General features: G+C 68.6%; 222 protein-coding genes, 7 tRNA genes, 1 other RNA gene and 4 pseudogenes (2 of these 234 running past the window's edge). 136 read left to right on the plus strand and 98 right to left on the minus strand.

Translation table 11 applies throughout. The annotated features are described in order from the left end of the window. From G6N28_RS12825 to G6N28_RS12855, 7 genes are all read right to left on the minus strand, one after another. On the minus strand, positions 1 to 1,109 hold the start of the coding sequence (locus tag G6N28_RS12825; protein WP_163900809.1) for an arabinosyltransferase domain-containing protein. 2,101 nt of this gene lie to the left of the window's left edge; only the first 1,109 of its 3,210 coding nucleotides appear in the window; it begins with the start codon at positions 1,107 to 1,109; its stop codon lies off the left edge, out of view. After that, positions 1,106 to 4,378 (minus strand): arabinosyltransferase domain-containing protein, encoded by a 3,273-nt coding sequence (locus G6N28_RS12830; RefSeq protein ID WP_163900811.1) that lies wholly within the window; start codon positions 4,376 to 4,378, stop codon positions 1,106 to 1,108. The genes G6N28_RS12825 and G6N28_RS12830 overlap by 4 nt, the downstream gene beginning before the upstream one ends. Before the next feature lie 24 nt (positions 4,379 to 4,402). Continuing rightward, positions 4,403 to 7,618 (minus strand): arabinosyltransferase domain-containing protein, encoded by a 3,216-nt coding sequence (locus tag G6N28_RS12835; RefSeq protein ID WP_163900813.1) that lies wholly within the window; start codon positions 7,616 to 7,618, stop codon positions 4,403 to 4,405. Next, the gene (locus G6N28_RS12840) at positions 7,615 to 9,504 is read right to left on the minus strand and encodes a galactan 5-O-arabinofuranosyltransferase (RefSeq protein WP_163900815.1); all 1,890 of its coding nucleotides are present in this window, start codon (positions 9,502 to 9,504) and stop codon (positions 7,615 to 7,617) included. Before G6N28_RS12840 ends, G6N28_RS12835 begins: the two co-directional genes overlap by 4 nt. Beyond that, entirely contained in the window at positions 9,504 to 10,286 is a 783-nt protein-coding gene (locus G6N28_RS12845; protein WP_163900818.1) for a decaprenylphospho-beta-D-erythro-pentofuranosid-2-ulose 2-reductase, read from the minus strand. The genes G6N28_RS12840 and G6N28_RS12845 overlap by 1 nt, the downstream gene beginning before the upstream one ends. Positions 10,287 to 10,299: 13 nt before the next feature. Then, positions 10,300 to 11,661, minus strand: a complete 1,362-nt coding sequence (locus tag G6N28_RS12850; RefSeq protein WP_163900820.1) for a decaprenylphosphoryl-beta-D-ribose oxidase — start codon at positions 11,659 to 11,661, stop codon at positions 10,300 to 10,302. A 133-nt stretch (positions 11,662 to 11,794) separates the two neighbouring features. Then, the gene (locus G6N28_RS12855; protein WP_163906189.1) at positions 11,795 to 12,190 is read right to left on the minus strand and encodes a GtrA family protein; all 396 of its coding nucleotides are present in this window, start codon (positions 12,188 to 12,190) and stop codon (positions 11,795 to 11,797) included. Between the two features lie 165 nt (positions 12,191 to 12,355). Here G6N28_RS12855 and G6N28_RS12860 point away from each other — a divergent pair, with 165 nt between their 5' ends. Then, positions 12,356 to 13,093 (plus strand): phosphotransferase family protein, encoded by a 738-nt coding sequence (locus tag G6N28_RS12860; RefSeq protein ID WP_163900822.1) that lies wholly within the window; start codon positions 12,356 to 12,358, stop codon positions 13,091 to 13,093. On the opposite strand, the gene G6N28_RS12865 is transcribed toward G6N28_RS12860, so the two are convergent. The 5 genes from G6N28_RS12865 to G6N28_RS12885 all read right to left on the minus strand — a co-directional run bounded on the left by G6N28_RS12865 (position 13,090) and on the right by G6N28_RS12885 (position 16,504). Next, the gene (locus G6N28_RS12865; RefSeq protein ID WP_064891239.1) at positions 13,090 to 13,410 is read right to left on the minus strand and encodes a TFIIB-type zinc ribbon-containing protein; all 321 of its coding nucleotides are present in this window, start codon (positions 13,408 to 13,410) and stop codon (positions 13,090 to 13,092) included. The two genes, G6N28_RS12860 and G6N28_RS12865, sit on opposite strands and share 4 nt — an antisense overlap. 67 nt (positions 13,411 to 13,477) lie before the next feature. Continuing rightward, on the minus strand, positions 13,478 to 14,308 hold the full coding sequence (wzm, locus tag G6N28_RS12870) for a galactan export ABC transporter permease subunit Wzm/RfbD (RefSeq protein ID WP_163900824.1): 831 nt from the start codon (positions 14,306 to 14,308) through the stop codon (positions 13,478 to 13,480). Next, positions 14,305 to 15,201: a galactofuranosyltransferase GlfT1 gene (gene glfT1, locus G6N28_RS12875; RefSeq protein WP_163900826.1), complete on the minus strand. Its 897-nt coding sequence runs from the start codon at positions 15,199 to 15,201 to the stop codon at positions 14,305 to 14,307. The genes wzm and glfT1 overlap by 4 nt, the downstream gene beginning before the upstream one ends. Then, complete coding sequence (wzt, locus tag G6N28_RS12880; RefSeq protein ID WP_179962067.1) at positions 15,198 to 15,989, minus strand: galactan export ABC transporter ATP-binding subunit Wzt/RfbE; 792 nt, start codon at positions 15,987 to 15,989, stop codon at positions 15,198 to 15,200. The genes glfT1 and wzt overlap by 4 nt, the downstream gene beginning before the upstream one ends. 8 nt (positions 15,990 to 15,997) lie before the next feature. After that, positions 15,998 to 16,504, minus strand: a complete 507-nt coding sequence (locus tag G6N28_RS12885) for a bacterial proteasome activator family protein (RefSeq protein WP_163900828.1) — start codon at positions 16,502 to 16,504, stop codon at positions 15,998 to 16,000. Positions 16,505 to 16,890: 386 nt separating this feature from the next. Between G6N28_RS12885 and G6N28_RS12890 the strand changes: the two genes are divergently transcribed. After that, on the plus strand, positions 16,891 to 18,087 hold the full coding sequence (locus G6N28_RS12890; protein WP_163900830.1) for a cysteine desulfurase-like protein: 1,197 nt from the start codon (positions 16,891 to 16,893) through the stop codon (positions 18,085 to 18,087). Here G6N28_RS12890 and G6N28_RS12895 read toward each other — a convergent pair. Continuing rightward, entirely contained in the window at positions 18,079 to 19,065 is a 987-nt protein-coding gene (locus G6N28_RS12895; RefSeq protein WP_163900832.1) for an NAD(P)H-quinone oxidoreductase, read from the minus strand. The genes G6N28_RS12890 and G6N28_RS12895 overlap by 9 nt on opposite strands. Before the next feature lie 78 nt (positions 19,066 to 19,143). Between G6N28_RS12895 and G6N28_RS12900 the strand changes: the two genes are divergently transcribed. The 3 genes from G6N28_RS12900 (at position 19,144) to G6N28_RS12910 (ending at position 20,268) form a co-directional block, all read left to right on the plus strand. Beyond that, on the plus strand, positions 19,144 to 19,653 hold the full coding sequence (locus G6N28_RS12900) for a MarR family winged helix-turn-helix transcriptional regulator (RefSeq protein ID WP_163900834.1): 510 nt from the start codon (positions 19,144 to 19,146) through the stop codon (positions 19,651 to 19,653). Between the two features lie 31 nt (positions 19,654 to 19,684). Beyond that, a tRNA-Ser gene (locus G6N28_RS12905) sits at positions 19,685 to 19,771 on the plus strand. 38 nt (positions 19,772 to 19,809) lie between these two features. Continuing rightward, entirely contained in the window at positions 19,810 to 20,268 is a 459-nt protein-coding gene (locus G6N28_RS12910; RefSeq protein ID WP_235674556.1) for a hypothetical protein, read from the plus strand. Positions 20,269 to 20,292: 24 nt separating this feature from the next. Here G6N28_RS12910 and G6N28_RS12915 read toward each other — a convergent pair whose 3' ends face one another. Continuing rightward, the gene (locus G6N28_RS12915; RefSeq protein WP_163900837.1) at positions 20,293 to 21,117 is read right to left on the minus strand and encodes a crotonase/enoyl-CoA hydratase family protein; all 825 of its coding nucleotides are present in this window, start codon (positions 21,115 to 21,117) and stop codon (positions 20,293 to 20,295) included. Between the two features lie 81 nt (positions 21,118 to 21,198). After that, positions 21,199 to 21,639 carry a hypothetical protein gene (locus tag G6N28_RS12920; RefSeq protein ID WP_163900839.1) on the minus strand — a complete coding sequence of 147 codons (441 nt, stop codon included), beginning with the start codon at positions 21,637 to 21,639 and terminating at the stop codon, positions 21,199 to 21,201. Between the two features lie 41 nt (positions 21,640 to 21,680). On the opposite strand from G6N28_RS12920, the gene G6N28_RS12925 reads away from it, so the two are divergent. Then, on the plus strand, positions 21,681 to 22,262 hold the full coding sequence (locus G6N28_RS12925; protein WP_163900841.1) for a TIGR03086 family metal-binding protein: 582 nt from the start codon (positions 21,681 to 21,683) through the stop codon (positions 22,260 to 22,262). Between the two features lie 67 nt (positions 22,263 to 22,329). Here the strand turns inward: G6N28_RS12925 and G6N28_RS12930 are convergent, their stop codons facing one another. After that, positions 22,330 to 23,385 carry a pyridoxal phosphate-dependent aminotransferase gene (locus tag G6N28_RS12930; protein WP_163900843.1) on the minus strand — a complete coding sequence of 352 codons (1,056 nt, stop codon included), beginning with the start codon at positions 23,383 to 23,385 and terminating at the stop codon, positions 22,330 to 22,332. Between the two features lie 83 nt (positions 23,386 to 23,468). Here G6N28_RS12930 and G6N28_RS12935 point away from each other — a divergent pair. The 5 genes from G6N28_RS12935 to G6N28_RS12955 all read left to right on the plus strand — a co-directional run bounded on the left by G6N28_RS12935 (position 23,469) and on the right by G6N28_RS12955 (position 25,664). Beyond that, positions 23,469 to 23,557: transfer RNA gene (locus tag G6N28_RS12935), tRNA-Ser, on the plus strand. A gap of 18 nt (positions 23,558 to 23,575) precedes the next feature. After that, positions 23,576 to 23,648, plus strand: a tRNA-Arg gene (locus G6N28_RS12940). A gap of 92 nt (positions 23,649 to 23,740) precedes the next feature. Then, a complete protein-coding gene (locus G6N28_RS12945; protein ID WP_163900845.1) occupies positions 23,741 to 24,751 on the plus strand; it encodes a prenyltransferase in 1,011 nt (336 codons plus the stop codon). 9 nt (positions 24,752 to 24,760) lie between these two features. Beyond that, complete coding sequence (locus tag G6N28_RS12950) at positions 24,761 to 25,264, plus strand: metallophosphoesterase family protein (protein ID WP_163900848.1); 504 nt, start codon at positions 24,761 to 24,763, stop codon at positions 25,262 to 25,264. After that, positions 25,257 to 25,664 (plus strand): MmcQ/YjbR family DNA-binding protein, encoded by a 408-nt coding sequence (locus G6N28_RS12955; RefSeq protein ID WP_163900850.1) that lies wholly within the window; start codon positions 25,257 to 25,259, stop codon positions 25,662 to 25,664. The genes G6N28_RS12950 and G6N28_RS12955 overlap by 8 nt, the downstream gene beginning before the upstream one ends. On the opposite strand, the gene G6N28_RS12960 is transcribed toward G6N28_RS12955, so the two are convergent. Next, positions 25,661 to 26,209, minus strand: a complete 549-nt coding sequence (locus tag G6N28_RS12960) for a cupin domain-containing protein (protein WP_163900852.1) — start codon at positions 26,207 to 26,209, stop codon at positions 25,661 to 25,663. The two genes, G6N28_RS12955 and G6N28_RS12960, sit on opposite strands and share 4 nt — an antisense overlap. 51 nt (positions 26,210 to 26,260) lie before the next feature. Between G6N28_RS12960 and G6N28_RS12965 the strand changes: the two genes are divergently transcribed. Continuing rightward, positions 26,261 to 28,138 carry an alkyl/aryl-sulfatase gene (locus G6N28_RS12965; RefSeq protein ID WP_163900854.1) on the plus strand — a complete coding sequence of 626 codons (1,878 nt, stop codon included), beginning with the start codon at positions 26,261 to 26,263 and terminating at the stop codon, positions 28,136 to 28,138. An 82-nt stretch (positions 28,139 to 28,220) separates the two neighbouring features. Here G6N28_RS12965 and G6N28_RS12970 read toward each other — a convergent pair whose 3' ends face one another. Further along, entirely contained in the window at positions 28,221 to 28,991 is a 771-nt protein-coding gene (locus tag G6N28_RS12970) for an SDR family NAD(P)-dependent oxidoreductase (RefSeq protein WP_163900856.1), read from the minus strand. Positions 28,992 to 29,008: 17 nt separating this feature from the next. Here G6N28_RS12970 and G6N28_RS12975 point away from each other — a divergent pair, with 17 nt between their 5' ends. The 3 genes from G6N28_RS12975 to G6N28_RS12985 are packed head-to-tail and all read left to right on the plus strand — an operon-like array spanning position 29,009 to position 31,671. Further along, positions 29,009 to 29,617, plus strand: coding sequence for a histidine phosphatase family protein (locus G6N28_RS12975; protein WP_163900858.1), 609 nt, complete (start codon positions 29,009 to 29,011; stop codon positions 29,615 to 29,617). 45 nt (positions 29,618 to 29,662) lie between these two features. Continuing rightward, positions 29,663 to 30,709: a phosphotransferase family protein gene (locus G6N28_RS12980; RefSeq protein ID WP_163900860.1), complete on the plus strand. Its 1,047-nt coding sequence runs from the start codon at positions 29,663 to 29,665 to the stop codon at positions 30,707 to 30,709. Continuing rightward, positions 30,709 to 31,671, plus strand: a complete 963-nt coding sequence (locus tag G6N28_RS12985; RefSeq protein ID WP_163900863.1) for an alpha/beta fold hydrolase — start codon at positions 30,709 to 30,711, stop codon at positions 31,669 to 31,671. The genes G6N28_RS12980 and G6N28_RS12985 overlap by 1 nt, the downstream gene beginning before the upstream one ends. Here G6N28_RS12985 and G6N28_RS12990 read toward each other — a convergent pair. Continuing rightward, a complete protein-coding gene (locus G6N28_RS12990) occupies positions 31,654 to 32,022 on the minus strand; it encodes a LapA family protein (protein ID WP_163900865.1) in 369 nt (122 codons plus the stop codon). The two genes, G6N28_RS12985 and G6N28_RS12990, sit on opposite strands and share 18 nt — an antisense overlap. An 85-nt stretch (positions 32,023 to 32,107) precedes the next feature. Between G6N28_RS12990 and G6N28_RS12995 the strand changes: the two genes are divergently transcribed. The 5 genes from G6N28_RS12995 to G6N28_RS13015 are packed head-to-tail and all read left to right on the plus strand — an operon-like array spanning position 32,108 to position 36,222. Beyond that, positions 32,108 to 33,058: a glycine betaine ABC transporter substrate-binding protein gene (locus G6N28_RS12995; protein ID WP_163900867.1), complete on the plus strand. Its 951-nt coding sequence runs from the start codon at positions 32,108 to 32,110 to the stop codon at positions 33,056 to 33,058. Beyond that, on the plus strand, positions 33,055 to 34,152 hold the full coding sequence (locus tag G6N28_RS13000) for an ABC transporter ATP-binding protein (RefSeq protein ID WP_163900869.1): 1,098 nt from the start codon (positions 33,055 to 33,057) through the stop codon (positions 34,150 to 34,152). Before G6N28_RS12995 ends, G6N28_RS13000 begins: the two co-directional genes overlap by 4 nt. Continuing rightward, positions 34,152 to 34,826, plus strand: a complete 675-nt coding sequence (locus G6N28_RS13005; RefSeq protein WP_163900871.1) for an ABC transporter permease — start codon at positions 34,152 to 34,154, stop codon at positions 34,824 to 34,826. Before G6N28_RS13000 ends, G6N28_RS13005 begins: the two co-directional genes overlap by 1 nt. 5 nt (positions 34,827 to 34,831) lie before the next feature. Further along, complete coding sequence (locus tag G6N28_RS13010) at positions 34,832 to 35,638, plus strand: ABC transporter permease (RefSeq protein WP_163906193.1); 807 nt, start codon at positions 34,832 to 34,834, stop codon at positions 35,636 to 35,638. Continuing rightward, positions 35,635 to 36,222 (plus strand): putative glycolipid-binding domain-containing protein, encoded by a 588-nt coding sequence (locus G6N28_RS13015; RefSeq protein WP_163900873.1) that lies wholly within the window; start codon positions 35,635 to 35,637, stop codon positions 36,220 to 36,222. Before G6N28_RS13010 ends, G6N28_RS13015 begins: the two co-directional genes overlap by 4 nt. On the opposite strand, the gene G6N28_RS13020 is transcribed toward G6N28_RS13015, so the two are convergent. Next, positions 36,164 to 37,144: a prephenate dehydrogenase gene (locus G6N28_RS13020; RefSeq protein WP_264072701.1), complete on the minus strand. Its 981-nt coding sequence runs from the start codon at positions 37,142 to 37,144 to the stop codon at positions 36,164 to 36,166. The genes G6N28_RS13015 and G6N28_RS13020 overlap by 59 nt on opposite strands. Before the next feature lie 94 nt (positions 37,145 to 37,238). On the opposite strand from G6N28_RS13020, the gene G6N28_RS13025 reads away from it, so the two are divergent. From G6N28_RS13025 to G6N28_RS13050, 6 genes are all read left to right on the plus strand, one after another. Beyond that, positions 37,239 to 37,757: a tRNA adenosine deaminase-associated protein gene (locus G6N28_RS13025; protein ID WP_163900877.1), complete on the plus strand. Its 519-nt coding sequence runs from the start codon at positions 37,239 to 37,241 to the stop codon at positions 37,755 to 37,757. Positions 37,758 to 37,808: 51 nt separating this feature from the next. Next, the gene (locus G6N28_RS13030; protein ID WP_163900879.1) at positions 37,809 to 38,267 is read left to right on the plus strand and encodes a nucleoside deaminase; all 459 of its coding nucleotides are present in this window, start codon (positions 37,809 to 37,811) and stop codon (positions 38,265 to 38,267) included. A gap of 41 nt (positions 38,268 to 38,308) precedes the next feature. Beyond that, a tRNA-Ser gene (locus tag G6N28_RS13035) sits at positions 38,309 to 38,399 on the plus strand. A gap of 208 nt (positions 38,400 to 38,607) precedes the next feature. Then, complete coding sequence (locus tag G6N28_RS13040) at positions 38,608 to 39,780, plus strand: PP2C family protein-serine/threonine phosphatase (protein ID WP_235674557.1); 1,173 nt, start codon at positions 38,608 to 38,610, stop codon at positions 39,778 to 39,780. After that, complete coding sequence (locus tag G6N28_RS13045) at positions 39,780 to 41,351, plus strand: sensor histidine kinase (RefSeq protein ID WP_163900880.1); 1,572 nt, start codon at positions 39,780 to 39,782, stop codon at positions 41,349 to 41,351. The genes G6N28_RS13040 and G6N28_RS13045 overlap by 1 nt, the downstream gene beginning before the upstream one ends. Then, positions 41,348 to 41,791 (plus strand): response regulator, encoded by a 444-nt coding sequence (locus tag G6N28_RS13050; RefSeq protein ID WP_163900882.1) that lies wholly within the window; start codon positions 41,348 to 41,350, stop codon positions 41,789 to 41,791. Before G6N28_RS13045 ends, G6N28_RS13050 begins: the two co-directional genes overlap by 4 nt. On the opposite strand, the gene G6N28_RS13055 is transcribed toward G6N28_RS13050, so the two are convergent. Further along, positions 41,764 to 42,216, minus strand: a complete 453-nt coding sequence (locus G6N28_RS13055) for an ATP-binding protein (protein WP_163900884.1) — start codon at positions 42,214 to 42,216, stop codon at positions 41,764 to 41,766. The two genes, G6N28_RS13050 and G6N28_RS13055, sit on opposite strands and share 28 nt — an antisense overlap. Positions 42,217 to 42,305: 89 nt before the next feature. Continuing rightward, a complete protein-coding gene (locus tag G6N28_RS13060) occupies positions 42,306 to 42,677 on the minus strand; it encodes a hypothetical protein (protein ID WP_179962069.1) in 372 nt (123 codons plus the stop codon). 55 nt (positions 42,678 to 42,732) lie between these two features. Between G6N28_RS13060 and G6N28_RS13065 the strand changes: the two genes are divergently transcribed. Next, positions 42,733 to 43,077 (plus strand): DUF732 domain-containing protein, encoded by a 345-nt coding sequence (locus G6N28_RS13065; protein ID WP_163900886.1) that lies wholly within the window; start codon positions 42,733 to 42,735, stop codon positions 43,075 to 43,077. 51 nt (positions 43,078 to 43,128) lie between these two features. Here the strand turns inward: G6N28_RS13065 and G6N28_RS13070 are convergent, their stop codons facing one another. Both G6N28_RS13070 and G6N28_RS13075 read right to left on the minus strand, forming a co-directional pair. Further along, positions 43,129 to 43,593, minus strand: a complete 465-nt coding sequence (locus tag G6N28_RS13070) for a lipoprotein LpqH (protein WP_163900888.1) — start codon at positions 43,591 to 43,593, stop codon at positions 43,129 to 43,131. A 147-nt stretch (positions 43,594 to 43,740) separates the two neighbouring features. Beyond that, positions 43,741 to 44,160, minus strand: coding sequence for a lipoprotein LpqH (locus G6N28_RS13075; RefSeq protein ID WP_163906199.1), 420 nt, complete (start codon positions 44,158 to 44,160; stop codon positions 43,741 to 43,743). Between the two features lie 26 nt (positions 44,161 to 44,186). Here G6N28_RS13075 and tgt point away from each other — a divergent pair, with 26 nt between their 5' ends. Both tgt and G6N28_RS13085 read left to right on the plus strand, forming a co-directional pair. Further along, positions 44,187 to 45,467 (plus strand): tRNA guanosine(34) transglycosylase Tgt, encoded by a 1,281-nt coding sequence (tgt, locus tag G6N28_RS13080; RefSeq protein ID WP_163900890.1) that lies wholly within the window; start codon positions 44,187 to 44,189, stop codon positions 45,465 to 45,467. A 44-nt stretch (positions 45,468 to 45,511) separates the two neighbouring features. After that, positions 45,512 to 46,729 carry a saccharopine dehydrogenase family protein gene (locus G6N28_RS13085; RefSeq protein ID WP_163900892.1) on the plus strand — a complete coding sequence of 406 codons (1,218 nt, stop codon included), beginning with the start codon at positions 45,512 to 45,514 and terminating at the stop codon, positions 46,727 to 46,729. A gap of 76 nt (positions 46,730 to 46,805) precedes the next feature. Here the strand turns inward: G6N28_RS13085 and gluQRS are convergent, their stop codons facing one another. Then, entirely contained in the window at positions 46,806 to 47,681 is an 876-nt protein-coding gene (gene gluQRS, locus G6N28_RS13090; protein WP_163900894.1) for a tRNA glutamyl-Q(34) synthetase GluQRS, read from the minus strand. Between the two features lie 189 nt (positions 47,682 to 47,870). Here gluQRS and G6N28_RS13095 point away from each other — a divergent pair, with 189 nt between their 5' ends. Next, complete coding sequence (locus G6N28_RS13095; protein WP_163900897.1) at positions 47,871 to 49,271, plus strand: MFS transporter; 1,401 nt, start codon at positions 47,871 to 47,873, stop codon at positions 49,269 to 49,271. A gap of 1 nt (position 49,272) precedes the next feature. Here G6N28_RS13095 and G6N28_RS13100 read toward each other — a convergent pair whose 3' ends face one another. Further along, on the minus strand, positions 49,273 to 50,523 hold the full coding sequence (locus tag G6N28_RS13100) for an aspartate aminotransferase family protein (protein ID WP_163900899.1): 1,251 nt from the start codon (positions 50,521 to 50,523) through the stop codon (positions 49,273 to 49,275). An 82-nt stretch (positions 50,524 to 50,605) separates the two neighbouring features. On the opposite strand from G6N28_RS13100, the gene G6N28_RS13105 reads away from it, so the two are divergent. Beyond that, positions 50,606 to 52,066 (plus strand): NAD-dependent succinate-semialdehyde dehydrogenase, encoded by a 1,461-nt coding sequence (locus G6N28_RS13105; RefSeq protein WP_407664957.1) that lies wholly within the window; start codon positions 50,606 to 50,608, stop codon positions 52,064 to 52,066. A 7-nt stretch (positions 52,067 to 52,073) separates the two neighbouring features. On the opposite strand, the gene G6N28_RS13110 is transcribed toward G6N28_RS13105, so the two are convergent. The 3 genes from G6N28_RS13110 to G6N28_RS13120 form a co-directional block, all read right to left on the minus strand. Beyond that, the gene (locus tag G6N28_RS13110) at positions 52,074 to 52,727 is read right to left on the minus strand and encodes a GntR family transcriptional regulator (protein WP_163900901.1); all 654 of its coding nucleotides are present in this window, start codon (positions 52,725 to 52,727) and stop codon (positions 52,074 to 52,076) included. Then, positions 52,724 to 53,443, minus strand: a complete 720-nt coding sequence (locus G6N28_RS13115; protein WP_179962070.1) for a maleate cis-trans isomerase family protein — start codon at positions 53,441 to 53,443, stop codon at positions 52,724 to 52,726. The genes G6N28_RS13110 and G6N28_RS13115 overlap by 4 nt, the downstream gene beginning before the upstream one ends. A 90-nt stretch (positions 53,444 to 53,533) precedes the next feature. Continuing rightward, positions 53,534 to 54,271, minus strand: a complete 738-nt coding sequence (locus tag G6N28_RS13120; protein WP_197745786.1) for a maleate cis-trans isomerase family protein — start codon at positions 54,269 to 54,271, stop codon at positions 53,534 to 53,536. Positions 54,272 to 54,348: 77 nt separating this feature from the next. Here G6N28_RS13120 and G6N28_RS13125 point away from each other — a divergent pair, with 77 nt between their 5' ends. The 3 genes and pseudogenes from G6N28_RS13125 to G6N28_RS13135 form a co-directional block, all read left to right on the plus strand. Beyond that, entirely contained in the window at positions 54,349 to 55,386 is a 1,038-nt protein-coding gene (locus G6N28_RS13125) for a D-2-hydroxyacid dehydrogenase (RefSeq protein ID WP_407664958.1), read from the plus strand. After that, positions 55,383 to 56,786, plus strand: coding sequence for an amidase (locus G6N28_RS13130; RefSeq protein WP_163900903.1), 1,404 nt, complete (start codon positions 55,383 to 55,385; stop codon positions 56,784 to 56,786). Before G6N28_RS13125 ends, G6N28_RS13130 begins: the two co-directional genes overlap by 4 nt. Continuing rightward, positions 56,783 to 57,094 (plus strand): annotated as a pseudogene (locus tag G6N28_RS13135) (DUF3830 family protein); the annotation flags it as partial. The gene G6N28_RS13130 and the pseudogene G6N28_RS13135, both read left to right, overlap by 4 nt. Positions 57,095 to 57,315: 221 nt before the next feature. Here G6N28_RS13135 and G6N28_RS13140 read toward each other — a convergent pair. From G6N28_RS13140 to G6N28_RS13150, 3 genes are read right to left on the minus strand one after another with little or no spacing between them, the layout of a single operon-like run. Further along, positions 57,316 to 58,392, minus strand: a complete 1,077-nt coding sequence (locus tag G6N28_RS13140; RefSeq protein ID WP_163900905.1) for an ATP-dependent DNA ligase — start codon at positions 58,390 to 58,392, stop codon at positions 57,316 to 57,318. A gap of 28 nt (positions 58,393 to 58,420) precedes the next feature. Beyond that, on the minus strand, positions 58,421 to 58,837 hold the full coding sequence (locus G6N28_RS13145) for a DUF1801 domain-containing protein (protein ID WP_163900907.1): 417 nt from the start codon (positions 58,835 to 58,837) through the stop codon (positions 58,421 to 58,423). Beyond that, a complete protein-coding gene (locus tag G6N28_RS13150; RefSeq protein WP_163900909.1) occupies positions 58,834 to 59,439 on the minus strand; it encodes a VOC family protein in 606 nt (201 codons plus the stop codon). The genes G6N28_RS13145 and G6N28_RS13150 overlap by 4 nt, the downstream gene beginning before the upstream one ends. An 81-nt stretch (positions 59,440 to 59,520) precedes the next feature. Here G6N28_RS13150 and G6N28_RS13155 point away from each other — a divergent pair, with 81 nt between their 5' ends. Genes G6N28_RS13155 through lipL form a run of 5 tightly spaced genes read left to right on the plus strand, consistent with a single transcriptional unit; the run spans position 59,521 to position 64,132 of the window. Then, positions 59,521 to 60,159, plus strand: coding sequence for a TetR/AcrR family transcriptional regulator (locus tag G6N28_RS13155; protein ID WP_179962071.1), 639 nt, complete (start codon positions 59,521 to 59,523; stop codon positions 60,157 to 60,159). A 42-nt stretch (positions 60,160 to 60,201) separates the two neighbouring features. Then, positions 60,202 to 61,254, plus strand: coding sequence for an ATP-dependent DNA ligase (locus G6N28_RS13160; protein ID WP_163900911.1), 1,053 nt, complete (start codon positions 60,202 to 60,204; stop codon positions 61,252 to 61,254). Position 61,255: 1 nt separating this feature from the next. Beyond that, positions 61,256 to 62,320, plus strand: coding sequence for a non-homologous end-joining DNA ligase (gene ligD, locus G6N28_RS13165; protein ID WP_163900913.1), 1,065 nt, complete (start codon positions 61,256 to 61,258; stop codon positions 62,318 to 62,320). Between the two features lie 33 nt (positions 62,321 to 62,353). Next, a complete protein-coding gene (locus G6N28_RS13170; RefSeq protein WP_235674558.1) occupies positions 62,354 to 62,800 on the plus strand; it encodes a hypothetical protein in 447 nt (148 codons plus the stop codon). Positions 62,801 to 62,851: 51 nt separating this feature from the next. Further along, positions 62,852 to 64,132 carry an esterase/beta-lactamase LipL gene (gene lipL, locus G6N28_RS13175; RefSeq protein WP_163900915.1) on the plus strand — a complete coding sequence of 427 codons (1,281 nt, stop codon included), beginning with the start codon at positions 62,852 to 62,854 and terminating at the stop codon, positions 64,130 to 64,132. Positions 64,133 to 64,137: 5 nt separating this feature from the next. On the opposite strand, the gene G6N28_RS13180 is transcribed toward lipL, so the two are convergent. After that, entirely contained in the window at positions 64,138 to 65,205 is a 1,068-nt protein-coding gene (locus G6N28_RS13180) for an NAD(P)H-dependent amine dehydrogenase family protein (RefSeq protein ID WP_163900916.1), read from the minus strand. Positions 65,206 to 65,293: 88 nt separating this feature from the next. Between G6N28_RS13180 and G6N28_RS13185 the strand changes: the two genes are divergently transcribed. Beyond that, positions 65,294 to 65,962: a TetR/AcrR family transcriptional regulator gene (locus G6N28_RS13185; protein ID WP_163900917.1), complete on the plus strand. Its 669-nt coding sequence runs from the start codon at positions 65,294 to 65,296 to the stop codon at positions 65,960 to 65,962. A gap of 1 nt (position 65,963) precedes the next feature. On the opposite strand, the gene G6N28_RS13190 is transcribed toward G6N28_RS13185, so the two are convergent. The 3 genes from G6N28_RS13190 to G6N28_RS13200 all read right to left on the minus strand — a co-directional run bounded on the left by G6N28_RS13190 (position 65,964) and on the right by G6N28_RS13200 (position 67,953). After that, positions 65,964 to 66,989: a S1C family serine protease gene (locus tag G6N28_RS13190; protein WP_163900918.1), complete on the minus strand. Its 1,026-nt coding sequence runs from the start codon at positions 66,987 to 66,989 to the stop codon at positions 65,964 to 65,966. A 28-nt stretch (positions 66,990 to 67,017) separates the two neighbouring features. Next, positions 67,018 to 67,770 carry a lipid uptake coordinator LucA gene (locus tag G6N28_RS13195; protein ID WP_163900919.1) on the minus strand — a complete coding sequence of 251 codons (753 nt, stop codon included), beginning with the start codon at positions 67,768 to 67,770 and terminating at the stop codon, positions 67,018 to 67,020. A gap of 97 nt (positions 67,771 to 67,867) precedes the next feature. Continuing rightward, a tRNA-Ser gene (locus tag G6N28_RS13200) sits at positions 67,868 to 67,953 on the minus strand. A gap of 70 nt (positions 67,954 to 68,023) precedes the next feature. Here G6N28_RS13200 and ffs point away from each other — a divergent pair. The 4 genes from ffs to G6N28_RS13220 all read left to right on the plus strand — a co-directional run bounded on the left by ffs (position 68,024) and on the right by G6N28_RS13220 (position 71,917). Beyond that, an RNA gene (gene ffs / locus G6N28_RS13205) (signal recognition particle sRNA small type) lies at positions 68,024 to 68,120 on the plus strand. 28 nt (positions 68,121 to 68,148) lie between these two features. Beyond that, positions 68,149 to 69,438 (plus strand): aspartate aminotransferase type Ic, encoded by a 1,290-nt coding sequence (locus G6N28_RS13210; RefSeq protein WP_163900920.1) that lies wholly within the window; start codon positions 68,149 to 68,151, stop codon positions 69,436 to 69,438. A 10-nt stretch (positions 69,439 to 69,448) separates the two neighbouring features. Beyond that, complete coding sequence (locus G6N28_RS13215; RefSeq protein WP_163900921.1) at positions 69,449 to 71,290, plus strand: DNA polymerase III subunits gamma/tau; 1,842 nt, start codon at positions 69,449 to 69,451, stop codon at positions 71,288 to 71,290. A 408-nt stretch (positions 71,291 to 71,698) separates the two neighbouring features. After that, on the plus strand, positions 71,699 to 71,917 hold the full coding sequence (locus G6N28_RS13220) for an NAD-binding protein (protein ID WP_276001185.1): 219 nt from the start codon (positions 71,699 to 71,701) through the stop codon (positions 71,915 to 71,917). Positions 71,918 to 72,047: 130 nt separating this feature from the next. Here the strand turns inward: G6N28_RS13220 and G6N28_RS13225 are convergent, their stop codons facing one another. The 6 genes and pseudogenes from G6N28_RS13225 to G6N28_RS13250 all read right to left on the minus strand — a co-directional run bounded on the left by G6N28_RS13225 (position 72,048) and on the right by G6N28_RS13250 (position 77,529). Continuing rightward, positions 72,048 to 72,932 carry an LLM class F420-dependent oxidoreductase gene (locus G6N28_RS13225; protein ID WP_163900922.1) on the minus strand — a complete coding sequence of 295 codons (885 nt, stop codon included), beginning with the start codon at positions 72,930 to 72,932 and terminating at the stop codon, positions 72,048 to 72,050. 689 nt (positions 72,933 to 73,621) lie between these two features. Continuing rightward, complete coding sequence (locus tag G6N28_RS27075; protein ID WP_235674560.1) at positions 73,622 to 73,855, minus strand: hypothetical protein; 234 nt, start codon at positions 73,853 to 73,855, stop codon at positions 73,622 to 73,624. 160 nt (positions 73,856 to 74,015) lie between these two features. Continuing rightward, positions 74,016 to 74,552 (minus strand): annotated as a pseudogene (locus G6N28_RS13235) (tyrosine-type recombinase/integrase); the annotation flags it as partial. Further along, a pseudogene (locus G6N28_RS13240) lies at positions 74,489 to 74,728 on the minus strand (helix-turn-helix domain-containing protein); the annotation flags it as partial. The pseudogenes G6N28_RS13235 and G6N28_RS13240, both read right to left, overlap by 64 nt. 105 nt (positions 74,729 to 74,833) lie before the next feature. Then, positions 74,834 to 76,147, minus strand: a complete 1,314-nt coding sequence (locus G6N28_RS13245; protein ID WP_163900923.1) for a class I SAM-dependent methyltransferase — start codon at positions 76,145 to 76,147, stop codon at positions 74,834 to 74,836. Further along, the gene (locus G6N28_RS13250) at positions 76,144 to 77,529 is read right to left on the minus strand and encodes an FAD-binding oxidoreductase (RefSeq protein ID WP_163900924.1); all 1,386 of its coding nucleotides are present in this window, start codon (positions 77,527 to 77,529) and stop codon (positions 76,144 to 76,146) included. Before G6N28_RS13250 ends, G6N28_RS13245 begins: the two co-directional genes overlap by 4 nt. Before the next feature lie 62 nt (positions 77,530 to 77,591). On the opposite strand from G6N28_RS13250, the gene G6N28_RS13255 reads away from it, so the two are divergent. Further along, positions 77,592 to 78,038, plus strand: a complete 447-nt coding sequence (locus tag G6N28_RS13255) for an SRPBCC family protein (RefSeq protein WP_163900926.1) — start codon at positions 77,592 to 77,594, stop codon at positions 78,036 to 78,038. Between the two features lie 55 nt (positions 78,039 to 78,093). On the opposite strand, the gene G6N28_RS13260 is transcribed toward G6N28_RS13255, so the two are convergent. Continuing rightward, positions 78,094 to 78,843 carry an Rv3717 family N-acetylmuramoyl-L-alanine amidase gene (locus G6N28_RS13260; protein ID WP_163900928.1) on the minus strand — a complete coding sequence of 250 codons (750 nt, stop codon included), beginning with the start codon at positions 78,841 to 78,843 and terminating at the stop codon, positions 78,094 to 78,096. A 99-nt stretch (positions 78,844 to 78,942) separates the two neighbouring features. Here G6N28_RS13260 and G6N28_RS13265 point away from each other — a divergent pair, with 99 nt between their 5' ends. Continuing rightward, positions 78,943 to 79,290, plus strand: coding sequence for a YbaB/EbfC family nucleoid-associated protein (locus G6N28_RS13265; RefSeq protein WP_163900930.1), 348 nt, complete (start codon positions 78,943 to 78,945; stop codon positions 79,288 to 79,290). Further along, a complete protein-coding gene (gene recR / locus G6N28_RS13270) occupies positions 79,291 to 79,902 on the plus strand; it encodes a recombination mediator RecR (RefSeq protein ID WP_163900933.1) in 612 nt (203 codons plus the stop codon). An 85-nt stretch (positions 79,903 to 79,987) separates the two neighbouring features. Here recR and G6N28_RS13275 read toward each other — a convergent pair whose 3' ends face one another. Together G6N28_RS13275 and G6N28_RS13280 are read right to left on the minus strand one after the other, a co-directional pair. After that, entirely contained in the window at positions 79,988 to 80,704 is a 717-nt protein-coding gene (locus tag G6N28_RS13275; RefSeq protein WP_163900935.1) for a type 1 glutamine amidotransferase, read from the minus strand. Continuing rightward, positions 80,697 to 81,998 (minus strand): Mur ligase family protein, encoded by a 1,302-nt coding sequence (locus G6N28_RS13280; protein ID WP_163900938.1) that lies wholly within the window; start codon positions 81,996 to 81,998, stop codon positions 80,697 to 80,699. The genes G6N28_RS13275 and G6N28_RS13280 overlap by 8 nt, the downstream gene beginning before the upstream one ends. A gap of 95 nt (positions 81,999 to 82,093) precedes the next feature. On the opposite strand from G6N28_RS13280, the gene G6N28_RS13285 reads away from it, so the two are divergent. Continuing rightward, a complete protein-coding gene (locus G6N28_RS13285) occupies positions 82,094 to 83,086 on the plus strand; it encodes a DEDDh family exonuclease (RefSeq protein ID WP_163906213.1) in 993 nt (330 codons plus the stop codon). Positions 83,087 to 83,099: 13 nt separating this feature from the next. On the opposite strand, the gene leuA is transcribed toward G6N28_RS13285, so the two are convergent. After that, the gene (leuA, locus tag G6N28_RS13290; protein WP_163900940.1) at positions 83,100 to 84,917 is read right to left on the minus strand and encodes a 2-isopropylmalate synthase; all 1,818 of its coding nucleotides are present in this window, start codon (positions 84,915 to 84,917) and stop codon (positions 83,100 to 83,102) included. Positions 84,918 to 85,121: 204 nt separating this feature from the next. On the opposite strand from leuA, the gene G6N28_RS13295 reads away from it, so the two are divergent. The 15 genes from G6N28_RS13295 (at position 85,122) to G6N28_RS13365 (ending at position 99,443) form a co-directional block, all read left to right on the plus strand. Continuing rightward, positions 85,122 to 85,577: a hypothetical protein gene (locus G6N28_RS13295; RefSeq protein ID WP_170307896.1), complete on the plus strand. Its 456-nt coding sequence runs from the start codon at positions 85,122 to 85,124 to the stop codon at positions 85,575 to 85,577. Positions 85,578 to 85,599: 22 nt separating this feature from the next. Continuing rightward, a complete protein-coding gene (locus G6N28_RS13300; RefSeq protein ID WP_163900942.1) occupies positions 85,600 to 86,583 on the plus strand; it encodes a bile salt hydrolase in 984 nt (327 codons plus the stop codon). A 109-nt stretch (positions 86,584 to 86,692) separates the two neighbouring features. Beyond that, positions 86,693 to 87,958 (plus strand): aspartate kinase, encoded by a 1,266-nt coding sequence (locus tag G6N28_RS13305; RefSeq protein ID WP_163900944.1) that lies wholly within the window; start codon positions 86,693 to 86,695, stop codon positions 87,956 to 87,958. Positions 87,959 to 87,960: 2 nt separating this feature from the next. Then, positions 87,961 to 89,001, plus strand: coding sequence for an aspartate-semialdehyde dehydrogenase (locus tag G6N28_RS13310; protein ID WP_163900946.1), 1,041 nt, complete (start codon positions 87,961 to 87,963; stop codon positions 88,999 to 89,001). 174 nt (positions 89,002 to 89,175) lie between these two features. Beyond that, positions 89,176 to 90,303, plus strand: coding sequence for a DUF4185 domain-containing protein (locus G6N28_RS13315; protein WP_163906217.1), 1,128 nt, complete (start codon positions 89,176 to 89,178; stop codon positions 90,301 to 90,303). 117 nt (positions 90,304 to 90,420) lie between these two features. After that, positions 90,421 to 91,287, plus strand: a complete 867-nt coding sequence (locus tag G6N28_RS13320; RefSeq protein ID WP_163900948.1) for an ABC transporter permease — start codon at positions 90,421 to 90,423, stop codon at positions 91,285 to 91,287. Next, positions 91,287 to 92,120, plus strand: a complete 834-nt coding sequence (locus tag G6N28_RS13325; protein ID WP_235674562.1) for an ABC transporter permease — start codon at positions 91,287 to 91,289, stop codon at positions 92,118 to 92,120. The genes G6N28_RS13320 and G6N28_RS13325 overlap by 1 nt, the downstream gene beginning before the upstream one ends. Positions 92,121 to 92,126: 6 nt before the next feature. Continuing rightward, positions 92,127 to 93,149 (plus strand): MlaD family protein, encoded by a 1,023-nt coding sequence (locus G6N28_RS13330; RefSeq protein ID WP_163900950.1) that lies wholly within the window; start codon positions 92,127 to 92,129, stop codon positions 93,147 to 93,149. Between the two features lie 14 nt (positions 93,150 to 93,163). After that, positions 93,164 to 94,177 carry an MlaD family protein gene (locus G6N28_RS13335; protein ID WP_163906221.1) on the plus strand — a complete coding sequence of 338 codons (1,014 nt, stop codon included), beginning with the start codon at positions 93,164 to 93,166 and terminating at the stop codon, positions 94,175 to 94,177. Next, positions 94,174 to 95,142: an MlaD family protein gene (locus G6N28_RS13340; protein WP_163900952.1), complete on the plus strand. Its 969-nt coding sequence runs from the start codon at positions 94,174 to 94,176 to the stop codon at positions 95,140 to 95,142. The genes G6N28_RS13335 and G6N28_RS13340 overlap by 4 nt, the downstream gene beginning before the upstream one ends. Then, positions 95,142 to 96,221 carry an MlaD family protein gene (locus tag G6N28_RS13345; protein WP_163900954.1) on the plus strand — a complete coding sequence of 360 codons (1,080 nt, stop codon included), beginning with the start codon at positions 95,142 to 95,144 and terminating at the stop codon, positions 96,219 to 96,221. Before G6N28_RS13340 ends, G6N28_RS13345 begins: the two co-directional genes overlap by 1 nt. Next, entirely contained in the window at positions 96,218 to 97,213 is a 996-nt protein-coding gene (locus G6N28_RS13350; RefSeq protein ID WP_179962072.1) for an MlaD family protein, read from the plus strand. Before G6N28_RS13345 ends, G6N28_RS13350 begins: the two co-directional genes overlap by 4 nt. 11 nt (positions 97,214 to 97,224) lie before the next feature. Next, the gene (locus G6N28_RS13355; protein WP_163906225.1) at positions 97,225 to 98,181 is read left to right on the plus strand and encodes an MlaD family protein; all 957 of its coding nucleotides are present in this window, start codon (positions 97,225 to 97,227) and stop codon (positions 98,179 to 98,181) included. A 24-nt stretch (positions 98,182 to 98,205) separates the two neighbouring features. Further along, positions 98,206 to 98,808 (plus strand): hypothetical protein, encoded by a 603-nt coding sequence (locus tag G6N28_RS13360; protein ID WP_163900956.1) that lies wholly within the window; start codon positions 98,206 to 98,208, stop codon positions 98,806 to 98,808. Between the two features lie 11 nt (positions 98,809 to 98,819). After that, complete coding sequence (locus G6N28_RS13365; protein WP_179962073.1) at positions 98,820 to 99,443, plus strand: hypothetical protein; 624 nt, start codon at positions 98,820 to 98,822, stop codon at positions 99,441 to 99,443. Between the two features lie 117 nt (positions 99,444 to 99,560). Here the strand turns inward: G6N28_RS13365 and G6N28_RS13370 are convergent, their stop codons facing one another. Next, complete coding sequence (locus tag G6N28_RS13370) at positions 99,561 to 100,778, minus strand: oxygenase MpaB family protein (protein WP_163900958.1); 1,218 nt, start codon at positions 100,776 to 100,778, stop codon at positions 99,561 to 99,563. A gap of 148 nt (positions 100,779 to 100,926) precedes the next feature. On the opposite strand from G6N28_RS13370, the gene G6N28_RS13375 reads away from it, so the two are divergent. The 9 genes from G6N28_RS13375 (at position 100,927) to egtE (ending at position 109,535) form a co-directional block, all read left to right on the plus strand. Then, a complete protein-coding gene (locus tag G6N28_RS13375) occupies positions 100,927 to 101,307 on the plus strand; it encodes a hypothetical protein (RefSeq protein ID WP_163900960.1) in 381 nt (126 codons plus the stop codon). Positions 101,308 to 101,447: 140 nt separating this feature from the next. Continuing rightward, positions 101,448 to 102,905: a catalase gene (locus tag G6N28_RS13380; protein WP_163900962.1), complete on the plus strand. Its 1,458-nt coding sequence runs from the start codon at positions 101,448 to 101,450 to the stop codon at positions 102,903 to 102,905. Between the two features lie 48 nt (positions 102,906 to 102,953). Beyond that, positions 102,954 to 103,382, plus strand: a complete 429-nt coding sequence (locus G6N28_RS13385) for an organic hydroperoxide resistance protein (protein ID WP_179962074.1) — start codon at positions 102,954 to 102,956, stop codon at positions 103,380 to 103,382. Beyond that, a complete protein-coding gene (locus G6N28_RS13390) occupies positions 103,382 to 104,053 on the plus strand; it encodes a sensor domain-containing protein (RefSeq protein ID WP_128110009.1) in 672 nt (223 codons plus the stop codon). The genes G6N28_RS13385 and G6N28_RS13390 overlap by 1 nt, the downstream gene beginning before the upstream one ends. Positions 104,054 to 104,166: 113 nt before the next feature. Next, positions 104,167 to 105,444 carry an ergothioneine biosynthesis glutamate--cysteine ligase EgtA gene (egtA, locus tag G6N28_RS13395; RefSeq protein ID WP_163900966.1) on the plus strand — a complete coding sequence of 426 codons (1,278 nt, stop codon included), beginning with the start codon at positions 104,167 to 104,169 and terminating at the stop codon, positions 105,442 to 105,444. Then, positions 105,441 to 106,742 carry an ergothioneine biosynthesis protein EgtB gene (gene egtB / locus G6N28_RS13400; RefSeq protein ID WP_163900968.1) on the plus strand — a complete coding sequence of 434 codons (1,302 nt, stop codon included), beginning with the start codon at positions 105,441 to 105,443 and terminating at the stop codon, positions 106,740 to 106,742. The genes egtA and egtB overlap by 4 nt, the downstream gene beginning before the upstream one ends. Continuing rightward, positions 106,742 to 107,449 (plus strand): ergothioneine biosynthesis protein EgtC, encoded by a 708-nt coding sequence (egtC, locus tag G6N28_RS13405; protein WP_163900970.1) that lies wholly within the window; start codon positions 106,742 to 106,744, stop codon positions 107,447 to 107,449. The genes egtB and egtC overlap by 1 nt, the downstream gene beginning before the upstream one ends. Then, the gene (gene egtD / locus G6N28_RS13410) at positions 107,446 to 108,411 is read left to right on the plus strand and encodes an L-histidine N(alpha)-methyltransferase (RefSeq protein ID WP_163900972.1); all 966 of its coding nucleotides are present in this window, start codon (positions 107,446 to 107,448) and stop codon (positions 108,409 to 108,411) included. The genes egtC and egtD overlap by 4 nt, the downstream gene beginning before the upstream one ends. After that, the gene (egtE, locus tag G6N28_RS13415; RefSeq protein ID WP_163900974.1) at positions 108,408 to 109,535 is read left to right on the plus strand and encodes an ergothioneine biosynthesis PLP-dependent enzyme EgtE; all 1,128 of its coding nucleotides are present in this window, start codon (positions 108,408 to 108,410) and stop codon (positions 109,533 to 109,535) included. Before egtD ends, egtE begins: the two co-directional genes overlap by 4 nt. Here egtE and G6N28_RS27435 read toward each other — a convergent pair. Next, positions 109,532 to 109,699, minus strand: a complete 168-nt coding sequence (locus G6N28_RS27435; protein ID WP_407665011.1) for a response regulator transcription factor — start codon at positions 109,697 to 109,699, stop codon at positions 109,532 to 109,534. The genes egtE and G6N28_RS27435 overlap by 4 nt on opposite strands. Positions 109,700 to 111,757: 2,058 nt before the next feature. Beyond that, a pseudogene (locus tag G6N28_RS27500) lies at positions 111,758 to 112,120 on the minus strand (AAA family ATPase); the annotation flags it as partial. A 174-nt stretch (positions 112,121 to 112,294) separates the two neighbouring features. On the opposite strand from G6N28_RS27500, the gene G6N28_RS26835 reads away from it, so the two are divergent. After that, positions 112,295 to 113,716: a PGRS repeat-containing protein gene (locus G6N28_RS26835; protein ID WP_179962075.1), complete on the plus strand. Its 1,422-nt coding sequence runs from the start codon at positions 112,295 to 112,297 to the stop codon at positions 113,714 to 113,716. Between the two features lie 71 nt (positions 113,717 to 113,787). Then, on the plus strand, positions 113,788 to 114,063 hold the full coding sequence (locus G6N28_RS13430) for a DUF4242 domain-containing protein (protein WP_163900979.1): 276 nt from the start codon (positions 113,788 to 113,790) through the stop codon (positions 114,061 to 114,063). Here the strand turns inward: G6N28_RS13430 and G6N28_RS13435 are convergent. Next, positions 114,060 to 115,547, minus strand: coding sequence for a glutamate-cysteine ligase family protein (locus G6N28_RS13435; protein ID WP_163900981.1), 1,488 nt, complete (start codon positions 115,545 to 115,547; stop codon positions 114,060 to 114,062). The genes G6N28_RS13430 and G6N28_RS13435 overlap by 4 nt on opposite strands. Before the next feature lie 111 nt (positions 115,548 to 115,658). Between G6N28_RS13435 and G6N28_RS13440 the strand changes: the two genes are divergently transcribed. Further along, entirely contained in the window at positions 115,659 to 116,807 is a 1,149-nt protein-coding gene (locus G6N28_RS13440; RefSeq protein ID WP_163900983.1) for an acyltransferase family protein, read from the plus strand. A 141-nt stretch (positions 116,808 to 116,948) separates the two neighbouring features. Here G6N28_RS13440 and G6N28_RS13445 read toward each other — a convergent pair whose 3' ends face one another. After that, positions 116,949 to 117,719: a class I SAM-dependent methyltransferase gene (locus tag G6N28_RS13445; protein ID WP_179962076.1), complete on the minus strand. Its 771-nt coding sequence runs from the start codon at positions 117,717 to 117,719 to the stop codon at positions 116,949 to 116,951. Positions 117,720 to 117,770: 51 nt separating this feature from the next. Between G6N28_RS13445 and glpK the strand changes: the two genes are divergently transcribed. Continuing rightward, positions 117,771 to 119,288 (plus strand): glycerol kinase GlpK, encoded by a 1,518-nt coding sequence (glpK, locus tag G6N28_RS13450; RefSeq protein WP_163906231.1) that lies wholly within the window; start codon positions 117,771 to 117,773, stop codon positions 119,286 to 119,288. Between the two features lie 67 nt (positions 119,289 to 119,355). Here the strand turns inward: glpK and G6N28_RS13455 are convergent, their stop codons facing one another. The 3 genes from G6N28_RS13455 to G6N28_RS13465 form a co-directional block, all read right to left on the minus strand. After that, a complete protein-coding gene (locus G6N28_RS13455) occupies positions 119,356 to 120,228 on the minus strand; it encodes an oxidoreductase (protein ID WP_163900985.1) in 873 nt (290 codons plus the stop codon). 37 nt (positions 120,229 to 120,265) lie between these two features. Next, complete coding sequence (locus G6N28_RS13460; protein WP_163900987.1) at positions 120,266 to 120,949, minus strand: PadR family transcriptional regulator; 684 nt, start codon at positions 120,947 to 120,949, stop codon at positions 120,266 to 120,268. Between the two features lie 85 nt (positions 120,950 to 121,034). Beyond that, positions 121,035 to 121,565 (minus strand): PadR family transcriptional regulator, encoded by a 531-nt coding sequence (locus tag G6N28_RS13465; RefSeq protein ID WP_163900989.1) that lies wholly within the window; start codon positions 121,563 to 121,565, stop codon positions 121,035 to 121,037. 77 nt (positions 121,566 to 121,642) lie between these two features. Here G6N28_RS13465 and G6N28_RS13470 point away from each other — a divergent pair, with 77 nt between their 5' ends. Beyond that, on the plus strand, positions 121,643 to 122,986 hold the full coding sequence (locus tag G6N28_RS13470) for a carotenoid oxygenase family protein (protein WP_163900991.1): 1,344 nt from the start codon (positions 121,643 to 121,645) through the stop codon (positions 122,984 to 122,986). A gap of 17 nt (positions 122,987 to 123,003) precedes the next feature. On the opposite strand, the gene G6N28_RS13475 is transcribed toward G6N28_RS13470, so the two are convergent. Further along, positions 123,004 to 123,855, minus strand: coding sequence for an RDD family protein (locus tag G6N28_RS13475; protein WP_163900993.1), 852 nt, complete (start codon positions 123,853 to 123,855; stop codon positions 123,004 to 123,006). A 30-nt stretch (positions 123,856 to 123,885) separates the two neighbouring features. On the opposite strand from G6N28_RS13475, the gene G6N28_RS13480 reads away from it, so the two are divergent. After that, entirely contained in the window at positions 123,886 to 124,878 is a 993-nt protein-coding gene (locus G6N28_RS13480; RefSeq protein WP_163900995.1) for a stage II sporulation protein M, read from the plus strand. Positions 124,879 to 124,966: 88 nt separating this feature from the next. Here the strand turns inward: G6N28_RS13480 and G6N28_RS13485 are convergent, their stop codons facing one another. From G6N28_RS13485 to G6N28_RS13505, 5 genes are read right to left on the minus strand one after another with little or no spacing between them, the layout of a single operon-like run. After that, positions 124,967 to 126,289, minus strand: a complete 1,323-nt coding sequence (locus G6N28_RS13485; protein ID WP_163900997.1) for a DUF58 domain-containing protein — start codon at positions 126,287 to 126,289, stop codon at positions 124,967 to 124,969. After that, positions 126,289 to 127,263 (minus strand): AAA family ATPase, encoded by a 975-nt coding sequence (locus tag G6N28_RS13490; protein ID WP_163900999.1) that lies wholly within the window; start codon positions 127,261 to 127,263, stop codon positions 126,289 to 126,291. Before G6N28_RS13490 ends, G6N28_RS13485 begins: the two co-directional genes overlap by 1 nt. Further along, positions 127,260 to 128,423 carry a DUF4350 domain-containing protein gene (locus G6N28_RS13495; protein ID WP_163901001.1) on the minus strand — a complete coding sequence of 388 codons (1,164 nt, stop codon included), beginning with the start codon at positions 128,421 to 128,423 and terminating at the stop codon, positions 127,260 to 127,262. The genes G6N28_RS13490 and G6N28_RS13495 overlap by 4 nt, the downstream gene beginning before the upstream one ends. Further along, entirely contained in the window at positions 128,420 to 129,076 is a 657-nt protein-coding gene (locus tag G6N28_RS13500; RefSeq protein WP_163901003.1) for a DUF4129 domain-containing protein, read from the minus strand. The genes G6N28_RS13495 and G6N28_RS13500 overlap by 4 nt, the downstream gene beginning before the upstream one ends. Before the next feature lies 1 nt (position 129,077). After that, a complete protein-coding gene (locus tag G6N28_RS13505; protein WP_179962195.1) occupies positions 129,078 to 130,301 on the minus strand; it encodes a DUF7847 domain-containing protein in 1,224 nt (407 codons plus the stop codon). Positions 130,302 to 130,380: 79 nt separating this feature from the next. Here G6N28_RS13505 and G6N28_RS13510 point away from each other — a divergent pair, with 79 nt between their 5' ends. From G6N28_RS13510 to G6N28_RS13520, 3 genes are all read left to right on the plus strand, one after another. Further along, a complete protein-coding gene (locus G6N28_RS13510; protein WP_163901005.1) occupies positions 130,381 to 130,854 on the plus strand; it encodes a GatB/YqeY domain-containing protein in 474 nt (157 codons plus the stop codon). Positions 130,855 to 130,891: 37 nt separating this feature from the next. Then, positions 130,892 to 131,878 (plus strand): LLM class F420-dependent oxidoreductase, encoded by a 987-nt coding sequence (locus tag G6N28_RS13515; RefSeq protein ID WP_163901006.1) that lies wholly within the window; start codon positions 130,892 to 130,894, stop codon positions 131,876 to 131,878. Positions 131,879 to 131,947: 69 nt separating this feature from the next. Then, the gene (locus tag G6N28_RS13520; protein ID WP_163901008.1) at positions 131,948 to 132,841 is read left to right on the plus strand and encodes a manganese catalase family protein; all 894 of its coding nucleotides are present in this window, start codon (positions 131,948 to 131,950) and stop codon (positions 132,839 to 132,841) included. A gap of 50 nt (positions 132,842 to 132,891) precedes the next feature. Here G6N28_RS13520 and G6N28_RS13525 read toward each other — a convergent pair whose 3' ends face one another. Next, positions 132,892 to 133,476 carry a hemerythrin domain-containing protein gene (locus G6N28_RS13525; RefSeq protein ID WP_163901010.1) on the minus strand — a complete coding sequence of 195 codons (585 nt, stop codon included), beginning with the start codon at positions 133,474 to 133,476 and terminating at the stop codon, positions 132,892 to 132,894. An 87-nt stretch (positions 133,477 to 133,563) separates the two neighbouring features. Here G6N28_RS13525 and G6N28_RS26750 point away from each other — a divergent pair, with 87 nt between their 5' ends. Further along, the gene (locus G6N28_RS26750) at positions 133,564 to 133,716 is read left to right on the plus strand and encodes a hypothetical protein (RefSeq protein WP_170307897.1); all 153 of its coding nucleotides are present in this window, start codon (positions 133,564 to 133,566) and stop codon (positions 133,714 to 133,716) included. 13 nt (positions 133,717 to 133,729) lie between these two features. Here the strand turns inward: G6N28_RS26750 and G6N28_RS13530 are convergent, their stop codons facing one another. Then, positions 133,730 to 134,401 (minus strand): phosphodiesterase, encoded by a 672-nt coding sequence (locus tag G6N28_RS13530; RefSeq protein ID WP_163901012.1) that lies wholly within the window; start codon positions 134,399 to 134,401, stop codon positions 133,730 to 133,732. Between the two features lie 117 nt (positions 134,402 to 134,518). Between G6N28_RS13530 and G6N28_RS13535 the strand changes: the two genes are divergently transcribed. Beyond that, the gene (locus G6N28_RS13535) at positions 134,519 to 135,208 is read left to right on the plus strand and encodes a HemK2/MTQ2 family protein methyltransferase (RefSeq protein WP_163901015.1); all 690 of its coding nucleotides are present in this window, start codon (positions 134,519 to 134,521) and stop codon (positions 135,206 to 135,208) included. Further along, complete coding sequence (locus G6N28_RS13540; RefSeq protein WP_163901017.1) at positions 135,205 to 135,435, plus strand: CDGSH iron-sulfur domain-containing protein; 231 nt, start codon at positions 135,205 to 135,207, stop codon at positions 135,433 to 135,435. Before G6N28_RS13535 ends, G6N28_RS13540 begins: the two co-directional genes overlap by 4 nt. On the opposite strand, the gene G6N28_RS13545 is transcribed toward G6N28_RS13540, so the two are convergent. Then, entirely contained in the window at positions 135,415 to 136,473 is a 1,059-nt protein-coding gene (locus tag G6N28_RS13545) for an iron-containing redox enzyme family protein (protein WP_163901019.1), read from the minus strand. The genes G6N28_RS13540 and G6N28_RS13545 overlap by 21 nt on opposite strands. A gap of 82 nt (positions 136,474 to 136,555) precedes the next feature. Here G6N28_RS13545 and G6N28_RS13550 point away from each other — a divergent pair, with 82 nt between their 5' ends. Next, positions 136,556 to 136,792 carry a hypothetical protein gene (locus tag G6N28_RS13550; protein WP_163901021.1) on the plus strand — a complete coding sequence of 79 codons (237 nt, stop codon included), beginning with the start codon at positions 136,556 to 136,558 and terminating at the stop codon, positions 136,790 to 136,792. Here the strand turns inward: G6N28_RS13550 and G6N28_RS13555 are convergent. From G6N28_RS13555 to ponA2, 5 genes are all read right to left on the minus strand, one after another. After that, positions 136,779 to 137,594: a mycofactocin-coupled SDR family oxidoreductase gene (locus tag G6N28_RS13555; RefSeq protein WP_163901023.1), complete on the minus strand. Its 816-nt coding sequence runs from the start codon at positions 137,592 to 137,594 to the stop codon at positions 136,779 to 136,781. The genes G6N28_RS13550 and G6N28_RS13555 overlap by 14 nt on opposite strands. 120 nt (positions 137,595 to 137,714) lie before the next feature. Then, a tRNA-Pro gene (locus G6N28_RS13560) sits at positions 137,715 to 137,788 on the minus strand. 338 nt (positions 137,789 to 138,126) lie between these two features. Continuing rightward, a complete protein-coding gene (cds1, locus tag G6N28_RS13570; protein WP_163901028.1) occupies positions 138,127 to 139,224 on the minus strand; it encodes an L-cysteine desulfhydrase Cds1 in 1,098 nt (365 codons plus the stop codon). 3 nt (positions 139,225 to 139,227) lie between these two features. Continuing rightward, positions 139,228 to 140,214, minus strand: a complete 987-nt coding sequence (locus G6N28_RS13575; RefSeq protein WP_163901030.1) for a metallophosphoesterase — start codon at positions 140,212 to 140,214, stop codon at positions 139,228 to 139,230. A 74-nt stretch (positions 140,215 to 140,288) separates the two neighbouring features. Further along, positions 140,289 to 142,748, minus strand: a complete 2,460-nt coding sequence (ponA2, locus tag G6N28_RS13580) for a transglycosylase/D,D-transpeptidase PonA2 (RefSeq protein ID WP_163901032.1) — start codon at positions 142,746 to 142,748, stop codon at positions 140,289 to 140,291. 304 nt (positions 142,749 to 143,052) lie between these two features. Here ponA2 and G6N28_RS13585 point away from each other — a divergent pair, with 304 nt between their 5' ends. Next, complete coding sequence (locus tag G6N28_RS13585; protein WP_163901033.1) at positions 143,053 to 143,409, plus strand: WhiB family transcriptional regulator; 357 nt, start codon at positions 143,053 to 143,055, stop codon at positions 143,407 to 143,409. Between the two features lie 30 nt (positions 143,410 to 143,439). Here G6N28_RS13585 and G6N28_RS13590 read toward each other — a convergent pair whose 3' ends face one another. Next, positions 143,440 to 144,567, minus strand: coding sequence for an ATPase BagB (locus tag G6N28_RS13590; protein WP_163901035.1), 1,128 nt, complete (start codon positions 144,565 to 144,567; stop codon positions 143,440 to 143,442). A 27-nt stretch (positions 144,568 to 144,594) separates the two neighbouring features. Beyond that, positions 144,595 to 145,614, minus strand: coding sequence for an ATPase BagA (locus G6N28_RS13595; protein ID WP_163901037.1), 1,020 nt, complete (start codon positions 145,612 to 145,614; stop codon positions 144,595 to 144,597). A 75-nt stretch (positions 145,615 to 145,689) separates the two neighbouring features. Here G6N28_RS13595 and G6N28_RS13600 point away from each other — a divergent pair, with 75 nt between their 5' ends. Genes G6N28_RS13600 through G6N28_RS13610 form a run of 3 tightly spaced genes read left to right on the plus strand, consistent with a single transcriptional unit; the run spans position 145,690 to position 147,150 of the window. Beyond that, positions 145,690 to 145,851, plus strand: coding sequence for a Sp36 family protein (locus tag G6N28_RS13600; protein WP_163901039.1), 162 nt, complete (start codon positions 145,690 to 145,692; stop codon positions 145,849 to 145,851). Beyond that, positions 145,848 to 146,363 carry a RidA family protein gene (locus tag G6N28_RS13605; protein ID WP_163901041.1) on the plus strand — a complete coding sequence of 172 codons (516 nt, stop codon included), beginning with the start codon at positions 145,848 to 145,850 and terminating at the stop codon, positions 146,361 to 146,363. The genes G6N28_RS13600 and G6N28_RS13605 overlap by 4 nt, the downstream gene beginning before the upstream one ends. Before the next feature lie 7 nt (positions 146,364 to 146,370). Continuing rightward, entirely contained in the window at positions 146,371 to 147,150 is a 780-nt protein-coding gene (locus G6N28_RS13610; RefSeq protein WP_163901043.1) for an MBL fold metallo-hydrolase, read from the plus strand. Between the two features lie 115 nt (positions 147,151 to 147,265). Here G6N28_RS13610 and crp read toward each other — a convergent pair whose 3' ends face one another. Both crp and G6N28_RS13620 read right to left on the minus strand, forming a co-directional pair. Then, on the minus strand, positions 147,266 to 147,940 hold the full coding sequence (crp, locus tag G6N28_RS13615; protein ID WP_046754443.1) for a cAMP-activated global transcriptional regulator CRP: 675 nt from the start codon (positions 147,938 to 147,940) through the stop codon (positions 147,266 to 147,268). Between the two features lie 102 nt (positions 147,941 to 148,042). Then, complete coding sequence (locus G6N28_RS13620; RefSeq protein WP_235674765.1) at positions 148,043 to 148,336, minus strand: hypothetical protein; 294 nt, start codon at positions 148,334 to 148,336, stop codon at positions 148,043 to 148,045. A gap of 114 nt (positions 148,337 to 148,450) precedes the next feature. Between G6N28_RS13620 and nth the strand changes: the two genes are divergently transcribed. Genes nth through marP form a run of 4 tightly spaced genes read left to right on the plus strand, consistent with a single transcriptional unit; the run spans position 148,451 to position 151,897 of the window. Continuing rightward, on the plus strand, positions 148,451 to 149,263 hold the full coding sequence (gene nth, locus G6N28_RS13625) for an endonuclease III (protein WP_163901047.1): 813 nt from the start codon (positions 148,451 to 148,453) through the stop codon (positions 149,261 to 149,263). Positions 149,264 to 149,283: 20 nt separating this feature from the next. After that, positions 149,284 to 149,934 (plus strand): TlpA family protein disulfide reductase, encoded by a 651-nt coding sequence (locus G6N28_RS13630; protein ID WP_163901049.1) that lies wholly within the window; start codon positions 149,284 to 149,286, stop codon positions 149,932 to 149,934. Then, positions 149,931 to 150,713 carry an NUDIX hydrolase gene (locus G6N28_RS13635; RefSeq protein ID WP_163901051.1) on the plus strand — a complete coding sequence of 261 codons (783 nt, stop codon included), beginning with the start codon at positions 149,931 to 149,933 and terminating at the stop codon, positions 150,711 to 150,713. Before G6N28_RS13630 ends, G6N28_RS13635 begins: the two co-directional genes overlap by 4 nt. Beyond that, positions 150,710 to 151,897, plus strand: a complete 1,188-nt coding sequence (marP, locus tag G6N28_RS13640; protein ID WP_163901053.1) for an acid resistance serine protease MarP — start codon at positions 150,710 to 150,712, stop codon at positions 151,895 to 151,897. The genes G6N28_RS13635 and marP overlap by 4 nt, the downstream gene beginning before the upstream one ends. Positions 151,898 to 151,900: 3 nt before the next feature. Here the strand turns inward: marP and G6N28_RS13645 are convergent, their stop codons facing one another. Together G6N28_RS13645 and G6N28_RS13650 are read right to left on the minus strand one after the other, a co-directional pair. Then, positions 151,901 to 152,875 (minus strand): alpha/beta fold hydrolase, encoded by a 975-nt coding sequence (locus G6N28_RS13645; protein WP_163901055.1) that lies wholly within the window; start codon positions 152,873 to 152,875, stop codon positions 151,901 to 151,903. After that, entirely contained in the window at positions 152,875 to 153,384 is a 510-nt protein-coding gene (locus G6N28_RS13650) for a phage holin family protein (RefSeq protein ID WP_163901057.1), read from the minus strand. Before G6N28_RS13650 ends, G6N28_RS13645 begins: the two co-directional genes overlap by 1 nt. Before the next feature lie 178 nt (positions 153,385 to 153,562). Here G6N28_RS13650 and G6N28_RS13655 point away from each other — a divergent pair, with 178 nt between their 5' ends. Beyond that, positions 153,563 to 154,246, plus strand: a complete 684-nt coding sequence (locus G6N28_RS13655) for a S1 family peptidase (protein WP_163906234.1) — start codon at positions 153,563 to 153,565, stop codon at positions 154,244 to 154,246. 2 nt (positions 154,247 to 154,248) lie between these two features. Here the strand turns inward: G6N28_RS13655 and acs are convergent, their stop codons facing one another. After that, the gene (gene acs / locus G6N28_RS13660; RefSeq protein ID WP_163901059.1) at positions 154,249 to 156,210 is read right to left on the minus strand and encodes an acetate--CoA ligase; all 1,962 of its coding nucleotides are present in this window, start codon (positions 156,208 to 156,210) and stop codon (positions 154,249 to 154,251) included. Between the two features lie 113 nt (positions 156,211 to 156,323). Between acs and G6N28_RS13665 the strand changes: the two genes are divergently transcribed. Further along, positions 156,324 to 157,100, plus strand: coding sequence for an oxidoreductase (locus tag G6N28_RS13665; protein WP_163901061.1), 777 nt, complete (start codon positions 156,324 to 156,326; stop codon positions 157,098 to 157,100). A gap of 429 nt (positions 157,101 to 157,529) precedes the next feature. On the opposite strand, the gene G6N28_RS13670 is transcribed toward G6N28_RS13665, so the two are convergent. Beyond that, positions 157,530 to 158,387: an HAD-IB family hydrolase gene (locus tag G6N28_RS13670; protein ID WP_163901063.1), complete on the minus strand. Its 858-nt coding sequence runs from the start codon at positions 158,385 to 158,387 to the stop codon at positions 157,530 to 157,532. A 417-nt stretch (positions 158,388 to 158,804) separates the two neighbouring features. On the opposite strand from G6N28_RS13670, the gene ssd reads away from it, so the two are divergent. Genes ssd through G6N28_RS13705 form a run of 7 tightly spaced genes read left to right on the plus strand, consistent with a single transcriptional unit; the run spans position 158,805 to position 163,325 of the window. Beyond that, entirely contained in the window at positions 158,805 to 159,881 is a 1,077-nt protein-coding gene (gene ssd / locus G6N28_RS13675; RefSeq protein ID WP_163901065.1) for a septum site-determining protein Ssd, read from the plus strand. Next, the gene (locus G6N28_RS13680) at positions 159,878 to 161,053 is read left to right on the plus strand and encodes a TadA family conjugal transfer-associated ATPase (RefSeq protein ID WP_163901067.1); all 1,176 of its coding nucleotides are present in this window, start codon (positions 159,878 to 159,880) and stop codon (positions 161,051 to 161,053) included. Before ssd ends, G6N28_RS13680 begins: the two co-directional genes overlap by 4 nt. After that, positions 161,050 to 161,853, plus strand: a complete 804-nt coding sequence (locus G6N28_RS13685; protein ID WP_163901069.1) for a type II secretion system F family protein — start codon at positions 161,050 to 161,052, stop codon at positions 161,851 to 161,853. Before G6N28_RS13680 ends, G6N28_RS13685 begins: the two co-directional genes overlap by 4 nt. Further along, positions 161,850 to 162,422, plus strand: coding sequence for a type II secretion system F family protein (locus tag G6N28_RS13690; protein ID WP_163901071.1), 573 nt, complete (start codon positions 161,850 to 161,852; stop codon positions 162,420 to 162,422). Before G6N28_RS13685 ends, G6N28_RS13690 begins: the two co-directional genes overlap by 4 nt. Before the next feature lie 36 nt (positions 162,423 to 162,458). Next, complete coding sequence (locus tag G6N28_RS13695; protein ID WP_163901072.1) at positions 162,459 to 162,662, plus strand: DUF4244 domain-containing protein; 204 nt, start codon at positions 162,459 to 162,461, stop codon at positions 162,660 to 162,662. 23 nt (positions 162,663 to 162,685) lie between these two features. Then, on the plus strand, positions 162,686 to 162,985 hold the full coding sequence (locus G6N28_RS13700) for a TadE family type IV pilus minor pilin (protein WP_163901074.1): 300 nt from the start codon (positions 162,686 to 162,688) through the stop codon (positions 162,983 to 162,985). Continuing rightward, positions 162,933 to 163,325, plus strand: coding sequence for an Rv3654c family TadE-like protein (locus G6N28_RS13705; protein ID WP_235674563.1), 393 nt, complete (start codon positions 162,933 to 162,935; stop codon positions 163,323 to 163,325). Before G6N28_RS13700 ends, G6N28_RS13705 begins: the two co-directional genes overlap by 53 nt. A gap of 9 nt (positions 163,326 to 163,334) precedes the next feature. Here G6N28_RS13705 and G6N28_RS13710 read toward each other — a convergent pair whose 3' ends face one another. Both G6N28_RS13710 and G6N28_RS13715 read right to left on the minus strand, forming a co-directional pair. Further along, positions 163,335 to 164,342 (minus strand): PAS domain-containing protein, encoded by a 1,008-nt coding sequence (locus G6N28_RS13710; RefSeq protein ID WP_163901078.1) that lies wholly within the window; start codon positions 164,340 to 164,342, stop codon positions 163,335 to 163,337. A 62-nt stretch (positions 164,343 to 164,404) separates the two neighbouring features. Next, a complete protein-coding gene (locus G6N28_RS13715) occupies positions 164,405 to 166,729 on the minus strand; it encodes a DNA 3'-5' helicase SftH (RefSeq protein ID WP_163901080.1) in 2,325 nt (774 codons plus the stop codon). A gap of 276 nt (positions 166,730 to 167,005) precedes the next feature. Between G6N28_RS13715 and G6N28_RS13720 the strand changes: the two genes are divergently transcribed. The 3 genes from G6N28_RS13720 to topA all read left to right on the plus strand — a co-directional run bounded on the left by G6N28_RS13720 (position 167,006) and on the right by topA (position 170,867). Further along, positions 167,006 to 167,209: a cold-shock protein gene (locus G6N28_RS13720; RefSeq protein ID WP_003882601.1), complete on the plus strand. Its 204-nt coding sequence runs from the start codon at positions 167,006 to 167,008 to the stop codon at positions 167,207 to 167,209. Between the two features lie 130 nt (positions 167,210 to 167,339). Beyond that, entirely contained in the window at positions 167,340 to 167,930 is a 591-nt protein-coding gene (locus tag G6N28_RS13725; RefSeq protein ID WP_163901082.1) for a hypothetical protein, read from the plus strand. Between the two features lie 135 nt (positions 167,931 to 168,065). Continuing rightward, entirely contained in the window at positions 168,066 to 170,867 is a 2,802-nt protein-coding gene (gene topA, locus G6N28_RS13730) for a type I DNA topoisomerase (RefSeq protein WP_163901084.1), read from the plus strand. 113 nt (positions 170,868 to 170,980) lie between these two features. Here topA and G6N28_RS13735 read toward each other — a convergent pair whose 3' ends face one another. Then, positions 170,981 to 172,567, minus strand: coding sequence for an adenylate/guanylate cyclase domain-containing protein (locus tag G6N28_RS13735; protein ID WP_163901086.1), 1,587 nt, complete (start codon positions 172,565 to 172,567; stop codon positions 170,981 to 170,983). A gap of 82 nt (positions 172,568 to 172,649) precedes the next feature. On the opposite strand from G6N28_RS13735, the gene G6N28_RS13740 reads away from it, so the two are divergent. The 3 genes from G6N28_RS13740 (at position 172,650) to G6N28_RS13750 (ending at position 174,987) form a co-directional block, all read left to right on the plus strand. After that, positions 172,650 to 173,870, plus strand: a complete 1,221-nt coding sequence (locus G6N28_RS13740; protein WP_163901089.1) for a DNA polymerase III subunit delta' — start codon at positions 172,650 to 172,652, stop codon at positions 173,868 to 173,870. Between the two features lie 51 nt (positions 173,871 to 173,921). Continuing rightward, positions 173,922 to 173,997: transfer RNA gene (locus G6N28_RS13745), tRNA-Thr, on the plus strand. 345 nt (positions 173,998 to 174,342) lie between these two features. Continuing rightward, positions 174,343 to 174,987 carry a hypothetical protein gene (locus tag G6N28_RS13750; protein WP_163901090.1) on the plus strand — a complete coding sequence of 215 codons (645 nt, stop codon included), beginning with the start codon at positions 174,343 to 174,345 and terminating at the stop codon, positions 174,985 to 174,987. Between the two features lie 35 nt (positions 174,988 to 175,022). On the opposite strand, the gene G6N28_RS13755 is transcribed toward G6N28_RS13750, so the two are convergent. Genes G6N28_RS13755 through G6N28_RS13775 form a run of 5 tightly spaced genes read right to left on the minus strand, consistent with a single transcriptional unit; the run spans position 175,023 to position 184,297 of the window. Beyond that, a complete protein-coding gene (locus G6N28_RS13755) occupies positions 175,023 to 176,789 on the minus strand; it encodes a hypothetical protein (protein WP_179962198.1) in 1,767 nt (588 codons plus the stop codon). Positions 176,790 to 176,796: 7 nt separating this feature from the next. Next, positions 176,797 to 177,774, minus strand: coding sequence for a UDP-glucose 4-epimerase GalE (gene galE / locus G6N28_RS13760; protein ID WP_163901092.1), 978 nt, complete (start codon positions 177,772 to 177,774; stop codon positions 176,797 to 176,799). 57 nt (positions 177,775 to 177,831) lie between these two features. Then, complete coding sequence (locus G6N28_RS13765; protein ID WP_163901094.1) at positions 177,832 to 179,073, minus strand: hypothetical protein; 1,242 nt, start codon at positions 179,071 to 179,073, stop codon at positions 177,832 to 177,834. Further along, complete coding sequence (locus tag G6N28_RS13770; RefSeq protein WP_179962077.1) at positions 179,070 to 180,383, minus strand: M1 family metallopeptidase; 1,314 nt, start codon at positions 180,381 to 180,383, stop codon at positions 179,070 to 179,072. The genes G6N28_RS13765 and G6N28_RS13770 overlap by 4 nt, the downstream gene beginning before the upstream one ends. Next, positions 180,380 to 184,297: a Pls/PosA family non-ribosomal peptide synthetase gene (locus G6N28_RS13775; RefSeq protein WP_163901096.1), complete on the minus strand. Its 3,918-nt coding sequence runs from the start codon at positions 184,295 to 184,297 to the stop codon at positions 180,380 to 180,382. Before G6N28_RS13775 ends, G6N28_RS13770 begins: the two co-directional genes overlap by 4 nt. Before the next feature lie 310 nt (positions 184,298 to 184,607). Here G6N28_RS13775 and G6N28_RS13780 point away from each other — a divergent pair, with 310 nt between their 5' ends. Both G6N28_RS13780 and G6N28_RS13785 read left to right on the plus strand, forming a co-directional pair. Then, positions 184,608 to 185,636, plus strand: a complete 1,029-nt coding sequence (locus tag G6N28_RS13780; RefSeq protein ID WP_163901098.1) for a TerC family protein — start codon at positions 184,608 to 184,610, stop codon at positions 185,634 to 185,636. Positions 185,637 to 185,907: 271 nt separating this feature from the next. Next, entirely contained in the window at positions 185,908 to 187,185 is a 1,278-nt protein-coding gene (locus tag G6N28_RS13785; RefSeq protein WP_163901101.1) for an acyltransferase family protein, read from the plus strand. A gap of 28 nt (positions 187,186 to 187,213) precedes the next feature. On the opposite strand, the gene ppa is transcribed toward G6N28_RS13785, so the two are convergent. Next, entirely contained in the window at positions 187,214 to 187,762 is a 549-nt protein-coding gene (gene ppa, locus G6N28_RS13790; RefSeq protein WP_163906240.1) for an inorganic diphosphatase, read from the minus strand. Between the two features lie 38 nt (positions 187,763 to 187,800). Between ppa and dacB the strand changes: the two genes are divergently transcribed. The 5 genes from dacB to G6N28_RS13815 all read left to right on the plus strand — a co-directional run bounded on the left by dacB (position 187,801) and on the right by G6N28_RS13815 (position 194,117). Beyond that, the gene (gene dacB / locus G6N28_RS13795) at positions 187,801 to 189,177 is read left to right on the plus strand and encodes a D-alanyl-D-alanine carboxypeptidase/D-alanyl-D-alanine endopeptidase (protein WP_163901103.1); all 1,377 of its coding nucleotides are present in this window, start codon (positions 187,801 to 187,803) and stop codon (positions 189,175 to 189,177) included. After that, positions 189,174 to 190,241 carry an Rv3626c family coenzyme F420 biosynthesis-associated protein gene (locus G6N28_RS13800; protein ID WP_179962078.1) on the plus strand — a complete coding sequence of 356 codons (1,068 nt, stop codon included), beginning with the start codon at positions 189,174 to 189,176 and terminating at the stop codon, positions 190,239 to 190,241. Before dacB ends, G6N28_RS13800 begins: the two co-directional genes overlap by 4 nt. Further along, positions 190,220 to 191,182, plus strand: a complete 963-nt coding sequence (tilS, locus tag G6N28_RS13805) for a tRNA lysidine(34) synthetase TilS (protein WP_163901105.1) — start codon at positions 190,220 to 190,222, stop codon at positions 191,180 to 191,182. The genes G6N28_RS13800 and tilS overlap by 22 nt, the downstream gene beginning before the upstream one ends. 11 nt (positions 191,183 to 191,193) lie before the next feature. After that, positions 191,194 to 191,814 (plus strand): hypoxanthine phosphoribosyltransferase, encoded by a 621-nt coding sequence (gene hpt, locus G6N28_RS13810; protein WP_163901107.1) that lies wholly within the window; start codon positions 191,194 to 191,196, stop codon positions 191,812 to 191,814. 86 nt (positions 191,815 to 191,900) lie between these two features. Then, positions 191,901 to 194,117, plus strand: coding sequence for a molybdopterin oxidoreductase family protein (locus G6N28_RS13815; protein WP_163901109.1), 2,217 nt, complete (start codon positions 191,901 to 191,903; stop codon positions 194,115 to 194,117). Between the two features lie 119 nt (positions 194,118 to 194,236). Here the strand turns inward: G6N28_RS13815 and G6N28_RS13820 are convergent, their stop codons facing one another. Genes G6N28_RS13820 through G6N28_RS13835 form a run of 4 tightly spaced genes read right to left on the minus strand, consistent with a single transcriptional unit; the run spans position 194,237 to position 198,190 of the window. Next, a complete protein-coding gene (locus G6N28_RS13820) occupies positions 194,237 to 194,983 on the minus strand; it encodes an SIMPL domain-containing protein (RefSeq protein ID WP_163901111.1) in 747 nt (248 codons plus the stop codon). A gap of 16 nt (positions 194,984 to 194,999) precedes the next feature. Further along, positions 195,000 to 196,022 carry a zinc-binding dehydrogenase gene (locus tag G6N28_RS13825; RefSeq protein ID WP_163901114.1) on the minus strand — a complete coding sequence of 341 codons (1,023 nt, stop codon included), beginning with the start codon at positions 196,020 to 196,022 and terminating at the stop codon, positions 195,000 to 195,002. Continuing rightward, entirely contained in the window at positions 196,022 to 197,212 is a 1,191-nt protein-coding gene (locus tag G6N28_RS13830; RefSeq protein ID WP_163901116.1) for an LLM class flavin-dependent oxidoreductase, read from the minus strand. Before G6N28_RS13830 ends, G6N28_RS13825 begins: the two co-directional genes overlap by 1 nt. Next, a complete protein-coding gene (locus G6N28_RS13835; protein ID WP_170307934.1) occupies positions 197,213 to 198,190 on the minus strand; it encodes an alpha/beta fold hydrolase in 978 nt (325 codons plus the stop codon). It abuts the gene before it with no gap. A 237-nt stretch (positions 198,191 to 198,427) separates the two neighbouring features. Here G6N28_RS13835 and ftsH point away from each other — a divergent pair, with 237 nt between their 5' ends. The 17 genes from ftsH to G6N28_RS13920 all read left to right on the plus strand — a co-directional run bounded on the left by ftsH (position 198,428) and on the right by G6N28_RS13920 (position 214,784). Beyond that, complete coding sequence (gene ftsH, locus G6N28_RS13840; protein ID WP_163901120.1) at positions 198,428 to 200,749, plus strand: ATP-dependent zinc metalloprotease FtsH; 2,322 nt, start codon at positions 198,428 to 198,430, stop codon at positions 200,747 to 200,749. A gap of 24 nt (positions 200,750 to 200,773) precedes the next feature. After that, on the plus strand, positions 200,774 to 201,397 hold the full coding sequence (gene folE / locus G6N28_RS13845; RefSeq protein ID WP_163901122.1) for a GTP cyclohydrolase I FolE: 624 nt from the start codon (positions 200,774 to 200,776) through the stop codon (positions 201,395 to 201,397). 14 nt (positions 201,398 to 201,411) lie between these two features. Beyond that, positions 201,412 to 202,260: a dihydropteroate synthase gene (gene folP, locus G6N28_RS13850; RefSeq protein WP_179962199.1), complete on the plus strand. Its 849-nt coding sequence runs from the start codon at positions 201,412 to 201,414 to the stop codon at positions 202,258 to 202,260. Next, positions 202,253 to 202,636: a dihydroneopterin aldolase gene (gene folB, locus G6N28_RS13855; protein WP_163901127.1), complete on the plus strand. Its 384-nt coding sequence runs from the start codon at positions 202,253 to 202,255 to the stop codon at positions 202,634 to 202,636. Before folP ends, folB begins: the two co-directional genes overlap by 8 nt. Further along, a complete protein-coding gene (folK, locus tag G6N28_RS13860) occupies positions 202,633 to 203,145 on the plus strand; it encodes a 2-amino-4-hydroxy-6-hydroxymethyldihydropteridine diphosphokinase (protein WP_163901130.1) in 513 nt (170 codons plus the stop codon). Before folB ends, folK begins: the two co-directional genes overlap by 4 nt. Further along, entirely contained in the window at positions 203,145 to 203,621 is a 477-nt protein-coding gene (locus G6N28_RS13865; RefSeq protein ID WP_163901132.1) for a DUF3180 domain-containing protein, read from the plus strand. Before folK ends, G6N28_RS13865 begins: the two co-directional genes overlap by 1 nt. A gap of 77 nt (positions 203,622 to 203,698) precedes the next feature. Further along, positions 203,699 to 205,012 carry a DUF6779 domain-containing protein gene (locus G6N28_RS13870; protein ID WP_179962079.1) on the plus strand — a complete coding sequence of 438 codons (1,314 nt, stop codon included), beginning with the start codon at positions 203,699 to 203,701 and terminating at the stop codon, positions 205,010 to 205,012. Between the two features lie 80 nt (positions 205,013 to 205,092). Further along, the gene (locus G6N28_RS13875) at positions 205,093 to 206,016 is read left to right on the plus strand and encodes a Rossmann-like and DUF2520 domain-containing protein (protein WP_163901136.1); all 924 of its coding nucleotides are present in this window, start codon (positions 205,093 to 205,095) and stop codon (positions 206,014 to 206,016) included. Beyond that, the gene (gene panC, locus G6N28_RS13880) at positions 206,013 to 206,945 is read left to right on the plus strand and encodes a pantoate--beta-alanine ligase (protein WP_163901138.1); all 933 of its coding nucleotides are present in this window, start codon (positions 206,013 to 206,015) and stop codon (positions 206,943 to 206,945) included. The genes G6N28_RS13875 and panC overlap by 4 nt, the downstream gene beginning before the upstream one ends. Then, the gene (gene panD / locus G6N28_RS13885; protein WP_163901140.1) at positions 206,945 to 207,352 is read left to right on the plus strand and encodes an aspartate 1-decarboxylase; all 408 of its coding nucleotides are present in this window, start codon (positions 206,945 to 206,947) and stop codon (positions 207,350 to 207,352) included. Before panC ends, panD begins: the two co-directional genes overlap by 1 nt. A gap of 4 nt (positions 207,353 to 207,356) precedes the next feature. Continuing rightward, positions 207,357 to 208,172, plus strand: coding sequence for a type III pantothenate kinase (locus tag G6N28_RS13890; RefSeq protein WP_163901142.1), 816 nt, complete (start codon positions 207,357 to 207,359; stop codon positions 208,170 to 208,172). Positions 208,173 to 208,183: 11 nt separating this feature from the next. Beyond that, positions 208,184 to 209,695 (plus strand): lysine--tRNA ligase, encoded by a 1,512-nt coding sequence (gene lysS / locus G6N28_RS13895; RefSeq protein ID WP_163901144.1) that lies wholly within the window; start codon positions 208,184 to 208,186, stop codon positions 209,693 to 209,695. A gap of 110 nt (positions 209,696 to 209,805) precedes the next feature. After that, positions 209,806 to 210,147: a histone-like nucleoid-structuring protein Lsr2 gene (gene lsr2 / locus G6N28_RS13900; protein WP_163901146.1), complete on the plus strand. Its 342-nt coding sequence runs from the start codon at positions 209,806 to 209,808 to the stop codon at positions 210,145 to 210,147. Positions 210,148 to 210,461: 314 nt separating this feature from the next. Further along, a complete protein-coding gene (gene clpC1 / locus G6N28_RS13905) occupies positions 210,462 to 213,005 on the plus strand; it encodes an ATP-dependent protease ATP-binding subunit ClpC (protein WP_163901149.1) in 2,544 nt (847 codons plus the stop codon). A gap of 211 nt (positions 213,006 to 213,216) precedes the next feature. Beyond that, a complete protein-coding gene (locus G6N28_RS13910; protein WP_163901151.1) occupies positions 213,217 to 213,432 on the plus strand; it encodes a CbtB domain-containing protein in 216 nt (71 codons plus the stop codon). A gap of 3 nt (positions 213,433 to 213,435) precedes the next feature. Beyond that, complete coding sequence (locus tag G6N28_RS13915; RefSeq protein WP_163901153.1) at positions 213,436 to 214,236, plus strand: CbtA family protein; 801 nt, start codon at positions 213,436 to 213,438, stop codon at positions 214,234 to 214,236. After that, complete coding sequence (locus tag G6N28_RS13920) at positions 214,233 to 214,784, plus strand: histidine phosphatase family protein (protein ID WP_163901155.1); 552 nt, start codon at positions 214,233 to 214,235, stop codon at positions 214,782 to 214,784. Before G6N28_RS13915 ends, G6N28_RS13920 begins: the two co-directional genes overlap by 4 nt. Positions 214,785 to 214,922: 138 nt before the next feature. Here the strand turns inward: G6N28_RS13920 and G6N28_RS27080 are convergent, their stop codons facing one another. The 6 genes from G6N28_RS27080 to G6N28_RS13945 form a co-directional block, all read right to left on the minus strand. Continuing rightward, positions 214,923 to 215,210 (minus strand): SDR family oxidoreductase, encoded by a 288-nt coding sequence (locus G6N28_RS27080; protein ID WP_268950247.1) that lies wholly within the window; start codon positions 215,208 to 215,210, stop codon positions 214,923 to 214,925. 33 nt (positions 215,211 to 215,243) lie between these two features. Beyond that, a complete protein-coding gene (locus tag G6N28_RS27085; RefSeq protein ID WP_235674566.1) occupies positions 215,244 to 215,774 on the minus strand; it encodes an SDR family NAD(P)-dependent oxidoreductase in 531 nt (176 codons plus the stop codon). Further along, the gene (locus G6N28_RS13930) at positions 215,771 to 217,309 is read right to left on the minus strand and encodes an AMP-binding protein (protein ID WP_163901157.1); all 1,539 of its coding nucleotides are present in this window, start codon (positions 217,307 to 217,309) and stop codon (positions 215,771 to 215,773) included. Before G6N28_RS13930 ends, G6N28_RS27085 begins: the two co-directional genes overlap by 4 nt. Positions 217,310 to 217,333: 24 nt before the next feature. Then, complete coding sequence (locus tag G6N28_RS13935) at positions 217,334 to 218,440, minus strand: NDMA-dependent alcohol dehydrogenase (RefSeq protein WP_163901159.1); 1,107 nt, start codon at positions 218,438 to 218,440, stop codon at positions 217,334 to 217,336. 20 nt (positions 218,441 to 218,460) lie between these two features. Then, complete coding sequence (locus G6N28_RS13940; protein WP_163901161.1) at positions 218,461 to 219,729, minus strand: cytochrome P450; 1,269 nt, start codon at positions 219,727 to 219,729, stop codon at positions 218,461 to 218,463. Positions 219,730 to 219,879: 150 nt separating this feature from the next. After that, positions 219,880 to 221,166 (minus strand): sensor histidine kinase, encoded by a 1,287-nt coding sequence (locus G6N28_RS13945; RefSeq protein WP_163901163.1) that lies wholly within the window; start codon positions 221,164 to 221,166, stop codon positions 219,880 to 219,882. 82 nt (positions 221,167 to 221,248) lie between these two features. Here G6N28_RS13945 and G6N28_RS13950 point away from each other — a divergent pair, with 82 nt between their 5' ends. Then, a complete protein-coding gene (locus G6N28_RS13950) occupies positions 221,249 to 221,911 on the plus strand; it encodes a response regulator transcription factor (RefSeq protein WP_179962080.1) in 663 nt (220 codons plus the stop codon). A gap of 100 nt (positions 221,912 to 222,011) precedes the next feature. Then, the gene (locus G6N28_RS13955; protein WP_163901165.1) at positions 222,012 to 222,203 is read left to right on the plus strand and encodes a ferredoxin; all 192 of its coding nucleotides are present in this window, start codon (positions 222,012 to 222,014) and stop codon (positions 222,201 to 222,203) included. A 29-nt stretch (positions 222,204 to 222,232) separates the two neighbouring features. On the opposite strand, the gene G6N28_RS13960 is transcribed toward G6N28_RS13955, so the two are convergent. Together G6N28_RS13960 and mhuD are read right to left on the minus strand one after the other, a co-directional pair. After that, positions 222,233 to 223,603, minus strand: coding sequence for a serine hydrolase (locus G6N28_RS13960; protein WP_407665013.1), 1,371 nt, complete (start codon positions 223,601 to 223,603; stop codon positions 222,233 to 222,235). Beyond that, on the minus strand, positions 223,584 to 223,907 hold the full coding sequence (mhuD, locus tag G6N28_RS13965; RefSeq protein WP_163901169.1) for a mycobilin-forming heme oxygenase MhuD: 324 nt from the start codon (positions 223,905 to 223,907) through the stop codon (positions 223,584 to 223,586). Before mhuD ends, G6N28_RS13960 begins: the two co-directional genes overlap by 20 nt. Before the next feature lie 54 nt (positions 223,908 to 223,961). On the opposite strand from mhuD, the gene G6N28_RS13970 reads away from it, so the two are divergent. Continuing rightward, entirely contained in the window at positions 223,962 to 224,750 is a 789-nt protein-coding gene (locus G6N28_RS13970; RefSeq protein WP_163901171.1) for an alpha/beta fold hydrolase, read from the plus strand. Here G6N28_RS13970 and G6N28_RS13975 read toward each other — a convergent pair. Beyond that, entirely contained in the window at positions 224,724 to 224,930 is a 207-nt protein-coding gene (locus G6N28_RS13975; protein ID WP_235674814.1) for a hypothetical protein, read from the minus strand. The two genes, G6N28_RS13970 and G6N28_RS13975, sit on opposite strands and share 27 nt — an antisense overlap. A 71-nt stretch (positions 224,931 to 225,001) precedes the next feature. Between G6N28_RS13975 and G6N28_RS13980 the strand changes: the two genes are divergently transcribed. Then, positions 225,002 to 225,553, plus strand: the 5' portion of a protein-coding gene (locus G6N28_RS13980) for a GlxA family transcriptional regulator (RefSeq protein WP_163901176.1). 423 nt of this gene lie beyond the right edge of the window; 552 of the gene's 975 nt are visible here — the first part of the coding sequence; its start codon is at positions 225,002 to 225,004; its stop codon lies off the right edge, out of view.

The raw sequence follows: 225,553 nt of genomic DNA on the forward strand, positions 1-225,553 counted from the left end.
AACGGCATCCACGCCGCCAGCAGCACAAGGCCGGCCGCCCACAGCGCGGGCTTGCTGGCCGCCACCGCCGGGCCGAGCCTGGGGAGTACCTCACGAGACAGCAAGAGCCAGCAGACGATTCCGCAGACCAGGTCGGGCAGCCGGATCCAGATGCTGGCGTCGCTGACGCTGGTCATCATCGCCAGCAGGTTGTAGTACCAGCCGAACGGGTCCTCGGGGCTGCCGAACCAGCGGAAGTAGTTCGACATGTAGCCGGCGTGCCCGGCCACGCGGGCCATGCCGAGGATGTAGCCGTCGTCCGACGAGTTGGCCCCGATGACGTGCCACACCAGGAACCCGCCGACGACGGTGACGTCGGTGGCGGTGAATGTGCGCCACCGTGCCGGGATCAACCGGTGCATCCGCCGCCCGTCGAGGCGGTCCAGCCGCCACAACGCCAGCAGCGCGATCACGGTGGAAAGGATCGCCAGCACCATCGCGGTGAGCTTCAAAGGTGTCGGCTTCGAGGAGAACCGGGTGTCGATGGTCGCCGAAACGGTCAACCCCGGCGGCGCGGGTCCGGTCAACTCGGTGAAGACACCGACGATCTGCGGGCGCAGGTTCGGGTCGGCGAACCCGCTGCGCTGTTCGGACCCGTCGGCCTTGGTGAGCCCGACGAACGTCGCGAACGTGCCCTCTTCGGTCGAGGTGATCTCGATGCGCTCACAGGCATCCGATTCCGCCTGTGCGCGAGGCACACTGGCCACCACCACGTTGCGGTCGGTGATGTCGACCCGGTCCTCGGTCACGTCGACGAACAGCGACTGCAGCCTGGCCTGCTTACCGTCGGGGGGTGCGGTACCGAACACCAGGCCGCCCGACGGCGGCATCGCACGGATCACCTCGCACGGCACCGTCGCGGTCATCGACACCGGGGTCAGCGAGATCAGCGGCGCCGTCACATTGTTGAGCTGACCCTGCTGCGGCCAGTTCAGGGTCGCCGTGGTCTGCACCACCGGCAGCAGCGGGGTGGCGAGCGACAGCACGAAGCCGAGCAGGCCGGCGATGGTCGCCACCCAGCGGGCGATCTTGACGTCGCGGCCGGCGTCACGGGCGAGGATCGCGGTCATGGCAGCGCCCTGATCGGTCCGTTGCGGGTCCAGCCGAAGACGCGTTGGGTGCCCTGTTCGACGGCGGCGTTGGGTGCCTGCGCGGCGGGCACCACCCGGTCGTAGCGTTCGATCGAACCCCAGTCGCGGTACCAGTCATCGCGCAGATACGTCGGAATCGTCGAGGTCCGCAGCAGCGCCTGGATGAACAGGAACGGGCCGCCGTCCTGCGCCGACTGCCACATGTTCGACGAGGACACCACCTGCTTGAAGTTGGGCAGGATGCGGTACTCGGGCAGTTCGGCGATCCCGAGGTGCTGGGCGAACGGGCGCTGGCACGGGAAGTTCGCGGCCGTCGCGATGTCCATCAGCACCGGGGTCTGCGAGCCGAGGAACTGCTGAGCGGTCTCGAGCACCGGGACCCGCGGCGGCGTGAACGCGAACCACTGGTCCTCGGACAGGTTCGGGTCGTCGGCGACGATGCGCGCGACGTTGGCCTCCGGCGGTGCCCATGACAGCGGGAATCGCAAGTTGCGCCACGCCTTTTGGGGGAAGATGTCGATGGGCTGCACCTCGTTGAGTGCCTCGAAGCTGCCGTCGGGGCGGTGGATGCCCCACTGCAGCTTCAGCGACTGCCCGTAGTTGAACGACCCGTCCTCCTCGTAGTACCAGATGGCACCGGCAGCCGCGACGGTCACCAGCGGCCGCTCGGGGGTGCGTGGCGGCAGCTGGTACCAGGCCGAGGTGACCTCGGCCGCGACGTCGTTCTCGTCGTAGCTGCCCATCACCGGGGTTCGGGCCGGGTCGAGCCCGAACGGCAGGAACACCCGCGACCCGTTGACGCCCTCGGGCCCGTATCCGCCGCCGGTGCCCGCCGCGTAGCCGATGCCGACGTTGGGTTCGTTCGGCGAGCCGTCGGAGTTGACCAACCCGGGGTTGGCGGTGACGGGTTCCGCGGGCTCGAGGGTGTCGCTGACGCCGTTGGGGTGGAACCCGACGGGATCCTCGCCGCCGAGCGGCCCGTAGCGACCGAACCGCTGACCCGGAACCGGCTCCAGCAGACCGGCATTGGTGTCGCGTTCGACCAGCACGTCGTCGGCCATCGCGCAGCTGGTCTCCGAAAGCCCGGACTGCAACGCCGCCAGGTTCGCCTTGGCGGTGGTGTAGACGGGATAGCGCTGCACTGCCCCCTTGGCCATCGAGCCGACCTCGAGCACCACCATGATGGCCGCCACCACCAGCAGCGGCGTGGAGGCCAGCACCCGGTTGCGGCGGGTGTCGGCCACCTCGGTGTGCCCGGCGTAGTCGATGCGGAAGTGCAGCCACGCCGCCAGCAGGCCCGTCGCGATCGCCAACACGAGGAAGATGATCATCACCGGAATGCCCGCCAGCACCGGCTGCTTGTCGAACCACGGCACCCCGTAGTTGCCGACATAGAACCAACCGTTGATACCCGATGTGGCCCAAGCCAATACGAACAGCAGCGCGGTGACATACAGCGCCAGGTTGCGGCGGCTGTGCAGCCCGACCCGGGCGAACGCGAACGCGGTGACGGCCCCGAGCGCGCCGGCAAGGCCCGCGAACGCCCCGAACTGCACCGCCCATTTCGTCGGGGTGAAGGTCAGCAGCAGCAGCCCGACCGCCGTCACCCCGATCAACCGCCACAGCGGGCCCCTCGCCATTCCGGGCACGCGGCTGCGGCGCAGCAGCACGGCGAGCATGCCGAACAGACACAGCAGCATCACCAGCACGGCGAAGCGGCGGGTCAGCGAAGAGTCGACGCTGTCCTCCACGGTGAGGAAGTAGTAGCGCAGGAACTCCTGGTACCACGCGATGGTGGGGCCGACCTTGTATTTAATGCGGGCCGCCTCGGCGACGGTGGCCAGCGTCTGGTCCCGGAACACGACCACGAAGATCAGCGCGGCCGACGCCGCCAACGCGGCCAGCGGGGCCGCCACACCGTCGACGGGGCGCCGTGCCTGAATGGCTCGGGCGATGGCGCGGGCGCCGACGAGCAGCGGCGCCAGCGCGATCAGGCCCTGCGGCGCCAGCGTCACGCTGAACACCGCGACGACGACGGCAAGCGCCGCAGGCCACAGCCGCCGGGTGCCGATGGCGTTCTCGACCAGCATCCAGGTCGCGACCACACCGAACGCGATGAGCGGTTCGGGGCGCAGCCCGTTGTTGAACGGCAGCCACGCGGCCAGGAACACCGCACCGGCCGTCCACACCGCCACCCGGTTGCCCGCCAGCCCTGCCGCGCCGGGGCCCAGCCGCGGCAGCACGCAGCGGCTGAGGAGCACCCAGGTGGCCACCGCCGCGGCCGTCGCGGGCAGCCGCATCCACACCCCCGCCGTGCTGACCGCGGCCAGCTGTGCCAGCACCGACTGATACCAGTCGAACGGGGCCTCCGTGGCGCCGAAGAAGCGGAAGTAGTTCACGGTGTAACCCGCCTCGTCCGCCACGCGCGCGATGGTCAGGTTGTAGCCGTCGTCCGAGCTGATCGCCCCGATCAGGTGCCACAGCAGCAGCGTGCCGATCACCCCCACGTCGGCCAGCCAATGCCAGAACCCGACCCGCCAGAACCGTCGCCATCCACGGGGCACCCGCCGACCCGAGCGCCGGTCCAGCATCGCCAGCGCCACGATCGACCCGATCACGCACGCCACGCCGAGCACCATCACGGCGAGCTTGAGGGTGGTCGGCGAGCTGATGAACCGGGTGTCGACGTCGATCCGCGCGGCCAACCCGTCCTGCGCCGGGATCTCGAGATCCGTGAAAACCCCGGCGACCTGCGGTTTCTTGTCGGCCTCCAGCGTGCCCGCGGCCCCGGGGATGCCGACGAAGTCGGCGCCGACCCCGCCGGGGCCGGCCCAGATGTGTAACGCGCTGCACGCCCCGGCCTCCACCGCGGGCCGAGGCGCCACCGCGGCAACCGAGTCGCGCACCGCGACGACGACCACGTCGGCGGTGGCCCGGACGAACAGCCCGTTACGGGTGGCCTCGATGCCTCCGGGCGGCACGGTGGAGATGACCAGCCCGCCGTCGTCGGGCAGGGTCGTGACGGCCTGGCAGGGGATCGAGACGTCGAGCGCCAGCGGCGCACCCGACACCAGCGGGGCGGTGATGTCGCCGACGAACCCGTCGGGATCGGTGCCCTGCGGCCACAGAATGGTGGCCGTGGTCTGGTTCACCGGCAGCAGCGGCACCAGCCCGCATAGCAGCACTCCCGCGATGCCTGCGACGGCCGCGATCAGGCGCGCGAGGCGGTGGGCGGGGTCGCTGGGCACGAGGGTCGATGGTAGGCGACGAAACTAATGACGCAGCGGCGCCGGGCTCCACAGCCCGCTACGCGTCGCCGAACCGAGGTCGATGCGGGCCGGCTCCGCGTCCGGGTAGTAGGGGGTCAGCCGCTGCAGGGCGCCCCAGTCGCGCATCCAGTCGTTGGCCAGATACGACGGCACCGTGGTGGCGCGCACCAGCAGCTCGGTGATGCCCAGCGGGCCGCCGCCCAGGTTGTCCATCACCGGCGAGTTGGCCTCCGCGCCGAATCGGTCCGGCATGATCCGCCACTTCGGCACCTCGATGACGCCGTACTGGTGGTCGAACGGCCGCTGGCATGGGAACGCCATGCCGACCAGCCAGTCCAGCAGGACCGGGTCGGTGGAACCCACCACGTCCTGCAGGGTGCGCAGGTCGGGGATGCGCGGCGGGGTGAGCGCGATCCAGTGCTCGGGATTGAGGTCGTCATCGGTGGCGACCAGCCGCACCCGGGTGGCGTCGTCGGGTATGGCGTCCAGCGGGACCCGCAGGTTGCGCCAGGCCGGGGAGGCACCGACGTCGCCCATCTCGACGCTGCCGGCCGCCTCGTTGCTGCCCTCGGTGGCGTACTGCACGACGACCTCGCCCGGATCGAAGCGCCCGGCCGCCGACACCACCAGCAGGGGGCCGGCCTGGTCCCGGGACGGCAGCCGGTACCACGCCGAGCGCAGCGACGCCGGCTGTTGCGTGCCGCTGCGCCAGCTGCCCATCACCGGGGTGGTGGCCGGATCCAGCTCGAACGGCAGCCGCGCGCGCGAGCCGTTGATCCCGGCCGCGGCGGTGGTGCCGCCTTCGGTGCCGGCCTCGCCGCCGGCGTCGTCGCTTTCGGGGCTGTCGGCGAAGTTGGTCGCGGTGCCGGGGCCGCCCATCACCTCGTCGGCGGAAAGATCGGACGGAATTCCGTTGGGGCCGAAGCCCTCTGATGCTTCCGCGCCCAGCGCGTCACCGAGCGCGCTGTCGATCGGCGCCAGCATGCCTGCGTTGGCGTCCTGTTCGACGAGCACGTCTTCGGCCAACCCGCACGTCTTGCCGGTCAGCGCCTCGAGGTTGGAGCGGCCCACACTCCACGCCGGATACTGGCCGATCATCGCCAGCGTCAGCGACAGCACCTCGAACGCCACCAACGCCCAGGTGGCGATGGCCAACGGCGCCTGGACGATTCGTTGCCAGCGACGCGGCTGGCCGGGCGGCGACTGGTCACGGCCGGAGAAGTGGAACCACGCCGCCGCCAGCAGCGCGATCACCGAGAACCCCAGCAGGATGGTGGTGAAGCCGAATTTCCACTCCGGGAACGCATTCGACCACGGCACACCGAAATTGGAGACGTACCACCACCCGTTGACGGTGGCGAACGACAGCGCGGTGACGAACAACACGGCCGCGGTGAACACCGACCGGTTGCGCCGCGACCGCATCGCCGCGGCGCCGACCGCGACGGCCGCCAGCGCGCCGAGCGATCCGGCCAGCCCGGCGAACACCCCGAAGTGATGGGTCCACTTGGTCGGGGTGAACATCAACGCCAGGAACGAGATGATCGTGATACCCACGATGCGTCGGCTGGGGCCGAGCGCGGTGCCGGGAATCCTGAACTTGCGCAACGCCATCGCCACCGAGACGGCCAGCGCCAGCAGCAGCGTCAACACCGCGAACCGGCGCGCGACCGAACCGTCGGGGCTGGTTGTGAACAGCCGCGAGTAGCGGATGTGCTCGTCGAACCACGAAAGGCTGGGTCCTACAGCCGATTTGAACGCGCTGGCCTGCATCTCGCCGACCAGCGTCTGATCCCGGAAGATCAAGATGATCGTCACCGTGGCCGCGGCCAGGATCGGCGCCAGCAGCGCTAGATAGCCGAACCGCGACGTGTGGGCGGCGACGATCGTCTTCAGCGGCCCGACGGCCACCAGCAGGGCGCCGACCGCGGCGATGCCCGTCGGCCCGGAGAACAGCGTCAGCGCGCCGATGATGATCGCGACCGCCACCGGCAGCAGCCGGCTGGTGGCCACCCCGCGTTCCACCGAGCACCAGGTGAGCAGGATGCCGAGCGCGATGATCGGCTCCGGGCGCAGCCCGTTGTTCAGGGGCAGCCAGAACGCCAGGAACAGGCCGGCCGCCGTCCACGCCGCGGCGCCGCTGGTCTTGACGGCGTTGCCGAGGCGCGGGATCACCTCGCGGCTGATCAACCACCAGCAGACCAAGGCCATCACCAGCGTCGGCAGCCGCATCCACACGCTGTGGGTGCTGACGTGGGCCCACAGCGCCAGCAGGTCGTAGTACCAGCCGAACGGGGCCTCGGGGGTGCCGAACCACCGGTAGTAATTGGCCATGTAGCCGGCGTGCTCCGACACCCTGGCCATGGTGAGGATGTAGCCGTCGTCGGCGGTGTTGGCCCCGACGAAGTGCCACCACACCAGCGCCGCGGTGACCACCCCGTCCAGCGGCCGGAACGACCACCAGCGCGGCGGCAGGAAGCGCTTGACCTTTCGGCCGTCGGCGGTGTCGAGCACGTGCAGGGCGCCGAGCGCGATGATCGTCATCGCGACGCCGAGGATCATCACCAGCAGCTTCAGCAGCGTCGGTGAACTGCTGTAGCGCGAGTCGACGGTGGCCGAGAACTCCAGGCCGGGCGGCGCGGGCCCGGAAAGGTCGGTGAAGACGCCGACGATCTGCGGGCGGAAGTCGTAGCCGCCGCGTTCCCCGCTCAGCGGCGCGCCGGGGTCGTCGCTGTCGGGTCCCTTGACCAAGCCCACGAACTCGCCGGTGACCTTGTCGGCGTGCGCGGTGAAGACCAGGCGTTCGCACTGCGGGCTGAGCACCTGGTCCAGGGGCGCGCTGACCACCGGGGTGTTGCGCACGATGACGAGCAGGTCGCTGTTGACCCGCTCGATGAGCAGGCCGCGGTCGACGGCCTTGGGTGCCTGCTTGGGCACCGTCGACAACAGCACCGTGCGGCCCGCGTATTCTTCGCCGTCCGCACCGACCAGCCCGGCGGCCACCCGGCACGGCACGCTGATCGTCAGATCGGTGGCCACGTAGCCGATCAGCGGCGCGTTGACGCTCTGCAGCACGCCGTCCTGGGGCCAGTTCAGCTCTGCGGTGGTCTGCTTGACCGGCAGCAGCGGGGTCGCGATCGCCAGCGCCGCGCCGAGCAGACCGGCGACGATGGCGACCAGCCGCGCGGTCCGATGGTTCGCCCCGACTTGGCCAGTCACGGGGCTTGATCGTAATTGGGCAGGCGGATGGCCAGCACGAACGGTCCGATCTCGGAGACGTCGAAGCGCGGGTCGTCGAACAGGGCTTCGTCGAGGGCGACGTGGTAGCGGCGCACGTTGGGCTGGTTGGGGTAGACGTCGGAGGCCAGCCGCAGCGTGTAGGTGTCAGTCGAACTAGCTGGGCCGCCGCGGCGCATGAGAAACACCGTCGGCGGCTTCCACGGCAGCGCGTCGAGGGCCTCGATGAACGCGTCGGCGTCGGTCAGCTTGGCCCAGCTCTCGATCGCCTCGGCGCGCTTCTCGAACTGCGCAAGCGGGTTGGCGTAGTGCGACGTCAGCCCCTGAAACCCGTAGTAGGGGTAGTAGGACAGGAAGCTGTAGTCGGCGGTCATCACCACGGTTTCGTTGCGCGGCAGGCCCGTCGTCTCGCGGATCTTCACGTCGAGCTCGCGGTAGTAGCGCTCCGAGCCGGGCGGGCGCCGGTCGGCGCGTTGGCCGTAGCCGTCGGTGTCGGTGTAGGCGACGGCGATGTCGGGGCGCAGCACGTCGGGGATGTCCTGGCTGTAGGTCACCGCGCCGATGGCGCCGATGGTGGCGGCCGCGGCGACGACGCGCTTGGCGTTCTCGGGTTTCGCCCGGGCCGCCACCGCACGGGTCACCTCCAGGAAGCCGAACGCGCCCGCGGCGGCCAGCAGCACGGTCAGCGTCGGGTTGAGCCGGAACGACAGCAGCGTCGTGCCGGCCAGCGTGGTCAGCATCGACAGCAGCGACCACGCGTAGACGGCCAGCACCGCGATCGCCAGCGCGCCGGCGCGGGTGGACGAACGTGCCCGCCACACCAGCCACAGCGTGCCGAGCATGCACAGCGCGCCGAGCAGGGTGAAGTGCAGCATCGGGAACTCGAGCTCGGCGCCCACCGAAGGCAGATAGTGCTGGGCGGTGCCCGAATCGGCGGGCTCGTCCTTGATCGCGGCGGCCAGCCACGGGCCCCAGCCGATCAGCGCGATCGCCCCGGAGAGGGCTCCGATGGCGACAAGCCGCAGCAGCGGCTCAAGGCGGCGGCGCGCGACCGCCAGGACGAAAGCCATGATCGCCAACGTGAACGCGGCGAACACGAACAGCAGGGTGTAGAACAGCGCGGTGACGCCGAGGAAGATGCCGACGCCGATCACCGCGGCCCACCCGCCGTTGCGGGTGCCGCCCCGCAGTCCCGACCAGGCCAGCACGAACACCGGCGGCAGCAGCGCGGTGATCATCGCGGCGTACGGCTCGGCCGGTGCGTAGGCGAGCGTCGCCGCGGCGGTGGCCGTCGCGACGATCAACGCGTACTCGAAGCGAATCATCTCGGCCCACAACACGAATGCGGCGGTGATCGCGACCGTGATGGAGATGATCGCCCACGGTTTGAACATCTCCCAGCCGGGCATGCCGGTCAGATCGGCGAGCCGGCCGCCGATCCAGAACCAGCCCGGCGGATAGAACGGCGGCAGACCGTAGTAGGTCATGTCGTGCAGCGCGGCGGTGTCGGTGAACCGGGTCAGGTACTCGGTGCGGAACTGCTGGTCGACCGAAATACCGTGCAGGTAAAGCTTGGTGGCGCCCAGCGGCATCGCCAGGGTGACCACCGAGAACGCCGAAAGGAACACCGTCGCGCCGGCCCACGCGAGCAGGCGCCTGCCGCGCCGCCACACCCAGCCCGACCCGAACAGCCCTGCCAGACAACCGACCTGGCCGACGGTGGTCAGTGCGTGCAGCTGGTTGGACGAGTTGTACGCCGGCCAGTCCACCTGCGATATCGCGATCAGCGAGATCACCGCGACGACGGCCGCCACGGCCGCCACGGCCGCCAGCTGGCCGACGACCTTGACCGGCGTGGCGCCGCGCATCAGATGGGGAGCTTGCGGAAGATGGGGCGCGGGATATGCCGCAACACCATCATCACGTACCTGAACACCCCCGGTGCCCATACCAGTTCCTTGCCCTTGGCCGAGGCGGTGACCGCCAGTTCGGCAACGTCTTCCTTGTCGACGGTGAACGGTGCTTCTTTGGTGCCGGTGGCCTTCCAGTGCTCGATGGTGGTGCGGGTGCGCACCTGGCCGGGCCGGATGACCAACACCTGAACGCCATACTCGCGCAACGCCTCGCCGAGCCCGAGGTAGAACCCGTCGAGGCCGGCCTTGGTGGAGCCGTACACGAAGTTGGACCGTCGCACCCGTTCCCCGGCCGCCGAACTCATCGCGATGATGCGGCCGAAGCCCTGCGCGCGCATCTTCTCACCGAGCAGCACACCCACCGAAACCGCTGCGGTGTAGTTGATTCCGGCGATCTGCACGGCCTTGCGCTGGTTCTGCCACAGCTCTTCGGCGTCGCCGAGCAGGCCGAACGCCACGATCGCGACGTCGATGTCACCGCCGCGCCACGCCGCCTCGACCACCTTCGGATGGCTCGCGGTGTCGAGGGCGTCGAAGTCGAGCACCTCGACGGACTTGGCGCCCGCGGCCTCGAGCTGTGCGACGGCGGCCTCGATGCGCGGATGGCCGGGCAGCTCGGCCAGGATGATGCGAGCAGGCGCGTCGCGCAGATAACGCTCGCAGATGGCCAGGCCGATCTCGGACGTGCCGCCGAGCAACAGGATGGTCTGGGGGTTCCCCACGGCATCAATGACCATGTGTGCGCACCATTTACAGCAGCTCCAAACGTCGGGCCATGTCGGACGCGAACACCGCGTTGGGATCGACCTTGCGGCGCATGGCGATCCACTCGTCGATTCGCGGGTACATGGCGTGGAAGGTCTCGGCGGTCGTGCGGGAATCCTTGGCGGTGTAGAGCCGGCCGCCGAACTCCAGCACCCGCCGGTCGAGGCTAGTCAGGAACTCGCCCAGCCCCGGCTTGACCGGAAAGTCCACGCAGACGTTCCAGCCGGGAATCGGGAAGCTCAGCGGTGCTTGGTTTCCCGGGCCGAACAGCTTGAACACGTTGAGGAACGAATAGTTCCCCGAACGCTGGATGTCGACGATGATCTTCTTGAACTCGTCGACCGCCTCGGTCGGCACGACGAACTGGTACTGGGTGAAACCCGCGCGCCCGTATGCGCGGTTCCATTCACCGAGCATGTCCAGCGGGTGATAGAACTGCGTGAGGTTCTGGATCTTGCCGCGGTAGGTGCCCGACTTGCGGTACCACAGCTCCCCGATGGGCCCGAACGTGTACTTGTTGGCCAGGCCGTTGGGGAAGATGTCGGGGAAGGTAAGTAGTTGCGGCGCATCGAATTTCAGTGGGTTGCGCTGAAGCTTAGCAGGCAGCTGGTCCAGCCGGGCCAGTGAGCCACGGGATATCGCGGCGCGGCCGAGCTTGGGTGGCGCGCTGATCGCGTCGAACCAGGCGCTGGAGTAGGTGTAGTTGGCTTCGCTGCCGTCGCTGTGGAACTCGATCGTTTCGTCCAGGTTCGCGGTGACGTCGCCGTCGGCGATGAAATACGCGGTCTCCGTCGGCGTCATCTCGATCGTGGCGCGCAGGATGATGCCGGTCAGGCCGTTTCCGCCGACGGTTGCCCAGAACAGCTCGCTGTCCGGGCCGTCGGGGGTCAGCGACCGGATCTCACCGTCGGCCGTCAACAGATCGATCGAGCGGACGTGGTTGCCGAAGCTTCCGGCGCTGTGATGGTTCTTGCCGTGGATGTCGCAGGCGATCGCCCCGCCGACGGTGACCTGCCTGGTGCCCGGCAGCACCGGCACCCACAGCCCGAACGGCAACGCCGCCTTCATCAGCGTGTCCAAACTCACGCCCGCGTCGACGTCGACCATGCGGGTTTCGGCGACGATGGAGTGGATCCGGTTCAGCGCGGTCATGTCGATCACCAGGCCGCCGCCGTTCTGGGCGTTGTCGCCGTAGGAGCGGCCTAGGCCCCGGGCGATGACCCCGCGCTGGCCCGTCGTCGCCACCGCCCGCGCGATGACCTCGACCTCCGGCGTCGACAACACCTGGGCCACCGACGGAGCGGTGCGTCCCCAGCCCGTCAGGCGCTGCGTGGTGGTCTCGAACATCGTGACGAGGGTACCGTGCGGCCCGCGCGGCCCTGCTCAGCCGAAAGTGCCGGCGCCGAGACTGCGCACAGATCGCGAAATCACGCGAAATCGCGATCTGTGCGCAGTCTCGATCCGCAGGTGGGGCGCCGCCTCAGCGCAGCCGGAAGATCACCGCCCGCTGGACGACGAAGTTGATCACCGTCGCGGTGCCCTGGGCGATGACGAACGCGACCGGCACCCGCCACGGTTTGTCGTCCCACGCCATGTAGAGCAGGTAGTTGATGCCCACCTGTGCGGCGTAGGTCACCGTGTAGAGCACGCACACCGCGATGAAGCGCGCGGTGCTGGGCGGCGCCTGAAACGTCCAGCGCCGGTTGATCAGGTACGCGGTCGTCGTGCCCGCGATGAAGCCGATGGTCTTGGCCACGTTCACGTGCAGCCCGACCATGAGCAGAACCACGTACAGACCGAAGTCGACGACCGCCGAGAAACCACCGGTGACGATGAACCGCCACACCTGGGTGCCCAGCGTCAGGGTCGGCTGCATAGGGGGCTCGGCCACCGCAGCAGCTTACGGCGCGGTCGTGCTCGCGGGTGTCAGCGCCGCGGGGAGCCGCGATTGTGCGGTCTCATACGCCCGGCCCGGCGTGTCGCGGATGAAACCGCGCCGTCGCGTGCTCGACGGGTGCCGCTGCGGTAATACCGTCGAGGGGTGCAGACCCGCTCCGGTGCGCAGATCGTCGTCGACGGTGACGTGGTCTACAAGCTGCACCGGCCGGAAACCAACCCGCGGCAGTTGACCGCGCGGCTGGCCGTCGCCGTGCAGTCGGACTCGGTACTCTCGCCGCTGGACGCCGTGCCCGAGCCCGTCGGCACCCGCTGGCGCACCCGATGGCCCCGCGTGCAAACCGTTGCGCCAGAACCGGATTGCCTCCCGTGGGCGGCGGCCGGTCGGCTGCTGGCGCGGCTGCATCGCGAAACCGTGCCTCGTCGCCAGCCGCCTCACGGATGGCCGCAGCGGCTGCGTCGAATGCTGCGCCACACCGCCGATGTCACCGTGCGCCACGCCGCGGCCGGGCTGCCCGACGTGGTCTGGCGCGCCGGATCGGCCGATCGGCCCGCGACGCTGGTGCACGGCGACTGGCATCTCGGCCAACTCGGCCGTCGCGCGCCCGGCCGGCCGTGGCTGCTGCTCGACATCGACGACATGGGCGTCGGCGACCCCGCGTGGGATCTGGCCCGGCCCGCCGGCTTCTGGGCGGCGGGGCTGATCCCCGACGACGACTGGGCGACGTTTCTGGACGCCTACCGCGGCGCGGACGGGCCCGCGGTGCCACAGGGTGATCCGTGGCCGGTGCTCGAACCGGTCGCACGCGCCGCGGTCATCTGCGCCGCCGCGCATCATCCAGAGGACGAACTGCTGCGCGAGGCGTGCTCGCGGATGCGCTAGCTCGAGAAGAACAGCCTGCCGAAGCCCTGCCTGCGGTAGTACTTGTTGCCGCGATGCCCCCAGCCCGGGCCGTAGCCGTAACCGGGCTGCGGCGGCGGTGGCGGCGGCGGAGCCTGCACGAACCGGTTCTCCAACTGAGTGAGCGCCTCGAGCTCGCCGAAGTCGAGGAAGATGCCGCGACAGGTGTCGCATTGTTCCAGGTGGATGCCGTTGCGCTCGTAGGTCTTCATCATGCCCGCGCACTTAGGGCAACGCAGCGTGGTGGCACCGCTGGCGGGCGGCGGGGCCTGCGGCGGTTCGTATGGCGGAATACTCATAGGTGCACAACGGCGCGCTCAGCGGTCTGGTTCCGCGAGCGAGCCGGTCATCCGCTACCGGGCGAAGTTATACCCAGTACGCGACGCGGGCCCGGTATTGGCGCATCGCGAAGGCGGCAAGGATCCAGCCGATCACCGTCAGCACGATCACCACCACCCAGTGGTGCAGCTCCTGGTCGGCGCCGAGCAGCGGCGCGCGGACGATGTCGAGGTAGTGCAGCAGCGGGTTGAGCTCGACGATCCTGAGGTAGTCCGCGGCGCCCTGCTGCTGCAGGGTCGACTCATTCCAGATGATCGGCGTCATGAAGAACAGCAGCTGCACCAGGCTGACCAGCAGGGGGCTGATGTCGCGGTAGCGGGTGGCCAGGATGCCGAAGCACAACGAAACCCACACGCAGTTCGCCACGATCAGCACCATCGCCGGAATCACCGCCAGCGCCGTCCACGACCACGGCTTGGGGTAGATGATCGCGATGATCACGAAGATGATCATGTTGTGGCCGAACAGAATCATCTGCCGCCACACCAGCCGATAGACGTGCACCGACAACGGGGTCGGCAGCTGTTTGATCAGGCCCTCGTTGGCAATGAACACCTCCGCGCCCTCGAGGATCGACGCGTTGATCATGTTCCAGATGATCAGCCCGAGGGTGACGTACGGAAGATGTTCGGACAGTTCGAGTTTGAACAGCTTCGAGTACAACAGGCCCATGGCCACCGCGGTGGCGCCGGTGGCGATCGTGATCCAGAACGGGCCCAGCACCGAACGGCGGTACCGCTGTTTGATGTCCTGCCAGCCCAGGTGCAGCCATAACTCGTGTTTGGCGAAGCCGGCGACAAGGTCGCCCCATGCGCGGCCGAAAGTCTTCGACTGCGCGGCGGCGTCGGTGAACGTCACGGTCTCTGGAACCTTTCCCTACGGCCCAAGCGCCGCAACCGAATCCACTCCCACAGCCCCGCCGGATCGCGTCGCGACACCAAAAAGTACCAGCCGAACCGGGCCCACTCCTGGAACAGCAGGCGGCGAAGCCCAGGCTGCGACAGCAGATAACCGCGGTTCCGGTAGGTGTAGAACCGTTTGCCCGCATCGTCGGGATACTGGGTGTGCATCCGGCCTCCGAGGATGGGTTTGAACTCGTCACCGCCCTGCGGATGCAAATACACCGCGTCAAGGCAGGTGCCGAACGGCAGGCCGGAACGGACCAGCCTGCGGTGCAGTTCGGTTTCGTCGCCGCGGACGAACAACCGCAGATCCGGTACCCCGACGGCTTCCAGCGTCGACGCGGCGAACAACGCACCGTTGAACAACGAGGCGTAGCCGGGCAGCAGGTCCTGGCCGGGGTGGGTGCGCAACTCCTCCACCCGGCGTCGCCACGCCACGCCGCGGCGCAACGGAAAGGCCAGGCGCGCAGGGTCATCGAGGTCGCACACCATCGGCGACACCTCGGCCAGCCCGTGCCTGGCGGCGCACGCCAGCAGCGTGCCCAGCACCTCGGAGTCGGCGGGCCGGCCGTCGTCGTCGGCCAGCCACACCCAGTCGGCGCCGAGCGCCAGCGCATGTAGCATCCCCAACGCGAAACCACCTGCGCCACCGAGGTTTCGACGCGATCCCAGGTAGGTCGTCGGCACCGGCTGGCCGGCCACCAGCTCGGCCACCCGGGTGTCGTTGTCGTTGTCGACGACGATCAGGTGGTCGGGCGCGCGGGTCTGGGCCGTCACCGTCTCCAGCGACTTGGCCAGCTCGTCGGGCCGCCGGTGCGTGACCACCACCGCGCAGACGGTGCCGGTCATCCTTGGCGCGTCTCTTCGAGCACTTCGCGTACATGCCGGGCGGCGTCCTCGCCCTCGTAGGCGCGCACCACATCCTCGATGCCGCCCGTCATCTTGATGCTGCCGTGGTCGATCCACATCGCGGTGCTGCACAGCCGGGCCAGAAACTCGTTGGAGTGGCTGGCGAAAACCAGGATGCCGGAGCGGGCGACGAGGTCCGCCAGCCGTGTCTGGGCCTTCTTCAAGAACTCGGCGTCCACCGCGCCGATGCCTTCGTCGAGCAGCAGGATCTCGGGGTCGATGCTGGTCACCACGCCCATCGCCAGCCGCACCCGCATACCGGTGGAATAGGTCCGCAACGGCATGGACAGGTAATCGCCCAACTCGGTGAACTCGGCGATCTCGTCGACCTTGGCCAGCATCTGCTTGCGGGTCTGCCCTAGGAACAAACCGCGGATGATGATGTTCTCGAACCCCGAGATCTCCGGGTCCATCCCGACGCCGAGGTCGAACACCGGGGCCACCCGGCCGCTCACCCTCGCGATACCGCGGGTGGGTTCATAGATTCCCGACAGCAGCCGCAGCAGCGTCGACTTGCCCGCGCCGTTGTGTCCCACCAACCCGACGCGGTCACCCAGTTCCAGCGACATCGTGATGTCGCGCAGCGCCTCGATGACGACGACATTGGAGTCGTTGCGCCCGATCGCGCCGCCCGCCTTGCCGAGAAACGTCTTCTTCAGCGAGCGCGACTTGGCGTCGAAGATGGGAAACTCCACCCACGCATTGCGGGTCTCGATACGCGGGACCAATACGGCTCCTATAGGTACTGCCCGGTGCCGTGCCCGCCGCGCGGTCCAGCCGGGCCGGCCACTCCGGGTGGCAGCGCGCCCTGACGCATCTGCTCGAGCTGGTGACGCGCCGCCATCTGCTGGGCGAACAGCGCGGTCTGAATGCCGTGGAACAAGCCCTCCAGCCAGCCGACCAGCTGCGCCTGCGCGACCCGCAGCTCGGCGTCGGAGGGCACCGCCTCATCGGTGAACGGCAGCGTCAGCCGCTCGAGCTCTTCCCGCAGCTCCGGCGCCAGGCCGTCCTCGAGCTCGATGATGCTGGTCCGGTGAATCTCGCGCAGCCGGTTGCGGCTGGCCTCGTCCAGCGGAGCGGCCCGCACCTCTTCGAGCAGCTGCTTGATCATGGTGCCGATCCGCATCACCTTCGCCGGCTGCTCGACGAGGTCGGCCAGCGGTTTGCCGTCGGACTCCTGCTCTTCACCCTCGGACTCGCGGCGGATGATTTCGATGTTGTCGTCGTCGCTACTGGTGGTCATCTCCGTGAAGTTCCCTGTAATGGCCGTCGTATTGGTTGCTGGGCGGTTCGCGCCGTTCGTAACTTATCTGGCGACACTAGCCCTTCGGCCACGGTGCGCCCGCGCAGAGCGCGTTTGCGCCGAGCGCAGCGCCGACCTTGACCACTGCAGCAAACGGGATTGCAGACGTCGCTGTCGCCAAAATGCACCCGTGAGCAGCTTGAGGTTGCGAGACGGCGACCAGCGTGTGAGATATGGGCAACAACAACACAATTAGCACTCCGCACCGGAAGCTGACTGGACTACTATGGCGACGCAGGCGACCCGGCCCGGCAGGGCGGGTCGGGCCGGCATCGGCCGAAATTCGTGTCGGATGTTGATTCACACACGCTCAAAGGTGGGCTGGCATGGCATACGACGTCGCCCGGGTGCGGGGCCTGCATCCGTCCCTGGGCGACGGGTGGGTGCACCTCAACGCCCAACACGGCATGCTGCTGCCCGACACCGTGGGCCGAGCCGTATCCACCGCTTTTCGCGGCTCGATGCCGACGCCGCTGGGCCCGCACCCGGCCGCTCAGCGCAGCGCCGCGGTGCTCAACGCGGCGCGCCAGGCGGTGGCGGACCTCGTCAACGCCGATCCCCGCGGGGTGGTGCTGGGTCCTGATCGCGCGGTGCTGATGACATCGCTGGCCGACGCGTCGTCGTCGCGCGTCGGGCTGGGCTACGAGATCGTGGTGACCCGCCTGGACGACGAGGCCAACATCGCGCCGTGGCTGCGCGCAGCGAACCGCTACGGAGCCAAGGCCAAGTGGGCCGAGGTCGACATCGAGACCGGGGAACTGCCGAGCTGGCAGTGGGAGAGCCTGATCACCCGCCCGACTCGGCTGGTCGCGATCACCTCCGCGTCCTCGACGCTGGGCACGGTGACCGATCTGCGGGCGGTGACCAAGCTCGCCCACGATCTCGACGCGCTCGTGGTTGTCGACCACTCGGCCGCCGCGCCGTACCGGCTGATCGACATCGACGAGATCGACGCCGACGTGGTGGCGGTCAACGCGGTCGCGTGGGGCGGGCCACCGATCGGCGCCTTGGTGTTCCGCGACCCGTCGATGATCGACTCGTTCCATCCGGTGTCGTTGAACCCCTACGCCACCGGGCCGGCGCGGCTCGAGATCGGCACCCACCAGTTCGGCCTGCTCGCCGGCGTCGTCGCCAGCATCGACTATCTCGCCACCCTCGACGAGTCGGCGAGCGGTACCCGCCACGAAAGACTCGCTGTGTCAATGCAATCCGCCGCACTGTACATGGACCGGCTGTTCGACTACCTGCTGGCGTCGCTGCGGTCGCTGTCGGCGGTCATGGTCATCGGCCGCCCTGAGGTCCGGATCCCAGTGCTCAGTTTCGTGGTCAACGACGTGCCCGCCGAGAAGGTGGTGCAACGACTGGCCGACAACGGCATCCTGGCCATCGCCAATGCCAGCTCCCGGGTGCTGGATGTCATCGGGGTCAACGACATCGGTGGTGCGGTCACCATCGGGCTGGCGCACTACACCACGATGGCCGAAGTCGACCAGCTGGTGCGGGCGCTGGCCTCCCTAGGCTGATCCGCCGTCGACGCGCAGCAGGATCTTGCCCGCGACATCCCCGGATGCCAGCATCTCGTGCGCGGCGCCGGCCTGCTGAATCGGGAACTCGGCGCCGATTATCGGGCGCACCTGCCCGCTTTCGACCATCGGCCAGACGTTTTCGACCACTTCGGCGACGATCTCGCTCTTGCCGCCCCGGCCGCTGACGGGGCGGGCCCGCAGCGCGGTGGCGAACACGCCGCCGCGTTTGGCCAGCAGCTTGCCGATGTTCAGCTCGCCCTTGGCGCCGCCCTGCAGCCCGATGATCACCAGCCGGCCGTCAGGCGCGAGCGCGTCGACGTTGCGGCCGAGGTAGGCCGCGCCCATGATGTCGAGGATCACGTCGGCGCCGTCGGAGTCGGCGCGGATCCGCTCCACGAAATCCTCGTCGCGGTAGTTGATGGTGATCTCGGCGCCCAGTTCGGCACAGAGGTCCAATTTGTTGCGCGAGCCCGCCGTGACCGCGACCCGGCAGCCGAGCGCGCGGCACACCTGGATGGCGTGGGTACCGATCCCGCTGCCGCCGCCGTGCACGAGCACCAGCTGGCCAGACTGCAGACCGGCCGTCATCACCAGGTTGGACCACACCGTGCAGGCGACTTCGGGCAGCGCGGCGGCGTGGTGCAGGCTCACCCCGGCGGGAACCGGCATGACCTGCCCGGCGGGCACCGCGACGAACTCCGCGTACCCGCCTCCTGCCAGCAAAGCGCAGACCTGTTGTCCGACCGACCATTCGGTGACGCCGGCGCCGACTGCGGTGATCGTTCCGGAGACTTCGAGGCCGAGGATCTCGCTGGCACCCGGCGGGGGCGGATACTTACCGGCGGCCTGTAGAAGGTCGGCGCGGTTTACCCCGGCGGTGTCGACCTTCACCAGGACCTGGCCCTCACCAGCCTGAATGTCGGGTATTTCTTGCCAGGTCAGTCCACCTTCGGCCCCGGCCAAGACAGCATGCATTCAAATAACGCTACTACGCTGGGAAAACAGTAACGCCGACACCTTCCCAGCAATATCGCAAGTGTTTACTATTACTGCATGGAGGGGATCATCGCTGGACGTACGGCCAGCGACATGCCGGGCCTGGACATCGCCGAACAGCGGTCCTGGCAAAATTTTCTCGATTCGGCGCTGAGGTTGTACGCAACCCTGAACCGGTCACTGGTCGACGCGCACCATCTGACGCTGAACGACGTGCGGTTGCTCGACATCCTGGACAAATCCGCGACCGGATCGGCCCGGATGGGGGATCTGGCGGAGAACCTGATGTCGCTTCCGAGCCGGGTGACCCGGCAGATCCGGCGTTTGGAGTTGCAGGGTCTGGTGCGCCGCGGCGCCAGCCCGGACGACGGCCGCGGGGTGCTGGCCACCATCACCGACGAAGGTCGCGCGGCTGTGCGGGAGGCGCTGAAAACCTACGGCGACGGCGTCCGCGCGCATTTCCTCGGCAGGCTGACCCGACCGCAGGTCGCGGCGATGGGGGAGAACTGCCGGCGCATCAGCGTGGCACTCAAGGCCGGGTCGTCGGTCAAGCTCGGCCGGGTGTAGCGGGCGCGGCCCACCCCGTACGCTTGTCGGCGGTGGCGTGGCAGAGCGGCCTAATGCACTCGCCTTGAAAGCGAGAGACGGCTAACACCGTCCGGGGGTTCAAATCCCTCCGCCACCGCGGTACCGCACAGGCACGTTGCGAACTAGCGTGGACCCATGACGACGTCGTCGACACGCACCACGGTCGGGTTCGTCGAGGTGACCCTCGTGGTGTTCGGCATCTACGCGTTGGGCATCGGACTGTTCATGATGTTCGCCCCCGGAACGTTCTTCGACACGCTCGGCAACTTCGGAATTCGCAACGACCACTACATCTTCGACAACGCGACGTTCGAAGTGCCGCAGGGCCTGATGCTGTTGGCGGCGGTGCGCTGGCGGACGTGGCGGGTGCCTGCGCTTGCGTTCGCGACCCTGCATTGGGCGCTGCACACCATCAGTCACGTCGTCGACCCGCACCACGGCGCGGGCGACTGGATCGGATGGCTGGAGGCCGGCGGCCTGGCGGCCACCACGGTGATCCTGGCACTTGCGTTGCGCGCCAGCGTCGTTGCCGGTGCCGGAATCGGCGCGAACGTTCCTTACCGCTCGAAAAATCACCGGAATTTCGAGCGGTAAGGAACGTTCGTCCGAAACGGCTGACTATTCCCCCGTGAACTTCGGCGGGCGCTTCTCGAACGTCGCGCTGATGCCCTCGGAGAGGTCCTTCGACGGCAGGAAGGCGGCGTTCCAGGCCGCCACGTAGCGCAGGCTTTCCGTGACGCGGGCGTAGCGCTGCTGATCGAGCACGTCCTTGATCCCGGCCGCTGTCAGCGGCGGGTTGGCGGCGATCTCGGCCGCGGTCGCATGCGCGGCCGCCAGCGTCGCCTCCGCGTCCTCGTAAACGTCGTTGACCAAGCCGATCCTCTCGGCCCGAGCGGCATCGATGTCCTTGCCCGTCAACGCCAATTCGCGCAGGTGGCCGTCGTTGAGAATGAACGGCAGCCGGGCCAGGCTGCCCACGTCGGCGACCATCGCCAGCTTGATCTCCCGCACCGAGAACTTCGCGTCCGCGCTGGCGTAGCGGATGTCGACGGCCGAGATCAGGTCCACGCCCCCGCCGATGCACCAGCCGTGCACGGAGGCGATCGTCGGGGTGCGGCAGTCCGCGACCGCGTTGATCGAGCCCTGCATCCGCAGCACCGTGGCGTGAAAGTCCGCTCGGGCCCGGGCCAGTGCGCCTTCGGTCATCACCCCGGCCATCGTGCCGCCCATGGCGGGCACGTCGAGCCCGTAGCTGAAGTTCTTGCCCGACCCGGTCAGCACGATCGCCCGCACGTCACGGTCGGCGTCGAGCTTGCCGAACACCTCCGGCATCTCCGCCCAGAACGCCGGCCCCATGGCGTTGCCCTTGCCGGGACCGATCAGCGTCACCGTCGCGACGTGATCCTTGATGTCGACAGTGAGGGATTCATATGTCTGGCCCATGGGCAGAAGGCTAGCGGCTCGCACATGCGCGGTTGCGCGAAGACCCGACTAATGCGGATGAGCGCTTGCGCGAAGACCCGACTACGGAGGTCCGCCGCCCAGCAGGACGTCGTTCACCGTCGCCGAGGGCAGGAACTGACAGGCCGCCTCGACGAGGATCTGACCGATCGCCTCGCCGTCGGGTCCCAGCGGGTTGTTCTTCTGGTTGAGGATCTCGCGGATCACCGCAAGCCGGGTGGCCTCGTCGAGGCCGTTGAACTCCTTGCACGTCATCGTCAGCGCGTTCGGCGGCGGCGGGACCTCGGGGACGTCGGTGCTGCGGCCCGGCAGCGGGATCTTGGGGATCGGAAGACCCGGCAGGCCGGGTAGCCCGGGCATCGCCGACGGTGGGCGCGTGGGGGAGTTGATCGGCGGACCCGGTTCGGTGGTCTGCGCGACGGTGCCTTCGGTGGTGCGCTGGCATGCCGTCGTCACGCCGATCAGGATCAGCGCCGCGGCCGTCAACCGCACGTGCGTCTTCATCTGCGCAACGATATGCGCACTCGCGACGTAGCGTGAAACACATGCCCGAGGACCTGCGCCCAGGACCCGATTCGCCACCCCCCGACGAACTGCGCAGCGCCGAGAAGACGTTTGCGGTGTTGCAGCACGTGCTTCACGGCATCGCCGCCGACGACGTGCACAAGCAGACCCCGTGCCGGGAGTTCGACGTGGCCGCGCTGACCGACCACCTGTTGAACTCGATCACCATGATCGGCGCCGCGGCCGGTGCGGAGTTCCCCGAGCGCAACCGCGACGACTCGGTGGAGCAGCAGGTCGTGCAAGCCACCCGGTGCGCGCTGGATGCGTGGCAGCGCCGCGGGCTGGAGGGCACCGTGCCGTTCGGTCCCAACGAGGTACCGGCGTCGATGATGGCGGGCATACTGTCGCTGGAATTCCTGGTCCACGCCTGGGATTTCGCGATGGCCGTCGGCCGCGAGGTCAGCGCACCGGAGTCGCTGGCGGACTACGTGCTGGGCCTAGCGCAACGGACCATCACGCCGCAGGGCCGCACCCGGGCCGGCTTCGACGACCCGGTGGAAATACCCGCCGACGCACCCGCGTTGGATCGATTGATCGCGTTCACCGGCAGGCGGCCGGCCTAGACGTCGTCGATTTCTGCGCCACGGTCGGAAACCGCGCGCCGCGGCGACCCTGCGGCAGAAATCGCGGTCAGGTCGATGCCCGCCAACGGTGGGCGAAATCCAGGAACGCGTCGTTTTCCTGCGGAGATGCGACGGTGACGCGTACCCCGTCCTCGCCGTAGGGCCGCACGATGATGCGGTTGTCGGCCGACGCCACCGCGAACTCCTGGGCCCGTCCGGGCAGCGGCAGCCACACGAAGTTGGCTTGCGACGGTGGCACCTCGTAGCCGGCGTCGCGCAGCGTCTGCGTCACCCGGGCACGTTCGGCGACGACGGCGTCGGTGCGGGCCAGCAGCTCCTCGGCGGCGTCCAGCGAGGCGATGGCCGCGGCCTGCGAGACGGAGGTCGCGGTGAACGGGACATACACCTTGCCCAGCGCGGTGATGATGTCCGGATCGCCGACGGCGTATCCGACGCGCAACCCCGCCAGCCCGTAGGCCTTCGAAAACGTCCGCAGCACAACGACATTGCGGTGCGCGCGGACCAGCCCGAAGCTGTCGGGCAGCATCGGCTCGCGGATGTACTCGACGTAGGCCTCGTCGATGGCGATCAGGATGTGCGGCGGCACCGCCGCGACGAAGCGGGCCAGCTTGTCGGGGTCGACGACCGTGCTGGTCGGGTTGTTCGGGTTGCACACGAAGATCAGCCGGGTGCGGTCGGTGATCGCGGCCAGCATCGCGTCGAGGTCGAAGGTGTGCTCGGTCAGCGGCACCTGCACCGGGGTGGCCCTTGCCGTGCGCACCTGCAGCGGATAGATCTCGAAGCTGCGCCAGCCGTAGAGCACCTCGTCGCCGACGGACGACGTGATCTGGATCAGCTGCTGGCACAGGCTCACCGACCCGCAGCCGACGGAGATGTGCTCGGGCGAGAAGCCGACGTGCTCGGCGAGCCGCTCCCTGAGCGCGACGTAGCCGTTGTCGGGGTAGCGGTTGATCGTGTCGATGGCCTTCTCGATGGCGGCGCGAACCCTCGGCAGCGGCCCGTGCACCGTCTCGTTGCTGGCGATCTTGATCGCGCCCGGTACCGTCTTGCCCGGGGTGTACGCGGGAAGGTCAGCGAGCTCGGGACGCAGCCGGACAGTCACCGGACCAGTCTATGGGGCACTCACCTGCACTTTGCCTCCCGCTGTCACGGCTGTGTACTCTGTCGGATCGGCGGTAAACGTCAGGAGGCGTGCCAGAGCGGCCGAATGGGGCTCACTGCTAATGAGTTGTCCGCCTAACAGCGGACCGGAGGTTCAAATCCTCTCGCCTCCGCTGAACAACTGAACACATGCGCCCGTAGCTCAACGGATAGAGCATCTGACTACGGATCAGAAGGTTAGGGGTTCGAATCCCTTCGGGCGCGCTTTTTCTTTTGGCGCGGGATAGCAGCCAAGGCTGTTGCAGTGTCCTCTCGGCAACCCGGGGTGCTATCTCGGTGCGCGTTACCATCGACAAATGACCGAGGTCAGGTCGCGTTCCCGGCTGAGTTCCTGGATGTACGCGCTGCGCACCATTAACCCGCCGCCGGACGGGCGCATCGACTTCGTCACCCGCTGGCTCGTCGTCACCCGCGCGGCCGTGCTGCCGATGACGTTGTTCGCCGGGCTTGTCGCCGCGCTGCTCGCCGTCGGCGAACCCGGGCTGGACTGGCGCTGGCTCAACCTCGCCATCGTCGGCATCGTGCTGGCGCACATCGCCAACAACTTGATGAACGACCTCTACGACACCAGCACCGGCCTGGACGAAGCCAGCTATCCGCGCGCGCTGTACGCGCCGCATCCGGTGCTGTCCGGTCTGGTCAGCAAGCGCACCCTGGTGGCGGCGATCCTCGCGGTCAACCTCGCCGACCTCGCGATCCTCGTCGTGCTCACCTGGGCGCGCGGCTGGCCGGTGCTCGCGTTCGGGCTGGCCGGCTTCGTACTCAGCGTCGCCTACACCGCGCCGCCCCTGCGGCTGAAAAAGCGCGGCCTCGGCGAGCCCGACGTGCTCATCGTGTGGGGCCCGCTGATGGTGTGCGGCACCTACTACTCCGCCGTCGGCTCCGTGGGTTGGGATATCGTGCTGGCCTCGATCCCCTACGGCCTGCTGTGCACGACCGTGCTGATGGGCAAGCACATCGACAAGATCCCCTACGACGAACCCCGCGGCATCCGCACGCTGCCGGTGATCCTCGGCGCGGCCCGCGCCCGCACCGCCACCCTCGTCATGCTGGTCGGTTTCTACGTCCTGGTCGGCGCCGCGGTCGCCGTCGGCGCGATGCCCTGGCCGGCGCTGCTGGTCGTGCTCGCCCTGCCGCGACTGGTCAAGCTGTGGCCCTACTTCCGTCGCCCGCCGCCTGAGGAGCCGCCGCCCAACTTCCCGGTGTGGCCGCTGTGGTACGCCGCGCTGGCCTGGGTGCACGTCCGGTTGGCCGGCGCGCTGCTCGTCCTCGGCCTGGCGATCGGCGCCGTGCTGCGGGTCGTCTAACTTGGAGGCGTGCGGCTCCTGCTGATTGCAGATACCCATGTTCCGAAGCGGGCCCGCGACCTGCCCGAGCGCGTGTGGGAGGCAGTGTCGAAAGCCGACGTCGTGGTGCACGCGGGCGATTGGGTGGACGTCTCGCTGCTCGACACGCTCGAGGCCCGCGCCAAGCGACTGGTCGCGTGCTGGGGCAACAACGACGACGCCGAGTTGCGCAGGCGCCTCCCCGAACGCGCCGACGCCCACCTCGGCGGGCTGCGTTTCACCGTCGTGCACGAGACCGGCGCGGCCACCGGCCGCGAGGCCAGGATGGCGAAGCAGTACCCCTACACCGACGTGCTGGTGTTCGGCCACAGCCACATCCCCTGGGACACCACCGCGAAAACCGGTCTGCGCCTGCTCAACCCGGGCTCACCCACCGACCGTCGCCGCCAACCGTTCTGCACCTACATGACCGCGACCGTGGGCAACGGCGCGCTGTCCGACGTGGTGCTGCACCCGCTCGACCGCCATGCGTGACCGGCCCGCGCGGGTCGCCGACGTCCACGAGATCGCCGCGGGAATGCCGTACACCACCCGCATCGAAGGGCCGAAGGGCAACCCGATCTATCAGGTCGGCGGCAAGTCGTTCGTGTTCTTCCGCACCCCGCAACCCGACGCCGCGGATCCGGAGACCGGCGAGCGCTACCCCGACGTGATCATGATCTGGGTCGAGTCCGAGGCCGACAAGCTGGCGCTGATCCAGGACCCGAACTCGCCGTTCTTCACCACCGACCGGTTCGACGGGCATCTCTCGGTCCTGGTGCGCGCCAGCCGGTTAGGCGAGATCGGCCGCGTCGAGCTGACCGAGCTCGTCCAGGATGCCTGGTTGTCGCGGGCCTCCAAGCGGCGCGCCGACCGCTGGTTGGCCGAACACTAGGGGCGGGTCACGTCGGCGTGCGCGGCGCCGCAGATGAACACGGCCATCCGCGCCGGCGTGTCACCGGGGTTCTTCCAGCGATGCCTGGTGCCGTTCTGCACGACGGTGTCGCCCGCACGCAACGTCACCTCGGCGCCGTCGTCGAGTTCGAGGACGACGGTGCCTTCCAGCACCACTTCGAAGTCGATCGTGTCGGTGGTGTGCATGCCGGGATCCGTCGGGTCCATGTAGCCGAGCATCCCCGGCAGCATGTCCTCGATCTCCGCCATGCCCTTCTCCAGATCGAGCGGGCCCGTGTCGCGGGCCTCGCGCGACGGCGGAAGGGTCAGCATCGCGAACCGGAACCCGCCGATCGGCGGAAAGTAGCTGTGCCACTGCGGCATCGAGCCGTCATCAGGAAATTCCGGTGCCGCATCACCGCCCCACAACTGGTGAAACTCGGCCCCCGGCATCAACGAAGGTCGGTCGGGTCGCACGGTTTCGTCGCTGACAAGCACCGACTTTCCGGCCGCGTCGTGACCGGTCACCACTCGACGTATCTCCATGGGTGCAGTGAACCACCTCCGTGTCCATCCGCGGGTGCATATCGTGGCGGCATGGAACAGAAGCCGCCGACCGCCGTCATCGAATCCGCGCACCGCGAGCACTTCGCCGAGCTGCCCTTCGACGACACCGCGGATTTCGACGACGCCGACCGCGGATTTCTCACCGCGCTGAGCCCGTGCGTCATCAAGGCGGCCGACGGCAGGGTGGTGTGGGACAACGACGCTTATGGGTTCCTGGGCGGTGATGCGCCGCCGTCGGTGCATCCCAGCCTGTGGCGGCAAAGCCAGTTGTGCGCCAAGCAAGGGCTTTACGAGGTCGTCGAGGGCATCTATCAGGTGCGCGGGTTCGATCTGTCCAACATCAGCTTCATCGAGGGCGACACCGGCGTCATTGTCATCGACCCGTTGATCAGCACCGAAACCGCGGCCGCCGCGCTCGCGCTGTACCGCGCGCACCGCGGCGAGCGGCCCGTCGTCGCGGTCATTTACACGCACAGCCACGTCGACCATTTCGGCGGCGTGCTCGGCGTGACCACACAGGCCGACGTCGACGCGGGCAGGGTCGCGGTCATCGCGCCCGAACACTTCACCGAACACGCCGTGCAGGAAAACGTGTACGCCGGAACGGCGATGGCCCGGCGCGCCACCTACATGTACGGCACCCGACTACCGATCGGCGTGCAGGGCCAGGTGGGCTGCGGACTGGGCCAACGCACCTCGACCGGTGAGGTGGCGTTGATCGTGCCGACGATCGACATCACCCGCACCGGCGAGACGCACACCTTCGACGGCGTCGAGATCGAGTTCCAGATGGCGCCGGGCACCGAGGCGCCCGCCGAGATGCACTTCTACTTCCCGCGTTACCGCGCGCTGTGCATGGCCGAAAACGCAACGCACAACCTGCACAACCTGCTGACCCTGCGCGGTGCGCTGGTGCGCGACCCGCACGTGTGGGCCGGCTACCTCACCGAGGCGATCGACAGGTTCGCCGACCGCACCGACGTCGTGTTCGCTTCGCACCACTGGCCGACGTGGGGACGCGACCGCATCGTCGACTACCTGTCGGTGCAACGCGATCTGTACGCCTACCTGCACGATCAGACGCTACGGCTGCTCAACCAGGGCTACACCGGCGTGGAGATCGCCGAGCAGTTCCAGCTGCCGCCCGCGCTGCACAAGGCCTGGCACACCCACGGCTACTACGGGTCGGTCAGCCACAACGTCAAGGCCGTCTACCAGCGCTACATGGGCTGGTTCGACGGCAACCCCGCCCGGCTGTGGCCGCATCCGCCTGAGGCGATCGGGCCGCGCTACGTCGAGGCGATGGGCGGTGTCGACCGCGTCGTCGAGCTCGCCCGTGCCGCCTTCGATAACGGTGACTTCCGCTGGGCTGCAACGCTTCTCGACCACGTGATCTTCACCGACGAGAACCACGCTCAAGCCCGCGGACTCTACGCCGACACGCTGGAACAACTGGCCTACGGCGCGGAGAACGCCGTGTGGCGCAACTTCTTTCTGTCCGGCGCCGCCGAGTTGCGTGACGGCAACTTCGGCACCGCCACCCAGCCGTCGGCACCGACGCTGCTGGCGCAGCTGACTCCGGAGCAGATCTTCGACATCCTCGCGATCAGCGTGAACGGGCCGGGCGCATGGGATCTGGACATCGCCGTCGACGTGACGTTCCTCGACACCGGCACCAACTACCGGCTGAGCCTGCGCAACGGGGTGCTGGTGCACCGGCAGGTGCCCGCCGACGAAGCCACCGCGCAGGCCGGCGTTCAGGTCGCCGACACGTTGCGGCTGTTGGCGCTAGCCGCCGGCGACAACGACTCACCCGGCCTGGACGTCACCGGTGACACCGCGGTGCTGACGTCGCTGCTGGCCGTCGTCGACCGGCCCGACCCGGCCTTCAACATCGTCACCCCGTAGCCGAGTTGCGCGCGAAATAGCATTCCAGGCTGCGGTCGGCGGCGAATCACGACCCGGAATGCTATTTCGCGGCGCCAAAGGACTAGGGGATGCCGCCGTCGACGCGGATGATCGACCCCGAGGTGTAGCTCGACGCGTCGGACGCCAGATACAGGGCAGCGCCGACGATTTCGTGGGGTTTACCGAGACGCTGCAACGCAAAGTGCTGCGCGCCCTTCTCCATCGCCGGGATGTCCCAGGCCTTGCTGATGTCGGTGAGGAACGGCCCGGGCATCAACGTGTTGACCCGCACCGTCGGCCCGAACGCCAGCGCGAGCCCTTCGGTCAACGCGTTGAGGCCGGCCTTGGCGGCCGAGTAGGGCAACTGCGCCGGCTGCGGGCGGCGCGATCCGCTGGAGCTGACGTTGATGATCGACCCGCCGCCGTCGGCCACCATCCGTTCGCCGACCAGAGCCGACAACCGGAACGGCCCCTTGAGGTTGAGGTTGATCACCGAGTCGAACAGCTTCTCGCTGACCGAGGTCAGCGATTCGTACAGCGGCGACATGCCCGCGTTGTTGATCAGCACGTCGACCTTGCCGAACTGCTCATAGGACGCGTCGACCAGCCCGTCGAGCTCATCCCAGCGCCCGACGTGCACCTGATACGGGAACGCCCGGCGGCCCGTCGCCGCGGTGATCTCCTCCGCGGTGGCCGCGCACGCGTCGTACTTGCGGCTGGCGATGATGACGTCGGCGCCGCAGTGCGCCGCCGCGAACGCCATCTCCCGGCCCAGCCCCCGGCTGCCGCCGGTGATCAACACCACCCGATCCGTCAGGTCGAAAAGTTCGTCGGCGTACTCCCGAGAAGTCATGACCATATGGTGTCACGGTGCAGTTGCTACTCATCCGGCATGCATTGCCGCACCGCAGTGAACCGGGCCAGGGCTCCGATCCCGACCTGTGCGAGGAGGGGATCAAACAGGCGGCCAGGCTGCCCGACGCGCTCACCCGATTCCCGATCACCCGGCTGGTCAGCAGCCCGCAGCGACGGGCCATCCAGACCGCGCAACCGGTCGCCGACACGCTCGGCCTGCCCGTCGAGATCGACGCGCGGCTGGCCGAATACGACCGCGACCTGCCGCACTACATCCCGATCGAGCAGATCGCCGCCGAGTACCCCGAGGAGATGGCCCGGCTGGCCAGCGGGCACCTGCCCAGCAGCGTCGACGAGACGGCGTTCCTCAAGCGCATCAACGAGGCCATCGGGGACGTGGTGGCCGCGGGCGACCACGAGGACACCGTCGCGGTGTTCAGCCACGGCGGGGTGATCAACGGGCTGGTGCACACCATCCTGCGCACCGAGAAGGTGCTGTGCGTCAGCGTCGACTATGCGGGGGTCACCCGGCTGTTGTCCTCCCGCTCGGGCCCGATGTATGTGGCCTCGGTCAACGGCACCGAACACGTATGGGATCTGCTGCCGCGAAACCAGCGGTGGTGAGCGCTTGCGCGCACCGCCCATTCGGGCAGGTGGTAGACAAATGCCGTGACTACACCACCCGCGTCCCCGGAGGGGCTGGATCTCGACGCCCTCGACCGCCATCTTCGTGCTGTCGGCGTCCCGCGCAGCGGTGACCTGCGCGCCGAACTGATCGCCGGCGGCCGGTCCAACCTGACGTTCCTGGTGCGCGACGACGCGTCGAAGTGGGTGCTGCGCCGCCCGCCGCTGCACGGCCTGACCCCGTCGGCGCACGACATGGCCCGCGAATACCGGGTGGTCGCCGCGCTGGCCGACACCCCGGTGCCGGTGGCGCCCGCGGTGACGATGAGCGACGACGACGCCGTGCTCGGCGCGCCGTTCCAGATGGTCGAGTACGTCGAGGGCCGGGTGGTGCGCTACGCCAGCGAGCTTGAGGAGCTCGAGGCGCTCGGCGACAAGGGCACGATCAGCGACTGCGTGGACGCGCTGATCAAGGTGCTCGCCGACCTGCACGCCGTCGACCCGGACGCGGTGGGCCTCGGCGATTTCGGCAAGCCCAGCGGATACCTCGAACGCCAGGTCCGGCGGTGGGGCGGCCAATGGGAGCTCGTGCGCCGGGAGAACGATCCGAGCGACGCCGACGTGCGACGCCTGCACGGTGCGCTCGCCGAGGCGATCCCGCCGCAGAGCCGCAGCGCGATCGTGCACGGCGACTACCGCATCGACAACACGATGCTCGACGCCGACGACCCCACCAGGGTGCTGGCCGTGCTGGATTGGGAGATGTCGACCCTCGGTGACCCGATCAGCGACGCGGCGCTGATGTGCGTGTACCGCCATCCGATGTTCAACGTCATCCACGCGAGCTCGGCGTGGGCGTCGGCGCTGATGCCGGAGGTTGACGACCTGGCCAACCGGTACGCGGTGGCCTCGGGCCAGTCGCTGGACAACTGGGACTTCTACCTGGCGCTGGGGTTCTTCAAGGTGGCGATCATCGCCGCGGGCATCGCCTTCCGCGCCCGGATGGGCGGCGGTGTGGCCGACGACGCCGAGCAGGTGGACCAGGCGGTGGGCCCGCTGATCGCCGAGGGCCTCAAGACGCTGAACCCCTGATGGTCGAGCAGACGCAGAAGAAGGCTAAGGGGCGTCGGACTGCCCGCTCCTGCGTCTTGTCGCTGGTGGTTCTGCTCGTCGCGGTGACGGTGCTCAACCACACCTGGGGCCGGATGCCGGCGATGCCCGCGGCCGACGGCGAGTATCTCAGCTTGCGCGGCAAGGACATTCACTACATCGAGCAGCCCGGCCAGGGTGTTCCGGTGGTGCTGATCCACGGGCTGCCCGGCACCCACAAGGACTTCGACCCGGTGATGCCGAAACTGCAAGGCCTGCATGTGGTTTCGTTCGACCGGCCGGGTTTCGGCTGGTCTCAGGGCGGTTGGCTGCCCTACCAGGAGCAGATCGATCTGGTGCACGAGATGTTGACGCGGCTCGACCTCGCCCCGGCGATTCTGGTCGGGCACTCGTTCGGGGGCACGCTCGCGCTGGGCGTCGCGCGCCGGTATCCGCAGGACGTCGCCGGCATGGTGCTCGTGGCGCCTGGCGCCGGAGGGCTCCGCTCGTCCACTCCAGACCTGATGCAGGCCCGCTTCATCCGGTTCAGCCAACTGCCCGTCATCCGCCCCGTGCTCGACGCCACCGCGGGCAACGTGATCAGGAAGGTGTCGGCAACCGCCGGGGCGGGCCACGCGTTCGATCCGGAGCCTCTCGATCCCGGTTACGAGCAGCGGCTGCTGTCGGTGACGATGGCGCCGGGCAACCTCGCGGCGCTGGCGTCCGACCAACTGGAGTTCGACGACACCGCGCGCTGGGTCGACGAGAACGTGCCGCAGATCGAGGTGCCCTCGGTGATTATCGGCGCACAGGGTGACCAACTCGTCGACTTCGACCATGCCCGGCGGCTGGCCGCTGACCTGCCCAACTCCGAGCTGATCACGGTCGACGGCGGCCACATGGTCCCGTACAGCCACCCGGATGTGCTGGCAGATCAAGTCCGCAGATCAGCTGCGGGAGCCTAGGTTCCTCTTCGCGGCTCGGCGCAACTGCACCATCCGGGCGGTGCCGATCGCGACGGCCAACAGCCCGCCGCACACGGCGGCCAGCAGAATCGCCACGCCCACAGGCAGATTCCACTCCCACACAAAGAAGTTGATGGTGGTCGAGTCGGTGTTCTGCATGATGAACACCAGCAGCACGATCAGGATCACGAACCCGGCGATCAGCGCCGACCACAGCGCCGCCGCCCGGGTGAACTTGACCGCAGACTCCGGCTGCAGAAGGTACTCGCCGGCGGTGCCGGTCGGCTCGGGCGGAGTTCCCCTCGAGGGTTGCTCGGCAGGGCCGGGCGGCTGCGCGGGATCGCTGGTCATGGGTCCATCTTGACCCTTTCCTGCGGCGAATGAAACCACCAGTCGATAGTGTCGGCCACACGAGCGCGCCGAAAGGACTCGAGTTATGGGCGGCAAGGGCCGGGCCGGCAGGTGGAGTGTGGCCGTGACGGTGCTGCTGTTCGGGTTGGTGTGCGCCGGCTGCGGCAGCTCGAACCCGCTCGGCGGCGGAACCGTGTCCGGCGATCTCAAGACGATCACCGTCGGGTCCGCGGACTTCCCCGAGAGCAAGATCCTCGCCGAGATCTACGCGCAGGCGTTGGAAGCCAACGGTTTCACGGTGTCCCGCCAGTTCGGCATCGGCAGCCGCGAAACCTACATCCCCGCGGTGCGGGACCACTCCATCGACCTGATCCCCGAATACACCGGCAACCTCCTGAACTACTTCGACCCGACGTCGACCGTGACCGCGCCCGACGCAATCGAATTGGCGCTGTTGCGGGCGTTACCGGGCGACCTGTCGATGCTGCCGCCGTCGCGGGCCGAGGACAAAGACACCGTCGCCGTCACCCGCGAGACCGCCGAGAAGTGGAACCTCACCACCATCGGCGATCTCGCCCCGCACTCGGCCGAGGTCAAGTTCGGTGGCCCCTCGGAGTTCCTCGACCGCGCCGAGGGGTTGCCGGGGCTGCGGCAGAACTACGGGGTCGATATCCCGCCGGGCAACTTCGTCTCGATCAGCGACGGCGGCGGGCCGGCGACGGTGCGCGCGCTGGTCGACGGCACCGTGACGGCCGCCAACATCTTCAGCACCTCACCGGCGATACCGCAGAATGACCTTGTGGTGCTTGAGGATCCGAAGAACAACTTCCCGGCCGCCAACGTCATGCCGCTCGTCGCCTCGCAGAAGATGTCCGACGAGCTCAAGATCGTGCTCGACGCCGTATCGGCCGCGCTGACCACCGAGGGGCTCATCGAGATGAACAGCGCGGTGGAGGGCAACAGAGGAGTCGACCCCGACGAGGCGGCGCGAAAGTGGGTACAGGACAACGGGTTCGACAAGCCGGTGACCCGATGATTGTCTTCGACGCCGTCACCAAACGGTATCCCGACGGCACTGTCGCCGTCGACGAGCTGAGCCTGCAGGTGCCGACGGGCACGCTCGCGGTGTTCGTCGGGCCGTCGGGCTGCGGCAAGACCACGTCCATGCGGATGATCAACCGCATGATCGAGCCGACGTCGGGCACTTTGACCGTGAACGGCAACGACGTCAGCACCGTCGACCCGGTGAAGCTGCGCCTCGGCATCGGCTACGTCATTCAGAACGCGGGCCTGATGCCGCATCAGCGCGTCATCGACAACGTTGCGACGGTGCCGGTGCTCAAAGGCGAATCCCGGCGCTCCGCACGCAAAGCCGCGCTGAATGTGCTGGAACGCGTCGGCTTGGACCCCGCGCTGGCCAACCGGTATCCCGCCCAGCTGTCCGGCGGGCAACAACAGCGTGTCGGGGTGGCGCGGGCGCTGGCCGCGGACCCGCCGATCCTGTTGATGGACGAGCCGTTCAGCGCTGTCGACCCCGTGGTGCGTGAGGAGCTGCAGACCGAAATTCTGCGCCTGCAAAGCGAATTGCACAAGACGATCGTGTTCGTCACCCATGACATCGACGAGGCTGTCAAGATCGGCGAGAAGGTCGCGGTGTTCGGTCGCGGCGGTGTGCTGCAGCAGTTCGACGCGCCGGCGCGGCTGCTGTCCAACCCGGCCAACGATTTCGTCGCCGGGTTCATCGGCGCCGACCGCGGCTACCGCGGCCTGCAGTTCCGCCACTCCAGTGGGCTTCCGCTGCACGACATCAGATCCGTCGCCGAAGCCGAGATCGACGCTCTTGCCCTCGGTCCGGACGACTGGGTGCTGGTACGAAAGCCCGACGGTACCCCGCATGCGTGGATCGACGCCGACGGCGTCGAGCAGCACCGCAACGGCGGCTCGCTCTACGACAGCACCACCGCGGGCGGATCGCTGTTTCCGCCCAACGGCTCACTGCGCCAAGCGCTCGACGCCGCGCTGTCGGCGCCGTCGGGGATCGGGGTGGCCGTCGACGCCGATGGCAGACCGATCGGCGGGGTGCTGGCCTCCGACGTGCTCGCCGCGCTGAGGCAGCAGAGGAACGCTTGATGCGTTATTTGCTGACGCACCTCGACACGGCGTGGGCGCTGACGGTCATCCACGTACGGCTGTCGTTGATCCCGATCGTGCTGGGCCTGTTGATCGCGGTGCCGCTCGGTGCGCTGGTGCAGCGCACCACGTTTCTGCGCAGGCTGACCACCGTGACGGCGAGCATCGTCTTCACCATTCCCTCGCTGGCGCTGTTCGTGGTGTTGCCGTTGATCATTCCGACCCGGATCCTCGACGAGGCCAACGTCATCGTCGCGCTGACGCTATACACGTGCGCGCTGTTGGTGCGCGCGGTGCCCGAGGCGCTCGACGCGGTACCCGAACCGGTGCGCGACGCCGCCACCGCGGTCGGCTACCGTCCGCTGACCCGGATGCTCAAAGTCGAACTGCCGCTGTCGGTCCCGGTGCTGGTCGCCAGCCTTCGCGTCATCGCGGTCACGAACATCTCGATGGTGTCGGTGGGCTCGGTGATCGGCATCGGAGGGTTGGGCACCTGGTTCACCGAGGGCTATCAAGCCAACAAGAGCGATCAGATCATCGCGGGCATCATCGCGATCTTCGTTCTGGCGGTCGTTGTCGACACCCTGATCCTGCTGGCGGGCCGCGCGATGACGCCCTGGACGCGCGCCGCGCGTGTCAGCCGGGCGGACGCCATCAAGGTGGTCGCCGGATGAGCCCGATGACGTTTCTCACCGACGCGCTGGCGTACATCTTCACGGCCGCCAACTGGGGTGGGCCCGCGGGCCTGGCCGCCCGCATCGGTGAGCATCTCCAGTACACCGTGCTGGCGGTGGTCTTCTCGGCGCTGATCGCGGTCCCGATCGGGATGCTCATCGGGCACACCGGGCGGGGCACGTTCGTCATCGTCACCGGGGTCAACGCCTTGCGCGCACTGCCGACGCTGGGTGTGCTGCTGCTCGGCGTGCTGCTGTGGGGCCTCGGCCTGGTCGGGCCGACGGTGGCGCTGATGCTGCTGGGCATCCCGCCGCTGCTGGCCGGGACCTACGCCGGTATCGCCAACGTGGACCGCACGGTGGTCGACGCCGCGCGCTCGATGGGCATGACCGAGACACGGGTGCTGCTGCGCGTCGAGGTGCCCAACGCGCTGCCGCTGATCCTGGGCGGGCTGCGCACCGCCACCCTGCAGATCGTCGCGACCGCGACCGTCGCCGCCTACGCCAGCCTCGGCGGCCTGGGCCGCTACCTGATCGACGGCATCAAGGTGCGCCAGTTCCACATCGCGCTGGTCGGGGCGTTGATGGTGACCGCGCTGGCGCTGATCCTCGACGCCGCGCTGGCGTTCGCGGTATGGGCGTCGGTGCCGGGGACCGGTCGGCTGCGCCGGTTCGGGCGCATGCCGCAGCCCCTGCTCGACGACGAGGTGCTGCTCGATTCCCAGGGGTGCAGGGCCTCCCAGGCCACCGCGGCCGGCACGTCGGAGTCGCGGTACGGGCGCGGAGACCCGTCGCTTACCGTAGAGGGGTGAGCGACGCAGGCACCCCGAGCGCATGGCCGGCGATTTTGACGTGGCGGGCGCACGATGTGGCTCGCATGGAATCGGTGCGGGTGCAGTTGGCAGGCAACCGGATCAAGGCCTACGGCCGGATCGTCGCCGCCGCGACGTCGTCGCACCCGGCGTTCTCGGCCTCCTACAACCTGGTCACCGACGAGGCAGGGGCCACCAACCGGCTCTCGCTGACCGTCACCCTCGCCGAGCGGGAACGCCAGCTGTCGATCGCCCGCGACGAAGAGAACATGTGGCTGGTGCAGGACCACACCGGCCAATCGACCCGCTCGGCGTTCGACGGCGCCCTCGACGTCGACGTGGTCTACAGCCCGTTCTTCAACGCCCTGCCCATCCGTCGCACCGGGCTGCACCAGCGCTCGGACTCGATCACCTGCCCGGTGGTCTACGTGCGGCTGCCGGAGGTGTCCGTGGACTCGGCGGTGATCAGCTACAGCAGCGCCGCCGACGGCATCAAGCTGCACTCACCGGTCGCCGACACCACGATCACCGTCGACGCCGAGGGCTTTCCCCTCGACTACCCAGGACTGGCAGAGCGGATCTGATCACCCCGCCCGCACGTCCCGCGGCGGCGAGTTCCTCACGCCAGTTCTCCTCCCCGACGGCGATCGTGACGATCTCGGGTCGGCTGAAGCTGTCGTAGCGCACGCGGGCGGCGTGGCCTGCGTCGATCAGATCGCTCAGCGGGCGCTGCGCCACCAGCGCGTCGCGCGCGTGGTTCAGCAGCTCAAGCGAGCGCTCAAGCACCGGGACGAGCTGATCGGCATTGGCCTCACACATCGCCCGCACCAGATCGGGCGCGGTGGCCGCGACGCGGGTACCGTCCCGAAACGACCCCGCGGCCAGTGCGAACGCCAGCGGAACCTCGCCCGCGGTGAGGGCCAGCGCCTCGGCGAGCAGGTGGGGCAGATGCGAGATGGTGGCGGCCGCGGCGTCGTGCTCGTCGGAGCGTGCGGGCACGACGAACGCGCCGCAGTCCAGCGCCAACGCCGTCACCTCGGCCCAGATGCCGGGCTGGACATGGTCGTCCACGCTGACCACCCATGGCGCGTCGACGAACATCCGGGCGTCGCCCGCGTCCCATCCGGAGTGCGCGGTGCCCGCCATCGGATGTCCGCCGACGAAGCGTTCCAGCAGCCCGAAGTTTCGGACCTCTTGCAGCACAGCGCTTTTCACGCTGGTGACGTCGGTCAGCGGGCACTCGGCAGCCAGTTCGCGGACGTGCCCCAACATCAGCGGCAGCGCCGGGACCGGGACGGCCAGCACGACCAGCGCGTTGCGGTCGGCGGCCCGTAACAGCGCCTCGTCGATGTCGTCGGTGGCGTCGTACCCGTCGGCCCTGGCCGCCGAAACGGACTCCAGGGACCGGTTGTAGCCGAAGACCTCCCGCCCGGCGGCCGCGGCGGCGCGCATCACCGAGCCGCCGATCAATCCCAGGCCGACCACGCAAACGGGCGTCTTCGTCACCCCTTCAGGTTTCCACATCCTGCGGCGTCGGCCGACGTCAGGCTCCGGCTGATGTCCTGGTAAATGGCCTGGTCGGCGACTACCGTAGGCCGACATGGGAGCACAGCGTGCGCCGGCGCAAGAGCAGCCCGACATGCCCGACGGCTTCGGGGTGGCGGTGGTGCGCGAGGACGGCAAGTGGCGTTGCGCACCGATGCGCCGTGCGGCATTGACGAGTTTGGCCGCTGCCGAAACCGAACTGCGCGAGATCCGCAGTGCCGGAGCGGTCTTCGGGTTGTTGGACATCGACGACGAGTTCTTCGTGATCGTGCGGCCCGCCCCGGCCGGCACCCGGCTGCTGTTGTCGGACGCGACCGCGGCGCTGGACTACGACATCGCCGCCGAGGTGTTGGAGGAACTGGACGCCGACATCGGGCCGGAGGACCTCGACGAGGCCGAACCGTTCGAGGAAGGCGACCTGGGCCTGCTGTCCGACGTCGGCCTGCCCGACGCGGTGCTCAGCGTGATCCTCGACGAGACCGACCTCTACGCCGACGAACAGCTGGGCCGGATCGCGCGGGAGATGGGGTTCGCCGATGAGCTGTCGAAGGTGCTCGAGCGCCTTGGCCGATAGGCGATTTGTGCGCGTTTTGTTGCGCCCACAGCTCGTGAACGCACACAAATCATGAGGACGGACGAGCAGCTCATCCGCGACGCGCTGGATGCCGCCCGCGGCGCCGGACCCCGCGATGTGCCGGTCGGCGCGGTGATCGTCGCGGCCGACGGCACCGAATTGGCGCGCGCGGCCAACGCCCGCGAGGCGCTGGGCGACCCCAGCGCGCACGCCGAGATCCTCGCGATGCGGGCGGCGGCCCAAGCGCTCGGCGGCGGGTGGCGGCTGGAAGGCACCACGCTGGCGGTCACCGTCGAACCCTGCACGATGTGCGCGGGGGCGTTGGTCATGGCGCGGGTGGCGCGGCTGGTGTTCGGGGCGTGGGAACCCAAGACCGGGGCGGTGGGCTCGCTGTGGGACGTGGTCCGCGACCGGCGGCTGACGCATCGGCCGCAGGTGCGCGGGGGTGTGCTGGCCGAGGAGTGTGCGGCGCCGCTGGAGGAGTTCTTCGCCAGGCAGCGATCGCAGTAGCGATTGGAACAGCAGGGCGGGTGCCCGGTAAGCTGCCACACGGTGGCGTGTCCGAGCGGCCTAAGGAGCACGCCTCGAAAGCGTGTGACGGGTAACCCCCGTCCGAGGGTTCAAATCCCTCCGCCACCGCCAACTTCTTCCCACCGCACCGAAGCGCACGGTTTTGACGCTCACGTCGAGAAAGAAGTGTCAACATTCGTAACTTCGGCGTGCGGTGGATATGCCCGCTATTGTCTGAAACGTCACTAAAGAAGGGTCAGGACGACCACGGTGACCTACGTGGGAGGCCTGGTTACCGATGCGTGCGCTGTATGAACCCGAGCCAGCGGGTGGCGGTGTGATGCCAAGAAGCGGTAGCAGCCGGCCGTTCTCGGTGCTGCTGGTCGAGGACGACCGCGCCGACGCGGTGCTGGTCGAGGAACTGGTCGACGACGCCGCCGCCGCCATCGAGCTGACCTGGGCCAAATCGATCGAGCAGGCCGAACAGGAAATCGCCGTGCACCGGCCCGACTGCGTGCTGCTCGACCTCGACCTGCCCGACGCCGACGGCATCAAGGCGCTGGACCAGATCGCCAAGTGCGACGTCACGGTGCCGATCGTCGTGCTGACCGGGCTGAACGACGAACACTTCGGGGTGTCGGCGCTGGCGGCCGGCGCCCAGGACTACCTGGTCAAGGGCCGCGTCGAACCCGAGGCGCTGCACCGCGCCCTGCTCTACGCGATCGAACGCAAACGCGCCGAGCTCACCGCCGTCGAGCTGCACGCCAGCGAACTGCGGGCGATGGAGAACGCCCGCCTGGAACGCGGGCTGCTGCCCTCGCCGCTGCTGCTGGACCAGCCCGGCGTCGACATCGTCGCGCAGTACCGGCCCAGCCGTCAGCACGCGCTGCTGGGCGGTGACTTCTACGACTTCATCCAGACGCCGGACCGCACCGTGCACGTCATGGTCGGCGACGTGGCGGGCCACGGCCCCGACGAGGCCGCGCTGGGCGTGGCGCTGCGGATCGGGTGGCGCGCGTTGACGTTCGCCGGGCTGCGCGGCAACGAGCGGATGCGCCAGCTCGAACGGATTCTGACCACCGAACGGCCCGGCGCCAGCATCTTCGCGACCGTGCTGTCGGTCGCGATCGAGCCCGACGGGCTGGGGTTCGACGTGGTGTCGGCCGGCCACCCCGGCATGTTGTTGCACGGAGCGGACACCGTCGACTGGCTCGAACCCGCGTGCGGGCCCGCGCTGGGCCTCAACGGCTACGAATGGCCGTTGAACCGGTTCGAGCTGCCCGACGGCCACGGGCTGGTGCTGCTCACCGACGGGCTCTTCGAGGGCCGCTCCGGGCGCGGCAGAGAGCGCCTCGGCGAGGCAGGCCTGCTCGAGCTGGCGCGGTCCTACGCGAAGCTGCCGCCCGCGGAGTTCGTCGGCGCGCTGATCGACGACGTGGAGCGGCGCGCGCAGTCCGTCGGCGGCATCAGCGACGACATCGCGGTCGTGCGGGTCGCCCGAACGGTGATGTGATGCGATGGCAGCCTACGGTTCAGGGCTGGCAAAACCTGGTGCTGTCAATTCTGGGCATCGTGGTGCTCGCCGGCGCGATCGGCGTCGTGCTGCTGCTGGACCGGACCGATGACGCCTCCCGCCGACTGACCGCCGAGATTCAGCCCGCCCGCATCGCGGCGTACCAGCTGCAGGCGGCGCTGCGGGATCAAGAGACCGCGGTGCGCGGATACGCGATCGCCGGCGACCCCCGGTTCCTCGACCCCTACTACGCCGGGCAGAACGCTGAACATGCTGCGGCACAAGAGATTCGCAGATATCTGGGTAACCGCACCGAGCTGGTCGCCGACCTCGACGCCGTCGAGCACGCCGCGGCGGCCTGGCGTTCGTCCTATGCCGAGCCGCTGATCACCGGCGTGCGACCCGGGGCGCAGAACGTGCCGGACGCCGTGCTGGCCGAGCGTGGCAAGGCACAGTTCGACGCGATTCGAGGGCTGTTCGAAACGCAGAACCAGCACCTGTCGCAGACCCGCGAGGAAGCCGTCGAGGCGATCGAGCGGATGCGGACATGGCGGGACACGATCCTGGTCGCCGTGGTGGCGGTGATCTTCGCGACGACGATCGTGCTGGCCCTGTTGGTGCGCGCGGCGGTCACCCGCCCGCTGGACGCGCTTGCGCGCTCGTGCCGGGTGATCACCAGCGGCAACTTCGACGAGAAGATCGTGCCGCGCGGCCCCAGGGACATTCGCGCCATCGCCTCCGATGTCGAAGACATGCGCCAGCGGATCATCACCGAACTGGAGAGCACCCGGTCGGCGCAGGCGCAGCTGGCAGAGCAGGCGCTGGATCTGCAACGGTCCAACGCCGAACTCGAGCAGTTCGCCTACGTCGCGTCCCATGACCTACAGGAGCCGCTGCGCAAGGTGGCCGCGTTCTGTCAGCTCTTGGAGAAGCGCTACCGAGGCAAGCTCGACGCGCGCGGCATGGAGTACATCGAGTTCGCTGTCGACGGCGCCAAGCGGATGCAGGTGTTGATCAACGATCTGCTCGCCTTCTCCCGGGTGGGCCGGCTCAACGCGGCTTCCGACGAGGTGGACTTGGGCAACACGTTGGACGACGCGCTCGGCAACCTGTCCACCGTCATCGAGGAGTCCGGCGCCCAGATCGAACGCCGCGGTGAGCCGCTCCCACGCGTCACCGGGGACCCGACACTGCTCACCATGTTGTGGCAGAACCTGATCGGCAACGCGGTGAAGTTTCAGCGTGAGGGGCTCACCCCCCACATCGTCGTCGACTGTGAGAAGGGCACCCACGAGCGCGACGGCACATGGCTGATCACGGTGTCCGACAACGGGATCGGTATCCCAGAGGAGTTCGTGGACAAGGTTTTCGTGATCTTTCAGCGCCTTCACGGCCGCGACGCCTACACCGGCACCGGCATCGGCCTCGCGTTGTGCAAGAAGATCGTCGAGCACCATGGTGGCAGCATCTGGATCGACACCTCCTTCACCGGCGGAGCGAGAATTCGCTTCACCACTCCCATCACCGCCGACGAGCCCGTCGCCGCCACCACGGAAGGAACCACCGAATGACGACCGACGAAGGTCGGGCCATCGACGTGCTGCTCGTCGAAGACGATCCGGGCGACGAACTGATCACCCGCGAAGCGTTCGAACACAACAAGATCAAAAACACCCTGCACGTCGCGCGCGACGGCGAGGAGGGGCTCGACTTCCTCCACCGACGCGGCGCCTATCAGGACGCGCCGCGACCGGACCTGATCCTGCCGGACTTGAACCTGCCCAAATACGACGGGCGCCAACTGCTTGAGACGGTCAAGTCCGACCCCGACCCCAGGCACATCCCGGTGGTCGTCCTGACCACATCCGCCGCGGAAGAGGACATCCTGCGCAGCTACAAGCTGCACGCCAACGCCTACGTCACCAAGCCGGTCGACCTCGATCAGTTCATGAAGGCGGTGCGCCAGATCGACCAGTTCTTCGTTCAGGTGGTCCGGTTGCCCGGCCGCTGAACCTCCCCGGCCAGCGCGAAGGCGATGCGCACGGTGGTGCCCGCCGACGTGCGTTCGAGGTCAACGCCGTCGCTGATCGCGGACATGATCGGCAGCCCGCGGCCCCTGGTGGTCGGCTCGGCGGGCGGGGAGCGCCACGTCCCGAAGTCGGCGATGCAGACCGCGATCTGCTCACCGCGGGAATCATGGTCCACGACCGCCTCGACCTCGATCAGGCCGGGTTTGAGACCGCGATAGGCGTGTTCGATGCAGTTGGTGCAGGCTTCGTTGACGGCGAGCACGATGTCGGCGGCGACGGTGCTGGACACCCCGAGCGGTTCGAGCCAGTCGAACAGGCGGTGCCGGATGTCGGTCAGTTGATCCGCGGTCGCCGGCACCCTCATCCGCAGTGGACGCACCCGTCGGCGCTGCGCATCGATATCCACGCCCGTGGTTGTACCCGCCTTTGGCCGATAACTCACGTAGGCCACGCGGTTTCGGCACTGGCCGGGACGCGCGCTCGCCTAAACGAGGTTCAGCGGTAGAACGGGACGCTGTAATCGGAGGTCCACGCGCCGCCGATGCAGCTGAGCGGAACCCCGTCGGGTGATTGAGCGACGCCCGTGTCCTCGCCGCAGGGCAGCCGGATGGGCCGCACGCCCACCAGCGGCGGTGACTCGATCCAGACGCTTCGTGAACTGCACGCCAGCGTGTTGCCCGCGGCGTCCATGCCGAAGTTGTACCGGGTGTTCTGCACGCAGTGCTCGCCCTTCACCGCGGTGTGATCGACGTATGGCACGCACCCGGCGCCGTCGCAGACCTGGGGTAACGCCGGTGCCGTCGGCGCGGCCGTCAACGGTGCCGCCACGAACGCGCACGCCATCGCCACTGCAGCCATCAGCCTCATGGGCTTAGCGTATGTGCAGGACACCGACCGCGGGATCGGAATAGGCTAGCTAGCCATGAAGCTCGCCATCGCCGCCGTCGCCACCGCGGGAGCCACCGCCGCGGCGGTCGTCGCGCCCACCGCCAACGCCGACGTCGTCGCCTATCTCGTCAACGTGCACGTGCGGCCGGGTTACAACTTCCCCAACGCCGAAGCCGCGATCGGGTACGGCAACAGCATCTGCGACCGGGTCGCCGCCCAGATGGGCTACGCGGAACTGGTCGACCAGGTCAAGGCCGACTTTCACACGACGGACTACTACCAGGGCGCCTACCTGATCAACCAGGCGGTCAACGAACTGTGCCCCGCGCAGATCTGGCAGCTGCGCCAGTCCGCGGCCGGCTACACCCTGCCCGCATAACGACGAACGGCGGCGCCCCGCTCGGGACGCCGCCGCCTTCGTCGCACCCGCCTACGGGCAGGTGACCTCGATCTCGAACGGCTTGTTCACCGGCTGCAGCGGGTTGGCCATGTCCACACCCGTGGCGGTACCGGTGATCTTGTAGGTGTCGCCGTCCTTTTCGACGTTGGCTTCACCCTGGCCGGTGCCCGACTGGTAACCGAGCGTCACACCGTTGACGTTGCCCAGCCCCACCGACTGAACCGTCGGCGAATCGCCTTCGCTGACCACCGCGCCGATGCCGGTGGTCGCATCACCGATCGCGATGTTGGTGTTGCCGCCCATCGAACTGCACACGACGGTGCCCTGGACCTCTTGGTCCTGGCCGTCGATGGTGACGGTCGTCTTGCCCTCGGCCGCCGCGGCGGTCGACGTCTCACCCGTGGTCTCGGACTTGTTGTCGCCCGAACCACAGCCGGAAAGCCCCGCGATGACAAGCGCCGCGCCACTGACGGCAACCAGGTACCCAACCTTCACGACAGTTCTCCTTTGTGTTGTCGTGACCCGTCAAGATCGGCGGATCATCTCGGTCAGTATGGTTGGCCGTCCCAGCGTGATTACTGGGTTTTGCCGAAAAAAGCGCCGGATCGCGACGGTTGACCTGCAGATACGCCCCGGGTGTCGCTAACAGGACACCTTGATGTCGAACGTCCCGGATACCCGGAAACTGGGGTTGGCGGTCTCGAAGCCGTCGGCGGTCCCGGTGATGTCGTAGGTGCGCCCGGTCATGTTGACCTCGGCGGCATCGCCGAGCCCGGCGTTGTAGCTGCCGGTGAAGCCGCCGACATCGTTGATGTTCACGCTCTCGGCCGTGAGCTCGTTTTCGTTGGAGACCATCACCGTGACGCCCGACGTCTGGTCGCCGGTGGTGATCGTGGTCAACGGTCCGGTCGAGGAGCACTGCACGGCGGTGGTGGTTTCGGGCTGCTGGCCGTTCACCGCGACCTCGGCTGTGCCCGCGACCAATTCACCCGGTCCGGGCTCATACTCCGGCGGGTTCGAGGAACATCCGGCGAGCAGCAGGGCCGCGCCGGCAAGCCACAGAATTTTCACAGTGCAGAATCTACGGCGTGATCGCGCCGAATACTGCCCGTCCGAGCGACTCGTCGGCGCCCTTCTTCACCGTCGAGGCCGAACTGCCGGGGCGGCTGGGCCGCGCGGGAACGATCCGCACCCCGCACGGCGACATCCACACCCCGGCGTTCATCCCCGTCGGCACCCAGGCCACGGTCAAGGCGGTGCTGCCCGAAGCCATGAGAGAGCTGGGGGCGCAGGCCATCCTGGCCAACGCCTACCACCTGTACCTGCAGCCGGGCCCCGACATCGTCGCCGAAGCGGGCGGGCTGGGCGCGTTCATGAACTGGCCGGGCCCGACGTTCACCGACAGCGGCGGGTTCCAGGTGCTCTCGCTGGGCGCCGGGTTCCGCAAGGTGCTCGCGATGGACACCGAACGGGTGCAGGCCGACGACATCATCGCCGAGGGCAAGGAGCGGCTGGCCGCCGTCGACGACGACGGTGTGACGTTCCGGTCGCATCTGGACGGGTCCACCCACCGGTTCACCCCCGAGGTGTCGATCGGGATTCAGCACCGGCTGGGCGCCGACATCATCTTCGCGTTCGACGAGCTGACCACGCTGGTCAACACCCGCGGCTACCAGGAGCAGTCGGTGCGGCGCACGCATGCGTGGGCGCTGCGGTGCCTGGCCGAGCACCGCAGGCTGGCCGACGCGGCCGCTGCGGACAAGCCGCGGCAGGCGTTGTTCGGCGTCGTGCAGGGTGCGCAGTACGAGGATCTGCGGCGTCAGGCCGCGCGTGGGCTCGCGGAGCTCGACTTCGACGGGTTCGGCATCGGCGGGGCGTTGGAGAAGCAGAACCTGGCCACCATCGTCGGCTGGGTGTGCAGCGAGCTGCCCGCCGACAAACCCCGCCACATGCTGGGCATCAGCGAGCCCGACGATTTGTTCGCCGCCGTCGCCGCGGGCGCGGACACCTTCGACTGCGTGTCGCCGTCGCGGGTGGCGCGCAACGCCGCGGTGTACTCGGCCACCGGCCGCTACAACATCACCAACGCCCGCTACCGCCGCGACTTCAACCCGATCGACGCCGAGTGCGGCTGCTACACCTGCGCGCACTACACCAGGGCGTATCTGCATCACCTGTTCAAGGCCAAGGAGCTGCTGTCGGCGACGTTGTGCACCATCCACAACGAGCGGTTCATCGTGCGGCTCGTCGACCAGATCCGCGCGGCGATCCGGGCGGGGGAGTTCGACGAGCTGCGCGCCCACGTCCTCGGCCGCTACTACGCGCGTTCTTCCGCCCAAAGGGACGAACGGGCGGAAAAGTGCGAGTAATTTCCGCCATTTCGTCGGTCTCGGCGCGCCGGTAGCGTCAGCGCATGCGAATCCTGCTGATCGGCGCGGGCGGGGTGGGCGCGGCGTTCTGTTCGATCGCGACGCGGCGCGACTTCTTCGACCGGGTCGTCGTCTGCGACTACGACGAGGCCCGCGCCCGGCAGGCCGTCGACGCGGTCGCCGACTTCCGGTTCACCGCCGAACGGATCGACGCCTCGAGTTCCGAGGCCGTGGCCGATCTCGCCGCGCGCCATGACATCACGCATGTGATGAACGCCGTCGACCCGCGTTTCGTCATGCCGATCTTCACCGGCGCGCTGGCAGGCGGCGCGGACTACCTCGATATGGCCATGAGCCTGTCGCAGCGCCATCCCGAGCGGCCGTTCGAAAAGACCGGCGTCAAGCTCGGCGACGAACAGTTCGCACAAGACGCCCGGTGGCGCGACGCGGGCCGGCTGGCCCTGGTCGGCATCGGCGTGGAGCCGGGGCTGTCCGACGTGTTCGCGCGCTACGCGGCCGACCACCTGTTCTCCGACATCGACGAACTCGGTACCCGCGACGGGGCGAACCTCACGGTCGACGGCTACGACTTCGCCCCGTCGTTCTCGATCTGGACCACCATCGAGGAGTGCCTGAACCCGCCCGTGATCTGGGAGGCCGATCGCGGCTGGTTCACCACCGAGCCCTTCAGCGAGCCGGAGGTTTTCGACTTCCCCGACGGCATCGGCCCCGTCGAGTGCGTCAACGTCGAGCACGAAGAGGTGCTGCTGATGCCGCGTTGGATCAACTGCCGACGCGCGACGTTCAAGTACGGCCTCGGCGAGGAGTTCATCGGCGTGCTCAAGACGCTGCACAAGCTCGGCCTGGACCGCACCGAGAAGGTGAGGGTGGGTCCCGTCGAGGTGAGCCCCCGCGACGTGGTCGCGGCCTGCCTGCCCGACCCGGCCCACCTCGGACCGAAGATGCGCGGCAAGACCTGCGCGGGGGTGTGGGTCACCGGCACCGGTAAGGACGGCAACCCGCGATCGACGTACCTGTATCACGTCGTCGACAACGAGTGGTCGATGGCCGAGTACGGCCACCAGTGCGTGGTCTGGCAGACCGCGATCAACCCCGTTGTCGCGCTGGAACTTCTGGCCGACGGCACCTGGAGCGGCGCCGGGGTGCTGGGGCCCGAGGCGTTCGACGCGGTGCCGTTTCTGGAGTTGCTGACCGCGTACGGCTCCCCGTGGGGACAGGCCGAATTGCCGCCGCGAAGCTGACGCGGCGAACGTGGGTTACCCGCACGCCTAAAGCGACGATCGCGTGCGGGTAACCCACGTTCGCGCCAGAAAGGGGTCACTTCGGGCGGTAGATCCACGGGTGCCGCGGCAGCCGCACCGGGTCGAACACCTCTAACAGCGACTCGAGGTCGGTCGCCGTCGGCCAACCCAACGATCCCGCGATCTGCGCCAGCGCCGGCTCCACCCCGATCTCGGCCAGCGTCACCGCGCCGTCGCGCTTGGCCAGCCGCGCGCCGTCCTCGTTGAGCACCAGCGGCACATGGGCGTACGTCGGCTCGGGATAGCCGAGCAGCCGGGCCAGATACGCCTGGCGCGGCGCGGACGGCAACAGGTCGTCGCCGCGCACCACCTGGTCGATACCCTGCGCGGCGTCGTCGACCACCACGGCGAGGTTGTAGGCGGCGACGCCGTCACCGCGGCGCACCACGAAGTCGTCGACGATGCCGGTATAGCGCCCGTGCAGCACATCCTCGACGGTGTAGGTGATCTCGTCGGTGCGCAGCCGCAGCGCGGGTGGGCGGCCCGTCTCCTCGCGGCGTCGCTGCCGATCCGCGTCGGTGAGGTCGCGGCAGGTACCCGGGTACGCCCCCTGCGGTGCGTGTGGCGCGCGCGGGGCCTGCGCGATATCCCTTCTGCTGCAGAAACATTCGTACAGCAGGCCGCGAGCGTTGAGGTCGGCGACGACGGCGTCGTACCGCTGTGCGTGCGCGGATTGCCACTCGACCGGGCCGTCCCAGGTCACCCCGATTGCGGCCAGGTCCTTGAGTTGCCGCGCGGCGATGTCGGCGAAGGTCCGGTCGTCGAGGTCCTCCACCCGCATCACGAAGCGCCGCTGCGTCGATCGCGCGAACAGCCACGCCAGGACCGCGGTGCGCAGATTGCCGATATGCAGGTCAGCCGATGGGCTGGGGGCGAACCTGCCGGTGTTCATCGGTGCAATCTATCCAGAGCGACGACGAACCCCATGCAAGGAAGCAATTGTTGCGCGTCGCGGTGTAACAGGCGTGGCGCGCGGGCTATTGGGGTATGAACGACGAGTACCACCCAACAGAACAACGGCGTGGCCAGAGGTGTCGATCGCCAACCGGCCGGGAACCGTGACACGGAGACGAGAGAACTCATGGACGTCGGCGACTCCGGATCCTCCGCGCAAACGCCGCACCCGGCAGCCCGCAAGGACGAACCACCCGGCGTTGTGCGAAAGGCCATCGCGGCCTCTGCCATCGGCAACGCCACCGAATGGTTCGACTACGGCCTCTACGCCTACGGCGTCACCTACATCTCGGCGGCGATCTTCCCCGGCGACGGCGCCACCGCGACGCTGCTGGCGCTGATGACGTTCGCGGTGTCCTTCCTCGTGCGGCCCCTCGGCGGGTTCTTCTGGGGACCGCTGGGCGACCGCTTCGGCCGCAAGCAGGTGCTGGCGATCACCATCCTGTTGATGGCGGGTGCGACGCTGTGCGTCGGCCTGGTGCCGTCGTACGCCGCGATCGGGATGTGGGCGCCGGCACTCATGGTGGTGCTGAGGATGATTCAGGGCTTCTCCACCGGTGGTGAGTACGGCGGCGCGGCCACCTTCATGGCCGAGTACGCGCCCGCGCGTCGCCGCGGAATGCTCGGCAGCTTCCTCGAGTTCGGCACCCTGGCGGGTTTCTCGGCGGGCGCGCTGATGATGCTGGGCTTCTCGCTGGTGCTCGGCGACGAGCAGATGGCCACGTGGGGTTGGCGGCTGCCGTTCCTGATCGCGGCTCCGCTGGGCCTCATCGGCCTGTACCTGCGCACCCGGCTGGACGAAACCCCGGTGTTCAAGGACCTGGAGCAAGAAGACCGAACAGAGAAGGGAATCGGCGCCGAGTTCAAGGACCTTCTCGTCGAGTACTGGGGTCCGATCCTGCGGCTGGGCGGACTGGTGGTGGCGCTCAACGTCGTCAATTACACGCTGCTGACCTACATGCCGACCTACCTGGAGACCTCGATCGGGCTGTCCACCGACATGTCGCTGGTCGTGCCGATCATCGGCATGCTTTCGATGATGGTGTTCCTGCCGTTCGCCGGGCTGGCCTCGGACCGGTTCGGCCGCAAACCGCTGTGGTGGATATCGCTGATCGGCCTGCTGGTCGCCGTCGTGCCGATGTTCATGCTGATGTCGACGGGTGTCCTTGGCGCCATCATCGGCTTCGCCGTGCTGGGCCTGCTGTACGTGCCGCAGCTGGCGACGATCTCGGCGACGTTCCCCGCTATGTTCCCGACCCACGTGCGGTATGCGGGGTTCGCGATCGCCTACAACGTCTCGACGGCCATCTTCGGCGGCACCGCACCCGCGCTCAACGATTGGATGGTCGGCGTGACCGGAAACAACCTGATGCCGGCGTTCTACATGATGCTCGCCTGTGTGGTCGGGATGGTGGCGCTGCTCAAGTGCCCCGAAACCGCCCGCTGTCCGCTGCACGGCACCGAGATCCCCGGCACCGAGGACGCACCCCCGCCCGTCGACTACGACCGCGAGCTCACGCCCACCTGAGCTACAGGACGGCACTCACCGCGTCGGACCATATCCCGGCGGCCTCGTCGACCTCGTCGGACGACACCACCAGCGCCGGAATGAACCGCACCACCTGGCCCCACGCGCCGCACGTCAACAGCAGCAGGCCGCGTCGGGCGGCTTCCTGCTGCACGGCCAGCGCCTTCGCCCCGTCGGGTCTGCCTGCGGCGTCACGGAATTCGACACCGATCATCAGCCCCAGGCCGCGCACGTCGGTGATCGCGTCGTACTTGTCGGCGACGGTGCGCAGCGCCTCGCGCAACTGCGCGCCCCGCTCGGCGGTATTGCGCACCAGCTGCTCGTCTTGAATCACGTCGAGGGTGGCCACCGCCGCGGCGCAGGCCACGGCGTTGGCGCCGTAGGTGCCGCCCTGTGAGCCGGGCCAGGCCTTCTCCATCAGCGTCGACGACGCCGCGATGCCCGACAGCGGAAAGCCCGACGCCAAGCCCTTGGCGGTGACGAGGATGTCGGGCCGTGCGTCGAAGTGCTCCCCGCCCCAGAACCGGCCGGTGCGGCCGAACCCGGTCTGCACCTCGTCGACCACCAGCAGGATGCCGTGCGCGTCCGCGCGTTCGCGCAGACCGGCGAAGAACCGTTCGTTGGCCGGGACGTAGCCGCCCTCACCGAGGACCGGTTCGACGACGAACGCGGCCGTGTCGGCCGGTGCGCTCAACGTCTGCAGCACGTAGTCGAGTTGGGCCAGCGCGAAGTCGGTCGCCTGCTCGACGGGCCAGCCGAAATGGGCCGGGTCGGGGAACGGTGCGACGTGCACCCCGGCCATCAACGGCGCGAACCCGGACCGAAACCTGGTGCCCGACGTCGTCATCGACGCCGCGGCCACGGTGCGTCCGTGGAAGCCGCCGTGGAACACGATGACGTTGGGGCGGCCGGTGGCCTGCCGCGCCAGCCGCAGCGCCGCCTCGACGGCCTCGCTGCCCGAGTTCGCGAAGAACACGCGGTCCAGGCCCGCGGGCAGGACCTCACCCAACCGTTCGACGAGCGTGAGCAGGGGCCGGTGCATCACGGTGGTGTACTGGCCGTGGATCAGCGTGGCGACCTGGCGTTGGGCAGCCTGCACCACGCGGGGGTGACAGTGACCGGTGCTGGTCACGCCGATACCCGCGGTGAAGTCCAGATAGCGGCGGCCCTGCTCGTCGAACAGCTGCACGCCCTCGCCGCGTGCGGCGAGCACGCCGGTGGCCTGCTTGAGAATTTGCGAGAGTTCTGCCACGCCACGTCCCCTAGAGCCTAGATTGCCGTAGATTGTCGACAATCAGACTATCCGTCGGGCCGCCGGGGCGAAGGGAATTGGAGTGACCGTGCCGCAGACCGTCATCGACGCCGTCGACAAGCGATTGTTCATCGACGGTAAATGGGTCGAAGCCGCCGAACGCGCCACCTTCGACGTCGTCGACCCCGCCACGGGCCAGACCCTGTGCGCGGTCGCCGACGCCAACCGGGCCGACGGGATGGCCGCGCTGCAGGCCGCCGTCGACGCGCAGGCGGAGTTCGCCGCGACACCGCCGCGGGCGCGCGCCGACATGCTGATGGCCGCCTTCGACCTGTTGCACGCGCGCGCCGACGACCTGGCGTTGCTGATGACGCTGGAGATGGGCAAACCATTGGCCGAGGCGCGCGGTGAAATCGCTTATGCTGCAGAGTTTTTCCGCCACTTCGCCGAGGAGGCCACCCGCATCGACGGCGGCTACCAGACCGCGCCCGCCGGGGGCGCCCGGTTCCTGATCGCCCGCCAACCGGTCGGCCCGTGCCTGCTGATCACGCCGTGGAACTTCCCCATGGCGATGGGAACCCGCAAGCTGGGCCCCGCGATCGCCGCCGGCTGCACCAGCGTCGTCAAGCCCGCCCACCAGACGCCGCTGTCGATGCTGGCGCTGATGGGCATCCTCGAGGAGGCGGGCGTGCCCCCGGGCGTGGTCAACTGCGTGACGACGACGGACGCCGGCGGCGTCATGGAGCCGTTGATCCGCTCCGGGCTGGCCCGCAAGCTGTCGTTCACCGGATCGACGCGGGTGGGCCGGGTGCTGCTGGAGCAGTGCGCGCAGAAGGTGTTGCGGACCTCGATGGAACTGGGCGGCAACGCCCCGTTCATCGTGTTCGCCGACGCGGACCTCGACGAAGCTGTCGACGGCGCGATCGCGGCCAAGATGCGCAACATGGGGGAGGCGTGCACGGCGGCCAACCGGATCTACGTGCACGCGTCGGTGATCGACGAGTTCGGCCGCCGGCTGGCCGACCGCATGGAGTCGCTGACCGTGGGGCGCGGCACCGAGGAGGGCGTACGGGTCGGCCCGCTGATCGACGCGGCCGCACTGCGCAAGGTGATCTCTCTGGTCGACGACGCGGTCGGGCGCGGCGCGCGGGTGCTGACCGGCGGCTCGGTGCTGGGCGGCGACGGCTACTTCTACGCGCCGACGGTGCTCACCGACGTTCCGCGGGACGCGAAGATGGCCCGTGAGGAGATCTTCGGCCCGGTCGCCCCGCTCACCCCGTTCGAGTCCGAGGACGAGGTGATCGCCGCCGCCAACGACACCGAATACGGCCTGGTGGCCTACGTGTTCACCAACGACCTGCGGCGCGCGCTGCGGGTCGCCGAGGCGCTCGAGACCGGGATGGTCGGCCTGAATCAGGGGGTGGTGTCCAACCCGGCCGCGCCGTTCGGCGGCGTCAAGCAGTCCGGGCTCGGCCGCGAGGGCGGGGCCGTCGGGATCGACGAGTTCCTGGAGATCAAGTACATCGGCGTGGCCCTGAAGTGACCGGGCGCTAGCGGGCCAGCCGTTCGATCAGGCGGTCGACCGCGTCCTCCATGTGGGCGATCAGGAGCTTGTCGGACAGTTGCACGTCGCCCGACCTGATCGCGCTGGCCAGCGCCTGATGCTCCACCACCCGGTCGTTGGGGTTGTCGTAGGTGTCGGCCAGCGCGTGCACGCACATCCTCGTCTCGACGAGGTAGGTCTGGTGCATCCGCGACAGCCGGGGGCTGTCGGCCAGCTCGACCAGCCGCTCGTGGAACCGGATGTCGGCCTCGCTGCCCTCCTCGACATCGGTGGCCTCGGCCATCTCCTCGACAATGGCCAACAGCTCGTCCCCGGCGGCGGCGTAGTCGCGCTGGAGGATCCGGCGGGCGGCCGCGCGTTCGATCGCCTCGCGCGCCAGATACATGTCGGAGGCCTCTTCGGGGGTCATCTCGATGACGAACACACCGCGGTTGCGGATCGCGATGAGCAGCCCCTCCTGGGTCAACCGCTGCATGCCCTCGCGCAGCGGCCCGCGGCTTACGCCGAGCTTGCGGGCCAGGTCCGCCTCACCCAGCTGGGTGCCCGGCGCCAGTTCTCCGTGCGCGATGGCCTGGCGCAGCTTGTCGGCGACGATGCTGGGCGTGGACTCCTGTTCGACGGGGGCGATGAACTCGGTCACCGGGCCTCCCCGAACAGCCGGCCCATGCCGGCGATCACCGGCGTCCCGCCCACGAGTTGCAGTCCCTTCCAGGCCGTGACCTGGTTGGCGGTGAGCACCGGCTTGCCGACGGCGGCCTCGAGGCGGTCGACGATCGCCAGCGTGTGCATCGCGGTGTCGGGCACCAACACGGCTTCGGCGTCGGGGTGATCGGCGGCGGTGACCATCTGCTCCACCTGCTCGGGCGCCAGCGTGCCGACCTCTGCGGCGGTGATGATGCCGTGGCTGCCCATCGCCACCACCTCGACGCCGCCGGCGGACAGGAACTCGACGAAGTGCTCGGCGACGTCGTGCGGGTACGAGGCGGCGACGGCGACCCGCCGGATGTTGAGGTGACGCAGCGCGTCGACGAACGCGATCGACGTCGACGACGCCGGAACACCCGCCGCCGCAGCGACTTTCGCCGCCTGCTGCCGTGCGCCTGCCGGGCCGAAGACGAAGCTGCCCGAGGTGCAGGCCCACATGACCGACTGCGGGCGGGCTTCGGCGAGCTGTCGGACACCGTCGGCGAGGCGTTCGGCGCTGCCGAGGTCCAGCAGCGCGTCCACCCGGTGGGCGTCCTCGCCGACGGAGGTGATGACCACCGGAAGGCGCACATTGCCTGCGGCCCGAGCCTCCAGCGTCGCGAAGTCGTCTTCGGCGCTGTGGCCCGGGTAGAGCAGTCCTACGGTCGCCATACAGGCCCTTCGGTCGATCGGCGGATTGTCGACAATGTTAACAACCGGACCCTGGCGTGCTTTGCCCGCTAGCGGGTCGAAGCGGATTCGTTACGCCTCAAGCAGGCGCTGGCCCGGGCCGACGGCTTTGCGCCCGGCCACCCGCAGCGCGGCCCACATGGTCACCTGGTTGGCGGTGACGACCGGCTTGTGCAGTTCGGCCTCCAACGAAGCGATCAGGTCGTACGTCGGTAGGTTGGTGCAACTGATGACGATGGCCTCGGCCTCGGGCACGTCGGTGCTGCGGACGAGCTCGGCGGTCTTCTCATAGGGCACCGACCAGATCCTGGCGGTCAGCCCGAGCCCGGAGGTGGCGACCACCTCGAGCCCGGCCTCCATGAGGTAGCTCGTGAGCCCGACGGTCAAATCCGCGGTATAGGGGGTGACCGTCGCGACGCGGTGCACGCCGAGGTGCTTGAGCGCGGCCAGCATGGATCCGCTCGTGGTCACCGCGGCCGGGGCGCCGGCCGCCTGCATGGCCGCGACCAGCGCGGCCTCACCGGCCATGCCCCTGACGAAGCTGCCGGCCGTGCACGCGTAGGCGGTCACCATCGGCGAGACCGCGAGCACGTTGGCGGCGCCGGCGACGACGTTGTCCGCGTCCGAGACGTGCACCGCCATATCGACGGTCACGGGCAGCGGGGCGTATCGAAGCCGGGTCACGTAGAGGCTGACATCGTCCGGAACCCAGCGCCACAATTCGCGGTCCAGGGCGAAGTCATATGGCGTCACAACACCTATGCCGACCTGCTGCAACGGTGGGGGCGGCAGCACTTCCCCGAGCGTCATTTCCACAGTGTGAGGCCAGAACGCTCATCCAGCAACAGATTGTTGACAATCATACGGCGTGTCCTTAGCCTCGGGGCGTGCCGAGCCCCCGCGAGAGCGTCCCGACCGCGGGACGGTACGAATCATTCGACCAGGTCAGATCCCCTTCTGAGGTGCCCGTGGTCGCGGTCTTGTGCGTCGACGACGCCGACCGGCCCGCGCTGCCCGATGTGGGCGCCGAGTTCCGGTTCTGCACCGCCGCCGACCTTCCCGACGCGATCCGCGGGGCGCGGGCGCTGCTGCTGTGGGACTACTTCTCCACCGCGGTGCGCGACGTCTGGGCACAGGCGGACAGTTTGGAGTGGCTTCACGTCACCGCGGCCGGGGTCGACACGCTGCTGTTTGACGATCTTCGCGACTCCGACGTGGTGGTCACCAACGCGCGTGGCGTCTTCGACCGTCCGATCGCCGAGTACGTGCTCGGCGCGGTGCTCGCGCACGCCAAGGACAGCCGCACCAGCTTCGCGCTGCAGCGCGACCGGCAGTGGCGCCACCGCGAGACCCGCGGCATCGCAGGCACCCGCGCGCTCGTCGTCGGCACCGGCTCGATCGGGCGGGAAATCGCGAGGCTGCTGCGCGCGGCGGGCATGCGGGTGCGCGGCGCGGGCCGGGTCGCGGCCGCCTCCGATCCCGACTTCGGCGACGTGGTGGCCAGCGCCGACCTGGCCGCCGAGGTCGGCTGGTGCGATCACCTGGTGCTCGCGGCGCCGCTCACCGACGCGACGCGCGGCCTGGTCGACGCCGCGGTGCTCGACGCGATGAAATCCGACGCGCACCTGGTGAACATCGCCCGCGGACCGATGGTCGTCGAGTCCGCGCTGCTGGACGCGCTGGCCCAGGGCCGAATCGGCGGCGCGACGCTGGACGTGTTCGACACCGAGCCGCTGCCCGCCGATCATCCGCTGTGGGACGCCCCCAACGTCACCATCACCCCGCACATGTCCGGTGACGTGGTCGGCTGGCGCGACACGCTGGCCGAGCAGTTCCTGGAGAACCTGCGCCGCTGGCTGGCCGGCGAACCGCTGCGCAACGTGGTGGACAAGAAACTCGGCTACGTGCCGGGGGGCTCGCGATGATTCCAACCGCGCTCGAGCTGGTGCAGGGTTATCGGGCGAAGACGATCTCGCCGGTGGAGGCGACCCGAGAGGCGTTGGCCGCCATCGAATCTCACGAGGGCGCGGCGAACGCGTTCGTGCTCGTCGACGCCGAAGGCGCGCTGGCGGCGGCCAAGGCGTCGGAGGCACGTTGGCATGCCGGGCAGCCGCTTGGCCCCGGCGACGGGGTGCCGACGTCGATCAAGGACGCGTTGTGGACCCGCGGTTGGCCGACGCTGCGCGGCAGCTGGCTCATCGACGAGGCCGGTCCGTGGGAGGAGGACGCGCCGGCCGTCGCGCGGTTGCGCGAGACGGGCGCGGTGCTGCTCGGCAAGACGACCACGCCGGAGTACTCGTGGAAGGGCGTCACCGACTCGCCCCGGTACGGGGTGACCCGCAACCCTTGGGACCCCGCCACGACGGCTGGCGGCTCGAGCGGCGGCAGCGCGGCGGCCGTCGCGCTTGGCATGGGGGTGTGGTCGGTCGGCACCGACGCCGGCGGATCGGTGCGCATCCCGGCGGGGTTCACCGGGACCGTCGCGCTCAAGCCGACCTACGGGCTGATCCCCGCCTTTCCGCCCAGCCCGTTCGGCACGCTGGCCCACCCGGGCCCGATGACGCGCACCGTGGCCGACACCGCGGCGCTGATGGACGTGATCACCGGGTTCGACGCCCGCGACTGGGCGGCGATGCCGACCCCGTCGGCGTCATTTCTCACCGCCCTCGACGACGGCGTCGCGGGCCTGCGGGTCGCGTTCTCCCCGACGCTGGGCTTCGTGCGCAACGACCCCGAGGTCGATGCCGCCGTCCGCGCCGCGGTGACCGTGCTGGCCGATGCCGGCGCGCGGGTCGAGGAGGTCGACCCCGGGTTCGCCGACCCGCTGGAGGCCTTTCACATCCTGTGGTTCTCGGGGGCGGCGAAGGTGCTGGAGGCCTACGGCGAGGCGGTCGATGGCCGGGTCGATCCGGGGTTGCGTCGGGTCGCGGCGACGGGTGCGTCGTTCTCGGCGTCGGATTACCTCGACGCGACGGCCGTGCGCATGCGACTGGGCGAGCTGATGGGCCGGTTCCACCAGCGCTACGACGTGCTGGTCACGCCGACCCTGCCGCTGCCAGCGTTCGCCGCAGGCCGCGACGTGCCCGAGGGTTGGCCGTCGCCGGACTGGGCGAGCTGGACGCCGTACACCTACCCGTTCAACATGACCCAGCAGCCCGCGGTGAGCGTGCCGTGCGGCTTCACCTCGGCCGGCCTGCCGATCGGGCTGCAGATCGTGGGTCCCCGCCACGCCGATGCGACGGTGCTGCGGGTGGGCCGCGCATACGAGGTGGCCACCGAATGGCACCGGCGCACACCGGAACTGATCGCACAAGGAGCCCGATGAGCAGGCTGATCACCGTGTCCCTGGACAAGCGCGGCGTCAGCTGCGTGGCCCGGCTGCTCGACGACGCGGCGCCACGCACCTGCGCGGCGGTGTGGGACGCGCTGCCGCTCTCGGCTCAGGTGTTTCACGGAAAGTACGCCCGCAACGAGATCTACACGCTGCTACCGGCTTTCGCCACAGACCCGGGTAAGGAGAACACCACGGTGACGCCGATTCCCGGCGACCTGTGCTGGTTCTCGTTCGACTCCGACCAGCTCGGCAACCCCGCCTACGGCTACGAGAACGCCACCGGCACCGGGCACCATCGACGGCGTGTCGGACCTCGTGCGACGCTCCGTGCGTGATGCGTTCGGTACGCGGCGCGTATCGGTTCGCACAACCCTGCTGCAGGCTCACCGGGGCCGGGATCGGCAGACGTGGCGGCTGCCCGGGTCGCCGGATCGAACGAGTACGTCAGATTGCTGCCGTCACGGTCGTCACGTCATCACAGCCTCTTGCGCGATCGCCGAGTTGACGAAACTGCTTAGCCTCAGCCGAGCCCGGGCACGATGTCGCCGAGGCGGAACTTCACCGGGACGTCGAGCTGGTCGTAGGTGCAGGAACGCGGGTCGCGGTCGGGGCGCCAGCGGTTGAACTGCGCGGTGTGGCGAAACCGTTCGCCCTCCATGTGGTCGTAGCGCACCTCCACCACCCGCTCGGGTCGCAGCGGCACGAACGACAGGTCCTTGCCGGCGCTCCAGCGCGAGCCCTCGTTGCGGCGCGGGGTGCGCTCGCCGGCCAGGTGCGCGGCCCAGTTCCACGGGTGTTCCTCGAATGTGGTTACCAGCGGCCGCAATTCGGTGAGCAGCTGCCGTCGGGTGGCCATCGGGAACGCGCCGATGACGCCGACGGAGGCCAGGGTGCCGTCGGCGCGGTACAGGCCCAGCAGCAGCGAGCCGATCGCATCGGTGCCCGACTTGTGCACGCGGTAGCCGGCCAGCACACAGTCGGCGGTGCGCTGGTGCTTGATCTTGAACATCACCCGCTTGTCGGGCTGATACGTCAGGTCAAGCGGTTTGGCGATGACCCCGTCGAGCCCGGCGCCTTCGAACTCGTCGAACCACCGGTGGGCGGTGGCCAGGTCGGTGGTCACCGGGGTGAGGTGAAACGACGGACCCGAGCCGGCGAGCGCCTCGGCGAGGGCGGCGCGGCGTTCGGTGAACGGCCTTTGCGTGTAATCGGTTTCGCCCAGCGTGAGCAGATCGAACGCGATGAACGACGCCGGCGTCTGTTCGGCGAGCATGTTGACGCGGCTGGCCGCGGGGTGGATGCGCTGCTGCAGCGCCTCGAAGTCCAGGCCATGGTCGGTCGCGGTTCTGATGGGCAAAACGATCTCGCCGTCGACCACACACCGCGGCGGCAGTTCCGCGATGGCCGCGGCGACCAGTTCGGGAAAGTAGCGGGTCATCGGCCGCTCGTTGCGGCTGCCGAACTCGATCTCGTCGCCGTCGCGAAAACAGATGGACCGGAACCCGTCCCACTTCGGCTCGTAGGACGCGTCGGGCGGGATCGTGTCCACCGACTTGGCCAGCATCGGCCGCACCGGCGGCATCACGGGCAGCTTCATCGCCGCCATTGTCCCGGTTGTCGGCGTGTCACATCTTCTCGCCGGGCAACTTGGCCGCCTGCTCGATCCACGACCGCAGTTGGTCCTCGTCGAGGTCGTCGTCCTCGCGGATGTCGAGGTAGCGCACCTCGGCGTGTTTGGAGGCCTTCGGCGGCACCGGATCCAACGACGCGCCCTTGAAGAACGCGACCTGCACGTAGTGGGTGTAGCAGCGAAACGACAGGAACCAGCCCTCGTCTTTGTGGCCGTAGAACGGCTGGTTCCATTTCACGGCCTTGTGCACGTCGGGGACCGCCCGCGCGATGAGCGCGTCGAGGCGTTGCCCGATGTCGCGTTTCCAGCCGGGCATCGCCGCGATGTAGTCCTGCACCGGCCCGTCGCCCTCCCCCTTGGGGATCTGCGGGTTGCCACCGGAGAGCAGCTTCGGCTTGTTGCGTTCGGTCATCGGCCGGCCTCCCAGGTGAACCCGTCGGGATCGGTGAAGTCGCCCGCCGGGCTGTTGACGACGATACGGTGCGATCCGGCGCCGTCCGGGGCCACGCCGGCGTTCTTGGCCAGTGCGCGCCGGTTCAGCAGCGCCAAGGTGACCGGGCCCGAGGTGAACGACACGTACTTGCGGCCGAAGCTCTTTGCGACCGCCAGACCGCGCTCGACGTAGCAGCGCTTGCCGGCGGCGACGTCGTCCACGCCGAGCTGCAGGATGAACTCGTCGATCCGGTGGTCGACCGGGTCACGGTCCTTCTTCGACGACGACGCGACCGTCCAGATCGTCCCGTCGGGGGCGGTGACGCTGCCGCCGTAGCCCCACAGTGACTTCTTGGGCACCTTGAGCGCGGTGGCGCCGGCCCGCAGGGCGGCGTCGACGAACGCGTCGACGGCGGACGGTTGCGGCACTACCAGCGAGAGCGTGAACCCGCGAAAGCCGCTGGTCGGCGCGTCTCCGGGGCGTGCGCGCACCGGCAGGTCGGGGCCGAAGGCCGCCTCGTGGAAGACGTCGAGCGCTGCGGGGTCAGGGGTTTCGAGCGTGACCGCTTCGATGCCTGTCATGTTCTGAAGTCCTTCCGGTTGGTGACCGCCGTACGCAAATTGAGAGTAGCACTATCAATTCGAGAGTAATAGACTCAATCTGTGCCGACCCGACCCGCCGACAGACCCGGTCAGGCCAGGACCCGCCTGGCGCGGGCCGCGGTCATCGACGCCGCCCGCACCCTATTCGTGGAACGCGGCTACGGGGCCACCACGATCGAGGCCATCAGCGCTGCCGCCGACGTTCCGCAGGCCACCGTGTACCGGTTGTTCTCCTCCAAGCGCGGCATCCTGAAGGCGATCCTGGACGTGTCGATCGCCGGCGACGACCAACCCATGGCGTTGCCGCAACGCCCGCAGGTTCAAACCGCGGTCGCCGAGTCGGACCCAAAAAACCAGGTCGCGGGGTTCGTCGCGGTCGCTGCCGACGTGAACGCGAGAACAGCGCCGATCTACGGGATCCTCGTCAGCGCGGCGGGCTCGGATCCCGACGCCGCCGCCCTGCTGGACGACCTGAACCGCCAGCGCCGCGCCGGTCAGGGGCAACTGGTCCGCGCGCTGGATCGGGTCGACGCGCTGCGGCCCGGCCTGCGCCGGAGCGAGGCCGCCGACATCGTCTACACCCTGATGTCTCCCGACGTCTACCGCCTGCTCGTCGTCGAACGGGGCTGGTCAACGAAGCGGTACGAGCGCTGGCTCACCCAGACGCTCGCCGACAGCCTCCTTCATCGCGCGCGATGACATTGCTCGGCGCCGGCGGTCTGAAGGGGTGTGGACGCAATAATGGAGCAGGTGGACCTCCCCGTGCTGCCGCCGATCGAGCCGATGCTGGCCAAGGCGCAGGCCAAAGTTCCCGACGAGGCCGGGGTCTGGTCCTATGAACCCAAGTGGGACGGGTTTCGGGCACTGGTCTTTCGGGACGGCGACGACGTGGTGCTGCACTCGCGCAACGGCAAGGACCTCGGCCGCTACTTTCCGGAACTGGTCGAGGCCCTGCGCGACGAACTGGTCAAGCGGTGCGTGGTCGACGGCGAGGTCGTCGTGCCCCGCGAGATCGACGGACGGACCCGGCTGGACTGGGAGTCGTTGTCGCAACGCGTGCATCCGGCGGCCAGCCGCATCAAGATGCTCGCCGAGCAGACTCCCGCACACTTCATCGGTTTCGACGCGCTGGCCACCGGCGACACGTCGCTGATGAAGGAGCCGTTCCGGGTGCGCCGCGAGGCGCTGTCGGACGCGGTGCGCTCCAAGCGGTGGTGCCACGTCACCGGCACCACCGAGGATCCGGACCTCGCCGCGCGCTGGCTCGCGGAGTTCGAGGGCGCCGGTCTCGACGGCGTGATCGCCAAACGGTTGGACGGCCCGTACCTGCCCGGCAAGCGCGAGATGGTCAAGGTCAAACACGCCCGCGACGCCGACTGCGTGGCGATGGGTTACCGCATCCACAAGAGCGGGGAGGGCATCGGGTCGATCCTGCTCGGGCTCTACCGCGACGACGGCGAACTCCAGATGGTCGGCGGCGCAGCGTCGTTCACCACCAAGGACAGGCTCAAGCTGCTGGCCGACCTGGAGCCGCTGCGGGTGGGCGACAAGATGCGCGAAGGCGACCCGAGCCGGTGGAACTCCGCGGCCGACAAGCGTTGGATTCCGGTGCGGCCGGAGAAGGTGTGCGAGGTCGCCTACGACCAGATGGAAGGAAACACCGTGCACGGCAGGCGGTTTCGGCACGCCGTGAAGTTCCGCCGCTGGCGTCCCGACCGGGATCCGCGCAGCTGCACGTTCGACCAGCTCGACGTGCCGATCAACTACGACCTCTACGACGTACTGGAGTCCTGAGATGGCCGCAAAGGGCAGCACCGCAGAAGAACTCGACGTCGACGGGGTGAAGGTGCGGCTCACCAGCCCGGACAAGGTGTACTTCCCGAAGCTCGGTAAGAAGGGGACCAAACGCGACCTCGTCGATTACTACCTGACCGTCGCCGGCGGCCCGATGCTGGCCGCGCTCAAGGACCGACCGACGCATCTGCAGCGCTTCCCCGACGGCATCGAGGGTGAGGAGATCTACCAGAAACGGGTGCCGCAGCGCCGCCCCGACTATCTGGAGACCTGCCAGGTGACGTTTCCGTCCGGTCGCACCGCCGACGCGCTGAAGGTCACCCACCCCTCGGCGATCATTTGGGCCGCGCAGATGAGTACGATCACGTTTCACCCGTGGCAGGTGCGCTGCCCCGACACCGAGCATCCCGACGAGCTGCGCGTCGACCTGGATCCGCAGCCCGGCACCGGTTTCGCCGAAGCCGCGGCGGTGGCCGTCGACGTGCTCAAGCCGCTGCTCGACGACCTCGGGCTGATCGGCTATCCCAAGACGTCGGGCGGCCGGGGCGTGCACGTGTTCCTGCGGATCAAACCGGACTGGGATTTCATCGCGGTGCGCCGGGCGGGCATCGCGTTGGCGCGCGAGGTCGAGCGGCGCGCGCCCGAGGCGGTCACCACGTCGTGGTGGAAGGAGGAACGCGGCAAACGAATCTTCATCGACTACAACCAGAATGCCCGCGACCGCACGTTCGCGTCGGCGTACTCGGTGCGCAAGACCCCGATCGCGACCGTGTCGACCCCGTTGTCGTGGGAGGACCTGCGCGACGCGGATCCCGACGACTACACCATGGTGACGGTGCCGAAGTTGGTCGCCGATCGCGACGACCCGTGGGCGGACATCGACGCCACCGCCCAGTCGCTGAAACCGCTGCTGGAGATGGTCGAGGCCGACGAGGAACGCGGTCTCGGCGACCTGCCCTATCCGCCGAGCTATCCGAAGATGCCGGGCGAACCGCCGCGGGTGCAGCCCAGCAAGAAGGTCGCCGCCAACTGGGACGAGGAGGGCAACCCGATCACGGGTCGCTAGACGCGACGCCTCGGCACAAGGTTTGCTATGCACATGAAGGTTTCGGTGATTCGCAAGCTGCTCGCCGCGCTGGCCCTGGTCGCGATGGTCGCCGGCGGCATCGGCATCGCGGCGGTGGTGATCACCGGAGGCCTGTCGTCGACCCCGGCGCCGCAGGCCACCCCCCGCACCACGCTTGCCCCGCCGCCGCCGAAGGTGCCCACGCCGACGGAGTTCAACGTCGACGTCGTCGTCACCGACCAACAGTGCGAACCCGGCGGCGGCTGCACCTACAAGTACACGATCCAACCGAAATACATTGGCCTGCATCCGCTGCCGGACACCCCGTTCACGGTGTTCTACGAGGTGGTCGGTGGAAACGAGCCGCAGAAGGGCGAGTTCACCGTGCACAAGGATCAGGCCAAGATCCTCAAGGACGTCATGTTGGAGGGGCCTCCGGCGGCGCGCCTCAACGCCAACGTGCTGGAGGTGGCGGGCTGAATTTTCGCGGTTCGGCGCCGACGGTGCCGTCTTCGACGCATGGTTAGCGCTATGGCAAAGGCGTCATTGCTGCGGACCGGAGAGGGGTTGCCGCGGGGGGTGCAGGGCGCCGCGGACCCGCGGTTCGGCACCGTCGTGCGGCTCTTCGTCCGGATGTTTCCCGGCCGCCGGTTCGGGGGCGGCGCGCTGGCCGTGTTCATCGAGGGCAGGCCCGTAGTCGACGTCTGGACGGGCTGGTCCGACCGCCGCGGTGAGCGGCTGTGGACCGCCGACACCGGCGCGATGGTGTTCTCCGCGACCAAGGGGGTGACCGCCACCGTCATCCACCGGCTCGCCGACCGGGGCCTGCTGGACTACGACGAGCCCGTCGCGACGTATTGGCCGGCGTTCGCGGCCAAGAACAAGGGCGACATCACCGTGCGCGACGTGCTGCGCCACCGCGCGGGGCTGTCGCACCTGCCCAACGGCGTCACCAAGGCCGAGCTGTTGGATCACGAGGTGATGGAGGCCAGGATGGCCGCCGCCGCCCCCGGTCATCTGCGGGGCAGGCCCGCCTACCACGCGCTGACCTATGGTTGGCTGCTCTCCGGTCTGGCCCGCTCGGTGACCGGGCACGGGATGCGCGAACTGATCCGCGAGGAGGTGGCGCGGCCGCTCAACACCGACGGGCTGCATCTGGGCCGCCCGCCTGCCGACGCCCCCACCAAGGTGGCGCAGATCCTGGCGCCGCAGAGCAGCCGGGCCAACCCGGTGTTCAACTTCGTCGCACCAAGGGTGGCCGGGCTACCGCTGTCGGGAGCCTTCGGAGCGATGTTCTTTCCTGGTGTCAAATCCCTTGTCCAGGGCGAGATTCCGTTCCTCGACGCCGAAGTACCGGCCGCCAACGGGGTGGTGACCGCCCGCGCGTTGGCCAAGATGTACGCGGCGATCGCCAACCGGGGACATATCGACGGCACGCAGTTCCTGTCCGAGGAGCTGGCCCGCGGGCTGATCGGCAAGCCCCGACCGTGGCCGGATCTGAACATCGGCGTGCCGATGCCGTTTCACCTCGGCTACCACGAATCCCCGATTCCCGGTCTGCTCAAGGGATTCGGCCATATCGGCCTGGGCGGAACGCTCGGCTGGGCCGACCCGGACACCGGCAGCGCGTTCGCGTTCGTGCACAACCGGCTGTTGACGCCGATGGTGTTCGACATGGCGTCGTTCGCGGGCCTGGCCGGCCCGCTGCGCAACGCGATCAACGCCGCCCGCCGCGCCGGGCCCGCCGCGGTGCCCAAATACGGTGCGCGCTACCGCGATCCGATGACAAAGAAGCGGGCGGGCCGGCGCTGACGGCGCTACTTGGTCGGGACGATGCCGCGGGCCTGAGGCAGCGGCAGGTCGTTGTAGGTGGCGATGCCCGGCGCGGCGGCGACGACGGCCGGGATCGCGTGGATCGGCGGCATGGCCGTCATGATGTGGCCGAGCTCGAAGAAGTCCTCGATCGACTTGGCCTGCTCGATCATGTCCTGCGGCGGCAGGAACCCGACCGCCATGTTCACCGTGGGGCGCCCGTCGATGGTGATCTTCCAGCCGTCGCCGTCGAGCTGCCAGTCGGGGTCCAGCGTCTGGCCCTTCTTCCACCGCACGCTGACCTCGATCAGGGGTTCGCCGCCGACCAGGCCGAGCCAGCGGATGTAGACCCCCGCGACGTGGCCGGCCGGAATCGTCCACGACGCCATCACCAGATCCTCGGTGGTCTGGGCGTACTCGGCGACGCACTTGATCTCGTCGAGCGTGACGCCCAGCGAGTCGGCAAGCAGTTGCACCGCCTCGGCGAACACCGCGGTTCCGGTTGAGGCCATCGGCGCCAGGTTCGGGTCGTCGATCGCGGTGCCGAAGCCGACGGGCCGTTCGGTGTCGGGGGAGTCGTAGAGGGTGGTGTCGGCGGACTCGGCGATGGTGATCTTGTCGACGCGGTCGCACGCGGTGGCCGCGACGATGGCCAGCAGCTCGGCGAAGCCCGGGCTGACCCCGGAACCGAACAGCGTCGCCCCGCCCTTCTTGCACGCCTCTTCGAGCCGATCACGGTCGGCGCCGAGGTTGTGCCCGGTGATGAACGACGCGGACGACACCACGTTGATCCCCGACGACAGGATGCGCACCAGCTCGTCGACGTTGATCCACATCGGGTTGTAGACCACGACGTCGGGCTTCAGCGCGAGCAGCGCGTCGGCGTCGTTGGTGGCCTTGACGCCCAGCGGGGCGATACCGGCAACCTCGCCGGCGTCCTTGCCGACCTTGTCGTCCGACCATGCGTAGAGGCCGACGAGTTCGTAGTTGGGGTTCTTGGCGATCGCCGCCACCGAGCTTTTTCCGACATTTCCGGTGGTCCACTGAACGACGCGATATGAGGTGTTTGGCACCTGCACAGCATAAGGTGGTCGCGTGGCGCTGCGCAGGCTTTTTTACCGACCGGTGAAAACGCGTGGCCATGGCGCTTAGGCTGCGGGGATGAGCGGTCGAGCCAGGGGGCGTCCACCGCGGATCAGTCGCAGCAAGATCGTGTCGGCGGCGCGACGGCTGGCGACCACCAAGAACCTGACCATGCAGGCCGTCGCCGACGAGCTCGGGGTGTCCCGCAAGGCGCTGCACTACTACGTCGGTGATCGCGAGGGTCTGCTCGCGCTGGTGCTGCTGGATCTGTTCGAGCGCGAGCTCGAGCGTGTCGAGTTACCGGTCGACGACGACTGGCGCGCGGCGCTGCGGGCCTACGCCGTCGCGTTTCGGGACGGGCTGATCCAGGTCGGGATCGCCACCGATTTCACGCGGTTGGGCGGGCTGAGCGCCGCAGCGGCGCTGGCGCTGGCCGACCGGCTGCTGGACATGCTGCTCAACGCCGGCCTGAACCCCGACGGTGCGCGCCTGGCGCTGACGGCGGCTTCCAATATCGCGCAGTCCGCAGCGCAAAGCCTTGCGGCGCAGACGGATTCGGGCGTTCATCACCACCGCGCTGAGACCGCAGCGGCGCTGCAACACGAACCGGAAGGCACTTATCCGGCCCTGCGCCGGGTGCTCGAATCGGCGCCGACGAACGGGCGCGACGCCGAAATCCAGTTCGAGTTCGAGCTCGGTTTGTTGATCGCCGGGGTGGAACGGATGCTCGAAGCCGCGAACGGCTAGCTCAGACGATCGGGGTGAGCGCGGCCTTGCCGGTGTGTTGCTGGCCGCTGCGATCGAGCCAGACGAGGTCGATGACATCGCCGGGGTAGTGCCGGTCGAGCACGTAGGTGAGGGTGGTGGCCGAGTTCAACCGGACGCCGTCGATCTCGAGCAGAACGTCGCCGGCGTACAGGCCCGCGCGCTCGGCCGGACCGCCCCGCAGCACCTCGGCGATGAGCACGCCGGGGCCGCGTTGGGCGGTGCGCACGCCGACGCCGAGCAGCACCGGCGGCCCGATGTGCACGGTCTCGGAGGGGATCCGCGCCCGGATCTGGTCGGCGATCGCCATCGCGTCGTTGATCGGGATCGCATAGCCCTCGCCGCCGGGTCCGAGCACGAAGTTCACCGACGCCGCGGTGGTGACGCCCACCACCTGCCCGGCCGAGTTGACCACCGGGCCGCCGGAATCGCCGGCGACGACGGGCGCCGCGAACTCGATCAGCCCGGTCAGCTCGTCCTTGCTTCCGGTGAGGGTGTCCTCGGCGTTGACGGTGCGGCCGAACCCGGTGATGGTGCCGACCTCGCGGGTCAACGGCCGGTTTGTGCCTGCGGCGTTGCCCAGCGCGACGACCGGCTCGCCGGTGGCCAGGGCCGCGGAGTCGCCGATCGGCGCGGTGGGCAGACCCGTCGCGCCGATCAGCTGCAGCACCGCGATGTCGTGGCGGCGGTCATAGCCGACCAGCTCGGCCGGGTAGGTGCGACCGCCGACGGAGGCGTGGATGCGGTCTGCCCCCGAGACCACGTGGAAGTTGGTCAGCACCTGGCCGTTGGGGTCCAGCACGATGCCCGCGCCGTTCCCGACGGCACGCTGGTAGTCGATCTCGGTGTTGATACGCACCACGGCGGGCTCGACCTGGGCCGCGGCGGCCAGGGGGTCGGCGGGCGCGGCCGTGGACGTCGCCGCGCCGAACGGCGCTACCAGCGCCACGATGGCGGCGAGCGCGATCAGCAGCGCCGGCAGCGGGCGGCGGACGTCGTATTTGCGCATGCGCCCATATTGCCCGAAAAGTGGCCTGTTAATCGTCCAGCGCGACGCCGCCGCGCAACCGCCGGCGTCGCCGTCGACTCGGTTCGGATTTGCCGGAAGGGCGTCGGTTGCGCAGTTTGCCGTTGGTGGGTGCGTCCTCGGCGCGCTCGTCCTCGTTGCCCGAAGGTTCGTCGCCCTGGTCGGTCTCGGCCTCGGCGGTGTCCTCGGTGGTGTCCTCGACGTCCTCGACGTCCTCGACGTCCCCGGTGTCCCCGGTGTCCCCGGTGTCCTCAACTGCATCGTCGGCCTCATCCGCATCAGCCTTGCGGCCGCGTCGCCGCCGCTCCTTCTTGGGCTTCAGCGGTTTCGGCGGTGGCGGCGGCAGTTCGGCCACATAGGCCAGGTAGAAGGCGAAGACGCCGAGCAGCGCGATCGCCGCGGCGGCGCCGTAGCTGCCGAACAGCCACTGACCCGCGGTATCGAGCGAAAGCCAGATCTCGCTGATCGCCGCGCCCAGGATCAGCACGCCGGCGACCACGTGCAGGGCCGTCGACCACAGCCGCAGCCTCAGCGCCATCTCCGGCGTGCGCAATTCCGGCTTCCTGGTGCGCGTCCACTCGAGCACCACCGGCAGCGCCGCCAGGCCGATGAGCACACCGACCACGATGCGCAGCACGACGCCCAGCGTGTGCGGGGTGGCGCCCATCAGCTCCCACCACCGCGGCAGGACGAAGAAGAAATACAAGGCACCGGCAATGAGCGAGAACGACGCGTGCCAAATCACCGCGATGTTGCGGCTCATGCCCCTCCTACGCGCTCCAAGTGCTCTTTCGGCATGAACGCTGGTCGGTGTTTTCTTGGCCGGGGTGCGACCGAGCCGGTCGCACCCCGAGCCGCTGCGGAGGATGCGGGATTTGAACCCGCGAGGGCTATTAACCCAACCCGCGTTCCAGGCGAGCGCCATAGGCCACTAGGCGAATCCTCCGCGGGCCATGGTAGCCGAACCGGCCCATGTGGCCGTCAAGTTGTTCGGCCGGCGGTGGTATTAGACTCGCTGCCGGACCCCGCGTGGCGTCCATCCTGTGAACTCCCCCAGGGCCGGAAGGCAGCAAGGGTCAATGGGCTCTGGCGGGTGCGCGGGGTCCCCCTCTTCTGCACGGCTCGAAGTGAAAGGCGCACTGTGTCGTTTCAGTCGCTCGGCCGGGATGAACTCGTCGCACAGCATGAACAGCAGCAGCGCGCCTATGCCGAGCTGCAGGCCAAGGGCCTCAAGCTGGACCTGACCCGTGGCAAACCCTCCCCCGAGCAGCTCGATCTGTCGAACGCCCTGCTCGAGCTGCCCGGGTCGGGGCCCGACGCCTTCCGGGACGGCGACGGCACCGACACCCGCAACTACGGCGGCCCGCACGGCCTGCCGGAACTGCGCGCGATCTTCGGTGAGCTGCTCGGCATCGGCGTGCCCAACCTGATCGCGGGCAACAACTCCAGCCTGGAGTTGATGCACGACGTCGTGGTGTTCTCGATGCTGCACGGCGGCGTGGACTCGCCGCGGCCGTGGGGCAAGGAGCCCGTGGTCAAGTTCCTGTGCCCGGCCCCCGGCTACGACCGGCACTTCGCGATCTGCGAGACCCTCGGCATCGAGATGATCACCGTGCCGATGCGTGAGGACGGCCCCGACGTCGACCTGATCGAGGAGCTCGTGGCCGCCGACCCCGCGATCAAAGGCATGTGGTGCATTCCGGTGTACTCCAACCCCACCGGCGTGACCTTCTCCTGGGAGACCGCGCGTCGGCTGGTTCAAATGCGCACGGCGGCAAACGATTTCCGGTTGATGTGGGACAACGCGTACGCGGTGCACACGTTGACCCACGACTTCGAGCGCAACGTCGATGTGTTGGGCCTGGCCGAGGCCGCGGGTAACCCGAACCGCCCCCTGGTGTTCGCCTCGACCAGCAAGATCACCTTCGCCGGCGCCGGGGTCAGCTTCTTCGGCGGTTCACTGGGCAACATCGCCTGGTACCTGCAGTACGCGGGTAAGAAGTCCATCGGCCCGGACAAGGTGAACCAGCTTCGGCACCTGCGGTTCTTCCGCGACGCCGACGGGGTGCGGTTGCAGATGCAGCGTCATCAGCAGCTGCTGGCCCCGAAGTTCGCCGCCGTGCTGCAGATCCTCGAAGACCGACTCGGTGAGTCGAAGATCGCGTCGTGGACCGAACCGAAGGGTGGCTACTTCATCAGCCTGGACGTGTTGCCCGGCACCGCGCGTCGCACGGTGGCGCTGGCCAAGGATGCCGGCATCGCGGTGACCGAGGCCGGTGCGACGTTCCCGTATCGAAAAGACCCGGACGACAAGAACATTCGGATCGCGCCGACGTTCCCCCGCGAGCGCGAGCTGCGCGAGGCGATCGACGGCCTGGCCACCTGCGCGCTGTTGGCGGCCACCGAGACGCTTGTCGGCGCGCCTCGGTAGCCTGCGAAGCGTGGCGCTCTACCGCAAGTACCGGCCCGCGACCTTCGCCGAGGTCGTCGGCCAGGAGCACGTCACCGAGCCGCTGTGCACCGCGCTGGCGGCCGGCCGGATCAACCACGCCTATCTCTTCTCCGGGCCGCGGGGCTGCGGCAAGACGTCTTCGGCGCGCATCCTGGCCCGCTCGCTGAACTGCGAGCAGGGACCGACGCCGACCCCGTGCGGGGTGTGCGACTCGTGCGTGGCGCTGGCGCCGAACGGACCCGGCAGCGTCGACGTCGTCGAACTCGACGCGGCCAGCCACGGCGGCGTCGACGACACCCGCGAGCTACGCGACCGCGCGTTCTACGCCCCGGCCCAGTCGCGCTTTCGCATCTTCATCGTCGACGAGGCGCACATGGTCACCACCGCGGGCTTCAACGCGCTGCTGAAGATCGTCGAAGAGCCGCCCGAGCACCTGATCTTCGTGTTCGCCACCACCGAGCCGGAGAAGGTGCTGCCGACCATCCGGTCGCGCACCCACCATTATCCGTTCCGCCTGTTGGCGCCGCGGATCATGCGCGGGTTGATCGAGCGCATCTGCGAACAAGAGCAGGTCGAGGTCGACGACGCGGTCTATCCGCTGGTCATCAGGGCCGGCGGCGGCTCACCGCGCGACACCCTCTCGGTGCTGGACCAGCTGCTGGCCGGGTCCGCGTCGGGTGAGTCGGGCAGCCACATCACCTACTCGCGGGCGCTGGCGCTGCTGGGCGCGACGGACGTGGCGCTCATCGACGTCGCGGTCGACGCGTTGGCGGCCGGGGACGCCGCGGCGCTGTTCGGCGCCGTCGAAGGGGTGATCGACGCGGGCCACGATCCGCGCCGCTTCGCCAGCGATCTGCTGGAACGCTTCCGCGATCTGATCGTGTTGCAGGCCGTACCCGACGCGGTGGCCCGCGGGGTGGTCGACGGGCCCGAGGATGTGCTGGACCGGATGCGCGAGCAGGCCGAGCGCATCGGCACCGCGACACTGACCCGCTACGCCGAGGTGGTGCATGCCGGGCTGGGGGAGATGCGCGGTGCCACCGCCCCGCGGCTGCTGCTGGAGGTGGTGTGCGCGCGGCTGCTGCTGCCGTCGGCCAGCGACACGGAATCGGCTCTGCTGCAACGCGTCGAGCGCATCGAGAAGCGGCTGGACGTCTCGGTACCGGCATCGGACGCGGCGAGTTCGGCGGCGCCCAAGCAGTTCGTGCGCAAGAGCCACGCGACACCGCCCGCGTCGACGCCCGAACCCGCGCCGGAGCGCGCCGCCGCGCCCCCGCCCCCGCCGACGCCGGAGCCCGCGCCCGAGCCCACCGCCGAGCCCGCGTCGCCGCCGCCGGTGCGGCCGCCGTCAGACCCGGTCGTGGAGGCCCCGCCGCCCGCGGCAGGCGGCCTGGACGCCGCCGCGGTGCGTCGGGTGTGGACGACGGTGCGGGAGAAGGTGCGCAACCTTCGGCGCCCGACCGACGTCATGCTCGACGGCGCCACGGTGCTCGCCGTCGAAGGCGACACCCTGGTCCTCGGCCACCCGTCCGCGCCGCTGGCGAAACGCCTTGTCGAGCAACGCAATTCCGAGATCATTCGGGAAGCCCTCAAAGACGTCCTCGGCGTGGACTGGAGGATCCGCTGCGAAGCGGGCGCCGCGGCTCCCGCGCCGGCCGCGGCCCAGCCCGATCCCGCGTCGCCGTCGTCGCCGCCGCCACCGAACGACGACGAGGAGAGCATGCTGGCCGAGGCCGGCAGCGACACCGCCGAGACCCCCCGTCGCGACCCCGAGGAAGCCGCGCTGGAACTGCTGCAGAACGAACTGGGCGCGCGCCGTATCGACGGTTAGCCCTCACCCCGCTCGAAACTGAACTTCTGCACGCTTTATCTGGGGTCAGATTTTGGTGTGTACTGCTGTTCCCGCAGAGACAAACGTGACCGAAATTGTCTTTGAGGGAACGGTTAGAGTCAAGAGCGTTCCCGCAGAGGAGGTGGCTGTGTCCAATTCGGCGAACGCTGGGTCGCGTCTCATCAGGCGTGGATGCAATGCAGCCGGCGCCGCGTACCAGACCAGTCGGTCTGTCGTCAGCGTTGTTGAAGTCTGTTTGTGACGGTGGTCATTCGGTTAGACGCCCAATGCTCACCGCGTGTCTTTCGCTGCGCCGATTCCTGCACGAAGGCATGAAACCCGAGACCGCCGCCTTGATCGGTTATCTACCAGCCGGAAAAGGACTGTTGGGGTTGCTGCTCAACCGCACTGAAGCTCGCCGACGGCGGATACCGAGTTCTCGCAGTGGACTTCGACCCGCACCAGGTCAGATCCAACGCCCGCCAGGGAGTCAGCGCGATGTTCGGCAGTGCTGAAGACATTCACGTGCTCGACGCACTACCACTGCACGAAGCCAACTACGTCATCAGTGCAATACCCGAACTCGAGAGCAATCGCGAGCAGGGACCAAAGCCCCCCACGTATTGACCTTCGGTGACTCTCCCGGTGCAGGTTGGCACGTCACCATGATGAGCAGATGCGCTTGGCGACACGGGCCGAGAACAATTGCAGCACATGATCGCCAGCCAACTGGGCGCGACGTGAGAAGGCTGTGGCGTCAGCGCAGCCGCTCTATGACGGCCGCGAAATCGTCCATCTCCGGTTCGAGCACCATGATGTAGCTGAATCCGAACTGCTCGCGCAGCCCGAGCACCTGATCGGCGATCTGTTCGACGGACCCGACCAGCAGTATGGGAGCTTCGGCGAGTTCGTCGATCATGTTTCCGGGGGTGTGCGGCAGCAACTGTTCGAACGCACCCTTCCGATCATTCGTGACGATCACCTTCTGCACAAGCAGGTTGAGCTCGATCCGGTCCATCCGCTCACCGGCGTGTGTCCGCACGAAGTCGACGCGCTCCTTCAGCTCGGAGGGCGTCGCGATTCGCGCCAACCGGCCCTCGGGTGTTGACGTCATGCCGACGAGTCCGACGATGTCGGCTTCGCGCGCGGCGAGGGTCAACATGCGGTCCCGCTCGCCGCCCAGCAGCAACGGAGGACCGGGCTGCTGCACCGGCCGCGGCTCGGCGTTGGCAAAGCATGTTCGCAGTCCAGATATCGTGGCCTCGAGGTGGTTGAGCCGCTTGCTGGGACCAGAGAAGGCTAACCCGGCGGCGGCGAATTCGGCCTTGACGTATCCGGTTCCCAGACCGAGGTCCAGCCTGCCGTCCGTCAGCTGATCGGTCGTCGCGACGTCCCTGGCGAGCAGGACCGGATTGTAGAAACTGGTGTTCAACACGAAGGTGCACACGCGTACCCGCTCGGTCGCGGCGGCGGCGAGCACGACCGCGGGGAACGGTGCCGGTTTACCTAGGTGATCGGCGACTCCGATGACGTCGTAGCCATACTCTTCTGCTTTGCGGCACTTGCTGATCCAGGCTTCCCGTCCCGACGGCGTCGTCATCGTGACACCGAATCGGAAAGAAGTCTCGGAGGAAGTGGTCATGTACCGGTGCTCCTTGCGATCGAGGCATTCGCGTTGACAGGTGCCATGTCGACGCTATCGGCTTTCCGGCCGGGTGCTAGGGCCGTTGGTACTCACTCGACGAGCGGGAGGCGTGAACCCGCCAGCGAAGTTCGGCGAGCATGTTCGCGAGCGTTTCGGTATGGGCGGCCTGGACGATCATGTAACTGATGCCGTAGCGCTGGCGCAGACGGTCGGCGATAGACGCCAACGAACCCGACAGCGCGCCCGGGTGGCGCAGCAGTTGCTCGTCGGTGAGGTGGCGCAGAACGCGCCGGGGGATCGAAAGGACTGGGCAACTCGGCGTCCGGTGGCATAAGGAAGGTTTCCCGCGTCGCTCACGCGCCACCAATGCGACAACGCAATCTGTAACGGCGCCACTGGATGGGGCGTTGTCTCGGTCGCTGAGATGTTGCGCATTCCCTTTTCGACGTCATCGAACGGGCTTTAGGACGTGCATTCCGCTGTGCCGCTGAATGTCCCTCCGGCCATGGTCACCCAAGCTGCGTTATGGGGCGCAGCTGATTGATTGGTGGTGATGGAGCAGGTCTGCAGAGTCCTGCGTGCTGACGAACAACCCAACGGACAGGGACTGGCAGATTTCGTTGGCTCACTGGCGGTTCCAGATTGTGTCGGCCCTGTGGTGGGAAATCGATTCCACGGCACTGCGTTTAGGGTGTGGAGTCATCGAGGTGTCCGTAGAGCAGTTCGATGGTGGCTTTCTGCTGGGCCAGGGTCGCCCGCAGCTGCGTGATTTCCTCGTCTTTGGCGGCCAACCGGCGCCGTAGAGCGGTGATGATGCTGTTTTCGGCGCCGGTCGTTGCGGGCTCGGCCCTGGGTTGGTGACGATATTGGTCGATGACGGCGATCAGGTCGGGATGCTTGTAGACGGTTTTGCGTTGCACTCCTGCTCGACGGGCGACGGCAGCGACGGCGATTTCGGCGTTGGTTTTACGTAGGTGGCGATGGCTTTTTCGATGTCGCGGCGTTTGTCGTTGCTCCGGGCGTCGCGGTACTTCTTGAGCGCCTGTTGAGCTTTTTCGGTGGGTGGTGGGGGGCGTCGGCTCATCGAGGTGAACCGGGGTCGGCTTTACGCAGCACGGATTCGTGGCTGCCGCGGGTCTTGATCTGCAGCAGTGGCAGCCGGTGGGCGGTGCCGGCCCCAGCGACGGTCTTACCGTCCGCGGTGATTGCAGAGTCACCGCGGAGGCGTTCGATAATGGCATCGAGGGAAGCGATTTCGCGTCGGCGCTGGTGAATCCACACATTGTCGTCGGTCAGTTCGCGCCCGGTACGGGCGCGGTACTGGGATCGGCGTGTCGTGATCAGCGACTGTGTTCCGGTGCGCTGATCGACCAGTTCATCAATGTGGGTGGCGTCGGTGGCGAAGTGTCCGCACGACAGGCAGGCGTTGCCTTTGTCGCAGGTCTTCAGCGGCGGCAGCAGACAGACCCCGTTGGGCAGCACCCGGTCGGTGCGCGACGACAACTGAGTCAGATCGTAGATATCGGAAGGGCTGATGGCGATCTCGGCGCCGTGCGCCCCGATCTTCTTGTGCTTGAGGAACTCGGCCTCCGCAGTGGCGGCCAGCGTCGGCTGGAACGATCCACCATGGCCGCCGCACCGCCAGCCCGATAACGATCAGCCCACTTCTTGGCCGTGGCCGGTGAACATTGGAACCGCTCAGCCGCGCGCCGCAGGCTCCAACCCTGATCAACAACAGCCTGCGCAAGCCGCAACCGGCCGCGCGAAGTCAATGAAGCGTTAGCGTGGACCATGAGGACCTCTCGGAATCGGGGAGTGTGTGGTTACCACACCGATACCGGAGGTCTTCACCTACTTCCCGCTAGCCACGCCGTTCACAACCTGTCTGAGAGTTACAGCTAGGGCGCCCACCACGGCCGCAGCGGAAGACCGCCGTCGTTGCCGTGGCTGTCGAGCTTGACCGCCAGCACCTGGTGCAACTGCACCACGTTGGTCTCGAAGCCCAGCCGCGAGCCCGCCATGTACAGCCCCCACACCTTGGCGGTGGGCAGGCCGACCTCGGCGACGGCCTCGTCCCAGTGCTCGACGAGGTTGCGGCACCAGTCGCGCAGCGTGAGCGCGTAGTGGTGGCGCAGGTTCTCCTCGTGCAGCACCTCCAGGCCGACGTCCTGGGCCTCGGTGATGATGCGCCCGGAGCCGGTGAGCTCACCGTCGGGGAAGACGTAGCGGTCGATAAAACCGCCCGCGGTCGGCGCGGACCTGTTGTCCGGGCGGGTGATGCAGTGGTTGAGCAACAGGCCGCCGGTGCGCAGCTTGGACCGCAGGAACCGGAAGTACGCCGGGTAGTTGTGCACGCCGATGTGCTCGGTCAGCCCGATCGAGGACACCGCGTCGAAACCGGATTCGCGCACGTCGCGGTAGTCACCGTGGCGCACCTCGGCGAGATCGGTCAGGCCGTCCTCGGCGATGGCCTTCTGCGCCCACGTGGCCTGCTCCTTCGAGAGCGTGACACCGATCGCTTTCACACCGTGTCGCGCCGCATAGCGCACCATGCCGCCCCAGCCGCAGCCCACGTCGAGCAGCCGGTCACCCGGCTTCAGGTGCAGCTTTTCGAACACCAGCCGGTACTTGTTGTCCTGCGCCTCCTCCAGCGTCGCGTCGGCGTGCGGGTAGCACGCGCAGGTGTAGGTCATCGAGGGCCCGAGCACCCATTCGTAGAACCGGTTCGACACGTCGTAGTGGTGATGGATCGCCTCGGCGTCACGGGTTCTGCTGTGCCGCAACCCCTCCGCGATGCGGCGCCACCGCGGCAGCGCCTCCTGCGGCGGCGGCGCGATCGGCTTGAGGTGCTCGAAGCCCAGCGACCGCACGATGTTGGCCAGCACCCGCGGCGACGGCCTCTTGAAGTCCATCTTGTCGGCGAACGCCTTGAGCAGTTCGTAGGGGTCGCCCGGATTCACACCGCGGGCCTCGAGGTCACCCGAGACGTACGCCCGCGCCAGGCCCAGGTCACCCGGAGCGGTCGCGAGATAGGTTGTGCCGCGGGGGGTCAGCAGATCGAGGCCCAACGGGGCGTCTTCGGGGCCCGCGGTGCTGCCGTCGTAGGCGGTGAACCGCAGCGGCAGCGTGCCACCGGCGAGGATCTCCAGGATCTCGGCGAGCGTGAGCTTCCTGCTCGACGTCCGGGCCGGGTGTGCTTTGAACGTCGTCATCGTCTTTGCACCGCCTTCGCATACAGGTCGAGTAGACGTGAGTCGGGATCGTAGCTTTTTTTGACCGTCTTGTAGGTTTCTCCGCCGTACAGTTCGTCAAACTCCTCGCGGCTGTAATACGCATCGGAGTACAGCGACTTGTGCCCGTCGAGTTCGCTGACCTTGCGTTCGATCAGCCGGTTGGTGTGGCCCTCTTCCGGTCCGACCGGCACCGACGACCAGAAGCCGACGTTGACGTAGGTGCGGTGGGGCTGGATCGGGTACAGCGGCCAGCTCTGGTCGCCGCGAAGTCGCAGCGGGCACAACCAGATCGGTTCGATCGGAACGTTGTCGAGAAACCAGTGCAGGAACTCGGCGGTCCGCGTGATCGGCACCTCGATGTCCTGGACGACCCGTTCCCGGGGTGGGCGGCCGTTGCGCATCTCGATGCGGTCGGCGATGTTGAAGCGCTGGTCGTAGGCGATGAGCTTCCAGTAGAAGCTGCTGCGCCGGTAGCGCCGGGGCCAAAGCCGGCGAATCCGCGGGTTCTGCGCGCCGAAGGCCCGCGAACACCAGAACCAGTCGGTGTCCCACCGCCACAGGTAGTCGTGAATGGTGAGCCGGTCGTGCTTTTCGCCGTCCTGGCCGGGGTGCTGGATGGAGCGGTAGTAGATCTGCTGGCCGGTGTAGTCGCTGACCGGTCCCGGTGTCGCGGTCTGCGTGCCCAGCGTCAGGTAGCTCTCCTCGGCGGAGAACACCACGCCGTCGAGGTAGTCCACCGGGGTGCCGTCGTGGTCGCGGGTCTCGACGATGCGGTCCATCGCGGCGACCATGTCCTCGAGCGTGTGAAATCGCAGGTGCCGCAGCGCGACGAACGGCTTGACGGGTTCCAGCTCGATCTTGAGTCGCACCGAATACCCGAGCGTGCCATAGGAGTTGGGAAACGCGCGATACAGGTCGTCGTGCTGTTCCGGTGAGGCGGTGAGAATCTCACCCGCGCCGGTCAGGATGTCCATCTCCAACACCGACTCGTGGGGCAGCCCGTTGCGGAACGACGCCGACTCGATGCCCAGCCCGGTGACCGCCCCGCCGAGGGTGATCGTCTTGAGCTGCGGCACCACCAGCGGCGAGAGCGCGTACGGCAGCGTGGCCGCGACCAGCGTCTCGTAGGTGCACATGCCGGCGACATCAGCGGTGCGGGCGTCGGGGTCGACGGCGATGACCCCGGTCAGGCCCGAGACGTCGAGGCCCTTGCTCTTGGTCCTGGCGCGGGCGCGGAACAGGTTCGAGGTCGGTTTGGCAAGACGAACGGTGGCGTTCGGCGGGATCGCCCGGTAGCTGTCCAGGAGCCGCTGGACCCCCGCCGCGTCAGCAGCACGTGCGTCGGTTTTCTCAGCAGACACAGATATACGCTAGTCGGCGTCCGCGGCCGATGCGACCGCACAGTCAAACCAGGAGATGTCCGATGGCACAGGTCAGCGCAGCCAGCACGGTCTTGGTCGAGGCGCCGCCGGAGAAGGTCTTGGCGGCGATCGCGGACTATTCGACCGTGCGCCCGAAGATCCTGTCCCCGCACTACCGCGACTACAAGGTGCTCGAGGGCGGGCAGGGCGCGGGCACGGTCGCGTCGTGGAAACTGCAGGCCACCAAGTCGCGGGTGCGTGACGTCAAGGCCACCGTCGACGTCGCCGGGCACACCGTCATCGAGAAGGACGCCAACTCGTCGATGATCACCAACTGGACCGTCGCCCCCGCGGGCGAGGGTGCCACCGTCACGGTCAAGACCACCTGGCAGGGCGCCGGCGGCGTCGGCGGCTTCTTCGAAAAGATCTTCGCACCGCTGGGGTTGCGCAAGATCCAGGACGAAGTGCTGGCCAACCTCAAGTCCCACGTCGAGCGGGAATCTCGTTAAGGGGTCGATTACAAGCACCTGGTGCGAGCAATCAACCCCTTAGAGCGCAAAGCGGCTAGTTGGTGGCCAGGAAGCCCGCGATGCCGCGCACCACGGCGTCGGCGTACTTCTGCCGTCCCTCGGGGGTCTTCATCAGCGCCGAGTCCGCGGGGTTCTTCATGTTGCCCAACTCGACGAGGATGGACGGGTATTGGGCGAGGTTCAGCCCGGCGATGTCCGAGCGCGGATTGAGCCCACCGGTGCCAATGTAGGTGGACGGCACGAACCCGGAGGCCTTCAGCTGGTCGCGCATGATCTGGGCGAACCGCGGCGACGGGCCGGCCTGCGCCTCGTTGAGCGGCGGCGAGGAGTACAGCACGTGAAAACCGCGGCCCGTCGGGGGCCCGCCGTCGGCGTGGATGCTCACGATCGCGTTCGGTTTCAGCGAGTTGGCCATCGCCGCGCGTTCGTCGACGCAGGGGCCGAGCGCGTTGTCGTTGCCGCGCGACATCGCGGTGCGCACGCCGAGCTTGGTGAGCGCCTGGCGGATCCGCAGCGTGGTGTCCCAGGCGAAGGTGTGCTCGGGATAGCCGTCGTCGGTCGAGGTGCCGCTGGCCTGGCAGTCCTTGGTGCCGCCGCGGCCCGTCGGCACCTGACGGCTGATCGAGTCGTCGTTGGCGCCGTTGTGTCCGGGATCGAGGAACACGATCTTGCCGGCAATGTTGGACGGGGCGGCGCGGACGTCACCGGCAGGGACGATGAGCGTCGACGCGGCGACGATGAGACCGGCAGCCATGGCGGCGCCGACACGCAGGCGGGCAGGCACGGGCGTCACCGTAGCCTCGAGCGCGACTACGCTGAAAGGCCAAACCGCCCCATGCGGGCGACAGAGACCAAGTCGATACCAATACGCAAGGGGACCGTCATGCAACCCGGAGGCACACCGCCCGGAGGCCAGCCCGATATGTCGGCGCTCCTCGCGCAGGCACAGCAGGTGCAGCAGCAGCTGATGGAGGCGCAGGAAGCGCTGGCCAATGCGCAGGTGCACGGCCAGGCCGGCGGCGGGCTGGTGCAGGTCACGATGAAGGGCAGCGGCGAGGTGGTCGCGGTGTCGATCGATCCGAAGGTGATCGATCCCGAGGATCCCGAAACGCTGCAGGACCTCATCGTCGGCGCGATCAGCGACGCGGCCAAACAGGTGACGATCCTGGCGCACGATCGGCTGGGGCCGTTGGCCAGCGGCATGGGTGACCTCGGCCTGCCGGGGATGTAATTGTTCGAGGGCCCCGTCCAAGATCTGATCGACGAGCTCGGCAAGCTGCCCGGGATCGGGCCGAAGAGCGCGCAGCGGATCGCGTTTCATCTGCTGTCGGTCGAGCCGCCCGACATCGACCGGTTGACCGCGGCGTTGTCGAAGGTGCGTGACGGCGTGAAGCACTGCGCGGTGTGCGGCAACGTCTCCGACGACGATCGATGCCGCATCTGCTCCGACACCCGCCGCGACGCATCGGTGGTGTGTGTGGTCGAGGAGCCCAAGGACGTGCAGGCGGTCGAACGCACCCGTGAGTTCCGCGGCCGCTACCACGTGCTGGGCGGGGCGTTGGACCCGTTGTCGGGGGTGGGCCCCGAGCAGCTGCGGATTCGTGAGCTGCTCAACAGGATCGGGGAACGCATCGACGGCGTGGACATCACCGAGGTGATCATCGCGACCGACCCGAACACCGAGGGGGAGGCCACCGCGACGTATCTGGTGCGGATGCTGCGCGACATCCCGGGGCTGACGGTGACGCGGATCGCCTCGGGCCTGCCGATGGGTGGCGACCTGGAGTTCGCCGACGAGTTGACGCTGGGCCGGGCCCTGGCGGGCCGCCGCGCGATGGCGTGACTATCCTTCGCCGAGACCGACGCTTTGGCGGAAAAACACGAGCGGAACCCGCCAATTCGTCGATCTCGGCGCAGGGTGTATGGGCCTAGACGCGGCGGGGGGCGGCCAGCCGCTCGCGGCGCAGCTGCTCCACCTCGCGAAGCTCCAACGGCGCCAGCTCGCCGACCACGCGTGACAGCAGGTGGTCGGCCAGCTGCGGGTTACGCGCCAGGCACGGCCCGTGCAGGTAGGTCGCGACGACGCTGCCCTGCACCGCACCGTCGAACCCGTCACCGGCCCGGTTGCCCGCGCCGCTGATCACCCGCGCGAGTGGCTGCGCAGACGCGCCCAAAACCGTTCCACCGCGGTGGTTCTCGAACCCGGTGAGCTGCTCGGACAGCTCAGGCAGCAGCGGTTGCGACACCACCTCGCCGATCGTCCTGATCTCCTGCGGCGACGTCGTCACATCCAGCAGCCCGACACCCTCGACCCGCTCACCCGACGACGTCTCATACCAGTGGCCCAGCACCTGGATCGCCGCGCAGATCGCCAGCACCGGTGCTCCCCGCGAAACCGCCTGCTGCAGGCCGGGATAGCGCAACAGGTGCCGGGTGGCCAGTCGCTGGGCGTAGTCCTCGGCTCCGCCGAGCGTGTACAGATCCAGTTCGGCGGGTACCGGATCCGCCAGGGTGATTTCGACGATTTCGGCGGCGAAACCCCGCAGCCGCAACCGCTCCCGGAGCACCACCGCATTGCCGCCGTCCCCGTAGGTGCCCATCACGTCGGGCAGCACCAGCCCGATCCGCACCGTCGACTCAGCCATGTTCTCCCCGGTCGTCCCCTGTCCTACGGACGTGGGCCCAACGCTCCTGCCCCCTGGGGCCACGACGCTCCAGCTCCCGGTTCAACTGCAGAAACGCGGTGTAGTTCGCGATCACCTCGACGTGCCCGGGCGGACACGATGCGATCGCCGCGACGGTGTCATGCACCAACGTGTGCTCTACGCGCGCGTATCCGAGCCGCACCGCCAGATCGGTGCCCCGTTCCCCGGCCGCCACCACCTGGGTGTCCTCGAAGTGCTCGAAGCGCACATCCCACAGCCACGACAGGTCTTCGCCGTCGGGCACCTGACCGTTGACCGAAATCACCACGCCCGCACCGTGTTTGTCGACCATCGACAGCGCTTCCTGCCATCCGGCGGGGTTCTTGGCCAGCAGCACCCGCACGGTGTGCGCACCCAGGCGCACGGTGCGGTACCGTCCCGCGACCTCGTCGACGGCCGACACCGCCTTCACCGTCGCGGTGGCGTCGGCGCCCATCGTCACCGCCGCGGCCACCGCCTGCGTCGCGTTACCGCGGTTGACCGACCCGGGCAGCGCCAGCGTCATCGGCAGCGTAATGCCGTCTGGGCCATAGATGTTCGTATCGTCGAACCACCAGTGCGGGGTGGGTCGCTTGAAATCGGTGCCGCTGGAATACCAGTGGGCACCGTCGCGCACGATCATCTCACCCGAGCGCGGGCAGCTCACCGAGTCGTTGGCCCAGCCGCCGCCCGCGGCCACCCACACCACGTGCGGGCTGTCGTAGGCCGCCGACGTCATCAGCACGTCGTCGCAGTTGGCCACCACGACCGCCGACGGATGCCGCGCCAAGCCCGCCCGCAGCGTGCGTTCGATGTGGTTGATCTCCCCGACCCGATCCAGTTGGTCGCGCGACAGGTTCAGCAGGACGATGACATCGGGGTCGCCGGCTTCCACCGCGTCCAAGACATGCGGCACGTGCATCTCGTCGACTTCCAGCGCGGCCAGCGGTGCCTCGCGGGCGGCGGCCAACGCGGCGACCAAACCGGCGTCCATGTTCGCGCCGGTGTCGTTGGTGGCGACGTCGCCGAGTGTGCGCAACGCCGCGGCGATCATCCGGGTGGTGGTGGACTTGCCGTTCGTTCCGGTGACCACCACGGTGCGACGGCCTCGGCCGAGCTGGCGCAGCAGCGACTTGTCCAGCGCCAGCGCGACGAGGCCACCGATCATCGCGCCGGCACCGCGCCCGGTGACCCGCGACGCCCATCGCGCCGCGGCGCCGGTCGCCAGCGCGACCCGCCCTCGAATCGTGACCATTCCCGGCAGTCTATGAGGGCTCGAAAAGGGTCCCGACACGCTGCACACCGATATCGCGAGGTCCCTGGATTGTCGGACTACCGTGCCATCCTCGAATTGTGAGCCACTTATGGGGCCGCCCGGCACACGAAGCCGGTGCCGGCTGGGCTGTCGTCGACGTGGAGACCACGGGTTTCCGCCCCGGCCAGGCTCGCATCGTCAGCATCGCCGCGCTCGCCCTCGGCGACGACGGCAACGTCGAGCAGAGCCTCTACAGCCTGCTCAACCCCGGCGTCGATCCCGGCCCCACCCATGTGCATGGGCTGACCACCGAAATGCTGGACGGCCAGCCGTGTTTCGGCGACATCGTCGGCGCGCTGATCGAACTGCTCGACGGGCGCACCCTGGTTGCCCACAACGTCGGTTTCGACTACTCGTTTCTGGCCGCCGAGGCCGAGCTGGTGAGCGAGGAGCTGCCGATTGACACCGTGATGTGCACCGTGGAGTTGGCCCGCCGCCTGGATCTGGGCACCGAGAACCTGCGGCTGGAGACCCTGGCCGCGCACTGGGGCGTCACCCAGATGAAGCCGCACGACGCGCTGGACGACGCGCTGGTGCTGGCCCAGATCCTCAAGCCGGTGCTGCTGCGCGCACGGGAACGCAAGGTGTGGCTGCCCGTGCATCCGGTGACGCGGCGCCGCTGGCCCAACGGCCTGGTCACCCACGACGAACTGCGCCCGCTGAAGATGCTGGCCGCGCGGCTGCCGTGCCCGTACCTCAACCCCGGCCGGTACGTGCGCGGCAGGCCGCTGGTGCAAGGCATGCGCGTCGCGGTGTCGGCCGAGGTGCAGCGCACCCACGAGGAGCTCATCGAGCGGATCCTGCACGCCGGGCTGGCCTACACCGACACCGTCGACCTCGAGACTTCGCTGATGATCTGCAACGAGCCCGAACCCGAACAGGGCAAGGGCTACCAGGCCAAACAGCTCGGGGTGCCGCTGGTCACCGACGCCGACTTCCTGAGCCACCTCGACGCCGTCGTTGCCGGCACCGGCATCGAGGAGTTCACCGACACCCGGGCCGCCGGGGAGCAGTTCGCGCTGTTCTAGCCGAGGCCCCAGGTCAGCGCGCGGCCCGGTTGACCGCCGACACCACCGCGCGCAGCGACGCCGTGGTGATCGAGGTCGCGATCCCCACGCCCCACACCGTGGTGTCGCCGATCGACGCCTCGACGTAGGCGGCGGCCTTGGCCTCTTCGCCGGAGGACATGGCGTGTTCGGAGTAGTCCAGCACGTTGACGTGGATGCCGATCGTGGCCAGCGCGTCGACGAACGCCGCGAGCGGACCGTTGCCCGTGCCGACGATCTCGTGCTCGACGCCGTCGACCGTGACGACCGCCTCGACGGTGTCGGTGCCGCCGTCGACCTCGGCGGCCGTCACCTTCTGCCGGATCCGTTCCAGCGGCCGCGTCGGCGCCAGGTACTCCTCGAAGAAGACGTCCCACATCTCCTTCGGCGACACCTCGCCGCCCTCGCCGTCGGTGATCTTCTGGATCGCCTGGGAGAACTCCACCTGCAGCCGCCGCGGCAGCGCCAGGCCGTGGTCGGCTTTCATGATGTAGGCCACCCCGCCCTTGCCGGACTGCGAGTTCACCCGGATGACGGCCTCGTAGGTGCGCCCGACGTCGCGCGGATCGATCGGCAGGTAGGGGACCTGCCACAGCAGGTCATCCACATCGGCGTCCTGCTCGTCGGCGGTCACCTTCATCGCGTCCAGGCCCTTGTTGATGGCGTCCTGATGGCTTCCGGAGAACGCGGTGTAGACCAGGTCGCCGCCGTAGGGGTGACGTTCGTGTACCGGCAGCTGGTTGCAGTACTCGACGGTGCGGCGGATCTCGTCGATGTTCGAGAAGTCGATCTGCGGGTCGACGCCACGGGAGAACAGGTTCATGCCCAGCGTCACCAGGCAGACGTTGCCGGTGCGCTCACCGTTCCCGAACAGGCAGCCCTCGATCCGGTCGGCGCCCGCCTGGTAGCCCAATTCCGCTGCGGCGACGGCGGTTCCGCGGTCGTTGTGCGGATGCAGCGACAACACGATGCTGTCACGCCGCTTCAGGTTGCGGCTCATCCACTCGATCGAGTCGGCATAGACGTTCGGGGTGGCCATCTCGACCGTGGCGGGCAGGTTGACGATCAGCGGCCAGTCCGGGGTGGGCTCCAGCACGTCGCCGACCGCGTCGCAGACCTCCTTGGCGTACACCAGCTCGGTGCCGGTGTAGGACTCCGGGGAGTACTCGTAGCGCCACAGCGTGCCGGGATACTTCTTGGCCTCCTCGACGCACTTGCGCGCCCCGTCGACGGCGATGGCCTTGACGGCCTCGCGGTCGGCCTTGAACACCACCCGGCGCTGCAGGATCGACGTCGAGTTGTAGAAGTGCACGATCACCCGCGGGGCGCCCTCGCAGGCCTCGAACGTGCGCTCGATCAGCTCCGGGCGGCATTGCGTCAACACCTGGATGGTGACGTCGTCGGGGATCGCGCCCTGCTCGATGATCTCGCGCACGAAGTCGAAGTCGGTCTGGCTGGCCGAGGGGAAACCGACCTCGATCTCCTTGTAGCCCATCCGCACCAGCAGGTCGAACATGCGCCGCTTGCGGGCCGGGCTCATCGGGTCGATCAGCGCCTGGTTGCCGTCGCGCAGATCCACCGCGCACCACAACGGCGCCGTGTCGATGACCCGGTCGGGCCAGCTGCGGTCGGGCAGCGTGATCTTCTCGACCTCGTCGGCGAAGCTGCGGTAGCGATGAACGGGCATCGACGAGCCGCGCTGGGTGTTCCACGGCGGCTGGCCGGGATTGGGCGGGCCGGCGGGTTTGGTGATGGCGCGTGCCGACGTGAAGGCGTCAGGTGAATCGAAAGAAGTTTTCGAGAAAGTAGTCACGATGAGGTGCTCCGGGATTGAGGGGAAAATCGACAATCGACCGGCGCAGCGCGAACACCCGCGACGGGAAGCCGGTCTGGATCAGACCCCGTCGCGGCTGCCGAGGAGGAGCACCCGCTGCACCGGGCCACTCTATCAAGCCGGCGGGCGCTGAGAAACCCCTGGTGCTGCCACCGGCCGACGGCGATCGTTAGAGTTCAGGCGGTGAGGCTTGATCGACGGTGGTGGATCGCCATCGGGGTGGTGGTGGCGGTGATCGTCGCGTTGGTCTACAGCATGTTCAACCGTCCGCCGGCCGAGTGCGACGCGGTGCGAGAGTTGTTGCAGTTCAACCAATCTCAGGCCGCCCTCATCGAGTCGAAGTCCAGCGAGGGCGAGGGTCTGCCGACCCTGGCCGAAGAGACGGCGTACCGGGCGTGGGCCGACGGGCTGGCCGAACGCGCCCAGAAGGTCAGCCGAAGCGCACCCGATCTGGAGTGGACCAGCTCACAGTTGGCCAACCTCGCCGACGAATTCGTCCGCAAGATGTCCAAGGTGCGTGCCGAAGCCGAATCCCGGGCGCCGGGCGCGCCCGCCCCGCCGACGTACTACGAGATGACCGCGATCAACGCGCAGATCAGCCAGAAACTCGCCCACCTATCCGAGGCGTGCGCCGGCTGACGCCGCCCATAAGGTGACCGGTGTGTGCACTCGAGTGGTTTATCTCGGTACCGGCGAACGGATCGTCACCGGCCGGTCGATGGATTGGAAGTTCGAGATCGGGACCAATCTGTGGGCGCTGCCCCGCGGGGTGACGCGCACCGGGCAGGCCGGGCCCGATTCGGCGACGTGGACGGCCAAGTACGGCAGCGTGGTCGCGAGCGGATACGACATCTGCACCACCGACGGCGTCAACGAGGCCGGCCTGGCCGCCAACCTGCTGTGGCTGGCCGAGTCCGAGTACCCGTCCAACACCGGGGACCGGCCGGCCGTCGCGCTGTCGTTGTGGGCGCAGTACGTGCTGGACAACTTCGCCACCGTCGCCGAGGCCGTCGCCGCGCTGACCGCCACGCCGCTGCGGGTGGTGACGGCCGAGGTGCCCGGTCAGCACCGGTTGGCCACCCTGCACCTGGCCATGTCCGACGCCACCGGAGACAGCGCGATCGTCGAGTACATCGACGGCGAGCAGGTCATCCACCACGGCCGCCAGTACCAGGTGATGACGAACTCGCCCATCTTCGCCAAACAGCTCGCGATCACCGAGTACTGGCAGCAGATCGGCGGAACCGTGATGCTGCCCGGCACCAACCGCGCCGCCGACCGGTTCGTGCGGGCGTCGTTCTACATCGACGCGGTGCCCAAGACGGCCGACCCGCTCGAGGCGGTCGCGGTGGTGATGAGCGTGGTGCGCAACGTCTCCGTGCCGTACGGCATCACCACCGCCGACGAGCCCAACATCTCCTCGACCCGGTGGCGCACGGCCGTCGACCACCAGGCGCTGCGCTACTTCTTCGAGTCGGCGCTCTCGCCCAACACGTTCTGGGTCGAGCTGGCCAATCTCGACTTCTCCGAGGGCGCCCCGGCGCAACGGCTGAACCTCGGCGACGGCGAGAAGACCGTGTACGCCGGGGACGCCAGCGCGAAATTCGAGCCGGCCGAGCCGTTCGCGTTTCTGTCGGTGGCGTAGGCACCGGTATCCGGGCTAGGGTCGGCGCCGCTACCGGCGGGAAAATCCGGTTTCGATCAACCGATATCCTGGGTGAGATTCTCCCCCCGAACTTCGAAAGGTTTGCTCAGTGGCGCTCGTCGTGCAGAAATACGGCGGATCCTCGCTGTCGGACGCCGAGCGGATCCGTCGCGTCGCCGAGCGCATCGTGGAGACCAAGAAGGCCGGCAACGACGTCGTCGTGGTGTGCTCGGCCATGGGCGACACCACTGACGACCTGCTGGATCTGGCCATGCAGGTGTGTCCGGCGCCGCCGGCCCGCGAGATGGACATGCTGTTGACCGCCGGGGAGCGGATCTCCAACGCGCTGGTCGCGATGGCCATCGACTCGCTGGGCGCGCAGGCCCGCTCGTTCACCGGGTCGCAGGCCGGGGTGATCACCACCAGCGTGCACGGCAAAGCCAAGATCATCGACGTCACACCCGGCCGGCTGCGCTCCGCGCTGGACGAGGGGCAGATCGTGCTGGTCGCCGGGTTCCAGGGCGTCAGCCAGGACAGCAAGGACGTCACCACGCTGGGCCGCGGCGGCTCGGACACCACCGCCGTCGCGCTGGCCGCCGCGCTCGACGCCGACGTCTGCGAGATCTACAGCGACGTTGACGGCATCTTCACCGCCGATCCGCGCATCGTGCCCAACGCGCGCCACCTCGACCAGGTCAGCTTCGAGGAGATGCTCGAGATGGCCGCGTGCGGGGCCAAGGTGCTGATGCTGCGCTGCGTGGAATACGCCCGCCGCTACAACGTTCCCATCCACGTCCGATCGTCGTACTCGGACAAACCCGGCACGCTGGTGACCGGATCGATAGAGGACATTCCCATGGAAGACGCCATCCTGACCGGAGTCGCCCACGACCGCAGCGAGGCCAAGGTCACCGTGGTCGGCATCCCCGACGTGCCCGGTTACGCCGCCAAGGTGTTCCGCGCCGTCGCCGACGCCGACATCAACATCGACATGGTGCTGCAGAACATCTCCAAGGTCGAGGACGGCAAAACCGACATCACGTTCACCTGCCCGCGCGATTACGGCCCGCTCGCGGTGGAGACGCTGGCCGCGCTGCAGAAGGAGATCGGTTTCACCAAGGTGCTCTATGACGACCACATCGGCAAGGTGTCGCTGGTCGGGGCGGGGATGAAGAGCCATCCCGGGGTCACCGCGAAGTTCTGCGAGACGCTGGCCAAGGTCGGGGTCAACATCGACCTGATCTCCACCTCCGAGATCCGCATCTCGGTGCTGATCAAGGACACCGAGCTGGACAAGGCGGTGTCGGCGCTGCACGAGGCGTTCGGCCTGGGCGGCGACGAGCAGGCCATGGTCTACGCGGGAACGGGGCGGTAACCATGGTGTCGATCGGTGTGGTCGGCGCGACGGGCCAGGTCGGCCAGGTCATGCGCACCCTGCTCGAGCAGCGTGAATTCCCCGCGACCAGCGTGCGGTTCTTCGCCTCGGCGCGCTCACAGGGCAAGAAGCTGCCGTTCCGCGGCCAGGAGATCGAGGTCGAGGACGCCGCGACGGCGGATCCGTCCGGCCTGGACATCGCGCTGTTCTCCGCGGGCGCGACGATGTCGCGGGTGCAGGCGCCGCGGTTCGCGCAGGCGGGCGCGGTGGTCATCGACAACTCCTCGGCCTGGCGCAAGGATCCCGACGTGCCGCTGGTGGTCAGCGAGGTCAACTTCGACCGTGACGTGCGGGGCGTGAAGCTGGCGAAGAACATCATCGCCAACCCGAACTGCACCACGATGGCCGCGATGCCGGTGCTCAAGCCGTTGCACGACGAAGCCGGGCTGGTGCGGATGATCGCCTCGACCTACCAGGCGGTCTCGGGAAGCGGACTGGCCGGTGTCGACGAGCTCTATTCTCAGGCGCAGGCGGTCGTCTCCGGCAGCCGCGACCTGGTGCACGACGGCGGCGCGGTGGACTTCCCGGCGCCGGACACGTACGTCGCGCCGATCGCCTTCAACGTGGTGCCGTTGGCGGGTTCCTATGTCGACGACGGCTCCGGGGAGACCGACGAGGACCAGAAGCTGCGCAACGAGAGCCGCAAGATCCTCGGCATTCCCGACCTCGCGGTGAGCGGCACCTGTGTGCGGGTGCCGGTGTACACCGGGCACTCGTTGTCGATCAACGCCGAGTTCACCCGGCCGCTCTCGGTCGAGCGCGCCTCGGAGCTGCTGTCCGGCGCGCCGGGGGTCAAGCTGGTCGACGTGCCGACGCCGTTGGCCGCTGCCGGTGTCGACGACACGTTGGTCGGGCGCATCCGCCAGGACCCGGGCGTGCCCGACGGTCGAGGGCTGGCGCTGTTCGTGTCGGGCGACAACCTGCGAAAAGGCGCGGCGCTCAACACGATCCAGATCGCCGAACTGGTGGCCGCCGAGCTGTAATTCGCCCAGGCAATCCGCCCAAAGGGACATTCGGGCGGAAAAGTGCGAGTAGTTTTCGCCATTTCGTCGATCTCGGCGCTCGCTCACGGCGGGCTGTGGCCCGGCCACCTGTCGAGTTCGTGACTCGGGGCCAATCTCCTGCCGGACGTGGTTACGCTGTCGATCGGAATGGAGATGGGCGTGCGCCGCCGAGTCGGCTCGGCACTATTCGCTTTGGTTGGCTTGGTGGCCGCATCGTCATGCGCGGTTTCGCACGCACAGCCCGCGCCCATTCCCGGCCCGGTGCTGCCACCGCTGACTCCCGGCCAGGTGATCCGCATCGGACCGACCGCCGGAACAGGCACGCCGACAAGGGATTACGGCATCGGCGCCACCGACCTGTGCGAGTTCATGGAGTTTCCCAGCGGCATCCTGCAGGTGTGTGGGGACAGCTTCGCGGGCCAAGGCGTCGGCTACGGCGGCTGGTACTCGCCGATCGCGTTGCACGTTGACACCGAGTCCATCAACGACGGCCGCGGCGTGCAGTACGTCGGTGTCACCGGCATCGACAAGCCGCTGCTGGCGGATCCGACGCCGCCGGGCGCATCCCAATTGCCGGCCGGCGTCGTGCAGATCAACCGCGAGAACTACATGATGGTCACCACGGTCCGCGACCTGGATCCGCAAAGCTCGCGGCTGGTAAAAGCCGAACCAGGACAAGGCAACTGGCAGACGGTACCGGGATCGGAGCGACCGGCCGAGTATCAGCAGTGGCGGCAGTCGCAGATCAGCGGCTACTACGACCCGATCCCCAAGCCGGACTCACCGAGCGGCTTCGTCTACATCGTGGCCAACAACTTCGACCGCACCTCGCCGGTCGTGCTGTACCGGGTGCCCCCGCAGAGCTTCACCGACCGCGACGGCTGGCAGGGATGGTCATCGACACTGGGCTGGGGACATCCGCCGACACCGCTGTGGCCCGACCACATCGGTGAGATGAGCATCCGCATGATCGACGGCAAGACGGTGCTGTCGTACTTCAACGCCGCCACCGGCAACATGGAGGTGCGCGTCGCCAACGACCCGACGCAATTGGGCACCGCACCGGTCACGACGGTGGTGGTCGCCACCGACTGGCCGACGCCGGTGGAACACCTCGGCCCGCCCGAGAACAACCGGCTGGCCCAGCCGTACGGCGGCTACATCTCTCCGGGCTCCACGCTCGATGAGCTCAGGGTGTTCGTCAGCCAGTGGAACACCGGGCCGCGCGGGGGCACGCCGTACCGGGTGATCCAGTTCGCGGTCAACCCGTTCAAGCCGTGATCGTGCACACGTAATTAACGCTCGCTAAGGAGGACAGGCTAACCTCACATCAAAAGTCTCACCAGCGAGGATGCCAAGCATGAAACCCGGCTTCCGGTCACTCACCCGCGAGCGTCGATGCGGGCCGGCGACGTTGGCGGTCATCGGGTTCGCGCCGTGGCGGTAGCAGCACCCTTCACGCGCGGCATCGCCTCTCGACTCGCCGACATACCGGTCCGCAGTGTCGGGACCATCGGGCGTGGGGTGCTGCTGGCCGGCGCGATCCTGAAGTTCTCGATCAAAGACACCGTCAGGCTTCGGTTGCCGGTCGCCGAACTGCTCGTCCAGGCCTGGGTCCTGCTTCGGGTGACGGCCACGCCGGCACTGTTGATGGCGATCCCGATCGGGGCGCTGGTGTCGGTGCAGGTCGGCGGGCTGGTCAATCAGCTCGGCGCGACGTCGATGGTCGGCGCGGCCAGCGGGTTCGGCGTAATCCGGCAGGGCGCACCGATGGCGGCCGGGTTCCTGATGGGCGGGGTGGCCGCCGCAGCCATTGCCTCGGACCTGGGGGCCCGGCAGATCCGCGAGGAACTCGACGCGCTGCGGGCCATGGGTGTGGATCCGGTGCGCCGCCTGGTCGTGCCGCGGTTCCTGGCGTTGGTGCTGATCTCGCCGCTGCTCTGCTTCGTGATCATCGCCTCCGCGGTGTCGGCGTCCTATCTGATCGCCGTCGGCGTGAACGGCGTCACCGTGGGCAGCTTCTGGATGTCGTTCGGCTCGTTCGCCCGGGTGATCGATGTCTGGTTCGCGTTGGGCAAGACGCTGGTGTTCAGCGCCATCGTCGGGATCGTGTCGGCGCTGCGCGGCATCGAGGCCAGGCGTGGACCGCGCGGCGTCGCCGACGCGGTGAGCTCCGCGGTGGTGCTCAACGTGGTGTGCATCGTCATCGCCAACGTCACGATCACCCAGCTGACGTCGATGTTCTTCCCCGCGGAGGTCTCGTAGTGGCCTCCGCGGTCGTGCTCCCGGCGCGGGACGGCACACACGGGGCGCTACGCAACGCCGGCCGATGGGTGGTGTTCATCGCGCAGACGCTGTGGTATCTGCCGCTGACGGTGCTGCGGTACCGCCGTCAGACGTGGCAGGCCATGAACGGATTGGCGTGGGGGCGCGGCTCGATCATCGTCGACGGCGGCGTGCTGAGCGTGCTGCTCATCATGGGCGCGGCGATGGGCGCCTCGGTCGCGATCGAGGCGTTCTCCATCCTGAACCTGATGGGTTTCGGCGCGCTGTCGGGCATCGTCGGCGGCGTCGCCAACGTCCGTGAGATGGCGCCGCTGGTAACGGGTATCGCGTTCGCGATCCAGGCGGGTTGCCGCATGACGGCCGAGATCGGGTCCATGCGGATCTCCGAGGAGATCGACATCACCGAGGCGATGGGGCTGCGGCCCATCCCGTTCGTGGTGGGCACGCGGCTGGTCGGCGGGATGCTGTGCGTGATACCCGGCTACTTCGTCGTGCTGATCACCAGCTTCTACGTCGCCAACACCGTCGTCGAGGTGTTCCGCGACCAACCCGGCGGGACCTACAACCACTACTTCGTCCAATTTCTCTCACCCGTTGACATCGGCTACTCGGCGACCAAGGCCGTCATCTTTTGCGTGCTGGTGACGCTGATCCATTGCTATTACGGCTATTTCGCCTCCGGTGGCCCGGTAGGGGTGGGCGAGGCGTCGGGCCGCGCGGTGCGGGCCAGCCTGGTGACGATCGTGGTGGTGAACTTCACGCTGACGGTCTCGATGTGGGGCCTACAACCAGAATTCGTGTTCCGGGGGTAACGGGGAATGCTCTTTCGGACCACCGCCGAACAGGAAGCGCGCCTCCTGGCGCGCATCGGGCTTGCGCTCGTGGCCGCCGTCGCGATGGTGGCCGCACTGATCGTTCTCAACCCGTTCAGCCGTGCCGAACCGCGCACCTCGATCACCGTCGACACGCCCTACGTCGGTCAGGGCGTGGCGCGCGGAGCCCCGGTGATCATGCACGGCATCCGGGTGGGCGAGGTGGCCTCGGTCAGCAGCCGACCACAGGGCGGCGTCCGTCTGCACCTCGCGCTTGCGCCGGGCCCGACCGAGGGGCTCACCGACACGCTGGCCATCGACTTTCGGCCGTCGAACTACTTCGGCGTCACCGGCGTGAACCTGATTCGTGGAGCGGCCGGCGGGAATTTACTGCGTGACGGCGCCCAACTCGACCTGGTCCCTCGGGGCAACTACACCATGCAGTCGTTGATCTCTCGGGTCGGTGAGCTCACCAACGGTGTCGTGACACCGGAGCTGGTCTCGGTCATCGACCGGGCCACCCGCTACGTCGACGGCCTCAACCCGTTGATGGAAACGATGCTGCTGGTCGCCAACGCGGTCACCAAGGTCCAGACCGTGAGCGCCGGGCGGCTGGTCCGCAATACCGCCGGAATAGCCGTCGCTGCACCGTCTTTCGTCGACGGTGCCGCCGATCTGGCGCAGCGGCTCAACGACAACGGCTTGGTCGGCGACGAGGAGTTCTTCCAGGACCGCTTCCTGGCGACCGTGCAGCTTGCCTCGACCGGATTGTTCGGCGCGGTCGGGCAGCTGCTGTCGTCGCACGTCGATGACCTTCTTCCGGCGACGCAGGTGGTGCGTACCCTTGCCACCCCAGTACCCGGAATCGCTCGCGCACGGAACATCTCGGGAACCCTGGTCGAACTGCGGCGCCGGTTCGAGCTCATGTATCAGGGTTCGCCGGAGCAGCGTGCGCTGCAGGTGCACATCACTCTCGACACCCTGCCCGGCGTGGCCGCGCCGCTGGATGCGATGGGGGCCCCTCGATGAGGGACCGGCCCCGGATCATCACGCCGACGGGTGCGGTGTGGCGCCTGGTGTTGAGTGCGGTCGTCGCGATCACGTTGGGGGTCGTGGTCATCAACGTGCTGCGTCAACCGGTCGACGGCCAAACACGGTCGTATTCCGCGGAGTTCACCGACGCCTCCGGCCTGCACACAGACGCCGACGTCCGGGTGCGTGGCGTACGGGTCGGCAAGGTCGAGTCGGTCGAGCTGACCCGCCGGGCCGGCCAGAGCGTCGCCAAGGTCGGTTTCACCATGGAGGACCGGTTCGCCGTCGTGCCCGCGTCCCGATTGGCCATCAAGTTCCAGGCGCTGACCGGTCTGCGCTACCTCGAGGTCATCGACCCGCTCGAAGGCGCTACTGGTGAAGCGGCCCGACTCGTCACCGTCATACCCACCACGATGACGCGGCCATCGCTGGACATCACGACCCTGTTCAACGGGTTGCAGCCGGTGCTCGCGACGCTGAGCCCCGAGCAGATCAACACGTTCACCGACAACGTCGCGACATTCCTGTCCGGTGACGGCGACGGGGTGGGCCCGATGCTGGACAGCATCCGTCAGCTCACCGGATTCGTCTCCGATCGGCAATCGGTGATCTCGACGCTGATGCACAACCTCAGCGCCCTCTCGGAGGCCGTCGGCGGCCAGTCCAGCGAGATGATCCAGCTGCTGGAGTGGGCGAACCGCCCCATCGACGCGGCCATGAGCGTGCTCGACGAGTTCCGCAAATCCGACCTGTACGGGCCCCAGTTCACCCAGGCGGTCGTACGGCTGCTCAAAAGCCTGGGCTTGGAGTACGGCGCCGACATCAGCGACGGTCTCGACAGGGCGCTGACCAACTTCAACGACGCCATCGACAGCTTCAAGATGGTCCCGGTGGTGTGGGAGAACATCGGTCCGCCCTCGGCGAACGGGGCCGACATCGTGCCGTGTTCGCGGGGGCGCGCCCAGCTACCGGAGACCATGGACGTCCTGATCAACGGACAGCGGGTGGTGCTGTGCAACCCATGAAACCCCTACGGGCGCTCGGTCATCCGAACGTGCTGGGTATCGCCGCGTTGATCATGGCCGGTGTTGTCGTGCTGACCGCGGGCATCCTCTACGTCAGCCCGCCCGGGCAACAGACCGTGGTTTTCTACACCGACGACTCCGCGGCCATCCGTCCTGGTGACGCGGTGCGGATCGCGGGGGTCAACGTCGGCAAGATCAAGGACCTGTCGATCGAGCCGCAACAGGTCAGGGTCCGCGCCACGGTCGCCAAAGACGTGTTCGTCGGCGATCAGTCCCAGATCGAGGTGCGCATGCGCACCGTGGTCGGCGGCTACTACACCGCGATCGTGTCACTGGGTGATGAACCGTTGGGCGACAACGCTATCCCCCTCGACCGCGTCACGATGCCCTACAACCTGGTCCGCACGGTCACCGAAGCCACCAGGATCACCGACGAGGTGGACGCGAAGCCGATCCGGGAATCGCTGGCCAACCTGCAGCGTGGCCTGACCGGCAACAACGTCGAAACCCTTTCGGCCATCATGGATGCCGGAGACAGCTTGACCGCGGCCATCGACCAGCAGCGCGGCCAGATCTCGGCGATCCTCAACCTGTCCGACGAGTACATCCAGTCCCTGGCCGGCTACACCGGTCAGCTCAAGGCGATGTTGTCGAAGGTCTCGATCATCGAGCAGACCCTGGTGCTGTACTCGCAGGGGTTCGGGCAGGCGTTGGCGGGGATGGGCGACATCCTCGACTCCCTCAACCCGGTCGGCCGGTTCTACGCCGACCACCGCGACAAGTTCATCGAGAAGGTCCGCAACTGGCAGCAGATCGTCCAGACCTGGGCCGACCGCAGCGGTTTGGTGGTGCGCGGGCTGCGTCGGGTGCGGGACAAGCTCGAACGTGTCCTCGACGCGCAGAACGCCCGGCCGCAGCTGCTGGCCACCGACCTGTGCATCCCGGTTCCGGGGAGTGCGTGCTGATGCGCACTTGCACACGCAGACTGGCAGCCCTGGTTGTCGCGATCGTCACCGTCGCCGCGGCGGTGGCCGGATGCGGTGCGGGCGAACACGCCGCCGAGCGCACCTACTGCGCGCTCATGGCCGACGGCATCGGCCTGTACGCCGGTAACGCGGTGACCCAGATGGGTTTTCGGATCGGCACCGTCACCTCGGTCGAGCCGGGGTTGCACGACGTCCGGGTCGGCTTCATCCTGAGCTCCCCGCGCCAGATCCCCGCCGACGTCAAGGCGGTCATCCGGTCGATGTCGATCCTGGCCGACCGATCCCTGGAACTGGTCGGCAATTACACCCACGGCCCCGAACTGGCGAACGACAGCTGTATCCCGCTGGAGCGCACCGCAACCCCCAAGACCCTTTCGGAGATCGTCGGTTCGATCGCCACCTTCACCGACACGTTGAGCCCCGAGGACTCGACCGATGTGGCCGGCACCATCGCCGGTCTCGACCGGGCCTTCGCCGGTCAAGGTGCCCGCACCCGCGAGTTCCTCACCCGCCTTTCGAACGTGCTGGAGACCCCCGACCAGGCCATCAGCGACATCGGCTCCATCCTGACGAACATGGCTCATCTGACCGGCGAATTGAGCGCGGTGCGGGGCACCCTCAAACAGGTGATGCTCGACGCCGAAGCGACCACACCGGATCTGGTGGTGGCCACCGACGGGGTCAGACGCATGACCCGAACACTGCCGCTGTTGGTCACGGCGGTCGCCGATCTCGAACGCGAACTCGGCGAGCAGACCCAGCTGGTGCTGGACACGGTATCGGTGCCGCTGCGCAAGGCCAGCCCACACGCGAGGGCGTTGTCCGACCTGCTCAACCCGGTCCCGGGCTGGATCATGACGGCCTCGGACCGGTTCAACGAGCAAGGCCTGCAACTCAAGTGGCGTCCCCCGATGTTCAGGATCCGCACTCAGGACGGGCTTCTGCTGTGCGGCATCATGAACTCGCGGGTGCCCGGCAGCTGCGCCGACGTCGCCGGCACCCCGTACGCCGTCGATGTGGCCCTGCTGCAGTACGCGATCACGGAGGCGAGCCGATGACCCGGCGGCTCACCCGCGTGCTCGGCGCCCTCGCAAGTCTGGTGCTGGTCTCCTCCTGTTCGGCGTTGACCGTCGATTCGCTGCCGCAACCCGGCGGGGACCGCGACGGCTATGACGTGCGGCTCGAGTTCGCCAACGTGCTCAACCTGCCAGACCGGGCACGGGTGGTGATGGACGGCGTCACCGTCGGCGTGGTCACCGATGTCGAAGTCGTCGGCGATCGGGTCGATGTCATGTCGCGCATCGACTCCGGGGTCGTCATCCCGTCGGACATCCGCGGAATCCTGCAACAGCCCACCGTGCTCGGCGACATCTACGTGGCGCTGCAACGCAGTCCGGACACTGCGAACTCCGCACCGCCGTTGCGGCCCGGCGACACTGTCCCGCTGGCCCACACCACCTCGCCGCCGCAGATCGAAGACACCATCGCGACCCTCGCCAACTTCGTCGCCAGCGGCTCGATCCAGCGCGCCCAGGACGCCATGATCGGCTTGAACCGCGTCGCCCAGACCAGCGACATCGAACTCGGCGCGGTGATGACCCAGGTGAGCACCAACCTCTCCGAACTGGCCGACAACCTGGAGTCGGTCGCCCTCACGCTCGACGGATTGACCGACACCGCAACGGTGTTGAGCAGCAGGCGGGCGGCCATCGGGCACTGGTTCTCCCCGGCCGGCATGCTCGGCTTCGACCGTGCCACCCAGGTGACTTCGCGGCTGGGTGTGATGATCCCGTCGATCGGCAGCGTCTACAGCGGCGGGTTCTGGCTGGTGCCGATGCTCACCACGTTGGGCGACGCATGGGGCTCCGTGCAGGCGACGAAATGGGCCGTGGAGGATGAGCTACCGCGGTGGAGAAGCCTGTTCACCGACTACTTCCTGCCCCAGGACAAGTATCCGGCGATCAACATCACCTCGATCGTCGGACCCGACGGCCGCGAGCTGTCCGGCGACGTCGCCGATGTGCTACGCATCCTGGGAGCCGCGCCGTGACCGCACGAACCATGCGTAACCTGCTCTCGCTCACCGCGTCGGTGATCATCGTCGTGTTCGCGATCGGCCACATCGCCGGGCTGGGGGTGCGGCTCGGCCCGCCGGAGCATCGGACCAATCTGTCGATGGCCGTGGCGAACATCAACGGTCTGGTCGTCGGATCCAACGTGCTGTTGCGGGGCGTCCCGGTGGGCAAGGTGACCGGTATCGAGGCGTCCGTCGACCAGGCCACCATCGACTTCTACATCGATGGCGCCCACCAGATTCCGGCCGACAGCATGGTGCGGCTGGACAACCTGTCCGCGCTCGGGGAGGCCTACATCGGGTTCTTCCCGCTCAGCTCCGACGGTCCGATGCTCGTCGAGGGCCAACGCATCGCCGCCGAGGCCGTCACGACTCCGCCGACGATCTCCGACCTCGCGGTCAGCGTGGGACGGATCCTGCAACAGGCCGAACCGGATCAGCTGAAGCGGATTGTCGCAGAAGCCGACGTCGCTCTGGCCGACCCGGATGTGGTGCTGCCCAACCTGAGCCGCGCCGGAACGCTGCTGCGCAACGAGGCGAAGAGCATGAACGGCCACGGCCAGGAACTGTTGACCAACGTGCAGACCCTGCTGCGCAACGCCGGCTTCGTCGGCCCCACGCTCGCGCGTCTGGCGCCCCAGCTGCGGCTCCTCGGCCCCAACATGCACGGCATCTTCGCCGGCGCCATGGACCTCGTGCTCGCCGGATCGCCGGAAGCCATCGAGCGGCTGCACGCCTACCTGACGCGGATCCAGAAGTTCCTCGACACCCGGGCCCCCGACATCAAGGTGCTGGCCGAGACGCTGTTACCCAACATCCGCTCGATCGGGTCGGCGTTGACCAACTTCGACACCGGCCGGTTACTGGACAACATGCTGCGCGGCGTCCCCGAAGACGGTGCGATCGATCTGCGCGTCACAATGCTTCCACCACAACAGCCGTGAGCACTCAGCAGGAAGGGCATGCACATGGTCGACGAGAACACTGACGAGACCGACGACACCGCGGCGACGGATTCCCCGACGCCGCAAGGCGAGCCGGTGGGCGGGCGCCAGATATCGATCTCGCTGCGCACTTTGGCGCTGAGCGTCGTGGTGCTGGCGTTGGCGGTCGGCGTTGCCGTGCTGGGATGGTTATATCTCAACGCTCGAAGCGAACTCGACGCGCAGGCCCGTCAGGCCGCGGACAACCAGCGCGCGCAGGAGATCGCGCTGAACTACGCCGTCGAGGCGGCTCAGATGGATTTCCGCGACCTGACCGCGTGGAAGGCACGCTTGGTGGCCGGCACTTCCCCGGAGCTGAACAAGCGCCTCAGCGAGGCAGCCGACTCGATGGAGCAGATCCTGACCCCGCTGCAGTGGGAGTCGACGGCCAAACCGTTGGCCGCGATCGTGCGCTCCACCGCCGGTGGCGCGTACGTCGTCGACGCGTTCGTCAGCGTGCTGACCAAGACGACCCAGGCGCCGGAGGGGCTGCAGTCGACCGCGACCTACAGCGTCACGATCGACAGCAACCAGGACTGGTTGATCACCGATGTCGGTGGAATCGACGCCGTGCTCGGTTCGCGATAGTGAATTTGGTGATGGGCAAGGTGTTTCGGGGTGTCGCCGCGGTGACGGCGAGCCTGTTGATGAGCGCCGTGCTGGCGGTGGCCGGGACGGTGGCGGTCGCGGTCGCCGATCCGCCACCGGATCCGGTTGGCCACGAGCCTCCGCCGCCACGGTTGCCCATGGTGGTGCCGACGGCCTCGGACTGGGAACCCAAGTTCCCGCCCCCGTATGACCAGTCGCGCCGCCATGTCACCGACGCCGACATCGCCGCCCAGCGCGAGATGTGTCAGTGGTTCACCGAACAGTACGGCGAGTTGCTGCAACAGATCGACCGCTTCAACATCAAGCTGATCAGCCGCCACGGCAACTGGGCCGCCGACGACGTGATGGCCCACGCCGATGCCGTCACCGCCAACATCGACCAGTCGGTGGCCTTCCTCACACCCCGCGCACAAGCGCTGACCCAGACCCGAACGTTCGCCGGTGACAACTACTTTCCGCTGTATCAGGGCGAAAGCTTCTACCTGATGTGGCAACACCTGTCCAATGTCAGCGCAGGAATCCGCGGGCGCCAACCGGCGTGGTTCACCGGACCCTCGGTGCAGCGCTTCAAGTACTGGGGCAGCAGGATCAACCGCTCACAAGTCTGTCGCTGAGCCGATCCCGCGAAAGCGCGCGCCTCTCCCGGCCCAACGGGACATTTGGGTGGGAAAGTGCGAGCAGTTTTCGCCATGTCGTCGATCTGGGCGTGCATGGCGGGCAGCCCTGCCTGCTCACGCGACGCTGACGTGCCCGGCGGATTCGCCGATCGTGGCCCCGCGCTCGCCGATGATGGTGCGCATCAACGCCTTCTGCTCGCGGTCACCGCGGTCGGTGGCGCGTACTCGGCCGCCGGGCGACACCGCCGCGGCCGCGCTGCGGGCCAGGTTCACCGGTAGACGCAGCAGCGGATACCACGGCGGCACGTAACGGGGCAGACCCAGCGCCTTCATGGTGCGGGGGCCGAGGAACCCGCTGGCGACCGAAAGGTGTTGCGCGCGGGCGATGCGGCGCCGCACGCTCGGCAGCGTGTCGAAATGCCAGCCCAACGGGTCATCGACCATCGGCATCGCCAACTGCTTGGACGACTCGTCGGGTTCGGCGAGAGCCCCCAGCGTGTGGTAAAGCACCCGGATGCTGTCGCGGAAGTCTCGGGGCAGCCACTCGTCTTCGACCCCCATCAGCCACCCGACATAGCGCGTCAGGTGTGCTATCGCCTCGTAGTCCTTGGGCCGCAACAGGATTCCCATCCCGGCGACACCGACGGCGGGGGCGACCAGCGCGCCGACCAGCGTCGCGGCCATGTCGGTCTGGTTCACCGGAACACCCCACTCGTCAGCACGCCAGTCCGGCATCGCGCCCACGTGTCGGCGCACCAGCGAGTGGATGAACCGAACGCGAAGCGTGGCCTGATATCCCGAACCGAACACCTCGAGGCCGCCCTCGGCGATGACGTCCATCGCCCACTGCATGGTCTCGGCGAAGCGCTTGTTGGACCCTTTCTCCAGCGCACCGGTGCGCAGCAGCGTCTTGTTGAAGCCGGAGAACTGGTAGCCGCCCAGCAGCGACACGTCACGGGCGATGTACATGCCGTCGGCGCCCCCGCGGCGCAGCGCCCGCTGCCCGCGCTGCAGGGTTGCGCGGTCCACCCACGCGGGCACCGTCTCGACCTGTTCGAAGAACTCCCGCAACGGCGCAGGTGCCTCGGGCACGGAGTCGATGCCTTGGGCCAGCGCCCGGTCGAAAAGCGGCCGGGTCTCCTTCAAGCCCGCATCCGACATCCACGCGACGAGGTGGTCCATCGACGCGTCGCCGACGGTCAGTCGCTCACCGAGCCTGCACCACTGCTCGGGCGTCGGTGCGCCGATGGCCAGCGCAGTCGCCATCAGCCGGATGGCCGCGGGCACCGGGCGCGGTCGCTGCGGATGACGCGCGGGGATGGGCCTGTTCATCGCGTTGGTATCCCTTCGACCACATTTTGACAACGCCTATAGTCAAAAGCTATGCGGCGCCCGCACCGGTTGTCAAAAGGCACCTTTCACAGCTGATTCATAGCCATCTCATGTGTGGCACAGAGCCGACAGGGAGATGATCGACGCCATGAGCGAACCAACATCCGAACCGACCACCACGCCCGTCGCACCGCCGTCCCTGACGCCCGAGCCGGCGCGGCGCTCCCGGGTCACGTCGGCGGCCGCCTGGGTCGGCATCGTCGCCGGCGTCGTCTTCATCGTCGCGGTGATCTTCTTCACCGGTTTCTTCCTCGGCGCACACTCCGGCAGGCACCACGACGGCCACCGCAGCCACCACGGCGACCGCGACTTCGGGATGTTTCATCGCGGCCCGCCGCCGATGTTCCCGATGGGACCGCGCGGTGAGTTCGGGCGCCCGCCGATGGGCCCGGGCGGCCCCATGGCGCCGCAATCCCCTGAGCAATCCCCGGCGTCGCCCGCGCCGACGACGCCACCTGCGCGCCCCTGACGTCACGTCGGGCCCGCGTTCCGCTCGAGTGGGCGAAACGCGGGTCCGACCCAGGTCAGGTTTGAAGTCGGGACGAAATGGGCAGGGGCTCTAGGAGGCGGCTCAGCCCCGATGCCGTCGACCCGAGGAGATCACCACCGATGACCGAGAACTACACGACGAACGACGCAGGCAACCCGGCCCCCAGCCTTGAGCATTCACTCACGGTCGGCCCGGACGGCCCGATTCTGCTGCAGGACCACTACCTGATCGAGCAGATGGCCAACTTCAACCGGGAGCGAATTCCCGAACGCCAACCGCACGCCAAAGGTGGCGGCGCGTTCGGTCAGTTCGAGGTGACGCAGGACGTCAGCAAGTTCACCAAGGCCGCGATGTTCCAGCCCGGCGCCAAGACCGAGATGATCGCGAGGTTCTCCACCGTCGCCGGCGAGCGCGGCAGCCCCGACACGTGGCGGGACCCACGGGGTTTCGCGCTGAAGTTCTACACGCCGGAGGGGGTTCTCGACCTCGTCTGCAACAACACCCCGGTGTTCTTCATGCGTGACCCGATGAAGTTTCAGAACTTCATCCGCAGTCAGAAGCGGATGCAGGCCACCAACCTGCGCGACCACCACATGCAGTGGGATTTCTGGACGCTGTCACCGGAATCTGCCCACCAGGTCACCTGGTTGATGGGCGACCGCGGCATCCCGAAGACCTGGCGGCACATGAACGGCTACTCCAGCCACACCTACAGCTGGCTCAACGCCGCCGACGAGTTGTTCTGGGTCAAGTACCACTTCAAGACCGACCAGGGCATCGAGTTCCTCACCCAGGAGGAAGGCGACCGGCTGGCCGGCGAGGACGGCGACTACCACCAGCGCGACCTGTACACGTCCATTCAGGACGGCAACTTCCCCAGCTGGACGCTGCACGTGCAGATCATGCCGTTCGAGGAGGCCAAGACCTACCGGTTCAACCCGTTCGATCTGACCAAGGTGTGGCCGCACGGTGACTACCCGCTGCACGAGGTCGGCAAGATGACGCTGAACCGCAACGTCATCGACTACCACACCGAGATGGAGCAGTTGGCGTTCGAGCCGAACAACATCGTGCCCGGCACCGGCCTCAGCCCCGACAAGATGCTGCTGGCGCGGGGGTTCTCCTACGCCGACGCCCACCGCGCCCGGCTCGGCGTCAACTACAAGCAGATACCGGTCAACGAACCCAAGAACGACGTGCGGGCGTATTCGAAGGACGGCGCGATGCGCATCCGCAACGTCACCGACCCGGTGTACGCGCCGAACTCGATGGGCGGTCCCGAGGTCGACCCGAAGCGCGCCGCCGAGGTGCACTGGGCGTCCGACGGCGAAATGGTGCGCACGGCTTACACCTTGCGCCCCGATGACGACGACTGGGGTCAGGCCGGGACGCTGGTGCGCGAGGTACTCGACGACCAAGCTCGGGAACGCTTGGCCCACAACATCATCGGGCACGTGTCGCAGGATGTGCGCGAGCCGGTGCTGTCGCGGGTGTTCGAGTACTTTACGAACGTCGATGCCGATCTTGGGAAGCGGGTCGAAGAGGGCGTGCGGGCCAAGCTGAACGGCGGCGGCTAGAACGAGGGTGGTCTTGCCGTATGAACGTGGGCTGGCATGATCAGACCCATGAGCATCGAAGTCGTTTTCACCCAGGAATCAACCGCAACCGGTGGCGGGCGCGAAGGCCACGTGAAGTCATCGACCGGCAAGATCGACCTGAACACCAACCACCCGAAGGAAATGGGCGGCAGCGGTGAGGGCACCAATCCCGAGGAGTTGTTCTCGGCCGGTTACGCCGCCTGCTTCCTCGGTGCGCTGCGGTTGGTGGCCAAGAACAACGACATCAAGGTCGACGATGCCAGCGCGATCACCGCACAGGTCGGGTTCGGCAAGGATCCCGACGGCGGCTTCGCGATCAACGCCCATCTGATCGGCTACCTGCCCGGAATGGACCAGGCCGCCGCCGACGATCTGATGAAGAAGGCGCATGAGGTGTGCCCCTACTCGAAGGCCACCCGCAACAACATCGACGTCAAGCTGTCGGCCAAGGTCTGATGCTGTCCCGGCGGACGCGCAGCGGCCGGGGAACGACGGTGGCCGCCGCGGTCGGCATCGGCCTCGTGGGGCTGTCGTTGGCGGCGCCGGTCGGCGCGCGTCCGTCCGACCCCGGCGTGGTCAACTATGCGGTGCTGCCCAAGGGCTCGGTCGGCAACATCGTCGGCACGACGATGCGGTTCGAATGGACCTACTCCGATCCGTTCCAGTCCTTCTACGTCGACAACCCCGCCTGCAACAACTGGGCCGACATCGGGCTGCCCGACGTCTACGCCGACCCCGACCTGGCGTCGTTCAACGGGGCGGTGACCCAGACGGCGCCGGACGACCAGAGCCACTTCGTCAAGCAGGCGGTCGGGGTGTACGCCACGAACGACGCCGCCGAGCGTGCCTTCCGCCGGGTCGTCGACCGCACCGTCGGCTGCAACGGGCAGACCACCGCGATGCACCTCGACAACCTCACCACGCAGGTGTGGACCTTCACCGGCGGGCCGGCCACCGCCACCGAGGCGGACTGGGTCAAGCAGGAGGCCGGCACCGACCGGCGCTGCTTCAACACCACGCGCAAGCGGGAAAATGTTTTGCTGCAAGCGAAAGTGTGCCAGTCCGGCAACGCCGGCCCCGCCGTGAACGTGCTGGCCGGAGCGATGCAGAACACGCTCGGCCAATAATCCCGGTGCTCGCCTAACCGACCGTTCACAAAAATGGGCTCGGGTTTTGTCGGAGGGCTCACCCAAGATGGTCTGAAGGCCGCGATCGCGCCGGACCCGGAAGGGGATGGGACATGACCTTGACCATCACATCCGAGGTGGGCGACGCGCGCACCGGATCCCCCGAGCTCACCAGCGCCGCCGGCGCGGCGCTGCACGTCGGGCCGAGCTGTCTGCGCGACGGCGACGTGGGCCGGGTCGGGCTGGAGGTCGAGGCGCACTGCTTTGACCCGGCCGATCCGATGCGACGGCCGAGTTGGGCCGAACTCACCGACGTCATCGCCGACCTTCCGGCGCTGCCCGGCGGCAGCACGGTGACCGTGGAACCCGGCGGCGCCGTCGAACTGTCCGGCCCGCCGATCGACGGCGCGCCTGCGGCCATCACCGCGATGGCGGCCGACCGCGCCGTGCTGCTCGAGGCCTTCGCTGATGCCGGGCTCGGGCTGATCCTGCTGGGTGCCGATCCGCTGCGGCCCGCCCAGCGGGTCAACCCCGGTGCCCGCTACGCGGCCATGGAGACGTTCTTCGATGCCAGCCGGACCGGCGCGGCCGGCGCGGCGATGATGACGTCGACGGCGTCGGTGCAGGTCAACCTCGACGCCGGACCACGGGACGGCTGGGCCGAACGGGTGCGGCTGGCCCATGCGCTGGGCCCGACGATGGTCGCCGTCGCCGCCAACTCCCCGCTGCTCGCCGGCAGGTTCTCCGGGTGGCGCTCGGCGCGCCAGCACGTGTGGAGCCAACTGGACTCCGCACGCTGCGGCCCGGTGCTCGGCGTCAACGGCGACGACCCGGCCAGCGACTGGGCGCGGTATGCGCTCAAGGCGCCGGTGATGCTGCTGCACACCCCGCAGATCGTTCCGGTGACCCAGTGGGTGCCGTTCGCCGACTGGGCCGACGGCCGGGTGCTGCTCGGCGACCGCAGGCCCACCGAAGCCGACCTCGACTACCACCTGACCACGCTGTTCCCGCCGGTGCGTCCGCGGCAGTGGCTGGAGATCCGCTACCTCGACAGCGTGCCCGACGCGGTCTGGCCCGCCGTGGTGTTCACGCTCGTCACGCTGCTCGACGATCCGGCGGCGGCGGCCGTGGCGACCGAGGCCACCAAGCCGGTCGCCACCGCCTGGGATCGGGCCGCGCAACTCGGCCTCGGCGATCGTCGGTTACAGCAGGCCGCGCTGCGGTGCGTGACGGCCGCCGCCGAACGGGCACCGGCCGAACTCGCGGAATCGATGCACCGGTTGGTGCGTTCGGTCGAACAGGGACGGTCCCCGGCAGACGACTTCGCCGATGCGGCCGTCGAACACGGGATCGCTCCCGCGGTCGCGGAACTGGCGCAAGGGGAGATGTGACCGGTCGAGAACAACTCGCGCGCGAGCTGACGGCGGCCAGGGACCGCACGCTGCGGCTGGTCGACTTCGACGACGCCGAACTCGGCCGCCAGTACCACCCGTTGATGAGCCCGCTGGTGTGGGACCTCGCGCACATCGGTCAGCAGGAAGAGCTGTGGCTGTTGCGCGACGGCAACCCCGACCGGCCCGGCATGTTGGCCCCCGAGGTGGAACGTCTCTACGACGCGTTCGTGCATCCCCGCGCCGGCCGCGCCGACCTCCCGCTGCTGCCGCCGACCGACGCCCGCGCCTACTGCCGCACGGTGCGCGACAAGGCGCTCGACGTGCTCGACGCGCTGCCCGACGACGGTTCCGATCCGGGGGCGGCGTTCAACTTCGGCCTGGTGATCAGCCACGAGAACCAGCACGACGAGACGATGTTGCAGGCGCTGAACCTGCGGGTCGGGGCGCCACTGCTGGACGCGGGCGCACCGCTGCCCGCCGGCCGTGCCGGTGTCGCGGGCACCTCGGTGCTGGTGCCCGGCGGTGCGTTTGTGCTCGGCGTCGACGCCGCCACCGAACCGCACTCACTGGACAACGAACGCCCCGCGCACGTCGTCGACGTGCCGTCCTTCCGGATCGGGCGGGTGCCGGTCACCAACGGCGAGTGGCAACAGTTCCTCGACGACGGCGGCTACGACGAACCCCGGTGGTGGTCGCGGGCCGGCTGGGCACACCGCGTGCAGGCCGGGCTGCGGGCACCGCAGTTCTGGAACCCCGACGGCACCCGCATCCGATTCGGCCACGTCGAGGCCATCCCCGCCGACGAGCCCGTCCAGCACGTCACGTACTTCGAGGCCGAGGCGTACGCGGCGTGGGCGGGCGCGCGGCTGCCGACCGAGGTGGAGTGGGAGAAGGCCTGCGCCTGGGATCCCGCGCTGGGCGCACGGCGGCGCTACCCGTGGGGCGCCTCGGAGCCGACCGCGCACCTGGCCAACCTCGGCGGCGACGCGCTGCGACCCGCGCCGGTCGGGGCGTATCCCGCCGGCGCATCGGCCTACGGCGCCGAACAGATGCTCGGCGACGTGTGGGAGTGGACCACCTCCCCGCTGCGGGCCTGGCCCGGCTTCACACCGATGATCTACGAGCGCTACTCGCAGCCGTTCTTCGACGGCGACTACAAGGTGCTGCGCGGCGGGTCGTGGGCGGTGGCGGCCAACATCCTGCGCCCCAGCTTCCGCAATTGGGATCATCCGATCCGGCGCCAGATCTTCGCCGGCGTGCGCCTGGCGTGGTCCGTTGAGGAGGGTCAAGCCTGATGTGCCGGCACCTGGGCTGGCTCGGCGACCCGGTGTCGGTGGCCTCGCTGGTGCTGGATCCCGCCAACGGCCTGCTGGTGCAGTCGTATGCGCCGCGCCGCCAGAAGCACGGCTTGATGAACGCCGACGGGTGGGGCGTCGGGTTCTTCTCATCGGATGTGCCCGACGGCACGCCCCGCCGGTGGCGCAGCGCCACCCCGCTGTGGGGCGACGCGTCGTTCGCGTCGATGGCACCCGCGTTGCGTGGCGGCTGCATCGTGGCGGCCGTCCGGTCGGCCAGCATCGGCATGCCGATCGAAGCGACGGCGTCCGCGCCGTTCACCGACGGGACATGGCTGCTGTCGCACAACGGGCTGGTCGCCCGCGACGTGCTGCCGTTGTCGCGGCACGCCGAGTCCACCAACGACAGCGCGCTGCTGGCGGCGCTGATCTTCGAGCGCGGCCTCGACCGGCTCACCGACACCCTGGCGAAGGTCGCCGCGGCGGACCCCAACGCACGGCTGAACATCTTGGCGGGCAACGGTTCTCGCCTGATCGCCACCACATGGGGTGACACGTTGTCGGTGTTACGCCGAGACGACGGCACCGTGCTGGCCAGCGAACCCTACGATGACGACCCGCGCTGGCAGGAACTGCCGGATCGGCACCTGATCTCGGTCGTCGCCGGCGCTGACATCGAACTGATTCCGCTGAAAGGATCGTCGTGACCCTCTCGCTGTCCAACCACCTGCCGGCGAACTCGGCCGCGCGAGCGCTGCGCCGGGATGTGCTCGACGGGCTGACTCAGACGCCGAAAGCGTTGCCTCCCAAATTGTTCTACGATTCGATCGGCAGTGAGCTGTTCGACCAGATCACGCGGCTGCCGGAGTACTACCCGACACGCACCGAAGCGCAGATCCTGCGGGCCCGGTCCGCCGAGATCGCCGAGGCCTCGGGCGCAGACACCCTGGTGGAGCTGGGCAGCGGCACCTCCGAAAAGACCCGCATGCTTTTGGATGCGTTGCGCGACGGGGGAACTCTGCGGCGGTTCGTTCCTTTCGACGTAGACGCCGGCGTGCTGAACGCCGCTGGGGCGGCGATCCAGAAGGAGTATCCGGGCGTCGAGGTCGACGCGGTGTGCGGCGACTTCGAGGAGCACCTCGGCGAGATACCCCGGGTCGGGCGGCGCCTGATCGCCTTCCTCGGCTCGACCATCGGCAACCTGACACCGCAACCGCGCGCGCGGTTCCTGACCACGTTGGCGCAGACGATGCGGCCCGGTGACAGCCTGCTGCTGGGTACCGATCTGGTGAAGGACACCGAACGCCTGGTGCGCGCCTACGACGACAGCGCCGGCGTGACGGCCCGGTTCAACCGCAACGTGCTCGCGGTGATCAACCGCGAACTCGACGCCGACTTCGACCTGCAGGCGTTCGACCACGTCGCGCGGTTCAACGCCGAGGAGGAACGCATCGAGATGTGGCTGCGCGCCCGCGGTGCGCAGCGGGTGTATGTGCGCGAACTGGACTTGACGGTGGACTTCACCGACGACGAGGAGATGCTCACCGAGGTGTCGTGCAAGTTCCGTCCCGACGGGATCGCCGCGGAGCTGGCCGCGGCCGGTCTGCGGCGCACCCATTGGTGGACCGACCCCGCGGGCGACTTCGGCCTGTCGCTGTCGACCAAATGAGCCTCGGCGAGCAGTGGCGGTCGGCGCGGCCAAAGGTCGCCGGCCTGCATCTGGACAGCGCGGCGTGCTCACGGCAGAGCTTCGCGGTCCTCGACGCCACCGCGCGGCACGCGCGGCACGAGGCCGAGGTCGGCGGATACGTCGCCGCCGAGGCGGCGGCGCCGGTGCTGGACGCCGGCCGCGCCGCCGTCGCCGCCCTGACCGGCCTGCCCGCCGACCATGTCGTGTTCACCACCGGCGCCAACCACGCTCTGGATCTGCTGCTGTCCAGCTGGCCGGGGGAGCGCACCGTGGCCTGCCTGCCCGGTGAGTACGGGCCCAACCTGGCGATCATGGCCGCCAACGGCTTTGACGTGCGGGCCCTGCCCGTCGACGGCCACGGCCGGCTCGACGTCGACACCGCCGCGCGCCAGCTGGGTGTCGGCCCGCCAGCCGTCGTGCATCTCACCGCGCTGGCCAGCCACCGCGGCCTGAAGCAGCCGCTGGCCGCGCTGGCCGACGTGTGCCGAGATCTCGGCGCTGCGTTGGTCGTCGACGCCGCTCAAGCCCTCGGCCACCTTGACTGCGCGGTGCGCCCCGCGGCCATCTACAGCTCCTCACGCAAGTGGCTTGCCGGGCCGCGCGGCGTCGGGGTGCTCGCTCTTCACCCGGACCTCGCGTCGCGTCTGCGGCCACGGCTGCCGCCCCCGGAATGGAACCTGTCGCTGACGGTGATCGAGCGCCTCCAGCACGGCGAGGCCAATGTGGCTGGCCGCGTGGGCTTTTCGGTCGCTGTCGGCGAGCACCTGGCTGCCGGAGCCGAGCAGATGCGCGCCCGGCTCGCCGAAATCGGCCGGTGGACCAGGGAAGCGCTCAACGACGTGCCCGGGTGGCGGGTGGTCGAACCGCTCGACGAGCCGACCGCGATCACCACCCTGACCCCTACCGGCGGCGCCGACCCGCAGAAGGTGCGGGCATGGCTGATCGACGAGCGGGGGGTGGTCACCACCTGTGCCGAGGTGCAGCGGGCGCCGTTCGAGCTGACCGCTCCGGTGCTGCGGGCGTCACCGCATATCGACGTCACCCGCGACGAGCTGGCCCAGTTCGCCGAGGCGCTGGCCGACGCGACCGCCGAGGCAGGTTAGTCGAGGATCCCCGCCTCGCGGGCGCGCCGCACGGCGTCGCGCCGGTTGGTGACCGCAAGCTTGTCGAGGATCGCCGACACATGTTTGTCGATCGTCTTGACCGACAAGTAAAGCCGCTCGGCGAGCTCGGCATTGGTCAGCCCGTCGCCCAGCAGTCGCAGCACGTCGACCTGCCGGGTGGTGAGACCGGCGGTGTTGGCCAATGTCGTCGAGCGGCGGCGGGCGGGCACCACGGCCACGCCTCGCGCCCGCAGCCGGCCCCGGATCTTGGCGGCCACCGCGTCAGCGCCGAGCCGGTCGAGAGCGTCGAGCCCACGGCGCGCCAGGTCGGGATCGTCGGAGTCGGTGAGCGCCAGCGCGGCCTCGTACGGCATCGACCTGCTCGAGAACTCTTCGGCCGCGGCTTCGTGTGCACCGGCTAGCAGCAGTCGGTAAGGACTGGCGATCCCATCGGGCTTCACGCCGAGACCGAGGCGGTGCAGCCACATCGCCAGCTCCCCGCGTGACCACTCCACACCCACCTGCGGGCCGTCGTCCAGCAGCGCCCTACACGCCGCCAGTCGTTCGTCGGCCGTGCCTGTCACCCAAGCCCATTCGGCGATCACCGCGGCCGCCGCCAACAGCCGTATCGGTTCGGAGAGCCGCTGCGCGAGCCGCCACTGCTCGTCGACGTCTTCGGCGCCGGACGCATCGCGGCGCAGCGATATCAGTGCACGCACCGAAACCGGCCAGGCCCGAGCCAGCTCGCCGCTTTGGGTGGCCAACGCGTTGTCGGCGTCGGTCAGCGCGTCGTCCCAGTCTCCCGTCAGCAGTTCGAGCCTGGCGCGTTCGCCCAGCTGCCATGACCTGGCGAGCGGAACGTCCCGCTCGACGCTCAGCGAAAGGCTGACCTCGAGCAACTCGGCCGCCTGATCCAGCCTGCGATGCTCCACGTCGAGATACAACAGACCGGCATAGGTGTGGGCCCGGATGTCGTCCATGTCCTCGGAAGCCGATTCGATCGCCGTCAGCACCGCAGCCCGACCGTCGCTGTCTCCGGAGAACGCCGAACGGTAGCCGTCGACGATCCGCAGCCAGACCGCCAGCGCCGGATGGTCGTCGTCGGCGCTGAATTCGGTGGCCTGCGATACGAGCTGGGCTGTGCGCTCCAGGTCGCCCGACATGACGGCGATGAGCGCCTGCGTCACCAGCGCACGGCCGGCCAGCGCGCGCTCGGTGTGGCACCCCGGGGCCAGCTCGCCCGCCAGGGCCGCGATCGCTTGTTGGGCGTAATGATCTGCGGCAGAGCGGTTTCCGTCGCACCAGTGATAGGTCGCCAGCGCGTTGTGGTTCGCGCTCACCGCCGCGGGCGGGCCGAGCCGCTGGCGCAGCTGTAAGGCGCGCTGGCGCACCGCGATGGCGTCGGCCAGGCGGTCGGTCAGGAAACTCTCGTCGGCAAGCAGTTCCAGCAGCTCGACTTCGTCTTCGGCGGGCATCGGCCCCCCGTGTTCCATCGCGGTGCGGTAGAACTCGGCGGCCTGCGTATGAGCGCCCGATCGCGCCGCGGCGCGCCCGGCATCGGATGCGGCAGCCCGGATCCGTTCTGGTTCACCGACACCCAGGGCGTGATGCGTGAGCACCGCGGGATCGCCCAACGCGGTCGCCTCATAGGCGCGGATCATGCGGCGGTGCAGGTTCGGCTCGGCGCCCGGGGGAATGACGCTGCTGACTGCCAGCCGACAGAGGTCGTGGCTGAACGTGATTCCGCGCTCGGTCCGCTTGATGAGCTTGCCCTGATCCAGTGAGCGCAACGCCTCCATGGTGACGCCCAGATGGGCCAGCAGCGCGTCGGGAATCGGGCCCGTCGCGCATGCCAACAGGTACAGCAGGTCCCATTCGGGAACGTCGAGGCCCACGGTGCGCGACAAGATGGCGTCCCGCACCGTGGTCGGTAGGTCGGTGTCGGCCTGGTCGAGCATCTCGACGACGAAGAACGCGTTCCCCCCGGTGATCCGGTGCAGCCAAACCGGGTCCAGGGGACGATCGCCCACCAGGTCGGTGACGGCAGCCAGGCTCAACGGCGGCAGCGCCAGCGATCTGGCATTGGTCGCGCGCGCGACGTCGCCGAGCAGCGCACGCATCGGATGGGTGTTGTCGATTTCGTCGTCGCGGACGGTGCCGACGACGACCGAATGTGTCCGCCGGACACGGCGAAGCACGAAACGCAGAAAGTCGATGGTCGCCTGATCGGCCCAGTGCAGGTCGTCGATTACCAGCACCGACGGTCTCGTGACGAGTTCTTCGAACACCGCCGAGTAGATGTCATAGGGCCGATCGCCATCACGCAGCAGTTCTCGAGTCCGCGGCTCGAACTGGTCGGCAAGGTCGTGGATCGGGCCGAACGGCCGCGGCGTCGACAGCGGATCGCATCCGGCGAGAAGCACTTTCTCGTCGGCCGGCCAGGACCGGATGAATTCATCGACGAACGATGTCTTGCCGGCGCCGGATTCGCCGCAAATGATCGCGACGCCACCGGCCCCGGCGCGCGCCTGATCGGCCGTAGCGGCGAGCTCGGCGAGCTCGCGATCGCGCTCGATCAGCCTCACGTCGTCTGAGGCTACCCAGACCCGAAGCCTCTGACCAGCGGTAACGACGAGATGGCCAGCGGGCCCACGGTTGAATATGGGGAATTTCTCCTGATGTGGGCGCCGGTTTGGTGAGCGAACGTGTTGTCGAGGCCCGGCGAATTGCGGGCCCCGACATACGACAGGAGCAGAGCGATGAACGGCGCAGCGACGAGGACCGGCACGTATATCGGGCGAATCGGTGTTCTGGCGGTGATTCTCGGCGTCGGGGTGTGCGTGGCTCCTGCGGCCGCGGACCCGGACGCGTCGCCGCAGGCGGGGGTCGGTACGCACGCCGCGGTCGAAAAACCTTCGCTTGCTGAATGGTTCGAGCCTGTCGCTGCTGCTACCGAGGCGCCGCGAGTGCAGGCGTCGTCGCCGGTGGCGACCGCACCCGCACACCGGACGGCGCAGCGACCGGTGCGCAACGGCAGCACCGGCGAAATTGAGCCCGCGTCGACGGCTTCAGCCGGTGACCTCGCGGCTGACTTTGAGTTGAGCCGGTTCTTCTTCGCCCCAACCACTTTGGCTGCCCACGCGGCACACCGCACCACTTCGGAGGCGGCACCGACGGCGGCGGTGAGCACCAGCCTGTTCAGCCCGACGGGCGCGTTTCTCGGTGCGGTGGGTCCGGGCGGTTGGCTGATCGGCGACGGTGTGTTGCCGGGGCAGAACGGCGGGTTGTTGATCGGCAACGGCGCCGACGGGGGGCCCGGTCAGGACGGTGGGCGCGGTGGGCTGTTGATGGGCAACGGCGGCAACGGCGGGGCCGGTCTGCCCGGACAAGACGGCGGCAACGGCGGGGACGCGGGGCTGTTCGGCAACGGCGGTAACGGCGGTCTCGGCGGGGTCGGCGATGCCGAAGGCAAGGCGGGCAACGGCGGCCGCGGCGGCAACGGCGGCCTGCTGATGGGCAACGGCGGCGCAGGCGGCAACGGCGGCACGGCCGAGAATGACTCATACGCCGACGGGGGCCGCGGCGGTGACGGCGGCAACAGCGGCTTCCTCGGCAACGGTGGTAACGGCGGCAACGGCGGCAATGCCAGCAGTACCACCGAGGATGCGCTCGGCGGTAGGGGCGGCGCCGGCGGCGACGGCGGGCTGCTGGGCGACGGCGGCAGGGGCGGCCTCGGAGGCGATGCCACCACCGGATCCGGCACGGCACTGGGTGCCAATGGCGGTAACGGCGGCGCCGGCGGTAACGGCGGTCTGCTCGGCGGCGACGGCGGCGAAGGCGGTGCGGGCGGTCGCGGCACGAGCATCACCGGGAACTTCGGCGGTGGCGGCAATGGCGGCAACGGCGGTCGCGGCGGCCTGAACGGCAACGGCGGTGCGGGCGGGGCCGGCGGCGACGGCCAGAACGGGCGCGGCAGCGCCATGGGTGGCAGCGGCGGCACTGGCGGTAACGGCAACCTCTCCGGCACCGGCGGTGCGGGCGGCAGCGGCGGCGCCGGAACCAGCGAGGGCGGTGGGCTCGGGTTCGGCGGCACGGGCGGCGACGGCGGCAGCCCCGGCGGCGCGGGCGGTACCGGAGGCACCGGCAGCACCAACAACGGCAACAACGGCAACAACGGATGAGCCCACCCCGGGCCGGCGGTCGCCCCCACCGTCGGCCCGGGGGCACCCCGCACGACAGAAGGAATCAACCGATGAAGACGTTCATCATCGAGCGCGAGGTACCGGGAGCCAGTGAGCTCACGACGGCCGAACTCGCCGAGATGTCAAGGAAATGCAACATCGCCGCGGCGTCGATGGGTGTTCCGTACCGGTGGGTCACCAGCTACGTCACCGGCGACAAGATCTACTGCATCCACGAAGCCGACGACGAGACGGTGGTGCGCGAACACGCGCGGCGGTGCGGCTTCAAAGCCACCACCTTGGCCGTCGTGATCGCGGAGTTCGGGCCGCACACCGCCGACGTCTAGGGCTGGTCCCAGGTGTGCACCGGCTCGTTGCTGTGCATCCGCTCGCAGTACAGCCGCAGCATCTCGGCCAGCGCGTCGGGCCGGCTGCGCCCGCCCTCCTGCAGGGCCGTGACGGTGGCCACCTGCCAGGCCGACCCGTTGCGGCCGGTCTTGGCGCGGCCTTCGATCACGCCGAGATAGCGGTCCCGCACCTCGCTGGCCACCTCCCAGCGGCGCAGCCCCTCATCGGCCATCGGTAAGAGCTGCCGCAGCACCAGTTCGTCGGGGGTCACCTCGCCCAGCCCGGGCCAGTACAGTCGTGCATCCATGCCGTCGCGCGCCGATTCGATGAAGTTATGTTGTGCCGCAGCAAAACTCATCTTTGTCCACAGCGGGCGGTCCTCTTCGGACAGCGTGCGCAGCGTGCCGTAGTAGAACGCGGCGTTGGCCATCATGTCGACGACGGTCGGTCCGGCGGGCAGCACCCGGTTCTCCACGCGCAGGTGCGGACGGCCTGCCCCATCCTGTTCCACCACGTCGTACACCGGACGGTTCCAGCGGTAGATGGTGCCGTTGTGCAACCGCAGTTCGGCCAGCCGCGGGGTGCGGCCCTGCGCGAGTTCAAAGGCCGGGTCCTCGTCGGTCAGCTCGGGAAGAAGCGACGGAAAGTAGCGCACGTTCTCCTCGAACAGGTCGAAGATCGAGGTGATCCAGCGCTCGCCGAACCACACCCGCGGTCGCACCCCCTGCGCCTTGAGCTCGTCGGGGCGGGTGTCGGTGGCCTGCGCGAACAGCTCGATGCGGGTTTCGGCCCACAGGTGGTGCCCGAAGAAGTACGGGGAGTTGGCGCCCAGCGCCAGCTGCGGGCCTGCCAGCACCTGCGCGGCGTTCCAGTTGTGGGCGAACTCGGCGGGGGAGACCTGAAGATGCAGCTGCATGCTCGTGCACGCCGATTCCGGCGCGATCGACTCGGTCTGCAGGCTCAGCCGTTCGGGCCCGGCGATGTCGATGAGGATGTCCTCGCCGCGGGCGGTGAAGATGGAGTCGTTGAGCGCCTGATAGCGGGTCGACTCGCTCATCCACCGGCCGGTCAGGTGTTGGGGCATCAGCGTCGGCAGGATGCCGATCATCACGATGTGCGCGTCGTGGTCGTTGGCTTTTCGCTCGGCGGCGTTGAGGCTGGCGCGCACGTCGTTCTCCAGCTCCAGCGCCGCCCGGCCGGGCAGCCGCCGCGGCGGAACGTTGAATTCGATGTTGTACGCGCCCAATTCGGTCTGGTAGGCGGGGTCGGCGATCGCCTCGAGGACTTCCTGGTTGGTCATGGCGGGCTGATACGCGGAGTCAACGAGGTTGCACTCGATCTCCATCCCGGTCAAGGGCCGTTCGAACTCGAAACTGGATTGGTTGAGCATGGTTTCGAAGACGTCGAGGCACTGCTGCACCTTGCGCCGATACTCGCGCCGGTGCGCGCGGCTGTATTCGGTCTGCTTCACGTCTTCGCCCACACCGCCGATGGTTCAGTGTCGGTGACGCTTGCGCAAGTAAAACGCCGACAATCGGCGTGAACAGGGCGTGACCGTCCCCCGGGCGTTGGGCCGAGGCCGCATACTGGGCGGGTGAGCAGGCCGGCAGCCGACGACGTCGACCAGGGCGGCCTGGAGCAGGTCGCCACCGTCGACCGGGTCGCCTCGCTCACCGGAGTACGGGCCGTCGCGGCGCTGCTCGTCATGGGCACCCACGCCGCTTACGGCACCGGCACATACAACCGCGGGTACGTCGGGCTGGTGTACGCGCGGATGGAGATCGGCGTCGCGATCTTCTTCGTGCTTTCGGGCTTCCTGTTGTTCGGCGGTTGGGTGCGCGCGGCCGCCGCGGGCACCCGCGCGCCGTCGGTGACGCGGTACGCCCGCAACCGGGTGCGGCGCATCATGCCGGCCTACGTGGTGACGGTGCTGATCGCCTACGTCGTCTACGAATTTCGGGAGATCGCACCCAATCCCGGCCACACCTGGCACGGCCTGGTCCGCAACCTCACCCTCACGCAGATCTACAGCGGCAACTACGTGACCGCCTACATGCATCAGGGGCTGACCCAGATGTGGAGCCTGGCCGTGGAAGTGGCGTTCTACGCGGTGCTGCCCGCGCTTGCCTATCTGTTGCTGGTGGCGCTGTGCCGGCGCCGGTGGCGACCCGGACTGCTGTTGGCAGCCCTGGCCGGGCTGGGTTCGCTGAGCCCGCTGTGGCTGGTCGTCATCCACACCACCGACTGGCTGCCCAACGGGGCGGGCCTGTGGCTGCCGCACTACCTGATCTGGTTCGTCGGCGGCATGGTCCTTGCGGTATTGGCGGTCAACGGGATTCGCTGCTACGCGATCGCGGCGCTGCCGGTGGCTGTGGTCGCCTACCTGGTGGTGTCCACCCCGATCGCCGGCCGAACCGATGCTCCCGCACTGGATTTGAGTGAGGATGTTGCAAAGGTGCTGTTTTACGCTGTGATCGCCACCCTGGTGGTCGCACCGCTGCCACTGGGCAACCGTGGGTGGTATGCGCGGCTGCTGGGCAGCGGGCCGATGGTGTGGTTGGGCGAGATCTCCTACGAGATCTTCCTGGTGCACGTCATCGTGATGGAGATCGTGCTCGTGTCGGTGTTGCGTTGGCCGGTTTACACCGGGTCGGTGAGCGTGTTGTTCACCGCGACACTTGCGTTCACCATTCCGGTCGCATGGGTGCTGCACCGGCTGACCAGGCCCCGGGTCCGTCGGTGACCGTTTAAACCGCCGCGCGCCGGGAACTCACGGTCTGTGACCATCGTGCGACGGGCAGTGCTGACCTACCTTGCGGGACATCCGCAGGTCTACGACATCTTGCATGCGATCGTGGGAATCTACGTCGAGCGCGCCAACCGGTCAGCGACGCGCTACCACCACCTGCGGGCTCATCAGCCCGCTGCGCAGATCCACCTCGATGGCCGGGTCGGCATGGGCCGCAAGTGCTCGTAGCGCCGACGGACTGTAGGAGCGCAACGAGCTGATCACCCCGTCGTGCACGAACGGGACCAGCGGCGCGAACGGCAGCATCACCGCGAGCCGGGCCAGATGCAGCGGCGACGGCGGGCGGGGCAGATCGATGATCAGCAGCGTGTCCGCGACCCGGGTACCCTCGGCGAAGGCCCGCGCTGCCTGCGGCGGTGTCAGGTGGTGAAACGACAGCGCGAACACCGCCAGATCGAAATGGTGATCCGGCGCGTCGATGTCGGTGGCGTCCATTCGGCGCACCGTCGCCCGCGGATGTGCACCGAGGTCGCTGGCGGCCAGCGCGGCCACCGACGCCGGGTCCACATCGGTCACGGTCAGTTCGGCCGTGGGATGCCACTCGAGCAGTTTGCGGGACAATCCGCCGTGCCCGGCGCCGAGTTCGAGGACCTTCGGATCGGGTATTTCGGCCAGCTCGTCGAGCACAAGTTTCGCGAAACGCTCGGTCTCGCCGAAGAATTGGCCCGTCCATTCCAGAGCCTGCAAGACAGCGCGCTTGCGCGCCTGACCGGCGGCGTCGGCGTCGGTGTCGCGGTCGAGGTACTCCAGCCGGTCGGTCTGCAGGAGCCGATCCACGCACGACGCGTCCGGGCCGCCGCGAGGCATGCGCGCGATGTCGGCGACTGAACGGGTCATGTAGACCATGATGGACGATTGCGAGCGCCCTCAACCAGCTGAAGCGAGAGGAGCATGACATTGGCCGAGTTCGTCGCCGCGATCGACCAGGGCACCACCAGCACCCGCTGCATGATCTTCGACCACGGCGGCGCCGAGATCGGCCGTCACCAGCTCGAGCACGAGCAGATCCTGCCGAAGGCCGGTTGGGTCGAGCACAACCCGGTCGAGATCTGGGAGCGCACCGCAGCGGTGATCCAGTCGGCGCTCAACAACACCGAGCTGTCGGCGACCGATCTGGCCGCCCTGGGCATCACCAACCAGCGCGAGACCACGCTGGTGTGGAATCGGCGCACCGGACGCCCGTACTACAACGCGATCGTGTGGCAGGACACCCGCACCGACCGCATCGCCTCGGCGCTGGAGCGCGACGGGCGCGGTGACGTGATCCGTCGCAAGGCGGGCCTGCCGCCCGCCACCTACTTCTCCGGCGGCAAGCTGCAGTGGATTCTCGACAACGTCGACGGGGTACGCCGCGACGCCGAGAACGGCGACGCGATCTTCGGCACCGCCGACACCTGGGTGCTGTGGAACTTCACGGGCGGAACCCGCGGCGGGGTGCACGCCACCGACGTGACCAACGCCAGCCGCACCATGCTGATGAACCTGGAAACGCTCGACTGGGACGACGAACTGTTGTCGTTCTTCGGGATTCCGCGCCAGATGCTGCCGCAGATCCGCCCGTCGTCGTATCCGGAGGCCTTCGGTGTTACCCGTGACGACGGGCCGGTCGGCGGCGAGGTGCCGCTGACCGGGATTCTCGGCGACCAACAGGCCGCGATGGTGGGGCAGGTGTGTTTGTCCGCCGGTGAGGCCAAGAACACCTACGGCACAGGTAATTTCCTGCTGCTCAACACCGGCGAAAAGATCGTGCGCTCCGAGAACGGCCTGCTGACCACGCTGTGTTACCAGTTCAGGGATGCCAAACCCGTTTATGCCCTTGAGGGTTCGATCGCGGTGACCGGCTCGGCGGTGCAGTGGCTGCGCGACCAGCTGGGCATCATCCCCGACGCCGCACACAGCGAGTCGCTGGCGCGGGAGGTCGCCGACAACGGCGGCGTGTACTTCGTACCGGCCTTCTCCGGGTTGTTCGCGCCGTACTGGCGCTCCGATGCCCGCGGCGCGATCGTCGGGCTTTCGCGGTACATCACCAGCGCGCATCTGGCCCGCGCGACGCTCGAGGCGATCTGCTATCAGAGCCGCGATGTCGTCGACGCGATGGAAGCCGACTCCGGCGTGCACATGGAGGTGCTCAAGGTCGACGGCGGCATCACCGCCAACGCCTTGTGCATGCAGATCCAGGCCGACGTGCTCGGCGTCGACGTCGTCAAGCCCGTGGTCGCCGAGACGACCGCGCTGGGCGCCGCCTACGCGGCCGGGTTGGGCGTGGGCTTCTGGGCGGACCCCGACGACCTGCGGACCAACTGGCAGGAGGACAAGCGCTGGACGCCCAAATGGAGCGAGCGCCAGCGCGCCGAGGGCTATGCCGGGTGGCAGAAGGCGGTGCAACGCACGCTGGACTGGGTCGACGTCGAGTGAGTGATTTGTGTGCGTCTGCGCGCGCTGACCGCAACAGCGCAACAGGACGCACACAAATCGCTGGTACTCAGGCAGCGGCGTCGAGTTCGCGTTTGGTCTCGTCGTCGAGTTCGATGTCGGCGACGGCGGTGTTCTCCTCGAGGTGAGTCACCGACGACGTGCCCGGGATCAGCAGCACGTTGGGGGCGAGCGACAGCGTCCACGCCAACGCGACCTGCGCGGGCGTGCGACCGAGCCGCTCGGCCTCCCGCCTGACAGCCGGATGCCCGAGCACCGGGTTGTCGGGCGCGAACGCCGAGCCGAGCGGGAAGAACGGGACGAACGCGACGCCGTGCTCGATGCAGGCGTCGAGCACCGGCTGCGATGACCGGTCGACAAGGTTGCAGGCGTTCTGCACACAGACGATTTCGGTGCGGCCCAACGCGATTCGCAGGTGCTCGGCGCTGACGCCGGACAACCCGATGCCGCCGATGAGGCCCTCGTCGCGGGCGGCGATCATTGCGGTGAGCTGACGGTCGAACAGATCGCGGTCCACCGGCGGCGCCGCGGCGGGGTCGCCGGAATGCAGCCGCAGATTGACCGCCGCCAGCCGATCGGTGTCGAGCGTGCGCAGGTTCTCCTCGATGCCCGCCCGCAGGTCGTCGGGTTCCTGCGCGGGCAGCCAGGCGCCGGCCTCGTCGCGTCGGGCCCCGACCTTGCTGACCAGCGCGAGCCCGTCCGGATACGGGTGCAGTGCCTCACGAATCAACTCGTTGGCGACGTCGGGCCCGTAGAACTGGGCGGTATCGATGTGGTTGATGCCCAGCTCGATGGCCCGGCGCAGCACCGAAATCGCCGCGTCGTGGTCGCGGGGCGGGCCCAGCACTCCCGGCCCCGGCAGCTGCATGGCGCCGAAGCCGACGCGTCCGACATGAATCGAGCCCAGCGGGAAGGTCTGCATCGTCCATACCTACACCGCTCCCGCCGGGCTTATTCCGCTATTCCGACTCGCCGAGGATCCCGTAGATCTGGCGCCGGGCATTGTTGACGATGTCGAGAATGCGTTGCTGCTGTTCCTCGTCGGCGGCGAATGCCGACTGCGCGACCGCGCCCATCAACTGCGTCACCGCGTTGTGCAGGTCGACGTGGCCGGGATCCACGCCGTCGGCGATCGCCTCCCACGGAGGCGTCTCCACCTTCTCGGCGGCGGCGCGGCCCTCCTCAGTCAACTCGAAAAGCTTTCTGCTGCCGTCTGATTCGGAGGCCGTGATCAAGCCCTCGTCGACGAGCAGCTGCAGTGTCGGATACACCGACCCTGGGCTTGGCCGCCACAGGTTCTGGCTGCGCTCGGCGATCTCCTGGATCATCTCGTAGCCGTGCATCGGCCGCTCGACAAGCAACTTGAGGATGGCGGCGCGGACGTCGCCGCGGCGACCACGGCCCCGTCCTCCGCGGCGACCGCCACGCGGGCCCGGACCGAAGCCGAACCCGAACGCCGGGCCGCGCCACCCCGGTCCGAAGCCGGGAGGACTCTGGAAGCCGGGGGCGTCGTGCTGGCGGACATGCTCTCGCAGATGCTCGCGGAAATCGCGGCGGGCCTGACGGCGCAACTGGTGAAGGCCTCGCCAGTCGCCGGCGCCGAATCCGAAGCCCCCGGGCGGGGAGGCAAATGGAATGGACATGGGCACTCCTTGGATCTGTGGTCTGGACACACCGAGGTGCTCTCGATACGTTGACGATATATCGAGACTTATCGTGATGCAACGCTTACTTGCGGCGCCCGCGCCTATCCAGGGCCTCGATGACCGATCGCGCCCATTGGGTGTGCATCTCGTTGGAGCGCAGGCCGAAGTCCAGGGCCGCGTGTGCGAAGAACGAGCCGTCGTCGTCGCCCCACTCGATGGAGTCGCGCAGCTCCTCCAGCCGCTTGCGCTCGGCGGCGCCGTGCTCGGCCATCGCGGTCAAATGCTCACGTGCCTGGTCGCGGGGGATCTCGCCGAGCAGGAACACCCGAAGTAGAGCGGCGCTGCGAAAGGGCGGATCGTCCTGCGGGGTGGTCATCCACCGACGCAACTCCTCGCGGCCGGCGTCGGTGATGCGGTACTCCTTGCGCCCCCGCGCGCCGATGTTCGACACCTCGATGAGCCCGCCGGCCGCGAGCTTGTTGAGCTCGCCATAGAGCTGGCTCTGGGTGGCGGGCCACACGTTGGCCATCGACTCCTCGAAGCGTCGAAGCAGGTCATATCCACTGCCCGGCTGCTGGGCGAGCAGTCCCAGCGCCGCGATGCGAAGGCTCACGCCGCAATATTACCTCCACTATTGACATGTCATTAGTGACATGTCAGTGTGGACCCGTCGCGCGTTAGGAGATGCAGATGACCGACACCTCAAAATCCTCGACCCTGTTCGGTGCCGACCAGTTCTTCCTGCGGGGCAACTACGCCCCGGTCACCGACGAACTCACCGAAAACGACCTACCCGTCGAAGGGGCAATCCCGCCCGACTTGGACGGCTGGTATCTGCGTAACGGACCCAACCCCCGGCAGGCCACCGCGCACTGGTTCGTCGGCGACGGCATGATCCACGGCGTCCGGATCGAGAACGGCCGCGCCGCCTGGTACCGCAACCGCTGGGTGCGCACCGACAGCTTCGAGAACGACTTCCCGCTCTACAACCCCGACGGCACCCGCAACCTGCGCTCCAGCGTCGCCAACACCCATGTGGTCAACCATGCAGGAAAAACGCTCGCGCTGGTGGAGTCCTCGCTGCCCTACGAGATCACCAACGACCTGGAAACGTTGGGCGCCTACGACTTCGGCGGCAAGCTGGCCAACTCGATGACCGCGCACCCGAAAATCTGCCCGACGACCGGGGAGATGCACTTTTTCGGCTACGGAAGCATCTTCGCGCCGCACGTCACCTACCACCGCGTCGAGGCCAACGGTGAGCTCAGCATCAACCGACCGCTGGACGTCCCGGCGCTGACGATGATGCACGACTTCGCGGTCACCGCCAACCATGTCGTGTTCCTGGATCTGCCGATCGTGTTCGACCTCGATATCGCGATGAAGCCCGAAGCCGACATGCCGTATCGCTGGGACGACAACTACGGCGCCCGCTTCGGCGTGTTGCGGCGCGACGACCCGTTCGGTGAGGTGCGCTGGTTCGACGTTGACCCGTGCTATGTGTTCCACGTCGCCAATGCCTACGACACCGGCGGTGACCGCATCGAGGTACAGGCCGTGCGCTATCGCGAATTATGGCGTGACAGCGGCGGTTTGGACGTCGACGGCGTGTTGTGGAGCTGGAGCATCGACCTGCGAGCCGGCGCGGTCACCGAGCGCCAGCTCGACGACCGGGCCGTGGAGTTTCCCCGGATCGACGACCGGCTGGCCACCCTGCCCGCCCGATACTCGGTCGCGGTGGGGGACGGACGGCTGGTGCGCTACGACCTGGACACCGGTGCCGCCGTCGAACACGTCTTCGGCACCGCCCATTCACCCGGCGCCCCCGGCGAGGCGGTCTTCGTCCCGTCGACATCAGGGCCTGCCGATGAGAGCAGCGGCTGGTACATCTGCTACGTCTACGACCCGGCGCGCGACGGCAGCGACCTCGTCGTCCTCGACGCGTCCGACTTCGCCGGTCCGCCGGTCGCCAGAATCAAGCTGCCACAGCGGGTTCCGTTCGGCTTTCACGGAAACTGGATCAGCGCCGGCTGAGGTTCCTCCCGCGGGCGCTAACTCGGTGGTGCGAAGCCGCCGGGGCCTGGCGACGATGGCGGCGGCGCGGGCGGCGGTTGGTAGGCCGGCCACTGCGGTTGTGGGGCGGCGGGGGTCGGCTGCAATCGCGCCAGCTCCCGACGGTGCCGCTCGGCCAGCACGGCGGCCAACACCAGCTGCGGGGGAGTGCCGGGCGGCGGCGGAGGCGAAATCTGGGCGACGACGTCGGTGGCGATCCGGTAGGCCATCTGGTCACGCACCGCAGGATTCAATTGCGTTGCCCGGCTGAGAAACTGACGTGCCAGCTCCGCCTGCTCGGGGCGAAGACCGGACAGCTGCAGCGACGACGCCCACCACGCCAGCTGCGGCGGCATCGCCGGCGGCGGGGACAGCCGCGGTGCGCGCTCGTTGATCACCACGGTGCCGGCGAAGATGTCGCCGATCCGCTTGCCCTTGGCCGACAACAGGCTCGAGATCACCGCGGGCCCGCCGGTGAACATCCAGATCTCGATCACCCCGGCCAACGCGCGAAACAGAGCCTGCCGGAAACGTTCCGGGCCGCCGTCGTCGGACACCACCCGCAGCCCCATCGCCAGCTTGCCCAATGAGCGACCCCGCGTGGCCGTTTCCCAGGCCAGCGGGTAGCCCACCAAGGTGACCACCGTGAAGATGATCAGGACCGCGCCCGACAGCGCCGGGTCGAACCGGCCCACCGTCGATACCCACAACACCAGACCGCTGATGTAGAGGATCATCACCACCGTCAGGTCGATGAGCGCCGAGACCACCCGAACCGGAAGCTGGGCGATCTGCACGTCGAGCACCACGGCGTCGCCGGTGACGACGGCGGGTTGTTGCGGGCAGGTCATATTTTGCACGCTACTACTAGGATTCGCGGTGTGGATGTCGACGCGTTCGTCCAGACGCACCGCCCGACGTGGAACCGGCTGGAGCAGCTGGTCAAGCGGCGTCGGAAGCTGACCGGCGCCGAGGTCGACGAACTGGTCGACCTCTACCAGCGGGTGTCGACGCATCTGTCGATGGTGCGCAGCGCCTCCACCGATGCGGTGCTGATCGGGCGGCTGTCGAGCTTGGTGGCGCGGGCGCGGTCCGTGGTCACCGGCGCACACGCGCCGATCTGGCGGGAGTTCGCCCGGTTTTGGACGGTGTCTTTTCCCGTTGTGGCATACCGCTCGTGGCGGTGGTGGCTGGCCACCGCGGTGGCCTTCTTCTTCGTCGCCGCGTTGATCGCCGTCTGGGTGGCCGGTAACCCCGAGGTGCGGGCCACCATCGGAACCCCGAGCGAGATCGAGCAGATGGTCAACAACGATTTCGCGTCGTATTACAGCGAGCACCCTGCGGCATCATTTGCGCTGCAGGTGTGGGTGAACAATGCATGGATTGCGGTGCAGTGCATAGCGTTTGCGATCCTGCTCGGAATCCCGATCCCGTACATCCTGTTTCAGAACGCCGCCAACCTCGGGGTGGCCGCGGGCCTGATGTTCGGAGCCGGTAAGGGGGACATCTTCCTTGGGCTGATCACGCCGCACGGGTTGATCGAACTCACCGCGGTGTTCCTGGCGGCCGCCGTGGGGATGCGGCTGGGCTGGTCGGTGGTGGCCCCTGGCAACCGGCCGCGATCGCAGGTACTGGCCGAGCAGGGCCGTGCGGTCGGCGCGGTCGCCATCGGGCTGGTGGCCGTGCTGCTGGTCGCCGGGCTGGTCGAGGCGCTGGTGACGCCCTCGCCGTTGCCGACGTTCGTCCGCGTGGCCATCGGCGTGGCCGTCGAAGTGGCGTTTCTGGCCTACGTCGTGCACTTCGGCCGCAAGGCCGCGCGGGCCGGCGAGACCGGCGATGTCGAGGACGCTCCGGACGTCGTACCCACCGGCTAGCGCGCACGCCCTCCCCCCGCGAGCAGACGTGAACACCCCCGAAAGCCGGGACTTTTAGGGGTTTTCGCGCCTGCTCGCCGAAAGGGCGTCAGAGCCGGCCCGCGGCCTTCATCGCCAGATAGTGGTCCGCCAGTGCCGGCGCGAGGTCCTCGGGGGGCGCGTCGACGACGTCGACGCCGGAGCGACGCAGCCGAGCGGCGATGGATCGCCGGTCGTTGCGGGCGCGTTCGGCCGCGGCCGCGTCGTACACCTGCGCGGCATCGGCGCGCCCGGCCGCCAGCTTCTCCACCCGAGGATCGGACACGGCCGCGACAAGGACCTTGTGTTTGGCCGACAGCTGCGGCAAGACGCCCATCAATCCCTCGTCGAGAGCCGACGCGTTCAGGTCGGTGAGCAGCACCACGAACGCGCGTCGGCGTACCCGCCGCTGCACCGCCGAAACCATTGCCCGGGCGTCGGATTCGACCAGGGCGGGCTCCAGCGGAGCCATCGCCTCGACCAACTGGGCGAGCAGGTCGGTGCGCGATGCGTTGAACACGGCTGCGCGGGTCACCCGGTCGTGGGCCAGGAAGTCGACATGGTCACCCGCCCTGGAGGCCAGTGCTGCCAGCAGAAGCGCGGCGTCCATGAACCAGTCCAGCCGGGGCCAGCCCGCGGGGTCGTTGGCGGTCGGGTCCACCCCGACGCGACCGGCCGACGTGCGCCCGGTGTCGAGGACGATGACCACCCGCTGGTCGCGTTCCGGGCGCCAGGTGCGCACCGCCACGTCCCCGCGCCGTGCCGTGGCACGCCAGTCGATCGAGCGGACGTCGTCGCCGACGACGTACTCGCGCAGCGAATCGAACTCGGTGCCCTGTCCGCGGATCAGCACCGGCGTGTTGCCTTCCAGCTCGCGCAGCCTGGCCAGCCGCGACGGCAGGTGTTTGCGCGACAGGAACGGCGGCAGGATCCGGATCCGCCACGGCACCCGATGCGAGCTCTGGCGTCCGGCCAGGCCCAGCGGCCCCAGCGCGCGTGCCGTGATCAGGTCTGAGCTCTGATCGCCGCGGCGCACCGGGGACAGGGTCGTCACCAGCCGAACCCGTTGCCCCGCAGCCAGATCGACACGATGTTCGCGAGGCTGCGCCCGGCCGCTGGGGGACCACGCATCACGGACGACGCCGCGCAGCCGCCGGCGGCCCAGATTCTCCACCACCAATGTGGCCCCCACGGATTGCCCCAGCCTCGCGGCGGTATCACCGGACCGCTCGAACCGCAACCGGCGCGGGCTCGCCGCCAACGCGACATCGATGGTGACCGCCGCGACCAGCGTCGCCAGCAGCACAGCGAATGTCGCTGCCGGCCAAGGAGAAATCGCGATCGGCAGCACCAGAAGAAGTGCTACCAGGCCGGAACGGCCGGTGAGAACCACTAGCGCGGGACCGGAACGGCCGCCAGGATGCCGTCCAGCACGAGGTCGGGATCGGCGCCCTCGAGCTCGGCCTCCGGCCGCAGCTGGATCCGGTGTCGCAGCGTGGATCGCGACATCGCCTTGACGTCGTCGGGGGTCACGTAGTTTCGCCCCGACAACCAGGCCCACGATCGGGCGGTCGCCAACAGCGCCGTCGCGCCGCGCGGAGACACTCCGAGCGAAAGCGCAGGCGAATGCCTTGTCGCCGCGGCGATGTCGACGATGTAGCCGAGCACCTCGTCGGCGACCAACACCTGCTGCACGGCTTCGCGCCCGGCCCGCAGGTCGGCCGCGCCGGCGACGGGCCGCACCGCCGACAGATCCCGCGGGTCGAAGCCGCGGGCGTGCCGGTCCAGGATCGCGATCTCCTGCTCGCGGCTGGGCAGCGGAACGTTGAGCTTGAGCAGGAACCGGTCGAGTTGGGCCTCGGGCAGCTGATAGGTGCCCTCGTACTCGATCGGGTTCTGGGTGGCCGCGACGATGAACGGATCGGGCAGCGGCCGGGGCTCGCCCTCGACGCTGACCTGACGTTCCTCCATGGCCTCCAACAGCGCGGCCTGGGTCTTCGGTGGGGTCCGGTTGATCTCGTCGGCCAACAACAGGTTGGTGAACACCGGTCCGGCGTGAAATTCGAACTCGGCTGTGCGGGCGTCATATACCAGCGACCCGGTCACGTCGCCGGGCATCAGGTCCGGGGTGAACTGCAGGCGTTTGAAGTCGAGCTGCAAGGCCGCCGCCAGGGCCCGCACCAACAGTGTCTTGGCCACCCCGGGTACGCCTTCGAGCAGCACGTGTCCGCGGCACAGCAGCGCGATCACCAGTCCGCTGACGACGGCGTCCTGCCCGACGACGGCCTTGGCGATCTCCGTGCGCAGGGCCAACAGGGCGTTTCGCGCTTGTTCCGACGCGGCGGTCGGGCTAGTTGGCTGAGTCACGACTGTGCGACCTGCCTTTCGATGTTGTCGAGTTCACGGGCGAGGTTTACCAGATGGGCGTCGTCGGCCGGTGGGGGCCCGAACAGGGTGTGCGCCACGGCTTGCGGTGGCAGCCCGCAGCGTTCGGCGACCGACTGCACGATCGCGGCCTGGTCGGCGCCCTGGCCGAGGCCGAGCCGGGGCACCATCCGTTGCAAGGTGGCCGTCCGCAACGCCTCGGCGGCGCGATCGCGCGAGCGGGTGGACCGGTACAGTCTGCCGAGGCCTTCGACGGTCTCCGACGCGCGCACCACCACCGGGATCTTCTCCGCGACCAAGGGCCCGAGGCGACGGCCCTTCCAGAAGGCGAGCAGGACCACGACGAGGCACAGCTGCCACACGATCCAGCCGACTCGGTCCGGGATGAGGTCGAAAATGCTTGCCGCGCCGTCGGTTTCCCCTTCGAGGCGCTGGGGTGCGTACCAGATCATCCGGGGATTGGTGCCCACGAGGTTCATCGCCAACGCCGCGTTGCCCTGCTTGAGCAGCCCGCCGTTGGTCATGAAGTCGGCGCTGCCCACGACGGTGATGTTTCGGCCGTCGTCGGTGTAGCGCACCAGCGCGCCGCCGTAGCATCGGGTCACTGGGACGTCACCGGCGGCGTCGTAGGCGTCGCTGATGCCGAACTGCACGGTGCCGGCGCGAACGGCTTCACGCAGATCGCAGTCGGGCGTGTCGTCGCCGTAGGTGGTCGATCCGCTGCGTTCGACTTCCGGAGCCAAAGCCTCACGGGTACGCGATATCGGTTGCACGACGAGCCGATCACCGGGAAGTGCGGCCAGCCGCTGCAGGATGTCCTTGTCGACCAGGGAATATGTCTGCACCACCACGATCAGCGTGTCCGGTCCGGCCGCCGCCTCGACCGCGGCGATGTCGGGCGCCTCGACCACCTCGACGCCGTGGTCGCGCACCAGGGTGACCAACGCCCGCGCACCGTCGGCCGACGTGGAGGTGGCGTCCATCCGCCCGCCCGGCGTCGGCGCCGTCAGGTACGTGGTCAACAGCGCCAGACCGACGATGACGATGAGCGCCAACAGCACCCACGATGCGCTGCGCCACCGTCGCCGCACCGTCGGCGTCACAGCGGTATCGGCCTCGGTTCGGTCGGCGCCGGCGGTCATCGCACCTCCGCCCAGCCGTCGGTGGCGACCGGTGCGGCCAGCCCGTCGGCGCCGCTCGCCGCGTGAGTGCGCCTCAGCCGGTCATCGAGGTCGACGATCATTCGGTAGGCGGCTTCGGTTCCCGGTCGCTCGCCATAGGTGACGTCGTTGAAAGCCGTTGCGGCCTTACGCAGTTCGTCGGCAAGATCCGGCAGTGCCCGCCCCGCATCGCGGGCCAGCTCGGTGGCCGTCCTGCCGGGGACGGGCTCGAGGATCGCCGACTCCTCGAGCTGGCGGGCGACGGCGCGCAACCGGTGACGAATCGCCGCGGCCCAATCCCGGGCGGCGGCAAACTGTTCCGCGGTCGCGCGATGTCGGGCCGCACTCAGGTCGTGCTCGGAGAGCAACGCGTGCTCGCCGCCCCGCGCGGTGCGCATGGTGCGGCGAAGCACCCGCACCGCGACGATTACCGCCACCGCCACCAGGATCGCGAGGACAGTGATGGTCAGCCAACCGCCCGGCATCGAGGAAGCCTCGCTGAGCAGTCGATACATCAGATCGTTGAACCAGTCTTCGATCCGGTCGGACAGCGACGCCTTGGGGTAGATGGGCTTTGCGAGTTCGCGCTGCGCGGCTTCGTGGGCGGTGTCGCGGTCGATGTCTATTGTCGGCACGTCAGTTCTGGCGGGTCAGCCACAGATGGTCGGTCGATTCGGGCATGCCGGGTCCGTAGCCGGCGCCGGTCTGCAACACCAGATCGAAGGCCTCGGTGCGGATCCTGGCGTCGGTGTACTGCAGCACCACCACGCCGGCGTTGAACGGCGCGGTGATGATCTGGCCGATCGCGCTGCCCACGGACAGCAGGACCAGCGCGATCAAGGTCATCGCGGTTGACGAGGCAGCCATCACGAGCATCTGGCCGCTGAAGCTGAACGGGACCGCGACCGCCACGGCAATGAACTGGGCGACGATGGTGGCCAGCAGCCGAATGCCCAGTACCCGCCAGAAATTCGGCTTGACCAAGCGGAATGACCGGAGGACGGCCTCGATGATGCCGTGGCGCTCCAGCACGATGATCGCCGGCACGAACGTCAGCATGGTGCCGAGATAGATCAGCGCCGCGATGAGCGCGAACACCAAGGGAACGCCCAGCACGACCGCGGCCGCTGCGCCTGCGGCGACCCCGATCCACGCGATCATGCCCACCACCGCGGCGACCAACAGGACGGCGCCGAGCACTTCGAGCACGGAGAAACCGATCAACGCCCACAACCGTCCCCGAAGACGTTGCCAGGCTTGGCTGATGGTGATTCCGGCGCCGAAGACCGCACGGCCCACGACGACGGTGAGCATGCCGCTCAGAAGGATCGCCGACAAGCCGGTGGCGACGGCCCCGGCCATGCTCGACAGCGACGAACCGATCAGCAGGTCCGTCGACATCTGCTCGCCGCTCAGCGTCGGATCGAGGCGACCCGCGACGGCGAGCGGGCCGACCGACAACACGAGCGCGAGCAGTTGGGTCGCGACCACGACCACCGTGGTCAGGCCTAGGGTCGCTTTGGGGTTGGCGCGGATGTAGGTGATGGCGCCGTTGAAGATGTCGGCCAGGGTCAGTGGCCGCAGCGGGATGACGCCGGGCCGAAGCGGTGGCGGCGCGCCGTAACCCGGTGGCGGCGCGCCGTAACCCGGTGGCGGCGCACCGTAGCCGGGCGGCGGATAGCCGGGCGGGCCACCGTACGGCGACGGGGGATACCCCTGCGGGGCATAGCCCGGCGGCGGATAACCCGACGGGGGCGGATATCCGGGCGGCGCCCCGTATCCCGGGGGCGGATACCCGGGCTGTGGGTAACCCGGTGTCGGTGGGCCGGGCACGGCGGATCCACCGGCAGGGTTGCTCATGGCCACCATCCTGTCGGCCGCGACGCGAATTGACAACGTCGTCGGGCCGTCGGACGGCGCCGCGGCGTAGGTTGGCGCCATGTCCGAAACCCCTGCACTCAAGGATCGGTTGCGCGCGGACCTGACGGCCGCGATGAAGGCCCAGGACAAACTGCGCACGGCGACGCTGCGGATGCTGCTCACCGCGATCGCAAACGAGGAGGTGGCGGGGAAGACCTCGCGGGAGTTGACCGACGAGGAGGTGCTCAAGGTGCTCGCCAGGGAGTCCAAGAAGCGTGGCGAAGCCGCCGAAATCTATACCCAGCACGGCCGTGGTGAGCTGGCCGCCACCGAACACGCCGAGGCGCGGGTCATCGACGAGTATCTGCCGACGCCGCTCACCGACGCCGAACTCGCCGACGTGGTCGACACCGCGATCGCGCAGGTCGCCGAGGCGATCGGGGAGCGGCCCGGCATGAAGCAGATGGGCCAGGTGATGACCGCCGCGAGGGCCATCGCCGCAGGTAAGGCCGACGGCGCACGCCTCGCCGCGGCCGTCAAAGCCAGGCTGTAGCCGGTTTTCGGGCAGCCCGCCGGGGTACCCCGAAGCCATGACGCGGTTCGGATACACCCTGTTGACAGAACAAAGCGGCCCCAAAGAGCTTGTCCACTACGCCGTTTCGGCAGAACGCGCCGGCTTCGACTTCGAAGTGAGCTCCGACCACTACTTTCCGTGGCTGGCCTCGCAAGGCCACGCGCCCTACGCCTGGTCGGTGCTCGGTGCCGTCGCCCACGCCACCGAGCGGGTCGAGCTGTTCACCTACGTCACCTGCCCCACCATGCGCTACCACCCGGCGATCGTCGCGCAGAAGGCCGCCACGCTGCAGCTTCTCGCCGACGGGCGGTTCACCCTCGGCCTCGGCACCGGCGAGAACCTCAACGAGCACGTGGTCGGCCAACGCTGGCCGACGGTGGCCCGACGCCAGGAGATGCTGCGCGAAGCCATTCAGATCATCCGTGAGCTGTTCACCGGTGAACTGGTCGACTGGAAGGGCGAGTACTTCGAGGTCGACTCCGCCCGGCTGTGGGATCTGCCGGACATCCCGGTGGCCATCGCCGCCGCCGTCTCCGGTGAACGGTCGGTGGAGACGTTCGCGCCGCTGGCCGACCATCTGATCGCCGTCGAACCGAACAAGGACCTCGTCGGCGCTTGGCACGAGGCGCGCCGCGCCACCGGGCTGCCCGGCGATGTGCGCGTCGTCGGACAGATCCCGATCTGCTGGGATCCCGACCGCGACGCCGCCGTGCGGCGTGCCCACGACCAGTTCCGGTGGTTCGGCGGGGGGTGGGCGGTCAACTCCGACCTGCCGACGACGGCCGGGTTCGACGGGGCAACGCAGTTCGTGCGCCCCGAGGACGTCGCCGAATCGATCCCGTGCGGACCGGATCTGGACGCGATCGTCGACGCGGTAAGCAAGTACTGGCAGGCCGGGTTCACCGACATCGCGATGGTGCAGATCGGCGACGAGAACCAGGATCTGTTCCTCAAGGAGGCCGCCGGCCCGCTGCTGGAAAAAGTGCGATCCGCATCGGGGTGAACCCGTTTGGGGCTGTTCACCCCGGGTATCCCGCCCCGACCTGAACAGTCCAACAGCCGGGAGGCGCCAATGTTCGTGCACAACAAAGATCTCCAATTCGAGGTGCGGGTCGAGAAGCCCGACCCTCGGTTCGCGACCCTGCTTCAGGAGCAGTTCGGCGGCGCCAACGGCGAACTCAAGGCCGCGATGCAGTACTTCACGCAGGCGTTCGTGCTGCGCCAGAAGAACCCGAAGATGTACGACCTGTTCATGGACATCGCCACCGAGGAGTTCAGCCACCTGGAGATGGTCGGGTCGATGATCACGATGCTGCTCGACGGCCTCAACGACGACCTCAAGATGGCCAACGAGCGGTGCGACTGGATGCCCGCGGTGGCCAGCCGCGACGGCCGCGACGAGATCATCCACAGCGTCGCGGTCAACCCGCTGTTCTTCACGCTGTCCGGGGGTGGCCCGGACGTGAAGGACTCCGCGGGCGTGCCGTGGCAAGGCACCTTCGTCAACGCCAACGGCGACCCGACCGTCGACCTGCGCAGCAACCTGGCGGCCGAATCGCGCGCGAAGATCGTCTACGAGTACCTCAAGCAGTTCACCGACGACCCGGGCGTGCAGGACACCCTGACGTTCCTGATGAGCAGGGAGGTCGCTCACTTCCAGCAGTTCACCGCGGCGCTCAACGAGTTGCCGGTGAACTTCCCGCCCGGGCAGCTGCCCGGTGACGACCGGTTCCAGAACGTGGCGTTCAACATGTCCAACGGTGCCGGATCGGTGCGGGGACCGTGGAACGAGGGCCAGGGCCCGTGGCCCGAGGGCATGAAGTGGGATTACGTCGAAAAGCCCGAGCAGCAGTGGCTTGGCACCAAGAAGCGGGAGAACAAGGGCGACCAGCGGTGTCCCGACGGCCAACCCGCGGTGCAGGGCGAAAAGCCGTTCACCCACGAACAGCACAGTGCCACCAGCTGATCGACCCTCGAAAAGGCCGGTGCCCCAGCGGCACCGGCCTTTTCACGCGCCTACTTCATCTGGGGGTCGGGCGGATTCTCGGCTTCGCGGCCGCTGGCGGCGTCACGGATGTGATCGACGATCGCGGCGCCCATCCCCATGGTCTTCTGCACCAGCGGGTTGGACGGGGTGTCGGGGTGGGGCCGTGTCGGCGCCACCTTCTTGGCCGCCTCGAGTTTGTCACCGAGCTTCTCGCGGTCCTTGCGGCTGACCGCGGCCTCGAACTTCGGCCACACCACCTCCTGCTCGAACAGGATGTGCTCGCGGCCGATCTTGACGAACTCCTGCAGCGCGTCGTGATAGTCGGCCTCACCGGGGTTGCCGTCTTCGAGACGCTGCAGAAGTTCCTTGCCGGCCTGTTCCTGGCTGATCGCCTCGTCGGCCAGTTCGTCGCCGTCCTCGAGCGCGTCGCGGACCGCCGGCCAGAAGAACTGCTCCTCGATCGCCTCGTGCTGGGACTCGGCGATCACCAGGTTGGTCACCATGGTTTGCAGCCCGCTGCGCTGGGCGCCGTCACCGGTGGGCGCCCCGTCGAGCACCTCCAGCATGCCGAGCACGCTCTTGTGGTCTTCACGCAGAAACTTCAGTGCGTCCATATCGCTGCCTTTCAAGAGTCATAGTCCGCTGCGGCATACCCGGGGCCCGGTGGTTGAAACAGCCCCGCGGCGGGTAGTTCGACTCCCATGACGCGCGGAAAAGGTATCTACGACGACGAAAAGGCCGACGAGCCCAAGGGCGGGCGGCCAGGTCCCAAAGACGAAGGCAACGAAGGCGGAATGGCGACCCGGGAGGTCGCTCCCGACGTCGCGGAATCCGGTGGGGAGCCGACCGCCTGAAGGCCGTGGCGTGTCACTGCGCGTCGCGGCCTTCACGGCTGCGTCGATAGGCCGCGCGCCGAAACTCACCGAGCCATCGCGGAAGCAGCGTGACGTCGGGGTCGCTGTGCATCGTGGGGTCGAACGCGATGTCATCGCTGCTCGGATCGAGATGGCGAAGCGTCAGCCGCGCCAGCGGTTGAAACTGCCCGGAGCGCGGCGCCTGATCGATATCGAAAACCATTCCATCGGAATCGATTTGGTCGCGAACGGTCTGCAGCGACAGGCCGCCGGATTCGAGCGGGGTGGCCAGCTTGGCCCGCACCCACCAGGCGGCTCCGCGGTATTGCAGCGGCATCAGGCTGGAGAACGTCGCGCCCTGCCACCCGAGGATGGGGGCGAGCGCCACGCGGCTGCCAGCGAGCGTCGACGCCAACAGCACGTCCCATGGCGTGCATCCGTGCAGATCCTGCGGGGGCGGCATGCGCCACGCCAGCCCGGCGACATCCGGCAGCGAGCCCGGCGAACCGACGCCCTTCGACACCCGGCCGATCACGTCACACGACTCCATCGGCAGCCCTTCGCCGTCCGGCGCGACCCGCTCGAGCAACCCCTCGGCGCGCACGCCGCTGGGGTGAAACAACCGGCGACCGCGAAGGGCCGCGCCGAGCCGGACCGGCAGCGCAGCGATGTCAGATGTACCCACGGTGGTGGTGTGCCCGCGTGCCGGTGGAACAAAACCGGGTTTCAACCACCCCGATATAGGGCATTAATTCACGGCTAGTGCTGCGATCCCGCAGCGAACTTTGTCGAAAGGGCCGATGTGACTACTGCCTACACCGACCTGAGTAGCCCGGTCGCAGTCGAGGGTGTGTATGCCCCGCAAGAAGACTCCCAGCTCCTCATCGATGCCATGGAGAAAACCGGTCTGGCACAGGGTAACCGGGTCGCCGACCTGTGCACCGGCTCCGGAGTGGCCGCCATCGCGGCCGGCGAGCAGGACGCCAAGCAGGTCACCGCGTTCGACATCTGTCCACGAGCGGTGTACTGCGCACGCAACAACGTGGCGACCGCGGGGGTCGACGTCGCCGTGCATCTGGGTTCGTGGGCGCGGGCCGTGGAGTTCGGACCCTATGACCTGGTGATCTGCAACCCCCCGTACGTGCCGCACGATCCCAGCCTCGACGACGCGCTGCTGTCGCACATCGGACCTGCCCGGGCATGGGATGCGGGATACGACGGCCGCCTGGTCCTGGACCCGCTGTGCGCGGCGGTGCCCGCGCTGCTTGCCGACGGCGGTTCGTTTCTGGTGGTGCAGTCGGAGTTCGCCAGCCCGCGCCAGACGCTGGGTGCCCTGGCAGCCGCCGGCATGGACGCGGAAATCGTTGCTTACCAATGGATTCCGTTCGGTCCGGTATTGACCGCGCGGGCCGACTGGCTGGAGCACACCGGTCGCCTCGAGCCGGGGCGCCGCGAAGAGGAGCTCGTCGTGATTCGGGCCGACAAGCCATGAGCGACAATCAGCCGCGCACGGTGCGGATCGTCCCGTCCGGACCGGTCATGGTGCAGGGTCCGGTGCGGATCGAGATGCCCGACGGCAGCATCGTGGAGTCCGACCGGTTCATGGTCGCGATCTGCGCGTGCAAGCGCAGCAAGGATTACCCGTTCTGCGATACCAGCCATCGGTGCAAACGGCGCGCCGAGGCGACCGCCAAGGCGTCAGACAAGCGGTCGGCGTAGCGACGAGCGGTTGTCGGTCCAGCAGTCCATCAGGTGCTTGGCCAGCCGCTCCTCCACGACGTCGCGGGCCCGGATTCCGAACACCACATCGCGTTCCAACTGCGGTTCACGCGCGACCAGATCCCCGACGACGTCGGTGCGCACGACCTGTTCGTGGACGGCGTCGGCGACGACGTGCTCCTGGTAGAACGCCACGCACGGTTCCGGCGCGCCCATCCGTTCGAGGGCCTGCACCAGGCGGCGGGAACCGGGTGAGGAGGTGATCTCCGTCGACGCGAAGTGCCCGATCGTGGCACCGCGAAGCTCCCGGTGCAACCCGAACAGCGACATCAGGTTGACCGAGGCCAGCGCATCGGCCGACACCGAGTCGAGGTAGCCGAGGTAGGACGAATCCAGCCCCGCGGCGTCCATGAGGTCGGCGTACAGCTGCTGGTGCACGTGTTCGCCACGGCCGCCACCGAATTCGTCGAACTCGACCGCGACGAACGCGGCCTTGGCGTGTCCCGCCAATCGGGGGATCGCCCAGGCGTGCGGATCGGCTTCCTTGAGGTGATACACCGAGCGATGCACGAAGTACTCCTGCATCTGCTCCCAGGTGCCCTTGTCGCGCAGATAGTAGGACGGACCCTCGCCGTCGACGGGTTCGACCGACAGCTTGTCCATCTCTGCTGCGGCGGTGTCCTCGGCGGAGATCGGACCGACATCGTGGCGCACCGCGCTGAGGAAGATCTCCTCGAGACGGCCCCGCAGATGCAACAGCGAGGGATTCCACTCCCAGCGGGGGCTGACCCCGGCGAACCCGCGATAGTGCAGCTCGTAGCAGATGTAGAGCGCCAGCTGCATGTCCAGCCCGTAGGGGTCTGCCTCGGCCACCGGAACATCGATCGGGTGGGCGTGCAGCGCGGGGCGATCCCGGCGCAGCAGGTCGATGATGGTGGCGGACAGCGGCCCGACGGCCTGGGGCAAAGCGGGTTCGACGAGAGCCGAGGGCGTAGAAGACGTAGAAGACGTAGAAGACAGGGTCACGGCCTTGTTCATTCCCCGCATCGGTGCCGGTCAAACCGTTTAGACGTCCGCTCTCGCGGGTAGCCGGCAGGCAACATGGGTCGAGGGGATCGCAATGTTGGAGCTGGACGTGCTTCTGGCGCTTTACTTCTGTGGCTGGGTCGTCGTCTCGATAGGCCTGTATGTCGCGGGTAGGCGGTTCGCGGACGACGCCGCGCCGCACACGTTCGGGGTCAGCGTCCTCGGCGGGGCGGTGTGGCCGCTGCTGCTCGTCGGCGTGGTCGAGGCGAGCTCCATCGTGGTGCTGACCAAACTGCAGCCGAAGTCGGCCGAGGAGGTCAGCGCTTGTTGAGCATGCCGGCGTCGACGGGCACGACGGTGCCGGTCACGTAGCGGGCGTCGTCGGAGGCCAGCCACGCAACCGCATTGGCGACGTCGCGCGCCTCGACACAGTCGACCGGCATCGCGTTCTCCAGCACGCGGGCGAAGGCGGGCTCGTACTTCTTGAGCACGCTGAGATCACCGTTGTTCGACATCGGTGTCGCGACGGTGGTCGGTGCCACGCTGTTGACGCGGATGTAGTGCGGGGCAAGGTAATTGGCGTATGCGCGCATCAGGCCGACGACGCCGTGCTTGGCGGCGGTGTAACCGAGCATCCCGCCGGAGACCACCGGGGCGCCGATGAGGCCGCCGGTCGAGCTGGTCAGGATGATCGAGCCGCCGCGGTCCTGCGCGAGCAGCGTCGGCACGGCGACCCGCAGCGTGTTCCACACCCCCTTGAGGTTGACGTTGACGACGTCGTCCCACTGCTCGTCGTCGGAGGCCATGCTGCCCGGGCCGATACCGGCGTTGGCCACCACGATGTCCACCCCGCCCAGTGCGGCCACGCCGTCGTCGAAGGCCTTCTGAAGCGCCGCGACGTCACTGACGTCAACCACATGAGCCACGATGCGTCGGCCCAGGGACTCGACCTGCCCCACGGTCTCGTCCAGGTCCTCCGGCGTCGACATCGGATAGGCCACCGTGGGGTATTGCGCGCATACGTCGACGGCGATGACGTCGGCGCCCTCCTCGGCGAGGCGGACCGCGTGCGCGCGGCCCTGGCCACGCGCGGCCCCCGTGATGAAAGCGACCTTGCCGTCCAGTTTGCCCATGGCTACTCCTGTTCAGTGCCCGTTCAGCGTCCCGAAGTCAGATGCCGCAGACAGTAGCGGTGGGCGGTTGTCCAGAAGGTGAAACGAATCGAGTTCGCAGGAAGTCCTGCGCTCACTGAGTCGGGGTGGCGGGATTTGAACCCACGACCTCTTCGTCCCGAACGAAGCGCGCTACCAAGCTGCGCCACACCCCGCGTGAAGCCACGACAGCCTATCGCACCGGCGGGGGGCGAAGCCAAACGCTCCGGCGCCGCCTACGCCTCGCGATTTCTACCGCAGGGCTGTGGAAACCGTCCCGCCCACGACCCTGGTGTAGAACTCGCGAGCGACAACGACCGGCGAATGTGGGCTGCGACACGCCGAGGGATGGATGGCGATGTCGGTGGCGTTATGCACACTGACGCACAGAGACCAACGAAGCGAGGCGTGAGATGACCGTCCTAGGCGCATCCATCTACGTGGGGTTCTTCGTCATGGCCGCGCTGTGGCTGTTCCTGACCTCCGACGGCCCCCTTCTCGGCGAGCCCGACGATCAGGGCCAGCGACCCGAGCGCTCGAACTCGGAAAGCACCGACGCGGCCTCAGCGGACTCCAGCCCCTGGCTGGTGAGCCACTCGTCGCAGAAGTAGGTGTCGGCATAGCGGTCGCCGCTGTCGGCCAGCAACGTCACCACCGAACCGCGACGGCCGTCGGCCAGCATCTCCGCCAGCAACCCGAACGCGCCCCACAGATTCGTGCCCGTCGACGGGCCCACCCGCCGGCCCAGCACGGCGCTGGCGTGGCGCGCGGCGGCCACCGATGCGGCGTCGGGAACCTGGACCATCCGATCGACCACGTCGGGCAGAAACGACGGCTCCACCCGCGGCCTGCCGATGCCCTCGATGCGTGACGACATCCCGGTCACCACGTCGCGGCGCTGCACGTACGACGGATAGAACGCCGAGTTCTCCGGGTCCACCACGCACAGCCTGGTGGCGTGCCGGCGGTAACGGATGAACCGGCCGATCGTCGCGCTGGTGCCGCCGGTGCCCGCGCCGACGACGATCCAGTCCGGGATCGGATGCGCTTCGTCGCGCATCTGCTCGAAGATCGACTCGGCGATGTTGTTGTTGCCGCGCCAGTCGGTGGCCCGCTCGGCGTTGGTGAACTGGTCGATGAAATGACCGCCCGTCTCCGCGGCGAGCCGCTCGGCCTCCTCATACATCTGGGACGATTCGGCCACGAAATGGCAACGGCCGCCTTGTGATTCGATGAGCGCGATCTTGCTGGCGCTGGTGGTCTGCGGCATCACCGCGATGAACGGCAGCCCCAGCAGCGCCGCGAAGTAGGCCTCCGACACCGCCGTCGAACCCGAGGACGCCTCGATGACCGTGGTGTTCTCGTGGATCCAGCCGTTGCACAGCCCGTAGAGGAACAACGACCGCGCCAGCCGGTGTTTGAGGCTCCCGGTGATGTGGGTGGACTCGTCCTTGAGGTACAGCTGCACGTCGCAGCGGTCCGCCCACGACGACGGCAGCGGATAGCGCAGCAAATGGGTGTCGGCGCTGCGCCGGGCGTCGGCCTCGATTAGCCGCACCGCGTTGTCGACCCACGCGCGTGAATGGCCCCGGGTGGCGACGGCGCTGCGCAAGGCTTACCGCACGGACACGCTCGGATGAGACTGACCCACCCGGGTGCCAACGTCGCGCCCGCCCGTCGGCGCGGGCACCAGCGTCAACAGCGTGGCGTCCGGGCGGCAGCAGAACCGCAGCGGCGCATACGGCGACGTGCCGATGCCTGCCGACACGTGCAGCTGCATGTGGGCGCCCCACCGCGACGGGCCCTTGGCCCGCGATCGGTCCAGGCCGCAGTTGGTGACCAGCGCGCCGTAGAACGGCAGGCACAGCTGGCCGCCGTGGGTGTGGCCGGCCATCACCAGCTGGTAGCCGTCGGCAGCGAAGCGGTCCAGCACGCGCGGCTCGGGTGAATGTGTCAGCCCGAGCTTGAGATCGGCCGCGGCGGGCGCCGGGCCGGCGATGGTGTCGTAGCGGTCCCGGGACAGGTGCGGGTCATCCACACCGGCGGCCGCGATCCGCAACCCGTTGACGGTGAACTCGCGACGGTTGTGAGTCAGGTCCAGCCAACCGCGCTCGGTGAACGCCGCCCGCAGGTCCTGCCACGGCAGCGGTTCGCCGTGCACGCGGTGGCCGGGATTGGCCAGGTAGTTCAGCGGGTTCTTCGGGCGCGGACCGAAGTAGTCGTTGCTGCCGAAGATGAACACGCCCGGAATCGCGAGCAGTTCCGTCAACGACTGCACCACGGCGGGCACGGCCTTCGGGTGGGCCAGGTTGTCGCCGGTGTTGACCACCAGGTCGGGTTCGAGCGCCACCAGCTCACGCAGCCACGCCTGCTTGCGCCGCTGACCGGGCCGCATGTGAATGTCGCTGATGTGCAGCACCCTCAGCGGCGAGGTCCCCGGGGACAGCACCGGCATCGTGACCTCGCGCAGCACGAAGGCGTTGCGCTCGATGATCGAGCCGTAGGCGATGCCGGCGGCCAGCGCACCCGCGCTGACCGCGGCGGCGCTTTTCAGGGTCGACGGCGACGACCGGGTCGTCGAACGGGATGAACGCGCAGGCATGTCAGTGAGCCTACTGCCACTCGCCGACGGTTACCTCTTTGCACAGGTCGGCGTGGGCAACCCCACAACCCCGATCAGCCCGGCGGCGGGGGCGGCGGAGGCGGCGGCCCGAGCACCGGAACCGTGATCGGCGGCAGGCCCGGGATCTGCACGACAGTCTCGCCGACCGGGACCGGCAGCCCCGGAACCCCCGGCGGAGCCTCCGGCGGGGGCGGCGGGGCCGGAGGAATGCCGTTGGAGATCTGCAACGTGATGATCGAGCCCGGCACCGTCTGCCCGCTCGGCGACGTACCGACCACCGTGCCGTACGACGACGAGCTGTTCACCGGCGTGGCGTCGTTGGCGACCTGAAAGCCCGCGTCGCGCAGCCGCTGCCGAGCGGTCTCCTGCGTCAGCCCGGCCACGCTCGGCACCTTCGAACCGGGCGCGCCGTCGACGAAACGCGGATCGGTCGGCGGCAGGTTGACCTCGCCGAAGGCGGTGGCGATCGGCTTCATCGCCGCGAACCAGGTCCTGGCGGGCTCGTTGCCGCCGTACAGGTTGCCGTTGCCGCCGCACTTGCGGAGCGGGAACGAACACAGCGATCCCGGCGACGCCGAGTCGTCGTAGATGTAGCTGGCGCCAGCCAGCTGGTTGGTGAAGCCGAGGAAGCCCGACGAGCGGTGCGCCTCGGTGGTGCCGGTCTTACCCGACATCGGCAGGTCCCAGCCCACCGAGCCCGCTGCACCCGCGGCGGTGCCAGCCCCCTTGTCGTCCTTGCTCAGCGCGTTGGCCAGCGTGTTGGCCAGCCCCTCGGGCACCACCTGCTCACACGTCTCGGTGGTCACCGACACCTGCTCGCCGTGCCGGTCGATGACCTCGGCGATCGGGTTGGGCGGACACCACATCCCGCCGGAGCCCAGGGTGGCGGCGACGTTGGCCAGCTCGAGCGGGTTGACCTCGATGGGTCCCAGCGTGAACGAGCCGATGTTCTGGCGCTTGACGAAGTCGGCGAGGCTCTCGTTGCTCTCGGGGTCATAATCACGCGCGGTGCCGGGCAACGCGTAGGACCGCAGGCCCAGCTTGACGGCCATGTCGACCGCGCGCGGCACGCCGATCTGCGAAATCAGCTTGGCGAACGCGGTGTTGGGGGAGGTTGCCAAGGCGTCGGTCACGTTCATGCTGCCGCGGTAGTTGCCCGCGTTCTCCACGCACCACGTCGCGGGCGGGCAGCCCCTCGCGCCGCCGCTGCCCAAACCCTTGGCCTGGAACCGGGCCGGGGCGTCCAGCTGCGCGTTGATGCCCATGCCCATCTCCATCGCGGCGGCGACGGTGAAGACCTTGAAGATCGACCCGGCGCCGTCGCCGACGAGCGAGAACGGCTGCGGCTGCATGGTCTCTTCGGCATCGGAGTTCAGGCCATAGGTGCGGCTGCTGGCCATCGCCAGCACCGGATGGGACTCCTTGCCCGGCCTTATCACGCTCATCACGCTGGCCACACCGTCGCGCTCGGCGTCGGCGAACTGGTTGACCGCCGACTTGACCGACGCCTGCACGTCGGGATCCAGGGTGGTCTTGATCAGGTAGCCGCCCTTGGCGACCTGTTCCTTGCTGATGCCCGCGCGGGCCAGGTACTCCAGGGCGTAGTCGCAGAAAAAAGCCCGGTCACCGGCGGCGATGCAGCCGCGCGGCAGTTCTTTGGGCTGGGGCAGGATCCCGAGGGGTTTCTCCTTGGCTGCGCGCAGCGCGGCGGCCTCCTCGGGCAGGTTCTCGATCATCGTGTCGAGCACGACGTTGCGGCGCGCCAGCGCACCGTCGGGGTTGGTGTAGGGGTTCAGGGTGCTGGTGGACTGCACCAGCCCGGCCAGCAGCGCCGCCTGCTCCCAGTTGAGTTCGGAGGCGTCGACGCCGAAGTAGGTCTGCGCGGCGTCCTGCACCCCGAACGCGCCGTTGCCGAACGACACCAGGTTCAGGTAGCGGGTCAAGATCTCGGGCTTGGTGAACGTCTTGTCCAGGGTCAGCGCCATCCGGATCTCGCGCAGCTTGCGCGCCGGCGTGGTCTCGACGGCCGCGCGCCGTTCGGCCTCGGTCTGCGCGATGACCAGCAACTGGTAGTTCTTGACGTACTGCTGCTCGATGGTGGAGCCACCGCGGGTGTCGAGGTTGCCGGACAGGTAGCCGGAAAGGCCCGTCAGCGTGCCCTGCCAGTCCACGCCATTGTGCTCGGCAAACCGCTTGTCCTCGATGGACACGATCGCCAGCTTCATCGTGTTGGCGATGTCCTCGCTGGGCACCTCGAACCGACGCTGGGAATACAGCCACGCGATGACGTTGCCCTTGGCGTCTACCATCGTCGAGACCTGCGGCACCTCGCCCTCGACCAACTGCGCGGACCCGTTGGCGACCACATCGGAGGCCCGGTTGGAGATCAGGCCGGCACCACCCACCAAGGGAAACATCAACGCCGCGGCCAGCACACTGGCCAGCAGGCAACACCAGGCCAGCTTGACGACCGTGACCGTTGTCGGCGGTCGCGGCGGCTGACTCTCTGGCATGGCTACAGAGTAGCTACGCGGATTCGGCCGCAAAACGGGCTGCGTCGATCGGCAGGCAAAAGAACCTCCGAGCAGCACACATATGGTCGCCGCCGTCAATTTTGGGCGCTGACGGCACGGTCGTCCCAAAAAAGTGGCTAACTACCCATTGCGCAAAACCCCCTGACCACCTAAGTTGAGCTAACAGTGCGATGCAGGTCACATTAGGACCCTGCACTGTGGCGTAGATCGCAATCGCGTTCTACACCGGACGACATGGCCGCCACGGCGTTGGCAGGCGGCAGGGAAAGAAGGGATTTCTCGGGTGTCAGCAACTAGGCCCGCGGCTCGCAGGACAAGCATGACTTCTTCCGCCCACACTGTTGTCCACGGCGCCGAAGCCGAAGCGCGTATCGCTTGGGTGTCTCAGGCTCGCTGCCGTCAGACCGATCCCGACGAACTGTTCGTACGCGGAGCCGCGCAGCGCAAAGCCGCGGTGATCTGCCGGCACTGCCCCGTGATCCTCGAATGCGGCGCCGACGCCCTCGACAACCGCGTCGAGTTCGGCGTGTGGGGCGGCATGACCGAACGCCAGCGGCGCGCCTTGCTCAAGCAGCACCCCGAGGTCGTTTCCTGGGCCGACTTCTTCGCCGCCCAACGCAAGCACCGCAGCGCCGGCTAGGCCGCTACGCGGCTCTAGCCTGATCGGCCGCTAGGACGCCGCCTCGCCGGTGATCTGATCGGCGATCGCGCGCAGCGCCTCCAGATCCGACACGTCGAACGGCAGCGACGGCACGCCGACGATCGGCACGTGCGGGTTCGCTCCTGTGAACCGCGACAGCAGTCGGACCTCGCGTTTTGCCGTCATCGCGCGATCGGCGTGGATCCTGAGCACGGCCGCGGTCAACGAGTTCGGGTCCTTCTTCTCGAGCTCCTCGGCGGTCTCCTCGGCCTTGTCCGCGTGCAGGTCGCACAGCGTGGGATGGGTGCGGTTGAGGATCAACCCGGCCAGCGGCATGTGCTCCTCGGAGAGCCGGTCGACGAAGAACGAGGCTTCGCGTAGCGCGTCAGGTTCGGGCGCGGAGACCACGACGAACTGGGTGCCGCGTCGCTTGAGCAACTCATACGTGCGGTCCGCTTTCTCCCGGAACCCGCCGAACGTGGCATCCAGAGACTGAACGAAACCGGCTGCGTCGGCAAGCATTTGAGAGCCCAACACAGTCGACAAGGCCTTCATCGCCAGCCCGACCGCACCGGTCACGAGGCGGCCGAATCCTCGACTGGGCGCCAACAGCAGCCGCCACAGTCGGCTGTCCATGAAGCTGCCCAACCGTTTTGGCGCGTCGAGAAAGTCCAAGGCGTTGCGCGACGGCGGAGTATCCACCACGACCAGATCCCATTTATCTTGCGCGAGAAGCTGTCCCAGCTTCTCCATCGCCATGTACTCCTGTGTGCCCGCCAGCGATGTGGCGACCGTCTGGTAGAACTGGTTGTCCAGAATCGCGTCGGCCCGATCGGCGCCGGAGTACTGGATCACCATCTCGTCGAAGGTGCGGCGCATGTCGAGCATCATCGCGTGCAGCCCGCCGGGTACCTCCGGAGCCAACGGAACACGCTGGGGGGTGTTGCCGAGATCGGCGATGCCGAGCGCCTGGGCCAGGCGCCGGGCCGGGTCGATCGTCAACACCACCACGGTGCGGCCGTATTCGGCCGCCCGCAGCGCCATCGCGGCCGCCGTCGTGGTCTTGCCGACACCGCCTGCGCCGCAGCACACCACGACACGGTTGGAGGTGTCCTTGATGATCGAGCGCATGTCGAGCGCCGGTGGGGTGGTACTCATCTACATCTCCTCAACGGTCTGATGGGCCTACCGGACGCCCTGCTGCGCAAGCTCTTCGGCGAGCTCATACAGGCTGCCCAGATCAACGCCGTCGGCGATCTGCGGCAGCGCAAGGCGCGCCACATCGAGCGCGTCGAGTTGTTCAGCGCTCTCCGCGCGAGCCTTGATTCGGGTGGCGTGCTGGATCGCCTCGGTGAGCAGTCCAGCGAAATCCTTGTCGGACAGTGTGATCCCGACCTCGGCAAGAGTGGATCGCACCTCGTCGGCGTCGATGTCGCCCTCGGCGGCCTTCGCCAGATCTTCCGGTGACAGGTACGCCGGGATGTTGCGGTTGACGATGACGCTGCCGATCGGCAGACCGAGCGCCTTGAGCTCGTCGATGGCCTCCAGCGTCTCCTGGATCGGCAGCGCCTCCAACAGCGTGACGAGATGAATCGCGGTGAGATCGGAATGCAGCACCTTGACGACGCTTTCGGCCTGCCCGTGCACCGGCCCGCCCTTGGCCAGATCGGAAACGGCCTTGGTGACGTCGAGGAACCGGGCGATGCGCCCGGTCGGCGGCGAGTCCACCACGACGGCGTCGTACACCGGGTGCTTGCCCTTTTCGGCGCGGGTCACGACCTCGCGGATCTTTCCGGTGAGCAGCACATCTCGCAGCCCGGGGGCGATCGTCGTCGCGAACTCCACCGCGCCGATCCTGCGCATCGCGCGCCCGGCCAGCCCGAGGTTGTAGAACATGTCGAGGTATTCCAGGAACGCCGCCTCGGTGTCGATCGCCAGCGCGTTGACCTGGCCGCCGCCCTCGGCGGTGGCGATCTTGACCTCTTCATACGGCAGCGGCGGAACGTCGAAAAGCTGCGCAATGCCTTGGCGCCCTTCGACTTCCACCAGCAGCACCTTGCGCCCGCCGGCGGCTAGTGCTAACGCCAAAGCCGCGGCGATTGTCGACTTGCCGGTACCGCCCTTGCCGGTGACGAAATGCAGGCGCGCCTTGGTGAGGCGAGACGGCCAGCCGACGGAATGCTTGCCGTTGATAGTGGAAGCCACCAGTGCATGCTAACGAAGTGGTTTGCGGGCTCATGACGCCCGCAGCCGCATTTGACCGCCGGATAAGCTCGGCATATGACCGAACCGACCCGTTGGGAGTACTCCACCGTCCCGTTGCTCACCCACGCGACCAAGCAGATCCTCGACCAGTGGGGCGAGGATGGCTGGGAACTGGTGGCGGTGCTGCCGGGGCCCACCGGTGAACAACACGTCGCCTACCTCAAACGACCGAAATGACTCCGGAGCCGGAGGGCCGGCGACATCAGACTCCGGAGCCGGAGGGCCGGCGACATCAGACCCCGGCCGGCCGGTTGGCCGAGTTGGGCATCGAACTGCCCGCGTTGGTGCCCCCGCTGGCGGCCTATGTGCCCGCGGTGCGCACCGGCAACCTGGTCTACACCGCCGGGCAGCTGCCGATGAAAGACGGCGCGCTGGCGCAGACCGGCAAGGTGGGCGCCGAGGTGAGCCCCGAGGAGGGCAAGGCGCTGGCGCGGGTGTGCGCGCTCAACGCGCTGGCCGCGGTGCATTCGCTGACCGGCATCGACGCGATCACCCGGGTGGTAAAGGTGGTCGGGTTCGTCGCGTCGGCGCCGGGGTTCTACGGCCAGCCCGGGGTGGTCAACGGCGCCTCGGAGCTGTTCGGCGAGGTTTTCGGCGACGCGGGCGCGCACGCCCGGTCGGCGCTCGGGGTGTCGGCGTTGCCGCTGGACGCCCCGGTGGAAGTCGAGATCATCGTCGAGGTGGCGTGAGCCAGCGGTGACCCTCGAGCATCCCGCCTACGGGCAGCTGCGGCCGGTGACCCAGACCGCGTCGGTGCTGCTGTGCGACAACCCCGGCAAGATGACGCTCGACGGCACCAACACCTGGGTGCTGCGCGGACCGGGCAGCGACGAGATGGTGCTCGTCGACCCCGGGCCTGATGAGGACGACGAGCACGTCGCGCGGCTCGCCGAACTCGGCGACATCCCGCTGATCCTGATCAGCCACCGCCACGAGGACCACACCGGCGCCATCGACCGCATCGTCGAGCGCACCGGCGCGGTGGTCCGCTCGATGGGCAGCGGATTCCTTCGCGGGCTGGGCGGACCGCTCACCGACGGCGAGGTCATCGAGGCGGCGGGGCTGCGGATCACCGTGATGGCCACCCCGGGGCACACCGCGGACTCGGTGTCGTTCGTCCTCGACGACGCGGTGTTGACCGCCGACACGGTGCTGGGCCGCGGCACCACCGTGATCGACAAGGAGAACGGCAGCCTGCAGGAGTACCTGGAGTCGTTGCGCCGGCTGCGCGGCCTGGGCGGGCGCACGGTGCTGCCCGGCCACGGGCCCGAGCTCGCCGATCTTCAGGCCGTCAGCGACATGTATCTGGCCCACCGCGCAGAGCGGCTCGAGCAGGTGCGCGCGGCGTTACGGGAGCTCGGCGACGACGCAACCACCCGCCAGATCGTCGAGCACGTGTACACCGACGTCGATGAAGAACTCTGGGACGTCGCCGAATGGTCCGTGCAGGCCCAGCTGGACTACCTGCGAGCCTGACCCCTGGGGCGCCCCAATTCTCGCCCCAATTCTCGCCCAAAGGGACAAACGGGCGGGAAAGTGTGAGTAAATCCCGCCATTTCGTCGATCTCGGCGAACGAAACGGCGCAGATGATTAGCGGGCGCGGCGGGCCAGCCGCTCGGAGTCAGAGATCAGTACGCTCTTGCCCTCCAGTCGAATCCAGCCGCGATGTGCGAAGTCGGCGAGCGCCTTGTTGACGGTCTCGCGCGAGGCCCCGACGAGCTGAGCGATCTCCTCCTGGGTCAGGTCGTGCGTCACGCGCAGCGCGCCGCCCTCCTGGGTGCCGAAGCGCTGGGCCAACTGAAGCAGTTGCTTGGCCACGCGGCCGGGCACGTCGGTGAAGATCAGGTCGGCCAGGTTGTTGTTGGTGCGGCGCAGGCGGCGGGCCAGCACCCGCAGCAGCTGCTCGGCGATCTCGGGGCGATCGGCGATCCACGATCGCAGCGCGTCGCGGTCCATCGTGACGGCGCGCACCTCGGTGATCGTGGTGGCGCTCGACGTCCGCGGCCCGGGGTCGAAGATCGACAGCTCGCCGAACATGTCCGACGGGCCCATGATGGTGAGCAGATTCTCGCGGCCGTCCGGCGATCGTCGCCCGATCTTGATCTTTCCGGACACGATGATGTACAACCGGTCGCCTGGCTCCCCTTCGGCGAACACGGTATGCCCCCGGGGGAAGTCGACGGGCTGCAGTTGCTTTGTCAGCGCCGCCACGGCGCTGGGTTCGACCCCCTGGAAGATTCCGGCCCTCGCCAGGATCTCGTCCACGTTGCCCCTCTTAGCCTGTTGGGTGATATGACATGCGCAAGCCGACCTCTAGCCGGTTAGCGAAATCAGTCTAGAGGTACCCCAATTCGCGACCAGCCCACGCTACACACGATTCGCATGTCGAGTCGGCTGAAATCCCGGATTGGCGCTCCGATGACCGTAATACCGCGTTGGCAAATCCGATGTCGCTCCGTTGCTGGTCAGCCTGCTACTTGGCGAATCGTGGGTGTGCTGGCGTTGCCGCGCCCGGTCCAGCGCGGTGCCCATCCCGTCCCGGGCCAGCGTGTCGACGTCCGCGGCCCCGGCGTGGGCGAGGAAAGTGGCCACGTCGGTGGCCGACACCGTGTCGCGGTTGAGACCCGCCTCGAGACGATCGAGGCCCAACGTCGCCAGCATCAGCAACCCCGGAATCAATCCGACCAGCAACCAGGACACAAGGCTGAAGTAAACACGGCCAAGGTCTCAGCGGGATCACGAATTGTCACCGGTCCGCCGTAGCGTCGTTCGGCGATGTCTGACGTCGTCAGTAGGCTGGCCTTCGTGACGGTGGGCGAGACATCAACGGACAAGCCGGCCGCGGCAAAACGCGCCCGGAAATGGGACAGCGAAACCCGCATCGGCCTCGTCCGTCGAGCGCGGCGAATGAATCGGAAACTCGCGCAGGCATTTCCACACGTGTACTGCGAACTGGACTTCACCAACCCGCTCGAGCTCACGGTCGCGACCATTCTTTCCGCGCAGAGCACCGACAAACGGGTCAACCTCACCACGCCCGCGCTGTTCAAGCGCTACCGCACCGCCCGCGACTACGCACAGGCCGACCGCGCCGAACTCGAGGAGCTGATCCGCCCCACCGGCTTCTTCCGCAACAAGGCCAGCGCGCTGATCCGGCTGGGCCAGGAACTCGAGGAGCGGTTCGACGGTCAGGTGCCCGCCACCATGGAGGAGCTGGTCACGCTGCCCGGCGTCGGGCGCAAGACCGCCAACGTCATCCTCGGCAACGCGTTCGGCATTCCCGGCATCACCGTCGACACCCATTTCGGCAGGCTGGTGCGGCGGTGGCGGTGGACCGACGAGACAGACCCGGTCAAGGTCGAGCACGCGGTCGGCGAGCTGATCCCCCGCAAGGAGTGGACCGACCTGAGCCACCGCGTCATCTTCCACGGACGCCGGGTCTGCCACGCGCGTAAACCGGCCTGCGGGGTGTGCGTGCTGGCCGACGACTGCCCCTCGTACGGCCTCGGGCCGACCGACCCCCTGGTCGCTGCGCCCCTGGTCAAGGGCCCCGAAACCGAGCACCTGCTGGCGCTGGCCGGGCTGTAGCCCGCCCGGGGTGGACAACCATGCGCAGCTCGACCCGCTGGACCGTCGCGGTGATGGTCGTCCTGGTCGCGCTGGGCGTGGCGCTGTGGGCAGAACTGGGCGACGACGGCGACGCCGGCACCGGCCCGAAAGACCCGGGCACCGCCCGCGACCGCCGCGACGTCGACACTCCGGAAGCCCTGGCCGGCCCCCGAGCGCGCGCGGACCTTGCGCCGTGCCCGACGCCGGGGGTCGGCGAGGGGCCCGAAGCCCTGCGCGGCATCACCCTGGAATGCGCGGGGGACGGCGCCATGGTCGACGTCGCCCAAGCGCTGGCCGGCCGGACGGTGGTGCTCAACCTGTGGGCCTACTGGTGCGCACCGTGCGCGGCCGAACTGCCCGCGATGGCCGAGTACCAGCGCCGCGCCGGACCCCAGGTCACCGTGCTGACGGTGCACCAGGACGAGAACGAGACCGCGGCCCTGCTGCGACTGGCCGAACTGGGCGTGCGGTTGCCCACCCTGCAGGACGGGCGCCGGTTGATCGCCGCCGCGTTGCGGGTACCGAACGTCATGCCCGCAACCGTGGTTCTTCGCGCGGACGGTACCGTTGCCGACGTCCTGCCGCGCTCGTTTGACAACGCCGACGACATCGCCGCGGCGGTCGACCCGTCGATAGGAGTTCCGGGGTGAGCTGGGTCAGCGAGCACAGTCCGCTGGCCCCGGACGCTGCGCCGCCGTGGCTCAAGTCCCTGCTCGACAACACCGACCAGGTCAAACGGGTCTATCGCCGCCGGGTGCCGCCCGAATTGCTGGGCATGGCGATGACGGCCAGCGCGACGGCGGCCACGCCCGGCGCCGGTCGTGACGCCGCGGTGCTGGTGCTGTTCTCCGGGCCGCCGCAGACGCACACCGGCGGCGTCCCCGAGGACGTCGACCTGCTGGTCACCGTGCGCGCCGCGACGCTGCGGCATCACGCCGGGCAGGCCGCGTTTCCCGGCGGGGCGGCCGACCCCGGCGACCTCACCCCGGTGCACACCGCGCTGCGCGAGGCCAACGAGGAAATCGGCATCGACACCCGTCGGTTGCACCCGGTGGCCACGCTGGAACGGCTGTTCATTCCGCCGTCGGGTTTCCACGTCGTGCCGGTGCTGGCCTACTCCCCGGACCCCGGCCCAGTCGCCGTCGTCGACGAAGCCGAAACCGCGATCGTCGCCCGGGTTCCGCTGCGGGCGTTCATCAACCCCGAAAACCGAATCATGGTGTACCGCAAGGAAAATACCCGGCGTTTCGCGGGCCCGGCGTTTCTGCTCAACGAGATGCTGGTGTGGGGGTTCACCGGGCACGTCATCTCGGCGATGCTCGACGTCGCGGGGTGGGCGCAGCCGTGGGACACCGAGGACGTCCGTGAACTCGACGAGGCAATGGCGCTCGTCGGGCGCGAGGCCGGTTACGGTGAAACACAACCATGACTTCGTCGCAGTGGCTCGACCTCGTTGTTCTCGCCGTCGCCTTCATCGCCGGGCTTTCGGGCTGGCGTTCTGGCGCGCTGGGGTCGCTGCTGTCGTTTCTCGGTGTGGTGCTCGGCGCGGTGGCCGGGGTGCTGCTGGCCCCGCACGTGGTGGCCAACATCGACGGCCCGCGCACCAAGCTGTTCGTGACGTTGTTCCTGATCCTCGCGTTGGTGGTGGTCGGGGAGATCGCGGGCGTGGTACTGGGCCGCGCGGTGCGCGGCGCTATCCGCAACGGGGGGCTGCGGGCGATCGACTCCCTGGTCGGGGTGGCGCTGCAGATCGTCGCGGTGTTGGTGGCCGCGTGGATGCTGACCTATCCGCTGCAATCGTCCGATCAGCCGAACCTGGCCGCCGCGGTGCGCGGCAGCCAGGTGCTCAAGGAGGTCAACGACCTCGCGCCGGACTGGTTGCGGTCGGTGCCGACCCGGTTGTCGGCACTGCTGGACACCTCCGGTCTGCCCGACGTGCTGCAGCCGTTCGGGCGCACCCCGATCGTGGCCGTCGACGCCCCCGACGCCTCGTTGGCCGTCGACCCCGTCGTGGCTGCCACCCGGCCCAGCGTCGTGAAGATCCGCGGGGTCGCGCCGGGCTGCCAGAAGGTGTTGGAGGGCAGCGGGTTTGTGGTGGGCCCCGACCGGGTGATGTCGAACGCGCACGTGGTGGCGGGCTCCGATAGCGTCACCATCGAAGCCGACGGCCAGACGTATGAGGCCTACGTGGTGTCCTATGACCCCGAGGCCGACATCTCGATCCTCGACGTGCCGAACCTGGCGTCGCAGCCGCTGCAATTCGCCGGGGCCCCGGCGTCGACGGGAACCGACGCTGTCGTGATGGGATATCCCGGTGGCGGGGATTTCGTCGCCACACCGGCCCGGGTCCGAGAGATCATCGAGCTCAGCGGGCCCGACATCTACCGCACCAGCACGGTGGAACGTGAGGTGTACACCATCAGAGGCACTGTGCGCCAAGGTAACTCGGGTGGGCCGATGATCGACCGTGACGGCAATGTGCTCGGGGTGGTGTTCGGTGCCGCGGTGGACGACGCCGACACCGGGTTCGTGCTGACCGCCAACGAGGTGTCGCGTCAAATGGCCAAGGTGGGCAATTCCGAGCGCGTCCCCACCGGCACCTGTATCTCCTAGCTGTCAGCCGTACACCTGAGCCAAGAAGCGCGACAGCTGCTCGTTGACCGCTTCCGGCGCCTCCTCGTGCGCGAAATGGCCTGCGCCCGTGATAGATACGTAGCGGCCGTGCGGTGCGTAGCGCTGGGTGCGGTACACCGGGTCGGCCAACACGTAGGGGTCGGCATCGCCGCGCAGATGCAGGACCGGAACGTTGATCGGTCGTTGCATCGACCGCATGAACCGCCGTCCCTCGCCGCGCAGTTGGCTGCGCACCGCCCAGCGCTGATACTCCAGCGCCGAGTGTGCGGCCGACGGGATCTGACAAGCCCGCCGCAGATGCCCGATGGTTTCGGTGAAGTCTTCGGAGGCAAGCCATTTCGCGCTGGCTCGGCTGCGCACCAACCGCTCCAGTTCCTGGGCGTTGCGGCGGGTTAACGCGTGCTCGGGCCACATCGGCACCTGGTAGCGCAGCAGCGAGGGCAGCAGCGCCGAGCGCTGGTCGCGGTGTCCGAGCGCAGAGGCACGAAGGGCCACCGGGTGGGGCGAGCTGACCACGGCGATCGCCCGCACCGCGCGCGGGTGCAGCACCGCCGTGGCCCAACAGACCAGGCCGCCGTCGGCGTGGCCCACCAACGTGGCCTCGTTGTGGCCCAACGCCCGCACCAGCCCCGCGGTGTCGCCGGCCAGGGTCCAGCCGTCATAGCCGCGGGGCGGTTTGTCGCTGTCTCCGTAGCCGCGCAGGTCGACGGCCACCACCCGGGCGCCGGTCAACGCCCGCAGCTGGTGGCGCCACGACCACCAGAACGATCCGAAGCCGTGCAGCAGGATGACCAGTGGCCGGTCGGTGGCCGGCACCGTGTCGGCGTCAGAACTGAGCGTGCCGGTGGCGTCGGCCTCGACCACGTGGAAGCGAATTCCGTTGGCGTGCACACCAAGATGACGCCAGGGACCGTCGATGCGAACCACCGACGGGTCGGGCGGGTGCCCGCGGGGCATTACCAGCCGGACGGGTCGGTGGTCGACGCCGGCTTGCCGTCGCCCGCCGCGAGCGCCTTGGTCTTGTCGTGGCCGGGGGTCAGCGCCTCGGGGATCTCCTTGACCGATTCGATGGTCTGCTGCGGGCCGCGGATGCGACGTACCTTGAGGTAACCGAGCAGTCCGAAGATCGCCGTGAACACGACCATGATGCCGAACACGATCAGGAACGCCGCCCAGCGCCAGATCCAGGTGTCGAGCAGCTCGGCGACGAAAAAGAAGAAGAAGAACGTGGAGTAGAACAGCACCACCAGCGCCAGGACGAAGTAGACGCTGCCGGTGAGCCCCTTCTTGACGTCGCGGGTGATCTCGGCCTTGGCCAGTTCCACCTCCGCGCGCACCAGCGTCGACACCTGCGTGGTGACGTCTTTGACCAGATCACCGATCGACGGGTCGGCCTTGGGGGCGTGCGGGTCGACCAGGGGTATCGACGTCACGGTGGTCGGCGCGCCATTCCTGCGATCGCTCACGAACAGTTCCTCCCGCCTCGGCTATCGGTCGCGGTTCATGTTGCCATGTCGGCGGTGGCCATGTGGCGTGCGGCCAACCACGGGCGACCGAAGTTAAACTGGCTGCGTTCCAGCAAGGCAGGTCGGGCTCGCGATTGAGGAGACATCTTTGAGGATCAGCGGCCGCTGCCTGCGTCGTCTGCGAACCACCCTCGTCACCCTTGCCGGGCTGGTGGCCCTCGCGGGACCGGCGCCGGTGGCCCACGCCGCCGAGCCGGTGGCGCTGGGCGGCGGGTCCGGACTGGTCGTCAACGGCGAGACGATGTGCACGCTGACCGCGATCGGTCATGACAATCGCGGCAACCTGGTCGGCTTCACCTCCGCTCACTGCGGGGGGCCGGGGGCGCAGGTCGCCGTGGAAGACGCCCCCGAGGCCGGCGTGGTGGGCACGATGGTCGCCGGCAACGACGCGCTGGACTACGCGGTGATCCAGTTCGACCCGGCCAAGGTGCATCCGGTCAACAACGTCAACGGGTTTCAGATCGACGGGCTGGGCCCGGACCCCGTCGTCGGCGACATCGCCTGCAAGCTGGGGCGCACCACCGGCTACTCCTGCGGGGTGACATGGGGCCCGGGCACCGAGCCCGGCACCTTCGTCAACCAGGTGTGCGGACAGCCGGGCGACTCCGGGGCCCCGGTCACCGTCAACAACCGTCTCGTGGGCATGATTCACGGCGCGTTCTCGGAGAAACTGCCGACCTGCATCATCAAGTACATCCCGCTGCACACGCCCGCGGTGACGATGTCGTTCAACACCCAGCTGGCCGACATCACCGCGAAGAACCGACCGGGAACGGGTTTCGTCCCGGTCGGCGCTTCATGACGTTACCTGGCCGTCCGGATGTTCTCGAAAACGCTGGGGTCCACCAGCGTTGAGGTGTCACCGAGTTCGCGTCCCTCGGCGACGTCACGCAACAGCCGGCGCATGATCTTGCCGCTGCGGGTCTTGGGAAGTTCGGGCACGACATGGATTTCGCGCGGCCGGGCGATCTTTCCGATCTCCTTGGCGACCTGCTCGCGCAGAACCTCGACCATCTCCTCGCCGCTGGATTTGGCGTGCGCCTCGAGGATGACGAACGCGCAGATCGCTTGTCCGGTCTGCGCATCGCTGGCCCCGACCACCGCCGCCTCGGCGACGTGTTGGTGCCCGACGAGCGCGGACTCCACCTCCGCGGTCGAAATGCGGTGTCCGGACACGTTCATCACGTCGTCGATGCGGCCCAGCACCCAGATGTCGCCGTCGGCGTCGTAGCGGGCGCCGTCACCGGCGAAGTACCAACCCTGCTCTTCGAACCGCTTCCAGTAGGTGTCCTTGTAGCGCTCGGGGTCCTTCCAGATGCCGCGCAGCATCGACGGCCACGGCTGGTCGAGCACCAGATATCCGGTGACCGGTTCGGCATCGGGCGGGCTGGGCGGAATGCGGTGGCCGTCCTCGTCGACGATCTGGGCGCAGATCCCCGGCAGCGGTGCCATCGCCGCGCCCGGCTTGGCCGCCGTCACACCGGGCAGCGGGGAGATCATGATGGCACCGGTCTCGGTCTGCCACCAGGTGTCCACCACCGGCGTCCGGTCCCCGCCGATCACGTGGCGATACCAGCGCCACGCCTCGGGGTTGATCGGCTCGCCGACCGAGCCCAGCAGCCGCAGGCTGGACAGGTTGTGGGCGTCGGGAATCTCCCGGCCCCACTTCATGAAGGTTCGGATCAACGTGGGCGCCGTGTAATAGACGGTGACGCCGTACTTTTCGATGATCTCGAAGTGCCGGTGCTCGTTGGGGGAGTTCGGTGTCCCCTCGTAGACCACCTGGGTCGCGCCGTTGGCCAACGGCCCGAACACGATGTAGCTGTGCCCGGTGACCCAGCCGATGTCGGCGGTGCACCAGTACACGTCGGTCTCGGGTTTGGAGTCGAACACGTAGTAGTGGGTGTAGGCCGCCTGGGTCAAAAAGCCGCCGGTGGTGTGGATGATGCCCTTGGGCTTGCCGGTGGTGCCCGAGGTGTACAGCAGAAACAGCGGATGCTCGGAGTCGAAGGCCTCGGGGGTGTGCTCGGCGGAGGCGCGGTCGACGATGTCGTGCCACCACACGTCGCGGCCCTCGGTCCACGGGATGTCGATGCCCGTGCGTTCCACCACGACGACGTGCTGGACCGACGGTTGCCCCTGCACCGCCTGATCGGCGCCCTCCTTCAGCGACACCGCCTTCCCACGGCGGTACTGCCCGTCCGAGGTGATGACCAACTTGGCCTCGGCGTCCTGGATGCGGGCGGCCAGCGCCGAGGCCGAGAAGCCGGCGAACACGACCGAATGCAGCACCCCAAGTCGCGCGCAGGCCAGCATCGCGATGATGGCCTCCGGGATCATCGGCATATAGATGGCGACCCGGTCACCGGCGGTCAGCCCAAGCGCGGTGAACGCGTTGGCGGCCTTGCAGACTTCTTCCTTCAGCTGTGCGTATGTCAGGGCGTGCGAGTCACCGACGGGTTCGCCCTCCCAGTACAGGGCCACCCTGTCCCCGTGGCCGGCCTCAACGTGGCGGTCCACGCAGTTGTAGGCCACGTTGAGCTTGCCGCCGACAAACCATTTCGCGAACGGCGCGTCCGACCAGTCCAGGACATCGGTGAACGGGGTGTCCCAGGACAGCCGCTCGGCTTGCTTCGCCCAGAACGCCAGCCGGTCCCGCTCGGCCTCGCGGTAGAGCTCCTCTGTCGCGTTGGCTTGCGCGGCGAACTCGGGGGAGGGCGGATAGACGGACGGTGCGTGGTTGGGCTTCGCCGATGTCTCTGTCATACCTGTGAGGGTAGTCACCCGAGGCCTCGCGCACGGCGGCATGTCACAAGCTGTCGGCGGGCGCGCGAAACGTGGTGCGGGACGGGTGAGCCGGCTGGACTAGCGTGGCTGCCGTGACCGCTTCCGCAAGCCCGTTGGCCCCGCTGATCGAGCTGCCCGGGGTGGCCGAGGCCTGCGAGGAAGCACGTGAGGCGCTGGGCCGTGCGCACCGGCACCGCACCAATCTGCGCGGTTGGCCCGCGACCGCCGCGGAGTCCGCGCTGCGCGGTGCGCGGGCGTCGTCGGTGCTGGACGGCGGCTCGTTGCAGTTGGCCGAGGGCGACGAGCTCGACCCGGTGCTCGCGGGGGCGTTGCGGGTGGCCGAGGCGCTCGAAGGCGGCGAGACGTCGCTGGTCGGCGTGTGGCGGCGGGCGCCGTTGCAGGCACTCGCGCGGCTGCATGCGTTGGCGGCCGCCGACCTCGTCGACGACGACCGGTTGGGCCGTCCCCGCGTCGACGCCGAGGTCGGGCAACGGCTCGCGTTGCTCGCCGACATCGTCACGGGCAGCGCCGGGCAGGCAGTGCCCGCGGCGGTGCTTGCCGCCGTCGCGCACGGTGAACTGCTCACGCTGGCGCCGTTCGGCAGCGCCGACGGCGTGGTGGCCAGGGCGGTGTCGCGGTTGGTGACGATGTCCAGCGGGCTGGATCCGCACGGCCTCGGGGTGCCGGAGGTCTACCTGATGCGACAGTCCGGTGACTACAAGGCCGCGGCGCGCGGCTTCGCGTCGGGGACGCCCGACGGGTTGACGGCGTGGCTGTTGCTGAGTTGCCGGGCGCTGCACGCCGGTGCGCGCGAAGCGCTGTCGATCGCGCACAACATGGGTTCGCAGACGGGTTCGCAGCAGAACTAAGGCTGCCCGGCGGGGCCAGCGCGAGACAGCGCGATGCGGGCGGCGCTCCGAGGGAGTTCGGCTCGCCGCCCGCTAGCACGGAGCCCGGTTACCAAGCGTGCAATGTGGGTTGCGTGGGTTGGCCTCGGCGTCTTGTCGATGCGCTACGACTGCAACCCCACCCAAAGGGTTGTCGAGGCCGTCCGCTTATCGCAAATACGCAGGCCCGCAACACTTCTGCCTATTTCGCGGCATGTGCTCCGCGTGGGTACTCGGGACCCGTGCTGGGGAGCTTGGTTCGGGAGTCCGAGCCTTCTCTTCCGGCTCGGCCTTGGCCTCGCCAAGCTTCCGTGCTTCCTTTGTACCCCGTGACCGCGGTCACATCAAGGGCCAACTGCCGGGGTGGTCCCGGATCGTTACGGGGCGCTCGCGGGCGGGTGAAAAAGGGCGTCAGAAGGCGAAGCGACGCAGCAGTGAATAGGTCAGCGCGCCGGCCGCCAGTGCGCTGAAGCCGACCGCTGCGGTGGTGGCCATCGCGGCGCCCGACGGGGCGGGAATGCGGTCGCGCAGCGACACCGGCCGAGAGAACGTGAGCACCGGCCAGCCGCGTGCCGCGGCCTCTTTGCGCAACGCGCGGTCCGGGTTCACCACGGTCGGGTGGCCGACGATCTCCAGCATCGGCAGATCGGTGATCGAGTCCGAATAGGCGTAGCAGTGCTCCAGCGCGTAGCCTTCGCGGGCGGCAAGCTGGCGAATCGCCTCGGCTTTGCCCTCTCCGTAGCAGTAGAACGCGATCTCGCCGGTGTAGCGGCCGTCCTCGACGACCATCCGCGTCGCCATCGCGTGGGTGGCGCCAAGCGCGCGGGCGATCGGCGCGACGATCTCTTCCCCGGATGCCGAGACAACGACCACGTCGCGGCCGCACAACTTGTGATCGGCGATCAAGTCGGCGGCTTCGGCGAACACCAACGGGTTGACGACGTCGTGCAGCGTCTCGCCGACGATCGACTTCACCTGCTCGACGTCCCAGCCGGTGCACATGTTGGTCAGGTAGCTACGCATCCGGTCCATCTGGTCGTGGTCGGCGCCGGACATCAGGAACAGAAACTGCGCGTAGGCCGACTTCAGAACGGCCCGGCGGTTGATTAGCCCCTGCTCGAAGAAGGGTTTGCTGAAGGCCAGCGTGCTCGATTTCGCGATCACCGTCTTGTCGAGGTCGAAGAACGCCGCGGTCCTGACGGGCTGCCCGGCCGGTGCCGCCGCGTGCGGACCGGCCACCCGTTCGGCCGGCGGTTGCGATGCGGTCACGGCGCCAGCATAGGTGCCGCCGCGTGACACAACCCGAGCGTCCGTACAAAGTGGCAGTTCACGACAGGTGTCGGTGACACGTCCCTTTCGTCTTTTCTGTGCTTTCTTCAGCAAGCAACCCTTGCGTTGATCCGCACTGGCGTGTGTATAGTGAGCCTTACCCGGCCTATGTCGGGTGTGCATCAGCCCGACCCCCCGGGGCTGATACACGACGACCTCCGCCTCCTCCCCCCCTGGCGGGGGTCGTCTCTTTTTCCGAGACGGTTCGCCTCGCGGATAAGTAGCGATGCGTGGCGACGTTGCGGAACGCGATTTTCGCTCGGCGTCCGGAGCCGCGGTCTATCCACATCTGCGAACTCATCCACATATTCGGATGGGCCGATGGCGCGCGGCCGGGTTTGCCCGCAGGGTGGGTCCATGGCCACCACCCGAGGCGTCCTCGCACTGATCGAAGACCCCGCGCTGCGCGGCGACGTCGACCGGGTCTGCGCCGCCGCCGGCCTGCCCGCCGTGCACGCCTACGAGCCGTCGAGCCGCAGGGTGTGGGCTGGCGCGGCGGCCGTGCTGCTCGATGCCCGGGCCGCCCACCGCTGTGCCCAGCGGGCCCTGCCCCGGCGGGCCCGCGTGGTGTTGGTGGGCCGGTGCCAACCGGGCGTCGCCGAATGGGAGGCCGCGATCGCGGTCGGCGCGCAACGGGTCCTCACGCTGCCCGGCCAGGACGCCGAGCTGATGGCCGAGCTGGCCGACGCCAGCGAGTCGGTGCGCGACGATGCGCCGCGCGGAACGGTGCTCGCGGTGATCGCCGGGCGCGGCGGCGCCGGTGCGTCGGTGTTCGCCACCGCGCTCGCCCGCACAGCTTCAGCGAATGCGGGCGAGGCCCTACTCATCGATGTCGACCCGTGGGGCGGGGGCATCGACCTGGTGTTGGGCAGCGAGGCCGATTCCGGGCTGCGCTGGCCGGATCTGATGCTGCAAGGGGGCAGGGTCGCCTATCCCGCGCTGCGCGACGCGCTACCACGACGCCACGGCGTGACCGTCCTGTCGTGCAACCGCACCGGCGGCGACATCGACCCCGTGCCGCTGGGCGCGGTGATCGAGGCCGGCAGCCGCGGTGGCGCGACGGTGGTCTGCGACGTGGCCCGGCGGTCGACCACGGCCGCCGAAACGGCGCTGGCCTCCGCTGATCTGGTCGCTGTCGTCGTGCCTGCCGATGTGCGCTCGTGCGCGGCGGCGGCAGCGGTGGCGCGGTGGGTCACGACGGTCAACCCGAACGCGGGCGTGGTGGTGCGCGGGCCCGCGCCGGGCGGCCTGCGGTCCCGTCGGGTGGCCGAGATCGTCGAGTTGCCGTTGTTGGCCGCGATGCGGGCGCAGCCCGCGGTGGCCCGCGTGCTCGAGCGCGATGGGCTGCGACTGCGACGGCAGTCTCCCTTGGTCGACGCCGCCGGTCGGGTGCTCGCCATCGTGCGTGAGCATCCCGTGGTGGAGGCGGCATGACCGCGTCGCTGATCGACCGGGTTCGCGAGCGGCTCGCCGCCGAGGCGCTGAGCTCGGCGGCGCTGCGCCCGAACGTCGTCGCCGAGGCGATCCGGGCCGAATCCGGTGGTCTGCTCGGGGACAGCGAGGTGCTGCGCGGTCTGCAGGTGATGCAGACCGAGCTCACCGGTGCCGGGGTGCTCGAGCCGCTGCTGTGCGCCGACGGCATCACCGATGTCCTGGTGACCGCCCCGGATGCGGTATGGGTCGACGACGGAGTCCGGTTGCGCCGCAGCGAGATCCGCTTTCCCGACGAGGACGCGGTGCGCCGGCTGGCGCAGCGCCTCGCCTTGGCGGCGGGCCGCCGCCTCGATGAGGCCCAACCGTGGGTCGACGGCCACCTGAGCGGGCTGGGCACCGGGGAGTTCACCGTCCGGTTGCATGCGGTGCTGCCGCCGGTGGCCGTCGGTGGCACCTGCATTTCGCTGCGGGTGTTGCGCCCGGCGACCCAGGATCTCTCGGCGCTGGTGGGTGCGGGCGCCATCGATCCGTCGGCCGCGGTGCTGCTCGACGACATCATCCGCGCGCGGCTGGCCATGTTGATCTCCGGCGGTACGGGCGCGGGAAAGACGACGCTGTTGGCTGCGGTGCTGGGCTCGGTGCCTGCGCACGAACGCATCGTCTGCGTGGAGGACGCCGCCGAGCTCGCCCCCGTCCACCCGCATCTGGTCAAGCTCGTGGCCCGCTGTCCCAACGTCGAGGGTGTCGGCGCGGTGAGCGTGCGCGAGCTGGTGCGGCAGGCGTTGCGGATGCGTCCGGACCGCATCGTGGTCGGTGAGGTCCGCGGCGCCGAAGTGGTCGACCTGCTCGCGGCGCTCAACACCGGCCACGACGGCGGCGCGGGCACGGTCCACGCCAACAGCCCCGCGGAGGTGCCGGCCCGGCTCGAGGCGCTGGCGGCCGTCGGCGGGCTCGACCGTGCGGCACTGCACAGCCAACTCGCCGCCGCGGTCCAGGTCGTCGTGCACGTCAGCCGCGACCGTGCCGGGCGCCGCAGGCTCACGGAGATCTCGGTGCTCGAGCGCGGGCCGGACGGCGCCGTGTGCGGCGTGCCGGCATGGCAGCTGGTTACCGGATCATGCCGCGGCGCAGACCAATTGCGAAGCCTCCTCGAGAATCGACGACGTTCATGAGCGGCGCGGCAGTGGCGCTGGCCCTTGCGTTGTTGGTCGCACCCGCACCCACCCGTCACCTCGCGCTGCAGCGCAGGCAAGAGGGTCCGTCGGCTGCGCACTCGACCCGGGCCCGGCTCATGGCGCTGCTGTGTCTGGCGGTGCTGCTCGCGGTCATTGCGCCGCCGGGTCTTGTGGTGGCCGCTGCCACGGTCGGGGCCACCGCGGAAGTCCGTCGTCGGCGTCGAACCCACCATAGGCGCGCTGGGGCGGAAGCCGCCGCACTGCAGGGCGCGCTCGACGTCCTTGTCGGCGAACTACGGGTGGGCGCGCACCCGGCCGCCGCCTTCGATACCGCCGCCCGGGAGGTCGACGGAAGCATGGACGGCGGCGTTGCCGCGTCGTTGCGCACTGTCGCCGCCCGGGCCCGGATGGGTGCCGACGTCGCGGCGGGGTTACGCAGCGTCGCGGCGCGATCGGCGCTCTCGGCGCACTGGGACCGGCTGGCGGTGTGTTGGCAGTTGGCGCAGACGCACGGTCTGGCGATCGCAACCCTGATGCGGACCGCGCAACGCGACATCGTTGAGCGCGAACGGTTCTCGAGCCAGGTCAGCGCCGCCATGGCGGGTGCGCGCACGACGGCCGCGGTGCTGGCCGGGCTGCCGGTGCTCGGCGTCGGGCTCGGGCAGATGATCGGCGCCGACCCGTTGGGCTTTCTGTGCTCCGGCGGTGCGGGGCAGTGGCTGGCGGCGATCGGGATCGCGCTGGCATGTGCCGGCTTGGCGTGGTCGGACCGGATCACCGATCGAGTCCTGACATGACCGCGGCGGCACTGCTTCTCGCGGCGGCCATCCTGGTCGGCCCGGGTGCGTGCCGTGCTCTTCCGGCCGTCAACGCATCGAAACCTGCGGTAGCGCAGCCGAATCAGGACGGACCGGATCCGCTGGCCGTCGCGTCCGCGCTCGACGTGTTCGCCGCCTGCCTGCGGTCCGGGATGGCGGTGTCGCCGGCGGCCGCGGCGTCGGCGCCGCTCGCCCCGCCGGCACTCGGCGGGCTGCTGACCCGGGCCGCGCATCTGTTGGCGTTGGGCGCCGATCCCGCGCTGGCCTGGTCGGCCCCCGGGGGGCACGGAAACCGCCACCTCGAGGCGCTGCTGCGGCTGACGCGCCGATCGGCGGTATCGGGTGCGGCGCTGGCCGACGGCGTCACGGATCTAGCTACCCGAACCCGCGATGACGCCGCGGCCGCGGCCCGCGCGGCGGCCGAACGGGCGTCGGTGTTGATCGCCGGCCCGTTGGGGTTGTGCTACCTGCCGGCGTTTCTGTGCCTGGGCATTGTGCCGGTGGTCGCCGGGTTGGCCGGCGACGTATTGCGGTCAGGGGTCGTGTGAATTCGACGAAGGATTCGACGAAGGAAAGGAAACCCGATGCTGGCGAGAACGATTCGGGCCGCCCAGGGGCGGCTGGCGATGCTGCTGGTCGACGAGGACGGCATGTCCACCGTGGAGTACGCGATCGGCACCGTGGCCGCCGCGGCGTTCGGCGCCATCTTGTACACGGTGGTCACCGGCGACTCGATCGTCAGCGCGCTGACCAACATCATCAACCGCGCGCTGAGCACCAACGCCTAGGCGGGGAGGCCGGCGGTGCGACGGTGGAGGCGGCGTTCGCGCTCGCGGCTCTGGTCGCGGTCCTCATCCTGTGCGCGGCCGGGCTCACCGCGGTGTCCACCCACATCCGATGCGTCGACGCGGCCCGTGAAGCCGCCCGGCTGGCGGCGCGCGGCGACGACGGTGCCGCGGCTGCACGCAGCGTCGCGCCCGACGGCGCGATGCTGGATGTGCAGCGCGAGGGCGGCTGGGTGGTCGCGACGGTCACCGCCCGGTCGGCGCTGCTGCCGGGTGTCACCGTCGCGGCGCGCGCGGTGGCCGCCGTGGAACCCGGCACGCGGTGAGGACGGCTCGGCGACCCTGGTCGCTGTCGGGGCGATGGTGGTGCTGCTGACCATCACGGTCGGCGCGGTGTACGTCGGGGCGGCGGTGATCGGGCGTCACCGCGCCCAGGCGGCCGCCGATCTGGCGGCGTTGGCGGCGGCTACGTACCTGGTCGACGGTGCGGCCGTGGCGTGCACCCGGGCCGCCGAGACCGCGGATGCGATGCACGCGGCGGTCACCGATTGCGCGGTAGAGAATCTGGATGTCGTGGTGGCCGTCGAGATCGACGTCGCGCTCGGACGGCTGACGGTGGGCCCGGCGCGTGCCGTCGCGCGGGCAGGACCGATCCAGGCGCGGTGACGCGGCGAACTAGGCCGCGGGAATCTCGTCGGGACTGGGTTGACGCAGCATCGCCAGCCCGGCGTAGGTGCCGTCGTCGAGCTCGATCCGGTTGACCGTGACGTGCACCGGCGTCCATCCGCCGTCGATCGCGGCCATCCGCAGCACCCCGGAGGCGGTGCCTGACGCGAACTGCTCGGCCATCTCCTCCAAACGGGAACGATCGTCGGGGTGCACGGAGTGCTCGCCGGCCATGCTGGCGCGCCAGTCGAAGAACGGCGCCGGATCGTCGAGCCACTTGAGCAGGGTCCAATCCGTCAGGTCGACGAGCGCGCGGTGCACACCGGGCTGGGCCAGCCCGGCCAGGATGCGCTGGGCCAGATCGTCCTGCGGGCCCGCGTCCTCGTCGCGCTCGGCGCGCCAGTTCATCGCCCGCGACAGCAGCCGGTCGCCGCCGTCGTCGTCGGGTTCACGCACCGCGCGGACCACGAAGCCGACGGTGATGCGCTCGCCGCGGTAATCGGTGATGTCCCAGGTGCTGCAGAACGCCGCGCCCGGCTCGCGCCGGATCACCATCGACAGCACCTTGGCCTCGCTCGGGTTCAGGTCGCGCTTGGGGAGGTCGTCGGCGAACGTGCGGCCCTGCGTGGGCTCCCGCTCGGGATCCCACCCGCTGTTGGCCAACGACTCGGGGGTGGCGGTGGCGACCCCACTGTCCAGATCCCACACCAGCGGGCCGACGACGGGCCGTTCCGGCGGCTCCATATCGGGTGGCCCCACCCACAACTGGACGCCGTGGATGCGCCCGTCGGTCATCTGCACGACCTCGGTGCGGATCACCCGGTCGTTCTTCGGGGTGATGCTGGACAGGCCCTGGCCGGCGCGCACGGTCTCGCCGATCGCGGTCTGGATGGCCATCAGGTGGGGGTTTCGCCGCAGGAACGTGCCGATGGGAACCAGTTTGTGGGTGCTACGGCCCTGGGCGACCACCACGGGTTCGGTGCCAAGGGTTTCCACGAGCAACCAGTCGTGGTTCATGGGGGCCACTTTACCGCCGCTGCGCTGCCTCGAACCGCCCGCCCGGCCCTTACGCTGACTCATCAACGCGCACCGCGTAGTTCGGCCAGCACCAGCCGCAGCACCCGTATCGCACCGTCCTTGTCCAGCGGATCATTTCCGTTGCCGCACTTGGGCGATTGCACACACGACGGGCAGCCTGACGGGCATTCACACGCTTCGATGGCCGCCGCGGTCGCCGACCACCAGGGGTCGATGCGCCGGAAACCGCGGTCGGCGAAACCGGCGCCGCCGGGATAGCCGTCGTAGACAAAAATCGTTGGTAATCCGTGCACCGGGCCGACGGCCGTCGACACCCCGCCGATGTCACCGCGGTCGCAGCTGGCGACCAAGGGCAGCAGGCCGATGGCCGCATGCTCGGCGGCGTGCAGCGCACCCGGCACACGCAGCGGATCTAACCCGTTGAGCTGCAGGGCCTCGGGGGTGATCGTGCACATCACCGCGGTGGTGTCCAGTGTGCGCGTCGGCAGATCCAGTTCGACGAAATCGATCACCTCGCCGCTCATCCGGCGACGCAGATAACCGATCACCGTGTTGGTGACCGCGACGGGCACGAGCCCAACAGTGACTTCTCCGTGAGTCTCTCGCTCCCCGTCGCCGGTGACCACGATGTCGGTCAGTTCACGGGCGAACGTCGTGTATCCCGGGTCGTCGGCGTGGACGAACGCCACGCCGTCCTCGAGGTTCAACGAGTCCACCACGTAGCTCTCACCCTGATGCAGATAGACCGCGCCGGGATGCACCGACGCGTACGCCTGACCCGCCCCCGTGCTGCCCAGCATCCGTCCCGTTCCGGCCTCCAGGATGGCGATCTGGCCACCGGTGGCGCCCCGAATGTCCACGGCCGGATGCGGATCGACGCCGGGAGCGGGGAAGTAGCCGTTGGCGCGCCGACGCAGCAACCCGTCATCGACGAGCGTCTCCGCCACCGCCTCGGCGTCCCACATCCGCACCTCCGCTTCGGTGAGTGGGAGTTCGGTTGCCGCGCAGAGCAGTTGAGGACCGAGCACATACGGGTTGGTCGGGTCGATCACGACCCGTTCAATCGGCTTGTCCAGCAGCGCCGCCGGGTGGTGCACGAGGTAGGTGTCCAGCGGGTCGTCGCGGGCGATCAGCACGATCAGCGCCCCCTGCCCCCGGCGCCCGGAGCGGCCGGCCTGCTGCCAGAACGACGTCACGGTACCGGGAAACCCCGCCAGCACCACGGCGTCCAGGCCGGCGATGTCCACACCCAGCTCCAACGCGTTGGTCGTCGCCAGGCCGCGCAGCTCGCCGTCGGCCAGCGCCTGCTCCAGCGCGCGCCGGTCCTCGGCCAGATAGCCGGCCCGATACGAGGCCACCCGGTCGGTCAGATCGGGCGCCAGTTCCTCCAGCCGGGCCCTGGCGCCAAGCGCGGTGAGTTCGGCACCGCGGCGCGATCGCACGAACGTCAGCATGCGGGCGCCCTCGGCGACCAGACGCGCCATCACCTGAGCGGCCTCAGCACCCGCGGAACGTCGCACGGGCGCGCCGTTCTCACCGACGAGTTCGGCGAGCAGCGGCGGCTCCCACAGCGCGACCGTGCGCGCCCCCTGCGGGGAGCCGTCGTCGACGACCTCCGCGACGGTCTGCCCGATCAGCTCGGACGCGGTGGCGGCGGGCTCGGATGTGGTGGCGCTGGCGAAGATAACGGTGGGCATCGAACTCGTGGGCGAGTAGCGTGCGCACAGCCGCAGCAACCGGCGCAGCACCATCGCCACGTTGGAGCCGAAAATGCCGCGGTAGTAATGGCATTCGTCCACGACGATGTAACGCAGGTTGCGCAGGAACACCGCCCAGCGGGCGTGGTTGCGCAACAGCGACAGATGGATCATGTCGGGGTTGGAGAAGATCCACCGCGATCGCTCCCTGGCGAAGCGCCGGACATCGGAAGGGCTGTCCCCGTCATAGGAACTGGGTGCGACATCCGGTATCGGCACCGCCTCGGTGAGCGACACCGCGGCCCGCAGTTGATCGTGCCCCAGAGCCTTCGTCGGCGACAGATACAGTGCCCGCGCCCGCGAATCAGACCGCAGAACCGTCAGTATCGGCAACTGGTATGCCAGCGACTTGCCCGACGCTGTTCCGGTGCTCAGCACGACGTGCCGGCCGTCATAGGCGAGGTCGGCGGCGATGCGCTGGTGCGACCACGGGGCCTCGATACCGCGATCATGGAACGCGCGCACCACATCTGGGTCGGCCCACGGCGGCCACGTCTGAGGCCGGCCCTGGCGCGCGGGCAGATCCGCGACATGGCGCAACGGATTGGGCCCGTCAGCGGCGATGTCCTCGACCACGCCGGCGAGTAGCTCGCGGCCGAAATCCGCCATTTTGTGCCCCTCCTGAGAGTCTTCTAGCGCAATTGTGCCGACTTGCTTGTGCCGAGAACTGTCGCAGCAGCGCGGAACGTGGTTGACTAACGGCGGTCGCAGCTTCTGTGTTCGTGTATTTGCACTCGCAGGATCGACGTTGCGATCGCGGTTCCTGCGAGGGTTGTAGGTCGGGTCGAGTTCCGAGCACTCCACGAAGGATGGCGGTCGGAACCGGCCCGGTGTACCGAACCACGGTGGACCGCACCCGGTGAATAAGAGAAGGAACAACAGGAAATGCCACAGGGAACTGTGAAGTGGTTCAACGCGGAGAAGGGCTTCGGCTTCATTGCGCCGGAGGACGGCTCCGCTGACGTCTTCGTCCACTACACGGAAATTCAGGGTAGCGGCTTCCGCACCCTGGAGGAGAACCAGAAGGTCGAGTTCGAGGTCGGCCAAAGCCCCAAGGGGCCGCAGGCCACGGGTGTTCGGGCCATCTAGAAAGACCAACTCAAACCAGGCAGCACCCCGCGCGAATCCAGAAATCCGGACGGCGCGGGGTGTTTGCTTTTGCGCCCCGCTGCGGCCCGGGCGACACGGTTGTGACCGAAAACTGGCTTACTGTCGGCATGTGAGCCAGTTGTCGTTCTTCTCCGCAGAGTCGGTGCCGCCCGCGGTCTCTGACCTGACGGGGCTGCTGGCTGCACCCGGCCAGGTGGTGCTGGTCGGGTCCGGGAAGGACCAGGCTGCACGCCTTTCGGTGGTCGTCGACGCGATGTGGCGGGCCGAGGGGCTCGCCGAGATGGTGATCGAGGCGGGCCTGCAGCCCGAGATCACCCGCACCGACGAGAACACGCCGCTGGTGCGCACCGCGTTGGACCCCCGGCTGGTCCCGATGGCGGTGGCCTGGACCCGTGGCGCGGTCAAGACGGTGCCACCGCAGTGGCTGCCCGGCCCCAGGGAACTGCGCGCCTGGACGCTGGCCGCGGGCACCCCCGAAGCCGACCGGTACCTGCTCGGGCTTGATCCGCACGCCCCGGACACGCACGCCCCGCTGGCGTCGGCGATGATGCGGGTCGGCATCGCCCCGACCCTGATCGGCACGAGGGGATCTCGTCCAGCGTTGCGGATCAGTGGGCGCCGACGGCTATCGCGCCTGGTAGAGAACGTGGGGGAACCGCCCGGCCACGTCGAGGCGTTCCATGAGTGGCCACGCGTCTGACGGTGGTAGACAGGGGGCGAGTTTGCGTCGGCTCGCGTGGGGTGCCAAATTGTCAGTTGCCTTTCCCGGCGAGGATCCGTGAGATGCATGGATATCGCCGCTGGTGGGCAACCGAGAAGTGGAGCGTAGGAACAGGTGGTTGACGAGGGCCGCGGCAGCGGCCGCAATGGAAGCGTGCGGCGGCTCGTCATAGTCGAGTCGCCTACCAAAGCACGCAAAATCGCCAGTTATCTCGGCTCCGACTACATCGTGGAGTCCTCCCGCGGCCACATCCGCGACCTGCCCAGAAACGCCGCCGACGTGCCGGCGAAGTACAAGTCCGAGCCGTGGGCGCGCCTCGGGGTCAACGTCGAACAGAACTTCGAGCCGCTCTACATCATCAGCCCGGAGAAGAAGAGCACGGTCAACGAGCTGAAGGACCTGCTCAAGGACGTCGACGAGCTCTACCTGGCCACGGACGGTGACCGCGAGGGCGAGGCCATCGCCTGGCACCTGCTGGAGACCCTCAAACCCCGCGTCCCCGTCAAGCGGATGGTGTTCCACGAGATCACCGAGCCCGCCATCCGCGCCGCCGCCGAGGATCCGCGCGATCTGGACAACGACCTGGTCGACGCGCAGGAGACCCGCCGCATCCTGGACCGGCTCTACGGCTACGAGGTCAGCCCGGTGCTGTGGAAGAAGGTGGCGCCGAAGCTGTCGGCCGGCCGGGTGCAGTCGGTGGCGACCCGCATCATCGTGCAGCGCGAACGGGAACGGATGGCGTTCCGCAGCGCCGGCTACTGGGACGTCACCGCCGAATTGGACGCCAGCGTGTCCGACCCGCAGGCGTCACCGGCGACGTTCACCGCCAAGCTCAACTCCGTGGACGGGCGCCGGGTGGCCACCGGGCGCGACTTCGACTCGCTGGGCCAGGTCAAGAAGCCCGACGAGGTGCTGGTGCTCGACGAGGCCGCGGCCACCGCGCTGGCCGGCGGCCTGCGCGGCGCCCAGCTCACGGTGTCCTCCGTCGAACAGAAGCCCTACACGCGGCGGCCGTACGCGCCGTTCATGACCTCGACGCTGCAGCAGGAGGCCGGCCGCAAGCTGCGCTTCTCCTCCGAGCGCACGATGAGCATCGCCCAGCGGCTCTACGAGAACGGCTACATCACCTATATGCGCACCGACTCGACCACGCTGTCGCAGTCGGCCATCACCGCCGCGCGCAACCAGGCGCGGCAGCTCTACGGCGAGGAATACCTGCACCCGTCGCCGCGGCAGTACACCCGCAAGGTCAAGAACGCCCAGGAGGCCCACGAGGCCATCCGGCCCGCCGGCGACGTCTTCCAGACCCCGGGCCAGCTGCACAGCCAGCTCGACACCGACGAGTTCCGGCTCTACGAGCTGATCTGGCAGCGCACGGTGGCCTCGCAGATGGCTGACGCGCGCGGCACCACGCTTTCGCTGCGCATCTCGGGGTCATCAAGCGACGGACAGCAGGTGGTGTTCAACGCCAGCGGGCGCACCATCACGTTCCCGGGCTTCTTGAAGGCCTACGTCGAGAGCATCGACGAGCAGGCCGGCGGCGAGGCCGACGACGCCGAGAGCCGGCTGCCGCGGCTCGAGCAGGGCCAGCGCGTTGACGCCAAGGAGCTGACGGCCGACGGCCACACCACCAGCCCGCCGGCGCGCTACACCGAGGCGTCGCTGATCAAGGCGCTCGAAGAGCTCGGCATCGGGCGGCCGTCAACGTACAGCTCGATCATCAAGACCATCCAAGACCGCGGTTACGTGCACAAGAAGGGCAGCGCGCTGGTGCCCTCGTGGGTGGCGTTCGCCGTCATCGGGCTGCTCGAACAGCACTTCAGCCGCCTGGTCGACTACGGGTTCACGGCCGCGATGGAAGACGAGCTCGACGAGATCGCCGCCGGTAACGAGCAGCGCACCAACTGGCTGACGAACTTCTACTTCGGCGGTGACCACGGGGTCGAGGACTCGATCGCGCGCTCGGGCGGGCTCAAGAAGCTCGTCGGGGTCAACCTCGAGGAGATCGACGCTCGACAGATCAACTCCATCAAGCTGTTCGACGACGACCAGGGCCGCCCGATCTATGTGCGCGTCGGCAAGAACGGCGCGTACCTGGAGCGGATGGTCACCGGCGAGGACGGCGAGCCGACCCCGCAGCGGGCCAACCTCAAGGACGAACTGACTCCCGACGAGCTGACCCTGGAGCTCGCCGAGAAGCTGTTCGCCACACCGCAAGAGGGCCGACCGCTGGGCATCGACCCGCAGACCGGACACGAGATCGTCGTCAAGGACGGCCGATACGGCCCGTACGTCACCGAGGTGCTGCCTCCGCCACCCGAATCCGAAGGCGGAGACGACGGTTCGGCGGGCACACCGGCCAAGAAGGGCAAGAAGCCGACCGGACCCAAGCCGCGGACCGGTTCGCTGTTGCGGTCGATGGACATCGAGACGGTCACGCTGGACGACGCATTGAAGCTGTTGTCGTTGCCCCGCGTCGTCGGCGTCGACCCCAACACCGGTGAGGAGATCACCGCGCAGAACGGCCGCTACGGCCCGTATCTCAAGCGTGGCACGGACTCTCGCTCGCTGGCCACCGAAGAGCAGCTGTTCGACATCACGCTCGAGGAAGCGCTGAAGATCTACGCCGAACCGAAACGTCGTGGTGGACAACGGGCATCGGCCCCGCCGCTGCGCGAGCTGGGCAACGATCCTGCGACCGGTAAGCCGATGGTGATCAAGGACGGCCGGTTCGGCCCCTACGTCACCGACGGTGAGACCAACGCGAGCCTACGCAAGGGCGACGACGTGCTGTCGCTCACCGACGAGCGCGCCGCCGAACTGCTCGCCGACCGCCGGGCGCGGGGCCCGGTGAAGCGGACGAAGAAGGCCGCCAAGAAGAAGGCCACCGCGAAGAAGGCCGCGAAGAAGAGCTAGCGATACTTGCCGCCCAAAGGGACATTCGGGCGGGAAAGTGCGAGTGAGAACCACCAAAACGTCGATCTCGGCGCAGGTAGTCGGCGCAGGTAATGGGGCTCGGGCGCGGGTGGTCAGGTGCGCACGTCGGCGTCGACCGTCTCCGGTGACCGATTCACCGGCCGGGCCAACTGCGTCGGCACAGTGCGACCCCGAAGCTCCACGACCTCGCCGACGTCCCAGCACAACGCCTCCGCGTCGAGCGCCCCGCTGACCGCGACCGCCGACGCCAGCACGTGGCCTTCCTCGAGCTTGGCAAGCTCGGTCAACCGGGCGGCCTCGTTGACGGGGTCACCGATCACCGTGTACTCGAAGCGGGCCTTGGCGCCGATATGGCCGGCGATCGCGCGTCCCGCGGACACCCCGATGCCGAACTCGGCCTGCCCCAACACCTCGACCAGCTCGTCGTGCAGCTCCCGCGACGCCGCCAGCGCCGCTCCGCACGCGTCGGGATGCTCGATCGGCGCGCCGAAGATCGCCAGCGCGGCGTCGCCCTGGAACTTGTTGACGAATCCGCCGTGGCGGTTCACCGTGTCGACGACAACGCGGAAGAAGTCGTTGAGCAGGTTGACGACGTCGGCGGCGGGAATGGTCGCGGCCAGCTGCGTAGAACCGACGAGGTCGACGAAAAGCACTGCCACGTCCCGTTCCTGGCCGCCCAGCTCGGTGCCGCGTTCGAGCGCGCGACGGGCCACGTCCTCGCCGACGTAGCGACCGAACAGGTCCCGCAGCCGCTGCCGCTCGGCCAGATCGCGCACCATGTCGTTGAATCCGGCCTGCAGCAAACCCAGTTCGCTGGCGTCGTAGATCTGCATGTGGGCGTTGTAATTGCCGCGCTGCACTTCGCCCAGCGCCCACCGCAACTGCCGCAGCGGGTCGGCGATCGACATCGCCACCAGCACCGTGCCCGCCAACCCGACCACCAGCGCGGTGATGGCCAGGATCAGGATCGGCGTGGTGAGGCTGCTGGCGGGTGCGGTGAGGATCCCGAACTTGCTGGCCACCACCGCCAGCACGATCGCGAGGATCGGCACGGCGGTGGACAGCACCCACGTCATCACCTGGCGCAGGATCACGCCCGGCGCGCGGAAGTTCTCCGGAACACCGCCGCGCAGCGCGGCCACCGCCACCGGGCGCAGAATCCGCTCGGACTGCAGGTAGCCGATGATCGCCGTCGCGGTGGCGCCCAGGCCGCTGGCCACCGCGATCACCGGCGCCGACCGGCTGGCCACCGGCCAGCTGGCGACGATGAACACGATCGAACCGAGGAACCAGTTCATCACGTTGATCAGCGACCGGTAGTACGGCATTTTCAGCGCCCTGGTGCGGGCCAGCTCGGTCTCGGCCGGATCCCGGTCGCCGAGCAGCATGTCGCGGCGCTGCCAGCGCATCACCGGGATCAGCAGCCGCAAGCTCAGATACGACGCGACGGTAAACGAGACGAACAGAAAGCCCAAGAACACCGCGAGGTTGAAGACCGGCAGATCCTGCAGCTGCAGCCGGTCCTCGGGCGGCAGGCCGAAGCGCAGAAAGCTGACCACCAGCAGCGCGCCGATGATGTCGGCCTGCAGCATGCCCAGCGTGAACACCGGCCACGGCGTACGCGCCACCCAGCGGACGAACGCACTGATCCGCCCGATCGGTATTGCTTCCGAGGCCACGCGTCAACCGTATCCGGCAACGGCGACGCAGACGCGGGCTGTGCGACGCACGTGTCGGTTCGCAGCACTACTGTTATCGGCGATGACGGGTGTGTTTTCGCGTCTGGTCGGCCAGCACGCCGTGGAAGCCGAGCTCGTGGCCGCTGCGCAGGCCGCGCGCGGTGATACACCTCACAGCCGGGTGGCCGGCACAGCCACGCCACACACCATGACCCACGCGTGGCTGATCACCGGCCCGCCCGGATCGGGCCGCTCGGTGGCCGCGTTGTGCTTCGCGGCGGCGTTGCAGTGCACCTCGGACGGGGTGCCCGGCTGCGGCACCTGCCGCGCCTGCACGACGACGATGGCGGGCACCCATGCCGACGTGCGGCGGATCATCCCCGAGGGGCTGTCCATCGGCGTGGACGACATGCGCGCGATCGTGCAGATCGCCGCGCGCCGCCCGTCGACCGGACGTTGGCAGATCGTGCTGATCGAGGACGCCGACCGGCTCACCGAAGGTGCGGCGAACGCGCTGCTCAAGGTGGTCGAGGAGCCGCCGCCGTCGACGGTGTTCCTGCTGTGCGCCCCGTCGGTGGATCCCGAGGACATCGCGATCACGCTGCGCTCGCGATGCAGGCACGTGGCGCTGGTGACGCCGCCGGTGGATGCCATCGCCCGCGTGCTGATCGAGACCGACGGGCTGCCCGAGCAGCAGGCCCGGTGGGCGGCGTCGGTCAGCGGCGGCCACGTCGGCCGGGCGCGACGGCTGGCCACCGACGAGGACGCCCGGACGCGCAGGCAGCGGGCGCTGGGGTTGGCGCGTGACGCCGCAACGCCGACGCGGGCATACGCGGCGGCCGAGGAGCTGGTGGCGGCCGCGGAGGCCGAGGCCTTGGCGCTGACGGTCGACCGCAACGAGTCCGAGACCGAGGAGTTGCGCACGGCGCTCGGCGCCGGCGGCTCGGGCAAGGGCACCGCGGGCACACTGCGCGGGACGGCGGGTGCGATCAAAGACCTTGAGCGACGCCAGAAGTCACGGCAGACCCGGGCGTCGCGGGACGCGCTGGACCGTGCGCTGATCGATTTGGCCACCTATTTTCGTGACGCGCTGCTGGTGGCCACCGAGGCGGGGGACGTCCAGCCCAACCACCCGGACATGGCCGACCGCGTCGCCGCGATGGCCGCGCACGCGTCCCCGGAGAAGCTGCTGCGCTGCATCGAAGCGGTGCTGGACTGCCGCGAGGCGTTGGCCGTCAACGTCAAGCCCAAGTTCGCCGTCGATGCGATGGTCGCCACCGTCGGCCAGGCGCTGCGCGACTGAGTTGGGTCCGCGGCCGGGCCTGCCGTAGACTCGTGCCGCCGTAAACGGCACGCCACCTTAGCTCAGTCGGCAGAGCGGCTCACTCGTAATGAGCAGGTCAGGAGTTCGATTCTCCTAGGTGGCTCCATCGCCGAGTTGGCCGCCGGACACCCCGGCGGGGCCGGCGCCGTGAGCGATGCCCTCGGCGATCTCCTCGTCGGTGAGGCCGTGGCGGGCGATCTGGCAGTGGACCTGCGCGAGAGTGCGGCACGGATCTATGGACCGGCGGGCGGCTCGGCATATCCCAGGAGCACCAATTTGAATGCAAACCTCTTTTGCTCCGCGATACCGATCCACGACAGACGCCTCCAGCAAACGTGGCGGCATAGCAAATTCGGCGCTCGAGTCGGCAGGCGGTCGAGGCACGTCAGACCTCCCGAAGGCGGCACATTCAGTTATTCAGAACGTCTATGACGCGGCGTCGAGCGGCGATGTGCTCGGCGCGTTGGGCGCGATCGTCGCCGCCCCGGCGATCGTGCTCGACGGCTTCCTGAACGGATGGGGAGTGGATGGCGGGCTGATCAGTGCCGGCCTGGGCACGATCAGCACCCTTCTGCAGATCCGCGACATGATTGCCGATGCGATCACGTCGGCCGCGGCCACCGGGGGTCTGACGGAAGTCGCCACTGTGCCCGCGTCCGCCGCCGCCACGCTGGCAGGGTCCACCACATCGGAGGAGCCGGCGATGATGAACGCCTCCGCGCAAGCCGGACTCGAAACGTCGGGCGACGATGGTTCCGACGCAGCGGAACCCGCCGGTGACGACGGTGAAGCGGGCACGGATCCGACCGAAAACGGCGGGGCCGCAGTCGACCTCGCCGACGAGGACTCCGCCGAGGAAGGTCCTTCCGAGGAGAACACCTCCGAGGAGGAATCCACGGACCCCGAAGACGACGCGGATGTCGGCGAACTCGACGGCGATGCCGGCCAGGACGACGACTCGGAGGCGTCCGATGACCCGGCCGGCACCGATGCTGGCGACAAGCAGTCCGGCTCGGATGACAGCGATACCGGCAGCGCCGACGGCGGTTCGGGCGGAGGCTCGGGCTCCGACGGTGGTTCGGGCGGAAGCGAATAGCACCCGACAATCGGTCAGGCTCTCCGGCCGGTCGGCTACCTCGGTGCGACGAACCCGACCGGTCCCGAGGCGATGCACACCGACAGCGCGGCCGTGGTCGCGCGCACGTCGATCGCGTCGCCCGCCCCGGCGAGCCGGACGTACACCCGGTTCAAGCCGGGCCGCACCGGCACCTTGACCTCGCCGCCGTCCGACAGCGCCATCGTCATCGAGCCGTCGCTGTTGGCGAGGTAGTTGATCTCGGCCGTCCAGTCCGCGGGCAGCAGCGGGCCGTCCAACGGCATCCGGACCGGCGCATCGGGCTGCACCAGATACCCGCAGTTGGGCTCGGGGCCTTCGGTGATGCTGCGCACCCAGGTGACCTTCGCGTCGACGACATGCCCGCTGCTGTCCAGCATACGCAGTTCTGTTGTCGCCGAAGCGAATTCAGGTCGGTCGCGCAGCAGGGCGAACATGCGGCTGGCCCGGTTCTCCGGGCCGACGACCCGCTGCAGCACGAGCGGATCGACCTCCTGGTCGAGCATCGGTGCGCTCGACGTCCGGGCGGCTTCGGCCAGCCCCGCCGTCGCGTTGCGCAGGTACGGACGCGCCGGGTTGTCGCGCCAGCTGGTCAGAAACGTCGAGGTCGAGTACAGGCTGCTGGCCACGAACGCCACCGCCAGCGCGCACACCGTGACCGTGCGGGCGCGCGAGGCGTCCAGCCAGCCCGAGCCGGCCCGGTTCGGTGCGCACAGCCCGACGGCGGCCAGCAGCGCCAGCACCACAACGAGGTCGGGCAGATACCGCAATGTCTGCGCCAACTCCAGCGCGGTGAACTGTGACGAGCGCATCAGATAGATCGGGATCTGACAGGCCGCCGCATAGCCGACGGCCACCAGCCACACCGGGGCGATGCGCTGCTTGCGGACGACGCTCACCGCCACCACCGCGGCCAACGCCACCCAGCCCAACACCATCACCGTCACCGGCGGCGTTCCCCACGGCGAGGCCGGCGCCCACCGCTGCCAATTCCACGGCCCCCCAACCAGGCCCGGAACGATTCCGTGCGTCACCGAGCGGCTCAGCAGATCCCACGTCATCGCCACGTCACCGCTCCACCGCTTCTGGTCCACCACGACGAGGTACACCACGACCCAGCCCGCCGTCACCGCCAGGCTCGGCACCCACAGCCGAATCCCGCGCCGCCACACCGTGGTTACCGATCCGGTGGCGGTGACGTGGGCCAACAGCGCGGCGATCGTGAACGCGACGAACGGGATGACCGCGGCCTTCTCGAAGAACAGCAGACCGCCGAGGAACACCAGCGTTCCCGTCACCGCATACCGCCGATTTCCGGTGCGCACCAGTAGGATCGCGTCCCCGCACACCCAGGCCAGCGCCGCCAGCATCGGCAGCGAGTTCAGCGCCGCCGCCCACCACGCGAACCCGGGCACGGCCAGCGGGGTGAACAACGCGAACGTCAACGGCGCCAGCAGCACTGGGCGCCAGCCGAGGATGACATGCAACGTGCGCAGCAACGCCAGCGAGGCCAGCAGCTGCAGCATCACCATGCTGATCGCAGGCCCGATCCAATTCAACGGGGCCAAGCGGGTGATCCCGCCGGCCAGCAGGAACGCCGCGGGCATGACGTGGCCGTCGTGGTCGTCGAACAGAAACCGCGGCGACAGCAGGTTGTGTGTGCCGGCCCGGCCGATCAGGATCAGGTCGTCCCAGTAGAAGTAGCCGCCGAACGCCAGCGTCGCCCGGATGGCCAGCTGCACCACGATCAACGCCACCGCAGCGCAGGCCACCCGGTTGCGCAGCAGATACCTACCCCGGATAGGCCTCTCCCGCCTGCTGACGGGCGACCCACGCCGACCGCACCATCTCTTCGAGCGAATGCCGCATCCGCCAATCCAGGTCGCGGGCCGCCAGGTCCTTCGACGCCACGATGCGGGCCGGATCGCCGGGCCGGCGCGGCCCGATCGTCGGCTCGAAGTCGACGCCGGTGACCTCGCGGATCGCGGTCATGATCTCGCGCACGGAGGTGCCGCTGCCGCTGCCGAGGTTGTACACAACCTCGACGGGCTCACCGGCGGCCAGGCGCTTGGCCGCGGCGACATGCGCGAGCGCCAGATCCGACACGTGGACGTAGTCGCGCACGCAGGTGCCGTCGGGGGTGGGGTAGTCGTCGCCGTTGATCCTGGGTGTCTCGCCGCGGTAGAGCATGTCGAAGACGACGGGGAACAGGTTGTGCGGGCTGATGTCGAACAACTCCGGCGAACCGGAGCCCACCACGTTGAAGTAGCGCAGGCTGGTGTGCCGCAGATCGGTGGCCCGCGCGACGTCGCGCACAATCCACTCGCCGACCAATTTGCTTACCCCGTAGGGTGATTCGGGTGCGGTCGGCGTCTGCTCGGTGACGATGTCGACGTCGGGGGTGCCGTAGGTGGCGGCGCTGGAGGAGAACACCAGCTTGTCGGTGCCGGTCGACGTCATCGCGGTGAGCAGGTTGACCATCGCCGTGACGTTCTGTTCGTAGGTGCGCAGCGGTTCGCGCACCGAGACGCCCGCGTACTTGAACCCCGCGATGTGGATGACGCCGGAGACGTGGTGGTCGTGCAGCGTCTGCGTGACGAGTTCGGTGTCGAGCAGGCTACCGCGCACCAGCGGCACACCCGCCGGGACGAATGCCTCCAGCCCGGTGGACAGGTCGTCGATCACCACCACCGCCAGGTCGGCGTCGCGCAGCGCACGCACCACGTGGGAGCCGATGTACCCGGCTCCGCCGGTCACCAGCCACGTCATCGGTTCTCCCTCGCGCTCGATGCAACTCGCACCCCGGCAGCATAGGTGCGGCCGCCGTCACCGGGTGCTCTTGGCCAGCGCAACCAGGTGCACGGCGATGCCCACGAGCGGCCCGCACAGCAGCGCGATCACCGTGCGGGTTCCCAGCGGAAGCGGAAGCAGCAGCAACAGCGTCGAGGCGACCGTCGCCGACACCCAGCCCAGCGAGTACGCCCGGTGCAGGGCCGCCGCGACCGCCGCCGCACCGGTCAACGTCAACAACGCGATCGCCACCGCCGCGGCGGTCAGCCAGGCCAACAGGGCGCCGTCGGCCAGGTATTCGGGTCCGAACGCGGTGCGCAGCAGCCACGGCCCGAACACTCCGGCGGCCAGCACACCCACCACGCCCACGCCGGTCACCACGGCCGCCGGTGCCGCCAGCGCGCGCATCCGTTCGGTGCGCTGATCGACGAAGTGCGCGATCAGGTTGCCCTGCATCGCGGTGAGCGGAACCAGAAGTGGCGCGCGGGTCAGCGTCACCGCCAGGATCACCACGCCGCCGGCGGCACCCAGCTCGCCCGTGGTGGCCTTGAGCAGCACCGGAAAGCCCATGACCAGGATCGCGCTCGCCCCCGCCGCGGCGATCGAATGCGCCGCGCCGCGCAGAAACGTCGCCGTGCCGCCGGGGGTGCGCAGGGCGGCGGCTTCCCGGGTGGCCGGCGAAACGGCCAGCATGATCAGCCAGGCCACCGCACCGGCCACCGTGGCCCACAGATAGCCGACCAGGGCCCAGCCGACGACGAACGTCGCCGCGGCCACGATCACCCGCAGCCCGGCGTCAGTGACCATCAGCGCTCCGTAGGCGGTCCACCGATTCAGCCCGGCGAGCATGCCCAGCAACGCGGCGTGCAGGCAGAATCCGGCGAGCCCGACGGCCAGCAGCGCGACGCTGAGCCACCGCGACTCGACGAACACCTGCGCCGACCACAGCGGCGAACTGGCGACGATCAGCGCGGCCGCCGCGACCCCGACCAGGGCCGCCACCCGCATCGGATGGGTGCGCGGACCCTCGACGACCTCGACGTAGCCGGCCGAGCGCACTTCCCGGGTGGCTTCCTGCAGCAGGCCGAACGCGGCGCCGGTGACCAAGCCGAACGCACCCCAGAACACCCCGAACACCGCGAAACCGGAGGGCTCCAGATCGCGCGCGGCCAGGTATAGCACCGCGTATCCGCACAGCGCCGACGCCGCGGTGGCCACGCCGACCCGGGCGACGCTGCCTCGCGTGACGGGCCCGGTGGGCGTGGCGGCGTCGGTCACGACGACGGTTCCAGGGCGGGCAGTGCCTGCGCGTACAACCAGGCCTCGAACAGGGGGCGCAGCGACGCGTCGGTGTAACGCGACGCCAGCGCGGTGAAGTCGTCGGTGACGACGGTGCCGTGCCGGTAGCGCTGGGTCCAATCCCGAAGCAGCGCAAAGAAGTTGCCGTCGCCGATGCGGCGCCGCAGCGTGTGCAGCGTCAGCGCGCCGCGCTTGTACACCCGGTCGTCGAACAGGTCGGTGACCCCCGGATCGGCCAGCACCAGATCCTGCGGAGCTTCGGCCAGCCGGTGGTGGTAGTGACGCGCCCACTCGTCGGCGCTTCGGCCCCCGGAGTGCTCCGACCACAACCACTCGGCGTAGCAGGCGAACCCCTCGTGCAGCCAGATGTGTTGCCAGCGTTCGACGGTCACCGAGTTGCCGAACCATTGATGGGCCAACTCGTGGGCGATCAGCCGCTCGGCACGGCCCCGCCCGGTGCAGTGGTTGGCTCCGAAGATGGAGATACCTTGTGCTTCAAGGGGTATCTCGAGGTCGTCGTCGGTGACGACGACAGTGTATCCGTTGGCGAGCGGATACGGCCCGAACAGCTCGCAGAACAACTCCATCATCTGCGGCTGGCGGGCGAAGTCGGACGCGAAGTTCCCGCGCAGCCGCTCGGGCAGCACCGCGTCGATCGAAACGCCGTTGTCGGACACCGCATGCCGGTCATACCGTCCGATCTGCAGCGTCACCAGGTACGTGGAGGTCGGCTCGGGCTGTTCGTAGGTCCAGGTGGTCATCCCGGCGTGCGCCCGCCGACTGACCAGCTCGCCGTTGGCGACGACGTAGTATGGGCTCTCGGTGCGGATTCGGACGCCGACGCCGGCCTTGGCGCTGGGCTTGTCGTCGCACGGAAACCATGTCGGCGCCCCGTTGGGTTGGCCCGCGACCAGTGCGCCGTCGGTGAGCTCCTCGAATCCGACGTCGCCCCAATGGGATCGGATCGGCCGCGGGTGACCGCCGTAGCGCACGACGATCGTGATCGCGGTCCCTGCGGGCAGGCTCTGCGCCAACGTGATGTGCAGTTTGCCCCCCTTCGTACGGAATTTGGCCGGGCGCGCATCGTTGACGGCCACCTTCGACACCCTCAGCGCCTCGGACAGATCGAGCGTCAAGGTGCGCAGTGCCGTCGAGGTCACCGCGGTGATGGTGGCCGTTCCCGACAACCGGTTCGTCGCGACCTTGTATTCGAGGTCGAGGTCGTAGCGTGAGACCCGATAGCCGGAATTTCCGCCGCCAGGCAGGTAAAGATCGATGGTCTCCGTCACGCTGCGGTGTCTTCTGACTTCTTGGCCTTGGCCCGCGATTTGCCTTCACGTTTGGCGCGCGCAGCATTCCACGGCGCGATCGGGTTGCCCAGCCACCGGGTGAAGGCGGGCACCTTGTCACCGCGCATGACCAGGGAGGCGGGGCCGACGGTGGCGCCGGCCCCGATGCGCGACGCGGGCAGCGCGACGCAGTGCGGCCCCAGCGTCGAACCTTCCTCGAGCGCGACGGTGTCCAGCGCCATGATCCGGTCGTGAAACAGGTGCGTCTGCACCACACAGCCTCGGTTGACGGTCGCCGCGTCCTCGATCGTGACCAGATCGGGTTCGGGCAACCAGTACGTCTCGCACCACACCCCACGCCCGATGGTTGCGCCCAGCGCGCGCAGCCACCAGTTCATCATCGGTGTGCCGCTGGCCGACCGGACGAACCATGGCGCGGCGACGGTCTCGATGAAGCTGTCCGACAGCTCGTTTCGCCACACGAACGAGGACCACAGCGGATGCACCCCGGCGTCGACCCGGCCCACCGCCGCCCATTTCGCGGCGACGGCTGCGGTGCCTGCGACCGCTCCGGCGGCCAGTAACACCACGCCGCCGGCCAACGCCGCCCACAGCCAACCGAACTCGGTGACCAGCCACTGCAGCCCGAGCAGCACCGCGACACCGATCGCGAACGTCACGATCACCGGAACGATCCGGCATGCCTCCACCATCGCGCGCAGTGCCTTCAGGCGCGGCGGCGGATCGAACGTGCGATGTGTGTCCGCCTGGGCGGGCCTGCGCCGCAACCGAACCGGCGGGCTGCCCAACCACGACGACCCGGCCTTGGCCTTGGGCGGTGCAGCGGACAACACCGCGACCAGGCCGTCGTCGGGCACCTTGCGTCCCGGCCGGGCGATCGCGGAGTTACCGAGGAACCCGCGCCTGCCGACCCTGGCCTTCGCCACGTGCAACCAACCGCCTCGCAGCTCGTAGGACGCCACCATGGCGTCGTCGGCCAGGAACGCCCCGTCCTCGATCACCGTGAACTTCGGCGTCAGCAGCGCGGTCGAAATCTCGGTTCCGCGCCCGACTTTGGCGCCGAGCGCGCGCAACCACCACGGTGTCAGCAGGCTCGCGTACAGCGGGAAGAGGTAGGTGCGGGCGGCGTCCATGAGCCGCTGGGTGGCCCACATCTGCCAACCCACGCGGCTGCGCACCGGGTGATATCCCTCGCGCAGCCCGACCGATAGCACCCGCACCCCGATGAGCGTCAGCAGCGCGTAGGTGAGCACCGCGACCAGCGTCGCCGGCGGCGCCCACAGCAGCGCGGGCGCGATCGCCGCGGTCACCGAGTCGGTGTCGCGCACGGCCCACCCGATCACGGCCAGCCCGGCGCCGAGCGCCAGCAGCGGCAGCCCGCCCAACAGCATCGACGTCACGCCGTAGACCGCGGCCCACAGCGGCGCCGCGGGCGGGCGGTGCTCGGGCCACGGATGACGGACCTTGCCCGACTTCGTCGCGGGCGAGCCCTTCCAGTACTGACCGTTCTTGACCTTGCCGTGCACGCCGGAACCCGGTGCCACATCGGCGTTCTTGCCGACGACGGCCCCGGCCATCAGCGTGGTGCGCGCGCCGACGCTGGCATCGTTGCCGACCGTGATCGGGCCGACGTGGAAGTCGTCCCCGTCGATCCAGTGCCCGGACAAGTCCACCTCGGGTTCGACCGCGCTGCGGTGGCCGAGTTTGAGCATCCCGGTCACCGGCGGGGTGGAGTGCAGATCGACGCCCTTGCCCACCCGGTTGCCGAGTGCGCGCGCGTAGTACACCAACCATGGTGCGCCCGCGAGGTTTTCCGCGCCGCTGGCCTGCGCCAGCCGTTCGGCAAGCCACACCCGCAGATGCACGGATCCGCCGCGTCGGTATGTGCCGGGTTGCAGCCCGCCGATCAGCATCCTGGCGCCGAGCGCCGCGATGCCCATCCGGCCCAGCGGGGTGACGAACAGCACGAAACCCGCTGCCACCCACCACCAGTCGATCGGTCTGACCCACGGCACCGCACCGGCCGCGATGTTGTTCGCGAGCGCCAACCAGACCACCCACTGCAGCCCGGTCAGCGTCGCCAGCGGCAACGACAGCGCCAGCTGAGCCGCCCGGGTCGGAGCCGACACGGGTTGGACCGTGCGCCGCTCGGCCGCCGGGGGCGGCTCGAGCTCGTCGAGGTAACCCGCGAACGACCCCAGCCGGGGTCGGTCGTAGAGGTCACCGACGGTCACCTGCGGATAGCGTTCGCGCAGCGCCGACACCAACTGCGCCGCGGCCAGCGAACCGCCGCCGAGCGCGAAGAAGTCGGCGTCGGGATCTGTGACCGGCGCCGCCAGCACCTCCTGCCACAATTCGGCCACCCAGCGCGCCGCACCGGTCAGGTCCGTCGTCTCCTCACCGGTGCCGCCGGGCAGCGGCCAGGGCAGCGCGTCGCGGTCCACCTTGCCCGACGTGCGCGTCGGCAGTTCGTCGACGCGCACCAGCCGCGGCACCAGCGCGGCAGGCAGCGTCTGGGCCAGACTCGAGCGGGCAGCGGCGAGATCGAACGACGGATCGGTGCTGACAACGTATCCAACTAGAACCGTTGTGCCGCTTGCGGTTTGACGCACTGCGGCCGCGCCGCCGCTGACCCCCGGCAGGTTGACCAGCGCGGCGTCCACCTCGCCGAGCTCGATCCGGCGGCCGCCGATCTTGACCTGCTCGTCGGCCCGGCCCACGAAGTACAGGCCGTCGGATTCCAACCGCACCAGATCCCCGCTGCGGTAGGCGCGCGACCACACCAGCGTCGGCATCGGCGCGTACTTGTCGCGGTCCTTGTCGGGGTCGAGGTAGCGGGCCAGGCCAACCCCGCCGATCACCAGCTCGCCCACCTCGCCGTAGGACACCGGCTCACCTCGGGCGTCCACCACGGCCAGATCCCACCCGGGCAGCGGCATGCCGATGCTCACCGGGCCGCGCCCGTCCAGTTTGGCCGCGCAGGCGACGACGGTGGTCTCCGTCGGGCCGTAGGTGTTCCACACCTCACGCCCGTCGACCGCGAGCCGCTCGGCCAACTCCGGCGGGCAGGCTTCACCGCCGAAGATCAGCAGCCGCACCGCCTCCAGCGCCTCGGCGGGCCAGAGCGCCGCCAGCGTCGGCACGGTCGAGACCACGGTGATGTCGCGGGAGACCAGCCACGGCCCCAGATCCACCCCGCTGCGCACCAGCGAGCGGGGCGCGGGCACCAGGCAGGCGCCGTGGCGCCAGGCCAGCCACATCTCCTCGCAGGACGCGTCGAACGCCACGGACAGCCCGGCCAGGACCCGGTCGCCGGGACCGATCGGGTTGTCCCGCAGGAAGAGCTGCGCTTCGGCGTCGACGAAGGCCGCCGCGCTGCGGTGTGTCACCGCAACACCTTTCGGTGTGCCGGTGGACCCCGACGTGAAGATGATCCAGGCGTCGTCTCGGGCCAGCGGCCGTACCGCGCGCCAGCCCCGTGACGAGCCGGGCCCGCGGACCAGGCCCTGTTCGGTGATGATGGCGACCACGTCGGCCTCGGTGAACACCAGCTCGGCGCGCTCCACCGGATCGTCGGCGTCCACCGGCACGTAGGCGGCGCCGGTGGCCAGCGTCGCCAGGATCGCCACGTACAGCGCGTAGCTGCCCGACGGCATCCGGATGCCGATGCGGTCGCCGCGGCCGATTCCGCGGGCGGCCAGCCATTCGACGGTTTCCTCGATGTCGGCGATCAGTTCGGCGTAGGTCAGCTGCACGGTGCCGTCGTCGAGCGCGGGCGCATCGGGGTAACGGTCTGCGGTCTCGTAGAGGATGTCGATGAGCGTGCGTGGTGCGGGGGCGTACGACGACAGCGCGTACTGAGGGGGCACCTCCGGAACATAATCCCCAGTCACGCCTACAAAGTACTAAGCCGACCCGGCCGTGCCCCGGTGCCGCACGGTGGCTGAGCACAATTGTGATCACGGCGCCGACGGGGCCGCGACCGCCCGTCGGCGGGGGGTGTAACCGCTGGTGCCGTGGGTACTCGTCGGTTCGAATTTCGCGTCGGGGCCACTGCCTGGCAGACTCGCCGTCGGAGGGGAGTATTCCTTCGTCGCGGTATCGTCATCACGTCGCCCGTCATCGGGCGACCGGTACCGCGGGCCGACACGACGGGTCGTGGCGGTGGAAGAGACCTCCGGCGCTTTGACGACCGGAGGTTATGTGAACGTAAGCGGACTCGAGTGGGCGATCACGCTGAGCGTGACCATCGCCGTCTTGCTGTTCGACGTGGTTGTCATCGGCCGGCGCCCGCACGAACCGACCCGGCGCGAAACCGGAACGTACCTGTCGATCTACATCGGCCTCGCGGTGGCGTTCGGGCTGTGGACCTGGTTCTTTCACGGCAGCCAGTTCGGGTTGGAGTTCTTCGCCGGGTGGCTCACCGAATACAGCCTCTCGGTGGACAACCTGTTCATCTTCTTGATCATCATGGCCAGCTTCAATGTGCCGAGGATCTATCAGCAGCAGGCACTGCTCGTCGGCATCATCCTGGCCCTGATCTTCCGCGGCATCTTCATCGCGCTCGGCGCCGTCGCGATCAACCAGTTCTCTTGGGTCTTCTACATTTTCGGGGCGTTCCTGCTCTACACCGCGGTGGGCCTGGTGCGCGACACCGATCACGACGACGACGCGGAGAACCGTGTGGTGCGCTTCGCCCGCAAGCACATGAAGTTCACCGACACCTGGGACGGCCTGCGGCTGTGGGTGCGGGAGAACGGCAAGCGGGTGATGACGCCGATGTTCCTCGTCATCGTCGCGCTGGGCACCACCGACCTCATCTTCGCGCTGGACTCGATCCCGGCCATCTACGGCCTGACCCAGGAGCCGTACCTGGTGTTCACCGCGAACGTGTTTGCGCTGATGGGGCTGCGGCAGCTGTACTTCCTGCTGGGCGATCTGCTCAAGCGGCTGGTCTACCTGTCGCAGGGGCTGGCGTTCATCCTCGCGTTCATCGGCGTGAAACTGGTGCTGCACGCGTTGCACGAGAACGAGGTGCCGTTCATCAACGGCGGCGAGCATGTGGCGGTGCCGGAGATCCCGACGCTGGCCAGCCTCGGCGTCATCGTGGTGACGCTGATCGTCACCACCGTGGCCAGCCTGTACAAGACCCGGATGCACGACGTAAAGAAGAACGTCGCCGAGGCGAGCGCGGACGAACCCGAACCGGAGCCGCATCCCCGCCAGGGTTAGCTGCGACTAGGTAGCGCGGCTAAAAATGCTGTTGGTCGATCCGATTTTCGCGTGCGAAATATAACTGGTGATTAGCGCAGCAAAATCTGCGCCCGCCGAGGCGTTTCACGGCCATTCTTTGGCGGCGGTTGTTTGGGAAATTTGGTTCGCGGATTCGGGGCGTTGGTCTTACTATTACGGCGCGTTTGCTGTCCGGGTACTCCCGATCATCGTCGAAGAAAGTGGGGGCCTTCGTGTGTGACGTCGCTTCTGGCGCCGAGCGTCGACGGCGATGACGACCGAGGCGACCAAGGGCGCCGCGCCGTCAGCGCCATCGACAAGCCCTGACCTCGATCGAAAAGCCAAGAGAGCACGGATAATCGGCCTCGACGGCGTCCGGGGTCTGCTGTGCCTGAGCATCGCGATCACCCACGTCACCGGCTACTACACGAAGAACACCGCCGACACCTGGAAGACCAACTTGTTCGGCTTTTCCCTGGTGTATTTCTTCGTGCTCAGCGGTTTTCTGCTGTTCTTGCCGTACGTGCGAAATCTCGTCGCCGTAGATCGGCGGGTTCGCATGCCGAACGTGCGGGATTACACGATCCACCGTCTCGCCCGAATCATGCCGGCGTACCTCGTGATTTTCTTGATCGTCAATTTTGTATTGCGGCTGTCCTATCGCGAGAACGCGGCATTGATGCCCGACGACGCACGCACGGGAATCGGCATGATCACCGATCCGGGCGAGTTGCTGGCCAATCTGGCGCTGGTGCAGACCTACTTTCCGGCCTACATCCAGACCGGCATCGGCCCGTCATGGTCGCTGACCCTGGAGTACGCGTTCTACCTCACGCTTCCGCTGCTGGGCTGGGTGATCTTTCGGATGCGCCGCCGCGCAGGGCGCGACCCGTACCTGGTGGCCCTGGTGGCGCCCGCCATCCTGCTGGGCGTCGGGGTGCTCGGCCGCGCGTTGACACCCCTGGTCAACCGGTACGCGGGCGCCTCCGACTTCATCCTGCTCAACTGGGGCCCGAACATCGCCGCGGTGTTCACCAGGAGCCTGTTGGCCAACGCCGACAACTTCGCGATGGGCATGTTCGCGGCGGTGGTGTTCGTCGCGATCGAGCACGGCGCGCTGGCCGACCGGGTGGCTCGACGGGTCCGGGTGCTCAGCGCGGCGGCGATCCTTCCCGTCCTGATCGTGGGCGCCGCGCTGTTCGCGGTCGCGGCGTCGTTCGTCACCGCGGTGGTCGGCGTGGTCGCCGCGCTGATGATCCTCGTCGTCGTCGTTCCGCTGGCGCGCGGGCAGAAGTCCAAGCTGGCACGCGCCCTCGATGTGCGGCCGATCCGCTACGTCGGCGAGATCTCGCTGTCGGCGTATCTGTGGCACTTCCCGCTGCTGCTGTTGCTCGGCCAACTCGGCTGGATGGCCGGCGACACGTTGCCGGGCATGCTCTACAACATCGCCGTCCTGCTCGGCGTGACGGTGCTGGCCGCGAGCGTGACCTACTACCTCATCGAGAAACCGGCGATGAACTACGCCAGGTCGGTGCGGGCCACCCGTTGACGCCCAGCGCACGCGGCGGCTGAGCCGCTCAGTGCGCCTGGGTCTTGAACCGATCGATCGAGGCTTTGACCTCGGCCTCGGCCTTGTCGCGGCCGACCCAGTCGGCGGCCTTGACGTACTTGTTCGGCTCGAGGTCCTTGTAGTGCACGAAGAAGTGCTTGATCTCCTCGAGCACCTGCTCGGGCACGTCGGCGAGGTCCTGGATGTGGTCCCAGCGCTTGTCGCCCGCCGGCACACAAAGCACCTTGTCGTCGCCGCCGGCCTCGTCGGTCATCTGGAACATCGCCACCGGGCGCACCTCCACCAGGCAGCCGGGGAACAGCGGCTCGGGCAGCAGTACGAGGGCGTCCAGCGGGTCCCCGTCCTCGCCGAGGGTGTCGTCGATGAATCCGTAGTCGGTCGGATAGCCCATCGAGGTGTAGAGGTAGCGGTCCAGCTTCACGCGTCCGGTGTCGTGGTCCACCTCGTACTTGTTGCGTGAACCCTTCGGGATCTCGATGACTACGTCGAACTCCACCGGCGGCTCCTTGCCCTGTGCAAACGGTCTTGCGGTCGGGGAACACCCTAATGGAGCGATACCCTGCTGTACGGGGCGGTCGACAGATCAGGAGAGCTATGCGGCCCACGAGGTGGGGGCCATCGACCCATGTGCTGGTCGGGGTGGCGGTGCTGGTGCTGGTCGCGGTGGTGGTTGCCGCGGCGGCCGTGCTGACGACGGGACATACCGACGCGGCGGCGATCAAGCCGACGCCACCCGCGGCCACCGCCGCCCCGGGCGTCGTCCCGGTGTCGGACTCCGCGCCCAAACCCCGGCCCGACCTGCTGGCGACCGTGCTGGCCCCGGCGCTGGCCGACCCCAACCTCGGCCGCTTCACCGGCCGGATCGCCGACGCGATCACCGGCGCGCAGCTGTGGGAGCAGGGCGCCGACGTGCCGATGCAGCCCGCGTCGACCAACAAGAGCCTCACCGCGGCCGCCGCCCTGCTGGCCCTCGACCGCAACGCCCGGCTGACCACCCGGGTGTTCACTGGTGACAAACCGGGCGTCGTGGTGCTCAAGGGCGGCGGTGACCCGACATTGTCGGCAGCGCCCAAAGGCCAGGACACCTGGTACCGGGATGCCGCGCGCATCAGCGACCTGGCCGAGCAGGTGCGCCGGGCCGGGGTCGACGCGACCGCCGTCGAGGTCGACGTCAGCGCCTACACCGGGCCGACCATGGCGCACGGCTGGGATCCCGCCGACATCGAGGGCGGCGACATCGCGCCGATCGAGCCGGTGATGCTGGATGCCGGCCGCACCCAGCCGGTCAGTGTCGACTCGACACGGTCGAGAACGCCCGCCCTGGACGCGGGCCGCGCGCTGGCGGTGGCGCTGGAAGTCGACCCGGCGAAGGTCACCGTGTTGCCCGGCCCCGCGCGCGGCGGCAAGGAGATCGCCGCGGTGCAGTCGCCTCCCCTGATCAACCGGTTGCGGGAGATGATGAACGCCTCCGACAACGTGATGGCCGAGGCGATCGGCCGCGAGGTGGCCGCCGCCGTCGGTGAACCCCAGAGTTTCGACGGCGCCGCGGCCGCGGTGCTCGGACAGCTGAAGGCCGCGGGGATCGACACCACCGGAGCGCGCCTGTTCGACTCCAGCGGGCTGTCCGTCGACGACCGGCTCACCGCCAAGACACTCGATGAGGTGGTCGGTGTCGCGGTCGGCGACCAGCAGCCGCGGTTGCGGCCGCTGGTGGACCTGATGCCGATCGCCGGCGGCAGCGGAACCTTGTCCAACCGCTTCCTCAACACCGAATCCGGCAGGGAGGCAGCGGGTTTCCTGCGCGCCAAGACCGGGTCGTTGACGGGAACCAACACACTGGCGGGCTTTCTCACCGACGCGAGCGGGCGGGTGTTGACGTTCGCCTTCATCTCCAACGAAGCAGGCCCGATGGGGCTCGTCGCGCTGGACACCCTCGCCGCGACCCTGCGGTCGTGCGGGTGCAGCGCATGAGCCCGGCCACCGAAACCAAGGTCACCGTCGGGCGCGCCGTCGACTGGGAATTCGCCGCCACCGTCGGCGCCAGGCTGGCCAGGCCCGGGCCGGTCACCACCGACTACACGCGTCACCAGGCCATCGAGCAACTCAGCGAGGCGTCGCGGTCGGCCGAAGTGCCCGTGCGCGAGGTCACCGGGCTCACCGAGGGCGGCGACATCCCCGACGCGCGCATCGTCGACCGCGCACAATGGGTGCGCGCCGCCACCGACTCGATGCGAGTGATGACCGGCGGGCGCGACGACGACGGGCGCCCAGGGTTTCTCACCGGCCGGATCACGGGCGCGCAGACCGGTGCCGTGCTGGCGTTCGTGTCCTCGGGCATCCTCGGCCAGTACGATCCGTTCGGCGCGAACGGCGGCGAGCTTTTGTTGGTATACCCCAACGTGATCGCGGTGGAACGCCAACTGCGGGTGCAGCCCTACGACTTTAGGCTCTGGGTATGCCTGCACGAAGTCACCCACCGGGTGCAGTTCCGGGCCAACCCGTGGCTGGCCGACCACATGTCACGCGCGCTCGCGGTGCTCACCGACGAGACGCAGAACGACGTCACCGAGGTGATCGGCAGGCTCGCCGAATTCGTCCGTGGCAAACGTGCGGATCCCGAAGGCAATGCCGCCGAACCGAATTCGGCCGGTGTGCTCGGGTTGCTGCGCGCGGTGCAATCGGAGCCCCAGCGCGAGGCGCTGGACCAGTTGCTGGTGCTGGGCACGCTGCTGGAGGGGCACGCCGACCATGTGATGGACGCCGTGGGCCCCGCGGTGGTGCCGTCGGTGGCCGCCATCCGGCGCCGCTTCGACGAGCGCCGCCGCCGCAAACAACCGCCGCTGCAACGGCTGGTGCGTGCGCTGCTGGGGTTCGACGCGAAGCTCAGCCAGTACACCCGCGGCAAGGCGTTCGTCGACCACGTCGTGTCCACTGTGGGGATGGACCGGTTCAACGCCGTGTGGTCGGGGCCCGAAACCCTGCCGCTGCCAACCGAAATCGATGAGCCGCAACGATGGATCGACAGGGTGCTCTAGCCGCGCTGCACAAGGCGGTCACCGTGTTCGCCCGTGACTTCTGCGCAGCCGACGAGCGCTGGTGCGTGGCGCTGTCGGGCGGCGCCGACTCGCTGGCGCTGACAGCGGCGGCGGCGAAGGTGAAACCGACCACCGCGTTGATCGTCGACCACCAGCTGCAGCCGGACTCCGCCGTGGTGGCCGCAACCGCACGCGACCAGGCGCTGATGCTGGGATGCGTTGGTGCCGAGGTGATCCGCGTCGACGTCGGTACCGAGGGCGGCCCGGAGGCCGCCGCACGCACCGCGCGCTACCGGGCGCTGGACGACGCCCGCGACGGCGCACCGGTGTTGCTGGGCCACACGCTCGACGATCAGGCCGAAACCGTGCTGCTGGGGTTCGGCCGGGGCTCCGGTCCGCGCTCGATCGCCGGAATGCGGCCCAACGACCCGCCGTGGGGCCGCCCGCTGCTGGAGGTGCGCCGCAGCGTGACGCGACAGGCGTGCACGGAGCTCGGCGTGACGCCGTGGCAGGACCCGCACAACCGCGACCCGCGGTTCACCCGGGTGCGGCTGCGCACCGAGGTGTTGCCGCTGCTCGAGGACGTCCTCGGCGGTGGTGTGGCCGAGGCGCTGGCGCGCACCGCCGCGGCGTTGCGCGCCGACACCGACGCGCTCGACGAGCTGGCGCGCCAGGCGCTGACGGAGGCCAGCGTCGACGCGGGGCTCGACACGTCGCGGCTGGCCGCGCTGCCGGAGGCGATCCGGCTGCGGGTCATCCGCGGCTGGCTACTCACCGGCGGCGCCGGCGGCCTGACCGCCAAGCACATTCGCGGGGTGGACACCCTGGTCATGGCGTGGCGCGGGCAGGGCGGTGTCGCGGTGGGGTCGCCGCTGCGCAACCAGCGGCTGATCGCGACGCGTCGCGACGGCGTGCTGCGGCTGCACGTCGAACCGGTCTAGGGCACCGCGCCTTGGTCGCCGGATCGATCGCATGGCACTCTGTGGGCGTGGCTGAGCAATCCACCGAGCTGTACTCCGGCGACATCAAGTCTGTGCTTCTTCCGTCCAACGAGATCCAGGCAAAGGTCGCCGAGCTCGGCGCCCGCATCGGCGACGACTACCGCGCAGTCGTCGCTCCGGGCGGGCAGGATCTGCTGCTGGTCACCGTGCTCAAGGGCGCGGTGTTCTTCGTCACCGACCTGGCGCGCGCGATCCCGCTGCCCACGCAGCTGGAGTTCATGGCGGTCAGCTCGTACGGCTCGTCGACGTCGTCGTCGGGGGTGGTGCGCATCCTCAAGGACCTCGACCGCGACATCCACGACCGTGACGTGCTGATCGTCGAGGACGTCGTGGACTCCGGGCTGACGCTGTCGTGGCTGCTGCGCAACCTGGCGTCGCGGCGGCCGCGCTCGCTGCGGGTGTGCGCGCTGCTGCGCAAGCCCGACGCGGTGCGCGCCGACGTCGACATCGCCTATGTGGGTTTCGACATTCCCAAGGAGTTCGTCGTCGGCTACGGCCTGGACTACGCCGAGCGCTACCGCGATCTGAACTACATCGGCACGCTGGATCCCAAGATCTACGAACAAAGCTAGGGCTCCAAAAGCGCCCAAACGGACAAACGGGCGTCAAAGTGCGAGAAGAATCGTGCAAAACCTCGATTTCGGCGCAAGATGAGGACATGGCTCTGCGGATCTGCCCGTTGTGCGAGGCCACCTGCGGCCTGACGTTGACGATCGAGGACGGCCGGGTCACCGGCGCGCGCGGGGACCGCGAGGACGTCTTCAGCAAGGGGTTCATCTGCCCGAAAGGGGCGAGTTTCGCCGAACTCGACAATGACCCCGACCGGCTGAGCCGCCCGCTGGTGCGGCGCGACGGCGAGCTGACCGAAACCAGTTGGGAAGACGCGTTCGAGACGGTTGCCAATCGGCTAGGCACGGTCGTATCCGAGCACGGCGGGCCGTCGGTCGGCGTGTACCTGGGCAACCCGAACGCCCACACCATCGCCGGCGCCCTCTACCCGCCGCTGCTCGTGCGGGCGCTGGGCACGCGTCAGGTCTACTCGGCGAGCACCCTGGACCAGATGCCCAAACACGTCGCGCTGGGCCTGATGTTCGGCAGCCCCGTCGCGTTCACCGTCCCCGACCTCGACCGCACCGACTACCTCGTCGTCATCGGCGCGAATCCCCTTGTCTCCAACGGCAGTTTGGCCACCGCCGCCGACTTCGGCGGCAAGCTGCGGGCGCTGCGCAAACGCGGCGGCCGCCTCGTCGTCATCGACCCGGCCCGCACCCGCACCGCAGAACTCGCCGACCGCCACCTCGCCCCCCGACCGGGCACCGACGCGGCGCTGCTGTTCGCCGTCGTGCACACCCTGTTCGACGAGGACCTGGTCGACCTGGGCGCGCTGGCGGGCTCCGTCAACGGCGTCGACGACGTGCGTGCGCTGGCCGCCGACTTCGCCCCGGAGGCCGTCGCGGCGTACTGCGGTGTGGCCGCCGACGACATCCGCCTGCTGGCCCGCGAGGTCGCGGCGGCGCCGTCAGCGGCGGTATACGGCCGAATCGGAACGTCCACAGTCGAATTCGGAACGATCGGCAGCTGGCTCGTCGACGTCGTCAACGTTCTGACCGGCAACCTCGACCGGCCCGGCGGGGCGATGTTCCCGCTGTCGCCCGTCGCTCCCGCGCCGCGACCGCCCAAGGCCGGCCGCGAATTCCGCACCGGCCGATGGCACAGCCGCGTCTCGGGACACCCCGAAGTGCTCTCGGAGTTTCCGGCCGCCGCGCTGGCCGAGGAGATCGAGACCCCCGGCAAGGGGCAGATCAAGGCGCTGATCACCATCGCGGGCAACCCGGTGCTGTCCGCGCCCGACGGCGAACGCCTCGACCGTGCGCTCGACGGCCTCGACTTCATGCTCGCTGTCGACCCGTACCTCAATGAGACCACACGCCACGCCGACGTCATCCTGCCGCCCCCGCCGCCGTCGCGCAGCGCGCACTTCGACTTCGCGCTCAACAACCTCGCGGTGCGCAACAACGCGAGGTACTCACCGCCGGCACTGCCGCTGGGCGAGCGTCCCGACGAAGCCGAGATCCTGGCACGTATCGCGTTGATCCTGTATGGAATTGGTGCCGATCGTGATCCCGCACTGGTCGACGAGCAGGTGATCGCCACGACGCTGACCGCCCAGACCGCGGACCCGCACTCACCCGTGGCCGGGCGCCCCGTCGACGAACTGACCGCGATGCTCGAGGACGGTCCGGGTTACGAGCGGCGTCTCGACATGATGCTGCGCCTCGGCCCCTACGGTGATGCGTTCGGCGCCAAACCCGACGGGCTGACGCTGGCCCGGCTCAAGGCCGCCCCGCACGGCATCGACCTCGGCCCGCTGCGACCGCGGCTGGCCCAGGTGCTGCGGACCTCAACGGGCCGAATCGAACTCGCCCCGCGCGCGTTGACCGCCGATGTGCCGCGGCTGCGAGCGGCGCTTCGCGAACGCGCCGACGGCTACCTGCTCGTCGGACGGCGGCACCTGCGCTCCAACAACAGCTGGATGCACAACCTGCCCGCGCTGAACGGCGGCACCAACCGGTGCACGCTGCGCATTCATCCCGACGACGCCGCCGAACTCGGGCTGACCGACACCGACGTCGCCGTCATCAAGGGCCCCGGCGGCGAGCTTTTGGCGCCGATCGAGTTGGAGCCGGGCATGCGCCGTGGCGTGGTGTCGCTGCCGCACGGCTGGGGGCACGACCGCGGCGGCACCGGACAGAAGGTCGCATCAAGCCGCCCGGGCGTCAACGTCAACCAGCTCAACGACGGAAACCGGCTCGATCCGCTGTCGGGAACCGCTGTGCTCAACGGCGTTCCGGTGGACATTGCGCCCGCAGGCTGAGCCTTCCAGCGCTGAGCCGCCCAGCGCTGAGCCTTCCAGCGCGAGCAGACGTGAAAACCCCCAAATGCGGCGAAATAAGGGGGTCTACGCGACTGCTCGCGCCTGGGTAGGCAACCCCGTCAGGTGAGTTCCCACACCACCGTCACGGTGAACCCGACCGTCTGCTCGCCGGGTTCCAGTGGCACGGCGGCCATTTCGGCACCGCGTGGGGTCGGCAACGGGGTCGGCGGCTGTTGCTGACCGGTGGCCTCCGAGATCGAGATGACCTGGCCCAGATCCAGTCCCGACAACTCGGCGTACTGCTCGGCGCGGTCCCTGGCGTCCTCGAACGCCCGGCTTCTGGCGTCGCGGACCAACTGGGAATCGTCCTCGAGCGAGTAGTTGACCGAATTGATCCGGGTCGCGTCGCCGCCGCTGCTGACGATCAGCGCCAGCGCCTGCGACGCGGCGTCGAGCTGGCGGATCTTGATGTCGATCGAATTGGTGGCCCGGTAACCGACGATGGTCTGCGGATTCGCGCCGCCGCCCGCGAACTGCGGCTGCAGGCTGACCTGCGAGGTGCTGATGTCCTTGCGGTCGACGCCGGCGTCGACCAGCGCGTCGATCACCGCCTGCTGGCGCTCGCTGGTCTGGTTCATCGCGCCGGTCACATCGGGCGCGATGGACTCGATGGAGGCGTTGACGTTGAGGGTGTCCGGCTCGCCCTGCACCTCACCGGAACCCTGCACGGTAACGTGCCGCGCCTCGCCCTGCTCGCTGGAAACCGGTCCCGACGTCGCGTCGCAGCCCGCGACGGCGACGGTGAGCCCCGCCGCGGCGAGGACGAGCAGTCTGGTCGGTGTCTTCGCGCGTGCAGCGATCGGCATGCCAGGCACGATACCGTCAGGGGGTCACCAGGACCTTGCAATGCTGGTCGGGATGCGCCAGGTCGTCGAACGCCGCGCTCACCCCGGCCAGGTCGACCTCGCCGGTGATCAGCGGTGCGACGTCGATCTCACCCTCCGCGATGGCCCGCAGCGACTCGCCGAACTCGTCGAAGTCGTAGGCGAATACGAACTGCACGCTGATCTCCTTGGCGGTGCCGAAGAACGGCACCACGGTGTCGGGCTCCATGCACACGCCCGCCACCACCACCCGAGCGCCCGCGGGCGCCCGTCGCAGCACGTCGTTGAGGATGCCCGGCATCCCGACCGCCTCGAACACCACCGCGGGCGTCGCGACCTCAAACGGGGAACCCTGCGCGGGGTCGAGGGTTTCGTGAGCGCCCATCGTCTGGGACAGCTCCCGGCGCTTGAGCGAGAAGTCCGCGGCCACAATGTGTTCCACCCCACGGTGGCGCAGCGCGGCGATGATGGCTATGCCGACCGGCCCGCAGCCGAGCACCAGCGCCGTTTCGCCGCGCGAGATGGCCGACTTGTTCACCGCGTGCAGCCCGACGGCCATCGGCTCGGTAAACGCGGCGTGGCGCGGATCCAGACCGTTGGGCACCGTGAGCAGCAGCGGCGCCGACAACAGCATCCGCTCGGCATAGCCGCCGATCGTGGTGTTGGAGTACACGATCGGCTCCACGCCGGTCGAGGTCAGCAGCGCCGGAACCGAGGTGATGATCGTGCCCGGTGCGGGGGCTTCGGTGTCGGGTCCGGCCTCGAGCACTTCGGCGCTGAACTCGTGCCCGAGGTACACGTCACGCGAGAGGTCCAGCCGCATTGCGCCGTCACCGCCGGGCAGCCCCGTCATCTCGGCGCTGAGCTTCACCATGTCGTTGCCGTGCTTGGCGAAGTGCAGATCCGATCCGCAGATGCCGCACGCCTTGACGCCCACCAGCACCTGTCCGGGCCCGGGCACGGGTTCGGGGACGTCGTCGCGCAGCACCATGCGCCCGTTCCGTAAAACCGCGGCCCGCATCAGCTTTCCTGGTTCTTGAGCTCGTCGGTGTGCTCGGTGATCGCGTTGACGATCGCTTCGCCTGCCCGGCCCAGCAGCTGATCACGCATGTCCTTGGCCCAGTCGTGCGACGCCCGCGGCGCGGTCAACTGCCCCTTGAAGTGCGGGATGACCTCTCGGGCGAACAGTTCATAGGAGTGGTAGGTCGCCTGCGGCGACGCCCAGTCATGGCCGAGCAGCAGCAGCGTGCCGAAGCCACCCGACTGCTCGAGCAGGTCGTGGATGTAGGTGACCGCGTCACCGGGTGTGCCGATGCAGCAGTTGCCTTTGGCCGCATACTCTGCGACGAACTCGCGCGGGGACTGCTGCTCGCCCTCGACGCTGTTGGACAGCGGGACGAACCCGGCGGCGCCGAAGTAGTTCGCGAAATCCTGCAGCCCGTAGGTGCAGTCCTCGATGGCCTGCTCGCGGGTGTCGGCCAGGTGCATGATCGACAACACCCGCCAGTTGCTGCGGTCGGGTTCTGGCCGACCCGACTTCTCGGCCTGGTCGACGACGACCTGCCAGGTGTTCTCCAAGGCGGCGTACCCGCCCGGCACCGACATCGACAACGAGAGCAGCGACGTGCCGAGCGCACCGGCCAGGCGCGGACCGGACGGTGAAATCATTGCCGCTGTGGATATTTCGGGATAAGGCCAGGTGTATGGCCGGATGTGAAGTGCGGCGTCACGCAGGGTGAACCAGTCCGACGTCCTGGTGATCCGTTCGTCGGGTGTCGCGCGGAACAGGGCCAGGATCGCCTCCAGCGACTCCTGCATCATGCGGCGCTGATCGACCGGATCGATGCCCATCATGTAGGCGTCCGACGGCAGCGCGCCCGGTCCGGTGCCGAACATCACGCGCCCGCGGGTGATGTGGTCGAGCAACACCCAGCGGTCGGCCACCATCAGCGGGTGGTGGTAGGGCAGCGACACCACACCGGTGCCGAGCCGAATGTGCTTGGTGCGCTCGGCGGCTGCGGCGATGAACACCTCCGGGCAGGCGATCAGCTCGTACCCGCCGGAGTGGTGCTCGCCGAACCAGACCTCGTCGTATCCGAGCCGGTCCAGGGCCACCGTGCGGTCAAGGTCGTATTCCAAAGCGACCGTGGGGGATTGGCCGACGGGATGAAACGGCGTGATGAACACCCCGAAGTTCAACGGACGCGTCATCTACAGCTCCAATCGCTTCACAAACTCGATGAGTTCGACGTTCACCTCGGCGGCACGCTCCTGCTGGATCCAGTGACCCGCGCCCTCGATCATCACCTCGCGGTAGTCGCCGGACACCATGTCGCGGACGCGGTGACGGGGCGTGTAGGCCAAGGTCGGGTCGGCGGTGCCGCCGATGAACAACGCGGGCACGGTGATGGTGGCGGCCGGAACCCCGGACGGGTTGGGCGCGGTCAGCTCCCAGTTGCGGTCGAAACAGCGATACCAGTTCAACGGCGCGGTGAACCCGTGCTTGGTGAACTCGGCGACGTAGTGGTCGAACTCGTCCTGGCTCAGCCAGTCGGGCAGGCCGCCCGGCTCGGGGATGCGCTCGATGAAGCCTTCCGGGCCCGGTTGGATCATGCGCAGCGCCGCGGCCTCATCGGAGGAGGTCGTCAACGAGCCGAACAGCTTGCGCATCGTGGTGGCCGGGTCGCGGTTGAGGTCCTCGTCGGCGGGGCCGGGTTGCTGGAAGTACAGGATGTAGAAGAAGTTGTCGCCGAACATCTTGCGGAACGCCTGGGTGGTCGGCACCCGCGACCGAGGCACCGGCGGCACGCTCAGCCCGGCCACCCCGGCGAACCGGTCCGGATGCAGCAGCGGCGCCGCCCAGGCCACCACGCCGCCGAAGTCGTGGCCGACGATCGCCGCGCGTTCGGCGCCGACGTCGTCGAGCAGGCCCACGATGTCGGCGCTGAGCTCGACGACGGTGTAGGCGTCGATCGCGTCGGGCTTCGACGATCCGCCGTAACCGCGCTGGTCGGGCGCCAGCACGTGAAAGCCGGCTTCGGCCAGCGCCGGGATCTGGTGCCGCCATGAGTAGGCCAGTTCGGGGAAGCCGTGGGCCAGCACCACCAGCGGAGCGCCGCGTTCGCCGGCCTCGACCACCCGCAGTTGCACGCCGTTGGTTTCGACTAACCGCTCGGTCGGGGTGAGCACGGTCACTACCAAAGCACAGTCCGCTCGCCGAGTGTGAGGCCGAGTGTGAGGTTGTCGCACGCCGCGAGCGCTTGGGGCGTGCGGGTAACCCACGTTCGGCGGCAGCCGGGGTCGGCACCCGTCGGGAACCTTGATTCGTTGGTCTAGCGGTAGCCTGGAAGTTCCTAGCTGCACGTATCGGAAGGAGACCGGCCGCGGGCGGCCGAAACACATGACGCCGACGAAGGCCGAGGCTTGATGAACCGCAAAAATGTGATCCGCACGCTGACCGTCATCGCGGTCCTGTTGCTGCTGGGTTGGTCGTTTTTCTACTTCAGCGACGACACCCGCGAGTTCAAGCCCGTCGACACCACGGTGGCGATGGCGCAGATCAACAGCGACAACGTCGAGAGCGCGCAGATCGACGACCGCGAGCAGCAGCTGCGCCTGGACCTCAAGAACGGCAACGCCGACACCTCCGACAGCGACAAGATCATCACCAAATACCCCACCGGCTACGGAGTGACGGTGTTCGAGGCGCTGCAGAGCAAGGGCGCCAAGGTCAACACGGTCGTCAACCAGGGCTCGATGCTCGGTTCACTGTTGATCTACCTGCTGCCGCTGCTGCTGCTGGTCGGTCTGTTCGTGATGTTCTCGCGGATGCAGACCGGCGGCCGGATGGGCTTCGGATTCGGCAAGTCGCGGGCCAAGCAGCTGTCCAAGGACATGCCCAAGACCACGTTCGCCGACGTCGCGGGCGTCGACGAGGCGGTCGAGGAGCTCTACGAGATCAAGGATTTCCTGCAGAACCCCAGCAGGTATCAGGCGTTGGGCGCCAAGATCCCCAAGGGTGTGCTGCTCTACGGCCCGCCCGGCACCGGTAAGACGCTGCTGGCCCGCGCCGTGGCCGGCGAGGCAGGCGTTCCGTTCTTCACGATCTCGGGCTCGGACTTCGTCGAGATGTTCGTCGGCGTCGGCGCCTCCCGGGTGCGCGACCTGTTCGAGCAGGCCAAGCAGAACAGTCCGTGCATCATCTTCGTCGACGAGATCGACGCCGTGGGCCGTCAGCGCGGCGCCGGGCTGGGCGGCGGCCACGACGAACGTGAGCAGACGCTGAACCAGCTGCTGGTGGAGATGGACGGGTTCGGCGACCGCCAGGGCGTCATCCTGATCGCCGCCACCAACCGGCCGGACATCCTCGACCCCGCGCTGCTGCGGCCAGGCCGCTTCGACCGGCAGATCCCGGTCACCAGCCCCGACCTGGCGGGCCGGCGGGCCGTGCTCAAGGTGCATTCGCAGGGCAAGCCGATGGCGCCCGACGCCGACCTCGAGGGCCTGGCCAAGCGGACCGTCGGCATGTCCGGCGCCGACCTGGCCAACGTCATCAACGAGGCCGCCCTGCTCACCGCCCGCGAGAACGGCACCGTCATCACCGGGCCCGCGCTGGAGGAGGCCGTCGACCGCGTCGTGGGCGGGCCGCGCCGCAAGAGCCGCATCATCAGCGAGCACGAGAAGAAGATCACCGCCTACCACGAGGGCGGGCACACCCTGGCCGCGTGGGCGATGCCCGACATCGACCCGATCTACAAGGTCACGATCTTGGCGCGGGGCCGCACCGGCGGGCACGCGATGTCGGTGCCCGAGGACGACAAGGGTTTGATGACCCGCTCGGAGATGATCGCGCGGCTGGTGTTCGCCATGGGCGGACGTGCCGCCGAGGAGCTGGTGTTCCGCGAGCCGACCACCGGCGCGGTCTCCGACATCGAGCAGGCCACCAAGATCGCCCGCGCGATGGTCACCGAGTACGGCATGAGCTCCAAGCTCGGCGCGGTGCGCTACGGCACCGAACACGGCGACCCGTTCCTCGGGCGCACCATGGGCACCCAGGCCGATTACAGCCACGAGGTGGCCCGCGACATCGACGACGAGGTCCGCAAGCTCATCGAGGCCGCCCACACCGAGGCGTGGGAGATCCTCACCGAATACCGCGACGTGCTCGACGTCCTGGCCGGCGAACTGCTGGAGAAGGAGACACTGCACCGCCGCGAGCTGGAAGCCATCTTCAGCGAGGTCAAGAAGCGGCCGAGGCTGACCATGTTCGACGACTTCGGCGGCCGGGTGCCGTCGGACAAGCCGCCGATCAAGACGCCAGGCGAGCTGGCGATGGAACGCGGCGAGGAATGGCCCAAACCGGTGCCCGAGCCGGCGTTCAAGGCCGCCATCGCGCAGGCCAGCAGGGAAGCCGCCGCGCGGCAGGCCCAGAACGGCGCGAACGGGCACGGCGGCAACGGCGCTCCCGCTGCCGGCCCGACGCAGCCGGACTACGGCGCTCCGGCCGGCTGGCACGCGCCCGGATGGCCGCCGCAGCAGCACCAGCAGCAGCCGCAGCACCAGCAGCCGCACGGCTACTGGTATCCGCCGCCGCAGCATCCGGGATGGCAGCACCCAGGCGGTGCACCTGCGCCGTATCCGCCGTACCAGCAGCCCTACCCGCAGCCGTCGGCGCCGAATCCCAACGACGATCAGGGCCAGGACAGCGAACGGTCGGGCGGGCGGCCCAACCCGCCGACGCACGGCTGACATCCGGCGCTACAGGAGGCGTAAATGACGCGGTCGCACCGCAATTCGGTCACCATCTCACCCGGTACGTTCTCGCCCGCGACATTCGATCAGGTGCGCGCGGAGGCGGCGGTTCGCGAGCTGCTGATCGCTGTGGGCGAGGACCCCGACCGGCATGGGCTCGAGCAGACCCCGGCCCGGGTGGCGCGCGCGTATCGGGAGTTGTTCGCCGGTCTGTACACCGACCCGGATACCGTGCTGGACACCACGTTCGACGAACAGCACGACGAACTGGTGCTGGTCAAACAGATCCCGTTGTACTCCACGTGCGAACATCACCTGGTGTCGTTTCACGGCGCCGCACACGTCGGCTATATCCCGGGCGCCGACGGCCGGGTGACCGGTCTGTCCAAGATCGCGCGCCTCGTCGACCTGTACGCCAAACGTCCGCAGGTGCAGGAACGGTTGACTGGACAGATCGCAGATGCGTTGATGCGCAAGCTCGATCCGCGCGGCGTGATCGTCGTGATCGAGGCCGAGCATCTGTGCATGGCGATGCGCGGCGTTCGAAAGCCGGGCGCCATCACCACCACATCCGCGGTACGCGGACAGTTCAAATGCGATGCGGCATCGCGCGCCGAGGCGCTGGATCTGATCCTTCGGAAGTGAGCCCGCCCAGCCTCATGGTCCGTCCGGAAACGCACGTGCAGGTCATGGGGGTCGTGAACGTCACCGACGACTCGTTCTCCGACGGGGGGTTGTTCCTCGACCGCGACCGCGCGGTCGAACATGGGCTGGCGATGGCCGCCGACGGCGCCCAGATCATCGACGTCGGCGGCGAGTCGACGCGGCCAGGCGCCACCCGCATCGATCCCAAGATCGAAACATCGCGCGTGCTACCGGTGATCAAAGAGCTTGCTGCACAGGGACTCACGATCAGCATCGACACCATGCACGCCGAGGTCGCCCGCGCTGCGCTGGAGAACGGCGCCAAGATCGTCAACGACGTCTCCGGCGGCCGCGCAGACCCGAACATGGCGCCGTTGCTGGCCGACGCCAAGGTGCCCTGGGTGCTGATGCACTGGCGTTCGGTCAACGCCGAACGACCGCACGAGGTGCCCGCCTACCGCGACGTGGTCGCCGACGTGCGGGCCGAACTGCTCGCCAACGTCGACACCGCCGTGGCGGCCGGCGTCGACCCTGGACACCTGATCATCGACCCCGGCCTGGGTTTCGCCAAGACCGGACAACACAATTGGACGCTGTTGCGCGCGCTGCCCGAGTTCGTCGCCACCGGAATCCCGGTCCTCGTTGGCGCCTCGCGCAAGCGTTTCCTCGGCACGCTGCTGGCCGATGCCGCCGGGCAACCGCGCCCGCCCGACGGGCGGGAAACCGCGACCGCGGTGATCTCGGCGCTGGCCGGACTGCACGGCGCGTGGGGGGTGCGGGTGCACGACGTGCGGGCCTCGGTCGACGCCCTCAAGGTGTTGCAAGCGTGGTCATCGGAGACGGGGGGCGAACCCGGTGGCTGACCGAATCGAGTTGCACGGCTTGACTGTTCGCGGTCACCATGGCGTCTTCGAGCATGAACGCCGCGACGGTCAGGACTTCGTCGTCGACATCACTGTGTGGGCGGACCTGGCACCGGCCGCGGCCAGCGACGACCTGGCCGACACCATCGACTACGGCGCGCTGGCCAAGTTGGCCGCCGATATCGTCGCCGGGCCGGCGCGCAACCTGATCGAGACGGTGGCAGGCGAGATCGCCGACGCGGTCATGGCCGACGGCCGCGTGCATGCGGCCGAGGTCGCGGTGCACAAACCCGGCGCACCCATTCCGTTGGACTTCGCCGACGTCGCGGTGGTGGCGCGACGGTCCCGGCGCGAAGGTGCAGGCGGCAACGCGTGACCCGGGTGGTGCTGTCGATCGGCTCGAACATAGGTGATCGGCGCGCGAGGCTGCAGTCGGTCGTCGACGGCCTCGCCGGCGCGGTGCGGGTGGTGTCGCCGGTCTACGAGACCGAGCCGTGGGGCGGGGTGGCACAGGACCCGTTCCTCAACGCGGTGGTGATCGCCGAGGATCCGGGCCGCGACGCACCCGGATGGTTGCGCCGCGCCCAGGAGTTGGAGCGCGCCGCCGAGCGGGTGCGCGCCGAACGCTGGGGACCCCGCACGCTCGACGTGGATCTGATCACCTGCCGTGAGGAAGACCGCGAGGTGGTCTGTAGCGACGACGATCTGACGTTGCCGCACCCGCGTGCTCATCAGCGCGCGTTCGTGCTCGTCCCGTGGCTCGCCGTGCAACCCGACGCGACGCTGACCGTCGACGGGGTCACCCACCCGGTGCGAGACCTGCTCGCCGCGCTGGACCCCGACGACCGTGCCGGGGTGCGACTGACCGAGCTGACGCTGAGCTGATGGGACCCACCCGCACGCGTGACCTGACCGCCGCGACGGCGGTCATGGTGGTCCTCGGCTATCTGCTGGTGCTGCTGCTCTACAAGTGGTTTCCGCCGATCACCGTGTGGACGGGGTTGTCGCTGCTCGCGGTGGCGATCGCGGAGGCGGTGTGGGCCTTCTACATCCGCGCCAAGATCCGCGACGGGCAGATCGGCGACGGCCCGGGTTGGCTGCACCCGCTGGCGGTAGCCCGGTCGGTGGTGATCGCCAAGGCCTCGGCGTGGGTGGGTGCGCTGGTGCTCGGCTGGTGGTTGGGCGTGCTGCTATACCTGCTACCACGGCGTTCGGCATTGCGGGTCGCGGGCGAGGACACCGTGGGCACCGTCGTCGCCGCCGGGTGCGCGTTGGCGTTGGTGATCGCCGCGTTGTGGCTACAGCATTGCTGCAAGTCGCCGAACGAGCCCGAGGACAACGCCGACGCCGCAACCGATTAACGCCGCCCCGGCGCCGGCGCGCCGAATCGCCGCTGCGGTCGACACGCGAGGTGACCTGTGCCGGGTACAGTCGGCCCATGACCGATCTGCCCCGCAGCGCCCGGCCGCGGCGCAGCGGCCGCAGGCCGAGTTGGGTGCTGCTGAGTGTGTTGCTGGTCCTTGCGATCGCGGCCAGCTCCGCTTTGGTTTTCACCAACCGGGTCGAACTGCTCAAGCTCGCGGTCATTCTGGCGTTGTGGGCCGCCGTGGTGGCGGCGTTCGTTTCCGTGATCTACCGCAGGCAAAGCGACGCCGACCAGGCCAAGGTGCGTGACCTCAAGTTGGTCTACGACTTGCAGCTGGAGCGCGAGATCTCCGCCCGCCGTGAGTACGAGCTGTCGGTGGAGACCCATCTGCGTCGCGAACTCGCATCCGAGATGCGCGCCCAGGCCGCCGACGAGGTGGCCGCGTTGCGGGCCGAACTGGCGGCCTTGCGCAGCCATTTGGAGGTGCTGTTCGACGCCGAGCTGTCGGAGCGGCCCGCGTTGGAAACCGAACGCACGACGGTGCGGGCCTACAGCGACTGGGCGCGTGACGAACAACCTTCCGGTCAGCTCGGCGCCAGCCGCGTCGACACCGGCTACCAGGACGACCTCACCGCCCAGACCGACGAAAGCCCGATCATCGACGTCGCGGCCGAACCCCATCCGCCCGAGTTCGATTGGGGCCCTCCGACGCCGAGCGCCGAGGGCGTGCACCGCAGGGCCCCAGAGCCCGAGCCCGAGCCCGAACCCGAGCGTCCGCGGCACTTCGCCGAGGAGCCCAGGGCGTGGACGCCTCCGCCGCCGCCACCGCCGCCGCCACCGCCACCGCCGCCGGCACCGGCGCCGGAACCCGAACCCGCACCGAGCGGCACCCACTTCGGTTGGGTCCCACCCGAAGAGTCCGCGCCGCAGCAGCCGGAGCCGGCCCGGCACGTCCGCGCGACCGAGTGGCAGCCCGCACCGGCCGACGGACAGTGGCTGCCGCCGGGGACACCGGGCAGCAACTGGGTGGCCCCCGTCGAAGAGCCCCCCGCTGCCGAGGAGGCCGCCGAGGAGTACGTGGGCAGGCGCCGCGCACCCGAGCCGTCGCCGCCACCACCGCCGCCCGTGCCGCCGCCCCCGCCGTCGCAGTACGAACCGCCGCGGCGTGGCAGGCACTCGGTGCCCGCCGAGGCCGCCGACCCCGGCCGTCCGGCCGCCGAGCAGCCCACGGCCGCCGAGCCAGAGCCGCCAGAGCAGCCCGTGCCGCGACGGCGGCGGCGCATGGAGGATGGCGAACAGACCGGCGGGCAATCGGTGGCCGAGCTGCTGGCCCGGCTGCAAGCCAGCCCGACGGGGGGCGGGCGTCGTCGCCGCCGCGAGGAGTGAGTTAATCTTTTTCCGACCGTCCGGTACCCGCACCGCGGGACTGGAACGTACACACTACTGACACTCAGCGAGGTCGCTGCATGGGGACGCCCGACGTATTCCGCCCCGCGCGGCTCTCGGTCGGCATCATTTCCGCTGGTCGGGTGGGTTCCGCGCTGGGCGTGGCGTTGGAGCGCGCGCAGCACGTCGTGGTGGCCTGCAGCGCGGTCTCGCAGGCGTCGCGCGAGCGCGCGCGGCGCCGGCTGCCTGACACGCTCGTACTGCCACTGGACGAGGTCGCCGCCCGCGCCGAGCTGTTGTTGTTGTCGGTGCCCGACACCGAGCTCGCGGGGTTGGTGTCGGGCCTGGCCGCCACCGGGGCGGTGCGCCCGGGCACCATCGTCGCGCACACCTCGGGCGCCAACGGGGTGGCCGTGCTGGCCCCGCTGGCCGACAACGGCTGCATCCCCCTTGCGATCCATCCGGCCATGACGTTCACCGGCGCCGATGAGGACATCGAACGGCTGCCCGACGCCTGCTTCGGCATCACCGCCGCCGACGAGGTGGGGTACGCGATCGCCCAGTCCCTGGTGCTGGAGATCGGCGGTGAACCGTTCCGGGTGCGCGAAGACGCCCGCACCCTCTACCACGCGGCGTTGGCCCATGCCAGCAACCACCTCGTCACCGTCCTTCTGGACGCGGTCGAGGCGCTGCGCTCGGCGTTGTGGGGCCAGGAGCTGCTCGGCCAGGAACTGGTCGGAGACGCGCCGGGCGGGCTGGCGGAACGGGTCGTCGGGCCGCTGGCACGAGCGGCGCTGGAGAACGCGCTGCAGCGGGGACAGGCCGCGCTGACCGGCCCGGTCGCCCGCGGCGACGCACCCGCGGTCGCGAACCATCTGCACGCGCTGGCCGAAGTGGACCCGCAACTGGCGCAGGCTTATCGGACCAATTCGCTGCGCACCGCGCAGCGTGCACACGCCCCCGACGAAGTGTTCACGGTGCTCCAGGAAGCCGGGCGGCCATGATCGACCACCAACCACAGTTCGCCGCGGGCGAGTTGAACGTCTACACCAGTCCCCGCGACGTCTCCGGCGTCACCAAGGCGTTGCGCGCCACCGGGCGCCGGGTGATGCTGGTGCCGACGATGGGCGCCCTGCACGAAGGGCACCTGACCCTGATCCGGGCGGCCAAACGGGTCCAGGGCGCGGTCGTGGTGGTGTCGATTTTCGTCAACCCGCTGCAGTTCGGCGCGAACGAAGACCTCGACGCCTATCCGCGCACGCTGGACGACGATCTGGGCGCGCTTCGCAACGAAGGCGTCGAGATCGCGTTCACCCCGACCGCGGCCGACATGTATCCCGACGGCGTTCGCACCTGTGTGCAGCCGGGCCCGCTCGGCAACGAGCTCGAAGGCGCCGTGCGGCCAACGCATTTCGCCGGCGTGCTGACCGTCGTTCTCAAGCTGCTCAACATCGTCAACCCGGACCGCGCGTTCTTCGGCGAGAAGGACTACCAGCAGCTCGTCCTGATCCGCCAGATGGTCGCCGACTTCAACCTGGCTGTTTCGATCGTCGGGGTGCCGATCGTGCGGGAGGCCGACGGGCTGGCGATGTCGTCGCGGAACCGCTACCTCAACCCGACCGAACGCGAGCAGGCCGGCGCGCTCTCAGCTGCGCTGCTGGCGGGCATGTACGCGGCGGGGGAGGGAACCGCCGCGGCGTTGGACGCCGCGCATGCGGTGCTCGACGAGGTGCCTGCCATCGAGATCGACTACCTGCAGGTGCGTGACCCCACGCTCGGTCCGGCGCCGACCACCGGCGCGGGCCGCATGCTCGTCGCCGCCCGGCTTGGTGGCACCCGGCTGCTGGACAACATCGCCATCGACATCGGGGTGCCGTCCGGCCCCGGCCCGCACGTTGAATACGACGAACACGAACTTCCTTGGAGGAATTGATGTTTCGGACCATGCTGAAGTCGAAGATCCACCGCGCCACGGTCACGCAGGCGGATCTTCACTACGTCGGGTCGGTCACCATCGACGCCGACCTGATGGATGCCGCGGACCTACTGGAAGGCGAACAGGTCACGATCGTCGACATCGACAACGGCGCTCGGTTGGTGACCTATGCGATCACCGGTGAGCGCGGTAGCGGTGTGATCGGGATCAACGGTGCCGCGGCGCATCTGGTGCATCCCGGCGATCTGGTCATCCTGATCGCCTACGGCACGATGGACGATGCCGAAGCGCGCAGCTATCAACCCAGGATCGTGTTCGTCGACGCCGACAACAAGCAGGTGGACCTCGGGCACGATCCCGCCCATGTGCCGGCCGACGCGGCCGAGCTGATGTCGTCGCGGTGATCGTGTGCTGCTCGCGATCGACGTCCGCAACACCCACACCGTCGTCGGCCTGATAACCGGTTCCGGTGACCACGCAAAGGTGGTGCACGACTGGCGCATCCGCACCGAGCCGGAGGTCACCGCCGATGAGCTCGCGCTGACCATCGACGGCCTGATCGGCGACGACTCCGAACGGCTGACCGGCGCGGTCGCGCTGTCCACCGTGCCGTCGGTGATGCACGAGCTGCGCGAGATGCTCGACCAGTACTGGCCCGCGGTGCCGCACGTGCTGATCGAACCGGGTGTGCGCACCGGGATTCCGCTGCTCGTCGACAACCCGAAGGAGGTCGGAGCCGACCGCATCGTCAACTGTCTGGCCGCCTTCCACAAGTTCGGCACCGCCTCGATCGTGGTGGATTTCGGTTCCTCGATCTGTGTCGACGTGGTCTCGGCCAAGGGAGAGTTCCTTGGCGGGGCGATCGCGCCGGGCGTCGAGGTTTCCTCGGACGCCTCGGCCGCCAGGTCGGCCGCGCTGCGTCGGGTCGAGCTGACCCGGCCGCGCTCGGTGGTCGGCAAGAACACCGTCGAATGTATGCAGGCCGGTGCGATTTTCGGGTTCGCCGGGCTGGTCGACGGTCTGGTGCAGCGCGTCCGCGACGACGTCGACGGCTTCTCGGGATCGGACGTGTCCGTGGTGGCGACGGGCCACACCGCACCGCTGCTGCTGCCCGATATGCGCACCGTCGACCACTACGACCAGTACCTGACGCTGAGTGGATTGCGGCTGGTCTTCGAACGCAACCGCGACAGCCAGCGGGGGCGTCTCAAGCAAGCCCGATAGGCTGGCACGACGTGACCTCAGCTGATACGCCCGACGCCACCGACATTCCCGAGCAGTACCGGATCCGTCAGGCCAAACGTGCGCGGCTGCTGGCCGAGGGGAGGGACCCGTACCCGGTCGAGGTTCCCCGCACCCACACGCTTGCCGAAATTCGCCAGGCCCATCCCGATCTGCCCGCCGACACCGCGACGGGTGAGATCGTCGGCGTCGCCGGGCGGGTGATGTTCGCGCGCAACGCGGGAAAGCTGTGCTTTGCGACACTGCAAGAAGGCGACGGCACCCAGCTGCAGGCGATGTTCAGCCTCGACCGCATCGGCCAGGAGTCGCTGGACGACTGGAAGGCCGACGCCGACCTCGGCGACGTCGTCTACGTCCACGGCGAGGTGATCAGCTCCAAGCGCGGCGAATTGTCTGTGCTGGCTGATTCCTGGCAAATAGTCTCCAAGGCGTTGCGGCCGCTTCCCGTCGCGCACAAGGAGATGAGCGAAGAGGCGCGGGTGCGGCAGCGCTACGTCGACCTGATCGTGCGGCCAGAAGCGCGCCGGGTCGCCCGGCAGCGGGTGGCGGTGGTGAGGGCGTTGCGATCAGCGCTGGAGCGGCGCGGTTTTCTGGAGATCGAGACGCCGATGCTGCAGACCTTGGCCGGTGGCGCGGCGGCGCGGCCGTTCGTCACCCATTCCAATGCCCTCGATGCCGACCTGTATCTGCGTATCGCCCCGGAACTGTTCCTCAAGCGTGCCGTGGTCGGCGGTTTCGAGAAGGTTTTCGAGTTGAATCGGGTGTTCCGAAACGAGGGCGCCGATTCCACGCATTCCCCCGAATTCGCGATGCTCGAGACATATCAGGCGTATGGCACCTACGACGATTCGGCCACTGTCACCCGTGAGCTTATTCAGGAGGTCGCCGACGAAGCGATCGGCACCAGAAAGGTGCCATTGCCGGATGGCACCATCTATGACCTGGATGGTGAATGGGAAAGCATTCAAATGTATCCATCGCTGTCGGATGCTCTCGGAGAAGAGATCACCCCTCAAACTCCGGCCGACAAGTTATGGAAGATCGCGGACCGACTCGGCGTGGAGATTCCCCGCGACCGCGGCTACGGTCACGGCAAATTAGTCGAGGAACTTTGGGAGCACACGGTCGGTAACACGCTGTGGGCACCGACCTTCGTACGCGATTTTCCAGTCGAAACGACGCCGTTGACCCGCCCGCACCGCGAGATCGAGGGTGTCACGGAAAAGTGGGACCTTTACGTTCGCCGGACAGAACTCGCCACCGGCTACTCTGAACTCATCGACCCGATAATCCAACGCGAAAGGTTTGAAGCCCAGGCCCGAGCAGCGGCCGCCGGTGACGACGAGGCAATGGCCCTCGATGAGGATTTCCTCACCGCGTTGGAGTATGCGATGCCGCCGACCACAGGCACCGGAATGGGCATCGATAGGTTGATGATGGCTTTGACGGGCTTGATGATTCGGGAGACTGTTTTGTTCCCGATTGTTCGACGTCACGGCTCCTAACCTGGACTATTTCCAAACATGTTGAATGGCGCCCATACATATGGCAGATTGGTGCGAGGGTTCGAGAACTAAAGTCTGGATCTAGTTCTCAAGTAGAAGGGCGTGAGCAAATGGCGAAGAAAGTGACTGTCACGTTGATCGACGATTTCGACGGCGAAGGCTCCGCCGACGAGACCGTCGAATTCGGCCTCGATGGTGTGACTTACGAGATCGACCTTTCTTCTAAGAATGCCGCGAAGCTGCGTAACGACTTGAAGCAATGGGTGGAAGCCGGTCGCCGGGTGGGCGGTCGCCGGCGGGGCCGCTCGGCTGGATCGGGCCGCGGCCGCGCGGCGATCGACCGCGAGCAGAGCGCCGCGATCCGGGAGTGGGCGCGCCGCAACGGCCACAACGTGTCGACCCGCGGACGCATCCCCGCCGACATCATCGACGCCTTCCATGCGGCAACATAACGGCTAGTTGCCCGAACGCCCTGTGTTCGCCGATGAACCCTGTCGGTAGCCCTCGGTGGGCTTGTTCGCCGCACGCGAACCCGCCACGGTGTCTACCCCGGAAACGAATCCGCCTCCCGACGCGTTGCTAATCGGTAGCCACCGGGTAATCACCCGATGTGGCACGGGCCTCCCGGTTGTCCGCTCACAGCAGACCGCCGGACGGGGCGGCGGGGAGCACCGCCCATTAGAGTGGACGGCAGGTGCAGTGCGTTTCCGGAGCCTTTCGGGGCGGGCGGCACCGTACCTATTTGATGGAGAGCAGGTAACCACCGATGTTTGAGAGATTCACCGACCGCGCCCGCAGGGTCGTCGTCCTGGCTCAAGAAGAGGCCCGGATGCTCAACCACAACTACATCGGCACCGAGCACATCCTGTTGGGACTTATTCACGAGGGCGAGGGTGTAGCGGCCAAGTCGCTGGAGTCGCTGGGCATCTCGCTGGAAGGCGTGCGCAGCCAGGTCGAGGAGATCATCGGCCAGGGCCAGCAGGCGCCGTCCGGTCACATCCCGTTCACCCCACGCGCCAAGAAGGTGCTGGAGCTGAGCCTGCGCGAGGCGCTGCAACTCGGGCACAACTACATCGGCACCGAGCACATCCTGCTCGGGCTGATCCGTGAGGGCGAAGGCGTGGCCGCCCAGGTGTTGGTCAAACTGGGCGCCGAGCTGACCCGGGTGCGCCAGCAGGTCATCCAGCTGCTGAGCGGATACCAGGGCAAGGAGACCGCCGAGGCCGGTACCGGTGGCCGCGGAGGAGAGTCCGGCTCACCGTCGACGTCGCTGGTGCTCGACCAGTTCGGCCGCAACCTGACCGCCGCCGCGATGGAAGGCAAGCTCGACCCGGTCATCGGCCGCGAGAAGGAAATCGAGCGGGTGATGCAGGTGCTGAGCCGGCGCACCAAGAACAACCCGGTGCTGATCGGCGAGCCCGGCGTCGGCAAGACCGCCGTCGTCGAGGGGCTGGCACAGGCCATCGTGCACGGCGAGGTCCCGGAGACGCTGAAGGACAAGCAGCTCTACACGCTGGACCTCGGCTCACTGGTGGCCGGCAGCCGTTACCGCGGTGACTTCGAGGAACGCCTGAAGAAGGTGCTCAAGGAGATCAACACTCGCGGCGACATCATCCTGTTCATCGACGAGCTGCACACGCTGGTCGGTGCGGGCGCGGCCGAAGGTGCCATCGACGCCGCCAGCATCCTCAAGCCGAAGCTGGCCCGCGGCGAGCTGCAGACCATCGGCGCCACCACGCTCGACGAGTACCGCAAGTACATCGAGAAGGACGCCGCGTTGGAGCGCCGCTTCCAGCCGGTGCAGGTCGGGGAGCCGACGGTGGAGCACACCATCGAGATCCTCAAGGGGCTGCGCGACCGCTACGAGGCCCACCACCGGGTCTCGATCACCGACGGCGCGGTGGTCGCGGCGGCCACGTTGGCCGACCGCTACATCAACGACCGCTACCTGCCGGACAAGGCGATCGACCTGATCGACGAGGCCGGCGCCCGGATGCGGATCCGTCGGATGACCGCACCGCCTGATCTGCGGGAGTTCGACGAGAAGATCGCCGACGCCCGCCGCGAGAAGGAGTCCGCGATCGACGCGCAGGACTTCGAGAAGGCCGCGCGTCTGCGAGATCAGGAGAAGCAGCTGGTTGCTCAGCGCGCCGAGCGCGAGAAGCAGTGGCGTTCGGGTGATCTCGACGTGGTCGCCGAGGTCGACGACGAGCAGATCGCCGAGGTGCTGGGCAACTGGACCGGTATCCCCGTGTTCAAGCTGACCGAGGAGGAGACCACTCGGCTGCTGCGCATGGAGGACGAGCTGCACAAGCGGATCATCGGCCAGGAGGACGCCGTCAGGGCCGTCTCCAAGGCGATCCGGCGCACCCGTGCCGGGCTGAAGGACCCCAAGCGGCCGTCGGGCTCGTTCATCTTCGCCGGGCCGTCCGGCGTCGGGAAGACCGAGCTGTCCAAGGCGCTGGCCGAGTTCCTGTTCGGCGACGACGACGCGCTCATCCAGATCGACATGGGCGAGTTCCACGACCGGTTCACCGCGTCGCGGCTGTTCGGCGCGCCGCCGGGGTATGTCGGCTACGAGGAGGGCGGCCAGCTCACCGAGAAGGTGCGCCGCAAGCCGTTCTCCGTGGTGCTGTTCGACGAGATCGAGAAGGCCCACCAGGAGATCTACAACAGCCTGTTGCAGGTCCTGGAGGACGGCCGGCTGACCGACGGTCAGGGTCGCACGGTCGACTTCAAGAACACCGTGCTGATCTTCACGTCGAACCTCGGCACCAAGGACATCTCCAAGGCGGTCGGCCTGGGCTTCACCCAGGGCGGCGGCGAGAATGACTACGAGCGGATGAAGCAGAAGGTTCACGACGAACTCAAGAAGCACTTCCGCCCGGAGTTCCTCAACCGCATCGACGACATCATCGTCTTCCATCAGCTGACCGAGGACGAGATCGTGCGGATGGTGGACCTGATGATCGGTCGGGTGGGCGAGCAGCTCAAGAGCAAGGACATGGCTCTGGAGCTGACCGACAAGGCCAAGCAGCTGCTTGCCAAGCGCGGGTTCGACCCGGTGCTCGGCGCCCGGCCGCTGCGCCGCACCATCCAGCGCGAGATCGAGGACCAGCTGTCGGAGAAGATCCTGTTCGAGGAGATCGGACCCGGCCAGCTCGTCACCGTCGACGTCGACAACTGGGACGGCGAGGGCGCTGGCGAGGACGCGGTGTTCACCTTCACCGGCACCAAGAAGCCGGCCAAGGTGGAAGAGCCGGACCTGGCTCAAGCCGGCGCGGCAGGCGCGACCAGCGCGGTCGAATAGCTCCATCACGCAAAGCCCCCGAACCTCGGTTCGGGGGCTTTTGCGTTGCCGGTGTCCCGGTTCGGCAGGCGATTGCTTACGATGTGCGGTGTAATCGGCAGGCAGAGGAATCTGGTGAGAATCCAGAACGGTCGCGCCACTGTGTCAAGTCAGACCCGATGCCTGTCGTCCGCCTCCAACCGGGACGCGAACTCCCCGAAAGGACACCGAAATGACCTCTCCTGAGGCCCGCAGGTCGATCGCTCCTGCAATCGACTTCTCCGCAGCCAAGGCAGTCGCCTGGCTGACGCTGACCGCGTTCTTCGCGCTCCTGGTGATCTATTTCGTGGGGATGGATCAGGGCGCGACTTCGGTGTTCGGCAGCAACACCGTCATTCACGAGTTCGTGCACGACGCCCGCCACCTGCTCGGCTTCCCCTGCCACTGACCGATGGAGAAGCAGATAATCGGGCGCGGCGTGCTGGCCGGCGCCCTGGCCGGGGTGGTCGCGTTCCTGTTCGCCCGGCTCTTCGTCGAGCCGGTGATCGAGCGGGCGATCGGTTACGAGGAGGGCGTCGGCGCCGCGCATGAGGCGCTCGGTGGCCACGGCGGACATCACCACCATGGCGGTGACGCGTTCGAAGGGTTCACCCGCGGCGTACAGGCCAACATCGGCATGGGCTTCGGGGTGCTGGCGTTCGGCGTCGCGATCGGCGCGCTGTTCGCCGTCGTCTTCGCGGTGACCTACGGGCGGATCGGCAACGTCTCGGCGCGCGTGCTGTCGTTGTATGTGGCCGGCGGAATGTTGTTGAGCCTGTTCGTCGTTCCCGCGCTGAAGTATCCGCCCAGCCCGCCCGCGTTGAGCCTGGACGAGACCATCCGCCAGCGCACGCTGCTGTACCTGCTGATGGTGGCGCTCTCCGCCGCGTTGTTGGTGGGCGCGGTGGTTCTGGGGCGCCGGCTCGCCGCGCGGCTGGGCGCCTGGAACGCGGCGCTGGTGGCCGCGGGCGGCTACGTGGTGGCCGTCGCCGTGGTGATGCTGATCCTGCCGACCATCGACGAGACGCCGGGGCCGCTGCGCGACGAGGCGGGCAACATGGTGTACGAAGGTTTCCCCGCCGACGTCCTCTACGAGTTCCGGCTGTACTCGCTGGGCACCCAGGTCGTGATGTACGCGACGATCGCGTTGGTGTTCGGTGCGATGGCGGCCCGGCTGCTGGAGTCCAAGCGGGAGAACGCCATCGCGGCATGACCGAAGTGGTCCGGCTGACGTTGGTGTCCCACGCCATGACCGATGCGATGGCGGCCGGCCGGTTTCCCACCGACGAGGCGCTCAACTCGGTCGGGCATCGTCAGATCGGCGTGTGCACCGAACTGGGTGTGGCCGACGTCGCGTTGTGCGCGCCCGAGAAGCGGACCCGCCAGACCGCGGATCTGCTCGGCTTGGCGGCGTCGGTCGAACCGCGGTTGGCCGACCTCGACTGCGGTCGTTGGCGAGGCGATGTGCTGGGCCGGCTGCCTCCGGACGATCTGGCGATCTGGTTGACCGACCCGACGCGCGCGCCGCATGGCGGTGAGACGGTCGTCGAGCTGGTCGATCGGGTGCGGGACTGGATGGACGGGCTGGCCGAGCGCCGCGGCCGGCTGATCGCGGTGACCCACCCCGCGGTGGTGCGCGCCGCCATCCTGGTCGCGCTGGATGCACCGCCGGAATCGTTCTGGCGCATCGACGTTGCGCCGGTGAGCCGTACGGTGATGCACTACCGCGGGCACGCCTGGACGCTGCGGTCAGCGCCGTAGGATCATCGCTTTCGGGTCCTCATCCAATGCCAAACAGTGGTCGCGATCGGGACGTACAGCGGGGACGGGACCATGGCGAGCACCGCCAGATGCGGCCCGTACTGCGACATGATGCTGACTTTCCTTCCCGCCCGGCGATCAATCGATAACGTCGGCCCGCGCGGCACTGCGGGTGCTGTCGAGCGCGCGGCTGATCGATCCCAGCCCGGACAGTCCGAGGCCGCCGTCGACGACGATGCGCGCGCCGGTGACGTAGGACGCCAGCGGCGAGGACAGCACGACGGCCATCGCGGCGACCTCGTGCGCGTCACCGAACCGGCTCAGTGGCACGGCCTCCGTCCACACCGCCGATCCGACCGGCTCCGTCAGTCGACGCATGCCCTCGGTCTCCCTGATCGGGCCGGGCACAAGCGAGTTCGACCGGATACCGAAGCGGCCCCCCGAACGCCAGGTTGGCCATCAGGTTGTCGACACCGGCCTTCGCCGCACCGACCTGAGATTGGTTGGCGAAGGGCAGATATGCCTGACCGGCCGAGATGAAAAGGATGCTGCCGCGAGTGGTTCGCAGGTGTCGAAGGCGGCCCGGGCGGTGTTGAAACTGCCGAGAAGATCGATGTCGACGACGGTGCGAAACCCGTTGGCGCTGATTGTCTCCGCGGAGGCGAAGAAGTTACCTGCGGCCCCGGCCACCACGGTGTCCAGGCGCCCGAATGTCTCGGCGGCCGTGTCGATCGCCTGGGCCAGCGACTTGTCGTCGCGGACGTCGGCGGCGACCGGCGCCACCCGCACGCCGTGGTCTCGCAGCTGAGACGCTGCGGCGTCCAGTTTCTCCTGCGAGCGGCCACAGATCGCGACGTCGGCTCCCACCGAGGCCAACCCGTGCGCGATGGCCAGGTTGATTCCGCTGCCGCCACCGGTGACGAATGCCGCCGTGCCTGCCGGCAACCCAGGGGACAACAGCCCCGACAGCGCGGACGTCGGTCCGGTCACTGCGCGACCGCCACGTAACGGTCCCGAAGTTTGCCTTTGACGAGTTTGCCTGTCGGGGTACGCGGTAGGTCGTCGACGAAGTCCACGGATCGGGGGGCTTTGTAGTGTGCGATGCGCGCCCGCGCATAGTCGATCAGCTCCTGCGCGAGTTCCTCGGAGCGCTCGACGCCCGAGGCGAGCTGGACGACCGCCTTGACCTGCTCCCCCATTTCGGCGTCGGGGACGCCGATGACGGCCACATCGTGCACGGCGGGGTGCAACGTGAGGGCGTTCTCGACCTCTTGGGGATAGATGTTCACTCCCCCCGAGATGATCATGAACGACTTGCGGTCCACCAGGTACAGATAACCCTCGTCGTCGACGTAGCCGAGATCACCCACGGTGGTCCAGAACGGATGCTGCGGGTGCTGGGCGGCGGCGGTCCGGTCCGGATCGTTATGGTAGTCAAACGGCATACAGTCCCGTTCGAAGTACACCGTTCCGACCGAACCCGGTGGGAGCTCACGGCCGTAGTCGTCGCAGATGTGCAGGATTCCCAGCACGCTTCGGCCCACGGATCCCGGGTGGGTCAGCCATTGCGCGGTGTCGACGAACGTCATTCCGTGCACTTCGGTGGCGCTGTAATACTCGTAGAGCACCGGGCCCAGCCAGTCGATCATCGCCTGCTTGACGTCCACGGGGCAGGGTGCGGCGGCGTGGATGACCGACCGCAGGCTCGACAGGTCATAGCGGCTGCGAACCTGCGGGTCCAGTTTGAGCATCCGCACGAACATCGTCGGCACCAGCTGGGTGACCGTGACCTGATATCGCTCGATGTGCGCCAGGGCTTGTTCCGCATCGAATCTCTTTGCCAGCACCACGGTTCCACCGAGCGCGTGCACCATGGCGCACCACCGCAACGGGGCGGCGTGATAGATCGGCGCGGGGGAGAGGTAGACGTCGGCGGCCGTGATGCCGTACAGCCGGCTCGCGATCGCGACGGTCGGGTCACCGGGCTCCTCGACACCGCGGTCGGGCAGTGCAGGCCGAATTCCCTTGGGAAACCCCGTGGTTCCCGACGAGTACAGCATGATCGCCCCGCACGGCTGTCGCTTCAGCCGCGGGCCCGCCGCGGCCAACGCCATCTCCAGCGAGTCGAACCCCTCGATCGGCCCGCCGAAAGCCATTCGCAGTTCGGGACCGTCGATCTGGGTGACGACGGATGCCGCCAACTCGTCGAGGGCCGCGGAGGCAATCAATGCCCGCGCACCCGAATCGCGGACGATGTAGGCGGCCTCCTGCGCCGTCAGATGGTGGTTGATGGCGGTGACGTACAGTCCCGAGCGCTGGGTTGCCCAGAGCACGACCAGCGCTTCGGGGCTGTTGTCGGACAGCAGCGCCACCACGTCGCCGCGGCGGAGACCGGCGTCGTGCAGTACTCGCGCCAGTGCTGCGGAGTCGTCATCGAGTTGTCGGTACGTCATTGTCGCCCCGGTCTCGGCGACGATGACGGCAGGACGGTCGGGCGCCTGCTGAGCGTGAGTGCCCGGGTACATCAAACCTCCGGTTGATCGCTTTTGTCAGAACCGGATCAGGCCACGCAGGTTCAGGCCGTTGTGCATGTCCGCGTAACCCTGGTTGACGTCGTCGAGGTCGTACTCGCGGGTGATGAGCTCGTCGAGCTTGAGCCGGCCCGCCTGGTACAGGTCGAGTATGCGGTGAATGTCGCTGCGCGGGTTCGATGAACCGAACAGGCAACCGCGGACCTGCTTTTCGTACAGCGTGAGATCGAACAGCGACATGTCCACGGCCGTGTCGGTGGGGTGGGGAATCGCGGTCATCACCACCCGGCCACGCTTGCCGACCAGGCTCAGCGCCTGCGCGACGTAGGCGCCTTCGGCGCTGTCGGTGGTGACGACACAGACGTCCGCCATCCCGCCGCGGGTCAGGTCGGTGATCAGGCCGTGTGCCTCCTCGACCGTCGCGGCGGCGTGGGTGGCGCCGAATTCCGTTGCGCGCTCGCGCTTGTAGGCGACGGGATCGAGAGCGACCACGTATCGCGCCCCGGCGAGCTTGGCACCCTGCACGGCGTTGATGCCGAGCCCGCCGACGCCCATCACCACCACGGTGTCGCCGTCGCGGGTCTCGCCGGTGCGCACCGCGGCACCGTATCCGGTGGTCACGCCGCAACCGACCAGGGCTGCCTTGTCCAGCGGAATGGTGTTGTCCACCTTGACCACCGAGGCGATCGGAACCACCGTGTACTCGGAGAACGTGCCCAGGACACACATTTGGCCGATGTCCTGGCCGCGGCCGTGGAACCGGAACGTGCCGTCGAGTTGCGGTCCGGCCATGATGGCGGCCCCGTACACACACAGGTTGCTGCGCCCGCGCGCGCATTCGGCGCAGCGACCGCACGCGGGAATGAAACTCAGCACCACATGGTCGCCGACCTCGACCTCGGACACCCCGGGCCCCACGTCGGCAACCACGCCAGCGCCCTCGTGCCCGCCGACCACCGGCAGGTTCATCGGCATGTCCCCGGTGACCAGGTGGTCATCGGAGTGGCACAGTCCGCTCGCGGTGAGTTTCACCAGCACTTCATGTTCTTTGGGACCGTCGAGGTCGAGTTCTTCGACCTCCCACTTCTGGTGCAGGCCCCACAGGACGGCGGCTTTGGTCTTCATGTGTGTTGATCCTTCGGTGGTCAGCTCTGTTCGGGGGTCCAGGTGGCCGGCAGGTTGTTGATGCCGTTGATGAAGTTGGCGACCTGGAAGTTCGGGTCGGGCGCGTGGATGTCGGGGATGCGGGTGTAGACCTCGGTCAGCAGTGACCGCAACATGGTGCGGGCCAGCGCCGCGCCCAGACAGAAGTGGGGACCACCACCGCCGAAGGCCAAGTGCGGGTTGGGGTTACGGGTGATGTCGAACGTGAACGGATCGTCGAAAATCTCCTCGTCGCGGTTGGCCGACATGTACCACAGCACCACCTTGTCGCCGGCCTTGATCTCGGATCCGCGCACGGTGACGTCCTGGGTGGCGGTGCGGCGCATGTGCGCGAGCACCGAAGACCACCGCAACACTTCCTCGACTGCGGAGTCCACTCGGCCGGGCACATCGGCCACCAGCAGCTCACGCTGCTGCGGGAACTTGGAGAACGTGTGGATCGCGTGCGCGGACGCGTGCCGGGTGGTGTCGTTGGCGGCGACCGCGAGCAGCACGAAGAAGCCCTTCAGCTCGTCATCGGTCATCTTCTTGCCGTCGAACTCGGCCTGCACCATCCAGGTCAGCAGGTCGTCGCCGGGGTTCGCGCGGCGTTCGGGGATGAGCAACCCGGCCGTCTCATGCAGGTCCATCACGGCGCCCGCGAACAGTTCGAGGGCAGTCTGGTCGCCGCGTACCTGGGGGTCGGTCCAGCCGAGCAGCCGCTGCGCGGCGTTGATCGTCTTGTCGTGGATCTCACCCGGGGGCAATCCGAAGAAGCTGCCGAAGATCCGCCCGGGCAGTTGCACCGACACCAGCTCGACGAAGTCGCCTTCGCCGAGGTGCGCCATCTCGGAGACCAGATCGCGGGCGTGGCCCTGCACCCAGGACTGCAGCCGGCGCATGTTCCGGGGCTTGAACGCGTCCTGGGTGATCCCGCGCAGCTGGGTGTGGCGCGGCGCATCCATTGCGATGAATGACTGCGCGATATGGATCATCTCGGGCGGAAAGTCCTCCATCGTGATGCCTTGCGCCGAGGAGAAGATCTCGGGATGGCGGCTGGCGAACCGGATGTCCTCGTATTTGGTCAGCGACCAGAAGCCCTTGGTGTTCTGTTCGGGTGGCAGCAGGTCCGAATCGGCGGGCCGACTCCACGGCACCGGGTTCTCGCGGCGCAGCACCGCGAACGCGGCGTCGCGTTCCTCGGGCGACTTGGCCCAAAAATTCTTGTCGCTCAGGTCGATATCGCGGTGGGTGGGGATGGCGGTGGTCATCAAGGGTGTCCTTTCCGGCGTCTCCGCGACGTGTGTGGTGCAGCTCACGTCACCGGTTGAGGCCAGTCTTGGACAGGGGACGGCCGAAAACCGCCGACCCGTGGGCCAACCCACGGTCCGCGCGGGCCAGTTCTTCGGTCCGCGCGGGCCTCAGCCGACCGGGACCGTGAACGAGGCCGTCAGTCCGCCTTCGCCCCGGGTGCTGAACTGCAGCGTGCCGCCGAGTGCGTCAACGATCTGCGCGACGATCCACAGCCCCAGCCCGGCCGTGCCACGACGATCAGACAGGCTGACGAACTTCGTGGTCAGCTCACCCAGATTCTCCTGCGGCACACCGGGTCCCCGGTCGACGATGGCGACGCTCAGTTGATCACCGCGGCGTTCGCACTCGACGTCGATCGGGCGGCCGCGGCCATGCCGGGCGGCGTTCTCGAGAAGGTTGGTCAAGATTCGGCGCAGCCCTTGAGCATCCACCTGGATCGCGGACACGTCGCCGCTTGTCGTCACATGCAGTCGCGGCGGTCTGACGCCTGCCGCGTCACCGGCTTCGTTGACCAGCTCGACCAGATCGATCCGACGGATCCGCCCGGACGAGAACGCCGGCTGCCGACTCAGATTCACGTCCGACAGCGCGTCGAGCATGTCCGAGAGGTGGCGGGCGTGCCGGCCGGCAAGTCGTATCGTCGTCTCCCGCTCCACCGGTTCCAGCTGGGCCGAGTCCACGAGTGCGCCCAGCGAGGCCACCGGAGTGCGGAACTCGTGCAGAAGCACTTGCAGTCCCTCCTGCTGGGCTTCATAAGAACGCAGCAGCCGGGCCCGCAGGTCGCGCTCCTCTTCGGCGGCGGCGTGCTCTGCCTCGGCCTCCACCAACGCGCGGACCCGCGACCGGTGTTCTCGTTCGACCAGTACCGAAAGGCCACCGGTGAGCACGGCGATGAACACCAGATACAGCGCCCACCACAGCCCCTGCGTCGCGGCGGGCAGACCAGCGCTGTCCCTGGGACCCGACACCAGCACGACCGCCAGGTAGCCCACGCCGACAAGACCGGCCAGCACCAGGCATTCGGGCAAGGTCAGCCGCGCCGCCGACGCCACGACCACCAGGACAAGCACCACCACCACCGGGCTCGACGTTCCGCCCGTCAGCCAGATCAGCGCAAGCGTGAGCGTCGCGTCCAAGGTCGACACCAGCCAGGCGTAGCGGGTGCGGCGCAACTCGAGGCTGGGCCGCGCCATCAGCACCGCCGAATAGCCCAACGCCGCGGCCAACACAAGCCCGAGCACCAAGGGGTATCGGCGCAGCCACTCCGGGCCGACCGCGACCAGCACCACGATGGACACCACGACCGCGACCCGGACCGCGACCACCACGCGCGCCAGCCAGTACTGGTCACCGGAGGGCCCCACCAGCGACCGGAGGCGACGCGTGGTTCCCACGATCCCGACCTTAGGCACCGTCTGACCCTCTCTCGACGGAATTCGGCGACGCGCCCGAGAACTCGCAGCTACCATCCGGCCGATGACCCGCAAGCCCTACGTCGTCGTGATCGTGGACGACCACGAACTTTTCGCCGAGGGCTTGGAACTGTTGTTGACCCGCGACTGGGGTGAGCTGTTCGTCATCGGCGGCCGCACGACGTTCATCGAGGAAGCGGCCGAACTCGCCAGTTCCCGCGACGCGGACCTCGCGATCGTGGACTTGTCCATGCCGCCACTGGGCGGGGTGGCCGCGATCCGCCACATCAAGTCCCGTCACCCGAGAACCCGGATCCTCGCTTTGAGCGGCACCGACGACTTTCAACTGGCGGAGGAGGCGCTGCGCGCCGGCGCGGACGGCTTCCTGTCCAAGACCGTACGCCCGGAAGCGCTTGTCGGACCGTTGCAGACCATCGCGTCGGGGCTGCGGGTGCTCGACCCGGCTTTGCTGGACGCGCTGCTGTCCAACACGCGCAGGCCCGCCGCGGACGTCTTGGCCGCGTTGACTCCGGCGGATCTGAAGCTCTGGTCGCTGTTGTCGACGGGCATGGAGACCGCGGACATCGCCGCCCGGATGGTGGTGTCGGAGCGCACCGCCAAGCGGATGATCGCGTCACTGTTGAAGAAACTCGGCGTCGGCAACCGGATCGCGGCGGCCGCGCTCGCCGGGCGATGCGGCCTGCTGGACGATCTCACCGATCGGTGATGCCGCAATGGCACGCTGAGGCCAAGGTTGGCGCGTTCGGGCCCGCCCGGCATCGTTGCGCCGGTCGATACTTAAAGGCGGCAACCGAATTGGAGGAGCCGTGCGCATCACCGTCGACTTCAACTTGTGCGAGGGGCATGGCCAATGCCTGATGGCCGCCCCCGAGGTCTTCGACCTACCCGATGGATCCGATCAGGTCGTCGTTCTCGATCCCAACCCACCGGAAAGTCAGCGCGACGCCGTCGTGCGGGCCGCCGCCATGTGTCCGGCGCAGGCGTTGCGCGTCGACTGACGTCGACCACGCACTTGCGCGGCCGTAGGTCAGCCGGTCGGCACCAGCTCGAAGGCCTGATGGGCGATCGACAACAGCCAGCCCGCCGCGGTCGGGCTGCGGAAGCGCGGCCAGTTGAGCTGAAAGCTGACGACCCACGGCTGCCCGGTGTGGTCCATTGCGTACCAGCTGAACGTCAAGTCCCCCGGCAGGTTTCCGCCCTTCGCGCCGACGTAGGTCCATTTCGACTCGTCGAGCTCGATGCCGGGGATGGCCGAGAGAATCTCCTTGACCGGCGCCGCCTCGCCCACCGCACCGGCTTGCAGCGCGGCGTGCACCCGGCAGATGTCCTCGGCGCTGCCGTACCACTCCGCGCCGAACTCCGACGCCGGTGTGTGGGTGCGCTCCGGATCCGGTTGGTACGGACGCGAATTCGTCTGCTTCAGCAGGGCGGCCCGGCCCTCCCGGGATGCGCTTTTCCACTGCTCGCGCAGATCGGGTTTGCCCCAGCCGACCGAGAACAGCTCGTGCATCGTGGGGAACGGGGTCATGCTCGCCGGGTCGTGATGGCCTGCGGTGACCAGCGCCCGCTCCACGGCGCCGGTACCCACCCGAGCGATGAGCAGGTCGGTCGCCATGTTGTCGCTTGCCGAAATCATCTGCTGGGCTGCGGTTCTCACCGATATCCGAGCACCGGCCGGCAGCTGCTCCAGGTTGGACGAGCCGACGTCCTTGGCCCGTTTCGTGACGGTCATCGATTCGTCCCAGTCCAGCGTGCCGTCCTTGACCGCCTCGGCGACGGCAAGCAGCACATACAGTTTGAAGATCGAGGCCAGCGGCAGCGACAGGTCGGTGTTGGTTCCGGCGACCACGGTGCAGTCACGGGCGCCGAGATCCACTTTGGACGCCTGGTAGGAGTAGCGGGCACCGGATTTCGTCAACTCGGCGTCGACGTCTGACCAGCTGCCGATCGCCGGTGGCTGCAGCGACACGTCGAGTCGGTCGACCATGCCTGCGTCGTCGGTGCGCAGGGAGATTTCCTGCTCGACGCCGTAGGACGTCACGACATCCAGCGTCGCCTGCCCCGCGCCGACGTCGACGCCCGTCACGGTGAACGGCCGGTCCCACCAGATCTTGTCGAGCTGCGCCACGATGTCCTCGACCTCGTCGGGCGCGGCGAGGGTGCGCACGCCGACCTCGCCGATCGGCCAGTCCGAGTTCAGCATGTCCATCGTCTGCTTGGCCCGCAGACCGGGTGGGGTGTTGATCTCGATCGGCACGCCGTACGCCGCGTCGGCCGGTTCGGACGCGGTCGGCTCGAGCGCGGGTTGCGTGCATCCGGCCAACGCCACGACGAGCGCGACTGCCAGGCCGGTCGCCTGGCGCGGGTCGGGCCTGCCGCTATTTACTGCCACCCGCAACGTCAAGGACGACCTCGAACTCCAGTAGGGACGCGCCGGTGGCCACCGGGTTGGCCTGCTGGCCCTTGTGCGCCTCGATGGCGGGGCCGGTCGCCCACGCCTGAAACGCCTCTTCGGACTCCCACTGGGTCACCACGAAGTAGCGGTTCTCGCCCTTGACGGGCCGCAGCAGCTGAAAGCCGAGGAAGCCGGGCTGGTTGTCGACGGCGTGGGCGCGGTGAGCGAATCGTTTCTCCAGTTCTGGACCCGCGTTCGGAGGGACCTCGATTGCGTTGATTTTCACCACGGGGTTCTGGCTCGACATGCGCATCAGGCTACCGAATCGCCGCCCGGCGCTTCGAGGCGTGATGATGTCGGCATGCAACACACCTCGGGACGCGGTCACGGCGCCCTGACCCGCCGCGGCGGCAAGGGCCGCCCGCTGGTGCTGGTGCACGGCCTGATGGGGCGGGGCAGCACCTGGTCGCGTCAGCTGCCGTGGCTGACCCGGCTCGGCGAGGTGTACACCTACGACGCGCCGTGGCACCGGGGACGCGACGTCGACGATGCGCATCCGATCAGCACCGAGCGGTTCGTCTCCGACCTCGGTGACGCGGTGGCCGACATCGGCAGGCCGGCGGTCATGATCGGGCATTCGATGGGGGCGCTGCACTCGTGGTGTCTGGCCGCCACCCACCCCGACCTGGTCGAGGCCCTGGTGATCGAGGACATGGCCCCCGACTTCCGCGGTCGCACCACCGGTCCGTGGGAGCCGTGGCTGCACGCTCTTCCGGTGGAATTCGACTCCGCGCAACAGGTTTACGACGAGTTCGGGCCCGTCGCCGGGCAGTACTTCCTCGAGGCGTTCGACCGCACCGCGACCGGCTGGCGGCTGCACGGGTACCCGAAGGTGTGGATCGAGATCGCCGCCGAATGGGGCACCCGCGACTACTGGCGTGAGTGGACCGCCGTCCGTGCGCCCGCGTTGCTCATCGAGGCGGGCAACTCCGTCACGCCGCCGGGGCAGATGCGCCGGATGGCCGAAACCGGTTGGCGCACCACATATCTGGCCGTTCATGACGCCGGCCACCTGGTGCACGACGACGCGCCGCGCGCCTACCGACAGGCGGTGGAGTCGTTTCTAGCGTCGCTCGCCGAGCGCTCCTGAGCCCGGCCACACCGGTTGCTGTTCGAAGCGGGTGCGCACGGCGTCCAGGTCGTGTTGCACGCGCAGCGCGTCGCGGTCGTCGGCCGGATCGGACCCGTAGGCGCGGCCGGCGGTCAACATGGCCATCCACAACTCATGCAGGCGCAGTTGTGACAGCAGGCGGGTCAGTGCAGTACTCATGGCAGTAATCATTCGCTAGTAAAGATCCCGCCAACAGTGGCAGGAAAGACACGTTCAGATAAAATGCTGCCATGGCATTGAAAAGCGTATCTGCGCTGGTGCTGGATGGTCTAGCGATTTTCGAGTTCGGCGTGATCTGCGAGGTGTTCGGCATCGACCGTTCCTCGGACGGCGTGCCGAACTTCGACTTCAAGGTGTGTGGGCCCCAGCCCGGGCAGCCGCTTTCCACCTCTGTCGGTGCGGCGCTGACACCCGATCACGGTCTCGACGATCTGGTCGGGGCCGACCTGGTGGCCATTCCGGCGATCGGAACCTCGGAGTATCTGCCCGAGGCGCTGGCGGCGGTCGAGGCGGCCGCCGACTCCGGCTCGATCATCCTCACGGTGTGCTCGGGCGCGTTCGTCGCCGGCGCGGCCGGCCTGCTCGACGGCAGGCCGTGCACCACTCACTGGATGCACGCCGACGAACTCGCCCGCCGGTATCCGACGGCCAAGGTCGACCGCAACGTGTTGTTCGTCGACGACGGCAACTTGATCACCAGCGCCGGTACCGCGGCCGGCATCGACGCCTGCCTGCACCTGGTGCGACGCGAGCTCGGCAGCGAGGTGACCAACAAGATCGCC

The sequence above is a fragment of the Mycolicibacterium pulveris genome, assembly GCF_010725725.1.
GTDB classification, from domain to species: domain Bacteria; phylum Actinomycetota; class Actinomycetes; order Mycobacteriales; family Mycobacteriaceae; genus Mycobacterium; species Mycobacterium pulveris.

Coding starts and splice junctions, on each gene's coding strand:
- G6N28_RS12840 (WP_163900815.1), bottom strand. CDS start 9,504: ATGCGCGGCGCCACGCCGGTCAAGGTCGTCGGCCAGCTGGCGGCCGTG.
- G6N28_RS12845 (WP_163900818.1), bottom strand. CDS start 10,286: ATGGTCATTGATGCCGTGGGGAACCCCCAGACCATCCTGTTGCTCGGC.
- G6N28_RS12850 (WP_163900820.1), bottom strand. CDS start 11,661: ATGTTCGAGACCACCACGCAGCGCCTGACGGGCTGGGGACGCACCGCT.
- G6N28_RS12855 (WP_163906189.1), bottom strand. CDS start 12,190: ATGCAGCCGACCCTGACGCTGGGCACCCAGGTGTGGCGGTTCATCGTC.
- G6N28_RS12865 (WP_064891239.1), bottom strand. CDS start 13,410: ATGAGTATTCCGCCATACGAACCGCCGCAGGCCCCGCCGCCCGCCAGC.
- glfT1 (WP_163900826.1), bottom strand. CDS start 15,201: ATGACCGGCACCGTCTGCGCGGTGGTGGTCACGCACCGGCGGCCCGAC.
- G6N28_RS12885 (WP_163900828.1), bottom strand. CDS start 16,504: ATGACCACCAGTAGCGACGACGACAACATCGAAATCATCCGCCGCGAG.
- G6N28_RS12890 (WP_163900830.1), top strand. CDS start 16,891: ATGGCATACGACGTCGCCCGGGTGCGGGGCCTGCATCCGTCCCTGGGC.
- G6N28_RS12895 (WP_163900832.1), bottom strand. CDS start 19,065: ATGCATGCTGTCTTGGCCGGGGCCGAAGGTGGACTGACCTGGCAAGAA.
- G6N28_RS12900 (WP_163900834.1), top strand. CDS start 19,144: ATGGAGGGGATCATCGCTGGACGTACGGCCAGCGACATGCCGGGCCTG.
- G6N28_RS12910 (WP_235674556.1), top strand. CDS start 19,810: ATGACGACGTCGTCGACACGCACCACGGTCGGGTTCGTCGAGGTGACC.
- G6N28_RS12915 (WP_163900837.1), bottom strand. CDS start 21,117: ATGGGCCAGACATATGAATCCCTCACTGTCGACATCAAGGATCACGTC.
- G6N28_RS12920 (WP_163900839.1), bottom strand. CDS start 21,639: ATGAAGACGCACGTGCGGTTGACGGCCGCGGCGCTGATCCTGATCGGC.
- G6N28_RS12925 (WP_163900841.1), top strand. CDS start 21,681: ATGCCCGAGGACCTGCGCCCAGGACCCGATTCGCCACCCCCCGACGAA.
- G6N28_RS12945 (WP_163900845.1), top strand. CDS start 23,741: ATGACCGAGGTCAGGTCGCGTTCCCGGCTGAGTTCCTGGATGTACGCG.
- G6N28_RS12955 (WP_163900850.1), top strand. CDS start 25,257: ATGCGTGACCGGCCCGCGCGGGTCGCCGACGTCCACGAGATCGCCGCG.
- G6N28_RS12960 (WP_163900852.1), bottom strand. CDS start 26,209: ATGGAGATACGTCGAGTGGTGACCGGTCACGACGCGGCCGGAAAGTCG.
- G6N28_RS12965 (WP_163900854.1), top strand. CDS start 26,261: ATGGAACAGAAGCCGCCGACCGCCGTCATCGAATCCGCGCACCGCGAG.
- G6N28_RS12970 (WP_163900856.1), bottom strand. CDS start 28,991: ATGACTTCTCGGGAGTACGCCGACGAACTTTTCGACCTGACGGATCGG.
- G6N28_RS12985 (WP_163900863.1), top strand. CDS start 30,709: ATGGTCGAGCAGACGCAGAAGAAGGCTAAGGGGCGTCGGACTGCCCGC.
- G6N28_RS12990 (WP_163900865.1), bottom strand. CDS start 32,022: ATGACCAGCGATCCCGCGCAGCCGCCCGGCCCTGCCGAGCAACCCTCG.
- G6N28_RS12995 (WP_163900867.1), top strand. CDS start 32,108: ATGGGCGGCAAGGGCCGGGCCGGCAGGTGGAGTGTGGCCGTGACGGTG.
- G6N28_RS13000 (WP_163900869.1), top strand. CDS start 33,055: ATGATTGTCTTCGACGCCGTCACCAAACGGTATCCCGACGGCACTGTC.
- G6N28_RS13005 (WP_163900871.1), top strand. CDS start 34,152: ATGCGTTATTTGCTGACGCACCTCGACACGGCGTGGGCGCTGACGGTC.
- G6N28_RS13010 (WP_163906193.1), top strand. CDS start 34,832: ATGACGTTTCTCACCGACGCGCTGGCGTACATCTTCACGGCCGCCAAC.
- G6N28_RS13025 (WP_163900877.1), top strand. CDS start 37,239: ATGGGAGCACAGCGTGCGCCGGCGCAAGAGCAGCCCGACATGCCCGAC.
- G6N28_RS13030 (WP_163900879.1), top strand. CDS start 37,809: ATGAGGACGGACGAGCAGCTCATCCGCGACGCGCTGGATGCCGCCCGC.
- G6N28_RS13040 (WP_235674557.1), top strand. CDS start 38,608: ATGCCAAGAAGCGGTAGCAGCCGGCCGTTCTCGGTGCTGCTGGTCGAG.
- G6N28_RS13045 (WP_163900880.1), top strand. CDS start 39,780: ATGCGATGGCAGCCTACGGTTCAGGGCTGGCAAAACCTGGTGCTGTCA.
- G6N28_RS13050 (WP_163900882.1), top strand. CDS start 41,348: ATGACGACCGACGAAGGTCGGGCCATCGACGTGCTGCTCGTCGAAGAC.
- G6N28_RS13060 (WP_179962069.1), bottom strand. CDS start 42,677: ATGAGGCTGATGGCTGCAGTGGCGATGGCGTGCGCGTTCGTGGCGGCA.
- G6N28_RS13065 (WP_163900886.1), top strand. CDS start 42,733: ATGAAGCTCGCCATCGCCGCCGTCGCCACCGCGGGAGCCACCGCCGCG.
- G6N28_RS13085 (WP_163900892.1), top strand. CDS start 45,512: ATGCGAATCCTGCTGATCGGCGCGGGCGGGGTGGGCGCGGCGTTCTGT.
- gluQRS (WP_163900894.1), bottom strand. CDS start 47,681: ATGAACACCGGCAGGTTCGCCCCCAGCCCATCGGCTGACCTGCATATC.
- G6N28_RS13095 (WP_163900897.1), top strand. CDS start 47,871: ATGGACGTCGGCGACTCCGGATCCTCCGCGCAAACGCCGCACCCGGCA.
- G6N28_RS13115 (WP_179962070.1), bottom strand. CDS start 53,443: ATGGCGACCGTAGGACTGCTCTACCCGGGCCACAGCGCCGAAGACGAC.
- G6N28_RS13120 (WP_197745786.1), bottom strand. CDS start 54,271: ATGACGCTCGGGGAAGTGCTGCCGCCCCCACCGTTGCAGCAGGTCGGC.
- G6N28_RS13130 (WP_163900903.1), top strand. CDS start 55,383: ATGATTCCAACCGCGCTCGAGCTGGTGCAGGGTTATCGGGCGAAGACG.
- G6N28_RS13140 (WP_163900905.1), bottom strand. CDS start 58,392: ATGAAGCTGCCCGTGATGCCGCCGGTGCGGCCGATGCTGGCCAAGTCG.
- G6N28_RS13145 (WP_163900907.1), bottom strand. CDS start 58,837: ATGACCGAACGCAACAAGCCGAAGCTGCTCTCCGGTGGCAACCCGCAG.
- G6N28_RS13150 (WP_163900909.1), bottom strand. CDS start 59,439: ATGACAGGCATCGAAGCGGTCACGCTCGAAACCCCTGACCCCGCAGCG.
- G6N28_RS13160 (WP_163900911.1), top strand. CDS start 60,202: ATGGAGCAGGTGGACCTCCCCGTGCTGCCGCCGATCGAGCCGATGCTG.
- ligD (WP_163900913.1), top strand. CDS start 61,256: ATGGCCGCAAAGGGCAGCACCGCAGAAGAACTCGACGTCGACGGGGTG.
- G6N28_RS13170 (WP_235674558.1), top strand. CDS start 62,354: ATGAAGGTTTCGGTGATTCGCAAGCTGCTCGCCGCGCTGGCCCTGGTC.
- lipL (WP_163900915.1), top strand. CDS start 62,852: ATGGCAAAGGCGTCATTGCTGCGGACCGGAGAGGGGTTGCCGCGGGGG.
- G6N28_RS13185 (WP_163900917.1), top strand. CDS start 65,294: ATGAGCGGTCGAGCCAGGGGGCGTCCACCGCGGATCAGTCGCAGCAAG.
- G6N28_RS13190 (WP_163900918.1), bottom strand. CDS start 66,989: ATGCGCAAATACGACGTCCGCCGCCCGCTGCCGGCGCTGCTGATCGCG.
- G6N28_RS13195 (WP_163900919.1), bottom strand. CDS start 67,770: ATGAGCCGCAACATCGCGGTGATTTGGCACGCGTCGTTCTCGCTCATT.
- G6N28_RS13225 (WP_163900922.1), bottom strand. CDS start 72,932: ATGACCACTTCCTCCGAGACTTCTTTCCGATTCGGTGTCACGATGACG.
- G6N28_RS13245 (WP_163900923.1), bottom strand. CDS start 76,147: ATGACGACGTTCAAAGCACACCCGGCCCGGACGTCGAGCAGGAAGCTC.
- G6N28_RS13255 (WP_163900926.1), top strand. CDS start 77,592: ATGGCACAGGTCAGCGCAGCCAGCACGGTCTTGGTCGAGGCGCCGCCG.
- G6N28_RS13265 (WP_163900930.1), top strand. CDS start 78,943: ATGCAACCCGGAGGCACACCGCCCGGAGGCCAGCCCGATATGTCGGCG.
- G6N28_RS13275 (WP_163900935.1), bottom strand. CDS start 80,704: ATGGCTGAGTCGACGGTGCGGATCGGGCTGGTGCTGCCCGACGTGATG.
- G6N28_RS13280 (WP_163900938.1), bottom strand. CDS start 81,998: ATGGTCACGATTCGAGGGCGGGTCGCGCTGGCGACCGGCGCCGCGGCG.
- G6N28_RS13310 (WP_163900946.1), top strand. CDS start 87,961: ATGGTGTCGATCGGTGTGGTCGGCGCGACGGGCCAGGTCGGCCAGGTC.
- G6N28_RS13315 (WP_163906217.1), top strand. CDS start 89,176: ATGGGCGTGCGCCGCCGAGTCGGCTCGGCACTATTCGCTTTGGTTGGC.
- G6N28_RS13320 (WP_163900948.1), top strand. CDS start 90,421: ATGCGGGCCGGCGACGTTGGCGGTCATCGGGTTCGCGCCGTGGCGGTA.
- G6N28_RS13330 (WP_163900950.1), top strand. CDS start 92,127: ATGCTCTTTCGGACCACCGCCGAACAGGAAGCGCGCCTCCTGGCGCGC.
- G6N28_RS13340 (WP_163900952.1), top strand. CDS start 94,174: ATGAAACCCCTACGGGCGCTCGGTCATCCGAACGTGCTGGGTATCGCC.
- G6N28_RS13345 (WP_163900954.1), top strand. CDS start 95,142: ATGCGCACTTGCACACGCAGACTGGCAGCCCTGGTTGTCGCGATCGTC.
- G6N28_RS13350 (WP_179962072.1), top strand. CDS start 96,218: ATGACCCGGCGGCTCACCCGCGTGCTCGGCGCCCTCGCAAGTCTGGTG.
- G6N28_RS13355 (WP_163906225.1), top strand. CDS start 97,225: ATGCGTAACCTGCTCTCGCTCACCGCGTCGGTGATCATCGTCGTGTTC.
- G6N28_RS13360 (WP_163900956.1), top strand. CDS start 98,206: ATGGTCGACGAGAACACTGACGAGACCGACGACACCGCGGCGACGGAT.
- G6N28_RS13365 (WP_179962073.1), top strand. CDS start 98,820: ATGGGCAAGGTGTTTCGGGGTGTCGCCGCGGTGACGGCGAGCCTGTTG.
- G6N28_RS13370 (WP_163900958.1), bottom strand. CDS start 100,778: ATGAACAGGCCCATCCCCGCGCGTCATCCGCAGCGACCGCGCCCGGTG.
- G6N28_RS13375 (WP_163900960.1), top strand. CDS start 100,927: ATGAGCGAACCAACATCCGAACCGACCACCACGCCCGTCGCACCGCCG.
- G6N28_RS13380 (WP_163900962.1), top strand. CDS start 101,448: ATGACCGAGAACTACACGACGAACGACGCAGGCAACCCGGCCCCCAGC.
- G6N28_RS13385 (WP_179962074.1), top strand. CDS start 102,954: ATGAGCATCGAAGTCGTTTTCACCCAGGAATCAACCGCAACCGGTGGC.
- G6N28_RS13390 (WP_128110009.1), top strand. CDS start 103,382: ATGCTGTCCCGGCGGACGCGCAGCGGCCGGGGAACGACGGTGGCCGCC.
- egtA (WP_163900966.1), top strand. CDS start 104,167: ATGACCTTGACCATCACATCCGAGGTGGGCGACGCGCGCACCGGATCC.
- egtC (WP_163900970.1), top strand. CDS start 106,742: ATGTGCCGGCACCTGGGCTGGCTCGGCGACCCGGTGTCGGTGGCCTCG.
- egtE (WP_163900974.1), top strand. CDS start 108,408: ATGAGCCTCGGCGAGCAGTGGCGGTCGGCGCGGCCAAAGGTCGCCGGC.
- G6N28_RS26835 (WP_179962075.1), top strand. CDS start 112,295: ATGAACGGCGCAGCGACGAGGACCGGCACGTATATCGGGCGAATCGGT.
- G6N28_RS13430 (WP_163900979.1), top strand. CDS start 113,788: ATGAAGACGTTCATCATCGAGCGCGAGGTACCGGGAGCCAGTGAGCTC.
- G6N28_RS13445 (WP_179962076.1), bottom strand. CDS start 117,719: ATGGTCTACATGACCCGTTCAGTCGCCGACATCGCGCGCATGCCTCGC.
- G6N28_RS13455 (WP_163900985.1), bottom strand. CDS start 120,228: ATGCAGACCTTCCCGCTGGGCTCGATTCATGTCGGACGCGTCGGCTTC.
- G6N28_RS13460 (WP_163900987.1), bottom strand. CDS start 120,949: ATGTCCATTCCATTTGCCTCCCCGCCCGGGGGCTTCGGATTCGGCGCC.
- G6N28_RS13470 (WP_163900991.1), top strand. CDS start 121,643: ATGACCGACACCTCAAAATCCTCGACCCTGTTCGGTGCCGACCAGTTC.
- G6N28_RS13475 (WP_163900993.1), bottom strand. CDS start 123,855: ATGACCTGCCCGCAACAACCCGCCGTCGTCACCGGCGACGCCGTGGTG.
- G6N28_RS13495 (WP_163901001.1), bottom strand. CDS start 128,423: ATGACCGCCGGCGCCGACCGAACCGAGGCCGATACCGCTGTGACGCCG.
- G6N28_RS13505 (WP_179962195.1), bottom strand. CDS start 130,301: ATGAGCAACCCTGCCGGTGGATCCGCCGTGCCCGGCCCACCGACACCG.
- G6N28_RS13510 (WP_163901005.1), top strand. CDS start 130,381: ATGTCCGAAACCCCTGCACTCAAGGATCGGTTGCGCGCGGACCTGACG.
- G6N28_RS13515 (WP_163901006.1), top strand. CDS start 130,892: ATGACGCGGTTCGGATACACCCTGTTGACAGAACAAAGCGGCCCCAAA.
- G6N28_RS13520 (WP_163901008.1), top strand. CDS start 131,948: ATGTTCGTGCACAACAAAGATCTCCAATTCGAGGTGCGGGTCGAGAAG.
- G6N28_RS13525 (WP_163901010.1), bottom strand. CDS start 133,476: ATGGACGCACTGAAGTTTCTGCGTGAAGACCACAAGAGCGTGCTCGGC.
- G6N28_RS26750 (WP_170307897.1), top strand. CDS start 133,564: ATGACGCGCGGAAAAGGTATCTACGACGACGAAAAGGCCGACGAGCCC.
- G6N28_RS13540 (WP_163901017.1), top strand. CDS start 135,205: ATGAGCGACAATCAGCCGCGCACGGTGCGGATCGTCCCGTCCGGACCG.
- G6N28_RS13545 (WP_163901019.1), bottom strand. CDS start 136,473: ATGAACAAGGCCGTGACCCTGTCTTCTACGTCTTCTACGTCTTCTACG.
- G6N28_RS13550 (WP_163901021.1), top strand. CDS start 136,556: ATGTTGGAGCTGGACGTGCTTCTGGCGCTTTACTTCTGTGGCTGGGTC.
- G6N28_RS13555 (WP_163901023.1), bottom strand. CDS start 137,594: ATGGGCAAACTGGACGGCAAGGTCGCTTTCATCACGGGGGCCGCGCGT.
- G6N28_RS13575 (WP_163901030.1), bottom strand. CDS start 140,214: ATGCCTGCGCGTTCATCCCGTTCGACGACCCGGTCGTCGCCGTCGACC.
- ponA2 (WP_163901032.1), bottom strand. CDS start 142,748: ATGCCAGAGAGTCAGCCGCCGCGACCGCCGACAACGGTCACGGTCGTC.
- G6N28_RS13590 (WP_163901035.1), bottom strand. CDS start 144,567: ATGAGTACCACCCCACCGGCGCTCGACATGCGCTCGATCATCAAGGAC.
- G6N28_RS13600 (WP_163901039.1), top strand. CDS start 145,690: ATGACCGAACCGACCCGTTGGGAGTACTCCACCGTCCCGTTGCTCACC.
- G6N28_RS13605 (WP_163901041.1), top strand. CDS start 145,848: ATGACTCCGGAGCCGGAGGGCCGGCGACATCAGACTCCGGAGCCGGAG.
- G6N28_RS13620 (WP_235674765.1), bottom strand. CDS start 148,336: ATGCTGGCGACGTTGGGCCTCGATCGTCTCGAGGCGGGTCTCAACCGC.
- nth (WP_163901047.1), top strand. CDS start 148,451: ATGTCTGACGTCGTCAGTAGGCTGGCCTTCGTGACGGTGGGCGAGACA.
- G6N28_RS13630 (WP_163901049.1), top strand. CDS start 149,284: ATGCGCAGCTCGACCCGCTGGACCGTCGCGGTGATGGTCGTCCTGGTC.
- marP (WP_163901053.1), top strand. CDS start 150,710: ATGACTTCGTCGCAGTGGCTCGACCTCGTTGTTCTCGCCGTCGCCTTC.
- G6N28_RS13645 (WP_163901055.1), bottom strand. CDS start 152,875: ATGCCCCGCGGGCACCCGCCCGACCCGTCGGTGGTTCGCATCGACGGT.
- acs (WP_163901059.1), bottom strand. CDS start 156,210: ATGACAGAGACATCGGCGAAGCCCAACCACGCACCGTCCGTCTATCCG.
- ssd (WP_163901065.1), top strand. CDS start 158,805: ATGGCCACCACCCGAGGCGTCCTCGCACTGATCGAAGACCCCGCGCTG.
- G6N28_RS13680 (WP_163901067.1), top strand. CDS start 159,878: ATGACCGCGTCGCTGATCGACCGGGTTCGCGAGCGGCTCGCCGCCGAG.
- G6N28_RS13685 (WP_163901069.1), top strand. CDS start 161,050: ATGAGCGGCGCGGCAGTGGCGCTGGCCCTTGCGTTGTTGGTCGCACCC.
- G6N28_RS13690 (WP_163901071.1), top strand. CDS start 161,850: ATGACCGCGGCGGCACTGCTTCTCGCGGCGGCCATCCTGGTCGGCCCG.
- G6N28_RS13695 (WP_163901072.1), top strand. CDS start 162,459: ATGCTGGCGAGAACGATTCGGGCCGCCCAGGGGCGGCTGGCGATGCTG.
- G6N28_RS13710 (WP_163901078.1), bottom strand. CDS start 164,342: ATGAACCACGACTGGTTGCTCGTGGAAACCCTTGGCACCGAACCCGTG.
- G6N28_RS13715 (WP_163901080.1), bottom strand. CDS start 166,729: ATGGCGGATTTCGGCCGCGAGCTACTCGCCGGCGTGGTCGAGGACATC.
- G6N28_RS13720 (WP_003882601.1), top strand. CDS start 167,006: ATGCCACAGGGAACTGTGAAGTGGTTCAACGCGGAGAAGGGCTTCGGC.
- G6N28_RS13740 (WP_163901089.1), top strand. CDS start 172,650: ATGACGGGTGTGTTTTCGCGTCTGGTCGGCCAGCACGCCGTGGAAGCC.
- galE (WP_163901092.1), bottom strand. CDS start 177,774: ATGACGTGGCTGGTGACCGGCGGAGCCGGGTACATCGGCTCCCACGTG.
- G6N28_RS13785 (WP_163901101.1), top strand. CDS start 185,908: ATGACGACCGAGGCGACCAAGGGCGCCGCGCCGTCAGCGCCATCGACA.
- dacB (WP_163901103.1), top strand. CDS start 187,801: ATGCGGCCCACGAGGTGGGGGCCATCGACCCATGTGCTGGTCGGGGTG.
- G6N28_RS13800 (WP_179962078.1), top strand. CDS start 189,174: ATGAGCCCGGCCACCGAAACCAAGGTCACCGTCGGGCGCGCCGTCGAC.
- tilS (WP_163901105.1), top strand. CDS start 190,220: ATGGATCGACAGGGTGCTCTAGCCGCGCTGCACAAGGCGGTCACCGTG.
- G6N28_RS13815 (WP_163901109.1), top strand. CDS start 191,901: ATGGCTCTGCGGATCTGCCCGTTGTGCGAGGCCACCTGCGGCCTGACG.
- G6N28_RS13820 (WP_163901111.1), bottom strand. CDS start 194,983: ATGCCGATCGCTGCACGCGCGAAGACACCGACCAGACTGCTCGTCCTC.
- G6N28_RS13825 (WP_163901114.1), bottom strand. CDS start 196,022: ATGCGGGCCGCGGTTTTACGGAACGGGCGCATGGTGCTGCGCGACGAC.
- G6N28_RS13830 (WP_163901116.1), bottom strand. CDS start 197,212: ATGACGCGTCCGTTGAACTTCGGGGTGTTCATCACGCCGTTTCATCCC.
- ftsH (WP_163901120.1), top strand. CDS start 198,428: ATGAACCGCAAAAATGTGATCCGCACGCTGACCGTCATCGCGGTCCTG.
- folE (WP_163901122.1), top strand. CDS start 200,774: ATGACGCGGTCGCACCGCAATTCGGTCACCATCTCACCCGGTACGTTC.
- folP (WP_179962199.1), top strand. CDS start 201,412: ATGGTCCGTCCGGAAACGCACGTGCAGGTCATGGGGGTCGTGAACGTC.
- G6N28_RS13865 (WP_163901132.1), top strand. CDS start 203,145: ATGGGACCCACCCGCACGCGTGACCTGACCGCCGCGACGGCGGTCATG.
- G6N28_RS13870 (WP_179962079.1), top strand. CDS start 203,699: ATGACCGATCTGCCCCGCAGCGCCCGGCCGCGGCGCAGCGGCCGCAGG.
- G6N28_RS13875 (WP_163901136.1), top strand. CDS start 205,093: ATGGGGACGCCCGACGTATTCCGCCCCGCGCGGCTCTCGGTCGGCATC.
- panC (WP_163901138.1), top strand. CDS start 206,013: ATGATCGACCACCAACCACAGTTCGCCGCGGGCGAGTTGAACGTCTAC.
- panD (WP_163901140.1), top strand. CDS start 206,945: ATGTTTCGGACCATGCTGAAGTCGAAGATCCACCGCGCCACGGTCACG.
- lsr2 (WP_163901146.1), top strand. CDS start 209,806: ATGGCGAAGAAAGTGACTGTCACGTTGATCGACGATTTCGACGGCGAA.
- clpC1 (WP_163901149.1), top strand. CDS start 210,462: ATGTTTGAGAGATTCACCGACCGCGCCCGCAGGGTCGTCGTCCTGGCT.
- G6N28_RS13910 (WP_163901151.1), top strand. CDS start 213,217: ATGACCTCTCCTGAGGCCCGCAGGTCGATCGCTCCTGCAATCGACTTC.
- G6N28_RS13915 (WP_163901153.1), top strand. CDS start 213,436: ATGGAGAAGCAGATAATCGGGCGCGGCGTGCTGGCCGGCGCCCTGGCC.
- G6N28_RS13920 (WP_163901155.1), top strand. CDS start 214,233: ATGACCGAAGTGGTCCGGCTGACGTTGGTGTCCCACGCCATGACCGAT.
- G6N28_RS13930 (WP_163901157.1), bottom strand. CDS start 217,309: ATGTACCCGGGCACTCACGCTCAGCAGGCGCCCGACCGTCCTGCCGTC.
- G6N28_RS13935 (WP_163901159.1), bottom strand. CDS start 218,440: ATGAAGACCAAAGCCGCCGTCCTGTGGGGCCTGCACCAGAAGTGGGAG.
- G6N28_RS13940 (WP_163901161.1), bottom strand. CDS start 219,729: ATGACCACCGCCATCCCCACCCACCGCGATATCGACCTGAGCGACAAG.
- G6N28_RS13950 (WP_179962080.1), top strand. CDS start 221,249: ATGACCCGCAAGCCCTACGTCGTCGTGATCGTGGACGACCACGAACTT.
- mhuD (WP_163901169.1), bottom strand. CDS start 223,907: ATGTCGAGCCAGAACCCCGTGGTGAAAATCAACGCAATCGAGGTCCCT.
- G6N28_RS13970 (WP_163901171.1), top strand. CDS start 223,962: ATGCAACACACCTCGGGACGCGGTCACGGCGCCCTGACCCGCCGCGGC.
- G6N28_RS13975 (WP_235674814.1), bottom strand. CDS start 224,930: ATGAGTACTGCACTGACCCGCCTGCTGTCACAACTGCGCCTGCATGAG.